The sequence below is a fragment of the Hymenobacter arizonensis genome (assembly GCF_900115775.1).
Taxonomy (GTDB): domain Bacteria; phylum Bacteroidota; class Bacteroidia; order Cytophagales; family Hymenobacteraceae; genus Hymenobacter; species Hymenobacter arizonensis.
On sequence record NZ_FOXS01000002.1, the window covers coordinates 697,677 to 927,117 of the forward strand.

At 60.3% G+C, this 229,441-nt stretch carries 202 protein-coding genes and 1 pseudogene (2 of these 203 only partly in view); 123 read left to right on the top strand and 80 right to left on the bottom strand.

What is annotated here, in order from left to right; genetic code table 11:
* Positions 1-2,175 carry the 3' portion of a YfhO family protein gene (locus tag BMZ66_RS09325; RefSeq protein WP_092672987.1) on the top strand. Its footprint begins 393 nt before the window's first position, so the window shows 2,175 of its 2,568 coding nt (coding positions 394-2,568); its start codon lies beyond the left edge, outside the window; its stop codon occupies positions 2,173-2,175.
* Between the two features lie 72 nt (positions 2,176-2,247).
* Positions 2,248-3,177, top strand: a complete 930-nt coding sequence (locus BMZ66_RS09330) for a 1-aminocyclopropane-1-carboxylate deaminase/D-cysteine desulfhydrase (protein WP_092671541.1) — start codon at positions 2,248-2,250, stop codon at positions 3,175-3,177.
* Between the two features lie 114 nt (positions 3,178-3,291).
* Here the strand turns inward: BMZ66_RS09330 and BMZ66_RS09335 are convergent, their stop codons facing one another.
* Complete coding sequence (locus BMZ66_RS09335; RefSeq protein ID WP_092671544.1) at positions 3,292-4,452, bottom strand: hypothetical protein; 1,161 nt, start codon at positions 4,450-4,452, stop codon at positions 3,292-3,294.
* Positions 4,453-4,516: 64 nt separating this feature from the next.
* Between BMZ66_RS09335 and BMZ66_RS09340 the strand changes: the two genes are divergently transcribed.
* Positions 4,517-5,152, top strand: a complete 636-nt coding sequence (locus BMZ66_RS09340; RefSeq protein WP_092672991.1) for a DUF4230 domain-containing protein — start codon at positions 4,517-4,519, stop codon at positions 5,150-5,152.
* A 94-nt stretch (positions 5,153-5,246) separates the two neighbouring features.
* Here the strand turns inward: BMZ66_RS09340 and BMZ66_RS09345 are convergent, their stop codons facing one another.
* A complete protein-coding gene (locus BMZ66_RS09345; RefSeq protein WP_092671547.1) occupies positions 5,247-5,753 on the bottom strand; it encodes a regulatory protein RecX in 507 nt (168 codons plus the stop codon).
* Between the two features lie 152 nt (positions 5,754-5,905).
* On the opposite strand from BMZ66_RS09345, the gene BMZ66_RS09350 reads away from it, so the two are divergent.
* The 3 genes from BMZ66_RS09350 to BMZ66_RS09360 all read left to right on the top strand — a co-directional run bounded on the left by BMZ66_RS09350 (position 5,906) and on the right by BMZ66_RS09360 (position 10,630).
* Positions 5,906-6,823, top strand: a complete 918-nt coding sequence (locus tag BMZ66_RS09350; protein WP_234795048.1) for a DMT family transporter — start codon at positions 5,906-5,908, stop codon at positions 6,821-6,823.
* 364 nt (positions 6,824-7,187) lie between these two features.
* Positions 7,188-9,833: a DUF5686 and carboxypeptidase regulatory-like domain-containing protein gene (locus BMZ66_RS09355; protein WP_092671553.1), complete on the top strand. Its 2,646-nt coding sequence runs from the start codon at positions 7,188-7,190 to the stop codon at positions 9,831-9,833.
* Between the two features lie 173 nt (positions 9,834-10,006).
* Positions 10,007-10,630 (top strand): BLUF domain-containing protein, encoded by a 624-nt coding sequence (locus tag BMZ66_RS09360; RefSeq protein WP_092671556.1) that lies wholly within the window; start codon positions 10,007-10,009, stop codon positions 10,628-10,630.
* Positions 10,631-10,670: 40 nt separating this feature from the next.
* Here BMZ66_RS09360 and BMZ66_RS09365 read toward each other — a convergent pair whose 3' ends face one another.
* From BMZ66_RS09365 to BMZ66_RS09390, 6 genes are all read right to left on the bottom strand, one after another.
* Positions 10,671-12,122: an amidohydrolase family protein gene (locus BMZ66_RS09365; protein ID WP_143080127.1), complete on the bottom strand. Its 1,452-nt coding sequence runs from the start codon at positions 12,120-12,122 to the stop codon at positions 10,671-10,673.
* Between the two features lie 31 nt (positions 12,123-12,153).
* On the bottom strand, positions 12,154-14,166 hold the full coding sequence (locus BMZ66_RS09370; protein ID WP_092671562.1) for a tetratricopeptide repeat-containing sensor histidine kinase: 2,013 nt from the start codon (positions 14,164-14,166) through the stop codon (positions 12,154-12,156).
* Positions 14,167-14,357: 191 nt separating this feature from the next.
* Positions 14,358-15,284 (bottom strand): hydrogen peroxide-inducible genes activator, encoded by a 927-nt coding sequence (locus BMZ66_RS09375; RefSeq protein WP_092671565.1) that lies wholly within the window; start codon positions 15,282-15,284, stop codon positions 14,358-14,360.
* A 458-nt stretch (positions 15,285-15,742) separates the two neighbouring features.
* Positions 15,743-16,348, bottom strand: a complete 606-nt coding sequence (locus BMZ66_RS09380) for a hypothetical protein (RefSeq protein WP_092671568.1) — start codon at positions 16,346-16,348, stop codon at positions 15,743-15,745.
* A gap of 179 nt (positions 16,349-16,527) precedes the next feature.
* Positions 16,528-18,024, bottom strand: coding sequence for a M16 family metallopeptidase (locus tag BMZ66_RS09385; RefSeq protein WP_092671571.1), 1,497 nt, complete (start codon positions 18,022-18,024; stop codon positions 16,528-16,530).
* A gap of 18 nt (positions 18,025-18,042) precedes the next feature.
* The gene (locus tag BMZ66_RS09390) at positions 18,043-19,488 is read right to left on the bottom strand and encodes a M16 family metallopeptidase (RefSeq protein ID WP_092671574.1); all 1,446 of its coding nucleotides are present in this window, start codon (positions 19,486-19,488) and stop codon (positions 18,043-18,045) included.
* Between the two features lie 175 nt (positions 19,489-19,663).
* Here BMZ66_RS09390 and BMZ66_RS09395 point away from each other — a divergent pair, with 175 nt between their 5' ends.
* Positions 19,664-22,228, top strand: a complete 2,565-nt coding sequence (locus tag BMZ66_RS09395; protein WP_092671577.1) for a bifunctional UDP-N-acetylmuramoyl-tripeptide:D-alanyl-D-alanine ligase/alanine racemase — start codon at positions 19,664-19,666, stop codon at positions 22,226-22,228.
* A gap of 220 nt (positions 22,229-22,448) precedes the next feature.
* On the top strand, positions 22,449-23,822 hold the full coding sequence (locus BMZ66_RS09400) for an alpha/beta hydrolase family protein (RefSeq protein WP_214606973.1): 1,374 nt from the start codon (positions 22,449-22,451) through the stop codon (positions 23,820-23,822).
* Between the two features lie 498 nt (positions 23,823-24,320).
* Here the strand turns inward: BMZ66_RS09400 and BMZ66_RS09405 are convergent, their stop codons facing one another.
* The gene (locus tag BMZ66_RS09405) at positions 24,321-25,220 is read right to left on the bottom strand and encodes a carboxypeptidase-like regulatory domain-containing protein (RefSeq protein ID WP_092671583.1); all 900 of its coding nucleotides are present in this window, start codon (positions 25,218-25,220) and stop codon (positions 24,321-24,323) included.
* Positions 25,221-25,920: 700 nt separating this feature from the next.
* Between BMZ66_RS09405 and BMZ66_RS09410 the strand changes: the two genes are divergently transcribed.
* Complete coding sequence (locus BMZ66_RS09410) at positions 25,921-27,168, top strand: alpha/beta hydrolase family protein (protein ID WP_177204665.1); 1,248 nt, start codon at positions 25,921-25,923, stop codon at positions 27,166-27,168.
* 188 nt (positions 27,169-27,356) lie between these two features.
* Here BMZ66_RS09410 and BMZ66_RS09415 read toward each other — a convergent pair whose 3' ends face one another.
* The gene (locus BMZ66_RS09415; protein ID WP_092671589.1) at positions 27,357-28,256 is read right to left on the bottom strand and encodes a carboxypeptidase-like regulatory domain-containing protein; all 900 of its coding nucleotides are present in this window, start codon (positions 28,254-28,256) and stop codon (positions 27,357-27,359) included.
* Positions 28,257-28,484: 228 nt separating this feature from the next.
* Here BMZ66_RS09415 and BMZ66_RS09420 point away from each other — a divergent pair, with 228 nt between their 5' ends.
* The 14 genes from BMZ66_RS09420 to BMZ66_RS09485 all read left to right on the top strand — a co-directional run bounded on the left by BMZ66_RS09420 (position 28,485) and on the right by BMZ66_RS09485 (position 47,514).
* On the top strand, positions 28,485-28,793 hold the full coding sequence (locus tag BMZ66_RS09420) for a FeoA family protein (protein WP_092672994.1): 309 nt from the start codon (positions 28,485-28,487) through the stop codon (positions 28,791-28,793).
* Positions 28,774-30,942 carry a ferrous iron transport protein B gene (gene feoB / locus BMZ66_RS09425; RefSeq protein ID WP_092671592.1) on the top strand — a complete coding sequence of 723 codons (2,169 nt, stop codon included), beginning with the start codon at positions 28,774-28,776 and terminating at the stop codon, positions 30,940-30,942. The genes BMZ66_RS09420 and feoB overlap by 20 nt, the downstream gene beginning before the upstream one ends.
* Before the next feature lie 308 nt (positions 30,943-31,250).
* The gene (locus tag BMZ66_RS09430; RefSeq protein WP_092671595.1) at positions 31,251-32,498 is read left to right on the top strand and encodes an efflux RND transporter periplasmic adaptor subunit; all 1,248 of its coding nucleotides are present in this window, start codon (positions 31,251-31,253) and stop codon (positions 32,496-32,498) included.
* A 12-nt stretch (positions 32,499-32,510) separates the two neighbouring features.
* Positions 32,511-33,968 (top strand): TolC family protein, encoded by a 1,458-nt coding sequence (locus BMZ66_RS09435; RefSeq protein WP_092671598.1) that lies wholly within the window; start codon positions 32,511-32,513, stop codon positions 33,966-33,968.
* Between the two features lie 253 nt (positions 33,969-34,221).
* Positions 34,222-34,890, top strand: a complete 669-nt coding sequence (locus tag BMZ66_RS09440; protein WP_092672997.1) for an ABC transporter ATP-binding protein — start codon at positions 34,222-34,224, stop codon at positions 34,888-34,890.
* Between the two features lie 151 nt (positions 34,891-35,041).
* Positions 35,042-36,304 carry an ABC transporter permease gene (locus BMZ66_RS09445; protein WP_092671601.1) on the top strand — a complete coding sequence of 421 codons (1,263 nt, stop codon included), beginning with the start codon at positions 35,042-35,044 and terminating at the stop codon, positions 36,302-36,304.
* Positions 36,305-36,419: 115 nt separating this feature from the next.
* Entirely contained in the window at positions 36,420-37,619 is a 1,200-nt protein-coding gene (locus BMZ66_RS09450) for an ABC transporter permease (protein WP_177204666.1), read from the top strand.
* A gap of 117 nt (positions 37,620-37,736) precedes the next feature.
* Positions 37,737-38,975: an ABC transporter permease gene (locus BMZ66_RS09455; RefSeq protein ID WP_092671607.1), complete on the top strand. Its 1,239-nt coding sequence runs from the start codon at positions 37,737-37,739 to the stop codon at positions 38,973-38,975.
* Positions 38,972-40,171, top strand: coding sequence for an ABC transporter permease (locus BMZ66_RS09460; RefSeq protein WP_092671610.1), 1,200 nt, complete (start codon positions 38,972-38,974; stop codon positions 40,169-40,171). The genes BMZ66_RS09455 and BMZ66_RS09460 overlap by 4 nt, the downstream gene beginning before the upstream one ends.
* A gap of 139 nt (positions 40,172-40,310) precedes the next feature.
* On the top strand, positions 40,311-42,086 hold the full coding sequence (locus tag BMZ66_RS09465) for a S41 family peptidase (protein ID WP_092671613.1): 1,776 nt from the start codon (positions 40,311-40,313) through the stop codon (positions 42,084-42,086).
* A 97-nt stretch (positions 42,087-42,183) separates the two neighbouring features.
* Positions 42,184-42,888, top strand: coding sequence for a head GIN domain-containing protein (locus BMZ66_RS09470; RefSeq protein WP_143080128.1), 705 nt, complete (start codon positions 42,184-42,186; stop codon positions 42,886-42,888).
* Between the two features lie 183 nt (positions 42,889-43,071).
* The gene (locus BMZ66_RS09475) at positions 43,072-44,484 is read left to right on the top strand and encodes a sigma-54-dependent transcriptional regulator (protein WP_092671619.1); all 1,413 of its coding nucleotides are present in this window, start codon (positions 43,072-43,074) and stop codon (positions 44,482-44,484) included.
* Positions 44,485-44,637: 153 nt separating this feature from the next.
* Entirely contained in the window at positions 44,638-45,954 is a 1,317-nt protein-coding gene (locus BMZ66_RS09480; protein ID WP_092671622.1) for a sensor histidine kinase, read from the top strand.
* A 141-nt stretch (positions 45,955-46,095) separates the two neighbouring features.
* Positions 46,096-47,514 (top strand): ammonium transporter, encoded by a 1,419-nt coding sequence (locus BMZ66_RS09485; protein ID WP_092671625.1) that lies wholly within the window; start codon positions 46,096-46,098, stop codon positions 47,512-47,514.
* A 154-nt stretch (positions 47,515-47,668) separates the two neighbouring features.
* On the opposite strand, the gene BMZ66_RS09490 is transcribed toward BMZ66_RS09485, so the two are convergent.
* Positions 47,669-48,379: an SAM-dependent methyltransferase gene (locus BMZ66_RS09490; RefSeq protein WP_092671628.1), complete on the bottom strand. Its 711-nt coding sequence runs from the start codon at positions 48,377-48,379 to the stop codon at positions 47,669-47,671.
* 96 nt (positions 48,380-48,475) lie between these two features.
* Between BMZ66_RS09490 and BMZ66_RS09495 the strand changes: the two genes are divergently transcribed.
* Positions 48,476-49,198, top strand: coding sequence for a TVP38/TMEM64 family protein (locus tag BMZ66_RS09495; RefSeq protein ID WP_234795049.1), 723 nt, complete (start codon positions 48,476-48,478; stop codon positions 49,196-49,198).
* Between the two features lie 13 nt (positions 49,199-49,211).
* Here BMZ66_RS09495 and BMZ66_RS09500 read toward each other — a convergent pair whose 3' ends face one another.
* The 3 genes from BMZ66_RS09500 to BMZ66_RS09510 all read right to left on the bottom strand — a co-directional run bounded on the left by BMZ66_RS09500 (position 49,212) and on the right by BMZ66_RS09510 (position 52,612).
* Positions 49,212-50,579: an RCC1 domain-containing protein gene (locus tag BMZ66_RS09500; RefSeq protein WP_177204667.1), complete on the bottom strand. Its 1,368-nt coding sequence runs from the start codon at positions 50,577-50,579 to the stop codon at positions 49,212-49,214.
* A gap of 234 nt (positions 50,580-50,813) precedes the next feature.
* Positions 50,814-51,599 carry an alpha/beta fold hydrolase gene (locus tag BMZ66_RS09505; RefSeq protein ID WP_092671637.1) on the bottom strand — a complete coding sequence of 262 codons (786 nt, stop codon included), beginning with the start codon at positions 51,597-51,599 and terminating at the stop codon, positions 50,814-50,816.
* Between the two features lie 95 nt (positions 51,600-51,694).
* Positions 51,695-52,612: an NmrA family NAD(P)-binding protein gene (locus tag BMZ66_RS09510; protein ID WP_092671640.1), complete on the bottom strand. Its 918-nt coding sequence runs from the start codon at positions 52,610-52,612 to the stop codon at positions 51,695-51,697.
* A gap of 142 nt (positions 52,613-52,754) precedes the next feature.
* On the opposite strand from BMZ66_RS09510, the gene BMZ66_RS09515 reads away from it, so the two are divergent.
* The 4 genes from BMZ66_RS09515 (at position 52,755) to arfB (ending at position 55,693) form a co-directional block, all read left to right on the top strand.
* Positions 52,755-53,162: a winged helix-turn-helix transcriptional regulator gene (locus tag BMZ66_RS09515; protein WP_092671642.1), complete on the top strand. Its 408-nt coding sequence runs from the start codon at positions 52,755-52,757 to the stop codon at positions 53,160-53,162.
* A gap of 146 nt (positions 53,163-53,308) precedes the next feature.
* Positions 53,309-54,043 carry a head GIN domain-containing protein gene (locus BMZ66_RS09520; protein WP_092671645.1) on the top strand — a complete coding sequence of 245 codons (735 nt, stop codon included), beginning with the start codon at positions 53,309-53,311 and terminating at the stop codon, positions 54,041-54,043.
* A gap of 204 nt (positions 54,044-54,247) precedes the next feature.
* Complete coding sequence (locus tag BMZ66_RS09525; protein ID WP_092671648.1) at positions 54,248-55,195, top strand: 3-oxoacyl-ACP synthase III family protein; 948 nt, start codon at positions 54,248-54,250, stop codon at positions 55,193-55,195.
* Between the two features lie 93 nt (positions 55,196-55,288).
* The gene (arfB, locus tag BMZ66_RS09530; RefSeq protein ID WP_092671651.1) at positions 55,289-55,693 is read left to right on the top strand and encodes an alternative ribosome rescue aminoacyl-tRNA hydrolase ArfB; all 405 of its coding nucleotides are present in this window, start codon (positions 55,289-55,291) and stop codon (positions 55,691-55,693) included.
* A 12-nt stretch (positions 55,694-55,705) separates the two neighbouring features.
* Here arfB and BMZ66_RS09535 read toward each other — a convergent pair whose 3' ends face one another.
* Both BMZ66_RS09535 and mgtE read right to left on the bottom strand, forming a co-directional pair.
* The gene (locus BMZ66_RS09535; protein WP_143080129.1) at positions 55,706-56,452 is read right to left on the bottom strand and encodes a hypothetical protein; all 747 of its coding nucleotides are present in this window, start codon (positions 56,450-56,452) and stop codon (positions 55,706-55,708) included.
* 10 nt (positions 56,453-56,462) lie between these two features.
* The gene (gene mgtE, locus BMZ66_RS09540; protein ID WP_092671657.1) at positions 56,463-57,842 is read right to left on the bottom strand and encodes a magnesium transporter; all 1,380 of its coding nucleotides are present in this window, start codon (positions 57,840-57,842) and stop codon (positions 56,463-56,465) included.
* A 170-nt stretch (positions 57,843-58,012) separates the two neighbouring features.
* Between mgtE and BMZ66_RS09545 the strand changes: the two genes are divergently transcribed.
* Together BMZ66_RS09545 and BMZ66_RS09550 are read left to right on the top strand one after the other, a co-directional pair.
* A complete protein-coding gene (locus tag BMZ66_RS09545; protein ID WP_092671661.1) occupies positions 58,013-58,831 on the top strand; it encodes a cyanophycinase in 819 nt (272 codons plus the stop codon).
* Positions 58,832-58,955: 124 nt separating this feature from the next.
* The gene (locus BMZ66_RS09550) at positions 58,956-59,987 is read left to right on the top strand and encodes a toxin-antitoxin system YwqK family antitoxin (protein WP_143080130.1); all 1,032 of its coding nucleotides are present in this window, start codon (positions 58,956-58,958) and stop codon (positions 59,985-59,987) included.
* Positions 59,988-60,007: 20 nt separating this feature from the next.
* Here the strand turns inward: BMZ66_RS09550 and BMZ66_RS09555 are convergent, their stop codons facing one another.
* A complete protein-coding gene (locus BMZ66_RS09555) occupies positions 60,008-60,367 on the bottom strand; it encodes a YraN family protein (RefSeq protein WP_177204668.1) in 360 nt (119 codons plus the stop codon).
* Between the two features lie 270 nt (positions 60,368-60,637).
* Here BMZ66_RS09555 and lipB point away from each other — a divergent pair, with 270 nt between their 5' ends.
* The 10 genes from lipB (at position 60,638) to porN (ending at position 71,195) form a co-directional block, all read left to right on the top strand.
* On the top strand, positions 60,638-61,456 hold the full coding sequence (gene lipB, locus BMZ66_RS09560; RefSeq protein WP_092671670.1) for a lipoyl(octanoyl) transferase LipB: 819 nt from the start codon (positions 60,638-60,640) through the stop codon (positions 61,454-61,456).
* Positions 61,457-61,504: 48 nt separating this feature from the next.
* The gene (locus tag BMZ66_RS09565) at positions 61,505-61,921 is read left to right on the top strand and encodes a hypothetical protein (protein ID WP_092671673.1); all 417 of its coding nucleotides are present in this window, start codon (positions 61,505-61,507) and stop codon (positions 61,919-61,921) included.
* 73 nt (positions 61,922-61,994) lie between these two features.
* Positions 61,995-63,083, top strand: coding sequence for an MraY family glycosyltransferase (locus BMZ66_RS09570; protein ID WP_234795050.1), 1,089 nt, complete (start codon positions 61,995-61,997; stop codon positions 63,081-63,083).
* Between the two features lie 5 nt (positions 63,084-63,088).
* Positions 63,089-64,279: a DUF4271 domain-containing protein gene (locus BMZ66_RS09575; RefSeq protein WP_092671676.1), complete on the top strand. Its 1,191-nt coding sequence runs from the start codon at positions 63,089-63,091 to the stop codon at positions 64,277-64,279.
* A 78-nt stretch (positions 64,280-64,357) separates the two neighbouring features.
* Positions 64,358-65,188, top strand: a complete 831-nt coding sequence (locus BMZ66_RS09580) for a uroporphyrinogen-III synthase (protein ID WP_092671679.1) — start codon at positions 64,358-64,360, stop codon at positions 65,186-65,188.
* Positions 65,189-65,275: 87 nt separating this feature from the next.
* Positions 65,276-66,349: a PorP/SprF family type IX secretion system membrane protein gene (locus BMZ66_RS09585; protein WP_234795051.1), complete on the top strand. Its 1,074-nt coding sequence runs from the start codon at positions 65,276-65,278 to the stop codon at positions 66,347-66,349.
* A 247-nt stretch (positions 66,350-66,596) separates the two neighbouring features.
* Positions 66,597-67,616 (top strand): T9SS ring complex lipoprotein PorK/GldK, encoded by a 1,020-nt coding sequence (porK, locus tag BMZ66_RS09590; protein ID WP_092671685.1) that lies wholly within the window; start codon positions 66,597-66,599, stop codon positions 67,614-67,616.
* A 126-nt stretch (positions 67,617-67,742) separates the two neighbouring features.
* Positions 67,743-68,516, top strand: coding sequence for a type IX secretion system motor protein PorL/GldL (porL, locus tag BMZ66_RS09595; protein WP_177204669.1), 774 nt, complete (start codon positions 67,743-67,745; stop codon positions 68,514-68,516).
* 49 nt (positions 68,517-68,565) lie between these two features.
* Entirely contained in the window at positions 68,566-70,146 is a 1,581-nt protein-coding gene (gene porM, locus BMZ66_RS09600; protein WP_092671691.1) for a type IX secretion system motor protein PorM/GldM, read from the top strand.
* A 59-nt stretch (positions 70,147-70,205) separates the two neighbouring features.
* Positions 70,206-71,195: a type IX secretion system ring subunit PorN/GldN gene (porN, locus tag BMZ66_RS26045; protein WP_234795052.1), complete on the top strand. Its 990-nt coding sequence runs from the start codon at positions 70,206-70,208 to the stop codon at positions 71,193-71,195.
* Positions 71,196-71,281: 86 nt separating this feature from the next.
* On the opposite strand, the gene uvrC is transcribed toward porN, so the two are convergent.
* The 3 genes from uvrC to porW form a co-directional block, all read right to left on the bottom strand.
* Entirely contained in the window at positions 71,282-73,117 is a 1,836-nt protein-coding gene (gene uvrC, locus BMZ66_RS09615; protein ID WP_092671694.1) for an excinuclease ABC subunit UvrC, read from the bottom strand.
* A 203-nt stretch (positions 73,118-73,320) separates the two neighbouring features.
* Positions 73,321-75,660 carry a penicillin-binding protein 1A gene (locus BMZ66_RS09620; RefSeq protein ID WP_234795053.1) on the bottom strand — a complete coding sequence of 780 codons (2,340 nt, stop codon included), beginning with the start codon at positions 75,658-75,660 and terminating at the stop codon, positions 73,321-73,323.
* 162 nt (positions 75,661-75,822) lie between these two features.
* Positions 75,823-78,939, bottom strand: coding sequence for a type IX secretion system periplasmic lipoprotein PorW/SprE (gene porW, locus BMZ66_RS09625; protein ID WP_143080131.1), 3,117 nt, complete (start codon positions 78,937-78,939; stop codon positions 75,823-75,825).
* Positions 78,940-79,126: 187 nt separating this feature from the next.
* Here porW and BMZ66_RS09630 point away from each other — a divergent pair, with 187 nt between their 5' ends.
* From BMZ66_RS09630 to BMZ66_RS09670, 9 genes are all read left to right on the top strand, one after another.
* Positions 79,127-79,372, top strand: a complete 246-nt coding sequence (locus BMZ66_RS09630) for an AtpZ/AtpI family protein (RefSeq protein ID WP_092671702.1) — start codon at positions 79,127-79,129, stop codon at positions 79,370-79,372.
* Between the two features lie 43 nt (positions 79,373-79,415).
* A complete protein-coding gene (locus BMZ66_RS09635) occupies positions 79,416-79,823 on the top strand; it encodes a hypothetical protein (RefSeq protein WP_092671705.1) in 408 nt (135 codons plus the stop codon).
* Between the two features lie 36 nt (positions 79,824-79,859).
* Entirely contained in the window at positions 79,860-80,927 is a 1,068-nt protein-coding gene (atpB, locus tag BMZ66_RS09640; RefSeq protein ID WP_092671708.1) for a F0F1 ATP synthase subunit A, read from the top strand.
* Positions 80,928-81,050: 123 nt separating this feature from the next.
* The gene (gene atpE / locus BMZ66_RS09645; RefSeq protein ID WP_092671711.1) at positions 81,051-81,329 is read left to right on the top strand and encodes an ATP synthase F0 subunit C; all 279 of its coding nucleotides are present in this window, start codon (positions 81,051-81,053) and stop codon (positions 81,327-81,329) included.
* A gap of 149 nt (positions 81,330-81,478) precedes the next feature.
* The gene (gene atpF, locus BMZ66_RS09650; protein ID WP_092671714.1) at positions 81,479-81,976 is read left to right on the top strand and encodes a F0F1 ATP synthase subunit B; all 498 of its coding nucleotides are present in this window, start codon (positions 81,479-81,481) and stop codon (positions 81,974-81,976) included.
* 124 nt (positions 81,977-82,100) lie between these two features.
* On the top strand, positions 82,101-82,661 hold the full coding sequence (atpH, locus tag BMZ66_RS09655; RefSeq protein ID WP_092671717.1) for an ATP synthase F1 subunit delta: 561 nt from the start codon (positions 82,101-82,103) through the stop codon (positions 82,659-82,661).
* A gap of 140 nt (positions 82,662-82,801) precedes the next feature.
* Positions 82,802-84,385: a F0F1 ATP synthase subunit alpha gene (gene atpA / locus BMZ66_RS09660; protein WP_092671720.1), complete on the top strand. Its 1,584-nt coding sequence runs from the start codon at positions 82,802-82,804 to the stop codon at positions 84,383-84,385.
* A gap of 206 nt (positions 84,386-84,591) precedes the next feature.
* The gene (gene atpG / locus BMZ66_RS09665; protein ID WP_092671723.1) at positions 84,592-85,476 is read left to right on the top strand and encodes an ATP synthase F1 subunit gamma; all 885 of its coding nucleotides are present in this window, start codon (positions 84,592-84,594) and stop codon (positions 85,474-85,476) included.
* Between the two features lie 483 nt (positions 85,477-85,959).
* A complete protein-coding gene (locus BMZ66_RS09670; protein ID WP_092671726.1) occupies positions 85,960-86,328 on the top strand; it encodes a T9SS type A sorting domain-containing protein in 369 nt (122 codons plus the stop codon).
* A gap of 105 nt (positions 86,329-86,433) precedes the next feature.
* On the opposite strand, the gene BMZ66_RS09675 is transcribed toward BMZ66_RS09670, so the two are convergent.
* On the bottom strand, positions 86,434-87,147 hold the full coding sequence (locus BMZ66_RS09675) for an HAD family hydrolase (protein ID WP_092671729.1): 714 nt from the start codon (positions 87,145-87,147) through the stop codon (positions 86,434-86,436).
* 224 nt (positions 87,148-87,371) lie between these two features.
* Between BMZ66_RS09675 and pafA the strand changes: the two genes are divergently transcribed.
* The 3 genes from pafA (at position 87,372) to BMZ66_RS09690 (ending at position 91,028) form a co-directional block, all read left to right on the top strand.
* Positions 87,372-89,081, top strand: coding sequence for an alkaline phosphatase PafA (pafA, locus tag BMZ66_RS09680; protein ID WP_092671732.1), 1,710 nt, complete (start codon positions 87,372-87,374; stop codon positions 89,079-89,081).
* 230 nt (positions 89,082-89,311) lie between these two features.
* Positions 89,312-89,887 (top strand): inorganic diphosphatase, encoded by a 576-nt coding sequence (locus tag BMZ66_RS09685; protein ID WP_092671735.1) that lies wholly within the window; start codon positions 89,312-89,314, stop codon positions 89,885-89,887.
* 262 nt (positions 89,888-90,149) lie between these two features.
* Positions 90,150-91,028 (top strand): UbiA prenyltransferase family protein, encoded by an 879-nt coding sequence (locus BMZ66_RS09690; RefSeq protein WP_143080132.1) that lies wholly within the window; start codon positions 90,150-90,152, stop codon positions 91,026-91,028.
* Between the two features lie 96 nt (positions 91,029-91,124).
* Here the strand turns inward: BMZ66_RS09690 and BMZ66_RS09695 are convergent, their stop codons facing one another.
* Positions 91,125-92,651 carry an NAD(P)H-hydrate dehydratase gene (locus BMZ66_RS09695; protein ID WP_092671741.1) on the bottom strand — a complete coding sequence of 509 codons (1,527 nt, stop codon included), beginning with the start codon at positions 92,649-92,651 and terminating at the stop codon, positions 91,125-91,127.
* Positions 92,652-92,799: 148 nt separating this feature from the next.
* Between BMZ66_RS09695 and msrB the strand changes: the two genes are divergently transcribed.
* A complete protein-coding gene (msrB, locus tag BMZ66_RS09700; protein ID WP_092673003.1) occupies positions 92,800-93,264 on the top strand; it encodes a peptide-methionine (R)-S-oxide reductase MsrB in 465 nt (154 codons plus the stop codon).
* 100 nt (positions 93,265-93,364) lie between these two features.
* Positions 93,365-94,267: an L-serine ammonia-lyase, iron-sulfur-dependent, subunit alpha gene (gene sdaAA / locus BMZ66_RS09705; protein WP_092671744.1), complete on the top strand. Its 903-nt coding sequence runs from the start codon at positions 93,365-93,367 to the stop codon at positions 94,265-94,267.
* A gap of 30 nt (positions 94,268-94,297) precedes the next feature.
* On the opposite strand, the gene BMZ66_RS09710 is transcribed toward sdaAA, so the two are convergent.
* The 6 genes from BMZ66_RS09710 to ispF all read right to left on the bottom strand — a co-directional run bounded on the left by BMZ66_RS09710 (position 94,298) and on the right by ispF (position 101,382).
* Positions 94,298-95,356: a hypothetical protein gene (locus tag BMZ66_RS09710; RefSeq protein WP_092671747.1), complete on the bottom strand. Its 1,059-nt coding sequence runs from the start codon at positions 95,354-95,356 to the stop codon at positions 94,298-94,300.
* A 67-nt stretch (positions 95,357-95,423) separates the two neighbouring features.
* Positions 95,424-96,803, bottom strand: coding sequence for a LutB/LldF family L-lactate oxidation iron-sulfur protein (locus tag BMZ66_RS09715; RefSeq protein WP_092671750.1), 1,380 nt, complete (start codon positions 96,801-96,803; stop codon positions 95,424-95,426).
* Between the two features lie 49 nt (positions 96,804-96,852).
* Entirely contained in the window at positions 96,853-97,224 is a 372-nt protein-coding gene (locus BMZ66_RS09720) for a GxxExxY protein (protein ID WP_092671753.1), read from the bottom strand.
* Between the two features lie 53 nt (positions 97,225-97,277).
* Entirely contained in the window at positions 97,278-98,957 is a 1,680-nt protein-coding gene (locus BMZ66_RS09725) for a M28 family peptidase (RefSeq protein WP_214606974.1), read from the bottom strand.
* Positions 98,958-99,206: 249 nt separating this feature from the next.
* The gene (locus BMZ66_RS09730; protein WP_092671756.1) at positions 99,207-100,874 is read right to left on the bottom strand and encodes a M28 family peptidase; all 1,668 of its coding nucleotides are present in this window, start codon (positions 100,872-100,874) and stop codon (positions 99,207-99,209) included.
* A 28-nt stretch (positions 100,875-100,902) separates the two neighbouring features.
* On the bottom strand, positions 100,903-101,382 hold the full coding sequence (gene ispF / locus BMZ66_RS09735) for a 2-C-methyl-D-erythritol 2,4-cyclodiphosphate synthase (protein WP_092671759.1): 480 nt from the start codon (positions 101,380-101,382) through the stop codon (positions 100,903-100,905).
* Between the two features lie 318 nt (positions 101,383-101,700).
* On the opposite strand from ispF, the gene BMZ66_RS09740 reads away from it, so the two are divergent.
* The 5 genes from BMZ66_RS09740 to BMZ66_RS09760 all read left to right on the top strand — a co-directional run bounded on the left by BMZ66_RS09740 (position 101,701) and on the right by BMZ66_RS09760 (position 109,188).
* Positions 101,701-102,315, top strand: coding sequence for a TetR/AcrR family transcriptional regulator (locus BMZ66_RS09740; RefSeq protein WP_092671762.1), 615 nt, complete (start codon positions 101,701-101,703; stop codon positions 102,313-102,315).
* A gap of 56 nt (positions 102,316-102,371) precedes the next feature.
* Positions 102,372-104,066 (top strand): TolC family protein, encoded by a 1,695-nt coding sequence (locus BMZ66_RS09745; RefSeq protein WP_092671765.1) that lies wholly within the window; start codon positions 102,372-102,374, stop codon positions 104,064-104,066.
* A 97-nt stretch (positions 104,067-104,163) separates the two neighbouring features.
* Complete coding sequence (locus tag BMZ66_RS09750; protein WP_092671768.1) at positions 104,164-105,300, top strand: efflux RND transporter periplasmic adaptor subunit; 1,137 nt, start codon at positions 104,164-104,166, stop codon at positions 105,298-105,300.
* A 69-nt stretch (positions 105,301-105,369) separates the two neighbouring features.
* Positions 105,370-108,801, top strand: a complete 3,432-nt coding sequence (locus BMZ66_RS09755) for an efflux RND transporter permease subunit (protein WP_092671771.1) — start codon at positions 105,370-105,372, stop codon at positions 108,799-108,801.
* Positions 108,802-108,915: 114 nt separating this feature from the next.
* Positions 108,916-109,188 (top strand): acyl carrier protein, encoded by a 273-nt coding sequence (locus tag BMZ66_RS09760; RefSeq protein WP_092671774.1) that lies wholly within the window; start codon positions 108,916-108,918, stop codon positions 109,186-109,188.
* A gap of 533 nt (positions 109,189-109,721) precedes the next feature.
* On the opposite strand, the pseudogene BMZ66_RS26540 reads toward BMZ66_RS09760, so the two are convergent.
* The 3 genes and pseudogenes from BMZ66_RS26540 to BMZ66_RS09775 all read right to left on the bottom strand — a co-directional run.
* Positions 109,722-109,976, bottom strand: a pseudogene (locus BMZ66_RS26540) (YkvA family protein); the annotation flags it as partial.
* Between the two features lie 372 nt (positions 109,977-110,348).
* Complete coding sequence (locus BMZ66_RS09770; RefSeq protein ID WP_092671780.1) at positions 110,349-111,524, bottom strand: S1 family peptidase; 1,176 nt, start codon at positions 111,522-111,524, stop codon at positions 110,349-110,351.
* A 77-nt stretch (positions 111,525-111,601) separates the two neighbouring features.
* Complete coding sequence (locus tag BMZ66_RS09775) at positions 111,602-112,210, bottom strand: RNA polymerase sigma factor (RefSeq protein WP_092671783.1); 609 nt, start codon at positions 112,208-112,210, stop codon at positions 111,602-111,604.
* Positions 112,211-112,347: 137 nt separating this feature from the next.
* Here BMZ66_RS09775 and BMZ66_RS09780 point away from each other — a divergent pair, with 137 nt between their 5' ends.
* Positions 112,348-112,572, top strand: a complete 225-nt coding sequence (locus BMZ66_RS09780; RefSeq protein WP_092671788.1) for a hypothetical protein — start codon at positions 112,348-112,350, stop codon at positions 112,570-112,572.
* A gap of 119 nt (positions 112,573-112,691) precedes the next feature.
* Here BMZ66_RS09780 and BMZ66_RS09785 read toward each other — a convergent pair whose 3' ends face one another.
* The 3 genes from BMZ66_RS09785 to BMZ66_RS09795 all read right to left on the bottom strand — a co-directional run bounded on the left by BMZ66_RS09785 (position 112,692) and on the right by BMZ66_RS09795 (position 116,131).
* On the bottom strand, positions 112,692-113,729 hold the full coding sequence (locus tag BMZ66_RS09785; RefSeq protein WP_092671791.1) for a 5-methylcytosine restriction system specificity protein McrC: 1,038 nt from the start codon (positions 113,727-113,729) through the stop codon (positions 112,692-112,694).
* 76 nt (positions 113,730-113,805) lie between these two features.
* A complete protein-coding gene (locus tag BMZ66_RS09790) occupies positions 113,806-115,122 on the bottom strand; it encodes an AAA family ATPase (protein WP_092671794.1) in 1,317 nt (438 codons plus the stop codon).
* Positions 115,123-115,285: 163 nt separating this feature from the next.
* Complete coding sequence (locus BMZ66_RS09795) at positions 115,286-116,131, bottom strand: hypothetical protein (RefSeq protein WP_092671797.1); 846 nt, start codon at positions 116,129-116,131, stop codon at positions 115,286-115,288.
* Positions 116,132-116,304: 173 nt separating this feature from the next.
* Here BMZ66_RS09795 and BMZ66_RS09800 point away from each other — a divergent pair, with 173 nt between their 5' ends.
* The 5 genes from BMZ66_RS09800 (at position 116,305) to BMZ66_RS09820 (ending at position 122,423) form a co-directional block, all read left to right on the top strand.
* The gene (locus BMZ66_RS09800) at positions 116,305-117,282 is read left to right on the top strand and encodes an isopenicillin N synthase family dioxygenase (RefSeq protein ID WP_092671800.1); all 978 of its coding nucleotides are present in this window, start codon (positions 116,305-116,307) and stop codon (positions 117,280-117,282) included.
* A gap of 684 nt (positions 117,283-117,966) precedes the next feature.
* Positions 117,967-118,179 (top strand): hypothetical protein, encoded by a 213-nt coding sequence (locus tag BMZ66_RS25525; RefSeq protein ID WP_177204670.1) that lies wholly within the window; start codon positions 117,967-117,969, stop codon positions 118,177-118,179.
* A gap of 327 nt (positions 118,180-118,506) precedes the next feature.
* On the top strand, positions 118,507-119,796 hold the full coding sequence (gene chrA / locus BMZ66_RS09810) for a chromate efflux transporter (protein ID WP_439645760.1): 1,290 nt from the start codon (positions 118,507-118,509) through the stop codon (positions 119,794-119,796).
* Positions 119,797-119,932: 136 nt separating this feature from the next.
* A complete protein-coding gene (locus BMZ66_RS09815) occupies positions 119,933-120,925 on the top strand; it encodes a 2-hydroxyacid dehydrogenase (protein ID WP_092671803.1) in 993 nt (330 codons plus the stop codon).
* A gap of 43 nt (positions 120,926-120,968) precedes the next feature.
* Positions 120,969-122,423, top strand: a complete 1,455-nt coding sequence (locus BMZ66_RS09820; protein ID WP_092671806.1) for an L-lactate permease — start codon at positions 120,969-120,971, stop codon at positions 122,421-122,423.
* Positions 122,424-122,439: 16 nt separating this feature from the next.
* Here the strand turns inward: BMZ66_RS09820 and BMZ66_RS09825 are convergent, their stop codons facing one another.
* Both BMZ66_RS09825 and BMZ66_RS09830 read right to left on the bottom strand, forming a co-directional pair.
* The gene (locus BMZ66_RS09825) at positions 122,440-123,807 is read right to left on the bottom strand and encodes a lysophospholipid acyltransferase family protein (RefSeq protein ID WP_177204671.1); all 1,368 of its coding nucleotides are present in this window, start codon (positions 123,805-123,807) and stop codon (positions 122,440-122,442) included.
* 135 nt (positions 123,808-123,942) lie between these two features.
* Entirely contained in the window at positions 123,943-124,464 is a 522-nt protein-coding gene (locus BMZ66_RS09830; RefSeq protein ID WP_143080133.1) for a DUF6799 domain-containing protein, read from the bottom strand.
* Between the two features lie 456 nt (positions 124,465-124,920).
* On the opposite strand from BMZ66_RS09830, the gene BMZ66_RS09835 reads away from it, so the two are divergent.
* The gene (locus BMZ66_RS09835; protein ID WP_092671816.1) at positions 124,921-125,847 is read left to right on the top strand and encodes a DnaJ C-terminal domain-containing protein; all 927 of its coding nucleotides are present in this window, start codon (positions 124,921-124,923) and stop codon (positions 125,845-125,847) included.
* A gap of 17 nt (positions 125,848-125,864) precedes the next feature.
* Positions 125,865-126,188, top strand: a complete 324-nt coding sequence (locus tag BMZ66_RS09840) for a chaperone modulator CbpM (RefSeq protein WP_092671819.1) — start codon at positions 125,865-125,867, stop codon at positions 126,186-126,188.
* A gap of 669 nt (positions 126,189-126,857) precedes the next feature.
* Here the strand turns inward: BMZ66_RS09840 and BMZ66_RS09845 are convergent.
* From BMZ66_RS09845 to BMZ66_RS09865, 5 genes are all read right to left on the bottom strand, one after another.
* A complete protein-coding gene (locus tag BMZ66_RS09845; protein ID WP_092671822.1) occupies positions 126,858-127,607 on the bottom strand; it encodes a ZIP family metal transporter in 750 nt (249 codons plus the stop codon).
* A 174-nt stretch (positions 127,608-127,781) separates the two neighbouring features.
* Positions 127,782-128,147 carry a hypothetical protein gene (locus BMZ66_RS09850; protein WP_092671825.1) on the bottom strand — a complete coding sequence of 122 codons (366 nt, stop codon included), beginning with the start codon at positions 128,145-128,147 and terminating at the stop codon, positions 127,782-127,784.
* A gap of 50 nt (positions 128,148-128,197) precedes the next feature.
* Positions 128,198-128,821: a hypothetical protein gene (locus BMZ66_RS09855; protein ID WP_092671828.1), complete on the bottom strand. Its 624-nt coding sequence runs from the start codon at positions 128,819-128,821 to the stop codon at positions 128,198-128,200.
* A 122-nt stretch (positions 128,822-128,943) separates the two neighbouring features.
* A complete protein-coding gene (nadC, locus tag BMZ66_RS09860; protein ID WP_234795054.1) occupies positions 128,944-129,810 on the bottom strand; it encodes a carboxylating nicotinate-nucleotide diphosphorylase in 867 nt (288 codons plus the stop codon).
* 184 nt (positions 129,811-129,994) lie between these two features.
* A complete protein-coding gene (locus BMZ66_RS09865) occupies positions 129,995-130,396 on the bottom strand; it encodes a DUF4783 domain-containing protein (protein WP_092671834.1) in 402 nt (133 codons plus the stop codon).
* Positions 130,397-130,568: 172 nt separating this feature from the next.
* Between BMZ66_RS09865 and gpmI the strand changes: the two genes are divergently transcribed.
* Entirely contained in the window at positions 130,569-132,119 is a 1,551-nt protein-coding gene (gene gpmI, locus BMZ66_RS09870) for a 2,3-bisphosphoglycerate-independent phosphoglycerate mutase (RefSeq protein WP_092671837.1), read from the top strand.
* A complete protein-coding gene (locus BMZ66_RS09875; RefSeq protein WP_092671841.1) occupies positions 132,112-132,699 on the top strand; it encodes a hypothetical protein in 588 nt (195 codons plus the stop codon). Before gpmI ends, BMZ66_RS09875 begins: the two co-directional genes overlap by 8 nt.
* A 43-nt stretch (positions 132,700-132,742) precedes the next feature.
* Here the strand turns inward: BMZ66_RS09875 and BMZ66_RS09880 are convergent, their stop codons facing one another.
* Both BMZ66_RS09880 and prfA read right to left on the bottom strand, forming a co-directional pair.
* On the bottom strand, positions 132,743-134,287 hold the full coding sequence (locus BMZ66_RS09880) for a hypothetical protein (protein ID WP_143080134.1): 1,545 nt from the start codon (positions 134,285-134,287) through the stop codon (positions 132,743-132,745).
* Between the two features lie 249 nt (positions 134,288-134,536).
* Positions 134,537-135,610 (bottom strand): peptide chain release factor 1, encoded by a 1,074-nt coding sequence (gene prfA, locus BMZ66_RS09885; RefSeq protein WP_092671847.1) that lies wholly within the window; start codon positions 135,608-135,610, stop codon positions 134,537-134,539.
* A 114-nt stretch (positions 135,611-135,724) separates the two neighbouring features.
* Between prfA and thrA the strand changes: the two genes are divergently transcribed.
* From thrA to BMZ66_RS09910, 5 genes are all read left to right on the top strand, one after another.
* Positions 135,725-138,172 carry a bifunctional aspartate kinase/homoserine dehydrogenase I gene (gene thrA / locus BMZ66_RS09890; RefSeq protein ID WP_092671850.1) on the top strand — a complete coding sequence of 816 codons (2,448 nt, stop codon included), beginning with the start codon at positions 135,725-135,727 and terminating at the stop codon, positions 138,170-138,172.
* A 94-nt stretch (positions 138,173-138,266) separates the two neighbouring features.
* Positions 138,267-139,199, top strand: a complete 933-nt coding sequence (locus tag BMZ66_RS09895; protein ID WP_092671853.1) for a homoserine kinase — start codon at positions 138,267-138,269, stop codon at positions 139,197-139,199.
* Between the two features lie 163 nt (positions 139,200-139,362).
* Entirely contained in the window at positions 139,363-140,661 is a 1,299-nt protein-coding gene (gene thrC / locus BMZ66_RS09900; protein WP_092671856.1) for a threonine synthase, read from the top strand.
* Positions 140,662-140,707: 46 nt separating this feature from the next.
* Positions 140,708-141,439: a c-type heme family protein gene (locus BMZ66_RS09905; RefSeq protein WP_177204672.1), complete on the top strand. Its 732-nt coding sequence runs from the start codon at positions 140,708-140,710 to the stop codon at positions 141,437-141,439.
* A gap of 137 nt (positions 141,440-141,576) precedes the next feature.
* On the top strand, positions 141,577-142,872 hold the full coding sequence (locus tag BMZ66_RS09910) for a protoporphyrinogen/coproporphyrinogen oxidase (RefSeq protein WP_143080135.1): 1,296 nt from the start codon (positions 141,577-141,579) through the stop codon (positions 142,870-142,872).
* A 32-nt stretch (positions 142,873-142,904) separates the two neighbouring features.
* On the opposite strand, the gene BMZ66_RS09915 is transcribed toward BMZ66_RS09910, so the two are convergent.
* From BMZ66_RS09915 to BMZ66_RS09940, 6 genes are all read right to left on the bottom strand, one after another.
* Entirely contained in the window at positions 142,905-144,008 is a 1,104-nt protein-coding gene (locus tag BMZ66_RS09915) for a glycosyltransferase (RefSeq protein WP_092671862.1), read from the bottom strand.
* Positions 144,009-144,127: 119 nt separating this feature from the next.
* On the bottom strand, positions 144,128-145,762 hold the full coding sequence (locus BMZ66_RS09920) for an MFS transporter (protein WP_092671865.1): 1,635 nt from the start codon (positions 145,760-145,762) through the stop codon (positions 144,128-144,130).
* 96 nt (positions 145,763-145,858) lie between these two features.
* Complete coding sequence (locus tag BMZ66_RS09925; protein WP_092671868.1) at positions 145,859-147,679, bottom strand: alpha-amylase family protein; 1,821 nt, start codon at positions 147,677-147,679, stop codon at positions 145,859-145,861.
* A gap of 107 nt (positions 147,680-147,786) precedes the next feature.
* A complete protein-coding gene (locus BMZ66_RS09930; RefSeq protein ID WP_092671871.1) occupies positions 147,787-148,494 on the bottom strand; it encodes an SDR family oxidoreductase in 708 nt (235 codons plus the stop codon).
* Positions 148,495-148,529: 35 nt separating this feature from the next.
* Entirely contained in the window at positions 148,530-148,931 is a 402-nt protein-coding gene (locus tag BMZ66_RS09935) for a GxxExxY protein (RefSeq protein WP_092671874.1), read from the bottom strand.
* A 49-nt stretch (positions 148,932-148,980) separates the two neighbouring features.
* Positions 148,981-150,885 (bottom strand): glycoside hydrolase family 13 protein, encoded by a 1,905-nt coding sequence (locus BMZ66_RS09940; RefSeq protein WP_092671877.1) that lies wholly within the window; start codon positions 150,883-150,885, stop codon positions 148,981-148,983.
* 257 nt (positions 150,886-151,142) lie between these two features.
* On the opposite strand from BMZ66_RS09940, the gene BMZ66_RS09945 reads away from it, so the two are divergent.
* The 4 genes from BMZ66_RS09945 to BMZ66_RS09960 all read left to right on the top strand — a co-directional run bounded on the left by BMZ66_RS09945 (position 151,143) and on the right by BMZ66_RS09960 (position 154,694).
* Positions 151,143-151,595, top strand: a complete 453-nt coding sequence (locus BMZ66_RS09945) for a PA2169 family four-helix-bundle protein (protein WP_092671880.1) — start codon at positions 151,143-151,145, stop codon at positions 151,593-151,595.
* 174 nt (positions 151,596-151,769) lie between these two features.
* The gene (gene glgP, locus BMZ66_RS09950; RefSeq protein ID WP_092671883.1) at positions 151,770-153,419 is read left to right on the top strand and encodes an alpha-glucan family phosphorylase; all 1,650 of its coding nucleotides are present in this window, start codon (positions 151,770-151,772) and stop codon (positions 153,417-153,419) included.
* Between the two features lie 186 nt (positions 153,420-153,605).
* Positions 153,606-154,268 carry an SOS response-associated peptidase gene (locus tag BMZ66_RS09955; protein WP_092671886.1) on the top strand — a complete coding sequence of 221 codons (663 nt, stop codon included), beginning with the start codon at positions 153,606-153,608 and terminating at the stop codon, positions 154,266-154,268.
* Positions 154,269-154,319: 51 nt separating this feature from the next.
* The gene (locus BMZ66_RS09960) at positions 154,320-154,694 is read left to right on the top strand and encodes a hypothetical protein (protein ID WP_092671889.1); all 375 of its coding nucleotides are present in this window, start codon (positions 154,320-154,322) and stop codon (positions 154,692-154,694) included.
* 47 nt (positions 154,695-154,741) lie between these two features.
* On the opposite strand, the gene BMZ66_RS09965 is transcribed toward BMZ66_RS09960, so the two are convergent.
* The 3 genes from BMZ66_RS09965 to BMZ66_RS09980 all read right to left on the bottom strand — a co-directional run bounded on the left by BMZ66_RS09965 (position 154,742) and on the right by BMZ66_RS09980 (position 156,520).
* Complete coding sequence (locus BMZ66_RS09965; protein WP_092671892.1) at positions 154,742-154,936, bottom strand: hypothetical protein; 195 nt, start codon at positions 154,934-154,936, stop codon at positions 154,742-154,744.
* A 45-nt stretch (positions 154,937-154,981) separates the two neighbouring features.
* On the bottom strand, positions 154,982-155,395 hold the full coding sequence (locus BMZ66_RS09970) for a septal ring lytic transglycosylase RlpA family protein (protein WP_092671895.1): 414 nt from the start codon (positions 155,393-155,395) through the stop codon (positions 154,982-154,984).
* A 237-nt stretch (positions 155,396-155,632) separates the two neighbouring features.
* A complete protein-coding gene (locus BMZ66_RS09980) occupies positions 155,633-156,520 on the bottom strand; it encodes a glycoside hydrolase family 25 protein (protein WP_092671901.1) in 888 nt (295 codons plus the stop codon).
* Positions 156,521-156,618: 98 nt separating this feature from the next.
* On the opposite strand from BMZ66_RS09980, the gene BMZ66_RS09985 reads away from it, so the two are divergent.
* The gene (locus tag BMZ66_RS09985) at positions 156,619-156,894 is read left to right on the top strand and encodes a VF530 family protein (protein ID WP_092671904.1); all 276 of its coding nucleotides are present in this window, start codon (positions 156,619-156,621) and stop codon (positions 156,892-156,894) included.
* Positions 156,895-156,901: 7 nt separating this feature from the next.
* On the top strand, positions 156,902-157,225 hold the full coding sequence (locus BMZ66_RS09990; RefSeq protein ID WP_092671907.1) for a hypothetical protein: 324 nt from the start codon (positions 156,902-156,904) through the stop codon (positions 157,223-157,225).
* Positions 157,226-157,379: 154 nt separating this feature from the next.
* Here BMZ66_RS09990 and BMZ66_RS09995 read toward each other — a convergent pair whose 3' ends face one another.
* From BMZ66_RS09995 to BMZ66_RS10015, 5 genes are all read right to left on the bottom strand, one after another.
* Positions 157,380-157,763 (bottom strand): Hsp20/alpha crystallin family protein, encoded by a 384-nt coding sequence (locus BMZ66_RS09995; protein ID WP_092671910.1) that lies wholly within the window; start codon positions 157,761-157,763, stop codon positions 157,380-157,382.
* A 197-nt stretch (positions 157,764-157,960) separates the two neighbouring features.
* Positions 157,961-159,847 (bottom strand): BamA/TamA family outer membrane protein, encoded by a 1,887-nt coding sequence (locus BMZ66_RS10000; RefSeq protein ID WP_092671913.1) that lies wholly within the window; start codon positions 159,845-159,847, stop codon positions 157,961-157,963.
* Between the two features lie 98 nt (positions 159,848-159,945).
* Positions 159,946-161,127 carry a sensor histidine kinase gene (locus BMZ66_RS10005; protein WP_092671916.1) on the bottom strand — a complete coding sequence of 394 codons (1,182 nt, stop codon included), beginning with the start codon at positions 161,125-161,127 and terminating at the stop codon, positions 159,946-159,948.
* Positions 161,124-161,936, bottom strand: coding sequence for an alpha/beta fold hydrolase (locus BMZ66_RS10010; protein WP_092671919.1), 813 nt, complete (start codon positions 161,934-161,936; stop codon positions 161,124-161,126). Before BMZ66_RS10010 ends, BMZ66_RS10005 begins: the two co-directional genes overlap by 4 nt.
* 309 nt (positions 161,937-162,245) lie before the next feature.
* Positions 162,246-162,662, bottom strand: coding sequence for a hypothetical protein (locus BMZ66_RS10015; RefSeq protein WP_143080136.1), 417 nt, complete (start codon positions 162,660-162,662; stop codon positions 162,246-162,248).
* A gap of 316 nt (positions 162,663-162,978) precedes the next feature.
* Here BMZ66_RS10015 and hemW point away from each other — a divergent pair, with 316 nt between their 5' ends.
* The 5 genes from hemW to BMZ66_RS10040 all read left to right on the top strand — a co-directional run bounded on the left by hemW (position 162,979) and on the right by BMZ66_RS10040 (position 167,036).
* Positions 162,979-164,118, top strand: coding sequence for a radical SAM family heme chaperone HemW (gene hemW, locus BMZ66_RS10020; protein WP_092671925.1), 1,140 nt, complete (start codon positions 162,979-162,981; stop codon positions 164,116-164,118).
* Between the two features lie 220 nt (positions 164,119-164,338).
* Positions 164,339-164,773 carry a hypothetical protein gene (locus BMZ66_RS10025; protein ID WP_092671928.1) on the top strand — a complete coding sequence of 145 codons (435 nt, stop codon included), beginning with the start codon at positions 164,339-164,341 and terminating at the stop codon, positions 164,771-164,773.
* 39 nt (positions 164,774-164,812) lie between these two features.
* Positions 164,813-165,487, top strand: coding sequence for an alpha/beta hydrolase (locus BMZ66_RS10030; protein ID WP_092671931.1), 675 nt, complete (start codon positions 164,813-164,815; stop codon positions 165,485-165,487).
* A gap of 31 nt (positions 165,488-165,518) precedes the next feature.
* Positions 165,519-166,298, top strand: a complete 780-nt coding sequence (locus tag BMZ66_RS10035; protein WP_092671934.1) for a cyclase family protein — start codon at positions 165,519-165,521, stop codon at positions 166,296-166,298.
* Positions 166,299-166,370: 72 nt separating this feature from the next.
* A complete protein-coding gene (locus BMZ66_RS10040; protein ID WP_092671937.1) occupies positions 166,371-167,036 on the top strand; it encodes a hypothetical protein in 666 nt (221 codons plus the stop codon).
* 74 nt (positions 167,037-167,110) lie between these two features.
* On the opposite strand, the gene rpmA is transcribed toward BMZ66_RS10040, so the two are convergent.
* Complete coding sequence (gene rpmA / locus BMZ66_RS10045) at positions 167,111-167,386, bottom strand: 50S ribosomal protein L27 (protein WP_070729322.1); 276 nt, start codon at positions 167,384-167,386, stop codon at positions 167,111-167,113.
* Positions 167,387-167,466: 80 nt separating this feature from the next.
* Positions 167,467-167,772, bottom strand: a complete 306-nt coding sequence (gene rplU / locus BMZ66_RS10050) for a 50S ribosomal protein L21 (RefSeq protein WP_092673015.1) — start codon at positions 167,770-167,772, stop codon at positions 167,467-167,469.
* Between the two features lie 508 nt (positions 167,773-168,280).
* Between rplU and BMZ66_RS10055 the strand changes: the two genes are divergently transcribed.
* The 5 genes from BMZ66_RS10055 (at position 168,281) to BMZ66_RS10075 (ending at position 174,372) form a co-directional block, all read left to right on the top strand.
* Complete coding sequence (locus BMZ66_RS10055; protein WP_092671941.1) at positions 168,281-169,240, top strand: ribonucleoside-diphosphate reductase small subunit; 960 nt, start codon at positions 168,281-168,283, stop codon at positions 169,238-169,240.
* A 429-nt stretch (positions 169,241-169,669) separates the two neighbouring features.
* Complete coding sequence (locus BMZ66_RS10060) at positions 169,670-170,179, top strand: YdeI/OmpD-associated family protein (RefSeq protein ID WP_092671944.1); 510 nt, start codon at positions 169,670-169,672, stop codon at positions 170,177-170,179.
* A gap of 299 nt (positions 170,180-170,478) precedes the next feature.
* A complete protein-coding gene (locus BMZ66_RS10065; RefSeq protein WP_092671947.1) occupies positions 170,479-172,860 on the top strand; it encodes a ribonucleoside-diphosphate reductase subunit alpha in 2,382 nt (793 codons plus the stop codon).
* A gap of 323 nt (positions 172,861-173,183) precedes the next feature.
* Entirely contained in the window at positions 173,184-173,366 is a 183-nt protein-coding gene (locus tag BMZ66_RS25100; protein ID WP_143080137.1) for a hypothetical protein, read from the top strand.
* Positions 173,367-173,697: 331 nt separating this feature from the next.
* Positions 173,698-174,372: an outer membrane beta-barrel protein gene (locus BMZ66_RS10075; protein WP_177204674.1), complete on the top strand. Its 675-nt coding sequence runs from the start codon at positions 173,698-173,700 to the stop codon at positions 174,370-174,372.
* Positions 174,373-174,512: 140 nt separating this feature from the next.
* Here BMZ66_RS10075 and BMZ66_RS10080 read toward each other — a convergent pair whose 3' ends face one another.
* Both BMZ66_RS10080 and BMZ66_RS10085 read right to left on the bottom strand, forming a co-directional pair.
* Complete coding sequence (locus BMZ66_RS10080; RefSeq protein ID WP_092671956.1) at positions 174,513-175,421, bottom strand: helix-turn-helix domain-containing protein; 909 nt, start codon at positions 175,419-175,421, stop codon at positions 174,513-174,515.
* 2 nt (positions 175,422-175,423) lie between these two features.
* Positions 175,424-176,392, bottom strand: a complete 969-nt coding sequence (locus tag BMZ66_RS10085) for an NADP-dependent oxidoreductase (protein ID WP_092671959.1) — start codon at positions 176,390-176,392, stop codon at positions 175,424-175,426.
* A 273-nt stretch (positions 176,393-176,665) separates the two neighbouring features.
* On the opposite strand from BMZ66_RS10085, the gene BMZ66_RS10090 reads away from it, so the two are divergent.
* The 10 genes from BMZ66_RS10090 to BMZ66_RS10135 all read left to right on the top strand — a co-directional run bounded on the left by BMZ66_RS10090 (position 176,666) and on the right by BMZ66_RS10135 (position 185,296).
* Positions 176,666-176,857, top strand: a complete 192-nt coding sequence (locus BMZ66_RS10090) for an NTF2 fold immunity protein (protein WP_092671962.1) — start codon at positions 176,666-176,668, stop codon at positions 176,855-176,857.
* Positions 176,858-176,969: 112 nt separating this feature from the next.
* Positions 176,970-177,833: an SDR family oxidoreductase gene (locus BMZ66_RS10095; protein ID WP_214606976.1), complete on the top strand. Its 864-nt coding sequence runs from the start codon at positions 176,970-176,972 to the stop codon at positions 177,831-177,833.
* Between the two features lie 203 nt (positions 177,834-178,036).
* Positions 178,037-178,588 (top strand): glycosyl-4,4'-diaponeurosporenoate acyltransferase CrtO family protein, encoded by a 552-nt coding sequence (locus BMZ66_RS10100; protein WP_143080138.1) that lies wholly within the window; start codon positions 178,037-178,039, stop codon positions 178,586-178,588.
* Positions 178,589-178,653: 65 nt separating this feature from the next.
* Complete coding sequence (locus BMZ66_RS10105) at positions 178,654-179,046, top strand: hypothetical protein (protein WP_092671971.1); 393 nt, start codon at positions 178,654-178,656, stop codon at positions 179,044-179,046.
* A gap of 64 nt (positions 179,047-179,110) precedes the next feature.
* Positions 179,111-179,860, top strand: a complete 750-nt coding sequence (locus BMZ66_RS10110) for a DUF4386 domain-containing protein (RefSeq protein ID WP_092671974.1) — start codon at positions 179,111-179,113, stop codon at positions 179,858-179,860.
* Between the two features lie 199 nt (positions 179,861-180,059).
* The gene (locus BMZ66_RS10115; protein WP_092671977.1) at positions 180,060-180,938 is read left to right on the top strand and encodes a helix-turn-helix transcriptional regulator; all 879 of its coding nucleotides are present in this window, start codon (positions 180,060-180,062) and stop codon (positions 180,936-180,938) included.
* A gap of 131 nt (positions 180,939-181,069) precedes the next feature.
* Positions 181,070-181,954 carry an NmrA family NAD(P)-binding protein gene (locus BMZ66_RS10120; RefSeq protein WP_092673018.1) on the top strand — a complete coding sequence of 295 codons (885 nt, stop codon included), beginning with the start codon at positions 181,070-181,072 and terminating at the stop codon, positions 181,952-181,954.
* Between the two features lie 4 nt (positions 181,955-181,958).
* The gene (locus BMZ66_RS10125) at positions 181,959-182,900 is read left to right on the top strand and encodes an alpha/beta fold hydrolase (protein ID WP_092671980.1); all 942 of its coding nucleotides are present in this window, start codon (positions 181,959-181,961) and stop codon (positions 182,898-182,900) included.
* A gap of 203 nt (positions 182,901-183,103) precedes the next feature.
* The gene (locus tag BMZ66_RS10130) at positions 183,104-183,634 is read left to right on the top strand and encodes an REP-associated tyrosine transposase (RefSeq protein WP_092671983.1); all 531 of its coding nucleotides are present in this window, start codon (positions 183,104-183,106) and stop codon (positions 183,632-183,634) included.
* 231 nt (positions 183,635-183,865) lie between these two features.
* The gene (locus tag BMZ66_RS10135) at positions 183,866-185,296 is read left to right on the top strand and encodes a serine hydrolase domain-containing protein (protein ID WP_177204675.1); all 1,431 of its coding nucleotides are present in this window, start codon (positions 183,866-183,868) and stop codon (positions 185,294-185,296) included.
* Positions 185,297-185,396: 100 nt separating this feature from the next.
* Here BMZ66_RS10135 and BMZ66_RS10140 read toward each other — a convergent pair whose 3' ends face one another.
* The 3 genes from BMZ66_RS10140 to BMZ66_RS10150 all read right to left on the bottom strand — a co-directional run bounded on the left by BMZ66_RS10140 (position 185,397) and on the right by BMZ66_RS10150 (position 189,384).
* Positions 185,397-187,460, bottom strand: coding sequence for an ExeM/NucH family extracellular endonuclease (locus BMZ66_RS10140; protein ID WP_092671989.1), 2,064 nt, complete (start codon positions 187,458-187,460; stop codon positions 185,397-185,399).
* A gap of 178 nt (positions 187,461-187,638) precedes the next feature.
* Positions 187,639-188,616: a hypothetical protein gene (locus BMZ66_RS10145; protein WP_143080140.1), complete on the bottom strand. Its 978-nt coding sequence runs from the start codon at positions 188,614-188,616 to the stop codon at positions 187,639-187,641.
* Positions 188,617-188,754: 138 nt separating this feature from the next.
* A complete protein-coding gene (locus BMZ66_RS10150) occupies positions 188,755-189,384 on the bottom strand; it encodes a helix-turn-helix domain-containing protein (RefSeq protein WP_092671995.1) in 630 nt (209 codons plus the stop codon).
* Positions 189,385-189,550: 166 nt separating this feature from the next.
* On the opposite strand from BMZ66_RS10150, the gene BMZ66_RS10155 reads away from it, so the two are divergent.
* Entirely contained in the window at positions 189,551-189,862 is a 312-nt protein-coding gene (locus tag BMZ66_RS10155) for a hypothetical protein (RefSeq protein ID WP_092671998.1), read from the top strand.
* A 159-nt stretch (positions 189,863-190,021) separates the two neighbouring features.
* The gene (locus BMZ66_RS10160; protein WP_092672001.1) at positions 190,022-190,552 is read left to right on the top strand and encodes a DUF421 domain-containing protein; all 531 of its coding nucleotides are present in this window, start codon (positions 190,022-190,024) and stop codon (positions 190,550-190,552) included.
* A gap of 36 nt (positions 190,553-190,588) precedes the next feature.
* Here BMZ66_RS10160 and BMZ66_RS10165 read toward each other — a convergent pair whose 3' ends face one another.
* Both BMZ66_RS10165 and BMZ66_RS10170 read right to left on the bottom strand, forming a co-directional pair.
* Positions 190,589-191,008, bottom strand: coding sequence for a hypothetical protein (locus BMZ66_RS10165; protein WP_092672004.1), 420 nt, complete (start codon positions 191,006-191,008; stop codon positions 190,589-190,591).
* Positions 191,009-191,178: 170 nt separating this feature from the next.
* A complete protein-coding gene (locus BMZ66_RS10170) occupies positions 191,179-192,048 on the bottom strand; it encodes a manganese catalase family protein (RefSeq protein ID WP_092672007.1) in 870 nt (289 codons plus the stop codon).
* Between the two features lie 245 nt (positions 192,049-192,293).
* Here BMZ66_RS10170 and BMZ66_RS10175 point away from each other — a divergent pair, with 245 nt between their 5' ends.
* From BMZ66_RS10175 to BMZ66_RS10205, 7 genes are all read left to right on the top strand, one after another.
* The gene (locus BMZ66_RS10175) at positions 192,294-192,845 is read left to right on the top strand and encodes a GNAT family N-acetyltransferase (protein ID WP_092672010.1); all 552 of its coding nucleotides are present in this window, start codon (positions 192,294-192,296) and stop codon (positions 192,843-192,845) included.
* A gap of 100 nt (positions 192,846-192,945) precedes the next feature.
* Positions 192,946-194,283, top strand: a complete 1,338-nt coding sequence (locus BMZ66_RS10180) for a TPM domain-containing protein (RefSeq protein WP_092672013.1) — start codon at positions 192,946-192,948, stop codon at positions 194,281-194,283.
* Between the two features lie 270 nt (positions 194,284-194,553).
* Entirely contained in the window at positions 194,554-195,144 is a 591-nt protein-coding gene (locus BMZ66_RS10185; RefSeq protein ID WP_092672016.1) for a GNAT family N-acetyltransferase, read from the top strand.
* A gap of 79 nt (positions 195,145-195,223) precedes the next feature.
* Positions 195,224-196,543, top strand: a complete 1,320-nt coding sequence (locus tag BMZ66_RS10190; protein WP_092672019.1) for a M48 family metallopeptidase — start codon at positions 195,224-195,226, stop codon at positions 196,541-196,543.
* A 48-nt stretch (positions 196,544-196,591) separates the two neighbouring features.
* Complete coding sequence (locus tag BMZ66_RS10195) at positions 196,592-197,359, top strand: creatininase family protein (RefSeq protein WP_092672022.1); 768 nt, start codon at positions 196,592-196,594, stop codon at positions 197,357-197,359.
* A gap of 81 nt (positions 197,360-197,440) precedes the next feature.
* Complete coding sequence (locus BMZ66_RS10200; protein ID WP_092672025.1) at positions 197,441-198,079, top strand: HAD family hydrolase; 639 nt, start codon at positions 197,441-197,443, stop codon at positions 198,077-198,079.
* Positions 198,080-198,170: 91 nt separating this feature from the next.
* Positions 198,171-198,599, top strand: a complete 429-nt coding sequence (locus tag BMZ66_RS10205; protein WP_143080141.1) for a hypothetical protein — start codon at positions 198,171-198,173, stop codon at positions 198,597-198,599.
* A 16-nt stretch (positions 198,600-198,615) separates the two neighbouring features.
* Here BMZ66_RS10205 and BMZ66_RS10210 read toward each other — a convergent pair whose 3' ends face one another.
* The 3 genes from BMZ66_RS10210 to BMZ66_RS10220 all read right to left on the bottom strand — a co-directional run bounded on the left by BMZ66_RS10210 (position 198,616) and on the right by BMZ66_RS10220 (position 202,518).
* Positions 198,616-200,268: an MFS transporter gene (locus BMZ66_RS10210; RefSeq protein ID WP_092672031.1), complete on the bottom strand. Its 1,653-nt coding sequence runs from the start codon at positions 200,266-200,268 to the stop codon at positions 198,616-198,618.
* Between the two features lie 299 nt (positions 200,269-200,567).
* Positions 200,568-201,602, bottom strand: a complete 1,035-nt coding sequence (locus BMZ66_RS10215) for a LacI family DNA-binding transcriptional regulator (protein WP_092672034.1) — start codon at positions 201,600-201,602, stop codon at positions 200,568-200,570.
* Positions 201,603-201,915: 313 nt separating this feature from the next.
* Complete coding sequence (locus tag BMZ66_RS10220; protein ID WP_177204676.1) at positions 201,916-202,518, bottom strand: pentapeptide repeat-containing protein; 603 nt, start codon at positions 202,516-202,518, stop codon at positions 201,916-201,918.
* Positions 202,519-202,733: 215 nt separating this feature from the next.
* On the opposite strand from BMZ66_RS10220, the gene BMZ66_RS10225 reads away from it, so the two are divergent.
* The 7 genes from BMZ66_RS10225 to BMZ66_RS10255 all read left to right on the top strand — a co-directional run bounded on the left by BMZ66_RS10225 (position 202,734) and on the right by BMZ66_RS10255 (position 209,622).
* Entirely contained in the window at positions 202,734-203,957 is a 1,224-nt protein-coding gene (locus BMZ66_RS10225; RefSeq protein ID WP_092672039.1) for a Gfo/Idh/MocA family protein, read from the top strand.
* A 201-nt stretch (positions 203,958-204,158) separates the two neighbouring features.
* On the top strand, positions 204,159-205,010 hold the full coding sequence (locus BMZ66_RS10230; protein WP_092672042.1) for a pirin family protein: 852 nt from the start codon (positions 204,159-204,161) through the stop codon (positions 205,008-205,010).
* A 130-nt stretch (positions 205,011-205,140) separates the two neighbouring features.
* Entirely contained in the window at positions 205,141-205,560 is a 420-nt protein-coding gene (locus BMZ66_RS10235) for a hypothetical protein (protein ID WP_092672045.1), read from the top strand.
* A gap of 254 nt (positions 205,561-205,814) precedes the next feature.
* Positions 205,815-206,861, top strand: coding sequence for a fasciclin domain-containing protein (locus tag BMZ66_RS10240; RefSeq protein WP_092672048.1), 1,047 nt, complete (start codon positions 205,815-205,817; stop codon positions 206,859-206,861).
* Between the two features lie 164 nt (positions 206,862-207,025).
* A complete protein-coding gene (locus BMZ66_RS10245) occupies positions 207,026-208,060 on the top strand; it encodes a sensor histidine kinase (protein WP_092672051.1) in 1,035 nt (344 codons plus the stop codon).
* A gap of 8 nt (positions 208,061-208,068) precedes the next feature.
* A complete protein-coding gene (locus BMZ66_RS10250; RefSeq protein ID WP_092672054.1) occupies positions 208,069-208,833 on the top strand; it encodes a LytR/AlgR family response regulator transcription factor in 765 nt (254 codons plus the stop codon).
* A 54-nt stretch (positions 208,834-208,887) separates the two neighbouring features.
* On the top strand, positions 208,888-209,622 hold the full coding sequence (locus BMZ66_RS10255) for a hypothetical protein (protein ID WP_234795055.1): 735 nt from the start codon (positions 208,888-208,890) through the stop codon (positions 209,620-209,622).
* Between the two features lie 124 nt (positions 209,623-209,746).
* On the opposite strand, the gene lysA is transcribed toward BMZ66_RS10255, so the two are convergent.
* On the bottom strand, positions 209,747-210,973 hold the full coding sequence (gene lysA / locus BMZ66_RS10260; protein WP_092672060.1) for a diaminopimelate decarboxylase: 1,227 nt from the start codon (positions 210,971-210,973) through the stop codon (positions 209,747-209,749).
* 92 nt (positions 210,974-211,065) lie between these two features.
* Here lysA and BMZ66_RS10265 point away from each other — a divergent pair, with 92 nt between their 5' ends.
* The gene (locus BMZ66_RS10265) at positions 211,066-211,584 is read left to right on the top strand and encodes a DinB family protein (RefSeq protein ID WP_092672063.1); all 519 of its coding nucleotides are present in this window, start codon (positions 211,066-211,068) and stop codon (positions 211,582-211,584) included.
* Here the strand turns inward: BMZ66_RS10265 and BMZ66_RS10270 are convergent.
* Positions 211,581-212,378, bottom strand: coding sequence for a ZIP family metal transporter (locus BMZ66_RS10270; protein ID WP_092672066.1), 798 nt, complete (start codon positions 212,376-212,378; stop codon positions 211,581-211,583). The genes BMZ66_RS10265 and BMZ66_RS10270 overlap by 4 nt on opposite strands.
* A 196-nt stretch (positions 212,379-212,574) precedes the next feature.
* On the opposite strand from BMZ66_RS10270, the gene BMZ66_RS10275 reads away from it, so the two are divergent.
* On the top strand, positions 212,575-213,279 hold the full coding sequence (locus BMZ66_RS10275; protein WP_177204677.1) for a haloacid dehalogenase type II: 705 nt from the start codon (positions 212,575-212,577) through the stop codon (positions 213,277-213,279).
* A gap of 253 nt (positions 213,280-213,532) precedes the next feature.
* Here the strand turns inward: BMZ66_RS10275 and BMZ66_RS10280 are convergent, their stop codons facing one another.
* The gene (locus tag BMZ66_RS10280; RefSeq protein WP_092672069.1) at positions 213,533-214,624 is read right to left on the bottom strand and encodes an NADH:flavin oxidoreductase/NADH oxidase; all 1,092 of its coding nucleotides are present in this window, start codon (positions 214,622-214,624) and stop codon (positions 213,533-213,535) included.
* Between the two features lie 240 nt (positions 214,625-214,864).
* The gene (locus BMZ66_RS25105; protein ID WP_143080143.1) at positions 214,865-215,311 is read right to left on the bottom strand and encodes a hypothetical protein; all 447 of its coding nucleotides are present in this window, start codon (positions 215,309-215,311) and stop codon (positions 214,865-214,867) included.
* 51 nt (positions 215,312-215,362) lie between these two features.
* Between BMZ66_RS25105 and BMZ66_RS10285 the strand changes: the two genes are divergently transcribed.
* From BMZ66_RS10285 to BMZ66_RS10300, 4 genes are all read left to right on the top strand, one after another.
* Entirely contained in the window at positions 215,363-216,253 is an 891-nt protein-coding gene (locus tag BMZ66_RS10285) for a prephenate dehydratase (RefSeq protein WP_214606977.1), read from the top strand.
* 4 nt (positions 216,254-216,257) lie between these two features.
* Positions 216,258-217,433: a pyridoxal phosphate-dependent aminotransferase gene (locus BMZ66_RS10290; RefSeq protein ID WP_092672072.1), complete on the top strand. Its 1,176-nt coding sequence runs from the start codon at positions 216,258-216,260 to the stop codon at positions 217,431-217,433.
* 133 nt (positions 217,434-217,566) lie between these two features.
* Entirely contained in the window at positions 217,567-218,412 is an 846-nt protein-coding gene (locus BMZ66_RS10295) for a prephenate dehydrogenase (RefSeq protein WP_092672075.1), read from the top strand.
* 247 nt (positions 218,413-218,659) lie between these two features.
* Positions 218,660-219,730, top strand: coding sequence for a chorismate mutase (locus tag BMZ66_RS10300; protein WP_092672078.1), 1,071 nt, complete (start codon positions 218,660-218,662; stop codon positions 219,728-219,730).
* An 83-nt stretch (positions 219,731-219,813) separates the two neighbouring features.
* On the opposite strand, the gene BMZ66_RS10305 is transcribed toward BMZ66_RS10300, so the two are convergent.
* Complete coding sequence (locus tag BMZ66_RS10305; protein ID WP_092672082.1) at positions 219,814-221,145, bottom strand: tol-pal system protein YbgF; 1,332 nt, start codon at positions 221,143-221,145, stop codon at positions 219,814-219,816.
* Between the two features lie 494 nt (positions 221,146-221,639).
* On the opposite strand from BMZ66_RS10305, the gene BMZ66_RS10310 reads away from it, so the two are divergent.
* Positions 221,640-222,215 (top strand): Hsp20/alpha crystallin family protein, encoded by a 576-nt coding sequence (locus BMZ66_RS10310; protein WP_092672086.1) that lies wholly within the window; start codon positions 221,640-221,642, stop codon positions 222,213-222,215.
* Between the two features lie 121 nt (positions 222,216-222,336).
* On the opposite strand, the gene BMZ66_RS10315 is transcribed toward BMZ66_RS10310, so the two are convergent.
* The 6 genes from BMZ66_RS10315 to BMZ66_RS10340 form a co-directional block, all read right to left on the bottom strand.
* The gene (locus BMZ66_RS10315) at positions 222,337-224,439 is read right to left on the bottom strand and encodes a M13 family metallopeptidase (protein WP_092672089.1); all 2,103 of its coding nucleotides are present in this window, start codon (positions 224,437-224,439) and stop codon (positions 222,337-222,339) included.
* 295 nt (positions 224,440-224,734) lie between these two features.
* Positions 224,735-226,306, bottom strand: coding sequence for a TlpA family protein disulfide reductase (locus tag BMZ66_RS10320; protein ID WP_092672092.1), 1,572 nt, complete (start codon positions 226,304-226,306; stop codon positions 224,735-224,737).
* Between the two features lie 23 nt (positions 226,307-226,329).
* The gene (locus tag BMZ66_RS10325; protein ID WP_092672095.1) at positions 226,330-227,835 is read right to left on the bottom strand and encodes a M56 family metallopeptidase; all 1,506 of its coding nucleotides are present in this window, start codon (positions 227,833-227,835) and stop codon (positions 226,330-226,332) included.
* Between the two features lie 2 nt (positions 227,836-227,837).
* Positions 227,838-228,206 carry a BlaI/MecI/CopY family transcriptional regulator gene (locus BMZ66_RS10330; protein WP_092672098.1) on the bottom strand — a complete coding sequence of 123 codons (369 nt, stop codon included), beginning with the start codon at positions 228,204-228,206 and terminating at the stop codon, positions 227,838-227,840.
* Between the two features lie 153 nt (positions 228,207-228,359).
* Positions 228,360-228,782: a hypothetical protein gene (locus BMZ66_RS10335; protein WP_092672101.1), complete on the bottom strand. Its 423-nt coding sequence runs from the start codon at positions 228,780-228,782 to the stop codon at positions 228,360-228,362.
* A gap of 70 nt (positions 228,783-228,852) precedes the next feature.
* On the bottom strand, positions 228,853-229,441 hold the 3' end of the coding sequence (locus BMZ66_RS10340; protein ID WP_439645761.1) for a TCR/Tet family MFS transporter. The gene runs 719 nt beyond the window's last position; only the last 589 of its 1,308 coding nucleotides appear in the window; the start codon falls outside the window, past its right edge; its stop codon occupies positions 228,853-228,855.

Genomic DNA, 229,441 nt, shown 5'->3' on the forward strand with positions numbered 1-229,441 from the left:
CGGCCGTTGGTGGCCGTGGCCGGGGCCGTGGCGCTGGGCTTTTCGAGCTACAACCTCGCTATTCTGGCCGCGGGCCACAACACCAAGAGCATTGCCCTGGCCTATGCGCCCCTGGTGCTGGGCGGCGTGCTGGTGGCATACCGCCGCGATAAGTGGCTGGGGGCCGCGCTCTTCGCCGTGGGCCTCACCCTAAACGTGCGCGCCAACCACCTCCAGATTACGTATTACCTGATGCTGCTGGTGGTCATTTTCGGCATCATCGAGCTGGTGGCTGCGGCCCGGGCCGGCCGCCTGCCCGAGTTCCTGAAGCGCACGGCGTTGCTGGGCCTGGGCGCGGCCCTGGCCGTGGGTGTGAGCTTTGGCCGCCTCTACACCACCCTGGAGTACAGCAAGTACAGCAACCGCGGCCGCACCGAGCTCAAGAGCCCGGCACCCGGCCAGGCCTCGGCCACCAACCCTGATGACGAGAGCACTGGCGTCGACCGCGACTACGCTTTCCAGTACAGCTACGGCGTGGGCGAAACCATTACCCTGCTGATTCCCAACTTCTACGGCGGCGCCAGCGCCATGCCGCTCGGTACCGATTCGAACCTGGCCAAAGCCGGCCTGCCCCATGAATACCTCACGGGGATGCCCACCTACTGGGGCCAGCAGAGCTACACGGCCGGCCCGGTTTACATGGGCGCGGTGGTGTGCTTTCTGTTTATTCTGGGGCTGTTTGTGGTGGAAAAACGCACGCGCTACTGGCTGCTGGCGGGTACCATTCTGTCCATTCTGCTGGCCTGGGGCAAGAACTTCGAGACCTTCAACTACTTGATTTTCGACATTCTGCCGGGCTACAACAAGTTCCGGGCCGTGAGCATGGCACTGGTTATTGCCCAACTGGCCATGCCCATCCTCGGCGCGCTGGCCTTGAGCCGCGTGCTGCGGCCCCACCCCAAGCCGCAGCCCTTGGTTCCGGCCGATGCCCAGCAGCACCCTGCGCTGGCAAAAGCGGCCGGAGCGGCCAAAGTGCCCATGTCGGGCGAAGCAGCGGCCTTGCTGCCCAAGGTGCTGTATGCCGGCGCCATCACGGCGGGCCTGTGCGTGCTGGCGTATCTGGCCAGCTTCAGCTTCGATTTTGCGGCGCCGATTGATAATGAGCTGACCAAGCAGGGTTTCACGCCGGAGCTGCTGGGCGCCCTGCGCGCCGACCGGGCCGACCTGCTGCGCGGCGACGTGTGGCGCGGGCTGCTGTTCATTGGTGCCGCGCTGGCGGTGCTGTATTTCTACCTCAAAGGGCGGCTGGAGGCCGTGCCGGCCGCGGCCATCATGGTGCTGCTGGTGCTAGTCGATTTGTGGGGCGTCGACAAGCGCTACCTCGGCACGGACAAATTCCAGCGCGAGACCATTGCCGAAGCCTTCCAGCCCTCGCCCGCCGACCAGATGATTCTGCAAGACCCGGGTCTGAGCTACCGCGTGCTCAACATGCAGAACCCCTTCAACGAAGCCCAGACATCCTACTTCCACAAGAGCATTGGGGGCTACCACGGGGCCAAGCTGCGCCGCTACCAGGACCTCATCGAGCGCCAGATTTCGAACAACAACCAGCAGGTGCTCAACATGCTGAACACGCGTTATCTCATCACCGGCGACCCCAAGCAGCCCGTGCAGCGCAACCCCGGCGCCCTGGGCAATGCCTGGTTTGTGAGCGAGGTGAAAACCGTGAACAGCCCCGACGAGGAAATGACGGCCCTTAACACCCTGAATCCGGCCACGGAGGCCGTAGTGGACGCGAGCAAGTTCCCGCAGCAAAAAGCCGCGACCTACGACATCACCGGGGCCACCATCAAGTTGACGGGCTATAGCCCCGATGAGCTGAAATACAGTTACCAGTCGCCCCGCAATGGCATGGTGGTGTTCTCCGAAATCTACTACGCCGATGGCTGGCAGGCTTTCCTCGATGGCAAGCCCGTGCCGCACCTGCGGGCCGACTACGTGTTGCGGGCCATGCCAGTGCCGGCCGGCTCGCACACCATCGAGTTCCGTTTCGAGCCTAATTCCTACTCCGTTGGCAACGGGGTTTCGCTGGCTTCCAGCATTGCGCTGCTGCTGGTGCTGGTAGGGGCGGGCGTATACGCCTCGCGCCGCAAGCAAACTGCTGACGCTCCGGTAGCCGCCGCTCCGCTGGCATAAAGGCGCCCGCGTGGGGCTCTGGTTTTGCTAGGGCTCCACGCGCTACCGCCGCTGAGTCGGCTACCTTTCTGCATGCAGTCTGACCGCGCACTTTTACAGGAAATCAATGAGCCCCTGGCCGCTGCGCATGGCGTGCGCCTACTGCTGTGGCGCGATGATTTGGCGCACCCAGACCTGCCCGGCAACAAAGCCCGCAAGCTGAAGTACAACCTGGAGGCCGCCCGCCAGCAAGGCCACCACACGCTGCTGACTTTTGGCGGTGCCTACTCCAACCACGTGGCCGCAGTGGCTACGGCCGGCCGGCTGTACGGATTTAAAACCATTGGCTTGATTCGGGGTGACGCCCCGGGCGCTGGCCACGCCGTGCTGAACCCCACGCTAACCCAGGCCGTGGCCGATGGCATGGCCCTGCACTACCTGGACCGCAACACCTACCGCCGTCGCTCCGACCCTGATTTTATAGCCGAACAGCTGGCTGCCTTCGGCCCGGCCTACGTGCTGCCTGAGGGCGGCACCAACCCCCTGGCCCTGCCCGGCTGCGCCGAGTTGGTGGCCGAGCTGCGCTCCCTAACCGACTTTGATGCGCTGGCTGTGGCCGTGGGTACGGGCGGTACCCTGGCCGGACTCCTCACGGGCCTGGCGGGCCAGCAGCAGGCCGTGGGGGTAGCAGCCCTGAAAAACGGCAGTTTCCTGCGCGCCGAAGTAGATGCCCTGACCGAGCAGGCGGTAGGGCAGGCTTTCGCCAACTACTCGCTTCAAACCGATTACCACTTTGGCGGCTACGCCAAATACTCCGCCGAGCTGCTGGGGTTCATTCGGCAGTTTCGGGAGCGGCATGCGGTGCTGCTCGACCCGGTTTATACCGGCAAGCTGCTCTATGGCGTGCTGGATTTAATTGGCAAGGGGCACTTTCGGCGGGGCAGTACTGTGGTGGCGATTCATACCGGCGGCTTGCAGGCCTGGGCGGGCTGGCACCAGCGGTTCGGGAGCATTGCGGACTGAATAGCGGTTGGTGTCCGTTCCTATGTGTGACCCCACCCCCAGCCCCTCTCCCGGAGGGGCTGGGGGTGGGGTCACACATAGGAAAACTCAATGTACCAATCGAGAATCTCCTTATTAGCCAGCGCGCCGCTGCCAGCGGGCCGTTAGCTCCAGTGCTGCCAGCACGAATACCACCACCAAAACCGGCGCGAGAAACCGGACGTCCCAGTCATCAACTGTAAGCATGATGATGGCCGTCTGGAGCAGAAAAATAGCCGCCAGAAATACCCGGGCCGGCCGCCAGATGGCGGCCTGGCGCGCCCCCAGCGCCGCCAGCACATAGGCTGGCCACAGCACGGCCACGCCCACCAGGCGGTGCGCCAGCGAATAATGCGGCTTGAGGTAGCTCACGAAAACAAATAGCTTGCCGAGCATCAGCCGCCCCAGGTAAATGGGGTTGTGGAAAGCAAAGTAGAGCACCCGCGCGGCCGGACCAGTGCCGGGCGGCGGCATATTGAGCGGTTCGGCCTGGTGCACGGCCCAGAGCTGGTAGCGAAATATCAGCTCGCCGCGCTGGTAGGTGTCCATGAGGTAATAGGTGGCAAGCTGGTGGTTGAGGGCCTGCCACAGCAGGGGCGACAGTAGGACTAGCAGGAACAGCGCCGCCCGCCAGGGCCGTGAGTCGCGGCGGCGGCGCAGCGCATCGAGCCCCGCCAAGCCAGCTGCCAGCCCCACCATAAACCCGTTGGGCCGGGCCAGCGCCGTGAGTGCTAGCAGGAGCAGCAGCAGCGCCCAGGCTTTGCGCCCGCCGTGGCGCACGCGAGTAAACGCACCGAATGACAGCGCCACCAGGCTGATAAACAACGACTCGGTGAGCAGAAAAACGTTGAACTGCTGGATATCGGGCCAGGCAATAAAGAGCAGGGTGGCCAGTGCCGCGGCTTCGCGCCGCCCCTCGGCCAGCCGGCGCGTGCCCTGGTACACGGCCCGCGTGGCCAGGGCCGAAACCGCCATCTGGCCAGCTACTATCCCCCACCAGCCCGCGCCCAGCCACAGCCAGAAGCTTTGAAACAGCGGGTAGAGTACGTAGCGCAGGTTGTGGCCGGGCTCGAAGTAGCCGCGCTCGGCAATGTTGGCGGCGTACTCCAGGTAGCGAAAGCTGTCGTTGGCAAAGTGGGGGCCGTGAAACTTCCGCAAATACACCAACTGCACCAGCACCCACAGGCTCGCCAGCAGGGCCGGGTGCCGCGGCCACAGGCGCCGAACCAGCAATCGAAAAAAGAATAACACGCCCATGGCCCGCAAAGCTAGCGGCTGGCCCGCCCGAACGCCGCCGCCCGGGGCCCGTACTGTAGAGCCTATGAATCTATTTCGCCTAATTCGTCGCCTGCTGCCGCTCTTGTTTCTGGTGGGACTGGGGTGGTTTCTGTGGCGCAAGGTGGGCCCCGTACTTGGCGAGCTAAACGAAGCCAGCAGCTTGAACCCGCAAGTCACCGTCACTCACAACACGGTTCTGACCCAGGTCGAAGCTCTGGGCCGGCTGGAGCTGGTGCGCTACCGCTTCAAGGACGTAGTGGAATACAAGCGCCGCACCTACCGCTTCCTGCCCGAATCGAAAGTGGCCCTGGTGGTGGCCGGCGAGGCCGTGGGCTGCATCGACTTGCGCAAGCTCCGGCCCCAGGACGTGGTGCTGGAGGGCGACTCGGTAGTGCGCGTGTCGCTGCCCGCGCCCGAGCTGTGCAGCTTCCAGATAAACCACAACCAAAGCCGCGTCTTCAGCACCGAAAACGGCTTTTTCCAAGATGCCGAACTGGTGGATGAAGGGTACAAGTACGCCGAAGCGCAGGTGCGCAATGCAGCCTTGCAGTCGGGTATCCTGCCCGCCACCCAGCGCAACGCCGAGCAAATACTAGTGCCCATGCTGCGCACGCTGACTGGCCGGCGCGTCATCCTGGGCCAGCAAATGACGCTGCCGAAGGCCGGGCCCAAGCAGTAGAATTGCGCGAAGTAGCGCGGACTTTTAGTCCGCGGCGGCAAATAGCTACACGGAGGCGGGTGTAATTGGTGCGCGGACTAAAAGTCCGCGCTACTTACTCGTCGTCTTCCGGCGCTTTGCCCAAGTCATCGAGCGCAATTTTGATAAGGTCCTGTTCGTAACCCTTACCGGTGAGGTACTGCGAGATTTTCATGCGGCGCACGCGCGGGTTCTTCTCCTTTTCCTGGCGGTCCTTCTTCTCCATCACGTCTACCAGGTTCTGGTAATACTCCTCGCCGTCAATCTCCTTCATGCCCGACTTGATGCAGTACTCGCTGATGCCTTTTTGCTTGAGCTCCTGCAAAATGCGGCGGCGGCCCCACTTCTTTTGCCGGTAGTGGCCGCGCACGAAAGCCTGGGCAAACCGCTCTTCGTCCAGCAGCTTTTCCCGGCTCAGTCGGATGATGATTTCGCCGGCTTCGTCCTCGTCCAGGCCGTAGGAGCGGAGCTTTTGCTCCACCTCTTTCTGGGTGCGCTCCTGGTAGGCGCAGAAGGAGGCAATCTTTTGCAGGGCTTCGCCGGGCGTGTATTGCTTAGGCGTCTTGTCGGGGCTTTTAAACATTTAACAGGTATCAATTAACATTTAACAGCCGTCCTTCTTTTGCTTTCAGCGGCTCCCTTCTAACAATGCCGGCCGAAGTTCGTTACCCGTTCCCGTCTGTTGAGTGGAATTCCTTGAACGCTAACGAAGGATTGTCAAGTGTTGATTGATAAATGTTAAATGCAATAAGTCCTGGCATTCGCCTGATGCTGCTGAGTACCTTGCTGTTTGCGGGCATGAATGCCTGCGTAAAGCACTTGCAGCACCTGCCCGCGCTGGAAATTATTTTCTTCCGCTCCGTTTTTTCCATCGTGGCCAGCTACGTGGCGCTGCGGCGGCTGGGCGTGGCGCCCTTTGGCAACAATTACCGCCTGCTCATCAGTCGCGGGAGTACGGGGGCGCTGGCCTTGGTGTGCTACTTTCTGGCGCTGCAGAATCTGCCGCTGGCCACGGCCGTCACCGCGCAGTACCTGGCGCCCATTTTCACGGCGGTGATGGGTATTTGGCTGGTGCGCGAGCCAGTGCGCCACCTGCAGTGGGTATTTTTTGCGCTGAGCTTTGGGGGCGTGGTGCTGGTGCAGCAAGGCGGGCCGGTGGGCCCGGCAGCCGGGGCGCAAGGAGCAGCCGGGCTGGCATTTCTGGGCATTGGGGTATTTGGCGCGCTGCTATCGGGGCTGAGCTATAACGCCATCCGCAGGCTGCGCGGGCGCGAGCATCCCCTGGTTATCGTTTTTTACTTCCCCTTGATTTCGCTGCCACTTGCTGCGCTGGGCTGCCTCTTTAGCTGGCAACTGCCGCAGGGCACCGACTGGCTGTGGCTGCTGGCTTGCGGCGCCTTCACCCAAGGCGCGCAAGTGGCCATGACGCGCGCCTACCAGCTGGAGCGCCTCAGCCGCGTGGCGCCGCTCAACTACCTGGGCATGTTTTATGCGCTGGGCCTGGGCTACGTTTTCTTCGCCGAAAGCTTCGGCCCGGTGGCCTACGCCGGCATGACCCTGGTGCTGCTGGGCGTGGGCCTGAATGCCTGGTACACCAGCCGAGCCGATGCCCGCGCGGCTGCCTTGGCTCCGGCGGAGGAGGTGGTGGCGTAGGGAAAAAGGTAACGGTTGTAAACGGTGTTTGGCTGCGCTGGTAAGGTGTCAGGTAAGTCAATAATCAGCCAGAAGACCGTCATGCCGAGCGCAGCCGAGGCATCTCGCTCGCATCGTCCTCACGATTGAGTTACTCCCCCACGCGAGATGCCTCAGCTGCGCTCGGCATGACGGTCTCTATTTCATTGACCCGCCCAATACCTGCTAAGCCATCAGGTGCGCTCGATGCGGCAGTCAGAGAGCGGCGCCAAAAAGTAATAGATTCAATTTGCAATGCTCCCAAGCAACTGTTGGGCCTTAACTGGCATCTGCTGGCAGGAGGCCGTAACTTGGCCAGGTTCTATTTGCTGCCATACTCTGCATCATGCTTTTTTCTGCTTTGCGTCTACCGTTTATTCTTCTGGTAATTAGTTTCTTGTCCTTTAGCACCCACGCCGGTGTCATAAAGGGTACGGTGAGCGGAGCCAACAACCAGGGCCTAGCTTTTGCCAACGTGGCGGTGCGCGGTGCCGCCACCAGCACCGGGGCCAATGAACAGGGCCAGTACCAGCTGCGGCTGCCGGCCGGGCAATACGAGCTGGTGTTTCAGTACGTGGGCTACCGGCCCCAGATTCAGCCGGTGCGCGTGCAGGGCGGCGACACCCTCCTGACTGTGAACGTGACGCTGCAGCCGGAGTCCTACAACCTGGGCGAGGTGGTGGTGAAGTCGACCGACCGCGACCCGGCCTACGCCATTATTCAGCAGGCGCAGCAGTGGCGGGCCTACCACCGGCGCGAAGTGGCCGCCTACCGGGCCCGAGTCTACATCAAAAGCCTGGGCCGCATCAACGACACGCCCGAGAAAATCATGGGCCTGTTCAAGCTGGGGCCCGACATCAAAAAGGGCATTTTTTACCTATCCGAGAGCGTGTCCGAATTCAGCTTCACCCAGCCCAACACGGTGAAGGAGCGCATGATATCCAGCCGGGTGAGCGGCGACTCCCGCGGCATCAGCTTCAACCGGGCCAGCGCGGCGCGTAACCTGGGCTTCTATGAAAACCTCATCAAGCCGGGCTTTTCGGAGCGGGGGTTCGTGTCGCCCATCGCCAGCAACGCCATGCTGTTCTACAAGTACGAGCTGGTGGGCAGCACCCCGCGGGGCGGCGACGTGGTGCACAAAATCCGGGTGATTCCGCGCCGCCGCACCGACCCCGTTTTCACCGGTTTCATTTACATCGTTGATAATTCCTGGCGCATTCACTCCGTGGACCTGACCCTGGACAAGGATGCCCAGATTGACTACGTCGACGAGCTGCACATTGCCCAGCAGTACGCCCCTGCGCCCGGCAACCCCAACGTGTGGCTCATTCAGTCGCAGCAGGTGCGGGCCAACCTCTCGGGCTTGGGTTTTAAAGGGTCGGGCTACATTTCGGCCGTGCTTTCCGACTATGCCAACGTGGTGCCCACCTACCCCGCGCCACCTGCTGCCAAAACACCTCCCGTGGTGGCCGAGGCCAAGGAAAGCGCCCCCGTGGGCCAAGAGACCGCTGCCCAAATTCGCAAGCGCAAGCCTGACCTGCGCGGCCTCAACGCCCAGGTGCGCAAGCAGGTGAAGCAGGCCGTGCGCGACTCCATCAAAAACGACCCCCTGGCCCGGATGCCACGCGGCCAGGTGCAGCTGGTAGAAAAAGGCGTGAACGAGCGCGACATTGCCTACTGGGAGCAGGTGCGCCCTGTGCCCCTGACCGCCGAGGAGCAGAAAGACTACCAGGTGAAAGACAGCACCGAAACCCTCCGCAAGTCGCGCCCCTACCAGGACTCGCTCGACCGCAAGCGCAACGAGTTTGAGCCCATCAACCTGCTGATAGGCGGATACACGCACGTCAATACCTTCAAAAAGCAGTCGGTGTCGGTGCTGCCGCTGGCCCAGATTTACCAATACAATACCGTGGAAGGGCTGGTCTTCAACCCCCAAGTCATCTACCGGCAGCGCACCGAAGACCGGCGCTTTTTCACGCTGACGCCCACCCTGCGCTATGGCGTCAGCAGCAAGGAGTTCAACCCTAGCCTGGCGGCTACCTGGCAGCTGCACCCCGCCAAAACCAAGCAATTCTCCCTGTTGGTGGGTCGCACCGTCGAAAACTTTGACCGTAACTCGCAGCTCACGCCGGCCATCAACACCATCTACACGCTCTACGCCAACCGCAACTACGCCAAGCTTTACCGCCGCGACGGCGCCGAGCTCACTTACCTCACCGAGCCCATCAACGGCCTCAACCTGCGCTTGAGCGGCGGCTACTTCGACCGCCGCGAGTTGTTCAACACCACCGACCGCCTCCTGAGGGACATACCCAACCGAGCCTTTACCCCCAACCGGCCCGTGAGCGAGGAAATGCCCAACACCAGCTTCGGCCGCAGCCAAGTGCTCACCGTGGCCGTGTCGATGGACTACAAGCCCGGGCAGCGCTACATCAGCCGCCCCAATGGCAATTTTACCCTTGGCTCGAAATGGCCCACCATCAACCTGCAGGGCCGCGCGGCCCTGCCCGGCGTGCTGGGTAGTGATGTGCGCTACACCCTGCTCCAAGCCGGCGTGCGCGACAACGTGGCGCTGGGCCTGCTGGGCAACAGCAGCTACCGCGTCAGCGTCGGCAGCTTCGTGGGCCGCAAGGAGGGCATGCAGTTCATGGACTACCGCCACTTCTCCGGCAACCAAACCATTCTGACCGGCAACTTCAGCAACTTCCAGCTGCTGGACTACTACCGCTTCAGCACCAACAATAGCTACGTCGAAGCTCATTACGACCACCATTTCAACGGCTTTTTCCTCAACAACATCCCGCTGCTGCGCAAGCTGAAGCTGCAGGAAGTGGCCTCGCTGAACTACCTGACCACCGCGCAAGCCGGGCACTACGTGGAAGTAGGCGTGGGCATCGAGCACATTGTGAAGGTGCTGCGCGTAGATTTCTACACCGCCCTGCAAAGCGGGGAGAAGCTGGGCACGGGCGTGCGGATTGGCTTCGGGTTCTAAGCCGCGATTGCTCTGCTGAGCCAAACGGGTGTTGGGGGAGGCGCATCACCCCGCAGCAGCGCCCGCCAGTAGGGCTGCTATTCGGGCTTGCTGTGCGGGAATAAAAATTTATTTAACATATTATTTACTATATATTAATCGAATAAAGTTGGGCGGCGTACAAGTTCAAAAAAATGCTTCGTCCCCCCCTTGCTACTGAGGCCCAACGACGTCGGGCGGTCGACTGGGTCATGACCCTGACGGCCAACACCGAACTTACCCCTCAGCGCTACGAGCGCCAGTTGCTGCAGCACTACCAGCGGGGCGAACTCACCATCGACGAGGTTATCGGCCTTCTGGATGCCAGCCAGTACCACGTGCTCTACCGCAGCCACGCCACCAAGCCCTTCACCGATGCGCAGCTGGAGGACTTGCTGGCTTCGGCCCGGCCGTTCAACGCGGCCAATCAGCTCACGGGTTTATTGCTTTACAACGATAGCCGCTTTGTGCAGGTGCTGGAAGGTCCCGAAGCGGCCGTGCGTGCCCTCTACGCCCGCATTCAGCAAGACCCCCGCCACACCAGCGTCGTGACGGTTAGCGAAGGCCCGGGGCCTGGGCGGCGGTTTGGCGAGTGGGGCATGGCCTTTGGGCGCGTGGCCGGTCCGGCCGTGACGCAGGCCTTCGACACGGTGCTGGCCCAAGACCCCGTGCCGGGCACCGTTACCGACAGCGCTCTGTTGTTGGAACTGCTTCAGGCCTTCGGGGTCACGCAAGAGACGCGGGCCGCTGAGGAACCCGAATTTCCCTTGTTCAACTAAGACTAATGCCTGGGCCCACGCATGCCCAATTCGTTCGGGTTTACGGGTTCTTAACCGCTCTCAGCATATTAGTTAAGGCCGCCGCCGGGTATGCCTTGCCCCGCGACACCACCGCGTCGATGCGCTTGATGTTGGCGATGTTATCCAACGGATTAGCCGTGAGCAGGAGCAGGTCGGCGTCTTTGCCCGGGGCGATGGTGGCGGTGCGGTCAGCCACGCCCATAAACTTGGCGCCGTTGATGGTGGCGGCTTGCAAGGCCTGCAAGGGCGTGAGGCCGGCGCGCACCAGCTCTTGGAGCTCGTCTTGCAGAGAAGTGCCGGGATAAATGAAGGAGTTGAACGGCCCGCTGTCGGAGCCAGCCAGAATGGGCACTCCGGCGGCCTGCATCAGCGGCACTAGGGTGTAGAACTTGGCTTCCAGCTTCTGGCTGAACGCCCGGGCGGCGGGCGACTGCTGCTGGGCGCTGGCCAGCCGCCGGGTGTAAGTAGCTTGAATTTTAGGGTCGATGTAGGCGCGCATGGTGTCTTGCGCGTGGTCGTTTTCGGCCAGCTCGCTCAGGGTTTTGCCAATGTGCAGCGTGGGCACCACGGCGGTTTTGTTCTTGGCCATGAGCTTGAAAATGCGGTCCGCGGCCTCCGGGCTGTAGGTGTCGTACACGGCGGGTAGCATTGCAAACAAGCCCAGCGGCTTGGGCGTCTGCAGGCTGTTGCGCACCAGGGCCGTGAGGCTGTCTTCCTTGCTGGAGCAGGCCTTGAACACATAGTAGAGGTGCTCGGTGGCGTCGAGCCCGCGCTTCACTGCCTCGCCCAACGTCACGGAGTAGGGCATGTGCCCGGTGGTTTTCAAGCCGCGCCGCTGCGCCTGGGAAATGGTATTGAGGAAGGCCTGGCCGGAAATCTTGCTGTCGTAAATCTTTACGTAGTCCACCTTCAGCCGCTTGAGCGAGTCAACGGCCCTGCGGATTTGGGGCATGGTTTCGACTTCCAGCGAGCCGGGCCAGTAGGCCTGGGGGCCGTCAATCTTGGGGCCCGACGTGAAGATGCGCGGGCCCGCCAGCTTGCCGGCTTCCATGTCTTGCCGCCACTGGAAAATGCTGGGAGTGAGGTCGCCGCCCGCGTCGCGCACCGTGGTGATGCCGTGGGCCAAAAACAGGGTCAGGCTCTTGCGGTTGGCTACCATGAGGCTGTCGCCGCCCCGGAAGTGCACGTGCATGTCCCACAGTCCCGGGATGAGGTAGCGGCCGTTGCCGTTCACGTACTGTTTGGCCGCGTAGCTGTCCCGGTCGGCGGGCTCCACCTTGATAATCTTGCCTTTCAAAATGGACACCACTTGGTTGGGTTGGAGCTGGCCCGTTACCACATCCACGATGGTTACGTGGTTGATTACCACGTCATATATCGGCAGCTTGGTGGTCTGCACCTTGGCCGGCCGGGCGCACCCGGCTAGCAGCGCGGCCACGCTCAGGCCGAATAACAGTTGAAAAAATCTCATGCGGGAAATGGGCAAGCGGCGGGCAGCAAAGTTAGGCGGGTATTTGGACCGTGAATTCGGTAAATTCTCCCTCCTGCGTTTTCAGGGTGAGGGAGCCGTGGTGGCCTTTGGTGATGATGTCGTGGGCAAGGGACAGGCCCAGGCCCGTGCCTTCGCCCACGGGCTTGGTCGTGAAAAAGGGCTTGAACGCTTGCGCGGCCACGGCGTCGGACATGCCCGGGCCGTTGTCGCGCACCCGCACCTCCACGGCATTGCCCACGCGCTCAGTCGTGACGCTGACCACGGGCTGGTGGCCCGGCTCGGCGGCCTGCCGCAGCCGGGCAGCCTGCAAGGCGTTGGTAAACAGATTAAGCAAGGCCCGACCCAACTCGCCGGGCACCGTGGGCACCGGCTGCAACTGCGGTGCAAAATGGGTGTGTAGCTCAACCGCCGGACCCGCTCCGGGGGCCACGCTGCCGTGGTTGGTCAGGAGCAGGGTTTGGGCCACCAGGGCGTTGAGGTCGGTGGGCTCGCGCTGGCTGGTGCCCGTGCGCGCATGGTCCAGCATGTTTTTGATAATGGACGAAGCCCGTTGCCCGTGCTGGCTGATTTGCTGCAGGTTTTGCTTCAGCCCGGCTCTTATTTCCTGCTCTAGTCCCGGCGCCTGGGCGGCACCGGGTTGTTCCTGGTCAATCAAGGCCACGCTGACTTCGGCAAAGTTGTGCATGAACGCCAGCGGGTTGCGCAACTCATGGGCAATGCCAGCCGACAGCTCACCAATGAAGGCCAGCTTCTCGGCCGCCACCAGTTGGGCCTGCGTGCTACGCAGCTCCGCGAGGGTGGCGGCAAGCTCCTGGCGCTGGGCGTCAATCTGAACGTTGCGCTCGTTCAGGAGCTGATTGGCACGACGCTGCTGGCGGTTGGAGCGCCCCAGCAGCAGCGCCACCGCCCCAATAATGCAGGCGATGGCCAGCAGGCCCAGGCGCTGGTAGCGCACGGTTTGGTGCTCCTGCGCTTGCTCCTGGCGCAGCTGCTTTTGTTGCTCGGTAAAGGCCAAGAGCTGTAGTTGCTGAAATTTTTCGGGGCCGAACAGGCTGTCGTGGGTGGCCATGGCCAGGCGTTGGTACCGAAACGCGCTGTCGACGTTGGCCCGGGCCTGGTAGAGGCGCGTGAGCAGGTTGCTGGCCTCCAGCATCGTGACGCGGTAAGACACTTTTTGGGCGGTGCGCAAGGCCTCGTGGGCGTAGCGCAGGGCCGAGTCGGGCTGCTGCAGGGTGTGGTGGAGGTCGGCCATGAGGTAAGCGGCCATGGCCCGATTGCGCAGGTCGTTGTTGAGGTAGGTTTCGCGAATGGCCCGCCGGTAGTAGGCGAAGGCCTCCGGGTGCCGGCCCAGCCGGGCCAGCACGTTGCCCATGTTGCGCAGGGCCAGCGCCGCCGCCAGCCGGGGTTGCGGGTGCTGCGCAATCAGTTGCTCAGCCCGCTGCTGAAACAGCAGCGCCGAGTCCAGCACGCCGAGCTTCTCGTAGCAGCTGCCCAGGTTGGTGAGCGCGCCCGCCACCCAGGGCTGCAGCTGCAGCCGCTCAAAAAGGGTTTTCGACTGCTCGTAGTACCGCAGGGCCTGCCGGTACTGGCGCAGGTCCAGGCTGATGTTGCCCAGGGAATTGAGGCTGCGGGCCTCGCCTTCAAAGTCGCGGTTTTGCCGGTTAAGCGGCAAGCTTTGCAGCAGGGTCGCAAAAGCCTCCGGTAACTGGCCCTGTTCGCGCTGCACGCCGCCTATCATGCCCAGGGCCTGGCCTTCGCCCTTGCCAAAGCCAACCCGCTGGGCCAGCTGCAACGCCTTCCGGGCCAGGTGCGTGGTAGAATCCGGCTTGGAAGCACGGTAGGAATAAGCCAGCTTGAGCAGCTGCAGCACCCGGCTCGAATCGGGCCGGGTTTGGGCCAGCTCGCGGCGCAGGCTGTCCGTGGCGGCTGTTTGGGCCCTGGCTGCTTGCCCTACGCCCGCGAGCAGCAGCCACAGCACGAGCAGCAGTCGGGAAATGGTAGAAAGGGTGGATAGGGCGGTCAAAGATGGAAGTAGATTTTGCTTGGGTCCTGGCGGGTACCTACGAAGCTAAGGGACGTAACGGGTCTTATGGCAGATGGCAGCAGGCAAAGTCTGCGTGCCGCTAGTGTTAGGAAAGCTTTGCTTTTCAATGCCTATCCGCGGAGCGTTAGCGCTCTGAACCGTGGATTGACAGCTTGCGCTAGGTATGTGCGTCAGCGCCAGGGCACCTTCGTGCCGGCTTTGCCCGCGTGCAGCCGGGCGGGTACGCTGGCCAGAATCAGGTCGCGCAACGCGGCGAGCAGCGTGGTGCGCACAAAGCCGTGGTGCACCACCAGGCTCACCTCGCGCACCGGCGCCGGGGCTACAAAGCGTTTGATGAGCGGATTGTTATCTACTTCCTCCAGCATGGCCAGCTCGGGCACCAGCGTGTAGCCGTGGTGGCGGCGCACCAGCTCTTTCAGGGTTTCTATCGAGCCGCTCTCGTAGGTGATGGCACCGGTGGGGGAGGCGGGCCCGCACAGGTTCAAAACCTGGTTGCGGAAGCAGTGGCCTTGCTGCATCAGCCACAGGCCGGGGCTTTGCAGGTCGGCGGGGCTCACGGTGGCTTGGGCAGCCAACTCGTGTGTTTCCGAGGCCAATACTAGAAACGGCTCATCGAGCAAGGGCAGCTCACGCAGCTGCCGGTCGTCGAGTGGCGTCACGAGCAGGCCCACGTCGAGGCGGTGCTCCTTGAGCTGCTGCATGATTTCCTCTGAGCGTAACTCTTCTACCCGCACCCGCAAATCAGGATAAGCCGTGGTAAGGCCCACCAGAAAGCGGGGCACCAGGTACGGGGCCAGCGTCGGAATTACACCCAGGCGCAGCTCGCCTACCACTTCGCCTTTCTCTACATGCACCAACTCGCGCAGCAGCTGGGCTTCGCGCAACACCAGCCGGGCCTGGGCAATGACTTTGGCGCCTACGGCGGTGGGCTCGGCCCCGCGCTGGGTGCGGTCGAAAAGTAAGACGCCTAGCTCCTCTTCCAGCTTTTGCACCTGCACGCTCAGGGCAGGTTGGCTCACACAGCTTTTATCGGCGGCAAGGCCGAACTGGCGGTGGGTGTCCAGGGCCACGAGGTAAGTGAGCTGCTGTAGGTTCATAAGTGGCTGCAATTGTGTAGGACGTCATGCCTCAGTTTGCTCTGCGTGAAGGCGGGCCAAATATAGTTTGTAATTATAAAATCCTAAACAAAATCAATTCTAATTATGATGACAAAAAGCAACTCTTGTCCATACTCATCTGTAGGGTGCTGTTATGACTTTGGTATCCGCTCGCTTATGGAAGAATAAACCCAACGAAGAAGCTGAATACAGCTTCGGATTGCCCAATTGTCTACAACTAAAAATCTTAACCAGCAGGCACCCACGGCCTGCTTCTGCTGTAGGGCTACTTTTCGCACGAGAAGCCGTCTTACCCCAACGGGGAGCGTACTCCGAAGCGTATGGTGCACGTTAAAAGCAGCAGCCATTGCGGCGGTGCTTGCGAAGCGCTCAAATAACCACAGCAAGAAAGCCGTCTTGAGCAATCAAGACGGCTTTCTTGCTGTGTTGGCCTCAGGCTATTGAGGCTTTACTTTCATGTTGTTGAATTCGCCGGCCAGTAGGATGGTGCACTTCGGCGCGGTGGTGCTCGTGGTTGTTGGGTCGCGCTGCTCGGGGGCTCGCACCTCAAAGCTGCCGCTCACCAGCTGGCGCTTGGCGTCGTAGGCCGTAATGGTGACGTTGCCAGTCAGGTCCTGGGTGAAGTCGCTGAGGCGGTAAATAACAGAGCCGGTGGTAACCTTATAGATGTAAGAGGTGAACACCGCGTCGGTGGGGCGGTTGCGGCAACGCAGGGTGTAGGTGCCCGTCCAGGCGGCGCTCAGCTTGGCGCGGTCTACTTCGAAGTAAGCATTGTCGGTGCCGGCGATGAAGTCCAGTGCCAGTACCTGCGGTGCCAGGCTGGCGGTTCCCTTAATGTCCAGGGCGCTGTGGGTGGTGCCAAAGCCCGTGTGGGCAGTGCCGCCAGCCGGGGTGGTAGTGACAAAATCAAAGTAGCTGCCCATCTTGAAAGTCGGAGTTGGGTCGGCGGGCGCTGGGGCTTCGGTTTTATCGGAGCAGGCGGTGAAAATGCCAGAAGCGCTGGCGAGCGCTACGAGCAAAAGCGTGCGGGTAAAAATTTTCATAGAAGTGCAGATGCGGCGGTAGGCCAGGTGAGATGCTGGCTGCCTGGACAAAGGTTGGGCCAAAGGCTATACAGTTGCTTACTAACTGCCCTGGCGCAAAGTAGCGCGGACGTACCCGGAGGGACTTTGTAGTCCTCCGGGTACGTCCGCGCTACTTTGCGCAAGCGTTTATTACAACCTTAAAGTGCTTTCTTGCGCGTCTGCTGAAACTTCTTCAGCTGTGGTTCTATCACCTTTTTGTCGCCCACTACCACGATGGTCATGGCCTCGGGGCGGATGTATTTGCGGGCAGTTTCGCTCACTTGCTGGGGCGTCACGGAGTTGATGTTTTTCACCTGCTCGGTGAGGTAGGTTTCGGGCAAGCCGTGAAAATCAAGGCTGTTCAGCTGACTGATAATACCCCCAGGGTTGGAGTTGCGCAGCACAAACATGCCGCCTTCAAAATTCTGAATGCCTTTCAACTCATCGGCCGAGGGCGGCGTTTTTTGCAAGCGCTCGATTTCGTACATGATTTCACGCAGCGAGCTGCCGGTTTCGGCGGTGGTTACGTCGGCGTTTTGCGTCCAGTTGGCGGTGCGATAGTTGCTTTGGATGTAGCTGTAGGGCGAGTACGTGTAGCCCTTGTCTTCCCGAATATTGCGGGTGATGCGCGAACCAAACGAGCCGCCCAGCAGCGAGTTCATCACCCGCAGGCGGATGTAGTCGGGACTGCTGGGGTCGACGACCGGCAGGCCCACCACAATGGTCGACTGCGGGGCGCTCGGCCGGTCCTGGGTCAGCACGTCGCCCTTGGCTACGGGCTTGGCAATGTCGATGGTAGGCGCGGGGCCCTGCGGGAAGGCGCTCCACGCCTTGGTAATGGCCTTGCCCAGGGCCGGCGCATCGAAGCGGCCCGCTACGTACACGCTGGTGCGCTGGGCACCGTATTGGTTCTTATAAAAATTTTGGACCTGCTCCAGGGTCAAGGCATCAAGCTGGGCATCGGTGGGCAGGGCGCGGCCATAGGGGTGGTTGCCGTAGATGGCGGCCGTGAACTTCTGGCGGGCTTGCACCCCGGGCTGGGCGCGGGCCAGGGCCATCTGCCGCTTCAGGTCGGTTTTAAGGCGGGGCACCTCCGCCGCGGGTAGGGCGGGGTTCAGCACTACTTCGGCCATCAAAGCCGCCATTTCTGGCGCGTATTCTGAGAGTGACGACGCCCAAATAGTGGTCTGGTCCGGCCCCACCGAAATGTTCAGCGAGCCGCCCATGCGGGCCACGCGCTCGGCCAGCTGGGTGGCCGACATATTACGAGTGCCTTCCTGCAGCAGCTTGCCGAGCAGGTCGGCCACGGCCACTTCGTTTTCCGCCTCGTGCACGTTGCCGGCTTGAATGGCGACCATCAAGGTCACTTTGGGCACTTGGCCGTAGGGTACCAGCCGGGCCCGGAGGCCGTTGTCCAGCGTAAATTCTTCCTTGGCGGGCAGGGCGAAGTCGCGCGGCGTACCGCCTTCCGGGGGCGTTTCTTTAGGCGCAGCCGGCGCTTTGGCCGCTGCCACTGCTTTGGCCACCCCGGCCGAGCGAGTGGCGGCGGGCTTAGTGGTCGTCTTCGGTTTGACAGGCGTTTTTTGGGCGTGCACCCCCGGCGCGGCCGTGGCAATAAGGGCGGCACTGAGCAGCCCGATAAGTAGCTTGTTCATGGCGGGTAGGGGAGTGGGCTAGCTCTTGGCCAGCGGGTTGACGGTGATGATGGTGCGGTTGGTAGGCCGCAGGTACTCGCGGATGGTGGCTTGCATGAGCGCCGGCGTCACTTGCCGAAACTCGCTTTCGAGCCGGTTGATGCGGCTGGGGTCCTTGTCGAATAAGGCAAAAGATGCCAGCAAGTCGGCCCGCCCAAAATTGTCGGACCCGCTCACCTGGTCGTAGAACGCCGAGCGGATTTTCACCATCGCCAGGTCCATCGTGGCCTGGTCAATGCCGTTTTTGGCCAGGCGGTTGATTTCCTGGTCGAGCACCTGCGTCACCGAATCGGACTGCACGGAGGGGTCGTACACGAGGCTGCCCATCCAGAGCATAGGACCGTTGTAGTTGAACTGGTTGCCCAGGTCCGAGTTGATGCCGCCGCTCACGTTGTCGGTGTAGCCGCGCTTCTGCACCAGGGCCTGGTAGAGGCGGCTGTCGTTGCCCTGCAGCAGAATCTGGTCGAGCATTATCATGGCGTAGTACTCGGGAGTGTTGCGCTCGGGCATGTGGTAGGCGAAGGCCAGGGCCGGCTTGGTGGCCAGCTTGTCGTCGTGCACAAAGCGCTGTTCCTGCTCCTGGCGCGGCTCGGCCAGGTCGGGTTTGGGCGGCTGCGGGGCGCTGGGAATGTTGCCGTAGTACTTCTCTACCCAGGCTTTGGCTTCGGCGGGGTCGAAGTCGCCCACCACGGCCAGCACGGCGTTGTTGGGCGCGTAGTAGGTTTTGAAAAACTCGCGGGTGTCGGCCAGCGTGGCCGCGTCGAGGTCTTTCAGGTCGCCGTAGAAATTGTGGGCGTTGTTCCAGTTTTTGTTGGCCTTTTGGGGCATCAGCAGCCACGGAAAGCCGCCGTAGGGCTGGTTGAGCACGTTCACGCGCACCTCGTTTTTCACCACGCCCTGCTGGTTGGTCAGATTGGTTTGGGTGATAGCTAGGCCGCGCATGCGGTCGGCTTCGGCCCACAGTATGGTTTCCAGCTTGTGGGCGGGCACCACCTCGTAGTAGTTGGTGAAATCAAAGCGGGTCGAGCCGTTCAGGGCCCCGCCGTTTTTCTGAATCAAGCCAATGAATTCGTTCTTCCCCAGGTTCTGCGAGCCCTGAAACATCAGGTGTTCAAACAGGTGCGCGAAGCCCGTGCGGTTGCGTGGCTCGGTGCGGAAGCCCACCGCGTAGTACGCCGCCACCGTGGCCGTAGGCGCCGTCTTGTCGGGCGAGAGCACCACCTGCAGCCCGTTGGACAGGGTATAGTATTCCACCGGAATCTGAAATGCCGGCCCCACGGGCGCCGGAGCCGACGTGGCGGCCGTGGCCGAAGTTTCGGTGGGTGCAGTAGTCACGGCCGTGGTTTTCTGGCTGCACGCGCCCAAGGCCAGCACAACCGCCGGTGCCCAAATCAGGCCGCGGGCGAATACCTTAAAATGTCTCATAGGAAAAAGGTGTGAAGTGGGAGAAAGGAGTAGAATTCGATTTACATAATATTCAGCAGAAATCAGTGGAATGTAACCGCTTTTTAATCGAGTAAATGACTCAGGGCTAGCAGGCAAGCTGCACGCTTTACCGGCCCGCTAACGCATTTCCACCCCCGCCGCCGACCTTTGCTTCGTGTTCTCCTTCTCTGCTCTTTCCGCCCTGCTGGCCGGCCACCTAGTGCAGGCCCCCGCCGACCCCAGCGCCGAGGTTCGTCACCTATTGCTCGACAGCCGCCGGGTGGGCGTGCCGACTGGCGCGCTGTTTTTTGCGCTGCGCGGTCCCAGCCATGACGGCCACCGCTACCTGCCAGCACTGTACGCCCAGGGCGTGCGCCTGTTTATCGTGGCCGAGGGCGCCGCGCTGCCCGACGGCCTAACTGCCTACCCCGAGGCCGGCATTATCGCTGTAGCAAGCCCCTTGGCGGCCCTGCAAGCCATAGCCGCTGCCCATCGCGCCACGTTTGCCGGCCCCGTGCTGGCCATTACCGGCTCCAACGGCAAGACAATAGTAAAGGAATGGCTGGCCCAGCTGCTAAGCGCCGATGAAGACATCTGCCGGTCGCCGCGCTCCTTCAACTCGCAAGTGGGCGTGCCGCTCAGCGTGTGGGAGCTCAACCCCGAGCGCCACACGCTGGGTATTTTCGAAGCCGGTATTTCCGAAGTAGGGGAGATGGCCCGGCTGGCGGCCGTCATTCAGCCAACCGAAGGCATCTTCACCACCCTGGGCACGGCCCACGACGCTGGCTTTGCCTCGCACGAGCAGAAGCTGGCCGAGAAGCTGCAGTTGTTCCAAGGCCCGCAGTTTCAGCGGCTATTCTATTGCCACGACCAGCCATTGGTGCGCGCGGCCGTGGCGGCTCACCAACTCCCCGGTTTCAGTTGGACGCGCCATGCCGGGCAGCCGGCCGACATCCACTTTGCCCTCGACCAAAGCACGGCAGGCAGCACCAGCCTGCATGCGCAGTACGCCGGGGCGGGTCTGGAGGCCGCTTTTACACTGCCCTTCTCCGACGAGCCGTCGGTTGAAAATGCCCTGCACTGCCTGGCCGTGCTCTTGCAGCGCCAAGTGGAACCCGCCGAAATTCAGCGCCGCCTAGCCCGCCTGCACCCCGTGGCCATGCGCCTGGAAATGAAGCTGGGACGCCACGACGCTTACTTGCTCGACGACACCTACAACAACGACCTCGCCGGCCTAGCGCTGGCCCTCAATGCCCTGGGCCGGCAGTCGCGCCCCGGCCGCCGCACCCTTATCCTAAGCGACGTACTCGAATCGGGCCTGCGCGGGGAGGAGCTGTACGCCCGCGTGGCTCGCCTGTTACAGCCCGCCAACGTCACCCGCCTCGTCGGCATTGGCCCCGAAATTAATCGGCGTCAATCTTTCTTTACCGAGCTCAAAACGGCAGGCGGCCTTCTGCTGTCGACTGACTTCTACCCCAGCACCGAAGCTTTTCTGGCAGGGCTGGACGCGGCACATTTTGCCCGCGAAATCATTCTCGTCAAGGGCGCCCGGCGGTTTGGGTTCGAGCGCATCGTGGCCGCCTTGCAGGCCCAGCAGCACGGCACCGTGCTCGAAGTCAACCTCGACGCCCTGAGTCACAACCTGCAGCACTACCGCCGCCAGCTGCAGCCCGGCACCAAGCTCATGGTGATGGTGAAGGCCTTTGCCTATGGCGCGGGCTCCTACGAAGTAGCCAGCCTGCTCGAGTTCCAGCGGGCCGACTACCTCGCCGTGGCCTACGCCGACGAAGGCGTGGCCCTGCGCGAAGCCGGCATCAGCTTGCCCATCATGGTCATGAACCCGGCGCCGGATTCCTTCGGCACCCTGCGCCACTACCGCCTCGAGCCGGAAATCTATTCCTTCGAAATGCTGAAGGAATACCTCGAAGCTTTCCCAACCGACGCTGAAGAAACCGTCGGGGCCTCTCCACTGCCAAGCCACGTCTCCCCGCCGCCTATCCACCTCAAGCTGGATACCGGAATGCGCCGCCTCGGCTTCGACGAAGCCGACCTACCCGAACTCATGGGCCTGCTGCGGCAGCACGCGGCCCGCCTGCCCGTGGCCAGCATCATGACGCACCTGGCCGCGGCCGACGAAGCGGGCCACGACGAGTTTACGCAAGAGCAGCTGGCTACTTTCCGGCGCATGGCGGCTGCCGTGGAAGCTGCCCTCGGCCACGCCGTGCTCAAGCACGCGCTGAACTCGGCTGGCATCCTGCGCTTTCCCGACGCCCATTTCGACATGGTCCGCCTCGGCATCGGCCTCTACGGCGTCGACGCCAGCAGGCGCGACAACGACGCCCTGCGGCCTGTAAGCCAGCTGCGCACCACCATTTCCCAAATCAAAACCCTGCCCGCGGGCCGCACTGTGGGCTACGGCCGCCGGGGCTCGGCCACCGAAGGCGACCGCCGCATCGCTACGCTGGCCATCGGCTACGCCGATGGCTACGACCGGCGCTTTGGCAACGGAGCCGGGACGGTGCTCATTCACGGGCAGCCGGCGCCGCTGGTGGGGTCGGTGTGCATGGACATGTGCATGGTCGACGTCACCCACATTCCCCAGGCCCGGCCCGGCGATGTGGCCCTGGTGTTCGGCGAGGGGCTGCCGCTGCCGGAGCTGGCGGCCCGCATCGGCACCATTGCCTACGAGTTGCTCACCAACGTGAGCGAGCGAGTTAAGCGAGTGTTTGTGAGCGAGTAGCAATGCTTGCTTCCGCCGGCGCCAACCCTTTCAGAGCACTGATTTTTCGCGTTCAGTCCGATTCGAGCAATGTTGGCAAGATATTTATTTTGCTACTTTACAGTTCGCATCACGCGCATTCTATAACTTTGGGGTGATGTAGTGTTCTGTGATTTTTCTTTTTATTATGACAATCAATACTTTCCGATTATTCCGTCTGTTTGGCGGTTTCATTATTTGTTTGACATTAGCTGCTTCGGGTAAGATTCATGCCCGGCCGCATTCCACCATTTTGGCTGCGCCCGCGGATGTTCCGGCCCTCGACGGCCTTTGGAAAGGCCAGCTGAAAGTGCCAGGCGGCCAGCTTGAAGTCATCTTCCGGTTTCAGAAGCTCACGGGCGGCGAATATTTCTGCGCCCTCGACGTGCCTCAGCAGAAGGTGAGCCGCATGGCCGTAAAAACGGAGCTGAAGGGCGACACCGTGCGGCTGTACGCCGAAGAGGCCGCTACGCGCTTCGTGGGCAAGGTTTCCACCGATGGCAAGCAGATGACGGGCACCTGGCAGTCGCCGGGTTTTAAAACGCCCATGGTATTGACTTTTAGCGCCCTGCCCGACATGAGTGCTAAAAACGTGCGCCTCACCCCGCCTTACCGCGAGGAGGAAGCCACCTTTACCAATCTCACTGTAAACGCCCGTCTCAACGGCATGCTCACCATTCCCGCCGGCCCCGGTCCGTTCCCGGCAGTGGTGCTACTGAGCGATTCGGGCCCGCACGACCGCGACGGAACCGTGGGCGACTTCGCTCCGCTGGGCCTGCTCGCCGACTACCTCACCCGCCGGGGCGTGGCCGTGCTGCGCTTCGATGACCGCGGCGTGGGCAAGTCGACCGGTACGCCCGCCGTTACCACCCTCGACCTCGTGAGCGACGCTCAGGCTGGCCTGAACTTTCTCCGCACCCGCCCCGAAATCGACTTGTCACACCTTGGCCTTGTAGGCCACGGCGAGGGCGGCAACGTGGCCTTGCTGGCAGCTGGTCAGCCCCTTCCTCCGGCTTTCGTGGTGGCCATGGCCGCCTATGGCTTGCCCGGCCGCGAAATTGTGGTGCAGCAGCAGGCCACTACCCTGCGCACGCTGGGCACCGAAGCTTCGCAAATTGAAGCCGCCACCAAGCGTCAGATGGCCATGCTCGAAATCATTCGCCAAACCACCGACAACGCCCAGGCTCAAGCCATTGTGGCCAACATGTTGAAGCAAAACAACTCTGCCATCGACAACGCCACCGCTCAGTCGAGTGCCGCCGAGATGACGTCGGCCCGCTACCGCTTCTTCCTGGCCTTCAATCCGGTGGAGAAGCTGACCGCTGTCAACTGCCCCGTGCTCCTACTTAATGGCGCGTCCGACCTTACCGTTAATGCCGACGCCAACCAGAACGCACTCAAAAAAGGTCTGAGCATGAATAAGAGCGTCACCGTCAAGAAGCTTATCGGGGTCAACCACCTCTTCCAGCCCGAAGCCAGCAAGTGGCCCTTGGTCAATGGTCAGCAGCAGCCCAACTTCTCGCCCGAGGCCCAAGAAACCATCCGCGAGTGGATTGTGGCGCAAAGCAAGAAGTAGGCAGGAAACCTGCCAGCTGCTACAATGCCAGCTGGCATTCCTACCATACTATTCAAAGTTTTAAAAGTGCCGCAACTTTAAGTTGCGGCACTTTTCGTTTTAATAGAGTTAAAAGCTCTTCACCAACGAAAGAATCGTAAGCAAACGAGACAATGCAAGCGCAAGCAGGCGCGTGTGGCCTGGCAGTGTGATACTGCATTGTATCGTTTGTCATGCTGGCGAAGGAAGCACCCTGTCAAACCACAGCGACTCATGGCCTATGCAGCAGGTGTTCAGCTCCTCCTCTTGATTCGTGCTCCTACTCAACCGACAGTCAGCGTCATTTATGATGAAGCGGTGCTACAAGAAACTTGGCTTACCGCTTCAACCACTCTTTGAGCTATTTGACAGATAACAGAAAAGGCCCCACTTACCAGCGGGGCCTTTTCTGTTATAGCTAAACCTAAAGCGTGGGAACAGCCGCTAAGTGCACAGCACATAAGCGGCTCCCGATAACTATTACTTAAGCATGTCGACCTCAGCCTTAATCATGGCGTTGTAGCGACGGCCTTGGCCGTTGGCCAGGGTGAGCAAGTTCCAACCCTTGCCGATGGTGTAGCTCCAGGTGCGGCTTTCCTTGAATTCGAAGGTGGGACGCATAATCTGGCCGTAGGGCGTGTAGTTGTCCATGAAGTTGGTGGTGTAGAATTTGTCACCACCCACAATCCATTCCATGGCCACAAAGAAGCCTTCCTCAGGAGCTGGAATATTGTACGTACTCAAGTCTATGGTGTACCACTCGCCACCGCGCGACGCCGACACAACTACGTTCTCCGTGAGCAGGTCGGTGTTGGGAGCGTTGTAGTTGCCATCGGCCTTATAAATACGGACGCGGAAGGGTTCGCGAGGGAAACCGTTTTCGCCGATGTAGAACGACACCGTGCGCACATTGCCTAACTTTTTCTGCTTCTCATTTTTCACGAAAAAAGCATATTGGCTGCCAGGCAAGCCCTGAATCATGCCCTCGCCGGGGTTATTCGAGCTAGAACCGAGCTCCAAGTTCTTCACCTTGCCGCCCTTCACTACCACGCCGCTCAGTTCAATCACCCGCTTCTTTAGCTCAATAATGAGGTCTTCGGTGCTGCCGCGTTTGATAAATAGTGCGCTGCGCTCGTAGCCCAACGTCATAACAATCAGCGAGTCTTGGCTGGTTTTTTCTAGGCCAGCTAATTGAAAATAGCCATATTCATTAGTAAGTGCTCCTGTCCCTTCTTCGCGCAGGCCAATGGAGGCGAATGGCACCGGGTCTTTGGTTTTAGCGTCTACTATACGGCCCGTAATACGGTTTTCCTGTGCCCAGCTCAGCGCTGGCAATAACAACAGAGCCCATAATGCTAGAAAAGGTAAGCGTTTCATCATTGCCAAAAAATAATATAATGGATGGTCGACTGGCAAATTTACAAATTCAAAGCCAATCCATCGCCATTGCCGCCCGATGAGAGCATTAATTGATTCGATGAATACAAATTGGTTTCGGCTAAGAGACAGCTAAGGTAAGGGTTTATTCTCACAGAAAAAGTTCTCAACTACTTGAAATAAAACCACTATATAAGCCAAGGAGTCACAAAATTTAAATATAGTAAAGTCCATCATACAGTAGAAAAGCCACTATTCCTTTAGTCCAAATAAATTAAAGGGCGAGAATTTATTTTTTCATGAAATAAGAAAGGTGAAAATGAATAGCGACCTAATCCAATATTTGTTCAGGCTGGCTTGATAAAATAGGTATGGCAAGGCTCTTCAAAGCTGGGTATAGAGGTCTGAATAGGAGCGTAATTAATTTAGTTTTTCAAGGGCCCTCGTTTCGCTTTTCACCAGCGGTGAGGCGGCCGGGTTTATGTTATTTTTTTGTGATGTGAGCTGTAGCTTATCTTGCGGGTTCTATAGCAATACGTATAGGATTTTTTATATGAAAAGGTGGTTTATTTGGGTTGTATTGCTGCTGAACGCATCTGGTGCCGACAGTACTGAAGCCCGTGCGGCAACAGCGCTAGCAGAAGTGCTACCGTTGGGAGGATTGTGGAAAGGAAAGCTGGCGGTTCTGGGTGGAGAGTTGGATTTGACCATTAGCATAGTGCCGCTGGCCGGCGACAAGTATTTTGCAGCCCTCGACGTGCCTGCTCAGAAGGTGAGCCGGATGGCCACCGAAGTCACGGTGCGGGGCGATTCGGTGCTGTTGACCATTCCTGGAGTAGGTAGTAGCTATAACGCCCGCTACGATGCCACGCGGCGTGAGCTGAACGGAGTCTGGAACCAAAGCGGCGTAGTGTCGGCATTGGTGTTGCGGTATTTCCCCATGCCAACCGCTCAAGGGACGGGCACGCGTTTGGCGCCGCCTTACCGCGAAGAAGAGGTAATGTTCAACAACCCGGTGGCGCGGCTGAACCTGAGCGGCACCCTGACGGTGCCAGCAGGCCCGGGTCCGTTCCCGGCCGTGGTGCTGGTGAGCGACCTGGGGGCGCAGGACCGCGACGGCACCGTAGGCGACTACCACCTGATGGGTTCCCTGGCCGACTATCTTACCCGCCGGGGCGTGGCCGTGTTGCGCTACGATGACCGCGGCGTGGGGCAGTCGGGTGGCAGCATCGCCACAGCTACCACGGCCATGCTGGTCAGCGATGTGCAGGCCGCCATCAACTTTCTGCGCTCGCGGCTCGAAATAAATATTGCTCGGATTGGGGCCGTTGGGCACGGCGAGGGCGCCAACGTGGCCTTGTTGGCCGCCGCGCAGCCGCTGCCGCCAGCCTTTGTGGTGTCTTTGGCCGGCTATGGTCTCACCGGAGAACAAACCCTTTTGCAGCAGCAAGTGGGCACTCAAAAGGCTAAGAATGTTAATCCGACGGTGGTGCAGGCGGCTTATGAGCGGCAGCGCACTATGTATGACATCATTCGGCTAACCAGCCCGGTGCAGGCCCAATCCATTGTGAGCAACATGCTGCGCCAGGACCAGCCCGACTTGGGTCCCGAAGCCGCCCAGAAAGCCGCGGCCGAGCTGCTCACGCCCTGGCAACGGTATTTCCTTTCCTTTGACCCCGTTGAAGAACTCAACCAGGTGCATTGCCCGGTGCTCCTGCTCAGCGGCACCAACGACCTGGAGGCTCCTGCCGAACTCCACCAAACTGCCTTGGAAAAAGAGTTGAAAAGCAGCAACCGCTACACCACTGCTAAGCGCCTGAACGGCGTGAATCACCTCTTCCAACCCCCCAAAACGGAGTGGACGCTGATGAATGGCGAGATGCGGCCGCTGTTCTCGCCCGTGGCCCAGGAAACCATCAGGGCTTGGATGATGGGCCTGGGTAAGAAGTAAGCGCCTCGTGTCCTACGGCAGGCGCGGCGCTTTGGCTCGATGCTAGCAGCGGCGTAGCAGCAGGAAACGGCTTTCGTGAGTTAGCGCCTTATAATGCGAACCGCTTCGGCACAAAAGAAGGCCCTGACTTACGCAAGTCAGGGCCTTCTTTTATAGTAGCCAAGCCAATGTGAGGGCGAAGCAGGATTTTACTTAATCATGTCCACCTCGGCCTTAATCATGGCATTGTAGCGCAAGCCCTGGCCGTTGGCGGCGGTGATGAGGCTCCAGCCTTTGCCCATGGAGTAGTTCCAGGTGCGGCTCTCTTTGAATTCGAAGGTGGGGCGCATAATCTGGCCGTAGGGTGTGTAGTCGTCCATGAAATTGGTGGCGAAGAACTTGTCGCCGCTTACTACCCACTCCATGGCTACGAAGAAGCCTTCTTCCGGGGCCATGATGTTGTAGGGCGTGAGGTCGACGGTGTACCACTGGCCGCCCTGGGGAGCCGACACGACTACGTTTTCGGTGAGCAGGTCAGTGTTGGGGGCGTTGTAATTGCCGTCGGCTTTGTAGAGGCGCACCCGGAAGGGTTCGCGGGGGAAACCGTTTTCGCCAATGTAGAACGACACCGTGCGCACGTTGCCCAGTCTTTTCTTCTTGTCGTTTTTCACGAAGAAGGCATACTGGCTGCCGGGCAGGCCCTGTATCATGCCTTCGCCGGGGTTGTCGGACTTGGCGCCGAGGCCCAGGTTTTTGACTTTGCCAGCTTTCACCACCACATTGCCCAGCGCTACGGCACGCTTGGCTACTTCAATGGTGAGGTTGGGCACGCTCACGCCGCGCTTCACTGCCACGGTTTTGCGGCCGTAGCCGAGGGCCACTACAATGAGCGAGTCTTCGGCATTTTTGCTGGGGGCGGGCACCACAAACTGGCCATGTTCGTTGCTAAGGGCTCCAATTTGCTCGTTTTTGAGGCCGACAGAAGTAAAGGGCAAGGGCTCCTTGGTGTCTTTGTCGACGATAACGCCTTTGATTTGAGCTTGCTGAGCCCAACCAGAAGTTGCAGTGGCAACTATAAATAATGCAATGAGAAGTAGTCTTGTAGGCATATAGCGGTAGGTAAGAAGAACAAAATTACAAATTCCTAGGCTGAAAGTTATTAGAAAATTTTAGGAAGCACAACCATTGCCGACAATGACAGGCGTGTCGACCCACTTGCTGGCCTGTTTTAGGACTTTTTAGGCCTTCAAAAAACTCTTAGCTGTCGGAAAGCGTTTGGTGGCGTACCTTTGTTTGTATTCTTTCTAAATAAGCGTTTGCCTTTGTTTTTCCTGCCCGTGGCTTTATTCCGTCGTTCCTCCCCAGTTGTTGCGGCTGGTGCCGCTACTCGGCGCACTGCTAAAGACCTGCGCTTGGGCGAAACCGGCACCATTTGCTGCCTGGAAGACCCGGAAATGGCGCTTAAGTTGTTGGAGATGGGCTGTGTGCCCGGCGTGAAGGTGCGGCTGAGCGGGCGGGCTCCCTTGGGCGACCCACTGATGCTGGTGCTCGGCGACCAGGAGTACACGTTGTCGGTTCGTGCGAGCGAGGCCGCCAATATTTTGCTGAAAGAGGAGGGCGCAGCGCATGGCGGCGGTAGTAAATAGCACAGCAACGGCAGAACCTATTGCCACGCAAGCCGGCCCGGCCACCAGCCAGCGGCCCCTGCGCATTGCGCTGATTGGCAACCCGAACAGCGGCAAAACCTCTCTATTCAACCAGCTCACCGGCCTCAACCAGAAGGTGGGCAACTTCCCGGGCGTGACCGTGGACCGCAAGTCGGGCTTTGCGCAGCTCACGCCGGCCCAGCGGGCCGAGATTGTGGACCTGCCCGGCACGTACTCGCTCTACCCCAAGAGCCTGGACGAGAAGGTGATTACCGACCTGCTCTACGACCGGGCTGCCGGCAACTACCCCGACTTTGTGGTGGTGACCGTGGACGCCAACAACCTGCGGCGCAGCCTGCTGCTCTTCACCCAACTCGGCGACCTGGGCCTGCCCGCCGTGCTGGCCCTGAACATGATGGACGTGGCCGAGCGCCACGGCGTCAACATTGACCTACCGGCCCTGGAGCGGGAGCTGGGCGTGCCCATCATTCCGATGAATGCGCGCAAGGGCATCGGGGTGGCGGCTCTCAAAATTGTGATGGCTCAGCGCCTCGATGCGCCGCCCGTGCGCTGCTGGGAGCCCGATGACAAGCTGCTGCCCCTGGTGCGGCAGATTCGCTACTACTTCGACCTGCACAATGACTACCTGGCGCTGCACTACGCGCAGCAGTACCGCCACATTGGTTTCCTGAGTGCCGATGACAAAGCCCACCTGCAGGAGCTAACGCAGCAGTACAGCTTCGATGCCATGGCGCAGCAGGCGGCCGAAACCATTGCCCGCTACGCCCGCATCAACGAGATTCTGCTCGAAACCGTGACGGTGACGCGCACCGAAACCCGCGAGCCGGTGAGCAACCGCATCGACAAGGTGCTCACGCACCGCATCGGCGGCTATCTGATTTTCTTGAGCATCCTGTTCCTGCTGTTTCAGGCCATTTTCGCTTGGGCGCAGTACCCCATGGACTGGATAGACCTCGGGATTTCTACCCTGAGCGCGACCATCCAAGAGAACTTCAGCGGGCCGCTGGTGCGGCTGCTCACGGAGGGCGTGCTCGCCGGCCTGGGCGGGGTGCTGATATTCATTCCGCAGATTGCCCTGCTGTTTGGCTTTTTGGCGGTGCTGGAGGAAACGGGATACATGGCCCGCGTTACTTTCTTGATGGACAAGCTCATGCGACCTTTTGGCTTGAGTGGCAAAAGCGTGGTGCCCATGATTTCGGGTCTCGCCTGTGCGGTGCCGGCCATCATGGGGGCGCGCACTATTGAGAGCTGGAAGGACCGGATGATTACGATTTTCGTGACGCCGCTGATGTCGTGCTCGGCCCGAATCCCGGTGTACACGGTGCTGGTGGCGCTGGTGGTGCCCGACGAGGCCGCTTGGGGCATCTTCAACCTGCGCGGCGTGACCCTCATGGGCTTGTACCTGCTGGGCTTGTTCTCGGCGCTGGGCTCGGCCTGGGTGCTGAAAACGGTGCTGAAGGCGCGGGAGAGGAGCTACTTCATCATGGAGTTTCCGGTGTACCAGTGGCCGCGCTGGAAGAACGTAGGCCTCACCATTTACCAGAAGGTGAAAGCCTTTGTGCTGCAGGCGGGCAAGGTGATTGTGGCCATTTCGGTGCTGCTGTGGGTGTTGGCCAGCTACGGCCCCGGCCAAAAGCAGGAAAACGCCGAGGCGCAGGTGCGGCAGCAGGTGGCCGCGCAAGGCTGGAATGACGATGAAGTAAGCCGCCGCGTGGCTTCGGCCCGCCTGGAGAATTCTTACGCCGGTTCGTTTGGGCGGGCACTGGAGCCGGCCATCCGCCCGCTGGGCTACGACTGGAAGATTGGCATTGCCCTGCTCACGTCGTTTGCGGCGCGCGAGGTGTTTGTGGGCACTATTTCGACCATCTACAGCGTAGGGCAGGATGCCGACATGGGCACGCTGCAAGAGAAGCTGCGGGCGGAGAAGGATGCGAATGGCCAGCCGTTTTTCACGCCGGCGCGGGCGTTTTCGCTGCTCGTATTCTACGTGTTTGCGATGCAGTGCATGAGCACGCTGGCCGTGACTTATCGCGAAACCAAGAACTGGAAGTGGCCGTTGGCCCAGCTCATCTACATGACCGGGCTGGCCTACGTGGCGGCGCTGGCGGTGTACCAGGTGCTGGCCTAATAAGAGGGCTTTGGGAAGTGGGTAGAGACGCAAAATATTGCGTCTCGTCGGCCGAGCCGTTGGGTTGTCGTTGGAGCATCGTTCAACGACGAGACGCAAAATATTGCGTCTCTACATCCTGTTCCCGAATTCAAAACTCGCTGTAAAAAGCAGAGTGTCCATTTTCAACAAGAGTGTCCATGATTGGACAGATTTTGTACTTGAATATTTTTGTGTTTTAGCAAACAAACAATTGTAAATAAGCGCATTGCATAAATGGCACGCGGCTTGGCAATACCTGTAGGAATCCTTCTCATTCCTGCACGAAAATGGACAGAGCCATTGCCCCTGCTATCCAAAACCAACGAAAGCGCCGCCGCTGGCTCCTGGGCGCTGGGTCCATGGTGCTGGTATTGGCGGCGGTACTGGCCTTCCGCACGGTGTTGAAACCGAGCATTCGGCGGGGAGATGTGCTGACGGCTGCCGTAGAAATCGGCGATGTAGAAGCTTCGCTAACCGCGGCCGGCACGGTTATTCCCGGCCGCGAAGCCGTAATCACCAGTCCAATTCAGAGCACCATCAGCCGCGTGGCGGTGGCGGTGGGCGCCCGGGTCCAGCCCAACGAAACCATTCTGGAACTTGATAAAGACTTGGCTAATTCGTCATTGGCCAAGCTGAGCGACGAGCAGCTTCGCAACCAAAACAAGAACTCCCAGCTGCAACTCACGCTGGAGCGCAGCCTCAACGACTTGCGGGCCCAGGCCGAAGTGCAAGCCGTGAAGGTGCGCAGCCTGCAATCGGCCCTGCGCGACGAGCAGCAGCTGCTGCAAATAGGCGGCGGCACGGCCGAAAACGTGCGCCAGGCCGAGCTCAACCTGACCGTGGCGCAGCTGGAAGCCCAGCGCCTGGCCCGCCAGATTCAAACCCAGCAGCGCTCGAATCAGGCCGATGTGCGCGAGTTGGGCTACACGGTTTCGATGCAGCAGCGCAGCATCTCGGAGCTGGCTACCAAGCTGCGGCAGGCCAATATCAGCAGCCAGCAAGTGGGCGTGCTTACTTGGGTGAATGAGAACATCGGCACTACGGTGCAGGCCGGCGACCCGCTGGCCCGCGTGGCCGACCTGAGCAGCTTCCGGGTGCGGGCCACGATTTCGGACACCTATGCCGATGCCCTGCACCAAGGCGACCCAGTGGTGGTGCGCATCAACGAAACCGACCTGCGCGGCACCGTGACTAACATCAGCCCGGCGGTGGAAAAGGGCGTGGTTACCTTCTATGCCCAGCTCGACAACCCGCGCCACCCCGCACTGCGCCCCAATCTGCGCGCCGATGTATTTGTCGTGACCCGCGCCCACCACGGCGTGTTGCGCGTGAAAAACGGCCCGTTTTATCAAGGCGGCAAGGAGCAGCCGGTGTTTGTGGTGAAGGATGGCCGGGCGGTGCGCCGCACCGTGCGCTTCGGCGACAGCAACTTCGATTTTGTACAGATACTGGGCGGCCTGCAGGCTGGCGACGAAGTGGTGGTGTCGGACATGAAGGAGCACCTGGAAACCCGCGAACTCATTGTTAAAGACTAAAGCGGCCCGGCGATGAAAACACTTATTCTCTTCGTGGCGACACTCCTGGAACTTGCTTGCTGGCCAGCCGCAGCTCAATCTTCTGCCAGTGGCCTGACCCTGGAAGAGGTAATTGCGCAGGCGCTCAACCACTCGGCGGTGGGCCAGCAGGCATTCACCAACCGCGAGACCAGCTACTGGGCCTGGCGCGGCTTTCAGGCCGACTACCTGCCCCAGCTGGGCCTGCAAGGCACGCTGCCCAACTTCAGCCGGGCCATTGCGCCGGTGGTGCAGCCCGATGGCACCACCAGCTTCCAGTCGGTGCGCATCAATAATTCGGATTTGGGCCTGACCCTGAGCCAGAACCTTGGCCTGACGGGCGGCCAGGTGTTTGTGAGCTCGGTGGTGCAGCGCTTCGACGATTTCAACGGCCAGCTGCGGCGCTACAACAACCAGCCCTTCACGCTGGGCCTCACCCAGCCGCTGGGCCAGTTTAACAGCCTGCGCTGGGCCCGCCGCATCGAGCCGTTGCGCTACCAGGAAAGCCAGCGGCAGTACGTGGAAGAACGCGAGACCATAGCCCAGCGCGTCACGGAGCTGTATTTCGATGTGCTGCTGCAGCAGGTGAACGCCGAGGTAGCCCGCCAAAACGCCGCGGCCACCGCCGAGCTGCTGCGCATAGGCCAGGAGCGCTACAAGCTGGGCCGGCTCTCGCAAAGCGACCTGCTGCAGCTGGAGCTGAACCTACTCGATGCCCGCCAGGCCCAAAACCAAGCCCAGCTCAACGCCCAGAACGCCACCGTCGACCTGCAGGCCTACACCGGCCTGGCCGATGCGCCGGCCCTGGTGGTGCCGGCCTCAGCTCCCCTGCCCACGGTGCTGCCAACCCAGGCCTTGGAGGAAGCCCGCCGCAACCGCAGCACCACGCTCAGTTTCCGGCGCCGGCTGCTGCAGGCCGAGCGCGAGGTGGCGCAAGCCCGTGGCACCACCGGTTTCCGGGCCACGCTCACGGCCAACATGGGCTACGTCAACCAGGCGCCGCGCTTCGAGGATACCTACAACAACCTGCAAAACCAACAGCAGGTGGGCCTGGTGTTTTCGATGCCGCTGGTGGACTGGGGCCGTCAGAAATCTATCGTCAAAACTGCGGAGCTTACCCGCGAACAGGTGCAGCGCACCGTGGCGCAGGAAGAGCGGAGCTTCGAGCAGATTGTGCTCGCCCAGGCCGGCCAGCAAGCGGCCCTCAGCGAGCAGCTGCGCCTGGCGGGCCGGGCCGACTCGCTGGCCCAGCAGCGCTACAACATTGCCCGCGCCACCTACCTGCTGGGCCGCATCAGCCTCACCGATTTGAGCTTGGCTTCGCTGGCCAAGGACGGCGCCAAGCAGGCCTACATTTTCGCGTTGCGGGCGTGCTGGGTGGCCCACTTCCGCCTGCGAGCCCTCACGCTCTACGACTTTGAAAAACAGGCGTCCATCGTCGCTAACCGTTGATAATTGCCCGTCATGCAGAGCACAGCGAAGCATCTAGCGTGCCACCACTAATTGATTAGTTACCACACGCAAGATGCTTCGCTGCGCTCTGCATGATGTTCTAAACTTATAATTCACAAGCGCTTTTCTCACCTTTTCTGCATCTTTCACCTTCCGCTTCTTTCATCTTTTTCTCATGGAAAATCTGCTCGCTTCTACAATTGACACCAACTCCCAGCCGCCGCTGAACGGTGCCACGGCCGCTACGGCGCCGGTGCTCCAGCTCACCAACATCGAAAAGGTGTACCAGACCGCGACCATCGAAACGGTGGCGCTGAACCGGGTGAACCTCACCATCAACCGTGGCGAGTTTGTGTCCATCATGGGGCCGTCGGGCTGCGGCAAGTCCACGCTGCTCAGCCTGATGGGGCTGCTAGACGAGCCCACCAGCGGCACCATTGAAGTAGATGGCCGGCCGGTGCAGTCGTACTCCGACAAGGAACTGGCCGGGCTGCGAAACCTGAAAATTGGCTTCGTTTTCCAGAGCTATCACCTGATAAACGACCTGTCGGTGCTCGACAACGTGGAGCTACCCCTGTTGTACCGACCCAAGCTGAGCGGGCGGGAGCGCCGGCAGCGCGCCGTGGCGGCCCTCGACAAAGTAGGCCTGAGTGCTCGCACCGGGCACTTCCCCAGCCAGCTATCGGGTGGGCAGCGGCAGCGGGTGGCCATTGCGCGGGCGCTGGTGGGCGGCCCCGAAATCATTCTGGCCGACGAGCCCACCGGCAACCTCGACTCGGTGATGGGGGAGGAGATTATGGACCTGCTGCTGGGCCTGAATAAAACCGAAGGCGTGACCATTGTGATGGTGACCCACGACATACAGCAGGCCATGAAGACCGGCCGGGTAGTGCGCTTCTTCGACGGCAGCCAGGTAGGCTAACTGGGTTGTCATGCTGACGAAGAAAGCATCTTATAACCGCTGAACGACGGGGTAACCATACTGAATTACTGCCCATCGTGCAGCGGTGGTAAGGTCCTTCGCTTCACTCAGGATGACATACGGTTGTGTCTGACTTTAATATCAAATACTCATGCTTCTCTCTTATCTAAAAATTGCCTGGAAGGTGCTGCTGCGCCGCAAGTTCTTCACATTCATCAGCTTGTTTGGGGTCAGCTTCACGCTGATGATTCTGCTGGTGGTAATGGCCATGTTTGACCACATGGTGGGGCCGAGTACCCCCACCAAGCGTATCGACAAAATGCTGTTTGTGAACAGCATTCGCCAACAGATGACGGATAATCACGGCTGGATGAACAGCCCGGCCAGCATCCACTTCGTGGACAACTACGTGCGGAAGTTGAAAACGCCCGAAAAAGTGGGCATCATCACCGTCTCTTCTAATGCCACGGCTTTCACCAAGAGCAAGTTGCTGCCGCTGGACCTTTCGTACACCGATGGCAACTTCTGGCAAATCATGGACTATGATTTCCTGGGTGGCCGGGCCTTCACGGAGGCCGAAGTCAAGAGCGCCCAGCACGTATGCGTATTGAATGAATCAACGGCCCGTGGCTACTTCGGCACCACTGAGGTGGTGGGCCGCACCATCGAAATTGACCTGAAGCGCTACCGCATTGCCGGCGTGGTGCGCAACGTGTCGGCAGCGCACGTGTATGCTTACGCCGACGTGTGGGTGCCCTTTACCCTGAGCCCGCAGTACTTTAAGGACAAGCGCATCGGTGGCGAATTTCTGATGGTGCTGCTGGCGCCGTCGGCAGCGGCGGTGCCTGCGGTGCGCGAAGAATACCGCCAGATGATGCGGCGGGTTGAAATACCCAACCCCAAGGACGTGGAAGCCCTATTTTCCTACGCCGACCCCGTGTTGCCGAGCTTCACCCGCCAGCTGCTTGCCTTCCAGGACCAAACCAGTGGTAACGACAATCTGGAAGCTTTCTACCTGATTATTGGCGCGATGGCGTTGCTGTTTATGCTGTTGCCCGCCCTAAACCTGGTGAACCTGAACGTGACGCGCATTCTGGAGCGCTCGGGCGAGATTGGGGTGCGCAAGGCCTTTGGCGCGGCGGGCCGTGACTTGGTGGGGCAGTTTTTGGTGGAAAACGTGGTGTTGGCCTTGGTGGGTGGCCTGCTGGGCCTGGGGCTGGCCGCTGGCGCGCTCGCGCTGGTTAATAGCACGAATCCAATTGCTTATGCTCATTTCACGCTGAGCTGGCGGGTGTTTGGCTGGGGAATGCTGCTCACGCTGCTTTTCGGCTTAATGAGCGGGGTGTATCCCGCCTGGAAAATGTCGCGCCTCAACCCCGTAGTGGCCTTGCGCGGGGGCGGCGACCAGAAGTAGCAGAGCGGCAGAGCCGGCAAGCAACCTATGTTTCGGCATCGTCCTCGCCGGCTCGCAACGCTCCACTATGGTTGCTCCCAGCACATCTATTTCCCATCCTCATTCTCCGACAATCATGCTACGCCACTTATTCACTCTTATCTGGAACCGTAAGCGGTCCAACCTGCTGCTCATTTCCGAAATCTTCTTCTCTTTCGTGGTGCTATTTGGGGTCGGGGCCGTGGTCATCACCACCGCCAAAAACTATCTGGCGCCGCATGGCTTCAACTACGAGCAGGTGTGGCGGCTGCAGGTGCGCGCCGGCCAGGGCCTGACCATGCCCCGCGCCGAGCTGGACGACGTGCTACGCCAAGTGAAGGCCCTCCCCGGTGTGCAAACCGTGGCGCTCACCAGTGGCAACACGCCCTTTATTTTCAACAATAACAACTCGTTTTTTGGCTATAAGGACAAGCAGTCGCCGTTAACTAATGTGTACGACGCCGATGACCACTACGCCACGGCCATGCAGCTGCAGTTGCGCGAGGGCCGCTGGTTTGCCCCCGCCGACGACGGCAGCAACCACCGCCCCGTGGTTATCAGCCAGGACCTGCGCGAAAGCCTGTTTGGCAACGAGCCCGCGCTGGGCAAGATTTTTACGTATAGCAAGCCGGACAAAGTAACCAAGCCCGAAGACGAATTCGTGGTGATGGGCGTAGTGGAAAAGGTGCGGATGGAGAGCGACTTCTCGGCGCCCATTTCTTCGCTATGGAAGCGCCTCATTCCCTTTGACACCACCCACTGGGAAACGGCCAACGTGCTGGTGCGCGTGGCCCCGGGCTCGGGGGGATTGCTGCAAGAGAAAATAGCCCGCACCGTGGCCAGCGTTACCCGCCAATGGACCACTGAAGTGCGGGTGATGAACGATGAACGCATCAACCGGCGCCGCTACACGCTGGTGCCGGTGGTCGGGCTGGCCATTATCGGGTTATTTCTCATCATCAACGTGGCCTTGGGCTTGTTTGGGGTACTGTGGTACAACATCAGCCAGCGCCGGGCCGAAATTGGCCTGCGCCGGGCTATGGGAGCTACTGGCGCTAGCATCGGCCGGCAGTTTTTGGGTGAGATGATGGTGGTAACCACGTTTGGGGTCTTGTTGGGTGGATTGCTGGCGGCCCAGTTTCCCTTGCTTCACGCTTTTGACCAGCCAGCGCAGCCGTATTTGTTAGCCATTGCGGCGGCTACGGGTGCTGTGTATCTTATCACGGCGCTCTGCGCGTGGCAGCCTAGCCGGCTGGCAGCGGCCATTCACCCCGCGGTGGCGCTGCGGGAAGAGTAAAACGGGCCAGTCCAGCTGCACGGCTATTCCTTATGCCTGTCGTTCCCGGCCCCATGAAAACAGCAGGTGAGCCAAGTCCCTTCAAGGCTATGGCGCCCGCATTTATCTACTACTCTTATGCTTGTTCATCACCTCAAAATGGCTTGGAAGGTCTTGCTGCGCCGCAAGTTCTTCACGGCGCTCAGCCTCATCGGCATCGGAGCCACGCTCATGAGCCTGCTCATTGCCGTGGCCCTCTACGATGCCGCGGCCGGTCCGCACCCACCCGAGAAGCACCCCGACCGCCTGCTTTGCAGCACGCTGGTGACCCTGGACATGGGCGGTGGGCCCATGCGCATGTGGCCCAGCCAGTGGCTGCTGAGCAAAACATTGGCCCCCGTGCGCGCCCATGCCAAGGTCGGTATTGCCAGCACTCAGCCGCTGCCCGTGGTGGCCTACGTGCGGGGCCACAAGTTGGCGCTGAACATGAAGGCCGCCGATGCCGGTTTCTGGCAGGTGCTGAACTTTCGGTTTCGGGAAGGCGGGCCCTATACGGCCGCTCAGAAGGGCGCTGGGCGGCCGGCGGTAATAAGTGCGGGCACCGCGCGGGCCTACTTTGGGGTCGACCACGGCTTAGTAGGCCGCACCCTCGTCATCGACCAGAAAAATTACCGTGTGCAAGGCGTAGTAGAGGACGTGCCGGCCGTGCGCTTCCACGCCCACGCCGATGTGTGGGTGCCCTACGACCCCGGCGCCGTGGACCTGCAAGTCGATAATCCCTTCGGCACCTCCGAGGCACTGGTTTTGGTGCCCACGGCAGCGGCCATACCGGCCGTGCAGAGCACGTTCAAGCGCGCCTTGGCGGCTTTGCCAATGGAGCCCGGCGCGACCATGGACCTTCACTTGCAACCCTTTGGCGAGTCGGTAACGGGTCGCGTGCTGGCCCAGTACAACTGGACGCAGGACCCGGGCCGCCTTTTTCGGTGGCTGAGCGGCGGTGCGGTAGCGCTGCTCCTGCTGCTTCCGGCCATGAACCTGGTGACCATGAACGTTAGTCGCATCAGCGAGCGGGCCACCGAAATCGGGGTTCGCAAGGCCTTTGGGGCCACGGCCGGCTCCCTAGCGGGCCAGTTCCTGGTCGAAACCCTGCTGCTGACGCTGCTGGGCGGCGTGGTGGGCTTGGCGCTGGCAACGGCGGTACTGCACGGGCTGGCTGGCAGCTACCTCGCTGCCTATGGTCGCATCGAACCCAACCTAGTTGTATTCGGCTGGGCATTGCTCGGAAGTTTAGTGTTCGGGCTGCTCTCGGGCGCCTACCCGGCTTACCGCATGGCGCGGCTGCCAGCCATTGAAGCCCTTAAAAACGCGCAGGCATGATACAGCACCTCATCACGCTGATTTGGAACCGCAAGCGGGCCAATGGCTTGCTCATTACTGAGCTGTTTCTCTCGTTCCTGGTGCTGTTCGGGCTGGGCACGTTAGTAGCCGTGGTGGGCCTGGCCATGCGCCAGCCACCAGGCTTTGCCTACGAGGATGTGTGGGAGCTGCGCCTGACCACCAACAACGACCAGTTGCCGCAAAACCCTACTTTGCGCCGCTTGCTGGCCCAGCTGCGGGCCGTGCCCGGCGTGGAGGGCGTCAGCCGGTCCTCGTTCAGCACGCCGTTCACGTTGTACAATATGCAAAGCAACGTCCGGGCGGGCAATGGCCCGATACTGGAAGGAAACGAAGTGCAAACCGACGACCATTTTGGGCCTTTGCTTCGCATGGAGCTCTTGGAAGGCCGGTGGTTCGACCCCCGCGACGATGCTAGCCTAGTGCCGCCCGTTATTATTAACCGCGAGATGCGTGAGGCGTTGTTTCCGAACGGCCCGGCCCTGGGCCAGTTAGTGCGCGCCAACCACTCCTCCAACCCCAAGGAAATGAACGAGGGCCGAGTGGTCGGGGTCACGGGCTCGTACCGCTCGGGGGGGGACCTCGGAGCCCCTTCGCCGTTCATTTTTGTGCGCACCGTGCTACCCGACAGTAACGTCACTATGTTTTCGCACACGCTGCTAGTGCGGGTGCGGCCCGGCAGCGGCGCGGCGCTGGAAGAGCAGCTGGTGAAGACCGTAGCCGCCGTGACCAAAACGTGGAGCACCAGTGCTATTTCACTGACCGACAGCCGCGCCGCCGGCCTGCAAACGGCACTGGCGCCCATCCTGGCCGTGGGGCTGGTGTGTGCTTTTTTGTTCTTAAACGTGGCCTTAGGCTTATTTGGCGCCTTGTGGCAGGCCATCAGCCAGCGGCGGGCCGAGATTGGGCTGCGCCGAGCCGTGGGCGCTACGGGGCCGGGCATCAGCCGTCAGTTTGTGGCCGAAACCTTGGTTATTACCACGCTGGCAGTGGGTCCGGGCGTGCTGCTGGCGGCGCAGTTTCCGCTGCTGGGAGCATTCGGGCTGCCGGTTTCCGTTTATGCCGTGGGCATAGGGCTGGCCGTGTTGCTGGTGTATGCCTTTGCTACCGTGTGCGCGATGCAGCCGAGCTGGCAGGCGGCTGGAATCCGGCCCGCCGTGGCGCTGCGCGAGGAATGATTGCAGCAGTTGCGCCACCCCGCCAGGCTCATTCTCGAAATCAGGGCTTTTTGCTTTTCCCGAAAATCGAGGCAACCTCATATCTTAGAAGCGCATCTGATTCGCTAAACGCAGTTTGTCATCCTCTCCTCTTGCGTGTATGAGCCGCTTCTTGTTTGTGTTTCTGTTTGTGCTAAGCTTTGGGCCGACCCTCGCCCAAACGCCCCTCACGGCCGGTGGTGCCTACGACTACCTGCAAGGCGAGCGGGCCCGCGTGCGGAAGGTGGTGGGCAAGGCCGATAACCCGCCTGCCGACAGCCTTCGCAAGGGCATCCGCCTCTTGCAGGAAGCGCTGGCCTACTACCATCGCCCAGATGTAGCGACCTTGGCGAAAACCAGCAAATTCCTCTACTTCCGCCAAAGCGACATTTTACTGGACATGGCCGTGCTGCAAAGCAAGCTGGGCCAGCCAGGCGCCGCTGCGGCCTCGCTGCGGCAGATTTTGACCCCGGAATATGGCAGCGCTTACGTGCAGTGGATTCTTCAGAACCCCGCCCTGGCGTCAGCCCGAAAAGACCCCGCCCTCAAGCAAGCGCTGGACCAAGCCGCTACCCTCGACAACGTCTTCAACGCCAAAGCCCTGGCCACGCCCTACCAGCCCAACCTGAGCCCTGCCGAAAAAGTGGCGGGCCTCTCGAAGCTGTGGGCCGAAGCCAAGTACAACTTCGCTTACTTTGACCACCTGCCCGGCTTCAACTGGGACCAAGCTTACCTGGACTACCTGCCCAAGGTGCAGAACACCACCAGTACCCTGGCCTACTACCGGGTGCTGCAACAGTTCTACGCCCAACTGCACGATGGCCACACCGATGTGTCGGTCGCCGATGGGCCATTAGTTGACTCTGTGTATGCGCGCCCGCCGCTAGTGGCGCACTTGGTGGAAGGCCGGGTACTGGTGCGGCAGGTGCGGCACGACAGCCTGCGTCGCACTGGCATCGAGCCGGGCCTGGAAATCGTTCGGATTGACGGCCTGCCCGCTGTGGCCTACGCCAACCAATACGTGCGCCCGTTCCAGAGCGGCTCGACCACTCAAAACGTGGACGTGCAGACCTACACGTACAACCTGCTGCGCGGCCCCAAAACCCGGCCCGTCCGCCTAGAATTTCGGGACGGCAAGGGCCGAACCTTCGCCCGGACGCTGCCGCGCGGCGGCTACGGCAAGCTGCTGCCCTACGAGGCAGTGCGCCTGCGGTTTCTGCCGGGCAACGTGGCGTATCTGCAAGTCAATGAGTTTGAAACTGACTTGGGCTTTCAGCGCTTCGCGGCCGCTTTCGATTCCATTCGGTCCGCCAGCGCCCTCATCGTCGACCTGCGTCTGAACGGCGGCGGCAACGGCAGCAACGGCTTCCGCATACTGAGCTACCTCACCGACAAGCCCTACCGCACGGGCCGCTACCAGTCGCGTATCTACAGCGCCGTGGGGCGGGCGCGGGGCGAGGGCATCACATTTGAAGCCGTGGATACCGCCAGTGTATTTTCGCCGGCCGGCGGGGCCAAGTATTACGCGAAGCCGGTGGCCGTGCTCATCAGCGGGGCCACGTTTTCGGCGGCCGAAGACTTCTGCGCCGCCTACGTGGGCCTGAAGCGTGGCGCCCTGGTGGGCGAACCCACGGGCGGTAGCACCGGGCAGCCGCTCAGTTTTGCCCTACCCGGAGGCCTGATGGCGCGCGTCTGCACCAAGCGCGACGCTTATCCCGACGGCACCGAGTGGAATGGCCAGGGCATTCAGCCCACCGTGGCGGCGCGCCCTACGGTAGCGGCACTACAGGCCGGGCAAGACCCCGTGCTGGCGGCGGCGCTGCGCCACCTGGGAGCACCGGCCAAGGTTGCCACTCAAAAAACACGGCCCAAACCAGGAAAAGCCGCAATGCAATAGATTGGGCGTTGTCATAATCTTCTTCGCCAGTTGATGACGACCGGTGCGCACCTTTAAATACAGCCTTCTTACACACTTCACCTTTCACACCTTTTTTATGAAAAACATCACCACCCTCGCCCTGCTTTGGCTGCTGGCCTTGGTACCCGCCCTAGCCCAGACCTCTTCCGAAACCCGCTCCGTGAGCACATTCAGCGCCATAGATGTGAGCAGCGGCATCGAATTGAACCTGGTGGCAGGCCAGCCCCAGCGCGTGGACGTGAGCGCCGAAACGCCGGAGCTGCGCGAACGCATCAAAACGGAAGTGCGCAACGGCGTGCTTAAAATCAGCTTCGACCGCAAGGTGAGCGAAATGTTCGGCAAGAGCAGCTTCGTGAAAAACCTGCGTGTGAACGTGACCGCCGCTCAACTTACGGCGCTGAGCGCCAGCAGCGGCAGCACCGTCACGGTGGCGGGGCCCTACGCCACCGAAACCCTGAAACTAGAAGTCTCGTCGGGCGCGGTGCTCAAAGCCAACTTCACGGCTACATCGCTGGAGGCGCAAGTGAGCAGCGGCGGCGTGGCCACGGTAGCGGGCAAAATCCAGCGGCTCGACGTGCGCTCTTCCAGTGGCGGCGTTTTCAAAGGCGCCGACTTGCAAGCTGCCCGGTGCGATGCCTCGGCGTCGAGCGGCGGCACCATTGCGGTTGCCGTGCAGGAAACGCTGGCGGCCAAGGCTTCGAGCGGTGGCGAGGTGCGCTACAGCGGCTCGCCTTCCGTGAGCAAAAACACCAGCTCCGGCGGCAGCGTCCGGGGGCGCTAAGGGCTAGCTTTCAGTAGCGCGACCGTGCCCGGCAGGGACTTTGTAGTTCGCGTCCCCGGCGGAAACCCGAACGAATTTAATGGCGCGGGGACGCGAACTACAGATTCTCTGCCGGGCACGGTCGCGCTACGGCCCTTGACCCCGTCTTTTTTCCATCCTTCGCACCTTCTCTTTTCTGCAATCATGTTTCTCATCGTCGACGACGACATCGCCGTACGAACGTCGCTCAAGCTGCTGCTGAAGCAGGCTGGCTACCCCGCGCAAGCCGTGGCCACGCCCGCCGAGGCCCTGGCTGTGGTGCGCGAAACGCCGCCCCAGCTGGTGCTCATGGACATGAACTTCTCGCTGGCCACCACCGGCGAAGACGGCCTAGCCCTCCTGCGCCAGGTAAAGCAGGTGGCGCCGCAGGTGCCGGTTATTCTCATCACGGGCTGGGGCTCCATCGGCCTGGCCGTGGAGGGCATGAAGGCCGGCGCCGCCGAATTCGTGACCAAACCATGGCACAACGACGCTCTGCTCCAAACCATTCGCACGGTGCTGGGCCTGCACGAAAGCGCCGAGCCCAGCGCGGCCGAAGCCACCGGCACGGCCACTACCCGCCGCCAGCTCGACAAGCAATATCAGTTTGCCGACATCGTGGGGCAGGACGCTCAGTTGCTGCACGTGCTGCGCCAGGTGGGCCAAGTGGCGCGCACCGACGCCTCGGTGCTGATTGAGGGCGAGAGCGGCACGGGCAAGGAGCTAATCGCCGAGGCCATTCACCGCAACAGCCATCGCCGCGGGCAGCCGTTTGTCAAAGTGAACCTGGGCGGCATCTCCTCCTCGCTTTTCGAGAGCGAGATGTTCGGCCACCGCCGCGGCGCCTTCACCGACGCTAAAACCGACCGGCTGGGCCGCTTTGAGCTGGCCAACGGCGGCACCATTTTCCTGGATGAGATTGGCGAGCTAGAGCTGGCCAGCCAGGTAAAGCTGCTGCGCGTGCTGCAAGACCGCACCTACGAAGTGCTGGGCGACAGCAAGCCCCGCCGCCTTGATATCCGCGTGATTGCCGCCACCAACCGCAACCTGGCCGAAATGGTAGCCCAGGGCCGCTTTCGCGAGGACCTGTTCTACCGCATCAATCTCATCACGGTGCGCCTGCCGGCCCTGCGCGAGCGTCCGCAAGACATTCCCCTGCTCACCCAGCACTTCATTGGCCAGCTGCGCACCACCTACCAGCGCCCGGCCCTGAAGGTGGGCACCCGCGCCCTGCACTGGCTCCGCGAGCAGCTATTGCCCGGCAACATCCGCGAGTTGAAAAACCTGGTGGAGCGCGCCGTGCTCGTGAGTGGCAAAGACGAGCTGGGCCCCGAAGACTTCCAGGCCAATGCCTTAACGGGTTCGGCGCAGCGCCTGGCAGCCAGCCACCTCGACTCCGGCGAGCTGCCCGCCCCCGGCACCATGACGCTCGACGAGCTGGAGGCACACATGATTCGGCAGGCGCTGAGCCATTACGACGGCAACATCAGCCGGGTAGCCAAGGCGTTGGGCCTGAGCCGTGGCGCCCTTTACCGGCGCCTGGAGAAGCACGCCATTCCATTTGACACAGCCGAGTAGAGCTAAAAACATGGTATTAACTCGTCTGTCGTGCTGACGAAGGAAACATCTTATCAGGTAAGTACGATGCATTGTGGCTTGAAAAGGTGCTTCCTTCGTCAGCATGACAGACGAGTTACGGTGCCCAATTAGTCGCTTCGCAGATTACCCCTCATGACGCTCCGCACCAAGTTCCTCCTGTTTGTCGTCATCATTCACACCGTGCTGATTGGGCTGGCAGCCCAGCTGCGCCTCACCAACCCGGTGCTGTTTGTGGCGGCAGAAGTGCTGCTGCTGGTAAGCATTGTCCTGACCGTGCAGCTGTACCGGGGGTTTGTGCGGCCGTTTCAACTCATTGCGGCGGGCACTACGGCCATTCAGGCCAAAGATTTCTCCATGAAATTTGTGCCCGTGGGCCAGCACGAGATGGACCAGCTCATCACCGTGTACAATCAGATGATAGACGCGCTGCGGCGCGAGCGGGTGAGCCAACACGAAAAAAGCTTCCTGCTCGAACGCCTCATCCAAGCCTCGCCGGCCGGCATCCTCATTCTGGATTTCGAAGGACGAATAGAGGGCGTGAATGCGGCCGTTGAGCGGTTCTTGGGCCAACCGGCTGCCGAGCTACTGGGTCAGCTTCCGGCCCAGCTACCTGGCGCGTGGGGCCCGGCCCTGGCCGCTCTCACCGAAAATCAGCCCCAGGCCCTGCGCCTTTCCGGCCTGCAAACCTACCGGGCCCACGCCGCCCATTTTCTGGACCGGGGTTTCACGCGCCGCTTCATCGTGCTCGAAGAGCTGACCCAGGAGCTGATTCAGCAGGAAAAGCAAGCCTACAGCAAGCTGATTCGAATGATGTCGCACGAAATCAACAACTCCATTGGCGCCATCAACTCCATTCTGCATAGCTTCCACCACTACGCACCGCAGCTGGACCCTGCCGACCAGCCCGATTTTACGCAGGCGCTCGACGTGAGCATCACCCGCAACACCCAGCTGGCCAACTTCATCGCCAATTTTGCGCGCCTAGTACGCCTGCCGGCCCCCACGCTTCAGCCCACCGATTTGCACGCGTTGCTGCGCAGCATCTGCCGGCTACTGCAGCCCCAAAGCGAAGAGCGGCGCATAAAGTGGCATTTGGAAATTCCGGCCGCGCCGCTGGTGCTGCCCCTCGATGCGCAGCAAATCGAGCAGGCGCTGCTCAACATTGCCAAAAATGCCCTGGAGGCCATTGGGCACGATGGCAACATCTGGGTGCGCACCCAAGTCCAGCCGCCCATGGTCGCCATTGAAAACGACGGCCCCGGCCTGAGCCCCGAAGTGAGCCAACGCCTGTTCACTCCTTTTTTCAGCACCAAGCGCGACGGTCAAGGCATCGGCCTCACGCTGGTGCGAGACATTCTGCTGGCCCACGGTTTTGCCTTCCGCTTGCACACCGGAGACAATGGCCGAACTGCGTTTTCGATTCAGCTAACCCAAGGCCAAGAGAAGTAAGTAATTTGTTTGATAGGCTTAAAATGCAAAGGGGTGTTTGAGCGAAAAAGTATCATTATTTGATTTTGCCCCTTTAAATTATAGGGGCAAATAAATTAAAGTGTAATTTAGTGGCTACAACACTCATAAAATTACACCGGTATGACTCGCAAACAGTACTTAGCCTCAGCCTGTCTTGCTGTCCTGTTAATTCTGGCACTAGTAGCCGCCTTGCTGCCCCAGGACCACCCCGATGCCAAACCCGATGCCTTTGTGGCTGCCGACCTAGCCTGGATGCTCACGGCTTCCGGGCTGGTGCTGTTCATGGTGCCCGGACTGGCGTTTTTCTACGGGGGCATGGTCAGCAAGCGCAGCGTCATTTCCACCATGCTGCAGAGCTTTATTTCGTTGGGTGTGATATCGGTGCTGTGGTACGTGGTGGGCTTCTCCCTGGCGTTTGGCGAGAGCATCGGCGGCGTCATCGGCAATCCCATGACTTTTTTGCTGTTCAACCACGTGGGCACGGCCCCGCATCCGCGCCTGGCTCCCAATTTGCCGCTGGTGCTATACGCGGCCTTCCAGCTGAAATTCGCCATCATCACGCCGGCCCTCATCAGCGGCGCTTTCGCCGAACGCATTCGGTTCTGGGGCTATTTGTTGTTTATCAGCCTATTCAGTCTGGTTATCTACTGCCCGCTGGCGCATTGGACCTGGCACCCCGATGGTTTCCTGTTCAAGTGGGGCGTGCTGGACTTTGCGGGCGGCACGGTAGTGCACATTTCGGCGGGCTTTGCCGCGCTGGCGGGCGCCTTGGCCCTGGGCCGGCGCGAAGCTCACAAGGCCGGTCATCAGCACATTCCGGTAAATATTCCGTTCGTGCTGCTGGGTACGGGCTTGCTGTGGTTTGGCTGGTTCGGCTTCAACTCCGGCTCGGCCCTGGCCGCTAACACGGTGGCGGTGCAGGCATTCTTCACTACGCACATGGCCTCAGCAGCCGCCATGCTCACCTGGATGCTTATTGAAGCCGTGCGCGGGCAGCGGCCATCGGCTGTGGGCGCGGCAATAGGCGCAGTGGTGGGCCTGGTGGCCATTACGCCGGCGGCGGGCTACGTAAGCTACGGCCCTGCTCTGTTCATCGGCGCCAGCGCGGCGGCCATTAGCGCCTGGGCCGTGGCCATGAAAAACCGCACCACCCTCGACGACACCCTCGACGTGTTTCCCTGCCACGGCGTCGGCGGCATTGTGGGCATGATTATGACGGCTGTTTTTGCCAAGGAAGGCGGGCTCATCACGGGTTCGACCACCCTATTCCTGCATCATATCGGAGCGCTGGTATTTATCTCCGTCTTCACCTTCGGCGGTTCTTTCCTGCTCTACAAGTTCACCAACCTGCTCATTCCCATTAGGGTAAATGCCCGCCACGAGGCCGACGGCCTCGACGTGAGCCAGCACGGTGAAACGATGGCCCCAGCTCATGAGCCGCTGCCTATGGCCCCAGAACCGTACATCACCCCTGAGCAACTGGCATTGGGCACCTCTCAACTGCAGGCCAGCAACTGGCCGCTGGCCTCGAACGCGTAGCTAGCGCGCGGTTTCGGCGTCGTTCTTTAGTAACGCGGTCGTACCCGGAGGGACTTTTAGTCCGCGAATCCTGCAGTCAGTGGACTCGCGGACTAAAAGTCCCTCCGGGTACGACCGCGCTACTTGCTGGCTATACACTGAGCCCGAATCTGCGCTAGGTTCCGATTACAAACACCGTCGGAATCTTGTGCAGCTCCGGGGCAGGCAGGCGGCGCCAGTCGGCCACCGGCAGGGTCTTAATAAATTCCCCGGCCCCCGTCACGTCGGCCGCCACGCAGAGGCGCGTGCTGGGCTGCAGGTGCGCCAGCAAATCGGCAAAGAGGGCGCCGTTGCGGTAGGGTGTCTCAATGAACAGCTGCGACTGCTGCCGCTGCTGGGCCTCGCGCTCCAGCGTTTTAATAGCAGCTACGCGCGGCGCCTTCTCTATGGGCAAGTAGCCGTGAAAGGCAAATTGCTGCCCGTTCAGCCCCGAAGCCATCAGGGCCAGCAATAGAGAAGATGGCCCCACCAGTGGCACCACGCGCAGGCCCTGCCGGTGGGCCTCACGCACCAGCGCGGCGCCTGGGTCGGCAATGCCCGGGCAGCCGGCTTCGCTGAGAATACCGGCGTCCAAGCCTTCTTTCACCAGAGGCACCAGGGCGGCCCGCACTTCGGCATCGGTGCTGTCTTTGTCGATGACGGTGAACCGGATTTCCTCAATGACGCGGTGCGGGGCCACGCTTTTTACAAAGCGGCGGGCCGTGCGGGCGTTCTCAACCAGAAAATAGGGTAGGACCGCCACGGCGGCCACCACTTGCGGCGGCAGCACTTGCGGGGCGGTGTCGTCGGCGAGGGGCGTGGGGAGGAGGTACAGGGTAGCGGGCATGGGCACAAAGGAACGGCACCGCGGCTTGCCGCTGCCCTGGCCGAACCACCTGCGGGCCGGTTCGTAGGATAGGACGCTTCTTTAGCCTCCGTGCCCGTGCCCGATACTTCTCGTTCCAGTCGCCTGCCGCTATATCTGTCGCTGGCTATCATTGCGCCGTTAGTAGGCGCTTATTTTTTGTGGCCCGCTTTTCAAGTGGGTGTGCAGGAGGGCTGGGCCGTGTTGCGCACCGGCGACCAAGCCAAGGTGGCTGCCTGGGTGGCGCAGTTCGGGTACTGGGGGCCGGTGCTGGTGGTAGCCGTCATGGTCGCTCAGATGTTTCTGATTGTCATCAACAACGCGCTGCTGATACTGGTGTCGGTGCTGGCCTACGGGCCGTGGTGGGGCGGCCTGCTGGCGTGGGTGGGCGTGCTCACCGCCTCCAGCGTGGGCTACTGGCTGGGTCGCAGCCTGGGCGAGCCCGTGGTGCAGCGCCTGCTGGGCGAGAAAAGCGAGAAAAAAGTAGCTGGCTTTGTGGAGCAGTACGGCCTGGGAGCAGTGGCTGTGGCCCGGCTTACGCCCGTGGTGTCCAACGATGCCATCAGCTTCGTGGCCGGAGCCATGCGCATGGGCTACTTCCGGTTTGTGGGGGTGACGGGCGTGGCCATTCTCCCGCTCATCGGGCTGCTGGCCTACCTGGGCCAGGACAGCGACCGTCTGAAAACCGGCCTGCTGTGGGTGTCGGGCGTAGGCCTGATGCTGTTCGGCGGCTACATCTGGTGGAGCAAAACCCGCAACAAAGCGGACCGCCCGGTGTCGGGCGGTCCGTTGAGGAGCTGAGCAATTCGATTTATTAAGGGCGCGCCTGGTCCTTGGGCCTGGGGAGCATCATGAAGCTGGGCGCGGGCGGTACTTCTTTCAGTAGCTGGTTGTCGTTCAGGCCCCAGGGCTCAATTCCACCGCCTGAGCCAGAGATGGAAATGCTCTGGTTTGCTGGGCTGGTCTGGGCGGTAAGGGCAGGGTCTTGCGGCAGGGGGAGTTGCTGGTTGGTAGTGGTGCCGTCGCCGAGCTGCCCAAACCCGTTGGAGCCCCAGGTGCAAAGCTGGTTATCGGTGGTGTAGGCCAGCGAGTGAAAGCTTCCGCTCGCAATCCGGGCCCATTTGGCTGCAGCGCTGCCCTGTGGCATCGACACCAGCACGGGCTGCAGCTGGCGGGTGGTGCTGCCGTCGCCCAGTTGACCCACGCAGTTATTGCCCCAGGCCACCAGGCGGCCGTCGGTGCTCAGGGCCAGGGAGTGGAAACCACCCGCCGCTACCTGCGCCCAGGCTATGTTGGCGAGGTGGCGGGGCAGCTGCAGTGGCTCGGGCAGGGTCCGGACAAGGCTTTGCTCGTTGGCAAGCTGGCCGAACCGGTTCGAGCCCCAGGTGTAGATGCGGCCCTCTTTGGTAACGGCCAGGCTGTGAGAGCGTCCTGCCGAAACGTGTGCCCAGCGCAGGGGTGCTGCTCCTCGGGCAGGGCCCACCGCCACGGGCACCGGCGTGCTCGTGGTAGAGCCAATGCCCAGCTGCCCGAAGTCATTGTTGCCCCAGGCGTAGAGGCGGCCATCGGCAGTCAGGGCCAGGGTGTGGCTGCTGCCCGCGGTTACGTAGGCCCACGTGGTGTTGCCCGCACTCATTGGCAGCAGCACTTCCATGGGCTGGTTGAGGGTGCGGTGAGAGCTGGTGCCCAACTGGCCACCAGCGTTGTGGCCCCAGGCCAGCAGACGGCCATCGGCGGTGAGGGCAAGGGAGTGTGAGGTGCCCGCGGCCACTTGCTTCCAGCTGGTGTTGGCAAAGGCCGAGGGCAGGGCCACGGCCACTGGCCGGGCGTGCGATTCGTTGGAGCCGTCGCCCAACTGGCCCACGGCGTTGCTACCCCAGGCGTAAAGGCGGCCGTCAGTGGCCACAGCCAGGGTGTGGGAGGTGCCGGTAGCTACCTGCGTCCAGCGGGTGATTGGGTCCTGAGTCGTTACCTGCACGGGCGTCGAGCTGTGCCTGGTGGTGCCGTTGCCCAGCTGCCCTTCGTAGTTAATGCCCCAGGTCCAAAGGCTACCGTCGGGCTTGATGGTAGCCGAATGGCTGGTGCTGGCTGCTAAGGGGTTAGCCGGAGTTTGGGCCGTGGCCGCTCCGGCACTGAAGAGCAGGCACAGCCCGCCCCACAGAGGGATTGATTTGAATTGCATGATGTTTTGCAGAAAAGAAGTGAGAAGTTTTTTGTCTCCTAGGCCAGACATTGCGAAAGATGCTGACCCCTAAGCAACCGTTGTCTGAAGACAGGAAAATTTTTCACAAAACTGCTTTTCCACGCTGATTTGGGAGAAAAAAAATAGCAGCCCCGACCCATGCGGAACTGCTATTGACTTAACACCCGAGCTTATAGCCTCTTTCTAGACGAAATAAGCTGAGCCATAGGCTACTTACTGCTTCACAAAGGCCTGCACCAGCTGGAACACTTCTTCCGGCTTCTCGGCGTGCAGCCAGTGCCCGGCATCAACCACGGTTTCGACCTGCGAGTTGGGAAACAGGGCCGGTATATCGTGCAGCTTATCCTCGGCGGTGATGTAGTTCGATTTGCCGCCCCGCACAAACAGCGTGGGTTTCAGAAACGGCTGCGCGGCCGTGATTTCCTCGCCCACGGCCTCCATGGATTCCGCCAGCACCGCCACGTTGATGCGCCAGTCGAAAGAATGGTCGTCGCGGCGGTAAAGGTTCTTGAGCAGAAACTGCCGCACGGTGGGTTGCGGGATGTGCTGAGCCATGGCCTCGTCGGCCTGTTGGCGGCTCTCGAGCGTGGCCAGCGGCACCGCCCGCAGGCCGGCAATGATGTCGGTCTGGTGCTCCATGTCGGAGTAGCGCGGCGAAATGTCGAACACCAGCAAGCGGGCCAGCCGCTCGGGGTGGCTCAGGGCGAAGCGCATGGCTACTTTGCCGCCCATGCTGTGGCCCATCAGCGAAACGTCGTCACCGAGGCTGAGGTGGTCGAACAGGGCCAGCACGTCCTGGGCCATTAGCTCGTAGCTGTGGTCGGGGCTTTGGAACGAGCGGCCGTGGTTGCGCAGGTCCACGCTGATAACGCGCAGGCCCGCTTCGGTGGCCCAGCGTCGGCCCAGCGTTTGCCAGTTATCCAGGGTGCCAAACAAGCCGTGAAGAATAACCAGGGGCCGGCCTTGGCCTTGGTCGAGGTGGTGGAGGAGGGAAGACATAAGGGCAAAAATAGCGAAAGCCTCTCCGGCACGGCCGGAGAGGCTGGGAGTCGCGTCTTTCTCAACAATGTGCTGAGTTGAAGCTGTCCTGTTTTTTAAGCGTTAGCGGCTCCGGCCGTGGCGCCCCGGAACGCGGGAGCGAATACTTGCTCAGCGAAGGCCTCGATGGTGGTGGGCGTGGTGCTGCGCACATCGCGCGGGGCGGTGGTCATCACCTTCTCCTCGTTCATGTTGCGAGTCATCTCATCGTAGAGGCTGGCCATATTCTTGCTCAGGCCGGCTTGCACCATGCCGGCTTTGGCGTCTTCGTACGAGAATTGCACGTACGGCAACTCCGGCCGACCAATGGCCCCGGCAATGGCAGCGCCGGCTTCTTGCATGGAGTAGTCGCGCGGTCCCAGCAAATACTCAACTGCGCCTTTCTCGATGGTGCCGCTCAGCAGCTCCGCGGCGCGGGCCGCAATGTCGCGCGTGGCCACCATGGGAAAGCGCAGGTCGGGCCGTATGCCCGAGCCCAGCAGGCCCAGGTGCTGAATCAACCCGATGTTGGCCAGCAGGTTTTCCATGAAATAAGCTGGCCGTAAGTGAGCCACGGCCAGGCCGTCAATACTGTTGAGGCGGGCTTCTTGATGATACAGGCCTACCACGGGGCCGGTGCCGGCCGGCAGGTCGGCCCCAATGCTGCTCAGGTGCACGGCCGCGGGCAGGCCCGAAGCCCGCACGGCCTGCGCCGTGGCTTCGCCAATCTGCTGCATGTGGGCCAGCACATCGGGCCCGGCTGCGTTGGGCGGAATCATCAGAAATGCAGCATCGGCCCCGCGAAAGGCTTCGGTGAGGAAGGCCGCATCGTGCGCGTCGCCGGCCTTGGTGCTTGCGCCGGCTTGCTGTAGCGCGTCGAGGCGGGCGCTGGGGCGGGCCACGGCCGTTACCTGGTGGCCTTGGCCCAATAGCTGATGAACGAGGGCGGTACCAATGTTGCCGGTAGCGCCGAGAACGGTGATTTTCTTTGACATAAGACTATTGAAATGGAGTCGGGGCGGGGTTGCCCACTGGCCATACAAAGGTTCTTACCTAACTTCGTTTTACGCAAGTACCTACAAAAAAGTAGGGTACTTACCAAAAAGAAACAAATGCTGATAACCAGATTAATAAAGTATGTCTAAACTCACCAAGCAACAGCATGCCGAAGCGTATTGGTCGGCTAATAGCACCGCGCGGAACATCACCTGCCCCGTGCGCACCACGCTCAATGTTTTGGGCGGTAAGTGGAAGCTCCTTATTCTCTCCTACCTGCTCGACGAGCCCCGCCGCTACGGTGAGCTGCGCCGCCTCATGCCCGAAATCACTGAAAAGATGCTCATCCAGGAGCTGCGCGACCTGGAAACCGATGGCATTGTGGCCCGCACCGTGCACCAGACGGTGCCGCCCCGCGTCGACTACAGCATCACTGAACAGGGGCAGCGCGTGCGCCCGGTGCTAATGGAATTGCTGGGCTGGGGCATGCAATACCTGACCCGGAACGGTGACGATTGCCCCGCTGCTCCCGTGAAGAGCGGTGAGTAGTAACGCCTCTGGTGAGGAAGTCGCCGGAGCCTGACCTGGGAAGCCGGTCAACTTAACAAAAAGGCAGCACCCGAGGCAACCCTGGCCCCAGAGTCGGCATCTTTGATGGCACGAGGTTGCATCATTCACTCTTTCAGTATTTTCCAATGACTACGCTGCGTATTAACTCACTGTGGGCCGGTTTGGCCGTGCTGCTTGTTGGGGTGCTGTCTTCCTTCAGTGAGCCGCGAATTGCTGTTCAGCGCGAAACCCGCCCCGTTGACGTTTTTACGGAAGTAAACCTGGGCGGCTCGGCGCGCGTCGTGGTGAAACAGGGCAGCCCGCAAAGCGTGGTGGTAGAGGCCAGCCCCGAGGCCTTGGCCGAATTTGAGACCGTAGTAAAGGACAAGCAGCTACGCCTAGGCTTTCGCCGCGACAACGACTTTAAGTCAAGAATGAAAAACTACGGCCCCGTAATGGTGTACATAACTGCGCCCAGCCTGACGGCCCTCAAAGTGGCCGGCTCCGGCCAGCTCGACGCCGAGGGGCCCATAAAGGGCGAATCCATGAACTTGACGGTTGCGGGCTCGGGCAATCTGCGGGTGCCGCAGCTCACCGCTACGCTTCTTCAAACCTCGGTGGCCGGCTCGGGCGACTTGCAGGTGAGCGGCAACTGCCCACAGCACGAGGTTAGCATCAGCGGCTCGGGCAACGTGAAGGCGCAGGACCTGAAAACCGAAACATGCAAGGTGCGCATCAGTGGCTCGGGCGATGCGCACGTGTACACCAGCAAAGCCGCCGACGCCCGAATCTCAGGTTCGGGCAATGTGTACGTGGCCGGCGGCGGCCAAATGAGCAGCTCAACCAATGGAAGCGGCCGCATCAAAACGGTGCAGAACTAACTGCTGTTGCCCGCCTGGCGACCAGTGCACCCCATAAGCCAACTGCCTTGGCTGTAGCGCTGCACTGCCCACTGCGCAAGCACGACAAACCTCTCCAGTGTGTAAAATTCGGGCATATCGGGCGTGGGTCCGGCTGCCGCGGGTCCGGCGCCGTACCTTTGCCTAGCCAATGGCGCGCTAGAATATCCCACCCAACACCACCCTGTGTATCTTCACCATGTGGCTGCCTACCTCCCGGAAGCAGTCGTAACCAATGCTCACTTCACCCGCCTCAATGGCCTTGCCAGCGAGTGGATAATCGAGCGAACCGGCATTCAGGAGCGTCGCAAAGCGGGCCCCGGCGAAAATGCCAACACCATGGCCATTGCGGCCACCCGCGCCGTATTGGCCGCCGCGCCTGCCTTTGCTCAAGAGTCGATTGATTTGGTTGTAGTGGGGACTTACACGCCGCACGATACCATTTTTACGGCGGCCCACGCCGTGCAGCGCTACCTGGGCATCAACGAAATACCTACGGTTAGCATTTCCTCGGCCTGCTCTTCGCTGCTGAACGCCGTGGAGATTGTGGAAGGCTACTTTGCTATGGGCAAAGCCACCCGCGCCGTGGTGGTAGTGACCGAGCACAACACTGCCTACAACAACGAGGAAGACACCATGGCCGGCCACTTGTGGGGCGATGGCGCCGCGGCGCTGCTCATTTCCAAAGAGCGCATTAGCCCCGACGACCTGCACATTGCCGAAGTCATTACGGGCGGGGCCGCCCCCGTGAGCAAAGCCGACGAGTCCGTAACCCTGAAACCCGTAGAGAAGGGCATTGTGATGCCCTTTGGCCGCGACGTGTTTCAGCAGGCCTGCATCTACATGGCCAAGGTGACGCAAACGCTGCTCGACAAGCACCACATTGCCACCGCCGACCTCACCTACCTCATTCCGCACCAGGCCAACCTGCGCATCTCCAAAAACGTGGTGAAGCAGCTCGGCATCGACCCGGAGCGCGCCGTGAGCAACATCGAACGCCTCGGCAACACCGGTTGCGCGGGCGCTGCCATCGGCCTGGCCGAAGTTTGGGACACGCTGAAGGGTGGCGACAAGGTGATTATCACCGTGTTCGGTGGCGGCTATTCCTACGGCGCCATGCTCCTAGGCAAGTAGCCTGTCATTCAACGATTACCATTTGTCATTTAACAAATCGTATTATTTCCGACACGACTATTAAGTGTTGGTTGATAACTGTTAATTGAAAAAATGCTCGCCCCCGCCGAAGCCTTTTTGCCGGAAATCACCTTCCAAACCAGCCGCTCCAGCGGCCCCGGTGGGCAAAACGTGAACAAAGTGGAGTCGCGGGTTGAGCTGCGATTCCATCTGCAGGATTCACAGGTGCTCACCGACAGCCAAAAAGCCCTGATTCTGGAGAAGCTGAGCAACCAGCTCACCGCCGACGGCCTGCTGCTCATCACGGCTCAGGACGACCGCAGCCAGTTCCGAAATAAAGAAATTGCCCTGGCTCGCTTTCACGAGCTGCTGCAAAAAAGCCTGCGACGGCCCAAGCCCCGCAAGGCCACCAAGCCCAGCAAAAGCGCCGTGCGCAAGCGCCTCGAAGGCAAGAAAATCCAGGGCGAGAAAAAGGCCAACCGCCGCCGGCTGGAGTAGCCCCGGCGCGGGCTAATTCAGGTCGAGGCCAAACAGCACGCCAAACCAGGGCTTGTGGCGGTATATCCAGTAAGGGCCGTCGGCACCCATCAATTGGTCAATGCCAATAGCCAGTCCAATGTTAAAGGCCTGCGCATCGTAAATGGCTGCCAGCCCGCCGTGCAATACCAGCCCTTCGTACTCGGCCGTAGTGGGGCGCAGCGCGGCAACGTCGTTGCTGACAAACGTCGACCCCATGCCCACAAAAGCACCGTAGCCAATGCCCGTGGCCCGAATGTGGGGCGTAGCACCAAACGGCGTAGCCCGCTTCGTGTGCAGAGAATAAAAGTCGAGCCGCCGACCCACGTAAATGGCCGCATTGAAGTTGGTATTCAGCTGCACGGGTACTCCGCCCTGCGGCGGCCGCACTTTGAACGGGAGGGCAAACACGTCGAGGTCGAGCCGGCGGCGCAGAAGCAGCAGCCGGTGATTGGGCTGCATGGTGTAGCGGTAGGTAGCAGTGGGCGCCCCCGGAGCCGGATTGGGCGTGAGCAGCAGCGTATCGGCGTGTTGCTGCACGTAGAGCTGTTGCTTGGGAATGGCCACCGCCAACGAGTCCCGGGTGGAGCGCCGCACCACCCGGTAGTAGCCGTCGTCGAGCTGCGTTATGTTGCCCACCACCGCACAGCTGCCCAGCAGGAGTGTGCTGCCCGCTGCCAGCCACAAGGCAATGCCCTGCATTGCGCTCCAATACCAGGAATGCGGTGCGGGAGGCGTCATAAAAAAAGGGCTAAAGCAGCGTGCCGCGCAGGAACAGAAGCGCGAAGGCGAAGTAGATGATTACGCCCGTCACGTCGACCAGCGTGGCCACGAAGGGCGCCGATGAAGTAGCCGGGTCGGCCCCGAGGCGCTTCAGCAACAGCGGCAGCATCGAGCCGCACAGCGAGCCCCACAGCACTATGCCCACCAGCGACGAGCCTACCGTGAGGCCAATGCGCCAGTAGTACTCCCCGTACTCGCCCGGAAACAGCTGCGACCAAAGCAGAATGCGCATCAAGCCCACCACGCCGAGGATGACGCCCAGCATCAGGCCCGTGGCCAGCTCGCGGCGCATTACCCGCCACCACTCGCCCAAACTCAGCTCGCCCAGGCTCATGGCCCGGATGATGAGAGAAGTAGCCTGCGAGCCCGCGTTGCCGCCCGCGCTGATGATGAGCGGAATGAACAGCATCAGCACCACGGCTTTGGCAATTTCATCCTCAAAATACCCCATGGCCGTGGCCGTAAACATTTCGCCAATCAGCAGAATAACCAGCCAGCCGGCCCGCTTCTGCACCATGCGCAGCATGGGCGTGGCGAGGTAGGGCTCGTCGAGGGCTTCGGAGCCGCCGAGCTTCTGCATGTCTTCGGTGTCTTCCTGCTCGCGAATGCTCAGGATGTCGTCGATGGTCACAATGCCCAGCAGGATGCCTTGGTCCGAAACCACGGGCAGGGCGTTGCGGTCGTTGCGCCGAAACACATCGATGGCTTCCTCTTGGTCCTGGTCGGCCATAAGCTGTACAAAGCGGCGGTCCATCAGGTCGCGCACCCGGGCCGTGGGCGCGGCCAACAAAAACTCCCGAATGCGGATGTCGTCAATCAGCACGCCCTGCGCGTCGGTGACGTACAGCATGCTCAGCGTTTCCGATTGCCCGCCGTGCTGCCGAATGTAGTCGAGCACCTGCTGCACCGTCCAGTTCTCCCGAATGGCGATGTAATCGGGCGTCATGAGGCGTCCTACCGAGTCTTCGGGATAGCCCAGCAGCTGCAGGGTCACCTTGCGCTCTTCCTCTGAGAGGCTCTGCACCAGCTCGGCCACGAAGTTGGCGGGTAAGAACTCCAGCAGGGTGGTCCGGTCGTCCGGCGACATCTCGTTGAGAATGTCGGCCATCTTATCCTGCGCTAGGTTGTCGAGGAAGTGGCGCTGTATCTCCAGGTCGAGGTACTCGAACACTTCGGTGGCCAGCTTCAGCGGCAGGAGCCGGAAAATGATGAGCTGCTCCCGTTCTTCTTCTTCTTCAATCAGCGCAACCAGCTCCGACGGTTGAAACTCGCGAAGCACCTGCTTCAACTTGAAAAATTCGCCCTCCTGAATCAGGGACGTGATGGTTTCCACGGTCTGCGGCTGCATGAAAAGAAGGGCGGAGATGCTTCGCTAGGCAAGCGGGCTGGTAAGATAAAGAGACAAGCGCTGCAAAAGTAGGGCTAAAGCGTAGCTTCAGGCCAAAAATTACCGTTAGGCAAAGGGATAAAGCTCTGCTGCGGCAAACGCTACCCTGCCGCAAACTCAAATCTGTGCCAATGCCTGCCGATTCTACTTTCTCTGACGCGCCCCGCGGTACCCTGGTTTTGCTCGGTGGCGGCGACGACGACCCCATGCTGACCCTGCTGGCCAACATGCTGCCCGGCTCTTCGGCCACCATTGAGGTGCTCACCACGGCCACCCGGCGCCAGCCTGCCCGCACCGCTGCCGCCTACGCCCACGCCCTGCACCAGTTAGGCTGCCCCCACGTGCGCCACCTGCAGGTCGATGAGAACCATCCGGCCGATGACCCGGCCACGCTCATGCGCCTGCGCCGGGCCACGCTCGTGTTCATGAGCGGCGGCGACCAGGAGCGCATCACCGATTTTCTGCTCAACACCGAATTTCTAGCCATTCTCAAGGCCAAATACCAAAATGAGCCCGACTTCATCGTGGCCGGAACCAGCGCCGGTGCTTCGGCCTTGGCCGAGTGCATGCTGGTGTACGGGCACGGTTGGCGCAGCTTGAAAAAAGGCAACATTGATGTAAAACCAGGCTTGAACCTGCTGCCGGGCTTGCTGCTCGACCAGCATTTTGCTGAGCGCGGCCGCTACCCGCGCCTCATGCACGCCGCCCTGGCTCAGCCCGACTTGCTGGGCATTGGGCTGAGCGAAGAAACGGGACTCATCGTGCGCGGGGGCCAGCCCATGGAGGTTTTTGGCGACGAAGTCGTTGTTGTGATTGACGCGGCCCAGCTCAAGCACAACAACCTGCCCGACCTTGCCGAAGGCCAGATGATTAGTGCCCATGGCCTCCAGGTGCATTTGCTAGTGGCCGGCCAGCAGCTCGACCTTGCCACGCGGCAAGTGATGCTGTAAGCTGAGCAGGAAGCGCATAGCCAGCCACGGGTTTCTTTCCCGTGCTCTCGTTGGCTCCTCATCCCATCGGGCACCAAACCGGTCTACCTTTGCGTTGATGCCGCGAAATCATTCCGTGTTCTTCATGCGTATTTCCCGTTTGTGGCTCAGGCCGCTGCGTTTCCTGGGTCTCGTGTTGGTGCTGGGCACGCTGCTGCCATGGGCGTGCACGCGCAAGGCCATTTCCTTCAATAGCAACCCTGAGCAGCCAGCCGTGGCCGTGCTCGGAGCCGACACGCTCACGCGCACCGCCGATTCGCTCAACGGCAAGCCCCTTAGCACCGCCCGCAAGGTTGTTATCAGTAAGGAGCAGGAGCGCGCTGCCAAAGAGGCTGAAAAGGAGGCTCAGCGCAAGCCCAAGAAGAAAAAGAAGGTTTTCCTAGGGGAGAAAATCAAGCGGGCGTATTCCAAGTCTGGCCCCAAGGGGCGCAACCAAGTGATTGAGGTTTTCTACTTCCTCAAATACCCCATGCCGCTCAACGCCTACGCGCCGGCCCACTATTACTACGACGTTAAAAAACGGAAAATCCTGAAGCTGGCTTCTATTGAGGAAGATATTTCCAACCTCAAAATCCTGCACGGCCCCTACAAGAAGTTGCAAAACAACAAGGTCATCGAAACCGGCTACTACGCCTTGGGCACCCGCCACCTGCGCTGGGAGCGGTTCGATAGAAACGGCGTGCTGTTAACCAAGGTGCACTACGAAATGGGCTTCCCGCGCGACGCCAACGTGAGCTATTACGGCGAAGACCGCAGTCTCATTAATGAAGTGGTGCCCTACGTAAATGGCAAGCTGGAAGGCGACTACGCCAAGTTCCTCATCAACGGCCAGCCCGAATGGCGGGGCCAATTCGAAAATGGCCGTCGCGTAGGCGTCTGGACCAAGTTCTGGGGTTTCCGTGGCCGCCGCCATTACGAGTACCAGTACGGCGAGTCGGGCTACGACCCGGAGGTTACCGAGCCTGAACTCATTCGGGAGTACGACCGCAGGTTTAATCTTGTCTACGACAAGGAAAAGAACATCGACAAGCGCGGCCAGCCCGAAGTGGAGGACCGCCCCGGCCAGCGCAGGCCAGCACCCCGCACCGCCCCCAAAGCAGCCACAAAGCGCAAGTAGGGGAGGGGCATTGCTGCGCCTTAATAGAATGCGTCTTCGAAGTGCTCGATGCGAAAGCCCTGGGCCAGCAGCGTGAGCGCCACAATGTCGAAACGGATATCGCCGCGCCAGTCCAACTCTTCCTGCAGGTGAGTAGCCGCCAGCCGGAACAGCTCTTTCTTCCGCGTCGATACAAACGTCTCGGGCGGTCCGTACTGCGTCGAAGAGCGAGTCTTGACTTCCACAAACACCAGCAGCTCGCTGCCGCGCCGCAGCACCAGGTCTATTTCGGCCCGGCCGTAGCGGTAGCCGCGGGCCATCACCTCGTAGCCCAAGGCCAGGAAGTGTTCGGCAGTTGCGGCTTCGCCAGCCCGGCCCAATTCGTGCGGTGCGTGTGCCATGAGAGAGGTATCCGGACAAGGAGAAACAAGGCGCCGAATCAGACGAGAGGAGCGCGCCTGCAAGCTACTGCGCAGCCAACGCATCCTCCCGAGTCATGCACCGCACCAGCCCGAACGCAAACGCGGCCCGCCAGCAAGACTACAAAGAAGGTCTTTCAAGCGGCCATCCAAAGCGCATCTGCCGACTTTCCCTGCTCCCTCCACCAACAAGCATCGGCTAAAGCTTACGGCGCTTAGTACCTTTGCGTCCCGTTTCATTAATCCACGCTTATGGCCTCTACCGTAGAACAGTTCGCCCCCCAGCTGCTCGACGCCATCCTCCCCGACGCCGCCGGCTCTGTGCTCAACCGCACCTTGCACGTGCAGCGGTTGGGGTTAGTGGATTATGTGCCCACCTGGCAGTTGCAGGAAGCCCTGATGGAGGCCACCCTCGCTATCAAATCCCAAAACCGCCAAGCCGAAACCAGTGGAGCAGCACTGGCCTCCACGCCCAACCACCTGCTGCTCTGTGAGCACCCGCATACTTATACGCTAGGTAAAAGCGGCAAGCCCGAACACCTACTCCTCGATGATGCTGCCTTGGCCACCCACCACGCCAGCTTTCACCGCATCAATCGCGGCGGCGACATCACTTACCACGGCCCCGGCCAGCTGGTAGGCTACCCCATCCTCGACCTCGACAACTTCCGGCCCGATATCCATTGGTACCTGCGCGTGCTCGAGGAAGCCGTTATCCGCACGCTGGCTGAATACGGCCTCCGTGCTGGCCGCATTGCCGGCCTCACCGGCGTGTGGCTCGATTGGGAAGCCGGCGCGCCTAACCCCCGCAAGATTTGCGCTCTCGGCGTGAAGTGCAGCCGCTGGGTTACGCTCCACGGCTTTGCCCTGAACGTTAATCCTGACCTCAGCTATTTCGGCCACATCGTGCCCTGCGGCATCACCGACAAGGCCGTTACCTCCTTGGCACAAGAGTTGGGGCAAGCCGTGTCGGTGCCCGAAGTTCAGGAGCGCCTGCTGCCTCACCTCTTCGAGTTATTGGGTGCCAATAACCCGACCATCTCACTGGATGCACCCAGCCCAGTAGCCTAGCTGCTACTAAAACTGCGCACTCAATTATCCGACTAAATCCGTGCTTTTGTGAAACAAGACATTGTTTTTGACCCCGTAGAAGGCGTTTCCGTAGCCGTAATCCCCAACGACGAGGCTCGCACGCCCGATGGCCAGTCCATCTGGCAGGTGTACCTGCTCAACCACAACGCTTTCCCGTTGCAGAACGTCATCATCAACGCCAATGGCTACGGCCAGCGCGAGGACGGCGAAAAAGTGCGCACCTCTACCCTGCGCTACTTATTCGAGGAGGTTCCGGCCCACACCGCCGTGCCCGTCGAGCCCATCGATTCGTCCTTGTTTCACCTCAACAACCAGTACTGGGTGAGCTACTACAAAGGGCCCCAGATTTTTGATAAAAGATTCATTTTCGTGCCCGATTCCATCGTGGCCGACAACCTCACGCACATCGCCCTTCTTGATAAAGTTGGGGTACTGCACAGCTAAGTAGCGGCCGTTGCCGCGGGGCGTGCTGCGTCTCCATCCGCGTTTTTCACGCCCTCTGCTCCAACTATTATCTATGAATAATTACGATATCCCCCTAAGCTTGTCCTGGATGTGGGCCTTTTTGGTATCGCTGTTCGCGGTTCCGTCCATTATCTACATCGCGCACCTCAAGAACATGCTCGATACCCCAAACGGGCGAACCGTGCACCAGTCGCTCACGCCCCGCCTGGGTGGCGTGGCGGTGTTCGCGGGCTTCATGTCGGCGCTAACCATCTTCGCACCCCTCGACAATGGGGCCAAGGAGCTGCTGGCTGGCTGCATCATCCTGTTCTTCGTCGGGCTCAAGGACGACCTGGTGGGCATGTCGGTGTCTAAAAAGTTCGTGGGCCAGCTGCTGGCCACTGGCATCGTCATGATAATGGCCGATGTTCGCATCACTAGCTTCCAGGGCATCTTGGGCATCCATACCTTGCCCGTTGGCATCAGCTACGCCTTTACCCTGGGTGTTATCGTGGGCATCACCAACGCCATCAACCTCATTGATGGCCTCGACGGCCTAGCAGGCACCATAGTGCTGATTGTAAGTGGCACATTTGGGTATTACTTCTACGCTTACGGGGGCTCGGCCTATGGCAACTATTCCTTCGTAGCGGTCTGCCTCATTGGGGGGCTGCTCGGTTTTCTGCGCTACAACTTCCACCGGGCACCCATCTTCATGGGCGACACAGGCTCGCTGGTGTGCGGGTTCATCGTGTCGGTTTTAGCCATTCAATTCATTGAAATGGGCCTCCGGGTAGGCGCGCCTTTCGGTTCGTCGGCACCATCGGTGGCGGTAGGCATTTTGTTTGTACCGCTGTTCGACACGCTGCGGGTGTTCTCCCTGCGCATGCTGGCCGGCCGCTCGCCTTTTGCCCCCGACAAAAACCACATCCACCACCGCATTCTGGCAATGGGCTTCCAGCAAATCAGCACGGTGCTGCTGCTGGGTCTGCTCAATATTATCGTCATTCTCTTCGTTATTCGATTCGCCGACCTTGGCAACACGGTGCTCATCGCGGGGCTGGCCGTCTTCTCGGCGTTGTTGAGCATTTTCTTTGGCGTGTACCAAAGCCGTATTACCCGCCGTCAGCTTCTGACGGTCGAAAAAGCAAACTTGTCGTAGCTGTCATGGCACTTCGAGGCTCTTTGCGCACTTCGTGGCTACTCACCTGTGCCTTAGTGCTGGCAATGGTGGTCATGGGGCACCGCGCCTGGAGCAGCGAGTACCGGCAGCTGCCACCCGCCTCGCCCACGGCGCTCTCCGAAGATTGGCTCATCCACGACGCTGCTCGCAACCGCCTCATCTTTTACCTGCCCGGCTACCACCAGCCCGCCCACGTTTACTACCAATGGGTGCAGGTAGAGCGCAACCAGCCGTTTCCGTTGTCCTTTGCGGCCCAGCCCGGCCTGAGCTTGTTTCTGGATAATCAGCTCATCTTCACGGCCCGAACCGCCACCACCTATTCGCTCGACATCGCGGAGCTCCTGCCTGCCCAGCTAGCGCCCGGCCGCCACCTGCTGGCCGTGTGGCAGCCCGATGGCTCGCCGGCTCTGGCTTCTTTCTCAGGGGTTGCCGCCCTCGGCACTGTTGCCGGCCAGCCGGAGGCCCGCGTTGGGCGCGCCCAGCCCCGCCTGCCAGGCCCGCAAGGCCAAAACGTTTACCTGAGCTTTTTGCTCGTGCTCGGTCTCTCCTACGGAGCTGTGCGCTCGACGTACCAGCCCGGCCTGGCCCGCATCTTTCAAATCGAGGAGCTGTTTGGCAATGGTGGCGACCAGCAAGCCTTCTTGGCCAAGCCAGCTTTTTCGTTGCTGAACCTGCTGTTAGTAATACTTTTTGCCTTGTCGTTTGGCTTGCTCCTCACTGCCATCCACACCGACCTGCAAAACTTACCGTTGCTGCGCCGCTTCTTCAATGTGCCCGAAACGGCTATCGTCGCCCGCGTCCTGCTCTACACGGCCATCATCACCACGTTCGTCTTTGGTAAGTTTCTGTACGTCGGCATCATGGCTTACATATTTGGCCTGCAGGGCCTTGTCAACGTGCAGTACCGCGAGTTCTTGCGAACCACTCTGCTGGCCGGCTTATTTCTTCCGCTGGTGCTGCTGCTCTACCTTAGCCTCAACAGTAGCTACCCCAACACGGTGGCTTGGGCAGCCAGTGGCGCTATTGGTATTGTGTTAATTGGTACTGTTCTGCGAGTTGCCCGTACACTGCACCGGCATGCCTCCCTGCTGAATCTACATTTGTTTGCCTACCTTTGTGCTACCGAAGTTCTGCCCTTGTTGGTATTGCTTAAGCTCATCGTCTTCACTTACTGATTGGCGCTCGCCATCCTGTTCGGATTAGCACATTTCTCCTTTCCTTATTGTCCTAGCATTACCCTTCCTTACTCCTGTATGGCCGAAAGTGCAGATAAGCCGGGCACAGGCCGGCACGCCAAGCGCATCACTAGTATCCTGGTTACCCAGCCCAAGCCCACCAACGACGTATCCCCCTACTTCGCCATAGCCGAGAAATACGGCATTCAGGTCGATTTCCGGGAGTTCATTGAGGTACAGCCCGTTTCCTACAAAGATTTTAGGCGCGACAAAATCAACATTCTGGAATTTACGGCTGTGATTTTCACCAGCCGTAATGCCGTCGACCACTTCTTCCGCATTTGCCAGGAAGCCAAGCTGGAGATGCCCGCAGAAATGAAGTACTTCTGCATCTCCGAGCAGACCGCAAATTACCTCCAGAAATACATTGTGCTGCGCAAGCGCAAGCTTTTTGTTGGCGAACGCACCGCGGCTGACTTGTTTGATGTCATCAAGAAGCACAAAGGTGAGAAGTTCTTGTACCCCTGCTCCGACATCCGCAAGGATGACCTCCCGGTGTTCATGCGGGCCAACAACCTGAAGTTCTCAGAGGCCGTAATCTACCGCACTGTAGCCAGCGACTTGTCCGACCTGTCGGACGTGAAGTACGACTGCATTGCGTTTTTTAGCCCTTCCGGCATCAGCTCACTGTTTATCAACTTTCCCGACTTCATACAGGACGGTACCCGCATTGCGGCCTTTGGCCCCACCACTGCCAAAGCAGTAGTCGATGCAGGACTAATCCTTGACATTGAGGCTCCTCACCCCAATGCGCCGTCTATGACGGGTGCTATCGAGGCTTACATTCGGCGTCATTCGCTCACCGAAGTAGGTAAAACGAGTTCGAAGAACGCCAACCCCAACGTCTAGACAGTATCTTAGACCAAGAACCGGCGCAACCTTCCCGTGCGCCGGTTTTTTTGTTGAAATTTTTTAGAGACTGTTTTTGACTTACATTTGAAAGGTAATAATCCCTGGCATCCACCCATCCTACGCCAGGCGTTTTTCCTTCTTCCACTTCTGCCACCCCGTCTCATGAGAGTAACGATTCTTGCGACTTTGCTTCTTGCTATTGCGGCGGGCTCTGCGGCGGCTCAACAGCAGCCTCAGTTCACCCACTACGGGCTGAACGGCATGCACCTGAACCCGGCGTATGCAGGCATCAAAGGCCAAGGGGAAGCGTTGTTGATTGGGCGTTATCAATATTATAACTACGGTACCTACGGCGACGCCAACGGCTCGCCCCGCACAGGCTTAATGACCCTTTCCCTGCCCATCCTTGCTGTTAGCGGTGGGGTTGGCCTCTCGGTCTACTACGACCAGGCAGGCATGGCGAAAATGACCAATGCAGCGCTTTCTTACTCGCAGCACATCAAGCTAGGGGCCGGCAAACTTGGCATCGGCGTTCAGGGCCTTTACACCTACCTCGGCAAGGGCACCTACATTGCCATCGACCCCGAAGACGTCAATGTACCCAAAGATGCGTCCGACAACAAGTTCGATGTCGGTGCGGGGTTATGGTACGAAGCTCCGAAATTCTATGCAGGCCTCAGCCTGAATAACCTGCTACGCTCGGAATATTCATTTAAAAGCGGCGGCACCGAGGGTACGCCCAGCCGCTACCTAGCAGAAAACCACGCCTATTTTACGGCCGGCTATAATATAGACGCCACTTCTTCCGTTGTTGTGACGCCAATGGTCTTGGTAAAGGCCGTGCTGCCAGGAAAGTATTCCAGCAGCACCAAATTTGTTAATCCAAAGAACTACTCTTTCGAGGGCGGCGTTCGTGCTACTATCGACGACAAATATTGGGCGGGGGTCAACTACCGCCACGAAGAATCTATTTCAGGCCTGCTTGGCCTGAGCTTTGCAAAAGACAATGCAATGCGTTTGGGCTATGCGTTCGACTTCATTGCATTCAATCAGGAAGCCCGAGCCTTCAGCTCGCACGAAATTATGCTCTCTTACCGCCTGCCCAAACCAGGCCTCGTTACCCGTCCGGCAATTCGCACGCCCCGCTATAGCTTCTAATTTTCCTATTTTCTAATCTTGCCGTTTAGGCAGTATATTTATTTAAAGTTAGGATAAATTTTAGGCGGCCTCATGGCCGATAAACGGGTTAATCGAGCTATTTGGGCCATTCGGCGTGTTTACCCCCGATTTGGCCGGGCGGAAACAAAATCAAGTATTGCACAGCATCCTAAAAAAGTGTAGATTTGCCAGCCCATCTAAATGTACTTTAACGGTATTGGCAATTAAAACAGAATTTTAAACTCTCATGAACAAGCTTCTAGCAGTATCCCTTTTCGCTATCTCCGGAGCATTATTGGGTGGGTGTGGATTCGGTAAAGGTCCTCAGGGTGAACTGGTTGGTTCCGATGACCGTCCTATCTTCAACCCCCAGGAGGTTCCTTTCGGTATGGTACCCTGCCCCGGTGGTACTTTTCATATGGGCCAGACCGACCAGGATATTTCCGCATCCATGGTAAATATGAATAAGCAGGTGACTATCGCCGGCTTCTACATGGATGAGACGGAAATCACCAACAATGAATACCGCCAGTTTATGGACGCCATCAAGCAGGATTCGCTTGATGTATTGGGTGAGGAGTATGTGATGACTGAGCTCTATCCCGACACTACGGTTTGGGTGCGGGATTTCACTTACCACATGGGTGACCCGCTGTTAGAATATTACTATACCCATCCTGCTTTCGATGATTATCCGGTTGTAGGTGTCGACTGGTTTGCTGCTAAATATTTCTGCAACTGGCGTACCAAGTTCCGGAACGCAGCACGCGAAGAGAGTGGTTATGCCAACGACCCCAACTTCCGTCTTCCTTCCGAAGCCGAGTGGGAGTACGCCGCTCGCGGTGGCCGCGACTTAGCTACTTATCCTTGGGGTGGTCCTTACCTGCGCAACAGCAAGGGTTGCATGCTGGCCAACTTTAAGCCCGGCCGCGGCGACTATGCTTCTGATGGATTTGCTTACACGGCGGAAGTAGGTTCTTTCTTCCCCAATGATTTCGGCCTTTATGATATGGCCGGCAACGTGTCCGAGTGGTGTGATGATGCTTATATGGAGGCTTCGGTACCAGTAGTATGGGACCTGAACCCAACCAACCCAGACGATAACGAGCCCCGCAAAGTGGTTCGTGGCGGTTCCTGGAAGGACATCGCGTATTTCCTCGAAACCGGAACGCGCAACTTTGAATACCAAGACTCTGCTCGCTCTTACATCGGCTTCCGTTGCTCGATGATTCAGATTGGCATGGGTTCCAATAATTCCCTCAACTAGGTTATAATCAATCCAACCGGCCAAGGCCACTATTTATTACCATACTCCCTTCATCACCTTCTTCAACCCCCTTTCAAAAGTTAAATTCTCATGGCAGCTAAAGGAAGTTTTCTCTATGACACGCTGATGCCCAAAATTTATGGTATCGGTGCAGCCGTTGTTATTATCGGTGCTCTATTCAAAATTCAACACTGGGAAGGTGCTGACATCATGCTTATCGTGGGTCTGGGTACCGAAGCCGTTATCTTTTTCCTAAGCGCTTTCCAGCCCCAGTCCAAGGAACACGACTGGTCACTCGTTTACCCTGAACTGGGCGAAGGATATGACCCTTCCACGGGCAACTCCAGCTTCTCGACCGATAGCTCTGCTAAAGGCTTGACGATGAAACTGGACGACATGCTCAAAAATGCTAACGTAACTCCCGAAGCCCTCACTAACCTGGGTCAGGGCCTGAACCGTCTCAGCACCACCACGTCGCAGTTGTCGCAGCTGGGCGAGGCTACCAATGTGACCGACGAGTACACCAAAAAGGTGCGTACGGCTGCCGATTCACTCGACAAAATCAACGTTGCTTACGGCAATACGGTTGAAGCCATCTCGGCCATGTCGAACGCTACTTCCGATGCTAAAGAGTACCACTTGCAGGTTCAGAATGTAACCAAGAACTTAGGCGCGCTGAATGCAGTGTACGAAATGGAACTGCAGGATGCCAACACGCACCTCAAGTCCATGAACCAGTTCTACGGTACGCTCAGCAAGGCCATGGACAACATGACCCAAGCTGGCAAAGACACCGAGCAGTTTCAGAAGCAAGTGTCTGACCTGACGGGCAACCTGACTTCGCTCAACCGTGTGTACGGCAATATGCTGAACGCCATGCGGGCACCAGCCCAAGCCTAATTATTAGGCAGCAATTCAGTTCTTCATCCAATTTTAGAGGAAACAGATAATGGCAGGCGGAAAAGAAACCCCGCGGCAGAAGATGATTGGCATGATGTACCTCGTGCTAACCGCTCTTCTGGCGCTCCAAGTGAACTCAGCGATTCTGCTAAAGTTCAAGTTCATCGACGACAGCTTGCTGAGCGTCAATGACAAGACATCGGTAGCTGCCGAAGGTACCGTAAAGGGCATACAGGCTGCTGTAACCAAAAACCAGAATACGGCCCGCGACAAAGCTGTGTTGGCCCAAAGCGAGGAAATTCGCCAGAAGACCAAAGAAATGATTGCCTATCTACGTGGCATTCGTGAGCAGCTGTATAAGGCTACGAATAATACCCCCACCGAGTTCAAGAACATGAGCGGTGAAGACAAGGTGGCTATCACCATGCTCGGCGGTAAAAAGAATGGTATTGCTTACACTTCGCTGCAGCCGAAATTGAATGAGTACGCTCAGTACATGAAGCAGTTTGTTCCTGATGCTTCTCCTTTGGCACTTGATGCTAAAGAAGACCCTCGCGTAACAGACAAGTCCCAGCGCACTAAAAACTTCGCCGAGCTTAATTTCGAAAACACGCCGGTAGTAGCTGCTTTGGCTACCATCTCGCAGAAAGAAACCGAAATTCTGGAGTTGGAGGCTGAAGCTTTGCAGAAGCAGGCTGAGAAAGTAGGTGCCAAGACAATCGTATTCGACAAAATTGGTGCTTTTGCTAGCGCTGAGTCTAACACTGTAGCTGCTGGTACCAAATACAAGGCTGAGTTGTTCTTGACGGCCTCGGCTTCGAGCATCAGCCCGAAGATGACTTTGAACGGTAGCCCGCTGAGCGTAAGCCCCGATGGCAAAGGCAAGGTAGAGTTTACTGCTCGCCCTGGTGCTTTCGATGCTTCTGGCAATGCCAAGGCCTCGTGGACCGGTACCATCCGCTTCAACCAGAACGGCCGCGACACGACTTTCACGGTGAAGGTGCCTTACACCATCACCAAGCCCGTGATGCAGATTCAGTCGGCTTCGGTGCAGGCTCTGTACTTCAAGTGCGGCAACAAGCTGAGCGTTTCGGTGCCCGCACTGGGTGCTCAGTACAAGCCAAGCTTCTCGGCTTCGGGTGCTTCGGTTCTGCCCGGCAGCAAAGTAGGCGACGTAACGCTCGTACCTAACTCTAAAGAAGTGACCTTGAACGTGAGCAGCGATGGCAATGCCATTGGCTCGCAAACCTTCCAGGTGCGTCCTATCCCCAAGCCCACTATTGAGTGCTTCGTAGGTGGCCGTCCGGTAAATGAGAAGCAGGGTACTCCTGGTACTGCTGTGCGCTCGATGACCCTGCGTGCTATCCCGGATGCTGGCTTCGCCACCTTCCTGCCTGATGACGCCAAGTACCGGGTGTCGAGCTACGAGGTTACGCTGGTGCGTGGCCGTCGTCCTGCCATACAGCCCCGTACGGTAAGCGGCCCTACGGCTGACCTCAGCGATGTGGTGAATGCCTATCGCGAAGGCGACCGTATCTACATCGAGGTGAAAGGTGTACAGCGCCTTAACTTCCAGGGCAACGTTGAGGAAGTGAATATTTCCAAGCAATTCAACGTTCCGCTGTTGTAATATTTTTGGCCTCGGCCGCGTTAGCGAACTATCTTAAAGTAAATCTGCTTTTGCCTGTTATGAAATCCATCCACACCTTGGCTGCTATTGCGGCGGGCTTGTCGCTCTCGCTGACGGCTTCTGCTCAGGAGCAAGCCACTACGGCGAGCAGCACGGGCTCGCACCGGCCAATTCCACCCTCCGACCAGATGTTCCGCAAGAGCATTTGGCGCCAAGTGGACTTGCGCGAAAAGCAGAACAAACCTATGTTCTCCGAAGGCAAGGAAATCAGCCGCATCATTCTTGAGGCGGTGAAGCGCGGCGAGTTGCAAGCTTACAAGAACGATTCGCTGACTTCTACCTTCACTGGGCAAGAGGTAACTGGTAATGCATCGTATGCTGACGAGGGATTCAAGCTGAGCGACGAGGAAAAAGCCGCCGGCTTTAGCGAGAAGGACTTGAACGGTGGCGGTGACGATGGTTGGGGTACTGCTCCCGCCAAAGGTGCAGCCAAAGGCAGCACTGCCGCTAAAACGGTTCGTCAGCCCAAACTGGGTGCTAACGGCAAGCCTTTGAAAGACAAAAAAGGCAAGGTGATTATGGAGACCGTGGCCGTTGCGCCTCCGCCTCCACCGCCGCCCGCTGCAAACCTCTACCGTTACAAAGACTTGTATGAAATGGAGGTAAAAGAGGATATGATTTTCGACAAGAAACGGTCGAGAATGTATCACGACATTAAATCCATTACCCTGCTCGTGCCTTCGACGCTGCCCTCCAATACCTCAGGTATTGAGAAGCCGATTGGAACGTTTAAGTACAGTGACTTGGTGAAGGTGTTCCGTGCCAATCCCGAGAATGCCATCTGGTTCAACCCCGAGAACGATGCCCAGCACAAAAACTTGGCTGATGCATTTGAACTATGGTTGTTCAACTCCTACATCACGAAGGTGTCAAACGCCGGCGACAGCCGTCTGGACGACATCTACGGCGGTGCTCAGCAGGGCATTCTTGCTGCTCAGCAAACCTCCGCTGACCTGATTGAATACGAGTATAACCTGTGGAGCTTCTAGCATCACGGAATCAGTCGGATACATTAGGTTGATATGTTATAAGAAAGGCCCCTGCAGCTATGCAGGGGCCTTTCTTGTTGTATGGGCTAACTGGGCAGTTGACGGGCGGGCATGGGGTGAGCGGGTGCGTCGTTTTCGGCGAAATAATTTTGGAGCACCTTGGCTTTGGCCTTACCCACTTCAGCAATTAGCTCGGCTTCGGTTAGCTCGCGGATTTTTTTGACTGACTTAAACTTGTTGAGGAGCTTGTCGGCAGTCACGGGGCCTAGTCCTTTAACATCGGTAAGCTCCGTTTTGAGGGTGGCGGCGTCGCGGCGGGAGCGGTGGAAGGTGATGCCGAAACGGTGAACTTCATCGCGCATCCGTTGGAACAGACGCAATGATTCGCTCTTTTTATCGATGTAAAGAGGGAGCGGGTCGTTTGGAACGTAGATTTCCTCAAGGCGTTTGGCGATGCCAATGACGGCCATCTGGCCCCAAAGGTTGAGGTCTTTTAAGGCCTTGACAGCCATGCTGAGCTGACCTTTGCCACCATCGACAATAATGAGTTGGGGCAAGCTGGCTCCTTCATCAACGAGACGCCGGTAACGACGGCTGACCACTTCATACATCGAGTCGAAGTCGTTGGGGCCGATAACAGTTTTGATGTGGTAGTGGCGGTAGTCTTTCTTGCTCGGTTTGGCATTGCGAAAGCACACCATAGCAGCCACCGGATTATCGCCTTGGAAGTTGGAGTTGTCGAAGCATTCTATATGCTTGGGAAGCTCAGTCAGGCGCAGGTCTTTCCTGATGGTTTCCATGATGCGAACCTCATTCAAGTCCTTGCTGCGGTCGTTCATGCTCTCCTTTTCCTTGCGGGCGTAGAGCACGTTTTTGAGGGCTAGCTCCAGCAGCTTGCGCTTGTCGCCGATTTGGGGAACGGACACGGCAATGCCCGGCAAGGGTAGCTGCACGGCTACGTTGGTGAGGATTTCGCGCGACTCGCTTTCAAACTCCTGCCGCATTTGCATGACGAGGGGAGCCAGAATTTCGGCATCTTCTTCGTCCAGCTTCTTCTGCACCTCCAGCGACTGCGTGAGAATGATGGAGCCGTTCATAACCTTGAGGTAGGTTATGAAGGCCGATTTCTCATTGCTGGCAATGGCGAACACATCGATGTTGGTGAGTGTGGCCGAGACGATGGTGCTCTTTAGCTGGAAGGCCTCAATCTTGTCGAGCTTGACCTTGAACTGGTGGGCTAGCTCGTACTGCATGTTATGCGCGGCGGCCGTCATTTGGTCGCGGAAGTACTGCTTGGGCACACGCAGGTCGCCGTTGAGGATGTTGCGAATCTGCTGAATGTAGCCGTTGTACTGGGCTTCATCTTCTTTGTCTTCGCAGGGCCCTTTGCAGTTGCCAAGGTGGTACTCCAAGCACACCTTAAACTTGCCGGCTTCTACATTTTGCGGGCTTAGGTTGAAGTTGCAGGTGCGCAGCGGATAGAGCGCCCGGATGAGCTCCAGGAGCACGTTGAGGGCGGTGCCATTGGCGTAGGGACCGTAGTAGCGCGAGCCGTCGTTAATCTTGTTGCGGGTAGGAATGAGGCGCGGGAAACGCTCGTTGGTGAGGCAGAGGTAGGGGTAGGTCTTGCCGTCCTTTAGCAGGATGTTGTACTTGGGCTGGTGCTGCTTGATGAGGTTGTTCTCAAGCAAAAAGGCATCGGATTCTGAGTCTACGATGGTGAACTCGATGCGCTTGATGTTTTTGACCAGCTGCTGGGTTTTTTTGTTGTGGTCCTGCTTGGTGAAGTAGCTGCTGACTCGCTTGCGTAAGTCGATGGCTTTACCCACGTAGATGATACCCTCGTCGTCGAAATACTTGTAGACGCCCGGCTTGTGAGGCAGGGCACTTATTTGGGCTTGCAGGTGCTCTTTGGCTGCCATAAATCGCAGATTTACGCTGATGTACTGTAATTACGCTGATTCAAACCGCATGTTTGAATCCGAGAGCGCAGAAGAGGGTAACGCGGCGCTGAGATGTCAGTGCCAAGTGGGTTTTAACAAAAAATGACCAGCAAAAGTCGCTGGTCATTTTCGATAATTGCTAAACAAGCGGTGGTTTGTCTCAACCAGCCGAGGCGCCTCGGCTAAATGTCTTCGCGGCTAAGGTCAACCGGGTCGCGGCGTTCCATTTTCTGTGCGTCGGGAATGGTGTCGCGTTGGCCGCCGTAGTAGCGCGAGCAGTCGATTTCGATGCTGAGCGGCGCGGTAGGCTTGGGGAAAGGGCCGGTGTTAATGCCGATGCTTTTGTCTTTGTACACCTTCTGCATAAAGAGACCGTAGAGCGGCAGGGCCAAGCGAGCGCCCTGCCCATAGGTGCCGCTACGGAAGTGAATGCTGCGGTCTTCGCCGCCCACCCACATGCCGCACACGAGGTCGGGGGTAATGCCCATAAACCAAGCGTCGGAGTAGTTGGAGGTGGTGCCGGTTTTGGCTCCAATCTCATACGGAAATTTAAAGCCAGTATGCAAGATGGTGCTGGTGCCGCCAGGCTCAGTGGTGCTGGCTTGCAGCATGTTGGTCATGATGTAAGCCGTTTCTTCGCTTAAGACTTCTTTGGCTCGGGGCACAAACTCCCGCAGCACGTTGCCGTTCTTGTCTTCGATGCGAGTCACCATCATCGGTTCGGTCCAGTAGCCCTTGTTGACGAAGGTGGCGTAAGCGCCGCACAGCTCGTAAATGTTGCAGTCGGAAGAGCCAAAACCAACCGCTGGAACGGCTTCAATGGGCGAATTGATGCCGATCCGTTTGGCGTAGGTCACAATGGTTTCGGGCGTGAGCTTCATCACCAGCCACGCCGTGATGGAGTTCATGGAGCGGGCCAGGGCCTGCCGCAAGGTGAACACCCGGCCCGAGAAGTTGCCGTCGAAGTTGCGGGGGGTGTAGGGCGCGCGGCCGGCCACGGCCGGGAAGGTAGTGGCCACATCGGGCCGCGGGTAGCACGGAGAGTAGCCCTGGTCAATAGCGGCTGCGTACACAATGGGCTTGAACGTGGAGCCTGGCTGGCGCTTGCCCTGGCGCACGTGGTCAAACTTGAAAAACTTGTAGTTGGAGCCGCCCACCCAGGCTTTAATCTGGCCGTTGAGGGGGTTCATGGCCATGAAGCCGGCCCGTAGGAAACGCTTGTAGTAAGCCAGCGAATCGAGCGGCGACATCAGCATCTCTTTCTCGCCCTCCCACGTGAACACGGGCATTTTGTACTTCTTGTTCAGGTAGTAGTTCACCGAGTCGCGGTTGCCCTCGTGAAGGTTCATGAGCGACTTGTAGCGCTGGGTGCGCCGCATGGAGATGTTGAGGAAATTGGGAATGACCTTGCCGTTTTCGTCGCGCCAGGGGAGTTGGCCTTTCCAATGCTGGGTGAACCACTTCTGCTGCAACGTTAGGTGCTCGGCCACCGACTTCTCGGCATACTCTTGCATCCGCGAGTCGATGGTGGTGTAGATTTTTAGGCCGTCGGAATACAGGTCATGGTCGGTTTCGCGGGCCCAGGCTAGGAGGGATTTGGCTACTTCGGCCCGGAAATACGGCGCCAGTCCTTTGCTGGGATTCTCTACGGAATACTTCAGGACAATGGGCTTGGCGGTATCGGCCACCATTTGGGCCGTGGTGATGTAGTTGGACTTGGCCATCTGGCGCAACACCCAGTTGCGCCGCTTCTTCGAGCGGTTGGGGTGCGTGACCGGGCTGAAGCGGCCCGGCGCGTTCACGATGCCCACCAGCGTGGCGGCCTCGGCATTGGTCAGGTCCTTGGGCTTTTTGTTGAAGAAAGTTTTGGCTGCTGTGTTGATGCCAAACGAGTTGGAGCCGTATTCTACGGTGTTGAGGTACATGCGCAGAATCTCGCGCTTGGTGTAGTTGCGCTCCAAGCGGATGGCCAGAATCCACTCCTTGGTTTTGGTAATGAGCAAGCCCATCTTGCCGTTGCCGTTCAGGGCGCCGTCGTTGAGGTCGGCCCGGGTGCGGAACAGCACCTTGGCTACCTGCTGCGTGAGCGTAGAGCCGCCGCCGTTGCGGTTGAAGGTGGCCACGCCTGCCACGGCCCGGAACACGCTTTTCATATCAATGCCGGAGTGCTGCTCAAAGCGCACGTCTTCGGTGGCAATCAGGGCATCAATCAGGTTTTGGGGCAAGTCTTTAAACTCGACCGGCGTGCGGTTTTCGCGGAAATACTTGCCAAGCAGTACCCCATCGGCGGAGTAGATTTCGGAAGCCAGCTCGGAGCGCGGGTTTTCCAGGGTTTTTAGGTTGGGCATGCGGCCAAACAGCTCCAGGAAGTTGCCGCTCACCGCGAGCACGAACAGCACCAGGCCGAGCACGCCTGTGCCGAACAGCAGCCACATGGTGCGCGCAAAGGCCGTGAATCGCCCTTTACGCGCTGGTTTCAAGGGCGTCGGCTTGGGGCGTCGGGCAGGGGTGGGGGTAGGCATAGGTGACTAAAACAGAATTATTCTGTAAAAATAAAGCCTCCGGCGCGGGACGGAGGCTTAGGGTACTATTTTTTCGGACATTGGCTGCTGGCTCTCGCCGCTGGGCGAGCCAGTAGCTGCCACTATCCGACAGGTAGCAGCTCAAGCAAACCACCAGTACTCCTATTTGTACACGCGCTGGTAGAAGCTCAAATACCCGGCCAAGTCGCCTGAAGCTTGCAGCAAGGCCAAGTTCTCCATGCTGATGACCACGGCCTGGTAGCCAGCACCGCGCAGCCGCGCGAGCGGTGATTGGGGGCCGCGCAGCTTGGTCGCGTAGCTCTGCGCTACTTTGGCGCCGGGGAGGGTGCGCACCACCACTAAGTCTTGGTCAGAGCCCAAGGTAGAGCTTTCCACTTGCAGGTTATTGGCTCGGAAAAACCGATTGTTGTAAGTGCCGAGCTGCGTAATTAAGTCTGGTGCCGCAGGAGTAGTCTTTGGGAATATCATAACCACTGCGTGCGCACCGCTTAGCTGGGTGGTGTAGGCTGTGGTCGGGGCGGTAGGGGCAGCCGGGGCCGAGGACACAGCCGGAGCGCTAGTAATAGGGGCGGGGGGCGTTTCACCCGTAGGCGCGTTCGCAGGCACGTTGGTAGGCGCGGCCACGGGAGGCGAAGTACCCAAGGCAGTTGCCGGAGCTGCCTTCTCAGGAGCCGTTTTCTGAGGAGCGGCAACGCCAGGAGGCACTGAAGGCGATTTTGAGTTGGGCCGCCTCATTGGCACCGCATCCGGAGAAGAAGCAGGGGCCAGTGCCACGGGGGCAGGCTCAGCACCAAGCCTAACCGGAGCGTCAGTGGCAACTGAGGTAGCGCCGGTGGGATTTAAAGCCTTAGCTGGTGTTTGGTCTTCTCGGTACTGAATGCGCATGCGGTTATCGACTTCGCCGGGGCGGAACATCGATATCACGGGCTTCTGAGTAGAAGCCAAGGCACCCGCTATTTGGCCGGAGCCCTGCTTGCGGTAAGTGTCGGCCAGTGCTTGCGCCTGGGGTACCAGTGGGCTGTCGGGGTAATCCTTGTAAAATTTTTCGACTGCTGTCCGAGCAGCGGTTGGCGGCTGGGTCCGGATAACCAACAATGTATTCAGATAGGCCACGCGGTCGGCTAGGTCACTCTTGGGGTATTTCTTTTCGGTGCGCGCCAGCACAGCCTTGGCCTTGGTAAACTCCTGCTTCTTATAATGGGTGAAAGCAGAATCGACCCGACTGGCCACCGCGTTGTGCAGGGCCAGTTGGTGCTCGCGGTAGAGCGGGTCGGCAATTAGCTTGGCGTAGATTGAAGTAGGAAACTCGCGTTGCAGCGCAGCGGCGTACTGGGCCATCTTGGCAGCATCGGGCAGGCCTTTGTAGTGCAGATAAAGCAAGTAGTAGGCATCAGGGGCGTGCTCACCGCGGGGGTAGCGCGTCACTTGCTTCTCGTAGGTGTCGAAGCCTTTCTCGCGCTCCTTCAATTGTTCTTTGTAAATGCCAGCCAGCTCGTACAAGGCCGCTTCCACCTGGGTGTCGGAAACCTTAAGCAGCTCCGGCGTGAGGGGCAGGTTGTTGCGGTACTGAGCCACTAGTCCCTGCTTTGCCGCTTGGGGGTCGGCAGCCAATGCCACCGCGGCAGAGTCTGCCCGGCGGGCGTTTAGCTCGTTCATGCTGCGGCTGGACTGCGCCACGGGCAAGCCAGCGGTGGCCGGGGTACTGGGCGAGTTACTGGCCTGGCTGCTGATGCGCCAGTTATCCTGCAGCTGACGGTCGCCCCACTTGCGAATGAAGTCGGCACGCGCTGTACCCAGCGTGGCCGGATTATCAAAATACCACTGCGCGCCAGCAGTGGCGGTAGGGTCAAAAGTTGACAAATCGTTGCTTGGCAAATTGTTGCCCGGGAGGCCACTCGAACCACTGCTGGTGGTGCGGGAGGCCAGTTCAGTGGCGCGGTCACTGGCTTTTTGCAGGGCGGCTAGTCGGGCCTCCTCTTTCGCTTTGGCGGCGATTTCGGCGTCGGCGTACAGGTTCAGCTGCTGGTCCAGCGCTTCGGGGCTCAAGCGGGCCAGCGCCTGCAGGCTATCCTGCGTTTCAACAATGGTGTACTGTTTGGCAAACTCCGTGAGGATGTCGCTGCGCTCCTTGATGGCCGCGTAGGTCTTGGCTTCCTTGGACATGCTCTGCACGGTGCTGTCGTAGTAAGCAGCCGCAAGGCGGTACTTCTGCAGCTCCTCGTAGTAAATGCGCCCCGCCAGCAAGTAGGTGTAGCTCTTCTGCAGGTTGTTGCTTGTCGTGGCTCGGATGGATTCCCGTAGCAGCCTCAGCGCCTCGGGGTAGTTCTTTTCGCGGTAGTTCAGCCGCGCCATCTCGTAGTAAATCTTGTCGCGGTAGTCCTTGTTCTTCGTGTCTTTCAGCAGGTTGGCGAAGGTCTTATTCAGGCGCAGCCGGTCTTTGGGAGTCAACTCCGACACCTGGCTCAACATCAGTTTTGATTGAAAGTCCAGCTCATAGGGCGGGTTGCGCGCCAGAATTTGGTCGAGCTGCTCGTAGGCTTTTTTGTTCTCGCCGGCGTCCTGATAGAGCTGGGCCAGCACGTAGCGCGTGCGCGACCGTTCGTTTTTGCGCTCAATCAGCGGAATGGCGCGCTCCAGCTGCGGAATGGCCTTGGCGGGCTGGTCGGTGCGGATGTAGTAGTCGGCGCGGGTCAGGAACAGCTGCCGGGCGTCTTCCGGCCGGCCGGCCTCCTTGTCGAGCAAATCGGATACGGCCTTGGCGCTTTCAAATTCTCCCTCTGCCACAAACGTGCGCATCAGCCCAATCAGGGCTTCGTGCTTGGCGTTGGGGTCCTTGCTCGTCGAGTTGACATACTTAAAGGTGAGGGCCGCGTCACCAAACTGCATCTGGTAAAAGCGTGCCCATCCCACCAGGATGTAGGCGTCGTCGGTCCAGTCGGAGCCCGGCCGGTGCTGAATCGGCATCGAAGCCTTCTTGATGATGTCGTTCAGGTCGGCGCGGTTGGCGCGCACGGTAAGGCTGTCGAGGGTCGGAAACAGCGGCAGCGTCTGGTTGTAGTCGTTGATGCGGCTGGCGTAGAGCTTTTCTTCGGTTTCGTGCAGCTTCTCGCGGGCCAGGAAATAAGCATTGTCCCGCGCCGCCACGTTGTTGAACGCATGCGCCACCAGGTTTTTGTCGGATGCGCAGCCCGCCGCGCCCAGCCCCATAAGGAACAGGAAAAGCGCCGGCCAGCGGTATATCAGCAGGTGTTGTGTCAAAGCCAAAGGGAAGGATAAAGGCAACCGATTGCCTCCGCAACGCAGCCAGCGACCCGAATTGTTCGTTCGAGCGCACGAAGCGCCGGTAAGCTAACGAAAGACGAGGGGTAAAATTACGTTTTTCCCCGACCAAACTCCGCCTCGCTCCCGTCGTAACTTTGCCGGGCTCACCTACCTCCTCCAATTCATGCCCACCCCGCCAGTTCCTGAGCCCGATGGTAAGCCCGCAGGCTCCAGCCGCGTTCGCTCGTTTGCCAAGTACTCGGGTATCGCTTTTCAGATGCTGGCCATCATCGGCTTCTTTACCTGGCTGGGCATGTGGCTCGACGAGCGGTACCAGTCCAAGAACCCGTGGTTCACAGTAGGGCTCATGCTGGTGGGCGTGTTTCTGGCTATGTTCCAGATTATTCGCAGCCTGACCAGAGGGACATAATAAGGAGCCCCTCGTTGCCTTTCAGGATGCCTTTTGCTCGCTTATGATTCGATTTCTGCGCCAGTTTCTTTTGTTCGCCAGCGTGCTGGGTTTGCTGATAATTGGCTTGCACTATGCCTTTGGTACCACCGTTGTGCATCCGCGCACGGGCTTGCTGTTCGGCTTCATGGCGGCGCTCACGGTCCTTATCTATAGCCTGACGGCGCGGCTCGTGGCGGTGTCGCCCACCAACCTGGGCATTGGCTACCTCATCGGCATGACCGTCCGCATGCTGTCTTCACTGGCCCTGGTGACGGTGCATCTGGCCCGGGGCGGCGCCCAGGAAGGACCCGGCGTCTGGACCTTCCTGGGAGCGTTCTTCATCCTGTACTTTTCGTGGGCTGGGTTTGAAATCTGGGCTATTTTGAGTAACTTGCGGCCGATTTCGAAAAAGCAAGTGGCGCAACCATAGCGCTTTAGCCCGAAATCTTCCATTAATCTCCTTTTAATGAAGCGTTTACTCTCGATTCTTCTTTGCTTCGTATCCCTGTCCGTTTTTGCGAACGAACCCGCCACTGAGGCCGCCAATGAGCAGGGCTTCAATCCTGGCGAAATGATTTTAGAGCACATCGGCGATTCCCACGAGTGGCACCTGGCCACTCTCGGCGAAGGCGAGCATGCCTCTCACATCAGCCTCCCGCTGCCCATCATCGCTTATCAGCCCAACAAGGGCCTGAGCATGTTCTCGGGTAGCCAGCTGGCCCACGGCCACAGCCACAATGGCCTGAAGCTGGAAGAAGACAAGCTGGTAGCTGAAGACGGCAGCAAAGTCTACGACTTCTCCATCACCAAAAACACCGCTTCGCTGCTGTTCAGCGCCGCGCTGATGCTGATTGTATTCACGGCCGTAGCCCGTGGCTATAAGAAGAACCACGGCCGCGCGCCCAGCGGCCTGCAGTCGTTCTTCGAGCCGGTTATCATCTTCATCCGCGACGAAATCGCTAAGAAGAACATCGGCCCCAAGTACGAGCGCTACATGCCGTACCTCCTCACGGCCTTCTTCTTTATCTGGTTTAACAACCTGCTGGGCTTGATGCCCGGTGCGGCTAACCTGAGCGGTAACATCGCCGTGACCCTGGTACTGGCCGTAATGACTTTGGTTATCACGCTGGCTTCCAGCAACAAGAACTACTGGGCCCACATCTTCGCCACGCCCGGCGTGCCGAAGCCGCTGTTGCCCATCATGATTGTAGTAGAATTCCTGGGCATCTTCACCAAGCCCTTTTCCCTAATGATTCGTCTGTTTGCCAACATCACGGCCGGACACATCGTGGTACTGAGCTTTATCAGCCTGGTGTTCATCTTCAAGTCGTGGGCCGTTGCTCCGGTTACCCTGGCTTTCGGCTTGTTTATCAACATTCTCGAATTGCTGGTGGCCATTCTGCAGGCCTTCATCTTCACGCTGCTCACCGCCATGTACATCGGCGGTGCAGTGGAAGAGCATCACGACGCTGACCACCAGATTGGTGGCGGCGACGGCGCCGACCAGGCCCACGTGCCCGCTCACGCTCATTAATTCCTAAGACTTATTAGGCAGGCTTCGTGCCTGACCTGCCGGCTGCTTAGTCAGACCGCAGCACTCCCCCCCCCCCGCTGCGGGATTGGCTAGCTTTTTCTCTTCCCCATTTTTTCTTTTTTTATGCTTCTTTCTTTGTTGTTGCAGGCTGTTGCTCAAATGGCTAATAATTACGGTCCTGGTTTGGCCGTAATGGGTGCCGGTATCGGTGCAGGTCTGGTTGCTTTGGGCGTAGGCCTGGGTATTGGTCGCATTGGCGGCAGCGCTATGGATGCCATCGGCCGTCAGCCCGATGCTTCGGGCAAAATCCAGACGGCTATGATTATCGCCGCCGCTCTGATTGAAGGCCTTGGCCTGTTCGCAGTCGTAGTTTGCGTACTTATCTGGACCAAACTCCAATAAGGACTTTGCCGGGCGCTGTGCCCGGAAGTAGTTGGAAGCCCGCCGCCCGCTGCTGCCTATGCAGTTGGCGCGGCGGGCTTACCTGCTCCTACAACATGTAGCAAGCTTAACCGGCCTTTATCCGACGGTTTCTTAAATTCTAATTCCCTATGCCAGCTTTCTTAAATCCTGAACTCGGCCTGATTTTCTGGCAACTGGTTATCTTCCTGTTGGTGTTGTTTCTGCTGGGTAAGTTCGCTTGGCGGCCCATCCTGCTGTCGCTCAAAGAGCGGGAAGACACCATTGACAACGCCTTGCGCATGGCCGACCAGGCCAAAATCGAAATGCAGCAGCTGAAAGCTGGCAACGAAAAGTTGCTCGCCGACGCCCGCCACGAGCGCGACCGCATGATGCAGGAAGCCACCGTGATGGCCAACCAGCACCGCGACGCCGAAAAGGCCCGCGCCACCGAAGAAGCCAACCGCATTATTGCCCAAGCCCGCGAAGCCATCCAGCAGGAGAAAAACGCCGCGCTGGCCGAAGTGAAAAACACCGCTGCCCAGCTGTCGGTCGACATCGCCGAGCGTGTACTGCGCCGTGAGCTGAGCGACCCTGCTGCCCAGACGCAGCTGGTTGACGCGTATCTGAAAGACGTTAAATTAAACTAACGCCTGTCATGCTGACGGAGGAAGCATCTTATCCTGGCTGCTTTCGTCAGATTATAATAGTCCCCGAGTGGTGCGAACCTGATAAGATGCTTCGCAGGCTCAGCACGACAAACATCAATAACCAATGGCTGACCAACGAGTAGCGGCCCGCTACGCCAAGTCGCTTCTCGACTTGAGCAAGGAGATGGGCACGCTGAATAGCGTGAAGGAGGACATGGACCTCCTGAGCAAGACCATGGCCGAAAGCCGTGAGCTGCGCCTGTTGCTGCGCAACCCGATTGTGAAGCACGACAAGAAGCTCGCCATCCTGAGCGCTATTTTCAGCGGCAAGGTGTCGAACATGACCATGCGCTTCTTCACCACGCTCACCGAGAAAAACCGGGAGTCGGCACTGGAAAGCATGGGTACGGAGTTTCAGATTCAGTACAATGCCATGCAGGGCATTCAGATGGCAGAGGTGACTTCGGCCACCCCGCTGACTGCTGCTTCGCGTGCCGAAATGGAAAAGCTGGTGACCAAGCAAACCGGCCTGACCGATGTGAAGCTGACCGAAAAGGTAAATCCCGACCTCATCGGTGGTTTCATCCTGCGGGTGGGCGACCAGCAGATTGACGATTCCGTGCGCACCAGCCTCCGCAAAATGCGCATCTCTTTGCAAGACACTACTTTTCAACAAAAGTTGTAGGCTGACAGTCGGTGTGGCGCGAACGGTGTCGTTCGTGTTGTAGCGCCGACGGCACCAAACAATAGGCGCTGAGACGCGAACCCCGGGTTCGCCCTACGGCCCACCGACTACTCGATACTACATACTCAATTCCCAAAAACATGGCAGAAGTACGTCCGGACGAAGTCTCCGCAATCCTGCGGCAGCAACTGTCCAATTTCAAGTCCGAAGCCGAGCTGGAAGAAGTTGGCACCGTGCTGCAAGTCGGCGACGGCGTGGCCCGCATCTACGGCCTGAGCAAAGCCCAAGCAGGCGAGCTGATTGAGTTCGAAACCGGCCTGCAGGGCCTCGTGCTCAACCTCGAAGAAGACAACGTAGGTGCCGTATTGCTCGGCGATTACTCGGGCATTCAGGAAGGCGCCACCGTGCGTCGTACCAACAAAATTGCTTCGATTAAAGTAGGCGAAGGCATCGTGGGCCGCGTGGTGAACACCCTCGGCCAGCCCATCGACGGCCGTGGTCCCATCCAAGGCGAGTTGTACGAAATGCCCCTCGAGCGCAAGGCTCCCGGTGTAATCTACCGTCAGCCGGTAACCGAGCCGATGCAGACTGGCATCAAGTCGATTGACGCCATGATTCCGATTGGCCGTGGTCAGCGCGAACTGATTATTGGCGACCGTCAGACTGGCAAGTCGGCTGTGGCCATCGATACCATCATCAACCAGCGCGAGTTTTACGAAGCTGGTCAGCCAGTATTCTGCATTTATGTAGCCATAGGTCAGAAAGCTTCGACCATCGCCCAGGTGGTGCAGTCGCTGACCAAAGGCGGTGCCATGGACTACACGGTAGTGGTAGCTGCTCCGGCCGCTGACCCCGCTCCGCTGCAGTTCTACGCACCCTTCACCGGTGCGGCTATTGGTGAGTTCTTCCGCGACACGGGTCGTCCCGCGCTCGTGGTTTATGACGATTTGTCGAAGCAGGCTGTGGCTTACCGCGAGGTGTCGCTGCTGCTCCGCCGTCCTCCCGGACGCGAGGCTTACCCCGGCGACGTATTCTACCTGCACAGCCGCCTGCTCGAGCGGGCTGCTAAAATCAACTCGTCGGACGAAATTGCCCGCGACATGAACGACCTGCCCGAGAGCATCAAGCACTTGGTGAAGGGCGGCGGTTCGCTAACGGCTCTGCCCCTGATTGAGACGCAGGCCGGTGACGTATCGGCTTACATCCCGACCAACGTTATTTCCATCACCGACGGTCAGATTTTCCTCGAGACGAACTTGTTCAACTCGGGTGTGCGTCCGGCCATCAACGTGGGTATCTCGGTGTCGCGCGTGGGTGGTAACGCCCAGATTAAGTCGATGAAGAAAGTGGCCGGTACCCTGAAGCTCGACCAGGCTCAGTTCCGCGAACTGGAAGCTTTCGCCAAGTTCGGTTCCGACCTCGACGCCTCGACCAAGCTCACCATTGAGCGCGGCCGTCGCAACCTCGAAATCCTGAAGCAGCCCCAGTTCTCGCCTGTGAAGGTGGAAGACCAGGTGGCCATCATCTACGCCGCTACCAACGGCCTCCTCGACAGCGTACCGGTTAACCGCGTGCGTGAGTTCGAGAAGGAGTTTGGCCAAGTGATGAATTCGCGCTACCCCGACGTGCTGAAGGCCCTCAAGGCTGGCAAGCTGGAGGACGCTGGCACCAAGGCCATCCGCGAGGTAGCTAAGGACGTGGCGGCGAGCTACGCGACGAAGTAGTTCAACGGGCGCCTCACGAGACCCCTACGGGGCATAGCCCCCTCTCCGTTGGAGAGGGGGGACTAGTTTCTAGTTTTCTAGCCTAGTCTTTTTGATTTGATATAGCTTAAGTAAATTCTCTTTTGAGCACCTATGCTGCCTCGGCTCCCCTCTCTTTTGGAGAGGGGGCCGGGGGGTGAGGTTCTCCGGGGAGGTTGACAATCATTATGGCAAGCTTAAAAGAAGTCCGCAGCCGCATTGTGTCGGTAACGAGCACGCAGCAGATTACCAAAGCCATGAAAATGGTAGCGGCCGCCAAGCTGCGTCGTGCCCAGGACAATATCGTCCGGATGCGGCCCTACGCCCAGCGCCTGAACACCATTCTGGCGAACCTGACGCGCACGACCGACAACGACATCGTGAGCGAATACGGCGTGGCCCGTGAGGTGCGCCGGGTGCTAGTGATTGCCGTGACCTCGGACCGTGGTTTGGCGGGCGCGTTCAACTCGAACGTGTTCAAGGGCGTGAACGCGGCCCTTGCGGAGCGCTACGCTAACCTGCCAGCGGCCAATATTTCGGTTTTGGCCATTGGCAAGAAGGCGCACGACTACTACACCCGCAAGGGCAACATCGTCGGCAACTTCACCCACGTTTTCGCCAAGCTGTCGTTCGAGACGGTGCGCGAAGCCGCTGAGCTCGCCATGGACGGCTTCCGCGCCGGCCAGTACGACGAGGTAGTGATGGTGTACAACGAGTTCAAGAACGTGGCCACGCAGATTATCCGCACCGAGCAGCTGTTGCCGCTCGTGCCGGCTGCGGCGCCCGTCACGGCCTCAGCTACAGCCAATGTGGATTACATCTTTGAGCCTTCGAAAGAAGAGATTATTCAGACGCTGATTCCGCAGTCGCTTAAAATCCAGCTGTACAAAGCAGTGCTGGAAAGCAATGCCTCGGAACACGGCGCCCGCATGACGGCCATGGACAAAGCCACCGACAACGCCGGTGAGCTGCTCAAGGCCCTCAAGCTGACGTATAACCGGACGCGTCAGGCGGCTATCACGACCGAGATTCTCGAAATCGTGGGCGGTGCTGAAGCGCTGGCGGCTGGTTAAGTTTAACAAGTTGATACTAGCGAAAAGCCCTGCTTCCAATGGAAGCAGGGCTTTTTTGTGTATTAGGGTTTACAGGGTGTTGCCGTAATTATATATGTTGGCCGCTTCCTTGAAGGTGTAGCCGGCCGTGCGGTTGTTGACGGTCGTGTAGATGGCAGGGCAACGAAACTCTGTTAGGTGTTGGCTGTGGCGGTGCCTTGTTGCTTAAGAAGGTCTACTGGCAGGTGGGCGCAGCAAAATCCGTCGGTGTTGTTGCGGTTCGTCGGGAATGCAGCCCGGTTTGACGTGAATGCACCCCTATTGAACTGAGGAGGCACACGGCTCGTAAGGCTGCTGCGTTGAAGGAGTAGAACCACGTTACCACCCCGCTATACTGACACCACTACACTACCCGAAACTCGACCCAGCTGGCAATGCTTTCGGCCTTGTGCGGGACTGACAATCGGACCAATACCTACTCTTCTATTCTCTTTCACCTGAGCTATGTTTTCCTTCATCTCTTCCAATCTGCTGAATACTGGCCGGCAAATGGCCTTGCCACTTCCCTTGTTCATGCTCTTGGCCGCACCTGCCGCCCGCGCCCAGATTTCAACCGAGGCAGAAGAACTGAGCGTTTATCCCAATCCGGCGCACATCCGCGCTACTGTGCAGGTGCCGGTGGTGCCGGGCGCTACCCGCGCTACAGTAACCTTGACCGATGGCCAGGGCACCGTTGTGTTTGAGCAGCCAGTGAGCCTCATGGCTGCTGGTGGCAAGGCCGAGGTGCCGCTGCTGGGCCGTAAGCCAGGCCTCTACCGGGTGGTGGTGCAAGCCGGAGACCAGCGCATGGTTCGCACCCTCACGGTGGAGTAAGGGAGCCGCAGGAAGACCTGTTTTTAGCCTGATAGTGCCATCACTAGAGAATGCTTCGACCTCTGTAACAAAAAATCCCCGGTGTCAGACACCGGGGATTTTTTGTTAGAACTGCATGTACTGCCGCTGGGAGCGCTGCTTATCCGGCTTTGGCGCTTTCGGCTGCTGCTCCAGCAACTCCAGCAGCCGCTCGGGCGTGAAGCCGGTGAAGTCTTTGATAACGGTGAGTGGGTTTTGAAACGCTTTGGCGGACAGCGACGACGCTACGGCCACGCAGCGCATGCCGGCTTTGTATGCGGCTTGCTCACCCAGTACCGCGTCTTCAAACACAACGCAGTCTTCGGGCCGGGCGCCGAGCTTGGCGGCGGTGGTCGCGAACGTGTCGGCGTGGGGCTTGCCGCGGTCCACGTCTGCCTTGCCGACGATGGCATCGAAGTGCTGGCGCAGGTCGAGGTGGTCGACGATGTAGCTGATGGTTTCGGGTGGTGAGCCGGTGCCAAGGCCGATTTTGAAGCCTGCGGCGCGGGCCGCTTTCAGAAAGGGCACTAGGCCGGGCATGGCGCGGCGCTTGCTCCAGTAAAGGGTACGGTAGAGAAACTCCCGCTGCTCGGAATAATTCTTGAGTTGCTTTTCGGGCACGGGATTGGTGAACACCGTTTTGAGGATGTTGGTGGAGGGCATGCCGTTGAGGCGGGCCAGCAGCTTGCGGGCGTTGGTGGTCAGGCCCAGGTCGCGGAACAAGAGCTGAAAAGCGCGGGCCTGGTAGGGCGTGTTGTCGACAATTACGCCGTCCATGTCGAAAATGAGGGTTGGCTTCATAGGGAATAGAGAATGGTATAGAGACGAGACTGGTTGCGTTTTGACAGTGAAAGAGGAGCGGACAATAGGCCCTCCACACCGACACCGGACGCGAATTGAAGGCAGGGCTAGCCTAAGCGCGCGTCACTGCTTTGCACAACGATAACCTGGCCACGGTGCAATGAAAAGCTGGACTGCCAACGGGCTGGGGTATCTTTGCCGCCGATAGACTTACCCCAATTCGATTGAAAAAGATTTTTGCTTTTGCGCTGGCTGCCGCGGTGGCTATCCCCTCATTTGCTCAAAAAGCCTCCAAACCAGTTGCTCGCCCCAAGCTTGTAGTGGGCATTGTGGTAGACCAAATGCGCTACGATTACCTCTACCGCTACTGGAGCAAGCTGGGCTCTGGCGGTTTCAAGCGCTTGTTAGGTCAGGGCTTCAGCTTCGAGAGCTGCAACTATAATTACGTGCCCACCTACACCGGGCCGGGCCACGCCAGCATCTATACGGGCACTACGCCTTCGGTCAACGGCATTATTGGCAACAACTGGTTTGAGCGCGAAACCGGCAAAGGCACTTACGTGACCGACGACAAAACCGTGCAATCGGTGGGCGGCACGGGCGGAGCAGGGCAGATGTCGCCGCGCCACATGCTCAGCACCACCATCGGCGACGAGCTGCGGCTGGCCACCAATTTTCAGAGCAAGGTCATTGGCGTGTGCATCAAGGACCGGGGCAGCATCCTGCCCGCCGGCCACGCCGCCAATGCCGCCTACTGGTACGACGGCGCCAACGGCTCGTTCATCACCAGCACGTTCTACCAGGCCCAACTGCCCGAGTGGGTGAGCCGCTTCAACGCCGAGGGCCGCCCGGCCCGGTACCTGAGCAAGCCCTGGGATACGCTGCTGCCGCTGGCGGCCTACACCGAAAGCACTGCCGACGACGTGCCTTGGGAAATCACGTTCAAGGGCCAGGACAAGCCCGTGTTTCCGCACGACCTGCCTGCCCTGAGCGCGACGCCCACTGCCGCCGGGGCCCAGATTCTGAAAACTGCTGATGAAGAAAAAGCCCGGCCCACCCAGAACCTCGACCTCATCCGTTGGACGCCCTTCGGCAACTCGCTCACCACCGACTTTGCCCTGGCTGCCCTGCAAGCCGAGCAGCTGGGCCAGCGCCCCGGCATCACCGACATGCTCACGATAAGCTTCAGCAGCACCGACTACATCGGGCACTGGTTTGGCCCCAACTCGGTGGAGGCCGAGGATACCTACCTGCGCCTCGACCAAGACCTGGCCCGCCTGCTCACCCAGCTCGACAAAACCGTGGGCAAGGGACAGGCCCTGGTGTTCCTCACCGCCGACCACGGCGCGGCCAATGCCGTGGGCTTTCTCAAAGAGCACCGCTTGCCCGGCGGCGGGGCGGGCATCGCGCCCATGCGCGACTCGGTGCAGCAGGCCCTCACCCGCCTGCACGGCCCCGGCAACTGGGTGCTTGACTTCGACAACCTGCAGGTGTACCTCAACCGCCCGCTGCTCGCCAAAAAGGGTCTGGAGCTAGCCAAGGTGCAAGCCGAAGTAGCCACCCTGCTGCTCGCCCAGCCCGGCGTGGCCCAAACCCGCACCGCCGCCAGCCTGCAAAGCGCCCACTGGAGCGAAGGCACCGGCATGCTCCAGGAAAACGGCTTTTATGGTCCCCGCTCGGGCGATGTGCTGGCCGTGCTGCTGCCCGGCTGGCTCGAAGCCTACTCATATCCGGTGGTAAAAGGGACCACCCACGGAGCATCTTGGGCATATGATACCCACGTGCCCCTACTTTTTTGGGGCTGGCACGTAAAGCACGGCGAATCGGTAACTCCGGTGAAGGTGGTGGACATTGCGCCCACCGTGGCCCGCTTCCTGCACATTCAGGAACCGAGCGGCACTTCGGGAGTTCCGTTGGTTGAAGTGTTGAAATAGCGCGTTGCTAAACGGCAGCTCCCCTCCTTGCTATGGAGGGGACGCAGTCGCGAAGCGGCTGCTGGGGTGGTTGGGCCGTTTAACGATGGCCGAACGACTCGCAGGTGAATCGTGGCATCATCGTTCAACGACCACAACCACCCCCGTTCGAGCCCTGGGGCTCGAACATCCCCTCCTTGGTAAGGAGGGGAGTTTATTGTTCTGTCATTTCCCAATTCATTCAAGGTTACATGAAAAACACCTATTTCAACCCCTGGCACAACGTTTCGCGCGGCGAAAACACCCCACAGGTTGTGCAGTCCATCATTGAAATTCCCAAGGGCAGCAAGGGCAAGTACGAACTCGACAAAGAAAGTGGCCTGCTCAAGCTCGACCGCGTGCTGTTCTCGGCCGTGCACTATCCGGCTGCCTACGGCTTCATTCCCCAAACTTATTGCGACGACAAAGACCCCCTGGACATTCTGGTGCTTTGCTCGGTCGACATCGTACCCATGTGCCTGGTTGAGGCCAAGGTGATTGGGGTGATGCAGATGGTGGACCAGAACGAGGAAGATGACAAAATCATCGCCGTGGCCGCCCACGATATTTCCGTGAACCACTACAACGACATCAGCGACCTGCCCCCGCACACGCTGCTGGAAATGCGCCGCTTCTTCGAGGACTACAAGGCCCTCGAGCACAACAAGCACGTGACCGTGGAGCGCTTCATGGGCAAGGAAGACGCGTATCGCATTATCAACGACAGCATCAAGCTCTACGAAGAAACCTTCGGCAGCGAGGTGTTAAAGGACAAGGTGACGCTGTAGTCTTCCCCCGCGGGGAGGTGTTAGTACAGTGATGCAGTCGGCTTTTGCAGCTGGCGGCCTTTTCCCTAATCAAGCAATACGCCAAAAGGCGAAGCATGGTCCTCAGAGGACCGGCTTCGCCTTTTTGGCGTTTTGCTACGAGGGCAGCCAGCTGCTGGTGGCCGCTGCAGGTCGTGCTGCCGTTTGCTGAGCGGATGATGCTTACCTCCCGAAACTGGCCAGTAGCGCAACCAACCGTGGGTCAGCGGCGCTAATTTCGCCCGTGGCCAATCTGCTTTCTTCTGTTCCTGCTGCGGAGTCCCGGCGCCTATTGGGGCGTCTGCTCGATGCCGTGCTGTACAGCAGTGCGTGGCTGGCCGCGGCGGCCGCAGTTCAGACGGCTGCCACGCTGCACCAGTGGCCGCCTCTGGGGGCCGGGGGCTACCGGCTGGTGGCCTTGGTCTTTGCCGCCACGTTGCTGGTCTATAACCTTGACGCCGCCTTGCCCTTCAAGCACCGCGAACCGGCTGGCACTTCGGCCCGCAAGGCCTGGCAGCAGCGCCACCGCTTGCTTATGCTGGTGCTGGCCGGGGTGGCGGCGGTTGTGGCCGGTTTTTTCTTTTTGGTGGATGGCTGGTGGCGCTACCTGCCCGTTGTTGCGCCCCTGGTGGCGCTGGCGCTGCTCTATTCGTGGCCCATCTGGCCGTGGCGTGGGCGGGCGCGGGCCCTGCGCGAAGTGCCGCTGCTCAAAGGTTTCCTGATTGCAACGGTGTGGACGGCCGTGACTGTGGGCCTGCCAGTGCTATTGCTGCAAAAACTTGCCGCAGCAGCGGCTGGCTTGTTTGGGCAACGCTTTTGCCTGATAATGGTCATCGCCATCGTATTCGACATCCGCGACTACGGCCGCGACCGCCGCGCGGGCACCCGTACTTTTCCTGGCGTGCTGGGTGTGCCCATGGCTAGGCGACTGGCACTGGGGTTCCTCGTGGTGTCGATGGCGCTGGGCTTGGCTCGTGGCGCGGCGCCGTTGGCGGTGCTGCTGCCTGGGTTGCTGTCGGCCGTGGTGGTAAGTGCCGCGGAAGAATCCCGCGGCGACTATTTCTACGCGCTGCTCACCGATGGGCTGCTGGTGGTGCACGCCCTGGCCTATTTCGTGTTTTAGAACGATGTAGAGACGCGACACCTCGCGTCTCGGCGTCCGCGCCGTTTGAAAAACACATGGTTACCGCTCAACGCCGAGACGCGAGGTGTCACGTCTCTACACCCGCATCAGCGCCGGGCCGATGTGGCGCACAATATCTCCTGCCACCAGGCCCGCGTGCCCGGTATGCGCGGCGGCCAAATCGCCGGCCAGCCCGTGGGCATACACGCCCAGCCGCACTGCCTGGAAGGGGAGGAGCCGGGCATCGGCCCGCAGGGCCAGCAGCAGGCCCGTGAGCACGTCGCCGCTGCCGCCGGTGGCCATGCCCGGGTTGCCGGTGCTGTTGAAGTGTAGCTCGCCATCGGGCGTGGCTATGCAGGTGTAGGCGCCTTTCAGCACCACTAGGCAGCGGTATTGCTGGGCGAAATTGCGCAGCAGCTCCAGGCGGTGGTAGTCGTCGCGGGCCTTTTCGGTGAGGCGCTCGAACTCTTTGGGGTGTGGGGTGAGCACGGTGTTTTCAGGCATTAGCGCCAGTAGCTCGCGGTGCTGGCCCAGCAGGTTCAGGGCATCGGCATCAATGATGAGCGGAAGCGGCCTGGGACGATTTTCTGAAGTTGTGGAAGCGAATTCGAGCAACTGCCGCAGCACGGCAAGGCTGGCCGCGTCCTGGCCCAGGCCCGGCCCGATGCCTACGGCCTGGTAAGGCTTCAGGTCCGGTAGTGCGCTGATGAAGTCCAGGTGCGGGTCAGTGAGGCACATGGCTTCGGGCGCGCTGATTTGGAGAATGTCGTAGCCGCAGCCGGGCACCTGCACCGTGAGCAGGCCTACGCCGCTCCGTAGGCAGGCATTTGTGGCCAGCATGGCGGCTCCTATTTTGCCCCGACTACCGGCCAGCAGCAGGGCATGCCCAAAGGTGCCTTTGTGGCTGAATTTGGGACGAGCCGGCAGGGCGCCCCGCATAGTGGCTTCGTCGGTATAGTGCCAGGGCGTAGCAGTATCAGCAATAAACTGCCCGCTGAGCTGAATGTCTCTTACATGCCACTGGCCGACATATTCCGCATTTTGCGGCAACAGAAACGCCAGCTTTGGCAAGCTGAAGCTGACGGTGTGGTCGGCCTTTACTATTGCGGTATCGGCTGCCTGAGGCGCATCAGTAAAGAGCCCACTGGGAATGTCGATGGCCACCACGCGGGCCTTCGCCTGGTTAAGATGCGCCACCACGGCGGCTGGCAGCCCCTCCAACGGGCGGCTAAGGCCGGTGCCGAATAGCGCATCAATGACCAGAAGCCCGGCGGGAATGTCAGGCAGTTGGTCCGCACTGATTTCGGCTACGGGCAAGGCGGCAGGCAGGTGCTGGCGGTTGTGCTGCCAGTCGGGCGAGTGCTGCGCGGCAGGCAGCAGGGCCACGCGTACGGCGTAGCTGGCTTGGTACAGCAGCCGGGCAACGGCCAGCCCGTCGCCACCGTTGTTGCCTGGGCCGCACAATATCAGTATTTCACCAGCGTCGTCAACATCGAATCGGCCGAAAAACCACTCCGCAAACGCACTGGCTGCCCGTTCCATCAGCGCCGTGGAGGTCAGGTGCTGCTCCGCAATAGTGGCTTGGTCGAGCAAGCGGGTTTGGGCGGCGCTGAGAATTTTCATTGCGGAAAACAGGTTGGAAGACGATTAGAGGGAAGCGCAGAATGGCCAGGAAACCGGCGGAGGCGTCTGCCTGGTTGCTACGGCAAACATCCCAGCCACGGCTGCGTTTACCTAATCCCACTTGCTTTTAAACTTCAACCCCATCGATATGCAAACCTGGAACGACGTTATCCGCCTCGCCAATAATCCCGTGCCTTCGCCTCGCCGCGTGGAGAAAACCCCCGCCGAGTGGCGCCAGCAGCTGACCGCCGAGCAATTTCACGTCACCCGCGAGCACGGCACCGAGCGCGCCTTCACCGGCGAGTACTGCGAAGCCCACGAAGCCGGCCTTTACGCCTGCGTGTGCTGCGGCACCCCACTCTACGATTCCACCACCAAGTTTGAAAGCGGCACCGGCTGGCCCAGCTTCACCCAGCCGGTTGAGGAAAGCGCCATCCGCTACAAGAAGGACACCAGCTACGGCATGACCCGCGTGGAAGTGCTCTGCAACGTGTGCGACGCCCACCAGGGCCACGTGTTCCCCGACGGCCCGGCCCCGAGCGGCCTGCGCCTGTGCATCAACTCGGCCAGCATTAAACTGGTGAACGAGACTGAAAAACAGCCTGCCGCCTAAGGCCCGGCCCCGCAATCCCGTAGCTTTAAGCCCCGGTTGAAGACACCTTCGGCCGGGGCTTTGCGTTATCATCTTTCCTATCCCAATTCCCACCCCCGCCATGTCCTTGCTATTTAACGATTTCGCCTCCTGGGGCGCGCATTGCGCCGACACTGGCGAGCCTCTGTACCAGCCTGTCCTCGCCTACGAAATCGAACAAAAAGGTCGCACCGAAGACGAAATCTGGAACGGCCTGCAGCGCGCCTACGACGTAATGCGCGATGCCGTGCACGAGGGCCTGACCGGCGACATGACTTCCCGCTCGGGCATGATAAACAACGGCGCCAAGAAGATTGCCGCTTCGCCCGTCACCGTGCTTTCGCCCGAATTCAAGCAGCTTATCACCCGCGCTCTGGGTGCCAAAGAGGTGAATTCCTGCATGGGCCGCGTGGTGGCCGCGCCCACGGCCGGCGCCTCCGGCATCCTGCCCGGCGTGCTCGTCACTATCCAGGACCTGCACAAGCTCTCCGACCGTCAGATTCTGGAGGGCCTGCTCGTGGCGGCGGGTATCGCCCTCATCATCGAGCAAAACGCCTCGCTGGCGGGTGCGGTTGGCGGATGCCAGGCCGAAACCGGCTCGGCCGCAGCCATGGGCAGCGGCGCTATTGTGTATTGCCTAGGCGGGCCCGTGGAGCAAGTGTTTGCGGCCGTAGCGGTCACCATACAGTGCATGCTGGGGCTGGTGTGCGACCCCGTGGCCGGCCTGGTGGAAGTGCCCTGCGTGGTGCGCAACGCCTCGGCGGCGGCCATTGCCTTTAGCTCGGCCCAGATTGCCATTGCTGGCATTGACCCCGTGATTCCCGTCGACCAGTGCGTGGCGGCGCTCGGCGAAGTAGGTCAGGCTATGGAAACCCGCTACAAGGAAACGGCCCTCGGTGGGTTGGCCAACACCAAGCGCGGCCGCGAAATAGAGCAGCGCGTGCTGGTGCAGGACATCAACATTCTGCCCGACGATGGGGAATAGCTGCCGATGCCTGCCACTTGGGCCTCGCGCTTACAGCGGCTTTGATTTGGGAGCCATGGTGAGCGTGGCCAGGAAATCGAGCGCGCTGACGTAGCGGTTGCGGAGCTCTTGGTAGTGAACCCAGGCGGCGTCCCGGTCCGAGCGCACGGGCAAGCCAGCGGCAACCAGCGCGTCGCAGTGCTTGTCGAAATCGGCGCGCTCTGCTTCCCGAACGGGGCTTTCCTCGGGAAGCAGGGCGCGCGGCTCAGTGCCGGCTTGCTCGCTAAAAAAGCGGTATACCCGATTCAGGGCCACGCAGCCGGCTTTAAAGGTGAGCTCGGCCTGGCGGGGGCGGGGCTCGTCGAGGGCGCTAAAAAACAGGTTGGCAGTTTCCAGCAAGAGGCCGGCCGCAATCACCCAGGAGCGCCCCGGCTGCGGCGAGCGAAAGAAGGTGAGAATGGGGAGCGAGGTGTGGCTTTCTTCAATTTCCACAAACCACTGCTCCCATTGTTCCCACTGCGCGTCGTCGTCCTGCAGCGAGCCGCTGTTGTTGAGCCAGCACAGCAGCGTAGCGGCCGAGGCTGGGGTGCCGGCCCGCAGCTCGATGCGGGTGACGGTGGTTTCGCGCCGGGAAAAAGCCTGATAGATGGTCGGCAAGTACGATAGGAGCAACGTCAGCAGCAGCAGGCCGAGCGTAGCCTCCGAGTAGGTGAGGGCCGCCGCCGGCATGTTGGTGGTACTGAAGGAGCCCAGAGTGAGCAGGGAGTTATTGCTCAGCCGGTAGCAGTAGTACCAGCTGCCTTCGCCTAGGGCCCAATAGATGCCCGTGTAACCCAACGACACCAGGGCCTCCCACACCACAGGCAGCGCTACTAACGCTACCGGGGCATAATGCGCCATAATGCGGTCGCGGCGGTCATAGGAATTGGCCAGCTTAGCGGCGGCATCGAACAAAGTACGGACGCCCACAAACACCCACACGTTCAGGCGCACCACTTCATTGCGGGGCAATATGAACGCGCGGATGGCCGACGAAACCGTGGCCACGACCAGCATCGTGCCACTCACCCCAACAATTACCCGCAAGGCCCCCAAGAGGTAGTGCTGCATATCAACCTTAAAAAAGCCTCATACGAGCAAACCGCTTTAAGCGCCGATAAGTCGAGCTTGTGTGCAGCTAGCGAGGAGCCGTGCGCTGCTTCCACAGTTGCCGAAACGAAGCCGGCGCCACGGCCAGCGCCTCGCGCCGCTTGCTCCAGCCCACCTGGCCCAGCAGGCGGCCCAGGCTCCAGTCTTTAATGGTGGCGGGCAGCACATCCAGCGCCCAGCGGTGCTGCATGCTCCACTTCCAGAGGCCAATGGCGGCGCGCTCCTCGGTGGGCGCATGGCCCTCTTCCACGCTTTGCTTGCGGTTGAGCAGTAACAGGTTGTGCAGCGGGATGCGTACCGGGCACACGCTGGTGCAGGCGCCGCACAGGCTGCTGGCGTAGCTCAGGTGCTTGTGCTCGGGCAGGCCGCTCAGGTGCGGGCTGATAACCGAGCCAATGGGGCCGGAGTAAGTGGTTTCGTAGGTGTGCCCGCCAATGTTCTTGTACACCGGGCACACGTTGAGGCAGGCGCCGCAGCGAATGCAGCGCAGGGCGGCGCGCTTGTCGGGCTGGGCCAGCAGGTTGGTGCGGCCGTTATCAAGCAGGATGACCACCATTTCCTCGGGGCCGTCGACTTCGCCGGGCTGGCGCGGTCCGAAGTACACGGTGTTGTACACGGTCACCTGCTGGCCAGTGCCGCTGGTGCTGAGCAGCGGCCAGAACAGGTCCAGGTCGGTTAGCTTGGGAATGATTTTCTCGATGCCTACCACTGCAATGTGCAGCTTGGGGAAGGTGGCCGAGAGGCGGGCGTTGCCTTCGTTCTCGGTCACGGCCACAGCGCCGGCATCGGCAATGAGGAAGTTGCCGCCAGTTACGCCTACCTCGGCGGCGGTGTACTTGTTGCGCAGCAGGTGCCGGGCCGTGAGCACCAGCTCCTGGGCGTCGTCGGTGCTTTTGGTGCCGAGGTGCTTGACGAAGATGTTGTTGATGTCGGCTTTGCTTAGGTGCATGGCCGGCGTCACAATGTGGTAGGGCCGCTCGCCGTTCAGCTGCACGATGTACTCGCCCAGGTCGGTTTCGACGGATTCGATGCCTTGCGTGGCGAGGTACTTGTTGAGGTGAATTTCCTCGGTGGTCATGCTCTTGGCTTTGACTACCGTTTTGGCGTTGCGGGCCTTGGCCAGCTTGCCGATTTCGGCCAGGGCTTCGGCCGCGTCGCGCGCCCAGATGACCCGGCCGCCGCGGGCCGTGAAAGCGGTTTCGAACTGCAGCAGGTACTCGTCCAGCTTTTCGAGCACGGTGGCTTTGAGGTAGGCGCCGCGGTCACGGGCCAGTTCGTGCTGGTCGTAGAGCTTCATGCCGGCGCTCACGGCCGCGTCGTACTTGCCGATGTTGAACCGGATTTTGCGGCGGTGCTCGCGGTCGAAGGCTTTCTGCTCTGCGTCTTTGAGGAATTGTTCTGCCTTCATTTTCGCACAGAGTTAAAAAGAGGAAAGGAGAGTTTCACCGAGGGAAGCGTCAATTGGATAGGCGGATGAGTTGGTCTTTCAGGGAGACAGTGTTGAAGTTAATCAATAAGCCAGTTTTAAGGCCTGATAACCGCAGGTAGTTCAATAGCTGCTTGGAATGAACAGGAACCAAAGCCTCAACAGATTTTAGCTCGAGAATGACCAAGCCTTCAACAATCATATCGGCACGGAAGGCCAAATCCAGGCGGATGCCATCGTACACAACGGGCATTTCAACTTGTGTGGCTACCAGCAGACCTGCTTTTCGAAGCTCATGCGCCAGTGCCACTTCATACACCGATTCTAACAAGCCCGGACCTAGCACGGTGTGTACCCGAAAGGCGACGCCCAGTATTCGCCCAGTTAATTCGTCCCTCTCCATACTGTGCTCTGTGAAACTCCTTTTACCTCCATCAAACTCTGTGCGAAAACTACTTAAGGCTTGTTAGAGTCCACCACAATGCGCTTCTCCCGGTTCACCAACTCCCAGGCCGTGTGAAACACCAGCTGCGCCCGCTCAGCCAGTTTATCGAACTCAATTTTCTCCACATCGTCCGTGGCCTTGTGGTAGTCTTCGTGCTCCCCAGTAGTATAAAAAATCACCGGGATTTTCCGCCTCGCGAAGTTGTAGTGGTCCGAGCGGTAGTAGATGTGCTCCGGCTCATTGGGCACGTTGTACCGGTAGTCGAGCTCCATTTTGGTGTAAGTGCGGTTGGCCGTTTCGTTAATGCGGTGCAGCTCTGATGAGAGCTTATCCGAGCCCACAATGTTCACAAACCGCTTCTTGGCGCTGTGCTTGCGGTCGGTGCGGCCCACCATGTCAATGTTGAGGTTGGCAATGGTGTTGGCCAGCGGCACCACCGGGTTGGCCGTGTAGTACTCCGAGCCAAACAGGCCTTCTTCCTCCGCCGTCATGCTGATGAATAGGATGCTGCGGCGCGGTCCGTGCCCCTCGGCCTTGGCCTGGGCAAAAGCCTTTGCAATGGCCAGCACCGCCACCGTGCCCGAGCCGTCGTCGTCGGCGCCGTTGTAGATGGTGTCGTTCTTCACCCCCAAGTGGTCATAGTGCGAGGAAATGACCAGCACTTCGTCCTTTTTATCAGAGCCTTCTAGAAAGCCCAGCACGTTTTCGGTGGTAAGCTGTTCCTGCTTTTGAGGCAAGTGGATGGTCATGGAAGGCGGCTGAAACGACGGCGGCACTGGCTTGCCGGCCCGGCCCAGCGCCCGGGCGTATTCCAGCAGGCCCGGCAGGGTGGTGCCTGCCAGCTTAAGCCCCAGGTTCTGGGAGGTGAGGTACACGCCAATGCCCGGCGGAATATCCTCCCGCACCGTGTCGATGATGGCCGGTCCGGGATTGGTTAGCCCAAAAACCGGTTCGCGCAGCGAAGACGCAAACTCTGCGCCTTGTTTTCGGAAAGCCTCCGTAGGGGAAAACGTCATCAGGAAAATGCTCCGGGCACCTTTGGCTTTGGCCAGGGCCGCTTTCCGTAGCCCCGAGTCCCAGTAGTTGGCCGGGCGGCCGTTGGATTTTAGCAGCCTGCGGCCCCGCTCGTCCTGCGGGTCGCCCATGATGGCCACCACGTCCTTGCCCTGCACGTCGAGGCCAGCATAATCAGAATAAGCTCCTTGCTCCACCCCAAAGCCCACAAATACCGGCTGCGAAACCGTCTCAGTAGGAAAGGCCGACAGCATGGGGCCGTAGCTAAAAAAATCGTCCAGCCACTCGTAGCGCTGGTTGCCCACCTTCACGTAGCCCCCCGGCGCGTGGGTGGCTCGGGTGAGCGGGAAGTGCTGCAAGTGGGGGTTGTCGCTGCCCACCACCGGCCCCTGCAGGCCCAGCGCCGCGAATTCCTTCACCAAGTAATCGGCCGCCAATTTCTGGCCCGGCTGGCCAGCCTCGCGCCCCAGAAATTCATCCGAAGCAATGACGGTCAGGTGTTGGCGCAGCTCCTCGGGCCGGATGGTTTTGGCATAGGTGCGCGACCAGTCCGGCGCGGCAGCGGGCTTAGCCGCTGCCTTGCTCTTGGTCTTAATCTTGACCTTGGTGGGTTGCTGGCCCAGCACGGGTAAACCAAAGACCAGGACCATCAGCCCGGATAGTAAAACGTTCTTCATGTAAGAGAAGAAGGGATAAAAAGGAAGGACTTAGAAGCTAAAAAAACGTCATGCTGAACTTGTCGCACCATCGCTACCGCTTCGTCTGTCATCCTGAGCTTGCGAAGGACCTCCTCACAGTAGAACGATTTGTTCCGGCGTGATAAGATGCTTCCTTCGTCAGCATGACAGAAGGGGCGGTGGCGATGCTGCGACAAGCTCAGCATGACGTTTTTTTGTGGCTGCGCATTGCAACCACAAGCGCTGGCGTTACGGCTTGTTCGAATCTACGACGATGCGCTCCTCGCGGTTGGCCAGCTCCCAGGCCAAGTGAAACACCAGCTTGGCGCGCTTTTCCATCTTGGGAAATTCGATTTTGCTGATTTCGTCGGTTTCCTTGTGGTAGTCGGCGTGCACGCCGTTGAAGAAGAACGAAACCGGGACTTTGTTCACGGCGAAGTTGTAGTGGTCGGAGCGGTAGTAGAAGCGGTTCGGGTCGGCGGGGTCGTCGAAGCGGTAGTCCAGGTCGAGCTGGGTGTACTTGGCGTTTTGTTCCTCCTGCACCACTTTCAGCTGCGAAGCCAGTTTGTCGGAACCGATGACATAGACGTAGTCGGCTTTGCCTTCGTGCTCCACGTCGGTGCGGCCTATCATGTCTACGTTCAGGTCGACCATGGTCTGGGCCATCGGGAACACCGGGTTTTTGGAGTAGTACTCCGAGCCAAAGAGGCCTTTCTCTTCGCCGGTTACGCTCAGAAACAGCAGGCTGCGGCGCGAACCATGGCCCTCGGCTTTGGCTTTGGCAAACGCCTCAGCCATGGTGATGATGGCCGACGTGCCCGAGCCGTCGTCGTCGGCGCCGTTGAACACCACGCCGTTCTGGATGCCCAGGTGGTCGTGGTGGGCCGAAATCACAATGATGTCTTCTTTCTTGTCGCTGCCTTCAATGAAGCCCAGGGCGTTTTCGGTGGGCAGCGGCGTGCGCGTACGGGCCGCCTGTATCTGCATCGGCTTCACCTTGAAGGTGGAGGCCACGGGCTTCTTGGTTGTGTTGATTTTGGCCAGATAATCCTTCATCTTGGCATCGGTGGTGCCCAGCAGCTGCAGGGCCACGGCCGGCGAAACGAAGAACGCCGCCGCGCGGCTGGGCTGCTGCTCAGTCACCATCACCGTCGAGGGCCGGCTGATGTAAGGTGCCAGGCGGGCCGTTTGCTTCGAGAAGTTGCTGTTGGGGTTCAGGTCCACGAAAAACACCGAGCGGGCGCCTTTTTGGGTTGCCAGCTGCGCTTTGCCGCGGTAGTCGGTGCCCCACTTGGTGGGCGAGCCGTCGGCGCTGAGCAGGGATTTGCCGTCAGTGCTGGTGGGCTCGCCGAGGGCGATGAGCACGTCTTTGCCTTTCACGTCCTGCCCAGCGTAGTCGGAGTAGCCGTCCTGCTCGATGCCGTAGCCCAAAAACACGGGCTTAACCGTGGTAGCCTGTGTAAAAGGCGAGTCGCCCAAGCCGTAGAAATCGACCAGCCACTTATACGTGGTGTTGCCCACTTTCAGGTTGGCGCCCTCGGCCCAGCTCACCTGCTCCAGGTTGAAGCGCTGCAGGTACGGCGCCGCCGCGTCGGAAACGGGTCCCGTCAGGCCGGCTTTCTTAAACTGCTCGGCGACGTATTCAGCGGCCATGTGCTGGCCTTTCATCCCGGTTTCGCGGCCTTCGTACTCGTCGGAGGCTAGCACACTCAGGTGGGCCCGCAGGCGGTCGGCCGATACCAGGTCGGCGTATTTCACGCTCCAGTCGGTTTCGACGGCGGGCGCTGGAGCGGCAGCTTGCGCCGGGGCCGACCGGCTTTTCTTGGTTTTGGTCTTAACTTTTATTTTGTCCTGCGCATAAGCAGGAGCAACGCTGGCCAGGGCCAACAGGGCAATTATTAGGGATTTGTTGGTCATTAGTAAGGAAATGGCGGGAATTCTTGAATTAGGTACGCTGAATGAGGACGGTGGCGTAGGCGGCGACGCCTTCTTGCCGACCCACAAAACCCAGTTTTTCGGTGGTGGTTGCTTTAATAGAAATGTCATCCTCGGCTATGCCCATCACGGCGGCCAGCACGCGCTGCATTTCGGCAATGTGGGGGTTCACTTTGGGCCGCTCCAGGCAAATGGTCGAGTCGATGTTGCCGACTTCGTAGCCCTTGGCGCGCAGCAGGCGCATCACCTCACTCAGCAGGCGCTTCGAGTCGATGCCCTTGTACTGCGGGTCGGTGTCAGGGAAATGAAAGCCGATGTCGCGCAGGTTGGCCGCACCCAACAAGGCGTCGCAGATAACGTGAATGAGCACATCGGCATCGGAATGGCCAAGAGCGCCGTGGGTGTGTGGCACTAGAATGCCGCCCAGCCAGAACGGCAGCCCCTCTTGCAATTGGTGAACGTCGTAGCCGAAGCCGGTGCGAATTTTCATAGCGTCAAGTAAAAGTTGGCTTCCGAAGCCACTGCAAAAGTACCCGCCAGCGGGCGCATGAGCGCAGAAAGCCGTGCAACTCACCGCCAATAACTAGCGCAGCTAGTATTATTTACTTTTATGCTAAATAAATTAGTTGTAAATTGCCAGTGTAGTTAGTTAATGTCTGCGAGAGTCATCCCATCTTTTCAAGCATGGCTAAAATATCTAACCGGGCAATTCGTCGGAGGTATCACTAGTGATGCAGGGGCAGGTAAAAATATTAATGGAAACTTCAAACACATTAAAAGTTTCCGTAGTATCTTTGCACTGCAAATCATGGAAATCAAAGAACGAATCCTCAATCACTCGACCACGCTGTTTCTGCGCAATGGCATTAAGAGCGTGAGCATGGACGACATCGCCGCTAGCATGGCCATGTCGAAGAAGACCCTCTACAAATGGTTCGAAAACAAGGACCAGATAGTGCTGGCAGTAATGACAAAGCATCTCGGACAAGCACAGGGCGAATGCACCACCGTAGCGGCCGGGGCATCCAATGCCGTGGAAGAAATGCTTACCATTTCCCGCTGGGCCGATGAGCAGTTCAGCGACATTCACCCCAGCATTTTCAACGACCTGAAAAAGTACCACCCGGCGGCCTGGGAGCTGTTTGGAGCTCATAAAAACACGTTCATTCTCGACCAGATAACCCGGAACCTGCGCCGCGGCATGACCGAGGGCTTGTTTCGGCCCGACCTCGACGTGGACGTACTGGCCCGTCTGGGCCTGGCTCAAATCGAGCTGGCCTTCGACCCCATCCTATACCCCACCTCCCAGTTCAGCCCGCTCCGCGTGAGCCGGGTGTTCGACGAGCATTTCCTGCTCGGCGTGGCCTCCCTGAAAGGCCACAAGCTCATCAACGAGTACCGCCACGTGACCGAAGAAGAATAACCCGGCTTTTCTCACTGCTTTTCTGCATACCCCCCTATCCCCCCTTTTTGTTGTCGATGAAAAAGTTGTTGTCACCAAAGCTGCTGTTGCTAGCGGCGATGGTCAGCGCGGCACCCACCGTGCTACTAGCCCAAACGGCCCCGTCCGCGCTGCCCTCGGCACCGCCCACGGGAGGCGTCATGGCCCTCAGCCTGCCCCAAGCGGTGAGCTACGCCATACAGAACAAATCGACCCTGCTGGCCACTCGCCTGGCCGAGCAAACGGCCAAGGCCCGCGTGGGCGAAATCAAGAGCGCCGGCCTGCCCCAGGTGAACGTGGGCGCCAACATCGCCGATAACTTCAAGCTGCAGAAGTCGCTGGTAGACTTTTCGAGCTTTGGCGGCGCGCCCCTGCAGGGCACCCGGCTCACGGCCCAGGACATTGCCGCCGCGCAAGGCGGCGCGGCCGTAACCCTGAGCCCAGCCTACGGTGAAGCCCCCCAAACGGGGCCTACCCCGCTGGCCTTTGGCTTGCGCTACGCCGGCTCCACCAGCGCCAGCGTATCGCAGCTGTTGTTCGACGGCTCCTACCTCATCGGCCTGAAGGCTGCCAAGGTGTACGAGCAGCTCGCTCAGAAGCAGACTCAGCAGGCCGAAATCGACGTGGTAGAGCAGGTGAGCAAAGCCTACTATAGTACGCTGGTGGCCCGCTCGCGCCTGGCCCTGCTGGGCCGCAACGTGCAGCGCCTCGACACCGTGCTCAACCAGACCCGCAAGATTTTCAAGGCTGGTTTCGCCGAAAAGCTCGACGTGGACCGCCTGCAGGTGCAGCGCAACAACCTGGTGGTGGAGCAGCAGAAAGCCCAGCGTCTCACGGAGTTGAGCGTGGCCTTGCTGAAGTTTCAGATGGGCCTGCCCCAGCAGCAGCCCGTGCAGCTCACCGACTCGCTCGGGGCCGCCGTGGTAGATGCCGGTGCCTTGCGCCAGCGCCTGGGCGTGGCCAGCTTCGAAACGGGCAGCGGTGCCGCTGGCACCTCGGCCTTGCCCGGCCAGCCCACCAACACGCCCGGCCAGGGCAACGCCGCCGACCAGAGCCGCGCCGACCAGCAGTCCGCCCTTAGCGGGGGCCGGCCCTCGCAGGTGGCTGCTGCAGCCAATTACAACAACCGCGTGGAGTTCTCGCTGCTCGAAACCCAGCAAGCGCTGGCGGGCCTCGACGTTCGCAACCGCCGCGCCGGTGCTTACCCGCGCCTGCTGCTCACCGGCGCCTACGGCTTCACCGGCTCCGACCCCCGGTTGGGTGGCCTGATGGAGTTCCGGGGTCCGGACTCGCGCAACGGCGCAGGCTTTATCAACCAGAACTGGTTTGGCTTCGGCAACGTGGGCCTGACCCTGCAGGTGCCAGTGTTCGATGGCTTCCGCCGCAAGTTCCTGGTACAGCAGGGCCGCATCCAGCAGCAAACCATTGACCGGGGTTTTGAGACCCTGCGCCAGAGCATTGACCTGCAGGACGCTCAGAGCCGCACCACCCTCGTGAACGCCCTCGACGTGCTCGACAACCAGAAAGCCAACCTGGACCTGGCTGCCGACGTGGCCCGCGTCACCCGCATCAAGTTCAACGCCGGCGTGGGCTCCAACCTGGAAGTCATCACGGCCGAAACTGAGTTGCGCACCGCCCAAACCAACTACTACGGCGCCATTTACGACGTGCTGGTAGCCAAAGTCGACCGCGACAAAGCCACCGGCGAGCTATTCAGCCAAGTTAAAAAATAGTGCGGCGCGGACTTTTAGTCCGCGACTCCACGCCATCCCAATAATTCATTCGCGGACTAAAAGTCCGCGCTACTGAAACCCAGACACCTGCTTTCTCATGCGTTACTTTAAATCTCAACCCGCAGCCCTATTTCTCGCCGGCACCTTGTTGCTGGCTTCCTGCGGCGGTTCGGAAGACCCCAACGCCCAGTTGGCCAAACTGAAAAAAGAACAGGCCGCCAACCAGGCTAAAATAGCCGAGCTGGAAGCCAAGACCGGCACCGCCGACAAATCTGCTCTCTCGGCCACCCCCGTGTCGGTGCTGAACGTGCAGCCCGAGAGCTTCAAAAGCTACCTCGAAGTACAAGGCCGCGTCGACTTCGACCAGAACGCCGTGGTGAGCGCCCGCTCAGGTGGCAGCCTCACCAGCCTGCGCGTGCAGCGCGGCGACCAAGTGCGCAAAGGCCAGGTGCTGGCTACCATCGATGCTTCCATTCTCGATGCCAGCATTGCCGAGCTGCGCACCCGCATGGACCTCGCTAAAACAGTGTACGAAAAGCAAAAAGGCCTCTGGGACCAGCAAATCGGCACCGAAATCCAGTACCTGCAAGCCAAGAACAACTACGATGCCCTGCGCCGCAACCTGGCCACCCTCAACCAGCAGCGCGCCCTCTACAACGTAGTAGCGCCCTTCGCCGGCACTGCCGATGAAGTAATTCCGAAGCTGGGCGAAGTGGTAGCGCCCGGCACGCCCGTGGTGCGCCTGACCAGCGGCTCGGGCGGCAAAATTCTGGCCGATGTGTCAGAAGCCTACGGCAACAACATCAAGGCCGGCGACAAGGCCCTGGTGACCATTCCGGACATGGGCAGCGAAGAAATCCCCGCCACGGTACGCGTGGTGAGCCGTTCCATCAACGCCACCAGCCGCACGTTCACCACCGAGCTGCGCCTGAACGGCGGCAAAGCTGCTGAGCTGCGTCCCAACATGGTGGCGACCATTCGCATCCTCAACTACAACCGCCCCAACGCCACCGTGATTCCGGTGGACCTGGTGCAGAAAGACGAGCAGAATAGCTACGTTTTCGTGGTGGCCCAGCAGGGCGGCAAGGCAGTGGTGCAAAAGCGCATCATTAAAACCGGCAACACCTACAACGGCAAGGTGGAAGTAACCAGCGGCCTTACCGCCAACGACAAAGTGATTTCGGCGGGCTACCAGAACCTGAACGAAGGCCAGGTTGTAACCGTCGCCAGCTAAGCCAGCGGGGCGCCGCCATAGGCTTCCCGCCACTGCCAGATATTATCTATCAAGCTTTTTAGTGAAGCCATGCAAGACATAGAAAAAGAATTCGGCCCAACCAGTTGGTCCATTAATAACAAGACCAGTATCTACATCATCACGGTGATACTGTGCGTTGCGGGCATTTTTGCCTACATCAAGCTGGGCAAGGAGAAATTTCCGGACATCGTGATTCCGCGCATCATCGTGGCCACGGTGTACCCCGGCACTTCGCCCACCGACATCGAAAACCTGGTGACGCGCCAGCTCGAGAAGGAAATCAAGAGCGTGAACGGGGTGAAGAAAATTAGCTCCACCTCCAACCAGGACTATTGCATCGTGGACGTCGAGTTCAACTCCGGCGTCGACGTGCAGTACGCCAAGCAGCTCATCAAGGACGCCGTGGACAAGGCCGGCAACGACCTGCCCAACGACCTGCCCACGCCCCCCACGGTGCAGGAAGTGAACCTGTCCGAGCTGCCCATCATGAACATCAACCTGGCTGGCAACCTGCCCGTGAGCCAGCTAAAGAAGTTTGCCGACGACTTCCAGGACAAGATTGAGGCCCTGCCCGAAATCACCCGCGTCGACATCATCGGCGCCCTGGAGCAGCAAGTGAACGTGGACGTGGACCTGAACAAGCTGCGCGCCTCGCGCCTGGGCTTCTCAGACATTCAGCGCGCCATTGGCTCCGAGAACATTACCATCTCGGGTGGCTCCATCAACGTGGGCAACCAGAAGCGCGCCGTGCGCGTGGCTGGCCAATACACCCGGGCTTCCGACATCGCCGACATTCAGGTGAAAAACCTGAACGGCGCAGCCGTGCGCCTCGGCGACATTGCCACCGTGGAAGACGCCTTTAAGGAGCGCGAAAGCTACGCCCGCCTCGACGGCAAGCCCGCCATTACCCTGAACGTGGTGAAGCGCCAGGGCGAAAACCTGATTGACGCGTCCGACAACATCAAGAAAATCATCGAAGAGTCGAAGGCCAGCCTGCCCAAGGAGCTGACCATCACCGTAACCGGCGACACTTCGAACGACACCCGCGTCACGCTGCATGACCTCATCAACACCATCATCATCGGCTTCCTGCTCGTGACGCTGATTCTGATGTTCTTCATGGGCACCACCAACGCCTTGTTTGTGGGCCTGTCGGTGCCGATTTCCATGTTCCTGGCCTTCTTGCTCATTCCCATCTTCGGCTTCTCGCTGAACATGATTGTGCTGTTTGCCTTTCTGCTGGCTCTGGGTATTGTGGTCGATGACGCCATTGTGGTTATCGAAAACACCCACCGCATCTTGCACGAGCACCCCAACCTGAGCACGCCCAAAGCGGCTAAGTTCGCAGCCGGTGAAGTATTTGTGCCCGTACTGGCCGGTACGCTCACCACGGTGGCGCCGTTTGTGCCGCTGCTGTTCTGGCCCGGCATTGTGGGCTCGTTCATGTACTACCTGCCCGTGACGCTGATTCTCACGCTGATGTCGTCGCTGGTTGTGGCCTTTATCATGAACCCGGTGTTTGCCGTGAGCTTCATGGAGCGCGAAGACCACCACAACGAGGCCAACAAGCCCAAGCTGACCAGAAACTTCCTGATTGCGATGGGAGTATTGGCCGTCATTGCTGTGGTGGGCTACCTGTTCCGTTCGCCTTTCGTGGGCAACCTCACGCTGACCATCATCCTGGTCTGCTTCCTCAACGTGTTCGTGTTCACGAAGATGATTGCCTGGTTCCAGACCCGGGCCCTGCCGAAGTTTCAGAACGGCTACGCCAGCGTAGTGCGCTGGGCCATTGGCCACCCGGCCCTGGTGATGGTGGGCATGCTCGTCCTGTTCGTGGGTTCGTTTGTGGCCGTGGGCCTGCGCGGCCCCAGCGTGGCGTTCTTCCCCAAAGGCGACCCCAAGTTTGTGTATACCTACCTGAAGATGCCCGTGGGCACCCGCGTGGAAGTGACCGACTCGGTAACGAAAGTGCTTGAAAACCGCATCTACGGCGTTATCGGCCGCGACAACCCTGACGTGGAATCGGTGATTACCAACGTGGCCATCGGCGCGGGCGACCCCGGCGAAGCCACGGCTACTGGCGTGTCGCAGTCGCACCTGGGCAAAGTGGGCGTGGCTTTCAAAGAGCTGAGCGAGCGCAAAGGTCCAGCCACCAGCAAGTACATGGACGAAATCCGTGAGGCAGTGAAAGGCATTCCCGGCACCGAAGTCGCGGTAGACCAGGAAGCTAGTGGCCCCCCCACAGGCAAAGAAATTGCCATTGAAGTAGCCGGTGACGACTACGTGCAGCTGGCCAAGCTTTCCAAGAAAGTGACCCGCTACATCGACTCGCTGAAGATTGGCGGCGTCGAGCAGCTGCGCTCCAACCTGGAAGACCGCAACCCCGAAATCGCCGTTAACATCGACCGTACCCGCGCCAACCGCGAAGGCATCAGCACCGCCCAGATTGGCATGGAAGTGCGCACGTCCATCTACGGCATGGAAGCCAGCAAATTCAAGACCGCCGACGACGAGTACCCCATTCAGGTGCGCTACGCCGAGCCCTACCGCTCCGACGTGAACGCCATCGTGAATGCGCCGCTCACCTTCCGCGACGCCACTGGCCAGGTGCGCCAGGTGCCCATCAGCTCCGTGGCTGACGTCACTTACGGCACCACCTACGGCGGCATCAAGCGCAAGGACGTGAAGCGCGTCATCACCATTTCCTCGAACGTGCTCAACGGCTTCACCGGCCCCGACGTGGTGGCCAACATCCAGCAAGCCCTCAAGGCTTTCCCCACGCCGCCCGGCTACACCATCAAAATGGGCGGTGCGCAGGAAAACCAGAAGGAAACCAGCGACTTCCTGCCGCTGGCCGGCGCCCTCTCGCTGGGCCTCATCTTCCTGATTCTGGTGACGCAGTTCAACTCGTTCAGCAAGCCGGTTATCATCCTTTCCGAGGTGCTGTTTTCCATTGCCGGCGTGTTCTTTGGCCTGGCCATCACCGGCATGAACATCAGCATCGTGATGACGGGCGTGGGCATCATCGCCTTGGCCGGTATTGTGGTGAAGAACGGCATTCTACTGGTCGAATTTACCGATATGCTGCGCTCGCAGGGCATGCCGCTGCGTGAGGCCATCGTGCTAGCCGGCCGCACCCGCCTGAACCCGGTTATCCTCACGGCCACGGCCGCCATTCTGGGCCTCATCCCGCTGGCCATTGGTCTGAACATCGACTTCTACGAGTTATTCAACTCCGGTAACCCGCACTTCTTCATCGGTGGTGAGTCGGTAGTGTTCTGGGGCCCCCTGGCCTGGACCATCATTTTTGGCCTGAGCTTTGCCACAATTATCACGCTGGTAGTGGTGCCGGTGATGTATTTGCTGAGCGAAACGCTAAAAGGAAAAATAACCGGAAAAAATCCCGACCACGTTGCAACCCTTTCCGAAGAGGTAGACTCTGAAGAAATACATGCGGCTTCGCCGCGGGTACTAGTTTAACCCAATTGCGCGTTGTAGGAGCTCGTTGGTGGTTTTTGTTGCAGCATAAACCGCCGACGGGCACCTTCGCCGCTTGCCTCCGCTGCCTCTACGACACCTTTTTTGCCTACAATTATGTACGTATCCACCACTACTAGCCCCGCCCACTCCAGGCCCTCTATTGAGCAGCAGGTATTCCGCATTATCAGCAAGCGCAAGGCCATCCGGGCCAGCCGGGTACGCAAAACCGCCAGCCTTGCCCGCGACCTCCGCTTCGACACCGTCGATGTGGTTGACATTATCCTGGAGTTGGAGCGCAACTTCAGCATCGTGATTCCCGATGAAGTGCCGCTCTACACCGTGGGCGACTTCGTGCGCTACGTACGCGACCACGCCGCTGCGGCGTAAGGTCCTCGTTTGATAGATTGGTGTCTACAACAAAAAGCCCCAGCAACTCATGTTGCTGGGGCTTTTACTTTGTTAAAAATGGCGTTTACTTACCGAACGTTGCCGCCCGCGTCGAGGTTGCCGGCATCTGCGGCGTTGCGGCTGCCTTCCCAGGCCCGCACCGTGGGCCCGTTGGTAGGGCCGCTGGGCTTGGCGTCGGGGCCAGCCTCGTGCACGGGGCGCGAGCTGCTGCTTTCCGGCGAACCCAGGCCCGAATCGGTGTTGGATTGAGAATGAGCAGGAGGGAGGTCAACGGTGCCGTGCTGCTTGGCCGACTCCGGCGCTGGCTGCAGGCGGTCAGCATCGGGAGCCGATGACGAAGCCGGCGTTGAAGCCGAAGTGGAAGTAGCGGCACTGCCCGACATGGTAGCGGCCATGCGCTCAGCCGAAGCCTTATGCTCGTCGGTGTCGCCGGCCACGGCCAGGGCCGAGCCGGTAGATTCCCACTCAGTAAACTTGTCCATCTCACCTTTCAGCGTAGTCGAGAACCACGCCACCAGGGCCACGTCGTCGAGCAAGCCCAATACCGGAATAAAGTCCGGAATCAGGTCAATGGGGCTCAAAAAGTAGATGAGCACGGCCACAGCGGCGGCAATGGTAGTGCCGGGCACGCCTGTGTACTCGCCCGACATCGATGCCCGGATGAGCCGGAACATGGTCTGGAGCGTTTCCCATGCTTCGTGGGCCAGCGTGCCCACGTCGTTTTTCTCGCTGGCCTTCTTGTAGGCGTCGGTCAGCAGCTGCTTCATGCGGGTGGGCTGACGAATGTAGCCTTCCGCCGTATTCAGAAATTTTTTGAAGAGAGCAGAGCCAGCAACTTCGTTGCTGCTAGGGGGAGTTTGTTGATTTTCAGCCACGGGGAGCAGGATTAAGTAATGCGAAAAGAATGCAAGGACGGCGCAATAGGCCTATGCCTGAATACTGATTTAAGGGGCTCAAGGTTATTACTAAAACGGCTATCCCCTTCGCACAAGGCAAAACACCTGCTGTGATGGTCTGTCGCCACGTGGTGCCATCTGGCGTGAGCTAAGGGCCAAATGCAACGGCCTGCCTCTGGAAAGAAACAGGCCGTTGAAGAGATATTTCCAACCAACGAATTGGTCAGTAATGCCTGCTTAGGCCTATTCAAAAACCTTCACTACAAACACGTAGTCCTTCAGTTTCTTTAGCTGCTGGGGCCGTGCGCTGCCGGCTAGCTGCCCGTAGCGGGGCAAGTGGTAAGGCACAGCGGGCTTGGTAGCCGCCAGCGAGTCGACCAGCCTCACCAGGTAAGACGACTTGGTGGCGAAAGCTGCGCTTTGCGCATCGTTCTGCCGGCCGCTCACCACCCCAATCAGGTTGCCGCGCTCGTCGAGCAGCGGGCCGCCCGAGTTACCGGGATTCACCGGAATACTTACTTGATAGAAAGCGGTGTCGCCTTGGAAGCCCGAGCGGGCACTCAAAGCGCCTTCGCCATACACCACGTCCTCACGCGGGTAGCCCAGCGTGTACACCCGCTCGCCCAGGTCGGCCTGGCCTGCCTTAATGGCGTAGGGCAGGCGCCCAAAACCGGTAAACCGCTTGTCGGTAATGCGCAAGATGGCCAGGTCGTGCTTCACGTCGGAATAAACTGGCTCGGCGTGGTAGCGCTTGCGGTCGTTGCCCTCCACCAGCACCGAATCGGCGCCCTGAATGACGTGGTAGCTTGTTACCAAATAGCCTTCTGAGGTAAGGGCGAAGCCCGTGCCACTGCTTTCCTTGGCTGTCGGAGGCGTTGTGCCAGGGCGCCCGAATTGGTTAAGCGTTAGCGTTAAGTCTTTCTGGCTCTTTTTAATGCGTTCCACTTCGCGCTTGAGCACGGTGTAGCCGTACATCGAGGGCTGGGTTTTGGCAGCCCGCCACCACTCCAGGCCCAGCAGGGTGGCAAACACGGCCAGCACGGCCACCGAGGCGGCTACGCCCATGGTGGCGCGGTGCCCGTTCCAAAATTCGCGCAGCACCCGCTCGGTGCGCGAAATGCGCAGCATGGGGTTTACTGTGTGCGTGAGGGGGCTCTTTTCGGCGGCAGCTTCGGTAGACTGCTCCTCCGGGGTCTCAGCGGCTAGCATGGCCGCGTGCAGGCCCTGCAGCTTCTGCCGGGTATTCTGGCGTTGGCCGTAGGCGCGCAGGGTGCCCGTCAGCTCCGTGAAGTCGGCATAGCGCAGGGCCAAAGCAGGGTCGGCCGCCAGGCGCGCCTCGAAGTTGGCGCGGGCGGGCCCGGCCAGCTCGCCGTGGGCGTAGGCTTCAAATAAGGCGTAATAATCTGCTTCGGTCATCATGGGCAAAAGCGGCTGGCCTGGGGCCGGCGGCGATAAGCAAACTGGGGATTCTGCGGGCAATCAACTCGCAGCTAACATCAGATAGACTCTTCTTTGTAGTGAGTGAAAAACAATTTCTTCAGGCGCACCAAGCATTTGTACTTCTGATTCTTAGCATTGTCGGCGTTGGTGTAGCCGAACTCTGCGGTTAAGTCCTGCATGGATTTGTCGAGCAGGTAAAAGCCTTCGATAAGCGAACGGCAGGGCTCGCCGAGATGGTTCAAGGCCTCGCTCATGGTGTCGAAGCGGCGGTCTTGTTCCTCGGCAGCGAGCAAATCTTCTTCGGCTCCCGTGTTCAGATAGGGGCCGTGTTCCTCGTCGTCGACCAAGCGCACGCCGAAGCGGCTTTTGCTCGTGAGGCGTTTCAGCCACACGCGGCGGCACACGGCGTAGAGGTAGGTTTTAATCTGGCAGCTCAGCTCGAGGGAGCCGTCGCGTACTTTTTCATAAAACACCATCACGCCTTCCTGGTACACGTCCTGGGCGTCGTCTTCCGTGCCGCTGTTTTGCAGCACGAAGTGCGACACCATGGGCCAGTGCAGCCGGTAGAGATGGGCCAGGGCCCGCTCATCGCCGCTGCGAATAGCGGTAATCAGCGCGTCGTCGGTGGGAGTCAAAGAAGAGGAAGTAGGATTGCCCCTGCTCATTCACTTTCGGGGGTTAATACAGATACAGGGCAGAAGTAACCCGGTAAAATAATTTTTTTACGGGCCGGGTTACCTTTTCAAAAAGCCGGAATAAAGGGCAGTTTTAGAGTTAAACCACTTTCAAAATTACCCCCAAAATGAAGAACCTGATTAAAGTTGCTGCCCTGGGCCTCGCCCTGACTGCTGGTCTGACCTCGTGCGAGTCGAAGACGACCGAAACCACCACCGTTGAGGCTCCTGCTACCACCGAGACCACGACCACCATGTCGACCGACAGCACCATGACCGACGCTACCATGACGGACGCTGCTGGTACCACTACCACTACCGAAGGCACCACTACTACCACCGAGCAGAAGTAATTAGCCGCTGGCCTCGCGCCAGCTTGCTGATTAATTTAATTGGTTGAAACAGCCCGAATTTTCCGTTAGGAAAGTTCGGGCTGTTTTTTTCGGCCTACTGGGGCAGGGGCCCCGCCCTGCTACTCCACCAAGCGCAGCAGGTCGGCGGCGATGCCCGACCAGGGCTGGTGCAGGTTGAGGGTGACCACCCGCACCGGGTGCCCGCCCAGGGTATAGCGGACGTCCACATCTTGAGTAGCGGCCGGATAAAGCAATATGCCCTCCAGGGCCTGGCCGGGGGCCGGGCGCTGGTTTTGCAGGTAGGCGTAGAGCTGGTAGAGGTGCGGCGCAATGAGGCGCTGCCGGTCGTAGCGCGGGCGCAGGGCTGCGGCGTAATACTTGGTGTCGAGGATGATTTTCCGGTCGGGGGCTTCGAGGGTGGTGTCGGTGAGCATGGTGGGCAGCAGGGCCAGGTCGTCGGCCTGCCCATCGGCTTGCCAGGCAATGGTTTCGGCATACACCCGGTAGCGGCGCTGCTCGCGGCGGAAAAAATTGCGGGTAAACTGCTCAAATAGCCGGCCCATCAGGGCTTCGTCGCGGCGGAAATCGGCGAAGCGGCTGCGGCCACGGGCAGTGGGCTCGGGCAAGGCAATTTGCCACACCAGCTCACACACGTGCAGCAAAAAAGCCTCTTGGCTGCTGGGGCGCTGCCGGCGCAGCTCGCGAAACGTCTCGGCCGTGGGCGGCACCGAAGTTCCGGCCGTGACGGAGGCCGGAAAGCGCTGCCGCGTCTGGCTCAACTCGCGGCGCAGCGCCAAAGGCAGCTCGGCGGCGTTGGCCAGGCTGCCCAGCGTGTGGGCCAGCAGGCGGTGCAGTGGGGAGTCTGGACTTAGCTCATCGAATGTGCAAATGGCGCGGCCCCGTTCCAGCAGGCCGCGCCCCAAGCTGGGAGCCAGCTCAATGCGGCCGCGTAGGCTGGTAAGCTCGGCTTCCTGCGGCTGAAAGGTGCGCGGCAGGCCGGCTCTGAGCAGGCGGCGAGTGCCGTGCAGCAGCACTTGGGCCAGCATCCCCAGTGGCCGATGAAACGGCGTGGCTTCGCTGGCTTGCAACACAGCGGGCTCGGGCAGCCGGTTCCAGGCGTAGCAGAGGAAGTAATAAAGCGTCGCTACCGGTATCAAGGCTAGTGGCTAAGTAAACGAAGGCGGTTGCTGAGGATGCCTTCAGTAGCAGAAAACGACAGCTTCCAGGCCCGAGTTAGGCCAGCAGCTTGCGAAGCTGGGTAGCGGCCGTGGCCGGTTGTTCGCGCCAATAGTCAGCCAGCAGCGGGCCAATTTCCTGCTCAAAAATTAAGCGAAGCCACTCGGCGGCTTGCGCGGGCTGGGGTGGCGGCTGGCAGAAGTAGCTGTGGCCAATCTGAAAATCGGGACCAAGCTCGGGGTCGTCGGCTATGGTCTGGTTGAGGGCCGCCATGCGGGTGCACAGCTGCTCGATGACGGCAGCGGGTACTTGCCGCGCAGCCAGAAACTGCTGCAGCGGGGCGCCGAACTGGGGCTTCAGCTCCACGAAGGCAAAGCGGCGACGTAGAGCGTAGTCGAGCGGGCTGAGCGAACGGTCGGCTAGGTTGAGGGTGCCGATGACGTATAGGTTGTCGGGCACGAAGAAGCGCGGGGCGTCGGGCGGGGCATAGGGCAGGCGCAGGGCGTGGGCGGGGCCGCGCTTGTCGGCTTCGAGCAGCAGGAGCAGCTCGCCAAAAATGCGGGACACGTTGCCGCGGTTCACTTCGTCAATCAGCAGGAAATACGGCCGGCTGGGGTCGGCGGCGGCGCGCTGGCAAAGCAGCGGCAGCACCCCGGGTACCAAGTGGAAGCGCCCCTCGGCATCGGGCCGGAAGCCCAGCATAAAGTCCTCGTAGCCGTAGCTCGGGTGAAACTGCACCAGCTCGATGCGGCTTTCGTCTTTGGCCTCCAGCAGCAGCCACGCCAGGCGCCGCGCCAGAAAAGTCTTGCCGGTGCCGGGCGGGCCCTGCAGCAGCAGGTTGCGGCGCCGCGCCAGTCCGGCCAAGGCAGCTTCCAACTCGCCCTCCGTGATGAATAGCTCTGTGGCGGCGTCGGCCCGCGTGTAGGGCGTTGCCTCGTAGGCAGCCGGTGGTTCGGCTACAGTGTCGGCGCGGCTGGAGTCGCTGGCTTCGCGAACTAGCCCCGTGTACAAGGATTCGGCTTGCTGGCGGGCAGTTTCGTCGCCGTCGTGGGCTGAGCCCGAGGTGAGAACGGGCCGCTTGGTGCTGATGGTGAAATCCAGTCCTTCTAACACCGTGTTGGTAGGGCCGCCGGCTGGGCGCGGCCAGTGGGCGGCCGGGTTGCCGGTGGCCAAGCGGTAAGCCAGCTCGGCTACAGCACGGGGCGGGTAGCGTCGGCCCCGATACACTAGCTCGTACACGGTGCCGGCGGGCAGTGGGCGCCCTTCGCGTGCTATCTGGCGCAGGGCACGCAGCACCTGCTCGCGGGTGAGCAGCGGTGCCGGGCTGGGCTGGGCCGACGACGGGGCCGCGGAGTGGGGTGGGGCAGGAGGCATAGCAGGCAAGGTAGAACCGAAGCAAATAACGAACTCAGCCCAAAAAAGAACGTCATGCCGAGCAAAGCCGCCACCTCGTTCCCGCTGTTGCTGTAGAGCTAAGGCGGGCGCAAGGATGAATCGGCTTTGCTCAGCATGACGCGCTGAGCCTATGAAAAGCAGGTTACGGGGTTACCGTGAACGTGCGGGTTACCGAGTTGAAAGCGCCGGGCAGCAGGTTGCCGCTGCCGTTAATCAGCTCCAGCTTCACGGTGTTTTCGCCGGCGGGCAGGCCTTCCATCTGGTAGGGCACCCAGCGGTCAATCATGAATTCGTTGCCGTTGATGGTGGCGCGCACGCGGTTTCCGCCGGGCTCCAGGGTGGTGTTCACAAGGTAAAAATCCAGCATGACGCGGCGCGCGTCGGCGCCGGCATACGTGTCTTTCGGGCGGCTATAGAATAGGTTGGGCGCGTTCACGTCGATGATGGGCGCGCCGGTGGGGGTAGCAGAACCCACGTTGATGATGCGCAGGTCGTAGGCGCCGCGGTGCTTTAGGCTCTCGTGGTAGGAGCGCGACAGGAACGACAGCACGGCGTGCTGCCCGTCGGCCAAGGGCTTGCGGAAGCTGGTTTCGTAGTGGGCGGTGTAGGGCTCGTTGTCCACGATGTTGTGGATGTGCTGGCCTTTGGCAGAGTTCGCCATTTGGGCCATGTGCGGGCCACCGCTCATTTTGGTGAGCTGGAAGTTGGTGATTTGGTAGCTGAACGGAACCTCGCCGCTGGGCACAGTAGAGTTGGCCATGGGCGCCCGCAGCTGCATCTGCGCCTCGGGGAACCGGGGCGAGTCGGTGAAGGGCGTCAGGCGAATACCGTTCGACTCCATGCTCTCGGCGTTGCCGCTAGGCGCGCTGGTAGCGTTGGTGCCACCGGCCGAGGAGCTTACATCGGTGGCGGGCCGGCTCGTTTCGCAGCTAGCCAGCAGTGCCAGGGTAAGGGTTGTGCTGCACAGCAGCCAGGTAGAACGTTTCATGTAAACAGGGCTCAAAAATGTTTGTTAAATAGTTAAAAGATTACAAGTCGCGTATTGTCAGATTACCCACAAAAATGCGATGCCCATGGAGGGAACCCAGTACCGGGTTTTGCTTAACTTGCGGCGTTGTTCACCGTGGGGCTTATTTGCCTCAAAGTAAACCTAAATTTTCCATGCAAGACCAACTTCTTGACCAAATTCCCTCGCTCGACCTGGCCGATTTTCGTTCCGGGGACCCTGAGCGCAAAGCCCGTTTCGTGCAGCAGCTCGGCGAGGCTTACCAAAACATTGGCTTCGTAGCCCTGAAAAATCACGGCCTCAACGACGAGCAAACCAAGCAGCTGTACGCCGACGTGCAGGCCTTCTTTCAACTGCCCGACGAAGCCAAGCAGCGCTACGAAAACCCCGAGCTGGCGGGCCAGCGCGGCTACATCAGCAAGGGCAAGGAGCACGCCAAGGGCCGCAACACCGGCGACTTGAAGGAGTTCTACCACGTGGGCCAGGAGGTGGAAGACGACACTGACCCCATCAAGAACGAATACCCCGCCAACATCTGGCCCGAGGAAGTGCCCAGCTTCCAGAAAAGCACTTTCACGGCCTACCGCACCCTGGAAAGTGCCGGTCAGGACGTGTTGCGCGCCATTGCCCTGTATTTGCACTTGCCCGAGAATTACTTCGACGACAAAGTGAAGCACGGCAATAGCATTCTGCGCCCCATTCACTACTTCCCCATTGAAAACCCTGACGCCGTGCCCGCCGACGCGGTGCGCGCCGCCGAACACGGCGACATCAACCTGATTACCCTGCTCATGGGTGCCAGCGCCGACGGCCTGCAGGTGAAGCGCCGCGACGACAAGTGGATTCCCATCACGGCCCTGCCCGACCAGATTGTGGTGAACGTAGGCGACATGCTCCAGCGCCTCACCAACGGCGTACTCAAGTCGACCATTCACCGCGTGGTGAACCCCGCCCGCGAGAAAATGAACACCTCGCGCTTCAGCATTCCGTTCTTCATGCACCCACGCTCCGAAATGAGCCTGGCAGCCTTGGAGCACTGCGTGACCGAGGAAAACCCCAAGAAGGAAGCCGACATCACTGCCGGTGAGTTCCTGAACGAGCGCCTCATCGAGCTGGGCCTTAAGAAGAAATAAGGTTCCATTCAGTATACTCTGAAAGCGGCCTGTCTTACCAGACAGGCCGCTTTTTTTGAGTCCAGACAGCCCCAAAGCGCAGTAGTAGCACGACTTCAGTGCTCACTAGCCACGATGTCGGATGGTTTTCTTGCCGAAGCAGAGTCCATAATGATGTGTGAAAGTGCTATGTGACAAACTTTTGGCTTGTTGGTGTGATGTCGGGTATCAGAGGCGCTCTGGAGCAGGAGCTTCACCGCTATGTGGGCACGCTCTCGGTTTGTGGCGGCGTTGCAGGACGTGGAAAAGCCTTGCTTGGTAGGCATGCTTGGTAGTGTTCCTTGCCTGCGCCTGTGGCCTCACTTGGCAAAAAGCAGCACGCCTGCATAAACCGAATTTAGGTTAAAGCCGGCCTCGTTTCCACACAAAAAATCCCCTGGCTAAAGAACCAGGGGATTTTTTGTGTAGGTTGGCAGTAGTTAAGTAGTGCTGCCGGTCGTGCTACCGGTGGTGCTGCCACTGGTTGTGCTACCGGTGGTGCCGCCAGTTGTCGTGCCACTGGTTGTTCCTCCAGTCGTAGTTCCGCCAGTCGTAGTTCCGCCAGTCGTTGTACCGCCGGTTGTCGTGCCACCCGTTGTCGTACCGGAAGTTGTACTGCCAGTAGTAGAACCAGAGGTTGAGCCGCTCGTAGTTCCACCAGTTGTCGTGCCAGATGTAGTTGTGCCGGTTGTGGTGCCGCTCGTTGTGGTACCCGAGGTAGAACCACTGGTGCTACCCGAAGTAGAGCCACTGGTAGAGCCGTTTGTGGTGTTGGGCTTAGTGTCGTTGTCGTCTTTGCAGGCATTGACCAAGACAAGTGACGTGCACAAGGCAGCGCCCGTCACCAAAGAAATCCATTTGCGTTTCATAAATAGTTAACTGATTGGAGGATGTGGATAAGATGATGCTTGGCCGAAGCCACCTTCCTTTACGTGGCCTCCAAGGAAGAATTTACCCCTAAAACGACCAGATAAAGCGCCATTTTGATTCTGTATTTAATCTTAGTTGGACTAAGTATATCTGCTGCATTTTTAGATACTTATAATTTAAAGCGTTGATGATAAGTTGCTTGAATTGGGGCGCTTGGGCGGTAGGAAACTTTTCTCATAGCAATGATGACTGCCTTGTGCGGTGGGAATGCGCTTTCGGCAATCATCAGTACCTGTCTGTTTGTCTTACCTTCGGTTGTAGGTAATTTTCATTCTTGTGCAGCCTCTTTCGACCCCTTCCACCCCGGTTTCGCTGGCGCCACCGGCCCGGCGCTCGGGCAAACGCACGCGACGGGTACGGGGTATTATCTTCTTAAAAGACGTGGCGGCCTTGGCCTTTACAGCCTTTGGGGGCCCTCAGGCGCACCTAGCTATGATGTTTCGGCTGCTTGTCGACAAGCGCCGCTACATCAGCACGGCCGAGCTGCTGGAGCTTCAGGCCTTGTGTGCCCTGCTGCCGGGCCCCACCTCTACGCAAACCATCACGGTTATCGGGTTTCGGCTGGGCGGGCCCAACTTGGCCTACCTCACGCTGCTGGTGTGGATGGCGCCTTCCGTGACCTTGATGACAATAGCGGCGCTCACCCTCAGCCACCTCGACCCGGTGCGCGTGGGGGCATTTGTGCAGTTTGTGCAGCCCGTGGCCGTGGGTTTCGTGGCGTTTTCGGCTTACCGCATTGCCGAAAAAGTCATTCATACCAAAACGGCCGTGGGCCTGATGGTGGCCTCGGCCATGATGGCCTACTTCTTCCAGCTGCCCTGGATACTGCCGCTGCTGCTGCTGGCCGGCGGCGCCGTGACCACGGTGCGCTACCGCAAGCATGCCATTATTCAGGAGAAAAAGCCCTTGCAGGTAGAATGGGCCAATTTCTTTCTGTGGCTGGGCATCTTGTTGGGAGCGGCGGTACTGGGCCACTACACCCGGCTGCTGCCGGTGCGGCTGTTCGAGAACTTTTACCGCAACGGCTCGCTGGTGTTTGGGGGCGGGCAGGTACTGGCGCCGCTGCTCTTTGCCGAGTTTGTGAAGTTCAAGCACTACCTCACGGCTCCGGAATTTCTGTCGGGACTGGGGCTGGTGCAGGCCATGCCGGGGCCCAACTTTTCGATAGCCGCCTACATTGGGGCGCTGGCCATGCGGCCGGCTGGCGGGCCCGGCATGCAGGTGGTGGGGGCGCTGGTGGGCACGGCCGGCATCTTCTTACCGGGTACGTTTCTGATATTTTTCGTCATCCGCTTCTGGGACCGGCTGCGGCAGTACCGCGTGGTGCAGGCGTCGCTGGAAGGCATCAATGCCGTTAGTGCCGGGCTGGTGTGCGCGGCCACGTTTCTGCTCTACCACCCCTTGCCCGACCGGGAGTTGAGTTTGCCGTTTCACTTGGGGCCCATCGACACCCTGCCCCTCAACCCGCTGCTGATAGGCACCACGTTCCTGGTGCTGCTCTCGGAAAAAGTGCCCTCGGTGTTCATTGTGGGGGCGGCACTGCTGGCGGGGGTGCTACTGCGGTAGGTTAGGCGAGGTGTAGCTTCGTAAAAATCAGGCGTTATCGTGACAAAGGTCATGGACTGGGTGCTGGCGTTGGCAGACCTTTGCGGATAATTCCATCAGCCGCCGCGGCTTTCGCGCCCGATAAACGCATTCTGTTATGACAGTTACCTTCTTCAATTCCAAGCAATACGACCAGCAGTCCTTTACGGAGGTCAACGACCAATTTGGCCACGAGCTACGGTTTCTAGCCGTGCCCCTGAATGCCCAAACCGCCATGCTGGCCAAGGGCGCACAGGCCGTGTGCGTGTTCGTGAACGACCGGGTTGATGCCGAGGTGCTGGAGCAGCTGGCCGAGGCCGGGGTAGAGCTGCTGGCCCTGCGCTGCGCCGGCTACAACAACGTGGATTTGAAAGCCGCTGCCGCACTCGGCCTGCAGGTGGTGCGGGTGCCCGCCTACTCGCCCTACGCCGTGGCCGAACATACTTTAGCCCTGATTCTGACCCTGAACCGCAAAACGCACCGGGCTTACAACCGCGTGCGGGAGGGCAACTTCGCCCTCACCGGCCTGCTGGGCTTCGACCTGCACGGCCGCACGGTGGGCCTCATCGGGCTGGGCACCATTGGGCTGGCCACGGCTCGCATCCTGAAGGGCTTTGGGTGCCGCGTGCTGGGCTTCGACATCCAAAACAGCCCCGAGGTGGAAGAGATAGGTGTGGAGTTTACCGACCTCGACAGCCTCTATGCTCAGTCCGATATCATTTCGCTGCACTGCCCGCTCACGCCCGAAACCCACCACTTGATTAACAACGACGCCGTCGCCAAGATGAAAGACGGCGTGATGCTGATTAACACCAGCCGCGGCGCCATTATCGACACCAAGGCCGTAATCAAGGGCCTAAAGAGCGAGAAAATTAAGTACCTGGGCCTGGACGTGTACGAAGAGGAAGGCGACCTTTTCTTCGAAGACTATTCCAATAAGGTGATTCAGGACGACGTGTTTATGCGGCTGTTGTCCTTCAATAATGTGCTCATCACCGGACATCAGGCCTTTTTCACGGCCGATGCCATGCACAACATCGCCCAGATTACCCTGCAAAACATCACCGACTTTGCGGAGAAGAAGGAGCTGGCTAATGCCGTGCACGCATAGCGGTCCGGCTTAACCATTCATTTTCTCCCCTGACGATGTCCGCATGATTTACCTGCTTGCGCTGCTGCCCATTCTGCTGCTGGTCGTGATTTCCTTGACCAAGGGTATGAAGCCGGCAGTGCTCGTGAGCAGCGTGGTGACCTCGGGCTTGTTCTTTTACTGGGGTGCGGGAGGTGGGCACTACCTGGGGGCCGTGGTGGTGTCGATGCTCACTACCATCAACATTCTGCTGACGGTGCTGGGAGCAATTTTCCTCTACACCGTGATGCAGCACACCGGGCTGATTGAGCAGCTCACACACTCGCTCGATAAGCTGCACCCGTCCAAAGAGCTGCGGTTTTTCTTGCTGGCCATCGGCCTCACGGCCTTTTTTGAAGGCGTGGCGGGCTTTGGTACGCCTGGCGCCATTGTGCCGCTCATCCTGATAGCGCTGGGGTTTGAGGCTGTGCTGTCGGTGTCGGTGGTGCTGCTGTTCGACGGACTGTTTGCGCTGTTTGGGGCCGTGGGCACACCCATCCTCATCGGCTTGCAAGCGCCGTTGGGCCTGGCAGCGGCCGATGTTAATACCATCGGCCTCACGGCGGCCTTGCTCATGAGCGGAGTGGGGCTGCTGGTGCTGGCGCTAGTGTTTCGCCTGGTGGGCCAGGCGCAGGAACCGGTAGCCAACAAGCGGCTGGTGCTAATGCTTTATGCCTTCCTGATGCTGCCCTTCTGCGGGCTGGCCTGGTTGGCTCCCGAGCTGGCAACGGTGTTTGGCGCGCTGGTCATGCTGGGGCTATCGGTGCTGTACTTCAAGCCCCGCGGCGTCAAGCTCGACCTGCGTCCCTGGCTGCCTTACGCCGTGCTGGCTGTAGTGCTGCTGCTGCCCAAGCTGCTTCCGCCTATGAGGCAGTTCCTGGACTGGGAATTGGCGTTTGAAGACCTGTTTGGGTCGGGCATTCGGGGAGGTATTAAGCCACTACAGTCGCCTTTTCTGCCGTTTGTGGCGGTGGGGTTGGGCGTGGCGTTGGTGTGTAAACTTCCATCGCTGCCCCTGAAAGAGCCGCTCGGCAAGATGGGCAACGTGTTTGTAGTGCTGTTCCCATCGGTGCTTATTGCGCAGCTCATGATTTATTCGGGCGTCACGCAGCCGTCTATGGTGCGCTACATCGCGGAGCTTCTCAGCCACCTGGGCCAGCTATACCCCGTGTTTGCACCTCTCATCGGAATAATGGGAACCTTCATTACCGGCAGCACCACCATTTCCAACCTCGTTTTTGGGGCTTCGCAGCAGCAAGCCGCGGTCTCGCTCGGCATCAGCTCCAATGTGGTGCTGGCCCTGCAGCTGGTCGGGGCCTCGCTGGGCAACGCCGTTTGTCTGTTCAATATCATTGCCGCTGCCTCCGTTGCCAACATCAAAAACTACAAGGCCGTGTTGGCCCACAACCTGTTGCCCACACTGCTAGCGGCATTGCTGGCGGGGCTGCTGGGCATGGGCTTGCTCGCAATTACGGGGTAACACTCGTGGCCGCTTGCTAGCGCGGCAGTGTTCGGGCCTGGTAGGCGGCTCGGGCATCTTCCAGTTGGGCTACTAAAGCAGCCCGCTGCTCCAGCAGCTCAGCGCCCACGGCTGGAGCGCGCCGGAACAGATGCAGTGCGCGCAGCCGCTCCACACGGGCGGCCAGGGTCTTCCAATAGCTCAGTGCATAGAAGCCCGTGAGGGGCAGACTGACTACGTAAAGAGTCGTCAGGCGCCAGTCGTGCGTGAGCCAATGGTGCACGGCAGTGGCCTGCAGGGCGTAGGCCATCGGAAAGGTTATCATGCCCACCACCAGCATGATGGGCGCCACAAACTCTACCTCCTTGGTTGCACGCTGAGCCACCATGGAAGGCAATTTGTAAGGCAAGTAGTTGTTAAGCAACCCGTACGCCCACACGGGAAATCCCAGCACTAGGTTGAGCAAGCCGGCGATGGTGCCGCGCCGCTGGCCTTCCAGCGCTTCGTCGGTTAGGCCGTGCTGGCGCAGGGTGGTGCGGTAGGCTTGCAGCTGCTGGCGCATGGCCACCAGCCGGGCGGGGGCATTTTGCTCGAACCAGGCCAGGGCTTGTAGCAAGGTCTGACTCAGCTGGAAGTTATCGAAGAGCGTGTCGGGGTCGTCGTCGGGGTTGAGGTGGTCGCCAAAGGTGCGCTCAATCTGCTGCACGAAGTCGTCTTCGGCGGCGTCGCGCGTGATGACTAAGCGGCGCTCCATCGCCTCGCGAATGGTTTCGGTGAGTTGTTCGGCGGCGGCTTCGGGGTCGAGGGCGTAGAGGTCGGCATAGTCGGCCACGGCAATGGGCGGGGCCACGTTCAGCAGCACGTCGGAGCGAAAGCGCGTGGGGTCGAAGTAGTTGATGGCAATGGGCACCACCCGCAGCCCCAGTTTGAACTGATGCCGGGCCTCGGCACCCAGCGCAATGCGGGCCGCCCCGGTTTTGAGGGGCCGCAGCCGGCGCTCGCTCACGCTGGTGCCCTCCGGAAAAATCATGATGGTGCCGCCCCGGCCCAGGTAGTCGTAGCACCGGCCGAAGCTGGCCTCGTTTTGGGCCGCGAGCTGCTCGGGCGTGGTGGGTCCGGCCCCGGCCTCCGCGTCTTGGCGCCGGTAGATGGGAATGGAATTGCCCGACTCCAGGATGGCCCGCGTGATGGGGTTGTTAAAAAACGTGCTCTTGGCCAGAAACGCCACCGGCTGGCGGCTGTTGATGCCCACCAGCAGCGGGTCCATCAGGGTATTGGGGTGGTTGCCGGCAAACAGCAGCGGCCCAGCCATGGAAAGCCGGTCGCGGTGGCGGACCTCAATGCGCCGAAAAAATACCCGCAGCGCCACCTGCATCACGGGCTTAATGAGGGTATAAAAGAGCATGGGCCGGAAGTAATTGGGGGAGCGAAGGTAAGGGCCGCACCCGCCCTGCGCCGCTTGCCGACTACCGCAAAAAAATCGCCGCCAGCCCGAGGGCATGGCGGCGAATTAGGCGCGGGCGCAGTAGCCGATAGGCAGCTAGCGCTTGGATTTCTCGCGGGCTTTGGCGCGCTTCTCGGCGGCTTTGGCTTTCTCCTCGGCAATCTTTTCCTTGGCCTTGGCTTTGCGCTCGGCCTCCTCTTCCATCTTCTTGCGCTTGCCGGGGTACTTCAGGTCGTAGGTTTTGATTTTGAGCAGGCTATCGGCTTCCACAATGGACCGGCGGGAAGTGACGCGGCCGGTGAGCGACACTTGGTCGCCTTCGGTTATTTGGGTGGTGGTGCCGTCGGTGGCGGTTACGAGGCCGGCGGGCGAAATGGTGGTACCGTTTACCAGCTTCTTATCGGCGGTGAGGGGATTGGTAACACCCAGCTCGGTGAGCACAACCCGGCCGTTTTGCATGGTCAGGCCGTCTTTCAGCCCAACGCCGGTGGCTGCTGCCCGTGGCCGTGGAGCGACCGCACCGGGGCGGCGCGGTGGTACCCGCGTTTGGGCTTGCGCGACGGCTCCGGTCAGGAGTGCTATCGAGAGAATAAGGCTAAAAGTGAATCGAGATGTCATAAAAAAGAAGAAGTAGTTAAAAGTAACGAAGGCTAAAAGTTGGGCAAGAGATAAATACGGCGCAAGTTATTGCTTTTAGACTCATTGCTTCGCATTGCCATAATAAAAAGTGCAAAATTGAGGCCATGTTTAAAATTCATGCTTCGTTAACTTTTTGGGAAGCCTTTCGTTCAAGCAAAATCGTCCAAACTCGAACGCTAACGCCCTCTTCGGCTTCTTTTGTACAAGGCCAAACCGTAGGTGAAATTCGTAGTGGCCCTATTTAGCGTCGTATCGGCACCCCGGAAAAAGACCAACGGTTGAGCTAATGCTTCCTGTCGGCGAAACCAGAGGGTGTGGCCCGGCTTTTTTGAAACCGATTCCGTTAACAGATTCTGTGCGCGGAACAACGAACCGGGCTGACCAGGCCCTGGCCAGTAATTTGCTGCTTAATGGATAAATTAACCCATCAACTCCGTGGATTACAGAGATTATTACAAGGTATTGGGGGTCGAAAAAACGGCCACGCCTGAGCAAATCAAGAAGGCGTACCGCAAGCTGGCCCGCCAGCACCACCCCGATGTGAACCCGAACGACAAGGGCGCTGAGCAAAAATTCAAAGAGCTGAACGAGGCGCACGAGGTGCTCAGCGACCCTGAGAAGCGGAAGAAGTACGACCAGTTTGGCGCCGACTGGCAGCGCTACCAGCAGCAGCCGCAAGGGGCGGGCCGCGCCGGCCAGTCCGGCGGGGGCTTCGACTGGGGCCAGTATACCCAGGGCGGTGGCGACAGTGGCCAGTTTGAGGCCGGGGAGGATTTCTCGGATTTCTTCGGTTCCCTCTTTGGCAACATGGGCGGCCGGCGCGCCGGTGGTAGCCGCCCCGGAGCCGGCCCCGACTTGCAGGCCGAGCTGGAGCTAACCCTGGAAGAAGCCTACCACGGCGGCCCGCGCACCATCACGGTAAACGGCAGGAACCTGCGCCTTACCATTCAGCCCGGCGTGGCCGATGGGCAAACCATCCGGCTGCGCGACCAAGGTGGTCCCGGCCGCAACGGCGGTCCCAACGGCTCGCTGCTCATCACCTTCCGCATTCAGCCCGACGCCCGCTACGCCCGCACCGGCGACGACCTCACTCAGGACGTACCCGTGAGCATCTACAAGGCCCTGCTGGGCGGCGAGCAAACGGTGGACACGCTGAGCGGCCCGGTCAAAATTAAGCTCAAGCCCGAAACCCAGAACGGCACCCGCCTGCGCCTGCGCGGCAAGGGCTTCCCCGTATACAAGCAGCCCGGCCAGTTCGGCGACCTTTACCTACGGCTCAACCTGACGCTGCCCCAAAACCTGACTGCCCAAGAGAAAGAGCTGGTGCAGCAGCTGGCGGCGCTCCGCCCTGCCGAAGAATAACCTACTGTTCCGATGCTATGGAAACGCGTATTCTCACCCTCACCTATCAAGAATGCTCGGCCCAATTTGGCCTGAGCGCCGCCGAATTGCACGACTTCCTGCAAGCTGGCTTGCTGCGCCCGGCCCCGGTGCCCGATGCCGTCATCATTGACGAGCCCGACGACCTGCCCCGCCTGGCCCGCTTGCACCACGAGCTGGGCTTGGCACCAGAGGCGCTGGACATCATCCTGACCATGCGCCAGCAACTGGTGCGCCTGCAGGTTGCCCTGGACTACGAGCGGGCCCGCGCCCGGCAATTAGAGAATTTTCTGCGCGGCGCCGGGCCGCTCGAGGAAATGTGAACAGCCAGGCGAAGGGCAAAGGGACTGGTTTTATCTCGCTCCTGCTACTTGAATTCCTGCGAATTAGCCCTGTAGCACAATGAGTTACATGCGGGAATATGCTGGTCGATTTCTTTTCAGCATATTCCTTCATAGAGTAAACGAAGCGCGTTTACCTTTTGACCGTTTGAATGAACGTCAAGACAGCTCATGGTCAGTATCTTCACTCTTTCCTCTTTTCCCTGGTTATGAAACCCAACCCTATTTTCCTACTTGGCATGACGCTAGTGACCCTATGCGGTTCTGCTTCCGCCCAAACAACGCCAACTCCTGTACCTAATACCCCCCCGGGGAAAGGAGTCCCTACCCCCAAAAGGACCGCCGCTCCCCCGCGCACGGCGTCGGTGTCGGCCGTGAAAATAGACACCGCGGCCTTTCGGCGCTCCGGACGCCCCTATGACAGCGTCATAAACCACGCCCGGGATATCCCATCGAAAAAGAAAAACTAGAGGAGCTCGTTCGAGCATCCGCTCCTTTTCGCAAACCACTAGCAACGGCCCCAAGCTCGGCGCCATTAGGCTCTGCAAGGCTGGAGGAGTTTAAGAAACTCGTCTACGAATCAAAGCTTAGGAAACTGGCCGAAGGGATGATGTGCTAATGTTGATGCTTGATACCAATTTGTTAAGCTCTTCAGGCTACCGCCAGCGCCAGCACCAGTCCGCCTAGCGTAGCGCCCAGCTTGGGCCAGTTGAGCCGATGCTCGGGGCTGGTTTCGAAGAGGATAGTAGTAGAAACGTGCAGGAAATTGCCCGCCACCAGCCCCAGCAGGCTCGCGTAGAGGCCGCCGCTCAATAGCTGCGAAAGCACCACGTAGTTGCTGAATATAATGCCCACCGGCGAAGCCAGGGCAAACACCAGCAGCCACGGCCACACCCGCCGGAAGCTGCCCAGCCGCAACCGCAGCAGCGTGGCCAGCGCAAAAGCTGCCGGCACGTGGTGCAGCGCCACCCCCGCCACGATGGCATGGAAGTTTTGGCTCATTTGCCCCACCTCTGGCGCGTGCACCAGAATGCTGCCTTCCAGAAAAGAGTGCACCACCAGTGCCGCCAACAGTAAAAACGGCACCCGCCCGCCGGTGTCGTGGGGACTATGGGCCGCTTCGTGGTGCACGTGCCCGTGCTCCACCCCCTGCGAAAGGACTTCCAGCAGCAGCTGCCCAAAGAAGCCGGCCAGCACCCAGTAGCCCACCCGCTCGGGGTGCGCGGGCAGCATTTGCAGCGCCTCGGGCAAAATGTGGGTCACGGTGAGCGTGAACAGGTACGCCCCGCTGAAGGCCAGCAGCGGCTTCAGCCACTGGCTGCCCCGCGCTACTGGTACCCAGGCCGCTACGGCGCCCGCACCCAGCACCGTCAGCAGCAGCAGAAAAATAGCAAACCCCATGCGTGAGAGAATGAGGAATGAGGAACGAAGAATGGAGAGCGCAGGAGCCAACCGCAACGGTGGCTTCCTCGGGCTTCATTCCTCATTCCTCATTCAAAAGCAGCGGCAGCTTTGCGACCGCCGGCCGGCGGGCAAAGCTGCCACCCAAACGAGTATTATAGCAGTGCCAGCGACTTAGCGCTGAATCTGATGGCCGCTGGCGGCGGTGTCGGCCTGGGTCGACTTGCCGGCGTCGTTCAGTTTGCCACGCTTGCGCTGGCCTTCCTCGGCATTCGCCGAAATGGTCGACTCAGCTTTCGGAGCCGGGCGCTGGTCCAGGTCGGCGGCCGAGCTGATGGGCTTGGTGATGGCACCGCCTTTGGCTTGGTTGGGCGCGTACTCGGTATTCTGGTCGAAGTTGTCGGTGGGGCGGGTGCCGGGCGCAATCTGGTCTAGCGATACTTTGTCGTCGGGCCGCCAGTCGGAAGGCTCGCTGCTGCACGACGACAGGGCCAGAGAAGCAGTGGCCAGGGCCAGCAACAAGGTGTTAGTCAATTTCATCAGAAAAAAATTAGCAGGGGTTGTAGTTCAGACAAAAACGGCGCGCAAGCTTATACGGTTGTGACGCCGGCTTCGGTGGGCAAAAGGTTTTTGCGCCGCAGCAGGGCTTCGAACAGCTTCAGGTCGTTAGGCGAGTTGAAGATGCGCAGGGGCAAATGTAGAAACACCGGCACGTCGAAGGTGCGGGCCAGCCACATGCGCCAGGGCGCCAGGCCCGCGGGCGGTGTGCCGGGCTTGAGGTAAAGCAGGTAGGCGTCGGAGTCGCGGCGGGCGCGGCCAATCATGTCCCAGGTCAGCTGCATGGCTTTTTCGGGGCCCACGCGCATCAACAGCTGCTTCTGGTCCATCTCAAAGTTCATGCGCTCAAACAGGGGCTTGCTTTGCTCCATCTGGGTCACGCCGGTTATCTGGGCCGAGCGGAACAGCACAAACAGCACGGTGAGCACCACGGCCAGCACCAGCCACCACCACGAGTGCACGAAAATGGCCGGCAGCACTCCCAGCGCAAACGGAATCAGGGCGTATACCCAATCCTTTTTCCACACCTCGGCCATGGCTATGCGGGTGTAGGTATTGGTGTCAAACTGCGTTTTCTTGGTACGGATAGCCAGCGGCGAAGCCTGCTGCGACTGGCGGAAGCCGCCGCCTCCGCCCCGTTGGTTGGGTTGATTCATTTTTCTTAGGTGTATAGAAGCCCGTCATGCAGAGCGCAGCGAAGCATCTCACGTGCAGCATTAATTTAATCATTCAACGAAGCGAGCGAGATGCTTCGCTGCGCTCTCCATGACGGGATGTTTTAATAGGCTTTCAAACTCAAATCTAGGCTTTTGACCGAGTGGGTAAGGGCCCCAACGGAAATATAGTCGACGCCGGTGCTGGCTACCCGGGCAATGGTTTGCTCGGTGATGCCGCCGCTGGCTTCGGTGGGGAAGCGGCCGTCGACGAGGGCCACGGCCTCGCGCAGCATGTCGGTGTCCATGTTGTCGAGCATGATGCGGTCGATGCCGCCGGCGTCCAGGGCCTGCCGCACCTCGTCGAGGGAGCGGGTTTCAATTTCGATGGGCAGCTGCCGGCCGGTGCTGGCCAGGTAAGCCCGGCTGGCGGCGATGGCCTGGGCCACGCCCCCGGCGTAGTCCACGTGGTTGTCCTTCAGAATTATCATGTCGAACAACCCGTAGCGGTGATTGACGCCGCCGCCGATGAGCACGGCCCACTTCTCGCAGATGCGAAAATTGGGCGTGGTCTTGCGGGTGTCGAGCAGCTTGGCCTTGGTGCCGGCCAGCAGCGTGTTGAGGTGGGCCGTGTAGGTGGCGATGCCGCTCATGCGCTGCATGCAGTTGAGCACCAGGCGCTCGGCGGTGAGGATGCTGCGGGCCGGGCCTTCCACGGTGAAGGCGATGTCGCCGTGCCGCACCGGCGTTCCGTCGGTTAGCAGCACGTTCATGGTCAGTGCCGGGTCCACTTCTTTAAAAATGAGCGGAGCCAGGGCCACGCCGGCCAGAATGCCTTCGCCCTTCACCAGCAGGTGAGCCCGGTTGCGGGCATCGGCAGGAATGGAGGACAGCGCCGAATGGTCGCCGTCGCCCACATCCTCGGCCAGGGCCGTGCGGATAAAGGTGGTCAGCGCTTCGGGGGTAAGATAGGAAGGGGTGGGAGTTTGCACCGGACAAAGGTACGGCCCCTGCCTCTGCGAATAAAACCGTACCGTATTCCTTGGCCATGTTCCTGAATCAAGGGATTTGGCAGTTGGGCCGCGAGCTGTGCCCAACTCGCGTTGCGGCCCCAGAGAAGGCATAAAAAAGCCCCAGCCGTGGTGGGCTGGGGCTTTTCAAAAACTGATGCAAAAATTATTCTTTCGTGAAGTCCAGCGTGTCAATCTGCGGGGCTCCTTTGGAAGGCTTGAGCTTTACAAACACCCGGTACACGCCGTTGCGGCCCGTGTAGCGGCCAATGGCATATTGAATGCCTTCCTGGCTTTTGCCCTGATGAATGAATTCGAAGCTGCTGGGCGTATTCTTGGTGAAGAAGTCTTTCACCACAATCTCGGCCTGCGTGGCGTTGTAGCTCTTTTTATCGCCGTCGAACCCAACCTCAATGGTAGGGGCCAAATACTGCGACAATTCCCGGGAAGAACCACTGCGCAAGGCCGAACCAACGGCGCCAAGGTCGTCGGCTTGGGCGCTGGCAGCTACCGCACCGGACAGGAATAGCCAAGTAAAAAATAGCGTCTTAAAAAAATAGCTTTTCATTATTGGAGATATAAGTGCGTCATCCGCGTCGGGTTTAAAGCTAAAATGGTGCCAGGAAGTAAGAACTCCTATTTTTCTGTTCAGTAGATTTTAACCGAAAGATATAGGAGTTTACGGCGTTGCGAAGATAGATAATCTCAACCCATAGTCCGGTCCGCCGTATCTTTGGGGCATGAATAAACAGGTTTTGTTGGTGATTCTGGATGGATGGGGAATTCCTCAGAATACAACGGTGTCGGCAGTAGACGCGGCTAATACGCCTTTTTACCACGAGCTGTTGCAACGTTTTCCGCATAGCCGGCTGCAGGCTTCGGGCGAAGCCGTAGGGTTGCCCGACGGGCAAATGGGCAACTCCGAGGTGGGCCACATGAACATTGGGGCCGGCCGCGTGGTGAACCAGGAACTGGTGCGCATCGGCAAGTCCATTCGCGAGCGCAAGCTGGGCCAGATGCCCGCGCTGGTGAAGGCGTTTGAGTACGCCATTGCCAACGATAAGCCGCTGCACCTCATTGGCTTGTTGTCGGACGGCGGCGTGCATTCGCACATCGACCACGTCAAAGCCTTGTGCACCATTGCCCACGAAGCCGGTGTGCGCCGGGTGTTTGTGCACGCCTTCACCGACGGCCGCGACACCGACCCCAAGAGCGGCGTGCGCTACGTGAACGAGTTGGAGCAGTCCTTAGAGCGCAGTGGCGCCCGCATTGCCTCGGTGGTGGGCCGCTACTACGCCATGGACCGCGACCGCCGCTGGGAACGGGTGAAAGTGGCCTACGACCTGCTGGTGCACGGCGTGGGCACCCGCTCGCAAAACCTGATTCAAACCATACAGGAGCAGTACAAGGACGACGTAACCGACGAATTCCTGAAGCCCATCGTGAAGACTGGCTCCGACGGCCAGCCCCTGGCCACCATTCAGGAGGGCGACGTGGTGCTGTGCTTCAACTTCCGCACCGACCGGGGCCGCGAAATCACGGAGGTGCTCACCCAGCAGGACATGCACGCCTTTCAGATGTCGCGCCTGAACCTGCACTACCTGACCCTGACCAACTACGACGACTCGTTTGTGGGGGTGACGCCGGTGTTCGAAACCGACAACCTCAACAACACCCTTGGCGAGGTGCTGGCGGCTCATGGCAAAGCCCAGATTCGCATTGCCGAAACCGAGAAGTACCCGCACGTGACGTTCTTTTTCTCGGGCGGCCGCGAGAATGCTTTTGAGGGGGAAACGCGCATCATGTGTCCTTCGCCCAAAGTGGCGACCTACGACTTGCAGCCCGAAATGAGCGCCGCCGACTTGGTGGAGGCACTGGTGCCGCAGCTGCAGGCCCGGGCCGCTGATTTTGTGGTGCTCAATTTTGCCAACCCCGACATGGTGGGCCACACCGGCGTGTTTGAAGCCGTGGTGAAAGCCGTGGAAACTACCGATGCCTGCGCCCGTGCCGTGGTGCAAGCCGCAGTATCGGCCAACTACGCCTGCATTATCATCGCCGACCATGGCAATGCCGAGTTCATGCGCAACGCCGACGGCTCGCCGAACACCGCGCACACCACCAACCTGGTGCCCTGCATTCTGGTCGATAACGACTACGTGGGCACCCTATCCGATGGCAAGCTTGGCGACCTGGCGCCTACCATTCTGGAGCTAATGGGTGTGCCCCAGCCCCTGGAAATGACGGGCCAGAGCCTGCTGCGCCCCGCTGCCTCAAGCGTCCCGAATGCGTAGGCGCGTGGCTGGCTACGGGATGATTGCAGGGCTGGCCGCAGCAGTGCTGCTGGCGGGCTGCGGCGACGCCAGCCCCGCCGCGCCGGCAGCTCGCCGTCCGCTGTATTTCGATGTGAAAGGGCTGATGACGCAGCAAGTGGAGCAGCTGGCGCAGCGCCAGGCGGCAGTCACCAAGCAGGTGAGCCTGCGCGGCGACGCCACCGAAACCGTGCGCGTGCCCACCGTCAAGTGGGCCGATGAGCTGCAGATTTTCTTTCAGGCCGACATCAACAAAGCCGCTTTGCGCGGGGCTTATGCTGTGGATTCGGTGGCGCTGCCCGGCGGGCTACTGCGCCGGACCTACACCCGCCTGCCCGGCCAGCCCAATGCGCCGGTTTCGAAGCTAACAGTGGTTCAGCAGGGCCCCGTGGCCCAGGAGGTGGCGGCTACCATTGTGCAAAGCAACGCCTTGTTCTCGGCCCAAAAGCAGCTGCGCCTCCAGCTCCAAAATGGCAAGCTGAGCCGCTATGAGGTAGTCGGAACCCAAAAGCTGGTGCTGTTCGATACGCTGCACTACACCGCTGCCGGCCAAGTAGAATAACTCCACCGCAGTGCCAGGCCGCTTGCCGGTGCGCCGAAGCCGCTTACTTGTTGTGCTCGTAGGCGCCTAGGCTGGGGGTAGCGCCTAAGCTAGGGGCGTTTGTAAGGCGCGGCAGGTTGCGCAAGTCGCGTGCAAGCAAGGTGCCGAACACGGGACGCCGGGGTGCCGTAGCCGGGGAGTTGTCCTGCAGGGTATAGTCAGGGTTGGTAAACGAATTACGCTTGAAGAGCGGCTCGGTGTTGAGGAGGTTTACGCCAGCCGCCCCGATAACGGCGGGCGTAGTGGCGTACTCCTTGGTGCGCAGCAGCGAGTTACGGATGCTGAGAGCGAGGTAGTCCGGGTGATTCTTGACGAACAATTCGTCTTCGAGCGAGCCCCACACAATAGAATTGTGCAGGTTCAGGGTGAGGGGGCGCTTAACCTGAGGATTCGCGGCGTCTTCGTTGGTAAAGGTGAGCGACGCTGTTTCGCGCCGGAAGGAAGGAGTGAAGTTAGCGAAGGTGCAAAAGTTGAAGTTGTAGACCCCGCCGCCCACGCCTAGCACGGCAAACTCCCCGCAGTTGGTGAAGAGGCAGTTCCTAGCCGTTACGGTGCCCGAGAAGCTCATGATGCCGGCGCCCGTCGAAGCATTAGCGTTGGCAAAGGACACGTTAGACCCGGAAATATTCCGGATGATGGTGTTTTCCACCGTTAGGTCAGGCCGGCGTGCTGCGGGGTCATCCGCGCTAAGTACCAGGGCTCCGAACGTGGCGTTTTTGATTTCGGCGTAGCGAATCCGGTTATCCCGGCTGGTTCCGGTGAACGCGATGCCACCCCACTGCCCGGGTATTTCGGCGTAGTAGGGCTCCAGCCGGTCGCCCTGAAAACGAACAATATTGGCGTTGGTGGCTTTCACCGTATCGGTGGGCGCAAAGGCATTCGGTTCGCTTTGGTCGTTCACCAGCAGCGTACCGTTGACCTGTAGGTAAGCTCCAGCATGCAGGTAGATGCGGGCGCCCTTGGGAATACGCAATGTCACGTTCTGGGCAACTACCACACCCGAGGCGGTGCTGCTGTTGATAATGACGTGTGGCTTGTCGGTGCGCCAAGTGGTGTTGTTCCGGATGATTTCGCCCCGGTGGAAGTAAGCATTTTGCCCATAAGCCACCAGTTTTACTGTCTGCTCGTTGCCGTTGGTGCGGAAACGCAAGTCATCGGTCACGAGAAATTGCTTGGCCGCAGTGGCCAGGCCGTTGTCGCCGAGCACGGCCCGCACCAATACCAGCAGGCTATCGCGGCCCCGAATAGTCACGTCCTGGACCGAAGGCCGGGCATCGCCGTTGATAATCACCGAAAACGGCGCCCCCGGCGCCCCCGCCAAGCTAATGTCAGTCTTCACCGCGCCGCGGTTGCGGTTATAAACCCAGAGCCGCTTCGTTACCGTCTTAATGGTCGTAAATACAGTGTCGAACAGCACGGTATCCGTCCGAAATTCTGACTTGAACTCCAGGCTCCCACTGGTCTGCACCAAATTCTCTTTCGGTTCGCAGCCGGGCAGGAGCGTGAGCAAGCAGCTGAGAAGGAGAACTAACGGGAAAAGGTAGCGCATGAAGAACGTTAGACGGTCAGCTCCCCTCCTTACCAAGGAGGGGATGTTGTCGCGGCAGCGACAACTGGGGTGGTTGTGGGCGTTGAACTGGAAGTAGAACGACCAATGAAGCCCGAAAGTATTCGAATGCTTGAAAAGAGAAACTGGGGTTTGTGATGCGCGGAAACCTTCTAACGCCCACAACCACCCCAGTTGCCGCTTCGCGACAACATCCCCTCCTTGGTAAGGAGGGGAGCTGGCTGTTCTACTTTACTTGGTTACGCCTTCTTGCAGGCGCTCGGCGCTTTCGGCAATGCGGAGCTGCTCCACGAAGTCGTCCACGTTTCCTTCCATTACGCTGGCCAGGTTGTACACGGTGTAGCCGATGCGGTGGTCGGTTACGCGGCCCTGGGGGTAGTTGTAGGTGCGGATTTTGTCGCTGCGGTCGCCGCCGCCAATCATGCTTTTGCGCACGAGGCCGTCGGCTTCGTTCTTCTTGGCCAGTTCCATGTCGTACACGCGGGAGCGGAGCACGGCCAGGGCCTTGTCGAAGTTCTTAAGCTGGGACTTCTGGTCCTGGCACTGGGCTACTAGGCCGGAGGGTAAGTGGGTGAGACGCACAGCCGAATACGTGGTGTTTACCGACTGGCCGCCGGGGCCGCTGGAGCAGAAATAGTCCTTGCGGATGTCGCCCATGTTCAGCTCGATGTCGAACTCTTCTACTTCCGGAATTACCACAATGGACGCCACGCTGGTGTGAATACGACCCTGGGTTTCGGTGGCCGGCACGCGCTGCACGCGGTGCACGCCGCTTTCAAACTTGAGCTTGCCGTACACGTCCTCGCCGCGCACGGCCACAATGATTTCCTTGTAGCCGCCGGCGGTGCCTTCCATGGCATCCATGAGCTCCATTTTCCAGCCCTGCTTTTCGGCGAAGCGCATGTACATGCGCTGCAAATCACCGGCAAAGAGGGCGGCTTCGTCGCCGCCCGCGCCGGCCCGGATTTCCATGATGACGTCTTTCGAGTCGTTGGGGTCCTTGGGCAGTAGCAGGTCTTTGATAAGGGTTTCCAGCCGCTCTTGCTCGGGCTGCAGCTCGTCGAGCTCGTCCTTGGCCATCTGGCGGAAGTCCTCGTCCTTCTCGGTGGATATCACCTGGCGGGCGTTTTCGATGTTGCTGAGCACGCCCTGATAGTTGCGATACTCAGCCACAATCTTGCCTAGCTCTTTGTACTCTTTGTTGAGCGCCTTGTAACGTTTCAAGTCCGACATAACGTCGGGCTGCATCAGCTCCTCGTTCACGTTATTGTAGCGCTGGCTGATGGCTTCTAGTTTATCAAGCATCGGGTGTTCGGTATTTAGTCTTTAGTTTGCAAAGGTACTGAATCTAAACACCGCTATGTAGGGCGGACGTTCATTCAGCGCCTTCACCGAATATCTGCCCCGTGGCCCACGTGTATGCAAGTGTTAAAATTTGGGGGGACGTCCGTGGCCTCCGCCGAAAATATCAGCAAAAGCTGTGATATCTCCCTGAGGGCCTTGGAGAATGGCCTGGTGGTGATAGTAGTGTCGGCTTTGGGAGGCACTACCGATGCGCTGATTAAAGCTGGAAAAACGGCCGCCGAAGGTGATGTGGCCTATCAAGACATTTTGCAGCAGCTCGAACAGCGGCACCTGGAAGCTGCCGAGGAACTACAGCTGCCCCCGGCACCTCTCGACAACGCCACGGCCTTGATTACGGACGGTTTTCTGGAATTACACCGCCTTTGCGACGGCGTTGCGGCACTCCAGGAGTTATCGAGCCGCACCCTGGACCGGCTAATGAGCTACGGCGAGTTGCTATCGTCGCAGCTGGTGGAGCTGCATTTTCACCGGCTCCAGCCCGATGCGGTGTGGGCCGATGCGCGCCAGCTTATTCGCACCAACTCACGTTTTGGCAACGCGGAAGTAGATGTTCTAGCCACCGAAAAGCTAGTAAAAGATTTTCAAGCCCAACACCCGAATGCTTCGTGGATAGTGCCTGGCTTCATCGCCGCCGATGCCCATGGTACCACCACCACGCTGGGCCGCGGCGGCTCCGACTACACGGCCGCCCTGCTGGCCGCGGCGCTCGGGGCCGACAAACTGGAAATCTGGACCGACGTGAGCGGCATGATGACCGCCGACCCGCGCCTGGTGCGCGGCGCGCGGCCCATAGCACGCATTTCGTACCAGGAAGCCATGGAACTGTCGCACTTCGGCGCCAAGGTGCTGTACCCGCCCACCATTCAGCCGGTGATGAAGCGCGGCATTCCGCTCTGGATAAAAAACACCTTCGCGCCCGACGATTACGGCACGCTGGTGGAAGTGGAGCCGCCCCGCACGTCGGCATCGGTGCAGGGCATTTCCAGCGTCGGCAACCTTACGCTGCTCAACTTGGAAGGCAGCGGCATGGTGGGCATTCCGGGCTTTTCAATGCGGTTGTTCGCGGCCCTGGCCCGGGAGCGCATCAACGTGGTGCTCATTACCCAAAGCTCGTCGGAGCATTCCATCTGCGTGGGTGTGAACGCAGCCGACACCACGCCGGCCCAGGTGGCGGTAGATGAGGAATTTGCAGTGGAAATTGCCGCCGGCCGCATCGAGCCGCTACGGCCCGAGCGTGGGCTAGCCATTGTGGCGCTGGTGGGCGAAAACATGAAGGACCACCCCGGCATCAGCGGCAAGCTGTTTGGGGCGCTGGGCCAGAACGGCGTGAACATCCGGGCCATTGCCCAGGGCGCTTCCGAGAAAAATATTTCCACGGTTATTCGGGCCGAGGACGTGCGCAAGGCCATCAACGTGCTGCATGAGGCCTTTTTTGAAGCCACTTACAAGCAGGTGAACCTGTTTTTGCTGGGGCCGGGCAACGTGGGCGGCAAGCTGCTCGGGCAGCTGGCCCGACAACAGGCGCACCTGCTCGAACACCTGGGCTTGCAGGTGCGCGTGGTGGCCATTGCCAACAGCCGCCATTGCCTAGTGAACGAAGAGGGCGTGGACCTAGCCGCCTGGCCCGAAGCACTGGCCGAAGCGCCGCCCCTGAGCCTGACCGACCTCACCGAGCTTATCATTGCCCGCAACCTGCGCAACTCCATTTTTGTGGACGTGACAGCCAACGCCGCGGCTGCTGCTTGCTACGCCAGCCTGCTAGAGAAAAGCGTGGCCGTGGTGGCCTGCAACAAGGTGGCCGCGTCGTCGGAATACACCAATTATGCCCGCTTGAAAAGCTTGGCTAAAGAATTCAACGCCAGCTTCCTCTATAGTACCAACGTGGGCGCCGGCCTGCCCGTCATCAGCACCCTGAACGACCTCATGCGCAGCGGCGACGTGGTGCGGCGCATGCAGGCCGTGCTTTCGGGCACGCTCAACTTCGTGTTCAACAACTACGACGGCAGCCGGCCCTTTGCCGAAGTGGTGCGCCAGGCCCAGGCCGAAGGCTACACCGAGCCCGACCCGCGCCTCGACCTAAGTGGTACCGATGTGGCTCGCAAAATCCTGATTCTGGCCCGCGAAGCCGGCCAGGTAATTGAAATGAGCGACATTGAAATCGAAACCTTCCTGCCGCCGGCTTGCCTGGAAGGCGATGTGGAAGCCTTTTACACCCAACTGGCTGCGCACGAGGCGCACTTCCGGGCGTTGTTCGACGCGGCGCAGGCCACCGGTGCGCGCCTCAAGTTTGTGGCCCGCTACGCCGAGGGCCGCGCCGCCGTGGGCCTGCAACAAATTCCGCCCGGCCACGATTTGTATGACCTGCGCGGCAAAGACAACGTGGTGCTGTTTCACACCGACCGCTACGACGAGCTGCCACTAGTGGTGAAAGGCGCTGGGGCCGGGGCCGAAGTCACAGCCTCCGGCGTGTTTGCCGACATTGTGCGCGCCGCTCGGCTTTAAATCATTTAACAATTAACAGTTAACATTTATCATATTATAATGAGATATCACTTGCTCATTGTTAACTGATAAACATTAACTGTTTGCCGATTTCATGCTCAATTCTGTTCTGGTTCACTCCCCCGCTACGCTTTCTAATCTGGGCTGCGGGTTCGATGTATTTGGCCTGGCCCTGGCTGCCCCTTACGACACCATTCGTATCCGTCGCACCGCCGAGCCGGGCGTGCGCATTCAGCACCTCGACGGCTACAACCTGCCCACCGACCCGGCCCACAACGTGGCCGGCGTGGCAATACTCTCGCTGCTGGCGGAAGTGCCCGAGCAAGTTGGGTTCGACGTAGAAATCATCAAAGGCATCAAGCCCGGCAGTGGGGTGGGGAGTAGCGCCGCGAGTGCGGCCGGTGCTGTGGTGGGCGCCAACGCATTGCTGGGCAACCGCTTCACTAAAATGCAGCTGGTTGACTTTGCCATGGCTGGCGAAATGGTGGCTTCCGGAGCCCGCCACGCCGATAATATTGCGCCCGCCATTTTCGGTGGTTTCACCGTGGTGCGCGCTCTGGAGCCGGCGCTGGATATCCTGGCCTTGCCGGCGCCGCCCCTCTGGGTGGCCGTGGTGCATCCCCAGATTGAAGTGAAAACCAGCGACTCTCGCAAGGTGCTGCCTGCGGCCGTGCCCTTGGGCCTGGCCGTGCGGCAGTGGGCCAACGTGGCCGGGCTGGTAGCCGGTTTCCTGACGGCCGACTACGACCTGATTGGCCGTTCAATGGAAGACTACATCGTGGAGCCGGCGCGGCTGCCGCTCATCCCCGGCCTGGCAGAAGCGCGCAAGCGTGCCATGGCGGTGGGCTCGATTGGAGGCGGGATTTCGGGCTCGGGGCCTTCTATTTTTATGTTGAACAAGTCGGAAGCCATTGCGCAAGCCGTTGGCACGGCGATGGGTAGCGTTTTTGCCGAACTCGGCATAGAGTTCAACACGTATGTAGGGCCCGTGGCCACCGAAGGAGCGAAGGTTGTTTCGGAAGCCTAAAAAGCTTGCTGGCCCGTTGCAAGGTTTTATACAACGTCATGTCGAGCGCAGCCGGGACATCCCGCTCGCTTCGTTGAATGATTGGGCTAGTGCCCCGGGCGAGATGTCCCGGCTGCGCTCGACATGATGTTCCTTTAGCTCACTGCTCACCGTAACTGCCCAAATGAAGTACCACAGCCTCCGCCACCAGTCGCCTCCGGTTGATTTTCGCACGGCCACCGTTACCGGGCAGGCACCGGACGGCGGGCTATATTTCCCCGAAACCATTCCGCGGTTTCAGCCGGGCTTTTTGCGGGAGCTGCGCAACCTGAGCAAGGCCACGGTGGCGCTGAACGTGATGCGGCCGTACGTGGGCACTACTATTCCGGAAAGCGACTTGCAGCGCATCTGCGCCGAGGCGGTGGACTTCGAGTTTCCGCTGGTGCCGATGGCGGGCGACATATCGGCGCTGGAGCTGTTTCACGGGCCTACACTGGCGTTTAAGGACGTGGGCGCGCGGTTCATGAGCCGCTGCCTAGGGCATTTTGCCCGGCAGGGCGACACCCCGCCCGTGACGGTGCTGGTGGCCACTTCCGGCGATACGGGCGGCGCCGTAGCCAGCGGCTTTTTGGGCGTGCCCGGCGTGGAAGTGGTGATACTTTACCCCTCGGGCAAGGTGAGTCCGGTGCAGGAGCAGCAGCTTACCACCCTGGGCCAGAACATCACGGCGCTGGAAGTGAGCGGTACTTTCGACGACTGCCAGGCCCTAGTGAAGCAGGCGTTTCAGGACCGGGAGCTGGCGCAGCGACGCTTCCTTACCTCAGCCAACTCCATCAACGTGGCGCGCTGGCTGCCGCAGCAGATTTACTACTGCTTTGCCTGGCAACAGTGGCCCGCCGAGGCGCCCGCGCCGGTGGTGTCGGTGCCGAGCGGCAACTTTGGCAACCTGTGCGCCGGGCTGCTGGCGCAGGCATCGGGGCTGCCGCTGGGGCATTTCATTGCCGCCTGCAATGCCAACGACCCCGTGCCGGTGTACCTGCGCACGGGCAATTACTCGCCGCGGCCGGCCGTGCCCACTTTTTCCAACGCCATGGACGTAGGCAACCCCAGCAACTTTGTGCGCGTGCTCGCGCTTTTCAACAACGACCTGGCCAAGCTGCGAGCCGCCCTCAGCGCCGACACCGTGACCGATGCCGAAACGGTGGCCGCCATGCGGGAGGTGTGGGCCCGCGAGGGCTACCTGCTGGAGCCTCACGCCGCCGTGGCCCACACGGCGTTGCGCCGCTACCAGGCCCAGGTTCCGGGCACCCAGGGACTGGTGTTAGCCACGGCTCACCCGGTTAAGTTTCCCGATGTGGTGGAGCCGATTCTGGGCCAGGCCATTCCATTGCCGGACGCGGTGGCCCAGCTGCAAAATCGCCCCAAACGAAGTGTGCCTTTGGCGGTTGATTACGAACAGCTGAAAGCCTTTCTGATGAAATAGGAACGTGGCGCAGTACGTTTGAGGTTAGTATTGCATGCTCCCATTGATGTTCAATAGCATTTTTCCCTTTATTCCGGCCTCCAGAGCCGCTAAATACGTTGCCACGGGCTTTTGCCTGGCTACTGTGGCACTGGCCGCTTCGGCTTGCCGCCCCGACCAAATCGAGCACATTAAGGATACCAAGCGCATCGGCGTTGAGACCGCCAACTGGGAGGTGAAGCGCATCATGCCCAAAGACCTGCTCCGCGCCACGCGCTGGGCCGGCGATTCGCTCACGGCTACGGCCGACACGCTGCTGCGCCGCACGCTGGCCCGCGAGCTGGCTGCGGGCGGGGTAGCCCAGGCCGCGGCCTTTTGTCGGCCCGAAACGTATCGCCTCGTCGACTCGCTGGCGGGCGTGATGAAGGCCACCCCCCGCCGCGTGAGTGCCCGGCCGCGCAACCCCGAGCACCGGGCCACCCTGACGGCCGAGCAGCTGCGCACCGACACCACGCGCACCATCACTCGCGAGTCGCAGGAAGTGTTTTTCTACCAGCGGCCCATTGTGCTGAATAACGCGCTGTGCCTACGGTGCCATGGCGAAGTGGGCAAAGACATTGCCGCGGCCGACTACGCTTTTCTCAAAAAGCAGTTTCCGCAGGACGAGGCTACCGGCTACCGCCTGGGCCAGCAAATGGGCGCCTGGCAGATGAGCATGCGCCGCGACGGCGTGGCCGGCTTCTGGACCATGAAGACGCGCAAGAAATGGAAGGAGCACAAAATGCCGAAGCTCTTCTAATCTGAACGCAGCAATGGCACCGCCTTCTTCGTATGGCAAGCCTGAAAATTTGATTGACGCTGAACTGAGACCCGCAGGGCCTCACACGAACTAATACACTTCACACCGGCGCACTTCTGCACGCCTTTATTCCAAAAATGAGTTCTTCTTCCAAGCCCATAATTATTGTTGGGGCCGGCATGGCGGGCCTCGGCTGCGCCACGTGGCTGCACCGCGCCGGCCGGCCCGTGCTGGTGCTCGATGCGGCCGACGCCGTGGGCGGGCGGGTGCGCACCGACATCACGCCCGATGGCTTCCGGCTCGACCGCGGTTTTCAAGTGCTGCTCACCAACTACCCGGAATGCCGGCGCATTTTCGACTACAGCGCCCTGCAGTTGCGGTCTTTCCGTTCCGGTGCCGTAATTCGGTTGGCCGATGGCCGCGAAACTACCCTGCAAAACCCTTTGCAACGCCCGCTGGCGGCTTTTTCGGCCCTCACGTCGCCCATTGGCTCGCTGCAGGATAAGCTGCGCGTGGTGAGCTTGGTGCGGCACGTGCTCAAGCACACGCCGGAGGAGCTGCTAGCCCGCCCCGCTACCGACACGCTCACTTTTCTGCAGCGCTACGGCTGGAGCGAGCAGATGATAAACACGTTCTTCAAGCCCTTCTTTGGCGGGGTTTTCCTGGATAGGGAGCTGAGCACGGCCAGCAATTTCTTTGAGTTCGTGTTTCAGCAGTTTGTGACGGGCGAAGCGGCAGTGCCCGCCCTGGGCATGCAACAGCTGCCGGAGCAGCTGGCGGCTCGCCTGCCCGCCGATTCGGTGCGGCTGTGCACGCCCGTGGCGGCGGTGGAGGGCACGCGGGTGCGCCTCAACTCCGGCCAGGTGCTGGATGGCGAGGCCGTGGTACTGGCCACCGACGGCCTCACTACGCTGCGCCTGCTGGCCGGCCGCAGCGGCAACCCCGACGACGGCTTCAGCGTGCAGGCTGCCAGCTTCCCCACGGCAGCGCGCCTCACCACGTGCACGTATTTCGCAGCCGAGGGTCACTCGCCGGGCCGCGGCGACAAGCTGCTGCGCCTAAATGCGGCCCCCGGCGCGCTGGCGCACAACCTAAGCTTTCCGGGCGATGTGAGCGAGGCCTACGCGCCCAAAGGCCGAGCCCTGATATCCGTGAGCACGCACGGCGAGCGCAGCCTGACCGAAGCCGAGCTCACGGCGGGCCTGCGTGAAGAGTTAGCCGCTTGGTTTGGGCCAGCTGCCCGGCAGTGGGAGCATTTGCGCAGCTACCGTATTCCGGCTGCCTTGCCCGTATACCTGCCCGGGCAACCGGTGCGGCAGCCCCTGAAGCTCGCCGACGGCCTGTACCGCTGCGGTGACTGGGCTGCCTATCCGTCGCTGAATGCGGCGCTGGCCACCGGGCGCGAGGTAGCGGAAATGCTGCTGGCGCAGTAGCGCCTTTGGGCGCTACTTGCTGGCCGCGCAACTCACGCTTCGGCTAGCACATAGCGGCGCTCTTTCCACTCCAGGCGGCCCGGCCAAACTGTGTAGGCCAGCACGGCAAGCGACATGGCGCAGAGGTAAAACTCATATAGCAGCAGCACGCCGAGGTTGATGCGGCGCCCCGTTTGCCGAAGCGTGAGGGCCAGAAAAACGGTTTGTAGGCCTATTTTGCCCAGGTAGATGGCTGCCACTACGGACAGTGGCAAAAAGCCCGGCCAGAACAGCACCGCGTAGAAAACGCCGTACATACCAAATAGCCCACTGAGGTACCACGGCAGGCCCCCGGCCGATTTCATCCACCGCTTGCGCTGCTTCAGGAGGGCTTGCACCGTGGGTTGCGCCTCCGATACGCCCAGGGCCTGGGGCTCGCAGAGGTGGCGGTAGCCCCAGCCTCGGGCCACCACTTCCTGAAAAATCTGCAGGTCTTCGCTCACGTTAAACTGCATGTCTTCGAGGCAGCCAATGCTCTCGCAGGCGGCGCGGGTCAGGAGCATGTTGTTGCCAACGGCGGAGGAGGGGAGCCCGCGCTCAGCCAGTATCCGAATGACGTTGAGGCCAAACAGCCAGTCGAGGCCCTGCAGGCGGCCGAAAAGCGAGCCTTCCGAGGTGGTAACGCCCGTGACCACGCCCACGCCGGGCTCAACCGCGGCCACCATGGTGCTCACCCAATCGGGCGACAGGGCCATGTCGGCGTCCGTAAACAGGAAATAGTCGGTGGTGGCAGCCCGGCACAAGTAGGCCAAGGCATTGCTCTTGTCCTTAGCCCTGCCCAGCTGCTCACGCACCCGCAGCAGCCGAAAATGGGGCTTGTCCTGAATAAACGCTTCTATCACCGCCGCCGTGGCATCGGTGGAGTGGTCGTCGGCAATCAGAATTTCTAGGCGCCCGCTCGGGTAGCGCTGCTGCGCCAGCGAGCGCAGGCAGCGCTCAATGGTCGCTTCTTCGTTGCGGGCCGCTACCAGTATGCTCACCCGCGGCCGGTGCGGCCGAGCTCCCTGGCGCCGTCGCCGGTAGCGGCGCGGCAACATCAACACCAGCCCTAAGCAAATCGCAAAAAATAAACCGAAAAAAAGACCCGCTAGCAGCATGCAATATTCAAAAGGTGAACCCTTTGATAAATACGCAAGCCAGTCTAGTGGCAGCTATCGGATAAATGCTGGTTTTTAAGGGGTGAAGCGTTAGAAATACGGAGAGCGGGGCCGCAGAATTATACTTCGGGGCTAGGGTTTATTACAGTTGGGGTGTCGTAGCCAGGGCTCAGAGCGGGCTGCACGGCTTGCCGCTGTGTGTCGTCGGTGTCTTTTACCCACAGCGTCAGCAGGCCGGCCAGCACCATGGAGGCGCCGCCCAGCGCAATTGTGTGCAGGGTGTTGCCTTGGAAGAAGTGCATGGTGCAGTAGCCCAAAATGGTGGCCGCCACAATTTGTGGAATGACAATGAAGAAGTTGAAAACGCCCATGTAGTAGCCCATCTTATTCGACGGCAACGACCCCGCCAGGATGGCATAAGGCATCGAAAGAATGCTGGCCCAGGCAATGCCGACCATAGCCATGGATACCACAATCAGGGTTGGGTTGGAGATGAGCTGCAGGGAAAGCAGGCCCAGGCCGCCAATCAGCAGGCAAAGCATGTGGGTGATGCGGCGGCTGGTGCGGGCCGCAATCAGTGGAATGATGAAGGCAAACAAAGCGGCCACGCCATTGCGCACCGACGACGCCAGGCTGAGCCAATCGGCGCCGTCGTTGTACTGCTGCTGCACACGTTGCAGGGTGGCCGTCTCGGTCGGCGTGGGGTTGCCGTTGGTGAGGTAGTAGTTGGCTAGGTTAACCGTGAGAATCTTATTCGGATTATCCGCCTGAAATTCTTTGATTTCTTTGGTGTCCTGCTGCAACGACTTGAGCTCTTTTATCGCTTTTTCGGAGCCGGGCTGTTGGGCGCGTGCGTCGATTAAGGTGCTCATTTTGGTGAAGAAGGCATCATCGACCTTCATGTTGTAGATGTTGCTGGTGACGGCGTTGGTGGAGTAAATCCACATCGAAAACAAGGCGAACCAGGTGAAGAACTGCACCAGCGCCAACTGCCGCATAGCAGTAGGCATTTGGAAGATGCCCATAAACGACTCCTTTAAGCCATCCCAAATGCCTATTTGAGCATTCTCCCGGCGAAATTCTTCCATGTCCTCGGGTGGCGTTTCACTGCTTGTGAACACCGTGTACATCACGGCCAACAGGAAAGCCCCGGCGCCGAGGTAAAACGACCATTTCACCGAGGGCGGGATTTCGCCGCTGGGCGCTGTATTACTGAAATTCAGTACGTTGGTAAACACCCACGGCAGCAAGGCAGCAATGACGGAGCCCACGCCGATAAAGAAGCTTTGCATGGCGAAGCCGGCCGTGCGCTGTTCGCTGGGCAGCTTGTCGCCCACGAAGGCCCGGAAGGGCTCCATGCTGATGTTGATGCTGGCATCCAGAATCCAAAGCATGCCGCCGGCCATCCACAAGGCCGACGAGTTAGGCATCAATATCAGGGCAATGGTAGCCAGCACGGCCCCAATAAAGAAAAACGGCCGGCGCCGGCCCCAATACGGATGCCAGGTACGGTCGGAGAAGTAGCCGATGATGGGCTGCACCACAAGGCCGGTGAGGGGGGCCGCAATCCAGAGAATGGGAATGTCGTCCTTGTTCGCTCCCAGGGTTTCGAAAATGCGGCTGACGTTTGAGTTCTGCAGCTCAAAGCCGAATTGTATGCCCAAAAAGCCGAAGCTCATGTTCCAGATTTGCCAGAAGCTCAGGCGGGGTTTTTCGCGGGTATCAACCGAGGAAGTGGCGGTGGGAGCAGCCATGGGGAAGAAGGAAGAAAGTGATGGCCGCCCGGCCCTCCGGTGGTGGGGGCGGGGCCGCCATCAAACATACTAATTAGGAGGCGTACTACGGCGCCCTTACTGGGGTTTCAGCTCGAATACGTGGGCCGAGAGCGGGGCCAGCGTAAGCTTAAGAGTCTTGAGCGGCTCCTCAGGAGCGAGCAAGTCGGTGTAGGTATAGAACCGCTTGCTGTCCAGGCCCATGGCCGTCATGGCTTCGGCGGGAATGGTAATGGTGGGCCGGTAGGTTTTGTCGGCGCTGAAGTTGACCACCACCAGCACCTGCTGCTTGTCGGTGTAGCGCAGGTAGGCGTAGAGGTGGCGCTGGTTGTACTCCTTGCCCAGGTTGTTGGCGTCCTGCAATTCGTAGAAACGGCCTTTGCGGATGGCTTCGCTGGCGCTGGTCACGTTCAGCAAGCGGCGGTAGAAATCGCGCAGGCTCTTTTGCTCCGGGCTGAGCTTAGCACCGTCGAACTTGCCTTGGTTTAGCCACTTCTGGTGTTCGGGTACGCCCCAGTAATCGAAAATGGTGGTGCGGCCGTCTTCGCCGCTGAAGCCTTCGGAGCCGTGGGCCGGCTCGCCCACGTCCTGCCCAAAGTAGAGCATCACCGGGCCCGAGGCCAGCGTGGCGGTCACGGTCATGGCCGGAATGGCGCGACGCGGGTCGGTGGCGAAGTCCTTGGATGTGATGCGCTGCTCGTCGTGGTTTTCCAGAAAGCGCAGCATGCGCGACGAGAAGCCGTTGCTTTCTTCCTTCCACACCCGGGTGATGTCCTCGGTGTTGCCCTCCTGGCGCATGAGGCGGCGCAGGCCGTCGTAGAGGCCCACTTTGTCGTAGAGGAAGTCGAATTTGCCTTGGTCCAGGTAGGTTTTATACACCTTGGGGTCGTAGGCTTCGGCAATGAAGACGATGTTGGGGTTCACCTTCTTGACTTCCGGAATGACGTAGGCCCAGAACTCGACGGGCACCATTTCGGCCATGTCGCAACGGAAGCCGTCCACGTTTTTGCCGGCCCAGAACACGAGGATGTCGCGCATCTTCTTCCAGGTGTCGGGCACGGGCGCGAAGTAGGGCTTGCGGCCCTGCTGGTAGTCCACGCCGTAGTTGAGCTTGATGGTTTCAAACCAGTCGTTAATGCTCGGGGCTTCTGAGAAAACGTCGTTTCCGGTGGCTTTGGCGGGGGTTTCGGTGTATTTTTTATCTTCGGCCGGCCCTTTCAGCGGGCCGAGGGGGTTGTAGTCGGCGGGAACAACGAAGCTTTTGCCGGGCAGGTAGTAAAAGTTGTTGTTCGGGGCGAATGCCTTCGTTTTGTCATCGGTTGCGCCGAGGTCCACCACGCCCTGGGGCTTGGCGTCGGAGCGGTACGAGCGTGCCACGTGGTTCGGGATGAAGTCCATGAGCACTTTCAGGCCGTGGCCGTGGGTGCGTTTGATGAGGGCCTCGTACTCGGGCATGCGGTTTTTCACCACCACGGCCAAGTCGGGGGCCACGTCGTAGTAGTCCTTGATGGCGTAGGGCGAACCGGCGCGGCCTTTTACCACGTCGGCGTCGTCGGCCGGGATGCCCTGGGCGCTGTAGTCCGTCATGGTGGCGTGCTCAAGCACGCCGGTGTACCACACGTGCGACACGCCCATCTTCTTGATTTCGGCCAGGGCCTGGTCGGTGATGTCGTTGAACTTGCCGCAGCCATTTTCCGCAATGGTGCCGTAGGGCTTGTTCAGGGCTACTTTATTGCCAAAAAGCCGGGGCAGCAGCTGGTAGATAATCAGCTTGTTGTCCTGGGGAATTTCCGCGGTGGTGTTGGGGTCGTTGGTGGTGCGTAGGTCGTCCAAAGGAGGGGAGGGCAAAGAGAAGGCAGCTAAGGTGAGGAGGCCGCCGGCCAGCAACAGTTTTTTCATGGTGGGGCAAGATAGGAGTTATCAGTTAAGAGTTGAGAGCTATGAGTTAAGAGAGAGTGATGGCCGGCAAATGGCTCACCCTTAACTCATAACTAAAAACTGAGAACCTACCACTCTTGCGTGAGGGGGTGCAACATTAGCTCGTCTATTACTACGTGGGGCGGCGCTTCGAGCACGTAGCGCACGGCGTGGGCAATGTCGGTGGGGCGGAGGTGAGTTTTCTCGGCTTCAGCGCTGCCCGGAGTGGTGTCATTAAAGTAAGTGTCGACCAGGCCGGGGTAGATACTGCTCACCTTGATGCCGTAGGGGCGAACTTCCTTGCGCACGCTGGCCAGCATGGCGTCCTGGGCGTATTTGCTGGCGCCGTAGGCCGAGCCGTGGGCGAAGGTGCGCCGGGCCACATCAGAAGCAATGCCGACGATGTGGCCTTTTTTCTGGGCCTTAAAATGAGGGATGGCGGCCTTGCACAGCAGGAAGGTGCCCTTCACGTTGGTGTCGAATATGCGGTCCCACTCGCTGCTGGTGAAGTTTTCCAGCTCGTTGAAGGAGCCCACGCCCGCGTTACAAATGAGGATATCGAGCCGGCCGTAGTGCAGCAGCGTGCCTTCGATAACCTGCTCCGCGTCGGACTCCATGGTGACGTCGGCCACCATGCTCAAGCCCTTGGTTTTGTGGGTGAGCTCGGCCAGCTCGTCTTCGTTGCGGGCCACGGCCACCACTTTGGCGCCTTGCAGGGCCAGCACGATGGCAATGGCTTTGCCGATGCCGCGGCTGGCGCCGGTGACGATGGCAACTTGGTCGGTGAGGTCGGTCATGGGTTTATGGGTTTCTCGCTGAGGTTCGCAGAGGTTTACGCAGAGGTCCGCGGAGGTTCTTCCAAACCGTTTACGATGCGCAGGATTCCTTCTTTAACGTGCACCACGTTGAAATTGATAAGCAAGCCGAGCTTACACTTTGATAATTTGAGGTACGTGAGCAGTTGTTTTTTGTGCACGTCAAGAAGGTTGTCCACCGACTTAAGCTCAACAATAACTTTTCCGTTTACCAGCATGTCGATGCGGTAGCCGATATCAAGTTTCTGCCCAGCATAAGTCATTGGCAGACCCACTTGTGTTCGCACCTCAAAACCCGCCTGCCGCAGCTCGTAGAGCATGGCCGCCTCGTATGCAGACTCCAACAGTCCGGGACCCAGCGCAGTATGCACTGCAAAGGCGGCTTTCCGAACATTAAAAGAAATATCATTCTCACCCATAAACTCAGCGAACCTCTGCGCAAACCTCTGCGAACCTCAGCGAGAAATACTATTTCCGCAACTCCACCACCCAAGCCGTACGCCCCGGAATTTTCAGCGTCTTCAAATCCGAAATAACTGCCTCGCTAGTCACCTCCTGCCCCGACGAAAAGCCATCCAGCCGCTCAGCAAAGCGAGCCGTATCCACGGTCTTCTCGTCCTTGTTAGAGTTCATCATCACCATCACCGCTCCTTCATCAGAATACCGGAAGTAGGTGTACACACCCGCATCGGGGATGAACTGCATGAGCTTGCCGCTGTGCAGCACCGGGTGCGTGCGCCGGTAATTAGCCAGCGTGCTCACGTAGCGAAAGGCCTCCTGCTCCTGGGCGTTGCGGCCCGCGGCCACGAACAGGTTCTTCTTGTCGCCGGGCCAGCCGCCGGGGAAGTCTTCGCGCACCTTGCCATCGGGGTCGGTGAAATTTTTCATCAGTACCTCGGTGCCGTAGTACAGCTGCGGAATGCCGCGGGAGGTCAGCAGCCAGGCCAGGCCCATCTTATACTTCTGGAAATCCTCGCCAACTACAGAATAAAAGCGGCTCAGGTCGTGGTTGTCCAGAAACAGCACGTTGCGCATGGGGTCTTGATACATCCAGTCGGCCTGAAGCGTGTAGTAAAGCTTGCTGATGCCCTCGGTCCAGCCCGCGTCTTTGGTCAGGGTTTCGTTGATGGCGTAGTACATCTGGAAGTCCGTCACGCCGGGCAGGTTGGATTTGAAGCCCTGCGTTTCCGGGAAAATGTTCTGCGCGAAGTAGGCCTGCTGCGCCGTGCCCTGCACCCAGGTTTCGCCAAACATCCCAATTTTGGGGTACTCCTCCAAAATGGCGGCGCCCCACTGCATCAGAAAATTGCGGTCGGAATAAGAATAGGTGTCGATGCGATAGCCATCAAGCCCCGTGTTCTCGACCCACCAGAGGAAGTTCTGGATGAGGTAAGTAGCCACCAGCGGGTTAGTCTGGTTGAGGTCGGGCATGTGGGTGTCAAACCAGCCTTCGCCAAACTGCTTCCGGTCGTAGCCCGACGCATAGGGGTCATTGAAGGCCGCGTCGCGGAAGTTGCTCCGCGTGAAGCTGGGCCACTGATGAAACCAGTCCTTAGCCGGTTGGTCGCGAAACAGGTAACTGCCCGAGCCCATGTGGTTGAGCACCACGTCGTGAATCACCTTCAGGCCCTTGGCGTGGGCTTTTTTTACGAAGCCCACGTACTCGGCATTGGTGCCGTAGCGCGGGTCCACGGTGTAGTAGTCGGTGAGGGCGTAGCCGTGGTAGCTGGCTTTGGGCTGGTCGTTTTCCACCACCGGCGTGGGCCAGATGGCCGTTACGCCCAGCTCCTTTAAGTAGTCAAAGTGGTTTTCGATGCCTTTCAGGTCACCGCCGTGGCGGGCATACATCGAGTCGCGGGCCACGCGGTTTACGCGAGTGCCCTTCACCACGTCGTTTTTGGGGTTGCCGTTGGCGAAACGGTCCGGCATGAGCAGGTACACAAAATCGGCGCTGGTCACGCCTTGCGTGCGGTTGGGGTCGGTGTTGCGGGCGCGCAGCTCGTACTCGTATTTCACCTTTTTGGCGCCGGCAAACTGCAGCGCCACCTTGCCAGGTTTCGCGTCCGGCCCGATGGTCAGGTTCACCAGCAGGTAGTTGGGGCTTTCCATCTTCTGCACGCCGTCGAGGGTCACCCCGGCGTAATTCAGCGTGACGATACTGTTCCCGATGCCGGGTCCGTGCACCAGCAGCTGCAGCTTGGGGTTCTTCATTCCCACCCACCAAAAAGTGGGATCGATGCGGGTGATGGCCGCGGGCTTGGCATCGGGCGCGGCAGCCGGACTGGCTAGGGAGGCCACTGGAGCAGCAATGGTGGCCGCAGGGGCCAGGAGCAGGGCCCCGGCAAGCAAGGGCAGGAAGCGGGTGGTTTTCATGAAAAAAGGTGGGACGCGTAGAATAAAGCCGGCAAGGTAGCCTCAGCAAGGAAGGTGGGCAACCAATGGCCCCGCAGGCCCAGCCCGCACGCCGCGAACCAAGCACGGCATAGCCCCAGAGGTACTTGGCTAACAAATATTCGGTTAGCGTCAACCTCATCAGCTCAGCTGCCGTTAGGAAACGGAATGTCTGGCGCCGAAAAAGGCGTGCTTTCACAGAAACCAATTCATGCTTAAGGCCTTCCCGGCACTCTCCCATGGCTGATAACTCCAAACTTGTCGACACGCTCAACGAGCTTGCTCTTTTCGTAAACGACCGCATTGAGGGCTACAAAACCGCGGCCGACGAAACCAAGGACCCCGAAAACAAAGCCTACTACCAAGAGCTGGTGCAGCAAAGCGAACAATTTGCCAACGAGGTGAACGGCTTTGCCCGCGCCGCGGGAGGCGATGCCGAAAGCAGCACCACACTCAAAGGCAAGTTTTACCGCGGCTTCATGGACGCCAAGGCCATCGTGACCGGTCGCAACGAGAAAAGCATCCTCGACTCTAACATCTACGGCGAGGAATGGGCCATTAAAGCTTACACGGAAGCCCTGGCCGATTCGGACCTCACCGGCCCCGCCCGGCAAGCCGTGGAGCGGCAGCACAAAGCCTCTCAGCAAACGTTGCGTAAGCTGCAGCAGCTCAAAGGCCTGGAAGAGGTATAGGGCCCCATCGATGCCTACAGGCGGCTAAGCTCACGGGAGATATCTGACTTTTGCATTGTTTGCAAAATGCTTCAGACCTTGCGCCCGCAACGAGCTACAGCCCAGGTTTGGCATACCACATTTTAACCAGCATTTCCCTTTAGTCGCAGGCAACAGCCTGCGCAACAAATTATTATGGCCTTTACTTTTAAACCATACACCCCAGCTGCCAAGTACAAGACGGCCGCGGCGTATTTCTCGATGGAGTTCGCCGTCGACCAAGCCCTCAAAACCTACTCCGGTGGGCTGGGCTTTCTGGCGGGCTCGCACATGCGCTCCGGCTACGAGCTGAAGCAGAACTTGGTCGGCATCAGCATCCTGTGGAGCTTCGGCTACTACGACCAAGGCCGCGCCGCAGACCAGACCATGCAGGCCGACTTCCGCCAGAAGCACTACTCGTTTCTGGAAGACACCGGGCTGCTGTTCCCCATCACAATTCACGGCGCCGATGTGTTTGTGAAGGTGCTGTATTTGGCCCCGGAGGTGTTCGGCACGGTGCCGATGTTCTTCCTCACCACCGACATCGCCGAGAATGACTACATCTCGCGCACCATCTCGCACCACCTCTACGACCCGGACGCCGCAGCCCGCGTGGCCCAAAGCATCCTGCTGGGCGTGGGCGGCGGCAAAATGCTCGACCTGCTCGGCCGCAAAACCGACGTGTACCACCTCAACGAAGGCCACGGCCTGCCGCTGGCGTTTTACCTCTACGAGAAGCACGGCCGCGACCTGGCCGAGGTGCAGAAGCGCCTGGTATTCACCACTCACACTCCCGAGCTGGCCGGCAACGAGGAGCGCCCCATGAAGCTGCTCACCGACATGAGCTTCTTCGGCGAAGTGCCCGAGGAGGAAATACGCCGCGTGGCCCGCATCGAAAACGACGCCCTCAACTACACCCTCACCGCCCTGCGCTTTGCCCGCAAAGCCAACGCCGTGAGCAAGGTGCACGGCCTCGTGAGCCTGGAAATGTGGGGCCATTACGACGGCATCTGCCCCATCATCCCCATCACCAACAGCCAGAACGGCTCCTACTGGCGCGACCCGCAGCTGGCCGCCGCCCTCAAAACCAAGAACGACGACGCCCTGCTGGCCCGCAAGCAGGAACTGAAGCGAGACCTCTTCAAGATAGTGGCCGACCAGACCGGCAACATCTTCGACCCCGAGGTGCTGACCATTGTGTGGGCCCGCCGCTTTGCCGGCTACAAGCGCGCTGACCTCATTCTGCGCCATTTCGACCGCTTTGTGGCGCTGGCCACCAACACCGCGCGCCCCATCCAGATAATTTGGGCCGGTAAGCCTTACCCCAAGGACTTTGGCGCGGTGGACCTGTTCAATGAAATAATCAAGCGCACGGCTCACCTGAAAAACTGCGCCGTGCTCACCGGCTACGAGCTGGGCCTTTCGGCGGCCTTGAAAAAGGGCTCCGACATCTGGCTGAACACGCCCCGCTTCCCCCGCGAGGCCAGCGGCACCAGCGGCATGACCGCCGCCATGAATGCCAGCGTAAACCTCAGCATCGCCGACGGTTGGATTCCCGAATTCACCCGCGACGGCGAAAACGGCTTCCTCATCACGCACTCCGACGAGCATCTGCCCGAAGAAGTGAAGGACGACCAGGAAGCCACCGACTTGCTCGACGTGCTCGAAAACAAGGTGGTACCCATGTACTACGACCAGCCCAAAGACTTCCTGAAAGTGGTGAAAACCGCAATGAAGGACGTAGAGCCCGCGTTTGAGTCGGGCCGCATGGCCCGGGAGTACTACGAGCTGCTATATAAAGCCTAACGCAAGGGCAGTTAGTGGGAGGAGGCAGCCAGAGATTTGCCAACTGTCCTTCTGAACGCAGTGAAGGACCTTATCACGTTCTAACGATTGTCGTATAAACGACTCGTTAAAGCGTGATAAGGTCCTTCACTGCGTTCAGGATGACACGCTTTTTTTATTAATCCATTCCTCTGCCATTTCAACACCATGTGTGGTCGTTATACCTTCATCGCCCCTGCCCCCACCGCTGAGCAGCGCTTCGACGCCAAGTTCACGGAGCCCGCGCCGGCCAACTACAACGCCGCGCCCTCGCAGCGCCTGCCCATCATCACCAACACAGCTCCCGGCCAGATTCAGCTGCTGAACTGGGGCCTCGTGCCCAGCTGGAGCCGCGACCCGGCCAAGGGTCCCAAGCCCATCAACGCCCGGGCCGAGACGCTGGCCGAAAAGCCCTCGTTTCGGCAGCTGCTGGGGCGCAAGCGCTGCCTGGTGCTAGCCGACAGCTTCTACGAGTGGCAGGCCACGGCCGAGGGCAAGGTGCCGCACCGCATTCTGCTGCGCGACGAGCAGCCCTTCGCCTTCGCCGGCCTTTGGGATGAGTGGCTCGACCGCAACACTGGCGAGCTGCAGCCCACCTTCACCATCATCACCACCGAGCCCAATGCGCTGATGGCCAACATTCACAACCGCATGCCCGTCATTCTGCCCACCCGCAGCGCCGAGCAAGCCTGGCTCGACGATGGCCTGGGCCTGGCGGCGCATCAGCAGCTGCTCGTGCCCTACGATGCCGCGGCCATGCGGGAGTACGTAGTAAGCAAGCGCGTGAACTCGCCGGCCAACAACGACGCCGAAGTACTGGCGGCGGCGTAAAGTCCATTCCCTTAACCGAGGAATCGCCGCCGCTCGTGTTACTTTGCCCGCATGAATTGGCGTAACCCCTGGCTCTTGCTGCTTCTTATTCTGGTGCTCTCCGCGGCCGTGCAACTGGACTTGCCGTGGTGGAGCCTAGCTGTGGTGGCTTTTGCCGTGGGGTTCATCATGGCCCCATCGGGCCCAGCCGCTTTCGGCGCCGGCTTTGGTGGGGCCGGGCTAAGCTGGCTGCTACCCGCCGCGTGGCTATCATCGCAGAACAGCGGCTTGCTGGCGCACCGCGTGGCGCAGCTGTTGCCGCTGGGCGGCTCGCCAGTGGCACTGGTGGTGCTGGCCGGTGTGGTAGCCGGGCTGGTGGGCGGGCTGGCCGCGCTATCGGGCACGTGGCTGCGCCAGGCGGTGCGCCCAACGCCGCAAGTGCGTTAGCGCGCTGCTAAGTGCTGGGGTAGGGGCGAGCCTGCGGGTGCTGAGAACTATTTGTAGGTGTACCAGGCCAGGACTTCCAGGCCGGCGGCATTGTCCTCGGCTTCTACCACTTCATCCATCACGTACTGGATTTCGGCATCTGACCAGTCTTCGTCTTCAGCGGCCCGCACCCAGAGGTCGAGGGCGGCGTAGCGGTTCGTATCCGGAGGCAAATTCCAGCGTACCTTCTTGCGGATATTCATCTGATTGAGGCGGTTGTAAAGTCGTTGTTGAATACGTTATCAGGCTTAGCGCGCCGAAGCAGCCTTGATAACCTTGAGCTGAACCGGGACCACGCCGGCATCTACTAGGTCGAGCTTGCGGGCCGCTTTGCGCGATACGTCCACGATGCGGCCCTTTACGTGTGGGCCCCGGTCGTTGACGGTCACCTTCACTGATTTGCCGTTGCGCACATTCGTTACCTTGATGCGGGTGCCAAAGGGCAGGGTGTTGTGAGCTGCCGTCATCTTCCCGGGCCGATAAGGCACGCCGCTGGTGGTTTTTCGGCCGGCAAATTTATCGGCGTAGTACGAGCCCTGGCCGGTTTGGGTGAAGGCATTTCGGCTGCCGCAGGCCGAAAGCAGAGTTGCGGCCACAACAATCCAAAGCAGGGTGGCAATCGGAGCGCGGCGCAGCGCAGTAGCGTGGTGGGTTAACTTCATTGGGTGTTGCTAATGGTCGGTAGCCGTTCGGTCACGTGCATTGCTTCAGCTTGCCTCGAACCTTTCGAAAACCTCGGAAAGCAGCTACAGTTTCGCTCTGCTACCTGATTTGCTTACGGCATCTGGCCAGCTGGACACTGGCAAGATGACAAAAAAAGACGAAAAGAAGGCCGGCAACGCCTCAGTCCCAACGGGCAAAGAACGCGCCATGTGGCCCGCGCAACAGATTTCGATGGCTTAGCGGGCGGCCCGCTTCGGCTTGGGAGTCGGCGCTTTCGGGACCGCCGGCGCTGGCTTTGGAAACGGCACCCGCATGGCCTGCAGCGACTCAAAGCTGCCCTGATACACGTTGAAATCGACCACGCCGCGGATGCCTGGCACGTACGCCTCGTCGGAGTGCTGCCAGATTATCCACTTGTCGGCGGGCATGGCGGGGCGCTGTACTTCGTAGTGGGCCAGCCAAAGCGGGTAGTGGTCGAAATGGCCCGCGAGGTGGCGCTTATAGAAGCTGTGGTTGGAATAGAGAATGGGCCGCACGCCGTAGTGGGCCTCGATGAGGCGGAGCCAGCGAGCCACCTCGCGGCGCAGCACGGCCACGTCGTGAAAATTGGCCGCTTCTACGTCGAGCACCGGCGGCAGGTCGCCGGGCGCAATGGGCACGGTGCGTGCAAACAGGTCGGCCTGCAGTTTCCCGTCGCGTTTGGGTTGAAAGTAGTGGTAGGCACCGCAGAGAACCCCGGCCGCGCGGGCCTCGCGCCAGTTGCGTTGGAAGCGCGGGTCCTGCATGGTGCCGCCTTCGGTGGCCTTGATGAAGGCAAAGCGCACCCCGTGCCGGGCCACTTCGGGCCAGTCGATGCGGCCCTGGTACGACGACACGTCGATGCCGTGCACTGAGTAGCCGGCCAGCAGCGGCGTCTTCTCACGTCCCGTCAGGCCGTTTTTGGTGAACGTGGCCCAGGTTCGGCGGGCGTAGCGGTTTAGCTGCACGCGGTGACGCAGGTAGTAGGCCACGCCCAGGGCCAGCCCCAGCAGCAGCAGCGCCAACGCCCCGCGCCGCCACAGCCGCCGCCGGGCAGAGCGAGGGGCCGATTTGGCTTTGCGGTTGATGGGCGGAGATGCAGGCATAGGCGGAACGACCCAAAAATAACGCCCCGTGGCCGGCCATCGTGCGCGGGGCCCCGGCTTTTCACGAACTTTACGCTTCTCAGCTGCCTTCTTCGCCTATGTCTTTCCTCCGCGCCGCCGATGCCCGCGACGAATCCGGCCACCTCATTCGTGAGTTGCACGGCGTCACGCTCGCCCAGATTCTCGAATACCTTGTGACCGCCTACGGCTGGCCCGAGCTCGACGCCCGCCTGCGCATGAACTGCTTCGCCGAAAACCCCAGCATCAAGTCCAGCCTGAGCTTTCTGCGCCGCACGCCCTGGGCCCGCACCAAGGTGGAGGAGCTTTACATCAAGGCCCGCACGGCAGAGGTGCAGGGCCGCCCCCGCCCGTAGCAAGCAAATGGCGGACGTATCCGAAAAATCTTCAACACCAGCGCTGCTGGCGGGCTTTCTACTGTTTGTCGGCTTCGAAGTGGTGGCCTTCTACGGCCTGCAGTACCTGACTTCGGGGCTGGGCGAAAGCAACCAGTACCAGGAAGAAAACACCATTGTCAGCAACTGGCTGAAGACGATGGTGTTCTTCGTGGCGCACCTCGTGCTGGTAATTGTCGCCATGCTGGTGCTCAGCAACCGAATGCCGCGCCGGTACCGCGGGCAGGTGATGGGGTGGTTTTACCTGGCGCTGGTGATGAGCTTCGTGCTGATTATTCCGCTGTTTGGGTAAAAAACAAAACCACCGCTGTGGGCGGTGGCTCAAGAGTGAAATCCAAAACTCGGTATGCGGCCGGTCGGTCCCGGCGTTATGTATGGACTGCGGTGCCGGTCGGTCCCGGCGTTATAAACGATAAAGCGATAACACTCGCCAGCAGGTAGCCGCCTTAGTTTTGGCGGATGTCGATTTCGCGCTGCTGGTCGCGGGGGTTTAGGAAGGGGATGCGCACGCGCAACTCGTTTTCTTCGTGAATGGCATCGATGCGGGCCAGGTCGAGGTTGGCAGGCAGGTCTAGCGTTTGCACGAAGAGGGGTGCAGCCAGCTCGTCATCGGGCTGGTGGCGGTACTCGCCAAACACGCTCAGACGTTGCTGGTTGAGCACCACGCGAAAGCTCTCGGCCGGCACGGTGGGCATGGCCACGCGCAGAATAATGCCTTTCGGACGCTGGTCGATTTGCAGCTGAGGCTGGGCTACGCCGCCGCCAATGGTGTTGAGCAAGTCAAGCTGCGGGGCGATGGAACGGATGAATTTTGGGCTGATAAGTTTCATAGCAAAGAGCCTGTTTTAGGTCGGCTTCATTGCTACTATGACAAATGATGTACCAATCTGAATTGAGGGCTACTGAGCCTGAATATCAGCCGTATTGTCGGATTTTTTATTAAACTTTTTCGGGTTTGCGCCACTGTGTCGGAAAGTAGCCCAGGAGCTTCCTAATCCGGACGAAATGACGTAACCCAGTCCGTTGCCTAGAACCGACTGGTCAGGCCAAAGTGGATTTTGGAGGTCCTCAGCTCAAAGCTTTGGTCACGGGAGCGGCCCACCGAATACACAAACTGGAACAAGCCCGCGGCCGTGCGAAAGCTCAGGCCCGCGCCTAGGCCGGTGGGCTGGTCGGTGTAGCGGTCGTTGGTGATGTCGTGCCGCAGATAAGCCTGGTCGGCAAACAAAAACACGTAAGAATCCTCGCCAATAAACTGCCGAAATTCGGCCGTGGCCAGGGCAAAGGAGCTGGTGTAAAACTGGTTTTCGTTGAAGCCGCGCAGGGAGTTCAGGCCACCCAGACGCAGCAGGTCGTTGGTGAACAGGCGCGGGTTCACCAAGCCCTCGCTACGCAGGCGCACCATGAGTACGCCCGCCCGCTTCACGGGGAAGTAGCGCTCGGCCCGCAGGCCAAAGGTGTACTGGGTGGAGCGCAGCGCCAACCCGTTGTAGAGCTCGGGCAGCAGCTGAGCATTGCGGCTGATGCTCTTGGTGCCCACAGCTGCCTGGGTGCTTACCAACAGGCCCCGATGCGGAAAGAACAAGTCGTCGAGGCTGTTGAAGGCGTAGCCCAGGCCATAGGAATTGTACTGCGAGTCCAGATTTTGCGGCAGCACGGTGGTGTCCCGCAAGGCATCGATGAAGGAGCCGCGCTGCTCGGCAAAAAAGCTGATGCGGCCAGCGCGGGCCGTCGGGTAAGTCACCTGCAGCCGGGGCTGAATGGTGGTGAAGTCGTTGGTTTGCTTGTAGAGGTTGAAGGTGCCGCCAACCTCCAGCGGCGAGCCAAAGACATTGGGATGCACGTATTGCGCATCGAGCAGCTGCGAGAGGGCATCGGTTTTGCGCCATTGCAGGCCCAACTGCTTGCCGCCGCCCTTGATGTTGCGCAGGTTGATGGTAACATCGCCGGTGAACTGCACGCCGGTTTTGTTCACATCAGCATTGGGCAGGACGCCCACAATGGCGTCGAACTGGTTCGAGGGCCGGTCGTCGAGCAGCAGGTAGACCCGCGCCTTGCCCCGGGCAAACCGCACCTCGGGCTCGGCCCGCAGGCGCAGGTAGGGGAGCTGGCGCAGCTGCTGGGCCGCGGCCGCCACGCGCTGCTGGCTGAAGGGCTGGTTGGGGAAAATCTGCAGGTACTTGGTCAGGAAGCGCTTCTTGGTTTTGGTGTTGCCCACAATTTCGAGCGAGTCGAACATCACCGCCTGCCCCCGCTTCAGCACCACGCGGCCCGCAATGCCCTGGTCGGTGAGCTGAATGGAATCGAGGCCCACGGTGGCAAAGGGAAAGCCCTGGTTTTCGGCTTCTACCAGCACCCGCTCCTGCAGCTTGGCCCAGTCGGCGGGCAGGAAGGGTGTTTGGCGAAACAGCTTCTCGCGGTAGCCGGCGCGGGTGAGCAGGCCATCGCCGAGGTTGCCATTGCGGAGGTAGGCCCAGCGAAACTGCTGCCCCACGTAGAGGCGCACGCGCACCGTGTCGCGGCTCCAGCGCATCTCATCGGCCGAAGCCGTGAGGTAGGCGTCGCCCTGCAGGGCCAGCACCAGCTCGCGCACTTCGCGCAGAGCCGCGAGGGAATCGGGCACGCTGGCCCGCACCCGGTAGCGGCGCAGGGCGGGGCGGTCGGCCGCTTCGGTTTCGAGCAGCAGCACGCGCGGGTGAGCCAATGCCAACGCCCGGCGCGGAGCCGCTACAGGCGCCAGAGGGACTGCTGACGGGGTTAGCGGGGGCACAGGGGGCAGGGGAGGGGCAGCCAAGCTGGGCTGGTTGGGCGCGATGGAGTCCAGCGAAGGGGTTTGGGCCTGCGCCGCGATGGGCACGGCCAGCCAGCCCAGCACCAGCAATCCCAAGCAGCACAGTAGAAACCGGGTATACATTCGGGGCAACAACGCGAAAGCCGGCGTTTAATTTCCCGAAGATAACCCCCGCAGCAGCGAGGCCCTGAGCCGCTGGCCACGACGCGCCCTTATCGGCATCAGGAACCCAGCCCGGGCATCAGCAGGCGAAACGTGGTGCCCTGGCCCACCTTGCTGACCACGTCTATCCGCCCGCCTACTTGGTGCACCAGGCGGTTGACGAGGTACAGGCCCACGCCGGAGCCCGTCACGTCGGGGTGAAAGCGGCGAAACAGCTGAAACAGTGCCCCGCCGTGGCGCTCTAGGTCGATGCCCCGGCCATTGTCCTGCACGCTGAGCACGGGCACTCCCTCCACCCAGGCCGTGCGCACCGCCACGCGCGGCCGGCGGCCGGGTTCAGCGTACTTGAGCGCGTTGCTGAGCAGGTTGTAGAGCACGCTGTGCAGGGCCGGCCGCGCCATGCGCAAGGTGGGCAGTTCCGCAAAGTCCAGGGTAAAAACTGGCTGGGGCTGTTCGCGCTGCTGCGGCAGGCTGCGGATAATTTCTTCGGTAAACGGCTGCAGCAGCACGGCCTCCACGGGGGCCTCCTCCAGCTGCCGCTGCCGCTGCACTACTTCCGTCAGGCCATCAATGGTGCTCAGCAGCTGCTGCAGCGCTTCGTGAAACATGCCCACCATGCTGGCCGCTGCGGGGTCGTGAAACGTGGCGCTACGCTCAAATTCCTGGAAAAGGCCCGTGAGGTTGTGCACTGGCTGCTTCAGGTCGTGCGAGGCGGTGTAAACGAAGCTGTCCAGGTCGGCGTTGATGCGGGTGAGCTGCTCGTTCTGGGCGCGCAGTTGCTCGCGCTGCTCCTCGGCCTGGGCCTTGGTGCGCAACAGCTCTTGCTCGTACTTGCGCCGGTCCGTGATATCGAAGAGGGTCACGCGTATCACCAGGGGGTTGCCCTCGGCATCGCGCAGCAGCACCGCGTTGAGGAGCACCGGCACTGTGCCGCCGTCTTTGCGCCGCAGAGAGTAGCTCACTTCCCGCACCTGGCTCTGCAGCAGCAGTAGGGGCACGCAGTGCATTTCGTAGTGCAGGCGGGCGCCTACTGTGAGTAGCTGTTGCAGGCACTGATTCGCTACTAACTCCTGGCGGGCATAGCCGAGCCAGTTCAGCAGCGTCTGGTTGAGTTTAACTAGGGTGCCATCAGGCAGGCACGAGCAGTAGCCGCAGGGGGCATTCTCATAGAGGTCGTCCAGGTTCTCCTCTGTCAGGCGCAGGTCCAGTGCGGGCAGCATCTTGTAGTTAACCCCTCTCATACTTGGGCTATACGCGCCGAATCGAGAAATAGGTTGATGGCGTTGATGGTGGCCTGCGGAGCACTTAGGTGCGGGCAGTGCCCGGACGTATCCAGAATGGTGAGTTGGCTGCCGGCTATATGCTGGTGCAGGTAGTGGCCCACCGTGAGGGGGGCCAGGGTATCCTGGGCACACTGCAGAATGAGCGTGGGCGTGCGCACCAGGGGCAGGTCGGCCCGGTTGTCGGCCAGGAAGGTGACGCGGGCAAAATGCCGGGCAATGGTCGGGTCGGTGTTGCAGAAGCTGTTGTTGAGCTCCTCGGTCAGGGCCGGCTCGTTGGGGTTGCCCATGATAACGGGCGTGATGGACGCCGACCAGCCCAGGTAGTTGTTGTCCATGGTTTCGAGCAGCTCCTCGATGTCGGACTGCTCAAATCCGCCCTTGTAGTTCACGTCGTTTATGAAGCGCGGCGAGGGCGCCACCAGCACCAACTTGGCAAACCGCGCCGGCTCCCGGATGGCGGCCAGCATGCCAATGGTAGCGCTCACGGAATGGCCCACCAGAATGGCATTGTGCAGGCCGAGGGCGTGCAGCACGGCCAGCACGTCGTCGGCGTGGGCCTGCAACGTGTCGTAGCGGCTGGGCTCGTAGGCAGTCAAATCCGACTGGCCGGCCCCCACCAAGTCGAGCAGCACTACGCGGTACCGTTCCTCAAACGCCGGCACCACGTACCGCCACATGTGCTGGTCGCAGCCAAACCCGTGCACGAAGACCAGCGCCTGCTCGCCCTTGCCAGACACGGTGACATTGTTGCGCTTTAAAACGTCCATAGGTGAAGCTCAGAAATTGGAAATTTGATTTGAGGAGCGGTAACAGCATCACAAATCAAGTGGTTTTAAAGGGCATTATAAGCTCCCGGTTGGGGCACCGGCTTGCCCACAAGCTTCCAAGCACATTGCACTCAGGCGCTATGCCAGGCCAATAGCAGGTCGTACACAGGTCTTGTGAAGACGCTTTGGGCCATAGCTCGCATTGCTAAACAGGGCCGAAGCCTACCGGGTGCAGCGCAGGCCAACGGGCTCTTTTTACAACAAAACGCAATGCTCCTCAGCGGCGAAGCCGCTCTGCACCCATGCTAATTACTGCGGCAGGCCCGCGAGGTAGGCCTCGGCTTCTTCCAGCTTACCGAAAGACTGCGACAGGTTGTTTTTGCGGGCAACTTCCTGCAACTCGTGTATCGCCAGGCGCGCAAACACGTTATCGGCCAAGACATAAGCAGTGACCACCGACACGGGGCGGGGAATTTTGCAGCTGTACCATTCGGCCACCAGAAACTCTTTTTCTACATTGGAAAGCGGCTCGATGAACTGCAAGTTGACCAGAATACGGGACCAGCCGCGGCTGAGCAACAGCTCGCCCAAATGCACCAGCAGAACGCGCAGCAGCGCCACATCCCACTTGGCCCGGTGGTATTGCACAAAAGCGTAGCCGTTGGGATGCTCTACTATTCTTCCGATGGCATTCTGAAAATAGATAGAAGTAATAGAATTAAGCATGGCCCACAAATAAGGTTTCAAAGTTAAGGTTCTATACCGGGAGTCCAGTATTGAGAAAGTTTGGGCCGGCAAACAGACAACGGCGCCGTATCGTTCATCTCGTGCCTTCATTCCTTTGGCTGCGCAGCTACCTTTGTAGTGCGAGGCTTCCACAGCTATAAGAAATCGGGCAGTGCCCAAAACCAGGGTTGCGCTCCGTGCTGCGCTTATAGCCTCGTAGCAACAAAGTCGTGGTTTTACTTCAATTTGCCACTGCCGGGAATTGTTATTTCCAGGCTGCTCGTTTGAGGGTATATACCCCTGCATTTGTGTTTTCATGGCTGGCCTCTACCTCCACATTCCGTTCTGTAAGCAAGCCTGTCACTACTGTGACTTCCACTTCAGTACCTCTTTGGGGCTGAAGAGCCGGCTGGTGGAGGCGGTGGTGCGCGAGATTGAGCTGCGCCGCGACTACCTGGGCCCTGATGTCACTCTGAAAACCATCTACTTCGGTGGCGGCACCCCGTCGTTGCTCACCGCCGGTGAGCTAGACCAGATTTTTACTGCCATCCACCGGCATTTCCCGGTAGCGCCGGAGGCCGAAATTACCCTCGAAGCCAACCCTGATGACCTGAGTGCCGCCAAGCTGCAAGAGCTGCGGGCCGCCTCGGTCAACCGCCTCAGCGTTGGTCTGCAAAGCTTCTACGAGCCCCACTTGCGCATGATGAACCGCGCCCACACCGCCGAAGAGTCGACCACGGCCGTGCGCCGGGCGCAGGATGCGGGCTTCGAGAACATCTCCATTGACCTGATTTATGGGGTGCCCGCCCCGGGCCACCATATCTGGGAGGCCGATATGGCCAACGCCTTTGCGCTGGGCGTGCCGCACGTGTCGGCCTACGCCCTCACCATTGAGCCCGGCACGGCCTTCGGCCACCGCCTGCAGAAGGGCACCTTCAAGGCCGCGCCCGATGAGTTTGTGGCCACTCAGTTTGAAATGCTGCTCGCCGCCATGCGCGCCCACGGCTACGAGCAATACGAAATCAGCAACTTCTGCCGGCCCGGCCGCGAGTCGCGCCACAACGGCAACTACTGGCGCGGCGTGCCTTACCTTGGCCTGGGCCCCAGCGCCCACAGTTACGACGGCCACAACCGCCAGTTCACCCTGGCCAACAACCCCCAATACGTAGCGGCCGTGCTCGAGCGCGGCGAAGTGCCCGTGACCCTGGACGCCCTCACCGCCACCGACCGCGCCAACGAGTACCTGCTCACCACCCTGCGCACTGCCCGCGGCTGCGACCTGGGTCACCTGCGCACCCACCTCGGCCTCGACCTGCTGGCCACCCGCGCCCCCTACCTCGCCGAGCTGCAAGCCAACGGCTGGGCCCGCCTCCACCACGAAGTGCTTACCTTGACCGATGCGGGCAAACTGCTGGCCGACCACATTACGCTTGAGCTGTTCGAGACCGCAGATTAAACGGATTTCAACGGATTGTGACGGATTATTGTGGTTCCGCTCGGGGGAGCACCGCCACCAGAACCAGAAATAGCCCGGCAAAAGCTAGTTAGCCAAATGCCGATTACAGCGGTTCTGCCCAAAATAGCCCTGCTTCCCTCCGTAGCCCTGATTCCTACCTTTGTCCGGAACCACAAAAAATCCGTCCTAATCCGTTGAAATCCGTTAAATCTGTGGTCCTATGAAACTACTGAGCGACAGCATTGCCGACGATGCCGACTTCTTCGTGGAGCAAATTCACCTCGTGGCCATTGTCTTCGACAACACCGACGACGTGACCGTGTGGGCGACCACGCACTTCGACAGCGACACGCATTTCTTTCACCTCGCCCTGCCGTTCAAATCCCTCGACACGCTGCTTAGCCTGGCCCACACCCGCGCCGAAGCCCTGCAGGAGGAAGTTGCCGAAGCCCTCGCCGCCGCCGACTGGCCCGCGCTACTCGAATTTAACTCCGATGAAAAGCCGCCCGTGCCACTGCCCAGCGTCGCCCTGAAACTGTCGGTGACCTACCCCGTGATGGAGGACGATGAAAGCGACGACGAGGAAGGCCCCGACGACCCCCAGCCGCACAACATCTTCTACCTGGAAGGCGTGTTTGTGCGGCTCGATACCTAGTCCGTAGCGCGCTCTCTTTTTTGACCCAACGCCTCGCTCATGGCTGCGTCTCCCGCCTTGTTCTACCTGATTCCCGGGCTGGGGGCCGATGAGCGGGTTTTCCAATTTCTGCGCCTGGAAGGCGAAGCGCACGTGCTGCGCTGGCTACCGCCCCAAAGCCTCAGCGAGCCGCTGCTGCACTACGCGGCCCGCCTTGCCACGGCCGTACCGGAGGACTTGGCCTGTTGGCTGGTTGGTGTGTCGTTCGGGGGCATACTGGCCCTGGAAGTGGCGCAGCTGCGCCCCCTGGCGCGGGTAGTGCTCATCTCCAGTTTTGTGGGACCCGGAGAGTTGCCGTGGGTAGCGGGCCTGGCGCGGGTCACGGGCGTGCATCGCCTGCTGCCGCCGCAGCTGTTGCCGCGCCTGCCGCGGGTGGCTCAATGGTTTTTTGGTGTGAAAAAGGGGAGCGAGTACCGGTTGCTGCAGCAGATACTGCGCGACACCGACCCTGCTTTCACGCGTTGGGCCATCGGGCAGCTCGTGCAGTGGCGGGGCCGGCCAATGGCATCGGTCACCCGCATCCACGGCACCGCCGACCGCCTGCTGCCTGCCGGGGCGGCGCACAGCCAATACCTGCTGCCCGGCGGCCATCTTATCATTGTGAGTCAGGCTGCGGAGATTAGCAGCATCCTCAACCAACTTGCCGCCGAAACCGCGCCCGGGCAAGTTGCATAAGGCGAGTGTTACGCCCCGCTAACAACCATTTATGCTTCCAACTTACCCCTACGCCGGCCGCACCTACACCTTCGACCCCGCCGCGCCCATCGACATTTCGCTGCCGCTGGCGCCCGGGGCCGACCAGGTGAGTTGCTTCTGGGCCGAGCCTGTGCAGTTCGACACCATCAGGGTGGGCAGCTTTGTGGGGAGCGTGGCGCAGGGCGGCAGCACCAACTACCAGCGCGTGCACGTGACGCCCCACGGCAACGGCACCCACACCGAATGCTACGGCCATATCTCGCCCGACCCGGCCGTGACGCTCAACCAGTGCCTGCGCCGCTTCCTGTTCGTGGCCCGGCTGGTGAGCGTGGCCCCTTGCCCGCAGCCCAACGGCGACCTGGTGGTGATGCTAACCGATGTGCAAGCTGCCTTGGCCACCCAGCCCGACCGCTCCCTGCCCGAAGCGTTGGTCTTGCGAACCTTGCCCAACGACTTACCCAAGCGCCGCCGTCAGTACTCCGGTACCAACCCCACCTACATAGAGCCTGCACTGGCTCACTTCTTAGTCGAGCAGGGCGTCGAGCATTTCCTGCTCGACCTGCCCAGTGTGGACCGCGAGGAAGACGCCGGCCAGCTGCTGGCCCACCATGCTTTTTGGCAGTACCCGGCCGCGCCCCGCTGCGGCGCTACCATCACCGAGCTGATTTTTGTACCCGAGGAAGCGGCCGATGGCTTGTACCTACTCAACATCCAAATCACGAGCCTTGAGTTGGATGCCAGCCCCAGCAAGCCCATCCTCTATCCTCTAGCCTTAGTGCCTTTGGACTGAGGCGAGGCCCTGGTGCAACCGAAATGGCAGACGCGTACTCTGACAAGTGAACCTTTAATCTGCCTTCACGATATGCGCATTGTTCGCTTCTTGTTGCCCGGCGCGCTGCTGTTAGCCACTACTGCCCTCAGCCATGGCCAAACTACCCCCGCCACACCCCCGACGCCGGAGCCCACTCAGCCTGAAGCTGCTGATGAAGCTGGCCAGTCAAAAATGCTCTTCAAAGTGGGGCTGAACGCCGGGCGGGCCTTTCAGTGGGGCGGCTTTGCTGGCTGGCGTTCCCAAGTGCCAGTGACGCTGGGAACTGAGTATGCTCTCAGCCCCAAGTTTACGTTGTATGGGCAGCTGGATACTGATTTTGGGGTATTATCCCGCCCCTCTTATTCTGGCGAGCGCAGCAACCTGGTTCCCTCGGGAGCGCTGGGGTTGGGCGGGCGCTACTATTATAATCAGAAGGGGCGCGCCCTGCAAAACCGGGCGCACGGCCGTTTCATCGGCAACTACCTGGGCCTGGAACTGCACACCGAAATGCGTCGACTGTACGGCCGTGACATTGCGGTTGCGCCCGCTCTCAATGCGGTTTGGGGAATGCAGCGGCGCTTAAGTCCCAATTTCCTCTTCGACTTTAATGCTGGAGTGGGCCTGGGACCCAACCGCAACTACACCACCTTGGCTTATCGGCCAGGGCCACTCACCCTTACCACGCAGTTTAACTTGGGCTTGTACTTCGGGCGGTAACCATTACCAAGCGCCCAACGCGAAAAGGGCTGCTCCGTGAGGAGCAGCCCTTTCTACGTCAGGGTAGGCGGCAATTAAGCCGGTACGCTTACTACTTCGCGGGGCAACACCGTTACGAACGAACGGTCTTTGCGGCCTTTTTTGAACTGAACCTCGCCGTCAACGAGAGCGAACAGCGTGTGGTCCTTGCCCATGCCTACGTTCTCGCCGGCGTGGTGCTTGGTGCCGCGCTGACGCACGATGATGTTGCCGGCTACGAGGGCCTGGCCCCCGAAGATTTTTACGCCGAGACGTTTAGAATGCGATTCGCGGCCGTTGTTGGACGAGCCGACACCTTTCTTGTGAGCCATGGTATTTAAGCTTAAGCTAACGGCAGGTGCCGCAGCGGCTGGTTTAAGATGGAATCAGTAGCGTGAGCAGAGTGCTCAAACTAGCCGATGCTGTTAATCATTACTTTGGTAAACGACTGGCGGTGGCCGTTCATCTTCTGGTAGCCCTTGCGGCGCTTCTTCTTGAAGACGAGAACTTTGTCACCCTTCACGTGAGCGAGGATGGTGCCGGTTACGGCTACGTCCAGGGTAGGCGCACCGATGGTGATGGTGCCGTTGTCATCGGTCAGCAGGGCGTTGCCCAGCGTTACGGTGTCACCGACGTTGCCGGCCAGTTTGTGAGCGTAAACGAATTTGTTGGCCTCAACCTTGGTCTGCTGGCCAGCTATGTTGACAATTGCGTACATCAGCTTTCGCGGGTTTTTCTGAAATGGGAAGGCAAAAGTACGACTTTGGTTTGGGATTTCCAAGCCTAAGTTGTTAATCGTCATTGGCTGTTCGCCGCATCACCCTCCAGAAGGGCCTCCATGTGAACGAAGGACAGATTAAGACGAGGTTAATAAAAGGCAGGAATACGTACGTAGGCCTGGGTATTTTGGGGACAAGCTGGCTTATCCACAGTGAAAATGTGGATAAGCGGAAGAAAAGCGCCTGATTTTGAGGGGTATTTGCTGGCATCCCCGTCTTCGGAGGGTGCTTAAAAATTGTGTGAACGCGCTCCAAAAAAAAGGAGCGTAACGAAAAATTAACGAATAAAAAACCCGAATTCAGTGCCCAACCCCTTTGCCGAGCGGGCTATATTTGATGCTGGAAGCCCGGCCGCTTTTCTAAGCCACTGGGCAAACATCTGCCCGGTATTGGCAGTTGACCTGCCACCTTCCTCGACGAAACCCGCCACTAAGAACCTCAATATTTATGGAGCCGCTCCTCGCCGAAAACCCCAACCGCTTCGTGCTATTTCCCATCCAGAACGATGAGGTGTGGCAGTACTACAAGAAGTCGCAGGCTTCCTTCTGGACGGCCGAAGAAATTGACCTCTCGCAGGACCAGAAAGACTGGAACGGCCTGAACGACAACGAGCGCCACTTCATCAAGCACGTGCTGGCTTTCTTCGCCGCCTCCGACGGCATCGTGAACGAAAACCTGGCTGTCAACTTCATGCAGGAAGTGCAGATGCCCGAGGCGCGCTGCTTCTACGGCTTCCAGATTATGATGGAAAACATTCACAGCGAGACCTATTCGCTGCTGATTGACACCTACATCAAGGACCCCAAGGAGAAGGACTACCTCTTTAACGCCCTCGAAACTGTGCCCGCCGTGCAGAAGAAAGGCGAGTGGGCCCTGAAGTGGATTAACTCCGACAACTTCGCCGAGCGCCTCATCGCCTTCGCCGCCGTGGAAGGCATCTTCTTCTCGGGCTCGTTCTGCAGCATCTTCTGGCTAAAGAAGCGCGGCCTGATGCCCGGCCTCACGTTCTCAAACGAGTTGATTTCGCGCGACGAGGGCCTGCACTGCGATTTTGCCTGCCTGCTCTACGGCTACCTGCAAAACAAGCTGAGCGAGGAGCGGGTGCAAAGCATCATCCGCGACGCGGTGACCATCGAGCAGGAGTTCGTGACCGATGCTCTGCCGGTGAGCCTCATCGGTATGAACGCCAAGAACATGGCCAACTACATTGAATTTGTGGCCGACCGCCTGCTGGTGGCCCTGGGCTGCGGCAAGATTTACAACACGGCCAACCCCTTCGACTTCATGGAAATGATTTCGGTGCAGGGCAAAACCAACTTCTTCGAGAAGCGCGTGGCCGAGTACCAGAAAGCCGGCGTGATGAGTGAGCGGACGGAGAACATGTTCTCGCTCGACGAGGATTTCTAAGGGATATAAAGCCGGTTGCAGCCGGGGAACCTCACCCCCGGCCCTACCGGGTACGACCCCTCTCCAAAAGTGAGGGGAGCCAAACGCCACCTGTCATTGCGAGTGCAGCGCAGCGGAACGCGGCAATCCTTCCTCCCGATACGACCAGCCCTAAGTTGTGACAAGCTTTAACCAAACGCCCCGGCACTGCGCAGTGCTGGGGCGTTTTTACGTTAGAAAAGTTGTCGCTCAGACCAGGACGGATTGCTTCGTCGTGCCTCCTCGCAATGACAGAGCGACGTCAGGCTCCCCTCTCTTTTGGAGAGGGGTCGTATCCGGCAGGGGTGAGGTTCCGCCAGCCGCGAAAAAGCAAGCTGCTCAGAACTGCAAAAGCACAATGTTGCAGCATGGATATCTTGGCAGTAAAATCTAACAGCCGCTTCGGAAACCATGTTGGAACTGTTTAATGCTGAAGTGACGCTGGAAAGATTCCCTGGCAAGGGCGGCTGGACGTATGCACCAGTAGGCCAGCTGCCATTCAAAGTGAAGACGCACTTTGGCAACCTGAAAGTATGCGGGCGGCTCGATGAGGTGGAGCTGGCTGAGGCCCACCTGATGCCGATGGGCCAGGGCCGGCGGTTCCTGCCCGTGAACGCCGAGTTGCGCAAGAAGCTGGGCAAGCAGGCTGGCGATGTAGTGCACCTGCGACTGTTTGCGGTGGAGGAGCCCGAGGAGTTGGCCGTTTCTATGGCTGACTTCGTGGAGTGCCTGGCTGAGGTGCCGAAGGCGCTGGCGGCGTTTCAGCGGTTGGCTGTGGAGGAGCAGCAGGCCTGGCTGGCCTGGGTGACGCAGGCGGAATTGGAGGACCAGAAGGTGGCGCGGATAGAGCAGGCTATTGCGCAGCTTAGTGGCGAGGTGCTGACGTTCACCCCACCCCCGGTAGGGCCGGGGGTGAGGTGACCGGGCGCAGTCCCTACCCCAAAATCAGGATACTTATTATAGCCTATGCCTCATTTGGAGCCCGGGCATTATAAAAAGCGGCCTAACAACGCCTGCGGGCCCAATGTGGAAAACTTCTATATTTTTTGCTTGGCCCCCGAAAACACAGGAGGTAATTTCCGGGATTGAATGAAACAGGGCCGTCGCTTTGCGGCAATACCCACGCTACTCTTTCACATCTGTTTTAGCTACTTGTAGCCGCGCACCCCCAGAGCCGGTTGCTTTTTATACGAAAAACCCCACACCAAAACACTACTGGTATGCTAGTAATTAAACGCGACGGCCGCCGCGAATCCGTGAAGTTTGACAAAGTCACGGCGCGTATTGAGAAGCTGTGCTACGGCCTGAACATGGACTTCGTGTCGCCGATTCAGGTGGCGATGAAGGTGATTGACGGCATTTACGATGGCGTGACGACCATCGAGCTGGACAACCTGGCGGCGGAAACCGCCGCGTCGCTCACCACTAAGCACCCGGACTACGCCATTCTGGCGGCACGCGTGGCAGTGAGCAACCTGCACAAGGTGACCAGCAAGTCGTTTTCGAGCACCATGAAGCGGCTGTATACCTACGAGGACCCCAAAAATGGGGAGAATGCCTCGCTGCTGGCTAAGGACGTGTGGGAAATCATCCACAAAAACGCGGCTACGCTGGACTCGGCCATCATCTATGACCGGGACTACAACTATGACTTCTTCGGCTTTAAGACGCTGGAGCGGAGCTACCTGCTGCGCCTGGAAGGCAAGGTGGTGGAGCGGCCCCAGCACATGCTGATGCGCGTGTCGGTGGGCATCCACAAGGACGACATTGACTCCGTCATCAAAACCTACAACCTGCTGAGTGAGCGGTGGTTTACCCACGCCACGCCCACGCTGTTCAACGCCGGCACGCCGAAGCCGCAGATGTCGAGCTGCTTCCTGCTCACGATGAAGGACGACTCGATTGACGGCATTTACGACACGCTGAAGAACTGCGCGCTGATTTCGCAGAGCGCCGGCGGCATCGGGCTTTCGGTGAGCAATGTGCGGGCTACGGGCTCCTACATCAAAGGCACCAACGGCAACTCCAACGGCCTGGTGCCCATGCTGAAGGTGTTCAACGACACGGCCCGCTACGTGGACCAGGGCGGCGGCAAGCGCAAAGGCGCGTTCGCGGTGTACCTAGAGCCCTGGCACGCCGACATCTTCGAATTCCTGGACCTGAAGAAGAACCACGGCAAGGAGGAGATGCGCGCCCGCGACCTGTTTTACGCCATGTGGACGCCCGACCTGTTCATGAAGCGCGTGGAGGAAAACGGCGACTGGACCCTGATGTGCCCCCACGAGTGCCCCGGCCTCGACACGAGCTGGGGCCCGGAGTTCGAGAAGCTGTACGCCAAGTACGAGCGGGAAGGCCGCGGCCGCAAAACCATCAAGGCGCAGGAGCTGTGGTTTGCCATTCTGGAAAGCCAGACCGAGACCGGCACGCCCTACATGCTGTTCAAGGACGCCGCCAACGGCAAGTCGAACCAGCAGAACCTGGGCACGATTAAGTCGAGCAACCTGTGCACCGAGATTATTGAATACACCGACAAGGACGAAATTGCGGTGTGCAACCTGGCCTCGCTGGCGCTGCCCCGCTACCTCGTGACCGACAAGGCGGGCAACATCACCTTCGACCACGACAAGCTGTACGAGGTGACCTACCAGGCCACGCTGAACCTGAACAAGGTGATTGACGTGAACTACTACCCGGTGCCCGAAACGCAGAAGTCGAACTTCCGCCACCGCCCCATCGGGCTGGGCGTGCAGGGGCTGGCCGACACGTTCATTGCCCTGCGCATGCCCTTCGAGAGCGACGAAGCCTCGGGCCTGAACAAGGACATCTTCGAAACCATCTACTTCGCGGCCATGACGGCCTCGAAGGACCTCGCCATCAAGGACGGGGCCTACGAGACCTTCCCCGGCTCGCCCCTGAGCCAGGGCAAGTTCCAGTTCGACCTCTGGGGCGTGACGCCCGACTCGGGCCGCTGGGACTGGGAAAGCCTGCGCGCCGAGGTGGTGAAGCACGGCGCCCGCAACTCGCTGCTGGTGGCGCCCATGCCCACCGCCAGCACCGCCCAGATTCTGGGCAACAACGAGTCGTTTGAGCCCTACACGAGCAACATTTACGTGCGGCGCGTGCTCAGCGGCGAGTTCATGGTGGTGAACAAGCACCTGCTGAAGGACCTGGTGGCCCTGGGCCTGTGGAACGACCAGATGAAGCAGGAAATCATCGCGGCCAACGGCTCGGTGCAGGGCATTGCCCGCATTCCGCAGCACATCAAGGACCTGTACAAGACGGTGTGGGAGATTTCGCAGCGCCGCATCATCGACCAGGCCGCCGACCGCGGCGCCTACATCTGCCAGAGCCAGAGCCTGAACCTGCACGTGCAAAACGTGAACTTCGGCAAGCTCACCAGCATGCACTTCCACTCCTGGAAGCGCGGCCTGAAAACCGGCATGTACTACCTGCGTACCAAAGCCGCCGCCGACGCCATCAAGTTCACGGTGGAAAAGCAAGCCGCCGAAACCCTGGAGCCCATGGCCCTGGTCGAGCAGAACCAAAGCGACATGAGCTGCTCGCTGGATAACCCGGAGGGCTGCGAGGCCTGCGGGTCGTAATGAGAAATCAGTTTAGACGTAATGCCGCCGGCTGCTATCAGATGATAGCAGCCGGAGCGGAAGTTTTCACGCTAACACTGCACTAATGTTCTCAACCTACGAAGTCGATTTCGGTAAGGTGAATCTAAATTGGTGTCACAGTCTCAGTATTGAGTTCGATGAAATTCAGGAGTTAGTGAAAGTGCCAAACCGCACTTCCCTGTTTCTGCATGAGGCGAATCAGTACGAAGTTGTAGGATACACGAAGAATCGGAAATTTCTTTCAGTTACTTTTACGTTAGACGGGCACAAACTCGTCGTGGAGAACGTAAACTTGCCTAGTTATGAAACAATCCGAGACGTCATCCTCCGCCAACTCGTCGAATCGTCCGACTAATTTTTCTATGAACGGTAAACCTGTAGAAGAATTAGAGCGTGGCCGCCGTAGCGGGCCGCTATCAAAGCAGGAGTTTCTGATGTATCTGCACAAGACCGGGAAACTGCCCGCCAAAGCAGATTTAGATTAACCCCAAGATAACCATAGCCTCCAGCCGCTGCCGCCCCGCAGCGGCTGGTTTGTTTTTGGGGTAGCTGGTTACGACCAAGTATTACCAAGACCTTGGTTCTAAGGTAGAAAATGCAACAAGTTGAAAAGTCCTTGATTTGTGCATTAGAACATAGATTTGACAAATAAAATGAAGCTTTTAGCGCAAAAACGAAAGTCTGATTTTAGTGATAATAAGCTGGCGGGAGCGCAGCCTTTGCCTGTAGTTTTAGGCTGTATTCCAATTCCGCCATTCTATGCGAAGCCTCCCATCATTTTATCGTTCGAGGTTCCGCTTGCTGTTGGGTAGCAGCATGGGATTACTCAGTATCCTTCCAGCTGGTGCAGCAATGGCCAGTACGGTAGCAGACTCGACTCAGGCGGCGCCGCGCTTTAACGTAGGAATGCAAGCGGTGCATTTCCGCTTTGCGGGGCTTGGCCAAATCGGCTCAAATGGCAAGCCATTGGCATATAACGGGCTCATGCCATCAGTAGGCTACCGGTTTAATTCCAGGTGGCAAGTAGAGGTAGCTGCTGTATGGCGAGGAAAAAAAGCGGAAGGGCCCATGACCGTCTTGGATTATCCCAATGGTGGGTTGTACCGCTATTTCGATACGTACCAAAGCTACGCTGTACCTATCGTCGCGCGGTTTTCTTTGTTGCCTAGGCAGCGGCGTTGGGGGGTAGAAGCAGTAGCCGGGTTCTCCATCTTGCACAGCCTTGTTGAAGGCAACCGCTCGATGACGGAGGCTGGACAACCCGTGCAACCATTTCAGGTGTCAGGTTTTACTGAAGCCAATGATTTACCATTGGCACTGGGCGCCGCGTTAACCTATGCACCATCCAAGCACTGGACCGTTCGAGGCGAAGGCCGATTGAACTGGTCGTGGATGGGGTCAGTAGCCGGCGCCGTGCTATTTGGAGGGGTGTTCTTACCGCAAACCGGCGTTAGCGCCGGTGTACAATATAATTTTGGTCTCGGGCTTTAATACAGAAACCCAAGCCTCTCCAGCCGCCCCTGCCCCGGGAGCGGCTGGGTTATTTTTGGGGAAAGCCACGCGGAATTGCAAGAAACTCAAGCTTCCCCAGGCGCAGCGGCGCCGGGGGCGGGTGGGGGCCGCGCCACCCCTCAATTGAAAGACGCCCGAAACTCCAGTGGCGACAGGCTGGTCTTGGTCTTGAACAGCTTGCTGAACGACTGCAAATGCTCGAACCCCAACCCGTAAGCAATTTCGCTCACGGTCAGATTCGTGGTTGAGAGCTTTTCCTTGGCTTTGGCGATGAGCCGGGCGTGGATGTGCTGCTGCGTGTTTTGCCCGGTGAGCACGCGCAGCAGGTTGCTGAGGTACTTGGGCGAGAGGTGCAGGCAGTTGGCCACGTAGTGCACGGTGGGCAGGCCGCGCTCCACCAGGTCGGGGCTGTTGAAATAGTTGGTAAGGAGGGTTTCCAGCCGTTCGAGCACCTCGTGATTGGCCTTTTCGCGGGTGAGGAACTGGCGGTGGTAGAACCGGTCGGCGTATTGCAGCAGGCTTTCCAAGTGCGACACAATAATTGGCTTGCTGAACTGGTCAATCGTGGACGCATATTCCTGCTCAATGGCCAGCACGAGGCCCAGAATGGCTTCTTCCTCCTTCGCCGAAAGAAAGAGGGCTTCCTTGAGCGAATAATCCCAGAAATCGTGCTGCTGGATGGTTTTGGCCAGCGGCGTGTGCCATAGAAAGTCGGGGTGGAGGTAGACCACCCACCCCGACTTCTCTACTACCTCGTCCTGGTCGACCACCCCGAGATTGAACACCTGGTTCGGAGCCAGGAAGGAGAGCACGCCTTCGTTGAAATCGAACGGATGCTGCCCGTATTTCATCCGTACGTTTCGCACGCGCTTCACCGCAATGCTGTAGAAATCCAGCACAATGTTCGTGTCCTGGGCGCCGTCGCAGTGCGGCACGGTGCCCACGTCCACCACGCTCAGGAGCGGGTGCTGCGGCTTGGGCAGCTGCGCAAACTCGTGAAACTCGCTAATCGTGGTGAAGTGCCTCATGCTTATTCGCCGTTGGGGTTGATTTCCAGTACCAGCTTGCCTTGTACGTGCCAGGTCTGGCTTTCGCGGTGGGCGTCGGCCACCTGCGCCAGGGGATACACCTTGCTGATGGCCACCTGCACCTGGCCCGCGTCAATCAGCCCGGCAATTTCCTGCAGCCAGTCCTGCCGGGGCTGGTTGGGCGCCAGCGCGCCGGTGGCCTGCTGCCGGGCCAAGGCCGCCTCCACGGCCTCGTCGAAGGGAAAATCGACGTTGACGCTCACGAAGATGCCGCCGGCTTTCAACACGCCGATGGCTTTCACCCGGGCCGCACTATCGCGCAGGGGCGAGGCTTCGAGCACCACGTCTACGTCGCGCACCAACTCCTCCCACGGCTGGCTGCGGTAGTCCAGCGCCTCGTCGGCCCCGAGTTGCCGCACATAGTCCAGGTTGCCGGCCGAGGCCGTGCCGATGACATAGGCACCTTTCGCTTTGGCAAACTGCACCGCGAAACTGCCCACGCCGCCCGAAGCCCCCTGAATCAGAACGCGCTGGCCCGCCCGCAGCTGGCCGTGCCCGAATAGGCCCGCCCAGGCCGTGAGGCCGGCCAACGGCACCCCGGCCGCCTCGTTGAAGCCGAGGCGTTGGGGCTTGCGGGCCCACTGGCTGGCCTTGCCCACGCAATAATCGGCGTAGCTACCATCGCCGGGGAAGTTGGGCATCCCGTACACGGCCTCGCCAATTTGGAAGCCGGTGACTTCGTTGCCCACGGCCGCTACCACGCCGGCCGCGTCCCAGCCCAAGGTCAGGGGCAGGGTGATGTAGGGCCGCAGGGAGTCGTTGTCGCCCGAGCGCACCACCCAGTCCATGGGGTTCACGCCACTGGCGTGCACGTGAACAAGGATTTCGTCGGCGGCCGGCACGGGCCGCGCTATTTCTTCGATTTGCAGGACCTCGGGCCCACCAAATGCATGAATTCTTACTGCTTTCATCAGGAAATAAGTTCGGTTGGTTGATGAAGCAAAGGTCCTGGTGGCGGAAGCGGCGGATTTAACCGAAATGCCCTTTGTTTCAATCGAAATGACGAGCGGCTGGAAAGTATCGGCTATTCGAACCGGGGCGCCGGGGCCTTGGCTGGCTGCCCAATTGTCCCGACCCCTGCCCTGGGAGTGGCTGGTTTGAGGGAAGGGGAGCTTGCGAGATGAAGCACTTCTTGCTTACTGGCAACGCTGGTGGCTGTAGTTGCTAAACCATCGGCCTAATCGGTGCCCAATGGACAAGTACCCTCAAAAGGCAATGTGCCCGATGCCAAGACGGCCGTGCGCATTGCCGAGGCTGTGTTGCTGCCGCCATATGGCAGCAAGGTGATTCGGCAGGAGCGGCCTTTCCTGGCTGAACTTAGAAATGACTCGGTGTGGGTTGTACGCAGCGGCCGCTCTACCAAAGGCGGGAGCTAAGTGAAAATAAGCAAGCGAGACGGCCGCATCTTAGAAGCTACGCTAGGGAAGTAACTGACGCATCGTTCAGCTGCCCCCGCCCCGGGCGCGGCTGGTTTGTTTTTGGGGTAGCTTGCGGCATGAAGCAGTTCATATCAGCGGCCCTGCCGCTGGCTATTTCGCTCATCCGTTTTTCCTTCGGGATGCTCCGTCTTATATGAATAGGAAAGTCGCAATTGTTACCGGAGTGGGCCGGCTAAAAGGCATTGGGAAAGCTATTTGTGTTGAGCTGGCCAAAAATGACGTCGATATTTTCTTTACGTACTGGCGCAATTATGACAACCAAATGCCCTGGACGTCCGAGGACGGGGAGCCGGAGCTGATTCGGGAGGAAATACAGGGCTTAGGGGTGAGATGTGAGAAAATGGAAGTAGATTTGAGGGCGGAAACCGCCGTTGAAACCCTTTTTAACGAGGCCATCAAAACAGTAGGGCCGCCCACTATTCTCATAAACAACGCTACCTACAGCACCGCGACGGACATTTTTACGATAACGCCAACAGAGCTGGACCAGCATTACCTGGTGAATCTGAAAGCCGCCACCTTATTGTGTGTTGAGTTCGTGCGCCGTTATCAGGGAGGCCGCGCCGGAAGAATCATCAACCTGACCTCGGGCCAGTCGCTCAGTGCCATGAGCGGAGAAATTGCCTATGCCATTACCAAAGCAGGCATAGAAACCTTGACGAAAACGCTGGCGCACGAACTCGCGGCCAAGGGAATCACCATCAATGCGGTCAATCCCGGACTGACCGACTCGGGCTGGCTGGAAGATTCCCACCGCCAGCTGTTTCAGGACCGATTTCCGATGGGCAGATTTGGCCAGCCCGAAGACGCCGCCCGGCTAATCAACTTCCTGGTAAGCGACCAGGCCGGTTGGATAACTGGGCAGGTGATTCATTCGGAGGGTGGTTTCATCAGAGAGAAATACAGCAATTAAAAGGGCGTCCTGACTCGTCGTGAAGGCGAAAGGCTCCACCTGCGACGAGTATTTTGTGATGGGTGGGGTGGTGCAGCGGGCTGCTTAGCTGCTTTATAAGGGTTAGCATCACCAGCCGCTGCCGCCCCGGCAGCGGCTGGGTTGTTTTTGGGGTAATTTGTACTTTAGTGGCGGGTCGCACATTAACCAGTTTGGTCGTGTTCATGCTGCCAGCTCAAAAGAATACTGCTGTTCCATCCCGCGCGCTGTTGGCGGTGGCGAATGCGATACCGAGCGTGCTGTGGTCGGGGCTGGCCCTGGCGCCCATCGGCATCTACTGCTACCAGTTTATGGCGCGGCCGTGGCTGTACGGCTTCCTGGCCATCAGTTTGCTGGCCTATGCCGTGCCCACTTCGTGGTTTGGCTACTGGCAGCTTAGCCGCCGGCCGGCTATGTATCGGAAGCTGGGCGTGGCACTGGTCAACCGCGTGACGCAAAACGGCGACTTGGTGAGGCGCCTTATCCGACGTCGGTACCCCGCTTACCGCCATGTGGCATCCCGGGCCGCGTTGGCGGCGTTGGTGCGCACCACGTATCACCAAGAGCGGTTTCACTTGGTGCTGTTCCTGTTTTTCGGACTCACTAGCTTGCACGCCGTTGCTCACGAGCAAGTGGGCTGGTGTGCGCTGCTCCTGCTCACGAACGTCGCCTATAATGTGTACCCGATGTGGCTCCAGCAATACCTCCGGGTTCGCGTGACGCCCAAGGCGCCGTAGCCGCTGCTGCGCCGGGCGCAGCTGGTTTGTTTTTGGGGTAGCTTGCGCTGTATTTATATAGGGCTATGGACACCACGTGGCACTTTTCCTTCATGATACTGGCGTCGCTGCTGGTCTTCTGGCTGATGCTTCGGCTGCTGCTGCCCAAAGAGCAGTTCCGCGCCAAGCAAATTCAGATTGGGCTGCTGGCCCTGGTAGTGGTGGTATTTGGGATGGTGTTTGGGAAGCATGGCGCCACGGCGGGCCTGCCCTGGTGGGTGTATTATCCCATGCCGATGCTCCTCACGGTGCTGCTGCCCCCGCTGGTGTTGCGGCTGAACCGGCGGACCACGGCGGCTTACCTGGCGCTAAGTTTTTTGTCGGCGCCGGTTATCCACGTGCTGTTTTCCTTTTTCCTCGGCTGGACCGAGTACATGCCTTTCTGGAAAATCCCCGCGCTCAGCAGCTACCTGGCGTAGGCGGCCCCAAACGTTTGCCGGGCGCCGGTGCCCGGTAGTGAAGCAGACCTAAACACCATTCAAAATGGCTACTCGTACAATTGAAAACTCGCCGTTGGTTTACGCTCGCATTGGGGGCGCGCTCTACTTGGTTATTATCCTGTTTGGGTTGTTTGCGGAGGGCTTCGTGACCAACAAGCTGCTGGTGTCGGGCGATGCGGCCGCCACGGCGCGCAACATTCTGGCCGCACCGGGGCTGTGGCGCCTTTCCGTGGCCGGCAACGTGCTGGTGGTGGTGTGCGCCGTGCCCCTGCTGTGGATAGAATACCTGCTGCTGCGGCCCGTGAGCAAAAGCCTGGTGCTGCTGGCGGTGCTTTTCAACCTGGTTTCGCTGGGGGTGGAAGCCATAAGCAAGGTATTTCTGCTGTTGGTGTTGCCCACCCTGGAAAGTGCCCAGTATGCCCAGGCCTTTGGGGCCCGGCAAGTGCCGATGCTAGCGAACTTTTCGCTGAAGGCCCACGATATTTCCTTCGATATTGCCCTCGTGTTCTTTGGCTTCACCTGCCTGGTGAACGGGTACCTGATTTTTAAGTCGGGCTACTTGCCCAAAGTGGTGGGCATCCTGATGCAGGTAGCGGGCGGGTGCTACCTGGTGGCTTGTTTCGCCACTCTTTTTGCTCCGGCCCTCGCCGGAGTGCTGCTGCCGGGTATTCTGCTGCCGTGCTTGGTTGGCGAATCAGCATTTTGCCTGTGGCTGCTGGTGAAGGGCGTGGATACCGTGAAATGGCAGGCGAAAACGAGCCAAAGTGCGCCTCGTTTGGCTGTGGCCGGATAAGCTGACGAGTCGCCCGCTGCAGCGCAGGACCACAGCCGGGCTCAAATCTATAATTCGTGTGTTAGAAGGTGAATTAGTAGCGTTCCCGTAGGATGGTGCCGCTGGGCCTGGACGATTACATGAAATGATAAATCCCTGCAAAACACCGCCAAAGAAGCCACTATTAACCATTCCAGTCTTTCGGGGTTATTGACCACTTATGGCCGATTCCAGAACTTATACTTACACTTCTGAGCTGTACGACCGGCCGGCGCTGGCCAGTAGTGCGGCACTGGCCTGGCCGGGGGTGCGCGTCGAGCGCTACCAACTGGCCGCTATGGCGCTGCCCGCGCATAGCCACGAGCAACACCTGTTGCTGGTGCACCAAGGGGCGCAGCCGGTGGTGGCCAGCCGCCGCAGCGGGTCGAGGGTGGAAACGGACTTATACCGGCATGGGGACGTAGGCCTGTATCCGGGCGGGGAATACGGTCCGTTTGAATGGAACGCCGCGGTGGATATCATTCAGGTGCACCTCGACGCGCAAGTGCTGGAAGACCGGGCCCGGCGCGACCTGGACCTGGCGCACTTTGCCTTGCGCGAGCGGTTTCGCAGCGAGGACGGGCTGCTTGCGCAGGTAGGGCAGCAGCTGCTGGCGGCCGCGGGCCGGACGCACACGCTCGGGCAATTATATGCCGAGTCGCTCGCTACCACGCTGAGCTACCATCTTATTGAGCACCACGCCACGTTTGAGCGGCGTGTGGCGGGCAAGGCAGGGGCTCAGCTGCCGGGCGCGGTGCTGGCCCGGCTCGATGCCTATCTGGAGGCCCACGCCGAGCTGCCCATTAGGCTGGAAGTGCTGGCCGGGTTAGCCAATCTGAGCGTGTTTCACTTCGCCCGGCGCTTCAAGCAGACCACTGGCCGCTCGCCCTATCAGTACGTGCTGGACTGGAAAATTGCGCGCGCCCGGGTGCTGCTGCGGGCGGGCGAGCTGCCGGTGGCGGCCATCGGCGACGCGTTGGGCTTTGCCTCGCCGGCTCATTTTGCCACAGCCTTCAGGCGGGCCGTGGGCGAGAGCCCCCGGGCGTTTCAGCGGGGCTAGCCGGCGCCTGAAAAGCGCAAGAATGTGTAAGAAGAGGGCAAGAATGCGTCCTGCTTCCGAGAGGGGCCGCGGGACCTTTGGGGTACTTAAAGCAGCCGCCAAAATGCGGCTTCACCCTTACCCTCGCTTACATGAATCCTCTAATTGTAGTTGCCGGCGCCACCGGCGACTTAGGCGCCCGCATCGTGGTGGCCTTGCTCAACCGCGGCGCAACTGTGCGGGCGCTGGTGCGTCCAGAAGCCGACCCGGCCCAAATCAATAGCCTCGCCCAGGCCGGCGCCGATGTGCGCCCCGTCGCCTTCGCCGACCCCGCGGCCCTGGTCCGGGCATGCGAGGGCGCTAGCTGCGTAGTATCTGCTTTGGCGGGCCTGCGGGAGGTCATCGTAGATGCTCAAACCCAGCTGCTGGCGGCGGCCGTCGCGGCGGGTGTGCCGCGCTTCATTCCTTCTGACTTTGCCAGCGATTACACGCAGCAGGCCCCCGGCGCAAACCGCAACTTCGACCTGCGGCGTGAGTTTCAGGCCCACCTCGACCAAGCGCCCATCGCGGCCACGTCCATTCTCAACGGGGCCTTTGCCGAGGTGCTGAGGTACAACATTCCCCTGCTCGACTTCAAGCAGCAGCAAGTGGGCTATTGGGACGATGCCGATTGGAAAATCGACTTCACCACGAAAGACGATGCCGCCGCCTACACGGCCGCCGCGGCCCTGGACTCCGCTGCTCCGCGCTTTCTGCGCATCGCCAGCTTTCAACCCAGCCCGCGCGAGCTGGTGGCCCTGGCCGCAACGGCCGAACGGGGCCCGTTGGCGCTGATTCGGCTGGGCTCCCGGGCCGAGCTGGCGGCGCAAATCGAGCAGGTGCGCGCCGCCAACCCCGCCGGTGAGCACGAGCTCTACGCCAACTGGCAGCAGATGCAATACCTGCTGAGCATGTTCAGCGTGCAGAACCAGCCCCTCGACAACGCTCGCTACCCCGACCTCACCTGGACCAGTCCCCTCACATTCTTAACGGCTTAGCTGCATGCAATCTTCTCCCTCCGCCTCACTGGGCGCATACTCCGACGAGGAGCTTATTCAGCGCCTGCCCGGTTTCACCAATCACTACGCCACCGTCAACGGGGTGCGCCTTCATTACGTGGAGGGCGGCCAAGGACCGGTATTGGTTTGCTTGCCGGGCTGGCCGCAGACCTGGTTTTCCTACCATCCCATTGCCGCCGAGCTGGCCCGGCACTTCCGCGTCCTAATTGTGGACGTTCGCGGCATGGGCAGCTCCGACAAGCCCGCCGCGGGCTACGATAAAAAGACCATGGCCCGCGACATCTACGAGTTGCTGCAGCAGCTGGGCATTGCCAAAGCGTCGCTGCTGGGCCACGACATTGGCGGGATGGTGGCTGCCAGCTTTGCCTTCAACCACCCGGAGGCCACCGAGAAGCTCATTCTGGCCGATGGGGCCCATCCCAGCGAAGGCATGCGGCAGATGTCGCTGCTGCCGGCGCCGGGCGCATTCGCCGAAAAAATGGACGGCCAGTATCCCTACGCCTGGTGGATGGCCTTTAACCAGGTAAAGGGTTTGCCCGAGCAGCTATTGGCCGGGCGGTTTCAGTACGTGCTGGATTACCTGTTCCCGTACGTGATGCTGGACGACAGCTGCATGTCGGCCTTCGACCGCGCACTATACGCGGCCGTGTACAACCAACCCGAGAATATTCGAGCGGCCAATGCCTGGTACCAGGCTTTCAACCAGGATATTGAAGACGCCAATACATATGGCCGGCTCTCCATGCCGGTCCTCGGCATCGGGAGCTATGTGTCGTACGGCTACCTGAAAATGAGCTTGCCGTACATGGCTGAAAACGCGCAGGTAATCGGCATTCTGGACAGTGGGCACTACATGTTCGAAGAGAAGCCGGCTCAGGTGCTGGAAGCCGTTTTGGGCTTTTTGAATGCGCTCCAACAGGTTTAGCGGTTGGTTTGGTATAGGTTGATTGATGGCACGGGCCTGTGGCCCGTGCCCGGTATTCGCGGGCCTCCAGGCCCACTGTCGCTCGCGTCGTGTGGGGTATCTGGTGCATATTGTTCCACGATTGCAGGCCGGAGGCCTGCGCATACTGGGCACGGGCCGCAGGCCCGCGCCATCACAGGCTTATTCTAAGCAAATTTTACCTGATGTCAGAGCGGTACAAGACGTATGAAGGCGGGCTGTTCTTTGTAACGCTAACGGTAGTGGGCTGGATTGACGTGTTTACCCGGTCCGATTATGCGGAGGTATTTTTGGAAAGTCTGCGGTTTTGCATCCGTCGCAAGGGGCTGCGGGTGTATGCTTTTTGCATCATGCCCAGTCACGTTCACCTCATTGCCGACGTGGACGATGGCCTGCTGCTGGCCCATGTATTGCGCGATTTAAAGAGCTTTACCGCCAAGCGGATTTACGAGCTTATTGAAACGCACCCGCAGGAAAGCCGCCGCGAATGGCTACTATACCTGTTAAAGTTCTACGGACGGCCTCACGGCCAGGCGTTTAAATTCTGGCAGGAAGGCAACCACCCGCTCGACCTAAAATCAGCGGCGTGGATGCGCCAGAAACAGGACTATATCCACCAAAACCCCGTGCAAAGCCGGTTGGCTGACGAGGCGCACCACTACCCGTTCAGTAGTGCCTTCCCGGATTGTGGCGTGCCTTTGAGCGAATTTCTGTAGAAATGGTGGGCGCGGGGCATCCGGGCCCGTTTGGGTAAGTCGTTCCACGAATGCAGGCCGGAGACCTGCGAGTTGTTGGCACGGGCCGCAGGCCCGCGCCATCGTGAGGGCTACGCCACTCCGGGCATCGGCAAGCCGCTGGGGTGAAGGGTTGGAGCGCACTCAATACCTTAGTGGCCTGCTCTTTCATCTGCTGCTATGAACCCCGCCCTAGCTTCAATCTGCCACTGTTTGAAACACGCCAGGAGCATCTGCCGCGGCCCTTGGCTGCTGCTGTGGCTGGTGGCCACAACCGCCGCGGCCCAAACGGCTCCTCGACCGCCCGCCAATCCGCTGAACGAGTACCTCGGCACCTACGAGTACAAGAAACCCTACGGCACGCTGCAGCTCCTGCCCAAAGACAGCCTGCTGCTGGCCATAATCGACGAGGCAGCTTACCCCCTGCGTCGGCTGCGGCGCGACGTCTTTCTCAACGCCGGGAGCGACACCATTCCGTTTCGGCGCGATGCGGCTGGGGCCGTAGCAGGCTTCCTGGAAAGCGGCATTTTCTATAAGCGCCAGTCGGTGGCTACGGCCAAGTCGCCGGCCTCGCTGGTGGCCCGGCGCCTGCCCGATGGCAGCCACCCGCGCTACGCCTACCAGGCGCCCGCTGCCGCTGGAGATGGCTTGCCTACCGCCACGGCCAACGCCGTGGGCCTGAACCCCGCTCCGCTGCAAGCCATGGTGCAAGCCGTGGTAGATGAGCGGGAATACCCCGGCGTGCACAGCATACTCGTCTGGCACCGGGGCAAGCTGGTGCTGGAAGAATACTTCTACGGCCACGACCGCCAGAAGCTCCAGCAGCTGCGCTCGGCCTCGAAAAGCTTCGTGTCGGCGCTGGTGGGGGCGGCCATTCAGCGGCAGGCCATCAAGAGCGAGCAGGACCAAGTGCTGCCCTACTTCAAGTACCCCGCCTACGCCAATGCCGACCCGCGCAAGCAGGCCTGGACCGTGCAGGACTTCCTCACCATGCGCACCGGCCTCGACTGCAACGACAACGACGGGGGCAAGTCGGCGGGCAACGAGGAGAAGATGTACCCGCAGCCCGACTGGGTGAAGTTTGTGCTTGACCTGCCCTTGACCAGCAACCCCGCCACGCAGGGCTCCTACTGCTCGGGCGCAGTGGCCGTGCTAGGCAAAGCCGTAGAAAACGCCACCGGCCAGTCGTTGCCGCAGTTCGCCGAGGCGAGTTTGTTTAAGCCGCTGGGCATTAAGAACTATAAGTGGAACTATCGCCTCGACAACACCAACCCCACCGTGGCCCAGCTCTACCTCGCCCCGCGCGACTTCCTCAAGTTCGGCGTGCTCTACCTGCAAAAGGGGCAGTGGCAGGGGAAGCAGGTGCTGCCCGCCGCCTGGGTCGAGAAGTCGTGGGGCAAGTACAGCCAGCTGGGCAGCAAGCAGTACGGCTACTTCTGGTGGCACCAGCAATTTAAGGTCGGCGGACAAATCGTGGAAGCGCAAATGGCTACCGGCAACGGCGGCCAGAAGCTCTACGTGCTGCCGGCCCTCGACGCGGTGGTGGTGTTTACGGGCGGCAACTATAACTCCGACCGCGACACGCCGCCCAATGAGTTGATGCCGAAATACGTGCTGCCGGTGTTGCTAGCCGGTAAAAAGTAGCGGCACGCCCCGTACGAAGGGGTGCGGGCTGACGCAGCGTCTCAAAAGATGCCGGCAAGCTGCTGTTTCACCAGCAGCTTCCGTCGCAGCTGCAGGCGGACTATTCCTTCATCAAACGCTGAGTCCTCTGGTAGCCCTTGCCGCGAAGCGTGAGCACGTAAATGCCCGGTGCGAGGTGCGTGGTGTAGCGGTCGAGCTCGGTTTGGAGCATGCTGGGCGAGCCTTGCAGCGAGAGCAGCCGCGGCCCCTGGGGCAGGGAAAAATCCAGGGAGAGCCGGCCGACGCTGGCCGGAATCTTGTCGAGGGTGAACGCTACCGACCCGGCGGCCGGGTTGGGGTACACAAACAAGCGGGTGCTGCCCTTGGCGTTGCTGATGCCCGCGAAGTTCACGCCGATGAGCACGGGGTCGTGGTCGGAGCTGCGGAAGGGGTTGGTGATGTCGGTGGCTTCCCCGGCCTGGTCGTACTCCAGCATTGCCGGCTCGGCCGAGTTGATGTGCCACTTGCGCACATCGACAAAGCCCACCAGGTTGGGCGTCACCACGGCGTGGTCGAGCGAGCCCGTGAGGCCCTTGAACACGTAAGACGCGCTGGTGGGCGGCGTGGCCGGCACCAGGCCCGCAGCCCGCATGATGTCGATGGGGTCTTCTTCGTAGTTGGCGTTGTAGTCGCCGGCGCTCACCACCCGGGCCGCGCCAGCCGGAATCACCGTCTTGTTGATGAATTCGACCAGGGCCACGGCCTGGGCCTTGCGGCGGGCATTGGAGCCGCCCTGCCCGTCGTTCTGGTCAGCGTCGGGGCCTTTGCCGCTGCCCTTGGACTTGAAGTGGTTGACCACAAAGCCGAGGGTGTCGGCCCGGGCCTTGCGCTTGGTGATGAACACCTGCGCCAGGGGCGGGCGCTCAAACACGCCCTGCACGCTGGCTATCATGGGCGCACCCAGGGGCGCCACCGCCGCCGGCTTGTAGAGAATGGCACAGCGGATGAGGTCGGTATTGTTGGGCTGCTTGTCGGCGTCGCCGTCGTTCACCAGAGCATACGTGTTGGCGCCCATGGCTTCGTTTAGGCCATTGACCAGGTCCTGAATGGCCGATGTGGCACCGTTGCCGTCGTTTTCAATCTCGGTGAGGCCTATTACATCGGCGTTCATCTGGCGCAGGGCCGCGATGATTTTGGTGCGCTGGCGCTTGAAGTCGGCTGGCGTTTTGGCCCCGCGGGCGGTGGGGAAGCCGCCGCCCGCGCCGTCGCCGTTGAAGTAGTTGAGCACGTTGAAGCTGGCCAGCTTTAGGTCGAGGCGGCCAAAGGCTGGGGGAGCCAGGGGCCGCTCCGTCTTGATAACGGGGGCATCGGCTCCAGCCAGCGGCTGCAGGCGCCATTTATTAAAGCCGTAGCCCATGATGCCGCTGAGGTTGCTCACGGTGCTGCCCACCCGCACCGTGCCCAGGGTGGCGTCGAGGTAGGGCATGGGGGAGGGGTTGGAGGCCGAGCTGCCGTCGTCCAGAATCAGGGTGCGGTTGTCGTTGGCGGTTTGGTAAGCCGTCACGGCGGCCAGGTTCCGGGTGCCGCTGCTGCTGGTGCCGGTGGCGGGCTCGTCGTTGGGGTCGATGAACTGCGTGGGCTGGTACGTTACGCCCTCGGCCGACAGCGTGAGCTCGCCGCGCTGCTTGAGGCTGTAGTTGTCGGTGACGGTGAGCGGGGCGGCAAACCGCACCCGCATGCCTTCGTAGCGCTCGGCCGTGGCGGTGGAAAACTCGGAGTTTTTTAAGATTACAAACGCCGGCAGGGCATTGCCTTTAGACACCACGGTTACCTGTGGGTCGGTGAGTACGGCCTGGTTGAAGGACGGGGCGCCCTCGGCTTCCAGCACCGTGCCCGTGATGCGAACTTTGTCGCCCACAGCTACCAAGGCATCTTTTTGGACCACAAACAGGGCGTCGGACGTAGCGGGGTTGCCATCGGCGGTGGTCTTGTCGTCCTGCACGTAGAAGCCGCCCGGGTTCAGGCCCGCGTAGACGCCGGTCACGACGGCCTCTATGGTGTAAGTGCCAGGGGTGGCTGTTGCGCCGCTGCCCTGAATGGTGCCAATGGGGGTGGCGGTGGCAACGCTAGAAATTGAGAGAAAACCAGCGGCAAGAGCGAGCTTGTAGGGTAGTGAGCGTTGCAAAGTTTGGAAGGGAACGAAAGAGGGTTGAACGCTGCAATCTAAGCCGATGCGGTCGATTGCGGCGCGAACGGCAACAGCTCAAGCTCCGTTGCCGGCCCCCTTAAGGCCGACGGACTCCGAAGGGTTCCACCCGCAGCTTCCGCTAGCCGCGGTGGGCAGTGCTTCCCCCAGACCCAGGCTAGCGGCGCACCACCCCAAACCGTTCGCCTCGCACATCCATAATCACCGTGTGCTGGCGGAAGGGCTCGTTGCCCAGCATGCCGCCCATGCCGGAGAAGCGCATCAGCAGGTTTTGTTTCCAGTCGGTGTTCTCGATGTAGCTGACGGTGCGCAGCGGCAGGGTCACGCCCCCCAGCTGCAAGGCTGCTGCGGTAGGTACGGTGTACGCCGTCAGGGTTTTGCCCCAGGAGTTGACACCTACCGTGTGGGCAGGAGCACCAGGAATGGCCATGGCTTGCCAATTGGCTTGGTCGGTGAGCAAGGCGAACGCACTGCTGCCTGTGTCGAAGAGCAACTGCTTGTCCTCGCCCTGCAGGCCCATGTTCAGCAGCACGCGGCGGTTGGTGAAAGCCAGGGGCACGAAGGTGGCTTGGCGGGCCAGGTTGGCGGGCACCTGGGCCACTAGGCTGAAGCGACGGTTGGCATAGTCAAGCACCAGGGCCTGGCCGGCCAGCACGTCGGCCCCCAGTGTGCCGATGACGAACGGCGCAGTGCTGTCGGCGGGTAGCTGGGTGGCGCCTGTGTTTAGCACCTTTAACCAGCGCGCCTGTACCTGGCCCTGGCCTATGGCAAAGCGGAAGTTGCGGGCGGTATCCAGCTGGGCCGCGCCCACGAAGGGCAGGGCAGGGTAGCGGGCCTGCAGCGCCGCCAGCGGCTTGGCATAAAGCACCGAGTAGGGGGCGCCCGTGTCGAACTGCAGGTAGCAGGTGCGGGGGCAGCCGGGCAGCTGCACGGGCACCAGCACAGCCGCATGGGGCATGGCGCGGCCGGCAGCGGTATCGGCCAGCCAGGCGAAGCTGCAGGTGGCGGGCAGCTCCGTCACGACGAGCTGATTGGGGGGCGGCATAAACTGCCGGCGCATGTAGAAATAACCGCCAATGCCGCTGGCCACGAGCAGGGCCAGCACGGAAAAAATAACTTTGAACAGGGGCCTCATGGGGATGGGGAGCGGAGTGGTTTGGATAGCCCAAAAGTATCCGGCCCCTGGCCCGAGGCCCTGCGTCATTGCTACGTCATTTTGCCGCCACTTGAAATAACATCTTGATAGCAAAGGGATTTTGTTTGTCGCTGACGCCTACAGCCGGAAGCGGTAAACGTCGAGGTTGCCCCGGCGCAGCTGCCGCTGGTAATAGATTACCGTAGCGGCGTTGACGGCGTAGGTAAGCAGCAGCACGCCCACGTACAAACCCGGGAGCTTGACGCCAGCGCGGTGCGCCACCTGCTGCGCTAGCACCGCCAGCATAAAGGCAAAGAAGCTGCCCACCTGCCACAGCACCTGGAAGCCCAACACCCGGCGGCCCAGCGCGGCCACGTGTTCCGTGCTGTGGCGCCGGGCGCGCCAGAGCCGCCACGGCACCACCAGGTTGAGGAAGGGCAGGACCAAAAAGCTGAGCGCGCTCAGGTTGAGGAGCTGCAGAAACTCGGGGTCGTGGCGCAGGGCGGGGGCCGCGGCTGGGGGCGGTGCTGCAGCTGCTGGCGCCGGTAGTACGGCCGCACTGTCTTCGGGCTCGGGCTCGTGGCGCAGGGCCTCGAGGGGTACGTTGAGGGCGGCGGCTAGGGCCTGCACGGTGTGGCCGCGCGGCACGGTTTCGCCCTGCTCCACCCGCTGAATGGTGCGCAGGCTCACGCCCGATTGTTCGGCTAATACTTCTTGCGACAAACCCTTGCTTTTGCGCAGGGCCGAAATGCGGGCAGCGGAAAACATGAACCGGAATCAGAGAGGTAGCACCAGGCCCTAAAGGTAGAGGGCGCTGGTTGCTGCCTGCGCGGCGAGCCTTCTGCTTTACCTGAGCTTTGAGCTCGGCCAGGGGCACGGGTAGAAGCGTGGCGACTACATTTGATTTTCCCACCATTCTTTACTGTTTCGCAACATGATGAGATTCCTTCTGAGCATCGTTTTCGTGGTGATGGTTTCGGTGGCGGCGTGGGCGGGGCCGCCGAGCCTGGTGCTGGTGCAGTACCGCGCATTCCCTCACAGCATCAAGCTCACGCGCGGGGCCGGCAAAACGCAGACTATCAAGCCCAGTCCTGCGGCGGCCAACAACAAGAATGCGGAGTTTGAACAGCTGCACGCCGTGCTGACGGGACTTTACCAGGAAGGCTATGCTCTGCAGAGCACCTCGGTGCTGGGCTCCGCCGACCGCGCAACCGAGGTGGTGACCTACGTGCTGGTGAAACCCTGACCAACGCCCGCGCCCCCGCCCGGCAGGTGCTGCCAGGGCAGGGGAGTGCGCCGCCACGGGGGCGGGCGAACCGAATGACTGCCAAACGGTACCGACGGTAGGGCGTATAAGGCAGGGGCCGTGCGGTGCAACGGCCTTCCACCCTATACTGGCACGTTAATGTTTGAGCAAGTCGACTGGCGCACCGTTTTTGTTCCCACCACGCCCTTGCTCGAGATTGTGGTGCGGGGCACGCTGATTTACCTGGGCATTTTCCTGCTGATGCGGGTGGTGCTGAAGCGCGAGTCCGGCACGTTGGGCATGACCGACATGCTTTTTGTGGTGATGGTGGCCGATGCCGCCCAGAACGGCATGGCCGGCGAGTACCGCTCCGTCACGGAAGGCATTATCCTGGTGTGCACCATCATCTTCTGGAGCTACGCCCTGAACTGGCTGGGCTTCCATTTCCCGTTTTTCGACAAGCTGATTAAGCCCGGCAAGCTGCTGCTCATCAAAGACGGCCGCATGATGAAGGACAACATGCGCAAGGAGCTCATCACGCGCCAGGAGCTGATGAGCGAGGTGCGCTCCAACGGCCTCACCGACATCGACACCATTAAGGAAGCCTACATGGAGCCCTCGGGGCGCGTCAGCATCATCTGCAAAAAAGAAGAGCAGAACCCGCCTGACGAAGACTCGCCTGTGCTCTAGCGCCGGCACCGGGGCTTGGCGAAACCAGCTCCGTGCTTAGTGCCCGACGGGCACGGAGGCAATGTTGTTGAGCCATTCGTAGGCCGCCGACAGCTCGTCGAAAATGGCCACCTGCGGGTTACGGTCGCTGAAAACCGTCATAAGGTCGATGTTGGTGCGGGCGCCCAGCAGGGGGCTGTGCACCCAGGCCACGTATGCGATGCCGGCCTGGGCGGCCACGGGCAGGTATTCGTGGGCTATCCACTTGGCCAGCTCCCAGTTGCTGGTCGTTACGTGGGTGTTATCATTCAGAGCCTTGTGGGCGCCGGTTTGCACAATAAGCTCGGTGACCTGCGCGCAGGCGGCCTGCACGGTCCGTAGCTGCTGGGGGCCCTTCCAGTCCAAGTACAGCCAGGCATGCGCTGCATCGTAATGCACGTCAAGAACTTCAGAGGCCAGCAAAAGCACAAGAGACATCAGCAAGACCGACGGGTAGAGGTTGTATGTAAGGGAGATAGTAAGTAAATATAACCCTTTCCGGCCGTTACCCGACTGTCTGGCCTTTATAAAAGAAAACCCAACCTCGGCCGTGTGCAATTAAGCAGCTCGGCCGGGGCTGGGTTAGCGTAAAAAGCAGCGCATTGGGCCTAGCCCAGGCCCAGCTTATGCTTGGCTTTGGCCACGAGGCCGCCGCTGGTCATCTGCTCAGTTTGGGCGTGGCCGCGCGGGTCAGGGGCGGCCAGCTTGGGCTCGCCGCCCAGGGGCTCAGCCCGGCGGATGTGAAACTCGCCTTTGCCGTCCATAGAGGGGCCCTCGGTCCAGCGGCCCAGGGGCGTGCCGTCGCCGCGAATGTTGGTGGTCACGAAGGCGTAGTTGAAGTCTTTCACTTCCTGGCTCTGCGGGAAGCTGTTGGGGATGGGGTGGCAGTCGAGGCCGCCCAGCTCTTCGAGCACGGCCAGCCACTGGTTTTGGTGCATGGTGTCGCGGGCAATGAGGAAGGCGAGCATGTCCTTCATGCCGGGGTCGTCGGTGGCTTCCCAGAGGCGGGTGGCCAGCACGCGGCCGGTGCTTTCGGCCATCACGTTGGCGTACATGTCGGCGGCGATGTTGCCGCTGCCCACTACCCAGGAGCCGTTGAAGGGCACGCCGTTGGCGTCAACGGCCATAGCGGCGAGGCCAGAGGAGAGCACGTGGCGCGGGTCCATGCCGCCCATCACGGCGCCAATCATTTTGTCTTTGCTCATCTCTTCTTTGAGGCTCATGGGCGCACCTTCGAGGTTGAGGGCGACGGCAGTGGCCAGCATTTCGATGTGGGCCATTTCCTCGGTGCCGGTTTCGAGCAGCATGTCGCGGTACTTCACCGGGCCGCGCTGGCCCCAGGCCTGAAACATGTACTGTAGACACACGCGAATTTCGCCTTCGATGCCGCCAATGGCCTGTTGCAGCATGCGGGCAAATACGGGATTGGGCTTGGTGACCCGGACCTTGTACTGGAGTTCTTTATCGTGATAGAACATGGATGGAAAGGAAGTGTGAAAAAGTGTTGGCCGCTGGCAATGCGCTACGGTCCAATGATGTACGTCCGAATAAAAACTTACTCCGAAGGAAAAACACGTAATTTTTACTGAAATGTGCGAGCAGCATTTTCGGTATTAACACGCAGAATAGGGCCGAGCGGGCTGGTTGGCTCGCGCTTGCGAGGCCTGACCGTAGCTTCGCTTTGCTGCCCGACTTCGGCGGCTCGTTGCCGTATACCTGCCCTATGATTCCGCTGATAACCCATACGCCCCGCCTTCTTATTCTCGCTGCCAGCCGGGCCTTGCTCACCGCCGAACTGCACAAGCCCCAGTACTTCCCCGTGTTGCTGGGCGCGGCCCTGCCCGCCGACTGGCCGCCCGGCGAATACGACCGCGAGGCCATGCACTACTTCCTCGACCAGCTCACGGCCGGGGGCCGCACCGCCGCCGGCTGGTACGGCTGGTATGCCCTGCGCAAAGCCACCGACGACACGCCCCGCACCCTCATTGGCGCGGGTGGCTTCATGGGGCCGCCCGACGCCGAGGGCTCGACCGAAATTGGCTATTCCATTGCCGCCGACTGGCGCCAGCAGGGCCTGGCCACCGAGCTGGTGGCCGGGCTGGTGCAGCAGGCCGCTGCCACCGGCATGGTGCGGCAGCTGGTGGCCCACACCGACGCCGACAATTTGGCCTCGCAGCAAGTGCTGCTGCGCAACGGCTTTGAGCCCGCCGGCCACGCCCCCGATGGCCGACTCCGGTTCGAGCGCGCCGTGGAGCCCGCCGAAACCACGGCCTGATAACATCGCCCTGCCAAGCTCCTCAATAACAGCCATGCTGGCGCCGGCGCCGTAAAAGGTGAGTTCAACAAGATTGTTTTCTCACTTCAGCACTTGTGCCATGTCTCGTCTCTTATTTTTTGCTCTCGCATTTCTCTGGGCCGGACTGGCCCAGCCGGCGGCCGCGCAGTCGGGCACGGCCGCGGGGCTGCCGCCCCGTCCCACGCCCTTTCAGTTCGTGAACGACCAGGCTAAGCTCATGGCCCCGGCCGACGCGAAGAAGCTGGAAAGCGGCCTGCGCCGCTACGCCGATAATACCGGCACTCAGGTAGTGGTCGTGACGGTGCACTCGCTGGGTGGCCGCACCGTGGCCGACTACGCCCGCGGGCTGGGCGAGTCCTGGGGCGTGGGCCAGCGCGATAAAAACAACGGCGTGGTGGTGCTCGTCAGCCAGCAGGAGCGCCAGGTCAGCATTCAGCCTGGCAGCGGCCTGAAAAACAGCATCACGCCCGCCGTCACCAGCCAGATTATTGGCCAAATGACTCCCAGTTTTAAGCAGGGCAACTACTTCGCGGGCCTGCGCACCGGCCTGAATACCCTGATGGCCACGGCCAACCCTGATTCAGCGCCGAAAAACGACCAAGAAGGAGCCACGGCATCGTCGTACTCCACGGCCCCCGGCAACGCCGGCGGCCCGGGTCTGCAAACCGACCCCGCGGGCGTGGCCCAGGAGCCGGTGGCCAACACCCCCAACGACCCCCTGCTGACCCCGCCGAGCTCCGAGCCATCGTCCGGCTTCGGCATTGGCACCATTTTGCTGGGGGCGCTAGGCGTGGGAGGCCTGCTGTGGATACTGATGCGAATGTTCCGGCGCAAGAGTGCGCCTGCTGCTACGGCAGCCCCCGGCCAGCCCACGCAGGGCTCCCCAAATTTCCTTCCTAACCAACAAAACGCGCCCGACTTCCTGCCCAACCGCAACCCCGGCAACGGCCCCAATAACGGCCCCGGAAATGGGCAGCGCGGCGGCAACAACTACAATGCCACACCCAACCAGGGCGGCGGCATCATGGGCGGGGGCGGTAGTGGCATGGGCGGCATGCTGGCTACCGGTGCCGCCGCGGCCGCTGGCGCCTACCTGGGCAACCGCATGGCTTCGGGCCACGAAGCGCAAGGCCACGGCCTGACTGGCGACAACAGCGGCGCGCGCGGTTTTGACCCCAACACGGCGTCCGGAGCCGCGGGCGCGGGTGCCATGGGCACTGGTGCTGCCAGCGACTTTTTCTCTTCCCGCGACGGTGGCGCCGGCAATGCAGCACCAGACTATTTCTCCGACGACTTAACCAATAACGAATCAACCGATTACTTCTCGGCCGACGACAACACCTACGATGACCCTTCGTCTGGCGACATGGGCGGCGGTGGCTTCGACAGCGGCGACGACAACAGCGGCTCGTGGTAAGAAGCGGGTTGAAGAACGATGTAGAGACGCCACACTTGGCGTCTCGGCGTCCGCGCAGTTAGGGTATCGTTCGTCCATCGTTCTCGCCTCGTTCAACGACGAGACGCCAAGTGTGGCGTCTCTACAATCGTTCAGCTAGTTGAATCAGTCCAGCTAGCTTCTTCAAAGGATAAATAAAAATCGATAGGGCCCCGGTGCGAAAGCGCCGGGGCTCTTTTCTTTGCTGAAGCTGAATTTTTCGCTCACGCTTCGTTCCCGCCGTCAACTCTCATGTCCGTAACCGATACTCTCAAGTCTGCCGTGCAAATAGTACCGGTTTTGGAAACCAGTCGTTTGATACTGCGCGGCATCAACCCGGATGATTTTCCGGCGCACCTGGCCATTGGCCGTCAGCCCGCTTTCCACCGCTACCTGAGCGCGGAGCCTTTATCGGCCGAGGAGCACTGGAAAATGCTGTTGCGCAGCATGGGCCACTGGGCCATGCTCGGGTACGGGTTTTGGGCCATCGAGGAAAAGGCCACCGGGGAGTACATCGGCGGGGTAGGCTACCTGCATCTGAAGCGCGAAATCAGCCCGGAGATTGGCGACACGCCGGAGATTGGCTGGGTGCTGGCTCCGCGCGTGCACGGCCAGGGCTACGCCAGCGAAGCCGTAGCGGCGGTCATTGCCTGGGGCGATGCCCACTTCCACCACGCCCGCACCATGTGCATCATTCATCCCGAAAACGAGGCGTCGCTGCGGCTGGCCCATAAGTTTGGCTACCGCGAATACATCCGCACCACCTACCACGGCGACCCCATTGTGATGCTGGAGCGCCCGGGCAGGGTGGAGGAAGCCGCCACCGGCGACGCCGCGCCGTAGCAACAAGCAGCGGAGGGAAAATTCCAGTAGCTTGCGGGGAGAATACTCTTTCTTACCCCTTTCTTTCTGCAAGCGCCCTATGTCAATTATTCTGAAATTGTTGATTGCCTTGCTGCTGGTGGGCAGCGGCTTAACTGCGCAGGCTGCGCAACCCATCGCCGCACCCACGGTGCAGGTTACACCCCAGGCGGCCTTCAACGTCGAGGCCGCTACGCAGGCCTACCTTAACTCCCTCACGCCCGCTCAAAAAGCTAAATCGGACGCCTATTTTGAGGGCGGTTACTGGTTGCAGCTGTGGAACGTGCTCTACGCCTTGGGTGTGGCAGGGGTGTTTCTGGGATTGGGGCTGTCGCGGCGCCTCAAGGCCCTGGTGGCACGGCTGCCGCGGCCGGCGCTGCGCACGCTGGCCTACCTGCCCCTGTACTTGCTGCTGGCCTGGGTGCTGAGCTTCCCCCTCACCATATACGAGGGCTACTTCCGGGAGCACCAGTATGGGCTATCGAACCAGAGCCTGGGCGAGTGGCTGAGCGAAACCCTCATCGGGCTGGGCCTGACGCTGGTGTTTGGCAGTTTGTTGCTGCTGGTGCTGTATGCGGCCGTACGTCGCACGGGCCGCAACTGGTGGGTGTGGAGCACGGGCATTGTGGCGCTGTTTCTGGTGGTTTCCGTGTTCCTGGGGCCGGTGTTTATCAGCCCGCTGTTCAATAAATACGTGCCGCTGCCGGCTAGCCCTATTCGCGACGGCATTCTGAGCATGGCGCGGGCCAACGGCGTGCCCGCCGGCAACGTGTACCTCGTCGATGCTTCCAAGCAGAGCAAGCGCATCAGCGCCAACGTGAGCGGCATCGGCAGCACCATCCGGGTGTCGCTCAACGACAACTTGCTGAACCGCAGCACCCCGCAGGAAGTGCAGGCCGTGATGGGCCACGAGCTGGGCCACTACGTGCTGAATCACATTCCGAAGATGCTCGTGTTCTTCGTGCTGCTCATCGGCATCGGGTTTTGGTTTGTCGACTGGGCGTTTCGGGGGCTGGTGGCGCGCTACGGCGCCCGCTGGGACGTGGCCGGCCTGACCGATGTGGGCGGGCTGCCGTTGGCTGTGGCGCTGTTTGCCGTGTACAGCTTCCTGGCCACGCCGGTTTTCAATACCATCATTCGCACCAACGAGCAGGAGGCCGACGTGTTTGGTCTGAACGCCGCCCGCCAGCCCGATGCCTTTGCCTCGGTGGCCATGAAGCTGTCGGAGTACCGCAAAATCAACCCCGGTCCCCTGGAGGAAATCTTGTTTTTTGACCACCCCAGCGGCCACACGCGCGTGCTGACCGCCATGCGCTGGAAGGCGGAGAACCTGGGCGACAAGCAGGCCAACTCGCTCGCGCAGCTGCCGGCGGCCAAGTAAAGCTTCGTGCACGGTTTGCCGTACAAGTAGCTCATTCCCGCCCCCGTCATGACTTCCCGCCCCTACATCCTTGCCGAAACCACTTGGAAAACCGTTCAGGAAGCCAACTACCAGGTAGTAGTGCTGCCCTGGGGCGCCACCGAGGCGCATAATTACCACCTGCCCTACGCCACCGACAACTACCAAAACGACTACGTGGCTGCCGAGGCCGCCCGCAAGGCATGGGAGCAGGGCGCCAAAGTGGTGGTGCTGCCCAACGTGCCCTTCGGCGTGAACACCGGCCAGCTCGACATCACGCTGGACATGAACCTGAACCCCAGCACGCAGCTGGCCATCGTGCGCGACCTGGTGCAAGTGCTGGCCCGCCAGGGTATTCCCAAGCTAGTGATTTTGAACGGCCACGGAGGCAATGACTTTCGCCAAATTCTGCGCGAGCTGCAGGCCGAATTTCCCACCGTGTTTCTGAGCACCCTCAATTGGTTTAAAGCTGCCGACCGAAGCCAGTACTTCACCGCCCCCGGCGACCACGCCGACGCCCTCGAAACCAGCGCCATGCTGCACATTGCCCCCGAACTGGTGCGCCCGCTCGCGGAAGCCGGCGAAGGGGCCGCCAAGCAGTTCCGCATTGCCGCCCTGCGGCAGGGGTGGGCCTGGGCCCAGCGTGAGTGGAGCAAGGTGAGCGCCGACACCGGCGTGGGCAACCCCGCCGAAGCCACCGCCGAAAAAGGCCAGGCGTTTCTGGATGCCGTGACCACCAACATCGGCCAGTTTTTGGTGGAGCTGGCCGCGGCCGACCCGCAGGATTTGTACGAGTAGAAGCCCGCCAAAACTGGCAAAGGCAAAGACGGTTCGCCGGGCGGCTCTCATCTTCGCCTTTCCAAATCCTTGCCTTTGCCCATGCCGCTCCCTTTTGATAGCATCATATTCGACCTCGATGGCACCCTCTGGGATGCCTCGGCCGCCATCACTCTCGCCTTCCAGGCTGCCAAAAGCAGCGTCGACTACATCGATACCGACGTGACTCTGGCCCAGGTGCAAGCCGTGACCGGCCAGCCCTACGAGGTGGTGTACGAGCGACTATTCCCCAACCTGCCCGCCGATAAACTGGAGGAATACCGTGCCATCTGCGCCCGCCACGAGCTAAAGGCGGCCCAGCAGCCGGGCGGCACGCTCTACCCCGGCTTGCAAGCCACGCTCGACTACCTGAAAGGGCGCGGCTACCAGCTATTCATTGTCAGTAATTGTCAGTTGGGCTACGTGGAGGCATTCTTTGAGAACAGCCGGCTGGGCCACTACTTCGAGGGCCACCAGTGCTTTGGCACCAAGAAGCTGCCCAAGTCCGAGAACATCCGCGAAGTAGTGGCCCGCTACGGCCTGCAAGCCCCCGTGTACATAGGTGACACCCCCGGCGACCTGGCCGCCAGCCAAGCCGCCGGGGTGCCGTTCATCTTCGCCACCTACGGCTTTGGCACCCTGACAGAGGCCGAAGCCCCCGTGCGCATCAATCAGCTTTCCGACTTGGAAAGCCTGCTCTAAGCCCGGCCGGGCACCTGCTTGAGGCCCTGGTAAAAGCTGGAAACTTGTGTAGCTTTGGGCAAATGCGCATGTCCGTAGTGCGGAGCCTGTTATGTATCAGAATTTCGCTACAACAGCTTTCTTACACGTGCTCTACCGGCCGTATTCCAACGAGCTGGTGGGCCGCTGGCTGTGCTCCGTGACCGAGGAGCAGCTGCGCGAAGGATACGAAACCATGCGCCAGGCCGCCCTGCATCACCGCTGCGGGTGCTGGCAGATTGACTCCCGCCGCCGGCCCGACCGCCGCCACAACGGCCCCGAGTGGGTGGTAACCCAGTTTTTGCCCCAGGTGCAGCAAGAGTTGGCCTGCCCCTTGCGAGTAGCCTTTCTAGTACTGCCCGACCACTACCAGGAGGCCGAAGCGGCCAATCCCTCTCAAGCTTCCGGCTTCGATGCCGCCACGCCTTTTCAATTCGTTCGATTCACCGACGAAGGCGCGGCCCACGCCTGGCTCAGCCAGTACTGCCGCTACGACCAGTGAGGTGGAGGTCGCTCCGCTAGCGCTGGCCTTCCAGCGTTTGCATGGGCGTGGCAATCTCTACATTCGAGGTGTTGGGGAAGGCCAGGAAATGCGTGACGCGCGGCTCCTCTGGTCCGCTGTGAAACTGCCGCACCTGGGCTTCCACGGCCAAGTCTTCCTTGGTGAAGCGGTGGTGCTGGCGCTGGTGCTCGCCCCAGGTGGCCACGTAAAAAAACTCGGTGATGATGGTGGGGCGGGCAATGTCGGAAAACACGCCGGCGCGCAGGGCTCCGTCGCGCAGGCGTAGGCGCTTGAGCTGCTCGGCGGCGGCCCGGAAAGCGGGCCAGTCGGCAGGCTCCACCTGGTATTCTATCATCACCACCACGGGGCCGTCGTCGGGGTCGATGTTATTGTCGGCGTCGGGGTCGGGCCAGTGTTCGGCGGGGGCCAGGTCGAGGCCCTCGGCAGGGCGCATGGGAAAAGGCAGGGCCAGCAGGGCGCTGGCCAGCATCCAGCCGGCAGCGGCCAGCAGCGCAATTTCTATGCTAGTGTAATCGGCCAGTTGGCCCCACGTCAAACTGCCCACCGACATGCCCGCCTGAAACACCAGCATGTACACGCTGATAACCCGGGCCTGCACCCACTTGGGCACGCTCAGCTGCACGGTGGTGCTGAAGCTGGTCATCACCATGAGCCAGGCAATGCCAGAGAAAAACATCACGCCGTAGAGCACATAAATCTGGGTGACGAGGGCCAGGGCCGTATTCGTGCCCGCAAAAGCCAGCACGCCCAGCAGCACGCGCTGGTTGAAGCTGAGCCGCTCGCCTGCCCGGCCCATCAGAAAAGCCCCGGTTACAGCGCCAGCACCCAGCCACGATAGCATCACGCCGTAGTGCCCCGAACTCAGGTTGAGCTTCCGGGCAATCACGACCGACACCAGGCCCCACATGGCCGCTGTGCCAAACGAAAAGGCGAACGTGCGCACCAGCACCCCATAAATGGCCGGCGAATACTGCACGTAGCGCAGCCCGGCCCGCAGCGCCCCAATAAAGTGCTCGGCCGGCCCGCTCGTGACGGTGGCCTCACGCTTCCAGAAATACACCACCGCCCAGGTAGCCAGAAACGACGCCCCGTTCAGCATAAACACCCAGCCCGCCGAGTAGTAGGCAATGATGGCCCCGCCCACGGCCGGCCCAATGGCCCGCGCAATGTTGTTGCTGACGCCGTTGAGGGTGATGGCAAACGGCAGGGCCGTGCGCGGTACCAGCTCCACGGTCACGGTTTGCCAGATGGGCGAGTTCAGCGCCGCGCCCATGCCCAGCAGAAATGTGAAGCCCAGCACGCCCAGCGCCGAAATCCCGCCCGTGAGCGTGAGCACGCCCAGCGCCGTGGCCACCACCGCCATGAAGGCCTGCGTGCACAGCAGCAGCTTGCGCCGGTCAATAAGGTCGGCCAGGGCGCCGGCCGGCATACTCAGCAGAAAGGCTGGCAAACTGGTGGCGGCCTGCATGAGGGCCACCAGCAGGGCCGACGTGGTGAGCGTGGTGACCAGCCACACGCCGGCCACGTTCTGCATCCACGTTCCGACATTCGACACCAGCCCCGCAATCCAGATGGCGCGGAACACGGCGTACATAAACGGCGTCAGCAGCGTGGGTTTGGGAGGTGCGGGGGCAATGGGGGGCGTCATTGAAAGCAACAGGTTGCGGCCCCACAAAACAGGCGAGCGAGGCAGATGACTTCGTACGGCCCCGCGCCCCACTGCGTTGAACAAAAACTCCCCTCCTCAGCTGAGGAGGGGATGTTCGAGCCAAGGGCTCGGACGGGGGTGGTTGACCCCGTTGCACGACACCCGAACGATACTGCCGCGAGTCGTTCGCCCATCGTTGGCTACGCCGACCTTCGGTTCAACGACGTCAATCACCCCAGCTGGCGCTTTGCGCCAGCGTCCCCTCCTCCGCTGAGGAGGGGAGTTTGATGTTCTGTTCGCTACCGCCGCTGCGACGACTCGCGCACCAGCAGCTTGGGCTTGAGCACAATGGGCTTGGGCGGCCCCTGGCGGGTGGGGCTGGATTTCAGCATTTTTTGGAGCAGCTGCACGGCGGTTTTGCCCATTTGCTCGCAGCGCTGGTCCACGCTGCTCAGCATGGGCTCCGTGAGGGTGGTGAACATCTCGTTGCTGAAGCCGACGATGGCCACGTCCTTGGGCACGCGCAGCCGATGCGTCTTGGCTACCTGCAGGGCGCCCACGGCCGCGAGGTCGTTGGACGAGAACAAGCCATCGGGGCGCTGGTCCAGCTTCAGCAGCTGCCGCATGGCCTGGCTGCCGCCTTTCTGGTTCATCTCGCAGAACACAATCAGCTCCTCTTCCACGGGCAGGCCGTGCGAGGTGAGGGCGTCGCGGTAGCCCTGATGGCGGTTTTTGTGAATGTTCATGTGCAGCGGGCCACTGAAGTGCGCGATGCGGGTGCAGCCCTGCTCGATGAGGTGGGCCACCACCTGGTAGGCGCCCTGGTAGTCATCAAGCAACACGGAACTCACGTTGCTGCCTTCAAAATTCTCCACTACCCGGTCGAAAAATACCAGTGGAATGTCCTGCTGGCGCACGTCTTCGAAGTGGCGGAAGTTGTGGGTGCTGTTGGCCAAGGACACCAGAATGCCCTCAACTTGAGAGTTCATCAGCAGGTCGATGTTTTTCTCCTCCTGGTGGGCGTCTTCGTTCGACTGGCAAATCATCACGTTGAAGCCCAGCTTGGCGGCTTCGGTGGCGATGCCGTGCACCACTTGCGGAAAAAAGTGGCCTGTGATGTGCGGCACCAGCACGCCCAGCGTGTTGCTACGGCCCCGGCGCAAGCCGGCGGCCAGCTGGTTGGGCTTGTAGTGCAGCTCCTCGGCGAGCTGGCGCACCCGCTGTTTGGTGGCCTCGCTCACGTCGTCGTGGTCGCTGAGGGCCCGTGAAATAGTGGAAGGAGAAAGTCCCAGCGTCTTGGCCAGGTCAGTAATGGAAGCGCGGCGATTGGCCATCTGTTGGTTGTAGCAAGATGAAATAAATGCCCGTACCCCGGCTGTAAACCGGTGGCGACAAGCCCTAACAATGCCCTATGGAGGAGTTTTGTTGCCATTTGGCGCTCCGGCACTGCGTGCTGACAATTGACCCGAATGAAGAATGACTGCCAGGACGGAGCAGCCCGTTCGGATGTAGATGGGAATTCTATCGCAATCTACTCGCCGGAAGGGAATCGCAGATAGTAGAAAGCTATTTTTTTGCGCTTCGGGCTGCCGTCGCGGATATTCCCAGCTTTACGCCCTTGGTTCTAGGCGCCAGAAAGTGTGCTGCTTATTCCACCACCAGCCCGTACTTCGCCACCACCCCCAAAAGGCCATGCAGCGAGAAGCGGGAGTTCAGCAGCGGGTTACTTTCCGGGTCGATGGTGAACCCGGTGGCGGTGCTGAAATCGGCGCCCACCAGCTGGGTTTTTTGAAACACCGCGCCGGCCAGCGAGCAGTCCTGAAACACGGCGCCCGAGAGGTCGGCATCGGCAAAGTCGGCCTCGTCGAGGGTGCAGTGCACGAAGCGCGTGGCCGGCATGGCGCGGCCCGCAAACGACACGTAGCGCATCTGGCAGTGGTCGAAGTGCACGCCAAACAGCATGTCGCGGCAGGCCGTGAACTGCAGGCCCAGCAGCTTGCATTCCTCGAAAGCCACGTTTTGCAGCGCCGTGCCCGCCAGCCGCACCGCCGAGAGGTTGCAGCGCTCAAACAGGCAGTCGGCAAAGCGCTTGTGGCTGAGGTCGGCTTCGCTAAAGTCGCAGTTGATGAAGTGGTACTCGTCGAATTCGGTTTGGCCGGCGAGGTGGCGGGCGTCCCAGCGCTCCACCACGTTTTCGGCGGGGAAGCGGGTTGGTTTGCGGAGGGCAGTGGGCTTGCGGCGTGGCTTCATTGGGGGCATTTGGCTGGCGCAAAGGTAGCCCTGCTGCGGAGCCACGCCGTCTGCAAACCGGCGCACAACCACAGCCCACGTTGCGAGGCCGTGCGCTGCTGGCGCTGGCTGTGGCCCTGGCGTGTGGGTGGCCCCAGCGTCAGTATTTTGGCATTGCCAACCTCGGATTGGGAAAGCTGCGTAAGCCCAGGCTCCACCTTCCTTTCCTGTTAGTAATGGCCTCTACCCCCACGTCTGCCAAGGCGCCTGCCAAGCAGCCTGCGTCAGCCAAACCCAAAGCCGCCGCTTCGCCCAAAGTGAAACTGCCGCCCCTGAATGCGCCCACCGAGCCGCAAAGCGCCGGCCCACCCAACCCCGACCCCGAAGACCAGCGCGTGGGCTTTGCGCTGGTGGGCCTGGGCAAGCTCACGCTCGAAGAGCTGCTGCCGGCCCTGAGCCAGTGCAAACACGCCAAGCTCGCGGCCCTGGTGAGCGGCGACCCCACCAAAATGCGCAAAGTGGCGCAGCAATACGGCATCAAGCCCAGCAGCTGCTACTCCTACGAAACCTACGACGAGCTTTGCGACAACCCCGAAGTGGAGGTTATTTACATCGTGCTGCCCAACTCCATGCACGCCGAATTCACCATTCGCGGGGCGCAGGCCGGCAAGCACATCCTCTGCGAGAAGCCCATGGCCAACTCCGTGCAGGAGTGCGAAGACATGATTGCCGCCTGCAAAAAGGCCCGCAAAAAGCTCATGATTGCCTACCGCATTCAGTACGAGCCCCTCAACCGCATGGCCCAGCAGCTGATACGCGACAAAACCTACGGCCGCGTGAAGATGATAGACGCCATGAACTGCCAAAACCAGGCCCACGACCGCCAGTGGCGGCACCAGGCCAAGCTGGCCGGCGGCGGCTCGCTGCCCGATGTGGGCCTCTACTGCCTCAACACCACGCGCTTTTTGCTGGGCGAGGAGCCGAGCGAAGTGTACGCCACCATCTACAACACGCCCGGCGATGCCCGCTTTAAAGAAGTGGAGGAAAACGTAAGCTTCATGCTGAAATTTCCCAGCGGCGTGATTGCCAACTGCGCCACCGGCTACGGCAGCTTTAACGCCAAGCGCTACGCCGTGTACGCCGAAACCGGCACCATCAAAATGGACCCGGCCTTCACCTACCGCGGCCTGCAGCAGGAGCGGGTGCACGCCCCCGACGGCCAGCAAATCATCGAACAGCCCAGCAACCCGCACAAAGACCAGTTCGCCCTCGAAATGGACCACATGGCCCAGTGCGTGCGCGAAAACAAAACGCCCTACACCCCCGGCGAGGAAGGCCTGCAAGACCAGCGCATTATGGAAGCCATCTACCAGTCGGCCCGCGAAAACCGGCCCGTGCCGCTGCCCGTGGTGAAGAAGCTGGACGCCTTTCGCGGCTCAGAGCCTGCGGAGGAGGCGTAAACTTTAAGCAGGAATAGCTTCTTATTCCGACTGTGTCCTACGTCTGCTTTATCAGTCGTCTGTCATCCTGAGCCTGTGAAGGACCTTATCACGGCTGAATAAATCGTTCGAACGTGATAAGGTCCTTCGCAGGCTCAGGGTGACAAACGATTATAGAGCCAGGCCGAACAAAGCACAACCCCCCCAAAAAACACCCTCGCCATGCGCACCATTAAGCAGCAGCACCGCGCCATCAGCGCGCCCATTGCCGACCTCACCACCTACCGGGCCCTGCCCACTGCTTCCGTCGAGCACATCGACCCGTTTTTGTTTCTCAACCACCACGGCCCGCAGGTGTACCGGCCCAACAACAACGGCCTGCCCTTCGGCCCGCACCCGCACCGCGGCTTCGAAACCGTGACCTTCATTCTGGAAGGCGACATCCTGCACAAGGACAGCAGCGGCCACGAGAGCGTGATTGAGGCCGGCGGCATTCAGTGGATGACGGCCGGCAGCGGCCTGATTCACGCCGAAGTCTCGTCCGAGAATTTCAAAAAGCAGGGCGGCCCGCTCGAGATTCTGCAGCTGTGGGTGAACCTGCCGGCCAAAGACAAGATGACGGCCCCTCGCTACATCGGCCTGCAAAAAGACGAAATCCCCACCGCCACGCTGGATGGGGGCGTGGTAGTGCACGCTGTTTCGGGGCAGTGGGCGGGCACCGCGGGCGCCGTGGAGCCCCTGGCCGACGTGCAGCTCGCCTGGCTCGACTTCCCGGCCGGCGCCAGCATTACCCTGCCCATTGCGGCGGCCCGCAGCATTTTCTTCTACGTAGTGAGTGGCCGCTTGCAAGTCAACGGCACCGAAACTCAGGCCCGGCAGCTGGTCGAATTCAACCACGACGGCGACGAGCTGACCATTGCCGCCAGCACCAATTCCGTGCTGCTGTTGGGCCACGCCCAGCCCTTCCAGGAGCCCATCGTGTCCTACGGTCCGTTTGTGATGAACACCGAGGCCGAAATTCAGCAGGCCTACCGCGACTACCAGCGCGGCGCTTTCGGCAGCTGGAAAGGGTAGGGGTCCAAAAAAACATTTTTATTTTCAAACTCAACCAGTACTTTGCGGTTGAGGTTGAATTCCAGGGTATGCCCTTCCCTTTTGTGCTGCGGGAGACGGTAAATCCGATGCCTGTTTTATTGATAAGTAGTTGACTAAGACACCTGTTCGTTCGCTTTATTTCGAAAACGCCATTGGCCGCATTTGGGAAGAGCCCGAATGCTTCCTGCGGCTCGAGTACCGGGCCGGCCCCCGCGAAACCCTGCAGTTTCGGGCGTTGCTCACACACGCAGGCCAAGCCCTGACCCGGCGTCGGTGGGCCAAAATCCTCGTTGACCAGCGCGAAATGGCGCCGTTCAACGCCAGTGAGCAAGACTGGATGACCAACGAGTGGCTGCCCCGCGCCGTGGCCGAGCACGGCTACCGCTACGGCGCCGTGCTGGTGGCCAACAACGTGTTTGCCCGCCTCGCCATGAACCAATACGTAATGGCCACCCGCAACCTCACCCACACCTACCGCACCTTCGAAGCCGAAGACGAGGCAATGGCTTGGCTGCGGGCTTTTGAATAAAAAAGTACGGTTCCAGAATACAATACGCGGCTAGTTGATAACTTGTGGCGCGGGCCACTGCGCGCTCGCCACAAGCCCGCTTTAGCAGAGGGCGCGGTTTGCTCGCTTCACACCTGGTGCCCGACAGTTCACTCCCTTTTTACGCGAGTGCACTCTTGAAATCTGGCGGGTGGGAGCAGGGGGGCAATCCACTTTGGCATGCGTGGGGTTTGAGAAGGGTAAGTTAATCATCCACCCTTAACAGACTTTTTCTCATGTTCCTTTCCAGTCCTTCCCTTCTTTTTTTGCGGCAGCGCTTGCCCGTGCTGCTGGTTGCCCTGCTGGGCTTTGCCGTTACCAGCTGCAGCGACGATGAAGATACCACGGTTCCCACGCCGCAGCAGAACATAGTGCAGGTGGCCCAGGGCAACCCCGACTTTTCGACGCTGGTAGCCGCCGTCACCAAAGCCGACCTCGGCGGTACGCTGAGCGGTGCTGGTCCGTTCACGGTGCTGGCGCCAACCAACGCCGCGTTTGCTCAGCTTGCCCCGCCCTTCAACGACGCCGCCAGCATCAATACTATTCCGGCCGGCGACCCTCGCATTACCACGCTGCGCAACATCCTGCTTTACCACGTGCTGCCCACCCGCGTAGCCGCCGCCGACTTCCCCACCGGAGCCAGCTCCCAAACCACGGCCAAGCCCGCTTCTGCCACGGGGGTCAACGACAACACGGTGTACACCTCCCGAACGGGCAATACCATCCGGCTCAACGGCACGGCCAGCGTAGCCACGGCAGATGTGGTTGCTAGCAACGGCATCATTCACGCCATTGACCGCGTGCTGACGCCGCCGTCCACTAACATTGCTGGCATCGTGGACGCTTTCGCCACTGGTTCGTCGCCTCAGTTCACGGTACTACGCCAAGTGCTGCAGAATCCGGCTGTAGTGAGTGCATTGGCTGCTAGCACCGTATCCCTCTCTGCGAACAATGGCAACGTGACGGTGTTTGCGCCAACTGACGCCGCCTTCGCCACCCTACTTACCGACCTTAATTATACGTCTCTCAGCGATGTTCCCCCTGCAACATTAGCGGCAGTGCTGGCCCTGCACGTGGTGAACAATAACCGGGCTTTCTCCTCGGACCTCACCAATAGCCAAGTTCTGACTACCCTGGGCGGCCCCGTGACGGTGGGCGTGACCGGTACCGGCGTAACACTGCGCGGCGCCGGCAATGGCACCAACAACGCCAACGTGGTTACGGCCAACGTACTGGCCACCAACGGCGTGGTACACGTCATCGACCGCGTGCTGCGGCCCTAAGCGGCCCATCGCCAAACCTCCGGTTCTGCACGGAGGTTGGTGTTCTACCTCCACAGCCTCACTGGCCACCTGCGGGCAGCCGGTGGGGCTGTTGGCTTTTTACTGCCCGCGCCCGGCAGGGGTGGGGCCCCTGCCACCAGCGCTACTTTTCCCCATCAGACCCCATGCTCTTCTCTATACGGTTGCGGTACGTCTACATGCTGGGCCTGGCCGGGTACACCTTCGTCAACGTGCTGCTGATGGAGGTGCTGCCGTTCTACAACCTGCCCGTGGAGAAGAGCTACGTGCTCGCGCTGTTCGTGGTGAGCGTGGTGCTGGTGTGGGAAGGCAACCGCTTCATTCACCAGTCGGTAGCGGACGTTTCGCGAATAATTGGGCCGCGGGTGCACCCCTTGCTGCTGGCGTTTTTGCTCAGCCTGCCGCTCACGCTGGTGGTGGTGGGCGGGCCCGCGCTGCTGCTGGCCCGCTACCTGGGCATGCCGCCCACGCAGCTGCACATGGGCATGAAGCTGATGCTGGCGCTGGGCTTTCGCATCAACCTGTTTTTGAACACCATCAACGCGGCGTACTACCTGCTGCAAGAGCTGCGCCTGAGCCAGGTCGAAGCCGAGCAGCTCAAGAAAATCAGCGTTCAGGCCCAGTTTCAGTCCCTCAAAAATCAGGTCAATCCGCACTTTCTGTTCAACAACCTCAACGTGCTCTCGGCCCTGCTTTTTCAGGACGTGAACAAGGCGGGGGAGTTCCTGCAGCAGCTCTCCAAAGTGTACCGCTACGTGCTGCAAAACCAGGAAAAAGAAGTGGTGGCCGTGGCCGCCGAGCTGGAGTTCATGGAGTCGTACGCCCACTTGCTGCGGGCCCGGTTCCGCGACAGCCTGCGCATCGAAATTGCAGTGCCGGCTTCCCTGCGCAGCCGCTACACCGTGCCCGCCGCCCTGCAGATGCTGCTCGAAAATGCCCTCAAGCACAACATCAGCTCCCGCAACCGCCCCCTGCTCATCGAAGTGTTTGCCAGCCCCGACCACGAGCAGCTGGTGGTGCGCAACACGCTGCAGCCCAAGCCGGCCGTGGAGCCGTCTACCAACCTGGGCCTCGAAAACATAAAGCGCCGCTACGGTTTTATAAGTCCGCAGCCGGTAGAAGTAGAGCGCGACGCTCACCGCTTCACCGTGCGGCTCCCATTGCTCCACCTCACCCCCTGACGCGCCCGATGGAAGTAGTGCTGATTGAAGACGAAGCTGTAGCCGCCGATGGCCTTGTAAACCTGCTGAGCCGCTACGACGAAGACATTCAGGTGGTCGAACGCCTCGATTCGGTGGAAGACGCCGTGCAGTGGTTCGCCCACAACCCGCCGCCCCGGCTGGTGCTGCTCGACGTGCAATTGGCTGACGGGCTGTGTTTTGATATTTTCCCGCAGGTGGATATCCGCTGCCCCATCATCTTCACCACCGCTTACGACCAGTACGCCATCCAAGCCTTCCAGGTCACGAGCATCGACTACCTGCTCAAGCCCATTGCCTACGCCGACTTGCACCGGGCCCTGGAAAAGCTGCGCCTGCTCACCACCGAGTACGCGCCCCCGCCCGACATGAGCCTGCGCCAGCTGGCCGACGTGTTTCAGCAATTACAAAAGCCGTACAAAACCCGGTTTCTGGCCCGCAACAACGACCGGCTGCAGTTCAAAGTCACCGACGAAATTGCCTACTTCTGCGCCGATGGCAAGTTCGTGCACCTCGTCGGCCTCGACCAGCGCCGCTTCCTCGTCGACTACACCCTCGAGCAGCTCGAAACCCTGCTCGACCCGCGCCAGTTCTTCCGCCTCAACCGCAAATACATCGTGAGCCTGGCCGCCGTGAAAGACATCCGCACCTACGCCGGCAGCCGCCTGCGGGTGCAAATGCTGCCGATGCCCTGCACCGAAGTCATCATCAGCCGCGAGCGGGTAGCCGAGTTCAAAGCCTGGCTCGACCATTAGCTTAGTACTTTTGGCCGCCGGACCTGTTCCCCAACTACCCTCGCTGCCATTGCTATGAATCGATTTTTTTGCCTGCTGATGGGCACGGCGCTGCTTCTCGCTAGCACGGCCCACGCCCAGCGCGCCACCGAGCAGGTGCTCTACCTGAAAAACGGTTGGGTGCTGCGCGGCCAGCTGCTCAGCGCGCCCACCGCCGACCCCGTGCGCCTGCAAACGGCCGACCGCAACGAGTTCAGCTTCCGCCAGGCCGAAATTGATTCCCTGCGCCAGCAGCCTCAGCCGCCCCGCACGCTGGGCGTGGCCTATAAGGCCCGCGGCTTCGGGCATTTCACTGAGCTGGGCGCGCTGGCCGGCCGCAACACCAGCAGCGCCGTCAATACCTCCGCTTTCTCCTTCCAAATCGTGAACGGCTACAAGTTCAACCAGTGGGTATTCACTGGCCTGGGCGTGGGCGCCGACCTCTACGCCACCCAAAGCCTGGTGCCGGTATTTGCCAGCCTGCGCGGCGATTTTACCCGCCAGGGCACCATCCTGCCGTTCTACTTTCTCGACGCCGGCTACGGCTTCAACATCACCGGCACCGACACCAACCCCACCGAACCCGTCACCTACGAAGGCGGCACGCTGTGGGCCGCCGGCGTGGGCATGAAAGTGCTGTTCAACAACAACACCGGCTTCCTGGTGAGCCTGGGCTACCGCACGCAGCGCACCACGCTCACCCGCGCTACTGCCGCGCCCGAGCGCATTACGTTCGAGCGCATTGCCGTGCGGGCGGGGTTTGCGTTTTAAGAAAATATCTGCCAATCGTCTGTCATGCTGAGCTTGCGAAGCACCTTATCACGTTTCAACGATGTGTTCTAACCTGATAAGGTGCTTCGCAAGCTCAGCATGACAGACGATTGTAGGCCTGCTTCTAAGCCTGCACCACAACCTCCGCGTCCACCTGCCCGGCCAGCAAATCCTCAAACGTCTGGCGGCGGCGAATGAGCCGCAGCTCCCCGGCCTCGTCCAGCAGCACCTCGGCGGGCTTAGTACGCGAGTTGAAGCTGCTGCTCATCTCGAAGCCGTAGGCGCCGGCGTTGTGGAACACCAGCAAGTCGTTTTCACGAATTTCCGGCAGCAGACGGTCCCAGGCGAAGGTGTCGGTCTCGCAGATGTTGCCCACCACCGTGTACAGCCGCTCCGAACCCTTGGGGTTGGTGAGGTTGCTGATGTGGTGGTAGCTGTCGTAGAACATGGGCCGAATCAGGTGGTTGAAGCCCGAGTTCACGCCGGCAAACACCGTGGCGGTGGTTTGCTTCACCACGGCCACGTTCACCAGCAGGAAGCCGCTTTCGCTTACCATGTACTTGCCGGGCTCAAACCAGCACTCCAGTGGCCGGCCGTATTCTTGCTCGAAGGTCTTGAAGGCCTCGGCCACCTGCTTGCCCAGCGCGTTCACATCGGTTTCGGGGTCGCCGGGCTTGTAGGGCACTTTGAAGCCCGAGCCCAGGTCTAGAAAATCCAGCTCGGGGAAGCGGCCGGCCGCATCGAAGAGGATTTCCAGGGCCCGCATGAACACGCCCACGTCCTTAATTTCGGAGCCGGTGTGCATGTGCAGGCCTTTCACGTGCAGGCCGGTGCCCTTCACCACGCGCTCGAGGTGGCGCAGCTGGTGAATGCTGATGCCAAACTTGCTGTCGATGTGGCCGGTTTGAATCTTGTAGTTGCCACCGGCTTCAATGTGCGGGTTCAGGCGCACGCACACCGGGTACGAGCCGCCGAACGTGGCGCCGAACCGCTCCAGCAGCGAGATATTATCGATGTTGAGATTCACGCCTAGGTTCTTGGCTTCCACCAATTCCTCAAACGTCACGCTGTTGGGCGTAAACAGGATGTCGTCGGGAGCAAAGCCCACGTGCAGACCCAGCCGCACCTCGTTGATGCTCACGCAGTCGAGCCCCGCGCCCAGGCTGTGAATGTGGCGCAGAATGCTCACATTGCTCAGCGCTTTGCAGGCGTAAAAAATGCGGGTTTTATGGCCCGAAAAAGCTTTTTTAAGCTTGCTGTATTGACCAGTGATGGTCGCGGAGTTGTAAACGTAAAGAGGGGTGCCGAACTGGTCGGCAGCGGCGCGCAGCGCATCGTTAATACCTGACATAATCACAAAAGTAAGGCCCGCACGGCGCCTTATGTAAATCTCAAGCAGATAGTACATTCACACCCCCGCCATAGTTTCCCGTTTTCTTCTTTATGACTAACCCCGAAACCCTGGAAGTGTGGCTGCGCGGCCCCCTGCCCGATATGCCCGCGCTGTTGCAACCTATAGCCCATGCCTTGCTGCAGGCCCGTGAAGAACTCACCGCCGCCATGCACGACTTCCCCTCAGAATTGCTCAACAAGCGGCCCTCGGGCGTGGCCTCCGTAGGTTTCCACCTGCAGCACCTGTCCGGCGTGCTCGACCGGCTGTGCACCTACGCCCGCGCCGGGGCATTGAGCGAAACTCAGCTGGCCGCCTTAGGGGCCGAGAATCCACCGTTGCAGGTTAACGCTGATACAGTAACCCAGCTGGTGCAGCGCTTTAGCCTGCAGGTTGATGCGGCTTTGGCCCAACTGCGGGCCACCCCAGAAAATACCCTGACCGAGCCGCGCGGCGTGGGCCGGGCCCAGATTCCCTCCACTGTAATCGGCCTGCTGGTGCACGCCGCCGAGCACACCCAGCGCCACATGGGTCAGCTGCTGGTAACGGCGCGGGTAGTGGCAGCCGACTAGCCGCCGAGCTTGCTGAGCATGAAGGCGGCCAGGAAGCCGAGCACGGTAATCAGGCCGGTGAAATTGTGGGCCACCTCGAACGCTTCCGGAATCATGGTGTCGGCTATCATGGCCAGCACGGCCCCGGCGGCCACGGCCGTGGTGGCCCCGATTACCTGGGGCGAAAAGTGACTGAACACCACAAAGCCCAGCAGCGACGACACCCCGCAAACCAGGGTGATGCCGGCCCACAGCCCAAACACGTATTGCCACGAGCGGCCCGCCTTTTTCATGCCCGCGGCGCTGCTCAGCCCCTCCGGCAAATTGGATAGGAAGATGGCTGCCACCGCCACCAGGCTCACCGCCCCGCCAGCCAGCATGCTCAGGCCAATAACAATGCTCTCGGGAATGCCGTCGAGCAAGGCCCCGATGGCCAGGGCCATGCCGTTGTCGTCGCCCGGAGCTGCGGCAGGTTTATCCCCGGCCTTCACGGCCTGCCGCTCCTCGTGCTGCTGATGACCGGAGCGTTTGCGGTGCTTGGCGCCGTGCCGGGCCAGCAGCCAGTTGGCCAGGGTGTAAACTGTTGCTCCGCCCACAAAACCGTACGCCGCCGCCCCGAAGCCGCCGCCTTCGTACGCTTCCTCCATCAACTCAAAAGAAAGCGTAGAAATAAGCACCCCGCTGCCAAAGGCCATGATGGCTGCAATCAGCCGGGCGGGCACATCCAGGAGGTAGCCAATGGCGGCGCCCGCCAGCAGCGCCGACCCGGATACCAAGCCCCAGAAACCGGCCTGTGCCCATAGTGGAAATATCATGCAGATGCGTTGTGTGAGTGAAACAGTCGCTGTTTATCAGCTGGGTTTTCCCTTTAACGAGCAAAGTGCCCGGGCGGCGAAGCAGCCTTGCTACGGACGGGCATCGGCCTGTTTTTGGCGTAACGCCGGGTGCCCCCAGCCAGAGGTTTTGCGTATGCTTTATACACCGCTGTTGGTTCATCTTTTCCCTGCGCCTATGCTTCCCACTGCTGCCATCCGCTTCCCGCAACCGGGCCAATTGAAAGTTCTGTTCTTTGACGTCAACGAAACCCTGCTCGACATGAGCAAGCTCAAAAAAGCCGTCGTTACCGCCTTCGGCGATAAGTCGGCGTTCCGCCAATGGTTCGGATTGCTGCTGCAGTATTTGCTGGTCGACACCGTGACGGAACGCTATCACGAGTTCGGCGTCATCGCCAACGCCGCCCTGGACATGACCGCCGCCAAGCTAGAAACCAAGCCGTTGAAGGCAGTTCAGAAACAGAAGATTTTGGCGCTGATGACGCAGCTGCCCGCCCACCCCGATGTAGCGCAAGGACTGGAAATGCTGCGCGAGGCCGGCTACCGGCTGGTAGCCTTCACCAACTCCACCAAGTTTGTGCTCGACCAACAGCTACAGTACGCGGGCATCATGGGCTATTTCGAGCAGGGGCTAAGCGTCGATGTCCTCCGCCGCTACAAACCCCAGCGCTCAACTTACCACGAGGTCGCGCGCCACCTGGGCGTGATGCCCGAGCAGGCTGCCCTCATTGCCGCTCACGGCTGGGACATTGCCGGCGCCCAGGCCGCGGGGTTGTTCACTGGGTTCATCGCCCGCCCCGGGCAGGAGCTGTACCCGTTGGCGGGCCCGCCCACTTACCATGGCAAAACGTTGGTGGAAGTAGCCCGGCAGATGATTGGGTAGTTGCTGTATTTGTGGTGTTGGGTGGCTTTGGTGGGGGACCTCACACGAAAAACCTCACCCCCGGCCCCTCTCCAAAAGAGAGGGGAGCCACGGCACAAGGACAGCACTCTTTATTCAACAGAAGGCCCCGTTGCGGACAGCAACGGGGCCTTCTGTTTTAATACCACTTCAACTGGCTCCCCTCTCTTTTGGAGAGGGGCCGGGGGGTGAGGTTCCGCCGGGCCAAAGTTTCGTTAAATCCGTTAAAGAAAACCTACCGTTGTCCCGCAGGCGCAACCTCCCGCGGCTTCGCCCGCTCATACTGCACCGGCCAGGACATCTCTACCCCCAACTCACGCGCCGCAAACAGCGGGAAATATGGCTCGCGCAGAAACTCTCGGGCCAGCAGCACCACATCGGCCTGCCCATTAGCCAGGATAGCCTCGGCCTCGGCGGGCGTGGTGATGAGGCCTACGGCCCCGGTCAGGATGCCGGTTTCTTGCTTAATGCGTTCGGCAAACTGCACCTGGTAGCCGGGGCCCACGGGAATGGGCGCCTTGGGCACGTTGCCGCCGGTGGAGCAGTCTATCAGGTCCACGCCGCGCACTTTGAGCATGGCTGATAGCTGCACCGATTCGTCGCCGTTCCAACCGCCTTCGGTCCAGTCAGTCACGGAAATGCGCACGATGAGTGGCAGTTCCTCGGGCCACACCTCGCGGGTAGCGGCCACCACCTCCAGCAGCAGCCGGATGCGGTTTTCAAACGAGCCGCCGTACTCGTCGGTGCGGTGGTTGCTGAGCGGCGAAAGAAACTCGTGCAGCAGGTAGCCATGCGCCGCGTGCAGCTCAATTACCTGGAAACCGGCTGCCAGCGACCGCGCCGCTGCCGCCCGAAAATCGGCAATCACCTTCTGAATACCGGCCGCGTCGAGCGCTTGCGGCGCGCCGTAGTTAGGAGCAAACTCAATGGCGCTTGGGCCCACCGGCACCCAGCCGCCTTCATTTTCGGGCACGTAGCCTTCGCCTCTCCAGGAGCTGTAGGTGCTGGCTTTGCGGCCGGCGTGCGCCAGCTGAATGCCCGGCACGCTGCCCTGGTCCGTAATAAATGCGTTGATGCGCTGCAGCATGGGCAGGTGCTCATCTTTCCAGATGCCGAGGTCGTCGGGGCTGATGCGGCCTTCTGGCGACACCGCCGCCGCTTCCGAAATAATGAGGCCGGCACCGCCCACGGCGCGGCTGCCCAGGTGCACCAGGTGCCAGTCGGTAGCAAAGCCATCGACGCTGCTATACTGGCACATGGGCGATACAACAATGCGGTTTTTCAACGTGACGCCGCGTAGGGCGAGGGGTTCAAATAAAGTAACCATAAAAACAGGCTTAAGAAAATGCAAGAGATAGCAGGCTTAAACCCGGTTTCGAAGCAGTAGGTTATGGCGGCTGCTAATGGCTGATGCTGCCAGTGGGCTGAAGCTGTACGAAGAATGTCATGCAGAGCGGAGCGAACCGGGGGCGGCGTAGCCAAGTATCTCGCTCGCGCCACCTGTCATGCTGAGCCTGCGAAGCACCTTATCACCGTGGAACGAGTCGTAGTGTCGTGAGAAGATGCTTCAGAGGCTCAGCATTACAAACGGCGCGGTGAAGACGACAAACGGCTCTGTTTTCTTCATCCTTTCGCATATTTCCTTACTGAAATGGCAAGGAAACACATGAGTTTCCAAACTCTTGCTTACCTTGCCATCCAATTCATAAACCTCATGCTTCAGACGCGCTACTTTTTTGGCTACTATTACTTCTACGCCACCGCGTAGAACGAGCCGCCGTTTGTAGCTAACCCACACAAACACTTCCAGCGCCGCTCGTTCACCGAGAAGGCGCTTTTTTAATGCCCAGTTTTCTGATGGTACCCACGCAACAGTACTTTTTTTATTACGGCTACTACTTCTTCTTTCTGAAGAAGCCGGCCCGCTGTTGCTCGTGTTAACCACCACACTTTCCGCCAACAAGCCAAGGGCCCCGCACAACGGAGGCCCTTTTTTATTGTCCAGTTTAAACAAAGGCGGCTCCACACAAATTAGCCGCTACCAACCACCGACCATTACATCGTCATGATGCCTCAACAAGTTGCCATTCAAGGGTTCCAGGGAAGTTTTCACGAAGTAGCTGCCCGGCAGTACTTCGGGGCCGCGCCGACGCTGGCGCCCTGCGCCACTTTCGCCTCCGTAGTGGCCCACGTAGTCAACGGCACGGCCGAGGCGGGGCTTATGGCCGTGGAGAACTCCCTGGCCGGCAGCATCCTGCCCAACTACCTGCTGCTGGAGCGGTCCAGCGTACGCATTACCGGCGAGGTGTACCTGCCCATTCACCAGCACCTGTTGGTGCTGCCGGGCTCCACGCTTGCCGATATCAAGGCTGTGCACTCGCACCCCATGGCCCTGCGCCAGTGCAACGATTTCCTGTCGCGCTACCCGCACTGGCAGCTGGTCGAAACCGACGACACTGGCCGTAGCGCTCAGCTGCTGGCCGAAAACCAGACGCCCGGGGTGGCCGTGGTAGCTGGCCGCCAGGCCGCCGAGCAGTTCGGACTGCGCGTGCTGGTGCCCGCCATTCACGACGACCCGCACAACTACACGCGCTTCCTGGTGCTGGAGAGCACCAGCACCGCGGCGCCCGTGGCGCCCGTCAACAAGGCTTCGCTCTACTTCCACACCACGCACCAGCCCGGCAGCTTGGCCCGGGTGCTCACCCGCATTGCCGAGCACGGCCTGAACCTGAGCAAGCTGCAGTCGTGCCCGCGCGTCGGCCAGCCCTGGCACTACGGCTTCCACGCCGACGTGGAATTCGACGAGCCCACGCAGTTTGCGGCCCTCCTCATCGAGCTTGTGCCCTTCACCGAAGCGCTGCGGGTGCTGGGCACCTACCAGCGCGGCAACATGGCCGCTGCCATGGCCGAACCCCCGGCGCCACGCCACGCCCAGCCCACGCTTCTCAACGTCTAGCCACATGCAAGTATCCACCGCCAGCCGCCTGGCTCACACCGGCGAATACTACTTCTCGCGCAAGCTGCGCGAACTGGCCGCGCTCAACGCCGCTGGGGCCAATATCATCAACCTGGGCATCGGCAGCCCCGATTTGCCGCCGCACCCCAGCGTCACGGCGGCCCTTAGCGCCACCGCCGCACTGCCTACCGCCCACGGATACCAGGGCTACCAGGGCACGCCCGCTCTGCGCGGGGCCATGGCCGAGTTCTACCAGCGACACTACGGCGTAGCCCTGGACCCCAACGCGGAAATTCTGCCGCTGCTGGGCTCCAAAGAAGGCCTCATGCATGTGGCCATGACGTTCCTCGAAGCCGGCGACGCCGTGCTCATTCCCAACCCCGGCTACCCTACCTACCGCGCCGTGGCCGAAATCTGCGGGGCCGACGTACGCGAGTACGACCTGCACGCCGCCACCGGCTGGCTGCCCGACCTGGAAGTCCTGGCCCAAACCGACCTCTCCCGCGTGAAGCTCATGTTGGTAAACTACCCGCACATGCCCACTGGCACGGCCGCCGATTTGCCTTTTCTCACCCGCCTTGTGGCGTTTGCCCGCCAGCACGAAATCTTGCTGGTGCACGATAATCCCTACGGCTTCATTCTGAACGAGACACCGCCCCTCAGCCTGCTGGCTGTGCCCGGCGCCCGCGAAGTAGCCCTGGAGCTGAATTCCCTCAGCAAGTCGCACAACCTGGCCGGCTGGCGCGTGGGCATGCTGGTAGGCCGCGCCGATTTGGTGGCCGAGGTTCTGCGCTTCAAAAGCAACATGGACTCCGGCATGTTCCTGGGGGTGCAGCAAGCCGCTGTGGCCGCGCTGAACTTAGGAGTTGAGTGGTTTGAAGAGTTAAACGCCACCTACCGCGCCCGCCGCGAGCTAGTGGTTGAGCTGCTGCGCGCCGTGGGCTGCGAGCCCGGGCCAGGCCAGGTCGGCCTGTTCATCTGGGCCGCTGTGCCCGCGGGCTTTGCCGATGGGTATGCCCTGAGTGATGCCGTGCTGGCCGATTCGCGGGTGTTTCTCACGCCGGGCGGCATCTTCGGCAGCAACGGGCTTGGCTACATCCGGGTCAGCCTATGTCAGCCGGAAGCCGTGTTGCGCGAGGCACTAGCCCGCGTGAAAGAAGGGCTCCAATTGTCATCCTGAGCTTGCGAAGGACCTTATCACCCAAGAACAACTCGCAGTGGTCATAACCGGAGCAGGCGTGATAAGGTCCTTCGCAAGCGGACACCAGATTAAGGATGACAGCCAAATTAATAAAAAAAATAGTTGCCTCATCATGAACGTCACCATCATTGGCCTCGGTCTCATTGGCGGCTCTCTTGCCCTCAGCCTGCGCCAACACGGCCTGGCCCAGCGCATAGTGGGGGTCGAGCAGAGCGCCGCGCATGCGCAGCGGGCATTGGAATTAGCACTGGTCGACGAAATCGAAACTGACTTGGCTGCGGCCGTAAGCCAGGCTGATTTGATTGTGGTAGCCGTGCCCATGGACGCCATGGTAACCGTGCTGCCGCCCGTGCTCGACGCCGTCGCGGCGCACCAAGTTGTTATCGACGTGGGCTCGACCAAGCAGGCGCTGCTGGCCGCCGTGGCCCAGCACCCCAACCGGGGCCGTTTTGTGGCCGTGCACCCCATGGCCGGCACCGAGCACTCAGGCCCCGATGCGGCCATTGCGGGCTTGTTCGAAGGCAAAACGGTGGTGCTCTGCGACGCCGACCGCAGCGATGCCGACGCCCTGCACATAGTGGAGCAGCTGTTCCATGCGTTGCCTATGCGCCTGCTCTACCTCGACGGCGCCGACCACGATTTGCACACCGCCTACGTGTCGCACATCTCGCACATCACCTCGTTTGCCCTGGCCCTCACCGTGCTGGAAAAAGAGAAAGAAGAGCAGCGCATCTTCGACCTGGCCAGCGGCGGTTTCGAATCCACGGTGCGCCTGGCCAAAAGCTCGCCCGCCACATGGGTGCCCATCTTCCGCCAAAACCGCTTGAATGTGCTCGACGTGCTCGACGAACATCTGCACCAGCTGCAGCACCTGCGCGACCTCCTCGCTAAAGAAGACTATACCGGCCTCACCGAGCAAATTCAGCAAGCCAACCACATCCGAAAAATCCTTCCCTAAACATCAAACTCCCCTCCTTTTTTAAGGAGGGGATGTTCGAGCCGCAGGCTCGGACGGGGGTGGTTGAACTCGTTGAACGATGGCCGAACGATGGTTGCTGCGATGTTCAGCCGTCGTTTGCCCATCGTTCAACGACTTCACCACCCCAGCCGGCGCTTCGCGCCAGCGTCCCCTCCTTAAAAAAGGAGGGGAGTTAATTCCTCTCCCAACTCCAAAATCAATCAGCCCAACCCATATGGTACCCACAATGAAATCCGCGCTGTTCAACCGCCAGCCCGACGACAAGCCTTTCCTTATCTCCGGCCCGTGCTCGGCCGAAACCGAAGAGCAGGTGCTTGATACCTGCCAGCGTCTGGCTGCTACCGGGAAGGTGCAGGCCCTGCGCGCCGGCATTTGGAAGCCCCGCACCAAGCCCGGCATGTTCGAAGGCGTGGGCACCAAAGGCCTGCCTTGGCTGAAAAAAGCCAGCGAGCTTACCGGCCTGCCCACGGCCGTGGAAGTAGCCACGGCCAAGCATGTGGAAGACTGCCTGGCTTTCGGTATCGACATTTTGTGGGTGGGTGCCCGCACCACCGGCAACCCGTTTTCGGTGCAGGAAATTGCCAACGCCCTGCGCGGCGTCGACGTGCCGGTGCTGGTCAAGAACCCCATTCACCCCGAGCTGGAGCTGTGGGTGGGCGCCGTGGAGCGCCTCCAAAAAGCTGGCCTGACGCACGTGGGCCTCATTCACCGGGGCTTTTCGAGCTACGGCAACACCGACTTCCGCAACGCGCCCATGTGGCACCTGCCCATCGAAATGAAGCGCCGCATGCCCGAAATGCCGCTGCTCTGCGACCCCAGCCACATCTGCGGGCGGCGCGACACGCTGTTCGGCGTGGCCCAGCAAGCCCTCAACCTGGGTTTCGACGGCAACATGATTGAGTCGCACCAAAACCCCGACGCGGCCTGGAGCGATGCCAAGCAGCAAATCACGCCCGAAGTCCTACACGACCTCATCGAAGGCCTGGTGTGGCGCCACGAAAGCACCGACAAGCGCGAGTTCCTGACTGCCCTGGCCAGCTTCCGTGAGCAAATCAACCACCTCGACGCCGAGATTATGCAGCTACTAGGCCGCCGCATGGCCGTGGCCGAGAAAATCGGGCAGTACAAGAAGGAAAATGACATCACCATCCTCCAAACCAGCCGCTGGAATGAGGTGCTGGAGCGCGCCCTGCGCCAGGGCCAGTCCGTCGGCCTCACGCCCGAGTTTGTGGAGCAATACCTGGCAGCCGTGCACCTAGAGTCCATCAACCACCAAAGCCGGGTGATGGAAGGGTAGCAAGCCCGCACGCAAAAAGGCCTCGTCCTTGCCTCTGTTGAGGATGGGAGGAGGCCTTTTTGTGGGCGCTTGGTTGGGGCCGCTTAGTTGCCCATGGCCAAGTTGGTGATGCTCGTAACGGCCGGCGTGCTTTTTTTCAGGTACGCCCGGGCCTCTTTGTGGATGTCCGACTTGCGCTCAGACTTCTCGAGCACCAGCTGGTAGTAGCGCCGCGCCTCTTCTTCGTTTTTGGAAGTGGCAGCAATGCGGCCGAGGTTCACTATTGAGAACAGGTAGAAGCCGCCCTTCACCTGGCCCACCGATTCGCAGAACACCACGCAGCGGCGGTAGTAGTCCTGGGCAGCGGCGGGGTTGCGGTGCTTGTACTGCTCTACATAGCCGAGGTAGTAGGATGCGATGCGTCCGCTGAAGCCCTCGTAGCCGGGCATGCCCGCGTTCACTTTGGCCAGAATATCGCGGCTGATGCGTTCGCATTCGGTAAGCTCGCCTTGGGCAAAGCTGTTTTGGGCGTGCGCCCGCTGAAAGCAACTGTTGTTGGGGTAGTCCTTGGTCAGGCCCCGGGCCGTTTCCAGCGCAGCGGCGGGGTTGTTCTCAGTGGCGCTGCCCATGATGCGCATGCGGAAATACCGCGCTTCGGTGGCTGTGTAGAAGCCATTGGCGGCCACATTCTCGAGCTGGGCCAGGCCGGTGGCTCGGTTGCCCCGCGGAAAGAACAGCAGCACCGGGCGCAGCAAGGGGTATTCTTCAGCAATCCAGACGGCGTAGTAGTTGAACAGGCCTTCGCCGAACACAAACTCGGGGCTCAGGCCGTTGGCCTCCCGGCTTTTCTGGAGGTAAGTGAGCGAGCGTTTGCTGCTGACGGTGGCTTTGGCCCAGTTGCGGCGCTCGGCGTTCAGGCGGGCGTCGAAACCGTAGGCGGCCGAGAGGAAGAACGCGGCTTCGTAGTTGCGGGAATCGGCTTGGTACATGGTTTCGGCTTTGGTGATGGCCGTGTCCATGTAAGCAAAGAAGAGCTTGTCGTACTGCTTATTATAGGTGTTGCTGGGCATGATTTTCCACCACGTATTAAGCCCCAGCAGGAAATAAGCCATGGGGTGCTGCGGGTAGCGGCGGCGCAACGAGCGGAACTGCTTTTCGGCCTGGTCGAACTTGAAGTTGTAGAGGTTCTGAACCGCGCCGCCCAGCTCCAGCTGAATGTCCTGGTTCAGCAAAAGCCACTCCTTGGTGTCGACGGCTGCCGGAGCAACAAACACGTCGGCTAGGTCGACGCCGGGCATGGCCCGTAGGGTGTCGGCCAGGGAGGGAGAGGCGGGTGCGAGCTGGCCTTGCGCCTGCGCACGGGGCCCGGCAACAAATAATAAAATTGCGACCACAGCCAGATGCAGCGGACGAAAGAATCGGTACAAATGCGCCATGGGCAAGAAGAAATATAATTAAAATTATAAATAAAGAATCTGGGTAGCTTGGCCCAAAAACGAGTTTATATCAATTTACTTCGTTTTAGCGCCATTTAAGGCAATCTGCATGCTTCGCCCTACAAAGATACTAAATTGAAGAATTCGAACTTAAGTTCTGGGCGCTATATAAGCAAATTACTTTGTTCCAATGGCCCCGGTGTTGCAGATAGCGCTTCGGTATTTTATCCGAAAAGTCGCGGCGAAGCAAGCTTGGATATTCCGCAGGGCAACTAGTTCTGGCCTGCTGCCAGCAGAGAAGATGGACCAGCGCGGGCCTGTGTTCGGGTGTCTCGCTTAAGGCACTGCATCCACTAAATCCCAAGCGGGAAAAAGTGCTCACATGGTTCAGTAGGAGGGGTTTTTTTGTGAAACACTGGCATTTTTCGCCGCGTAAAAAAACTGCCTCATCAGGCGGTTTTCTTTTTGTTTAACTCTACTTAATTTTTACTGCCATGGCTATTCAGAAGTATCAGGACTCCTTCGGCGACACGATGCCGCAGAGTTTTTCGTCCATGCTCGACCGGTTCTTCCAGGATTCAGTAGCAGGCCGGGGCCGGGTTAGCGCCTTTTCGCCTCAGGTCGATGCCTACGAGACGGAAAAAGGCTATCAAATTGAAGTGGCTTTGCCAGGTTTGAAGCGCGAAGACATTAAGGTAGATTTCCACCAGGGCCGCCTCACCATCTCGGGCGAGCGGCACTTCAAAAATGAGCAGAACGACCGCCGCTACCACATGGTAGAAAGCTCCTACGGTTCGTTTAGCCGCTCCTTCCAACTGCCCGATACCGTGGAGCCCCGCCAGATTGAAGCCCAGTTTGAAGACGGCGTGCTGCGCGTGACCGTGCCCAAGAACGAGGAAAAAACCATGCGCCACCAGATTCAGGTGCAGGGCGGCCAGGGCCAGCAAGCCATGAGCAGCGGCCAGATGTCGGAGCGTATGGGCCAGCAGGCCACCGATGTTCCCATGGAGCAAGGCAACGGCGACGGACAAAATGCAAGCCAGCGCGAGCCGCAGCTGTCAGCCCACTAAAAGGTGGGTGCAAAAGTGCCTCTGGAAAGGCTTTTGTACCGACTTTGTACTAGTAGTATATAAAAATGGCGCCCTACATTACGTAGGGCGCCATTTTTTTACTTAAATGGGGCGAAAGAGGCTACCAAATTACGGCGCGCTCTGCGGCTGGCCTAATCATTTTATCGCCTTCCTTGCAACCAAAGGCCGCTTGAAACTGCGGCATGTTCATCATTGGCCCAATGGTGCGGTACTGGCCGGGCGAGTGCGGGTCAGTGGCGATTTGCTGGCGCAGGGCTTCGGGCCGGATGTTGGTACGACGCAGCTGGGCCCAGCTCAGGAAAAAGCGCTGCTCGGGCGTGAAGCCGTCGTATTTGGGGCGGGGGCTGTCGCCGTAACGCTGCTGCAGCTGCTTTTGCAGGGCACCATAGACGACGGTGAGGCCGGCGAAATCGGCCAGGTTTTCGCCCATGGTCAGCTTGCCGTTTACGTGCACCGAGTCGAGGGGCGTGAAGGCGTCGTACTGCTTGCCCACCACGTTGGCGCGCTTCGTAAACTCGGCCGCGTCGGCGGGCGTCCACCAGTCGCGCAGGTTGCCCTCAGAATCGTACTGCCGGCCTTGGTCGTCGAAGGCGTGGGTGATTTCGTGGCCCATTACCCCACCAATGGCGCCGTAGTTGATGGCGTCGTCGGCCTTGGGGTCGAAGAAAGGGGGCTGCAGGTAGCCGGCCGGGAACACGATTTCGTTGAGCGGCGGGTTGTAGTAGGCGTTGATGGTGGGCGGCGTCATGCCCCACTCGTTGCGGTCGATGGGACCGCCGAACTTGGCCGTGCGGCGCTTGGCGTTCCACTGGCGAGCCGCCAGCACGTTTTTTAGGTAGCTCTCGCGCGTGATTTTTAGGTCGGAATAGTCCTTCCACACGTCCGGATAGCCAATTTTCACGCGTAGGGCGTTCAGCTTTTTCAGGGCTTCGGCCTTGGTTGGGTCAGTCATCCAGGTATTGGTGCGGATGTGCTCGGCCATGCTGGCCTTGATGTTGGTGACCATTTCCAGGGCCTTCGCCTTGGCTTCGGGGCTAAACGCCTGGTCGACGTACAGCTGGCCAAAGGCCTCACCCAAGGTTTGGTCGGTGGCCGCCTGGATGCGCTTCCAGCGGCTGGCCTGCTGCTTGGCCCCGGTTTGTACCTGGTTGAAGCGAAAGGCCGCATCGGCGTAAGCCGTGGGCAGGGCGCTGGCCACGGAGCGCACGAGGTGCCAGCGCATGTAGGTTTTGAGGTCGGCCAGGGGCTCGGTCTTCAGCACCGCGTTCAACTCATCAAAAAACGCCGGCTGGCCAACGATAATTTCCTGCGCTTTGCTGAGCTTCATGTCGGCCAGCAGGTTTTTGGGGTCGAGGGCCGGGTAGCGCTTTTGGGCAGCGGCCACGGTCATCTTGTTGTAGTTGGACTGCGGGTCGCGCAGCTCCACGCGGGTGCGGGAGGCCTTGGCCAAGCGGCTCTCGATGCGCTCTACCGCGGCGGCATTGCGCTGGGCCACGGCCGGCGAGTCACCAAGCAAGCCGAAAATCTCGGTCATGTAGCTCTGGTAAGCCGCTTTCACCTTCTGGGTGCGGGCATCGTCCTTGAAGTAGAAGTCGCGGTCGGGCAGGGTCAGGCCGCCCTGGTCAAATGCTACCGCGTATTGGGACGTATTTTTCTCATCGACCTGCACGCCGCCCCGGAAAAACACGCCGGTTTGCAATTCCTGCAGGCGCACAATGGCGGCGCGCAGGGCGGCTTTGTCGCGCACTGCCGCCAGCCGGGCCAGTTCGGGCTTCAGGGGCGTGAGGCCCGCTTTTTCGATTGCCAGGGTGTCCATGGCCGAAGCGTAGAAGTCGCCCACTTTCTGGGCGTTGCTGCCCGGAGCCGCATTGGTGTTGGCGGCGGCATCTTCCAGAATTTTGCGCAGCAAATCCTGCGTGCGGTTGCCCAGCAGGTTGCGCGGGCCCCAGCTGGAAGCGTAGCTCGGCACAGGGTTGTTGCGCAGCCAGTTGCCGCCCGAAAATTGGTAGAAGTCGTCGCAGGGATTCACCGAGCGGTCAATATCGGCCATGTCGAGGCCCACGCCGGCCGGGTCTGGGGTGGTAGCGGCAACGGGCGCAGCAGTAGCTGGTGCCGTGGCCACCGGCGCAGGTTTGGTGCCGGCGCAGCTGGCCAGGGCTAGTGTAGCAGCCGCCACCCAGGGGCGGGAACAAAGATTTTTCATGGAAGCGGGAGGGAATTTAGCGAGTGCAAAGTAGCTAAAAGACCGGTTCCCAAATTTAAAAACAGTCACTTATTGAACGTCATGTCGAGCGCAGCCGAGACATCTCGCTCGCGTCATTAAACGATTATAATTACTACTGCACGCGAGATGTCTCGGCTGCGCTCGACATGACGTTCTTTTTATTCGGGAACAAGTTTAAAGACTGCAGCCCGGCTTGGTAGCTGCATTGCTGCGCTCCAGAAGCATTTCATCGCCCGGTGCCTTTGGACCCACCCACTAGCTTATGCGCCACTCGCTATTTTCCCTGCAGCCGCTCGCGCAGTTGCTGATACAGCTTATCGCCTTCGCTGGGATGATAAGTGCTGGCCTCCACCAGCGCGCCGGTTTTATCGAACAGCATGTAGCGCGGGATGTAGGAAATCACCGGCTTCAGCGACTCCTGCACGGCGGGCGAGGCCAGGTAATGATAGCCGCGCAGATTGTATTTCGCGGCCAGCGCCGCCCATTTTTCCCGGTAGCCGGGCTGGTCGACGGACACATACAGCACCTCAATACCGTTTTGGCTAAGGAAGTCGTGCAAGGCGGGTTCGTGGCGAAACTCGGCGATGCACGGCCCGCACCACGAGGCCCAAAAATCAATGAACACCGGCCGCCCCCGGAACTGCTGGCGCACCAGCCCGGCCAGCGTTTTCACCGTGTCGAGGCCCGGTGCCGGGGCAAAGGCGAGGGCCCGGGCGCCCGTATCGAAGCGGCCCAGCGTTATGTTCTGCCCAACTGTGGCGGGAGCTGACTTGGTTAATTGGGCTTTGGCTGCCTGGGTCTGGAGCACCTGCTTGATGACTGGATTATACGGGCTGGCTGGAAACAGCCGCAGGTAGTCGGCCGACACCTTGGCAAAGTCGGCGGCGCTCATGGCATTGAGAGCGGATGCGGTGAGCAGCAAGTCGCCCACTACCTGGCTTTGAGACGCAGCGGGTAAATAGTCATAGCGACCCACGTGGTCGGCCACCGGCGCAAACAGTGCTTCGTGGCGGAGCCAGGGGCGCGAAGCGGGGCGCGGGCCCGGCAGCACGCCTTTTTCCCGAAAGCTGGCCTCTGTGCCCAGGTTACCCATGGCGCTGCAGCGATAACGCGGCAGGGCGGGGTTGTAGCGGCTAAAGAGGCTGTTGACCAGCTTGCGGGTTTCGCTACGCGACATTTTGAGGTTCAGGTTAGCCTTGGCTGAGTCCGAGAAATGCCTCATTAGGGCATCACCGGCCCATAAGAGGATGCGCTGCTCGGTTTCGGCCGTCAGCACGTCGTAGCACAGCTTGCTGATTTGCCGCTGCTGATAAGCCGCCAGTAGCAGGGCGTTGGGCTTTTTCATTTCGGCCTGCAGGGCCAGCAGGACGCCCGCGGCGGTAGGGGCAGCGGCCAAGGTCTTGGCTACCCGAGCCCCGTCGGGCGGTCCGCCGTTCAGGAGCTGGCGGTTGGCCAGCAGGTTGTTGGCCGCCGCATTGGTGCCACTGAACGTGGCCTGGGGAGCCTCGGCACCTTTGGCTGGTGCAATTGCAAATTCAACGCGGGCGCCCGGCTCCACGAACGCCAGCTGTTGGGGGGCGTCATTACCTTGGAAGCGTACAAAGCCCGTCTGGCCGTGCCGCAATTGGTAAGTGAACTTGCCTCCCCGCACCACGGCTTCGTTGGGGCCAGCGGCGAAAAAGTAGTTGAGCGGCAAGCCGGGCATTGGCTCAAAAATGGCCACCAGGGCCGAGTCTGCTGCACCGGGCATCTCCCCGACAATGGTGATGGCACCGCTGGTTTGGGCACGCAGCGGGGTGGGGGCCACGGCCAGCGCCGCCCCAAAGAGGAACATCCAGAATTTCATAAGAAGGGTAGTTCAGCCGGTGATTACTGCGGAATAAATTGTCCCTGAGCATCAAATAGCAGGTAGTGCGCCCGGCGCCCCATTGCTATTTCGGCTCGGTATTGCGGAGCGCCGCCATCGGCTGGCTGCACTTCGGTCACGCTCAACAAGCGGGCTTCGGGGTGATTTTTTGTGATGTACGCCAGCGCCGGAGCCGCCAGATACGGGACCCCTTTTGCCTCTTCGGGCGCCGCCGCGAGGGGCTGCTGTACACCGTACTTCTGGTTGAAGGCTTGTACATCTGCGCGGTCTTGGTTCTGCTTGGTCGTAATTATGACTGCTCCCTTTGCGCCGGATTTACCAATTAGCTCCCGGGCTTGCTCGCCCTTGAGCACGTTGATATAAGCGATGTCTTGTGGATTGATGGTGTTCATGACATCGTTGTTCAACTTCCCATCGACGTAGTAGACGGGCGCGGGGGCTCCAACTATGCCGGGAGTGGCATTTCTTTCTTTTATAACGAAGCGAGCCGACGCAGCCGGACGCTCGGCAGCCATTTTGGCTGTGCCCGTGGTAGCTGCTTTTGCATTATCGGGTTTAGTGGGCTGTGCGGGGCTAGCTGGGCGTGTCCCCGTGGGGGAGGGGCTTGTGGCTGCCGGCACCACGGGTCCCGCGCCCTGCGCCCGCGCTGCCGAGAAGCCCAAGGCCACAGCAAGCACCAGTGGCATAGCCACTAAATAGCGGGCCAGTTGCCCAGTCGAGGATAATGGAGCGTTCATCATAGCAACACGGGTTTTGAGGGACGAAAAGGTGAAGGAAGAAACCAGCGAAGGCCCGGCCACGCCGTGGCTGAGGCGCAGCAAGCTGTACTGATAGGCGCGGCGGTCGAGGCCGGTTTGCAGGGCGGCGTGGTCGGCCAGGTACTCCAGGTTGTCGAGCAGGGCGCGGCGCAGCAGCCATGCCGCGGGGTTGCACCACGCCAGGGCCTGGGCCACTTGGGCCAGCAGCACGTCCAGGGTGTGCCACTGGCGTACATGCACTTGCTCGTGGCGCAGCACGGCGTCGAGTTCGGCAGCGGGGTGCTGCACCGGATTGAGGTAGATGGTTTGCCAGAACGAGAACGGGCTGACTGGCCCCGTGAGGGCGCGAATGGGCTGCCCGTACACCACAGTAGGACGCGCAGTCCGCCGCAAGCGCCACAACGACACCAGTTGCACCAGCAGACGCACTAGTAGCAGCGCTGCGCCACCCGCATACAGTCCCAGGCCCAGGGCTTCCCAGTTGAGGAACGGCGCTACCGGTGCGGCCACGGCACTTGCACTGGCTGGCGCGGCCTCCACCAGCACCATTGCCGTTGGTAGCACGGCCGCCGCGGGCAGCAACGCAGGCACGGGCAGCACCGGATACACCGCCGAAAAGACCAGCGCGAAAAGCAGGTAGAAACGGTTGAGAAAGAAAAAGGTGAGCCGGCGCAGCAGCCCGAAATACGCCGCCGTAAACAGCAGCAGCACCACATTGGCCTTGAGCAGGTAGAGCAGGGTGGCAGCCATGGCTATTCGGGCTTTTTGCTTTCGATGAGCTTGATAATATCCTGCAAATCAGCAGCACTGATTTTATCGTCCTGTGCAAAAAAGGACACCAACTCCTTATAGGAATTCTGAAAGTGCTGCTGCACCAGCGTGCCCAGCGAGCGACGCTGGTACTCGTCGGCCGAAATCACGGGCACAAAGCGGTAGGAATTACCCAGTTTTTCGGCCCGCACGTAGCCCTTGCGTTCCAGGTTGCGGAGCGTGGAAGCCAGCGTGGTGTAGGGCGGGCGCGGCGTGGGCAGGGCGTCGAGCACGTCTTTCACAAAGCCGCCATTGGGGAGAGGCCAAAGCACGCGCAGGGCGTCTTCTTCAGGTTGAGTGAGGCGTTCCATGGGATAAGACCGAAGAGTAATTACGATAATGTCGTAAATCTACGAAAATTTCGTAATTAAGGTCAACGCGTCGCATTTTTATTTCTCCTTGAATACAAAAAGAGCCCTGTCTGTTAGCCAGGGCTCTTTTTATTCAGAAACTCATGTTGGTACCTATCGAGCAGCTTGCTGGGCCTGGAGCCAGGCTATGGCCTTGCCTTCATCGCCGAAGAACCCTACTACAAAAGGCTTGTCATGGTAAGATTCGATGGGAGCAAAGTCGGGCCCGGTCGAGATGTGGTGGTGCAGGTCCGGGCCCACCAGGTAGGCCACGAACAGCCGGCCCTGTAGCCGAGCGGCCATGTTGGGGAAGTATTCGGCCAGCAGCCACGTGGTGATGGCCGGGTCGTTGAGGGTGCGCCGCCGAATGTCTTGCATCCAAAACCGGCAGTTGTCGCGCAAGGCAATCTCAGTCAGCTGTTCGTAAGCCGCCGGCAATAGCATGGGGTCGGGCTGGAAGCCCCAGCGGCCCACCAGCACCCCCAAATCGGGGCGAAGGGCAAGCTGCAGCAAAGGCATGGCGTGGGCTGGATTCATGAAGCAGGTGGGCGGTGAAGGCAGAGTGTAAGGGGACGCAGGCGCTAGGGTTGGGCTTAGCTGCTGTAAGCTAATGCGCGGGTGTTGCTTCTACTGCCAGTGGTCCCGCGTCCACCGGTGGGTGCTTGCGTAGGGAGCGCACCGCCAGCCCCACACTCACCAGCGTGAGCACCGCGCCCAGCAAAAATGGCGCCCCCGGAAACTGCACCGGTGCCGTGGGGCGCGTGAAATAACCGAACAGGTAAGTCATCATAAGGGGGCCTACTACGCCTGTGGCGCTGATGAGGCTGGTGAGCGACCCCTGCAGCTCGCCCTGCTCATTGGCTGGCACCTGGCTGGAAATGGTGCCCTGCAGCGCTGGTCCCGCCAGCCCACCCAGGCAATAGGGCGCCAAAAATACGAGCATGAGCCAGCCTTTGGAGGCAAACGCAAATAACACGAAACCCACCGTATAGCAGCTCAAGCCGATGACAATGGCCCGGGCCGCCCCCAGCTTTGGAATGGCAATGCGCACCAGCCCGCCCTGCACCAACCCCGAAAACAGCCCCACCACGGCCAGCGAAATGCCCACCATTCGCTCGGTCCAGCCAAATTTAAACATGGTATAAAACGTCCAGACCGACTGGGTGGACGAGCCCGCCAGGTAAATCAGTATGAGA

Bases quoted from the DNA above. Each gene is read 5' to 3' on its own strand.
- BMZ66_RS10290 (WP_092672072.1), top strand. From the start codon at position 216,258: ATGCAAGTATCCACCGCCAGCCGCCTGGCTCACACCGGCGAATACTAC.
- BMZ66_RS10240 (WP_092672048.1), top strand. From the start codon at position 205,815: ATGTTCCTTTCCAGTCCTTCCCTTCTTTTTTTGCGGCAGCGCTTGCCC.
- BMZ66_RS09750 (WP_092671768.1), top strand. From the start codon at position 104,164: ATGCGTTACTTTAAATCTCAACCCGCAGCCCTATTTCTCGCCGGCACC.
- BMZ66_RS09435 (WP_092671598.1), top strand. From the start codon at position 32,511: ATGAAAACACTTATTCTCTTCGTGGCGACACTCCTGGAACTTGCTTGC.
- atpE (WP_092671711.1), top strand. From the start codon at position 81,051: ATGCTTCTTTCTTTGTTGTTGCAGGCTGTTGCTCAAATGGCTAATAAT.
- BMZ66_RS09620 (WP_234795053.1), bottom strand. From the start codon at position 75,660: ATGCCTACCCCCACCCCTGCCCGACGCCCCAAGCCGACGCCCTTGAAA.
- BMZ66_RS10275 (WP_177204677.1), top strand. From the start codon at position 212,575: ATGCTTCCCACTGCTGCCATCCGCTTCCCGCAACCGGGCCAATTGAAA.
- BMZ66_RS10210 (WP_092672031.1), bottom strand. From the start codon at position 200,268: ATGACGCCCCCCATTGCCCCCGCACCTCCCAAACCCACGCTGCTGACG.
- BMZ66_RS10250 (WP_092672054.1), top strand. From the start codon at position 208,069: ATGGAAGTAGTGCTGATTGAAGACGAAGCTGTAGCCGCCGATGGCCTT.
- BMZ66_RS09755 (WP_092671771.1), top strand. From the start codon at position 105,370: ATGCAAGACATAGAAAAAGAATTCGGCCCAACCAGTTGGTCCATTAAT.
- BMZ66_RS09940 (WP_092671877.1), bottom strand. From the start codon at position 150,885: ATGAAAACCACCCGCTTCCTGCCCTTGCTTGCCGGGGCCCTGCTCCTG.
- BMZ66_RS09770 (WP_092671780.1), bottom strand. From the start codon at position 111,524: ATGATGACCGAAGCAGATTATTACGCCTTATTTGAAGCCTACGCCCAC.
- BMZ66_RS09445 (WP_092671601.1), top strand. From the start codon at position 35,042: ATGCTTCTCTCTTATCTAAAAATTGCCTGGAAGGTGCTGCTGCGCCGC.
- BMZ66_RS10165 (WP_092672004.1), bottom strand. From the start codon at position 191,008: ATGTCTCTTGTGCTTTTGCTGGCCTCTGAAGTTCTTGACGTGCATTAC.
- BMZ66_RS09915 (WP_092671862.1), bottom strand. From the start codon at position 144,008: ATGCTGCTAGCGGGTCTTTTTTTCGGTTTATTTTTTGCGATTTGCTTA.
- BMZ66_RS10315 (WP_092672089.1), bottom strand. From the start codon at position 224,439: ATGAAAAATCTTTGTTCCCGCCCCTGGGTGGCGGCTGCTACACTAGCC.
- glgP (WP_092671883.1), top strand. From the start codon at position 151,770: ATGGCCTTTACTTTTAAACCATACACCCCAGCTGCCAAGTACAAGACG.
- BMZ66_RS10335 (WP_092672101.1), bottom strand. From the start codon at position 228,782: ATGAATCCAGCCCACGCCATGCCTTTGCTGCAGCTTGCCCTTCGCCCC.
- BMZ66_RS09960 (WP_092671889.1), top strand. From the start codon at position 154,320: ATGAATTGGCGTAACCCCTGGCTCTTGCTGCTTCTTATTCTGGTGCTC.
- BMZ66_RS10265 (WP_092672063.1), top strand. From the start codon at position 211,066: ATGACTAACCCCGAAACCCTGGAAGTGTGGCTGCGCGGCCCCCTGCCC.
- BMZ66_RS09330 (WP_092671541.1), top strand. From the start codon at position 2,248: ATGCAGTCTGACCGCGCACTTTTACAGGAAATCAATGAGCCCCTGGCC.
- lipB (WP_092671670.1), top strand. From the start codon at position 60,638: ATGGCCTCTACCGTAGAACAGTTCGCCCCCCAGCTGCTCGACGCCATC.
- BMZ66_RS10025 (WP_092671928.1), top strand. From the start codon at position 164,339: ATGAAACTACTGAGCGACAGCATTGCCGACGATGCCGACTTCTTCGTG.
- BMZ66_RS09830 (WP_143080133.1), bottom strand. From the start codon at position 124,464: ATGACATCTCGATTCACTTTTAGCCTTATTCTCTCGATAGCACTCCTG.
- porL (WP_177204669.1), top strand. From the start codon at position 67,743: ATGCCCAAAATTTATGGTATCGGTGCAGCCGTTGTTATTATCGGTGCT.
- BMZ66_RS09500 (WP_177204667.1), bottom strand. From the start codon at position 50,579: ATGCAATTCAAATCAATCCCTCTGTGGGGCGGGCTGTGCCTGCTCTTC.
- BMZ66_RS09550 (WP_143080130.1), top strand. From the start codon at position 58,956: ATGCGTATTTCCCGTTTGTGGCTCAGGCCGCTGCGTTTCCTGGGTCTC.
- BMZ66_RS10170 (WP_092672007.1), bottom strand. From the start codon at position 192,048: ATGTTCTATCACGATAAAGAACTCCAGTACAAGGTCCGGGTCACCAAG.
- BMZ66_RS09930 (WP_092671871.1), bottom strand. From the start codon at position 148,494: ATGACCGACCTCACCGACCAAGTTGCCATCGTCACCGGCGCCAGCCGC.
- BMZ66_RS09775 (WP_092671783.1), bottom strand. From the start codon at position 112,210: ATGAGCAGGGGCAATCCTACTTCCTCTTCTTTGACTCCCACCGACGAC.
- BMZ66_RS10280 (WP_092672069.1), bottom strand. From the start codon at position 214,624: ATGGTTACTTTATTTGAACCCCTCGCCCTACGCGGCGTCACGTTGAAA.
- BMZ66_RS10205 (WP_143080141.1), top strand. From the start codon at position 198,171: ATGTATCAGAATTTCGCTACAACAGCTTTCTTACACGTGCTCTACCGG.
- BMZ66_RS09945 (WP_092671880.1), top strand. From the start codon at position 151,143: ATGGCTGATAACTCCAAACTTGTCGACACGCTCAACGAGCTTGCTCTT.
- BMZ66_RS09925 (WP_092671868.1), bottom strand. From the start codon at position 147,679: ATGAAAAAACTGTTGCTGGCCGGCGGCCTCCTCACCTTAGCTGCCTTC.
- BMZ66_RS09850 (WP_092671825.1), bottom strand. From the start codon at position 128,147: ATGAAATTGACTAACACCTTGTTGCTGGCCCTGGCCACTGCTTCTCTG.
- BMZ66_RS09545 (WP_092671661.1), top strand. From the start codon at position 58,013: ATGCCTGCCGATTCTACTTTCTCTGACGCGCCCCGCGGTACCCTGGTT.
- BMZ66_RS09470 (WP_143080128.1), top strand. From the start codon at position 42,184: ATGAAAAACATCACCACCCTCGCCCTGCTTTGGCTGCTGGCCTTGGTA.
- BMZ66_RS10160 (WP_092672001.1), top strand. From the start codon at position 190,022: ATGTTTGAGCAAGTCGACTGGCGCACCGTTTTTGTTCCCACCACGCCC.
- BMZ66_RS10310 (WP_092672086.1), top strand. From the start codon at position 221,640: ATGGCTATTCAGAAGTATCAGGACTCCTTCGGCGACACGATGCCGCAG.
- BMZ66_RS09340 (WP_092672991.1), top strand. From the start codon at position 4,517: ATGAATCTATTTCGCCTAATTCGTCGCCTGCTGCCGCTCTTGTTTCTG.
- BMZ66_RS10105 (WP_092671971.1), top strand. From the start codon at position 178,654: ATGGACACCACGTGGCACTTTTCCTTCATGATACTGGCGTCGCTGCTG.
- mgtE (WP_092671657.1), bottom strand. From the start codon at position 57,842: ATGCAGCCGCAGACCGTGGAAACCATCACGTCCCTGATTCAGGAGGGC.
- BMZ66_RS10080 (WP_092671956.1), bottom strand. From the start codon at position 175,421: ATGAGGCACTTCACCACGATTAGCGAGTTTCACGAGTTTGCGCAGCTG.
- BMZ66_RS09580 (WP_092671679.1), top strand. From the start codon at position 64,358: ATGGCCGAAAGTGCAGATAAGCCGGGCACAGGCCGGCACGCCAAGCGC.
- BMZ66_RS09520 (WP_092671645.1), top strand. From the start codon at position 53,309: ATGACTACGCTGCGTATTAACTCACTGTGGGCCGGTTTGGCCGTGCTG.
- BMZ66_RS09980 (WP_092671901.1), bottom strand. From the start codon at position 156,520: ATGCCTGCATCTCCGCCCATCAACCGCAAAGCCAAATCGGCCCCTCGC.
- BMZ66_RS10180 (WP_092672013.1), top strand. From the start codon at position 192,946: ATGTCTCGTCTCTTATTTTTTGCTCTCGCATTTCTCTGGGCCGGACTG.
- BMZ66_RS09740 (WP_092671762.1), top strand. From the start codon at position 101,701: ATGGAAATCAAAGAACGAATCCTCAATCACTCGACCACGCTGTTTCTG.
- BMZ66_RS09415 (WP_092671589.1), bottom strand. From the start codon at position 28,256: ATGCCTACAAGACTACTTCTCATTGCATTATTTATAGTTGCCACTGCA.
- BMZ66_RS10010 (WP_092671919.1), bottom strand. From the start codon at position 161,936: ATGGACGTTTTAAAGCGCAACAATGTCACCGTGTCTGGCAAGGGCGAG.
- BMZ66_RS09970 (WP_092671895.1), bottom strand. From the start codon at position 155,395: ATGAAGTTAACCCACCACGCTACTGCGCTGCGCCGCGCTCCGATTGCC.
- BMZ66_RS09745 (WP_092671765.1), top strand. From the start codon at position 102,372: ATGAAAAAGTTGTTGTCACCAAAGCTGCTGTTGCTAGCGGCGATGGTC.
- BMZ66_RS10085 (WP_092671959.1), bottom strand. From the start codon at position 176,392: ATGAAAGCAGTAAGAATTCATGCATTTGGTGGGCCCGAGGTCCTGCAA.
- BMZ66_RS10300 (WP_092672078.1), top strand. From the start codon at position 218,660: ATGAAATCCGCGCTGTTCAACCGCCAGCCCGACGACAAGCCTTTCCTT.
- BMZ66_RS09780 (WP_092671788.1), top strand. From the start codon at position 112,348: ATGAAGAACCTGATTAAAGTTGCTGCCCTGGGCCTCGCCCTGACTGCT.
- BMZ66_RS09430 (WP_092671595.1), top strand. From the start codon at position 31,251: ATGGACAGAGCCATTGCCCCTGCTATCCAAAACCAACGAAAGCGCCGC.
- BMZ66_RS09795 (WP_092671797.1), bottom strand. From the start codon at position 116,131: ATGAAACGTTCTACCTGGCTGCTGTGCAGCACAACCCTTACCCTGGCA.
- BMZ66_RS10195 (WP_092672022.1), top strand. From the start codon at position 196,592: ATGACTTCCCGCCCCTACATCCTTGCCGAAACCACTTGGAAAACCGTT.
- BMZ66_RS10215 (WP_092672034.1), bottom strand. From the start codon at position 201,602: ATGGCCAATCGCCGCGCTTCCATTACTGACCTGGCCAAGACGCTGGGA.
- BMZ66_RS10120 (WP_092673018.1), top strand. From the start codon at position 181,070: ATGAATCCTCTAATTGTAGTTGCCGGCGCCACCGGCGACTTAGGCGCC.
- atpB (WP_092671708.1), top strand. From the start codon at position 79,860: ATGAAGCGTTTACTCTCGATTCTTCTTTGCTTCGTATCCCTGTCCGTT.
- BMZ66_RS09490 (WP_092671628.1), bottom strand. From the start codon at position 48,379: ATGCCCGCTACCCTGTACCTCCTCCCCACGCCCCTCGCCGACGACACC.
- BMZ66_RS10305 (WP_092672082.1), bottom strand. From the start codon at position 221,145: ATGGCGCATTTGTACCGATTCTTTCGTCCGCTGCATCTGGCTGTGGTC.
- BMZ66_RS09555 (WP_177204668.1), bottom strand. From the start codon at position 60,367: ATGGCACACGCACCGCACGAATTGGGCCGGGCTGGCGAAGCCGCAACT.
- BMZ66_RS09760 (WP_092671774.1), top strand. From the start codon at position 108,916: ATGTACGTATCCACCACTACTAGCCCCGCCCACTCCAGGCCCTCTATT.
- porM (WP_092671691.1), top strand. From the start codon at position 68,566: ATGGCAGGCGGAAAAGAAACCCCGCGGCAGAAGATGATTGGCATGATG.
- BMZ66_RS09815 (WP_092671803.1), top strand. From the start codon at position 119,933: ATGACAGTTACCTTCTTCAATTCCAAGCAATACGACCAGCAGTCCTTT.
- BMZ66_RS10055 (WP_092671941.1), top strand. From the start codon at position 168,281: ATGGAGCCGCTCCTCGCCGAAAACCCCAACCGCTTCGTGCTATTTCCC.
- BMZ66_RS09875 (WP_092671841.1), top strand. From the start codon at position 132,112: ATGCGTAGGCGCGTGGCTGGCTACGGGATGATTGCAGGGCTGGCCGCA.
- BMZ66_RS09505 (WP_092671637.1), bottom strand. From the start codon at position 51,599: ATGTCTTCCCTCCTCCACCACCTCGACCAAGGCCAAGGCCGGCCCCTG.
- BMZ66_RS10225 (WP_092672039.1), top strand. From the start codon at position 202,734: ATGGCCTCTACCCCCACGTCTGCCAAGGCGCCTGCCAAGCAGCCTGCG.
- BMZ66_RS09510 (WP_092671640.1), bottom strand. From the start codon at position 52,612: ATGTCAAAGAAAATCACCGTTCTCGGCGCTACCGGCAACATTGGTACC.
- BMZ66_RS10150 (WP_092671995.1), bottom strand. From the start codon at position 189,384: ATGTTTTCCGCTGCCCGCATTTCGGCCCTGCGCAAAAGCAAGGGTTTG.
- BMZ66_RS09355 (WP_092671553.1), top strand. From the start codon at position 7,188: ATGCTTTTTTCTGCTTTGCGTCTACCGTTTATTCTTCTGGTAATTAGT.
- BMZ66_RS10100 (WP_143080138.1), top strand. From the start codon at position 178,037: ATGCTGCCAGCTCAAAAGAATACTGCTGTTCCATCCCGCGCGCTGTTG.
- BMZ66_RS25100 (WP_143080137.1), top strand. From the start codon at position 173,184: ATGAAACAATCCGAGACGTCATCCTCCGCCAACTCGTCGAATCGTCCG.
- BMZ66_RS09995 (WP_092671910.1), bottom strand. From the start codon at position 157,763: ATGAAACTTATCAGCCCAAAATTCATCCGTTCCATCGCCCCGCAGCTT.
- BMZ66_RS09365 (WP_143080127.1), bottom strand. From the start codon at position 12,122: ATGAGATTTTTTCAACTGTTATTCGGCCTGAGCGTGGCCGCGCTGCTA.
- BMZ66_RS09825 (WP_177204671.1), bottom strand. From the start codon at position 123,807: ATGCTCTTTTATACCCTCATTAAGCCCGTGATGCAGGTGGCGCTGCGG.
- BMZ66_RS09725 (WP_214606974.1), bottom strand. From the start codon at position 98,957: ATGAAGAACGTTTTACTATCCGGGCTGATGGTCCTGGTCTTTGGTTTA.
- BMZ66_RS09730 (WP_092671756.1), bottom strand. From the start codon at position 100,874: ATGACCAACAAATCCCTAATAATTGCCCTGTTGGCCCTGGCCAGCGTT.
- porN (WP_234795052.1), top strand. From the start codon at position 70,206: ATGAAATCCATCCACACCTTGGCTGCTATTGCGGCGGGCTTGTCGCTC.
- BMZ66_RS09570 (WP_234795050.1), top strand. From the start codon at position 61,995: ATGAATAATTACGATATCCCCCTAAGCTTGTCCTGGATGTGGGCCTTT.
- BMZ66_RS09685 (WP_092671735.1), top strand. From the start codon at position 89,312: ATGAAAAACACCTATTTCAACCCCTGGCACAACGTTTCGCGCGGCGAA.
- thrA (WP_092671850.1), top strand. From the start codon at position 135,725: ATGCAAGTGTTAAAATTTGGGGGGACGTCCGTGGCCTCCGCCGAAAAT.
- sdaAA (WP_092671744.1), top strand. From the start codon at position 93,365: ATGTCCTTGCTATTTAACGATTTCGCCTCCTGGGGCGCGCATTGCGCC.
- BMZ66_RS09840 (WP_092671819.1), top strand. From the start codon at position 125,865: ATGGAAACGCGTATTCTCACCCTCACCTATCAAGAATGCTCGGCCCAA.
- BMZ66_RS09910 (WP_143080135.1), top strand. From the start codon at position 141,577: ATGAGTTCTTCTTCCAAGCCCATAATTATTGTTGGGGCCGGCATGGCG.
- BMZ66_RS09990 (WP_092671907.1), top strand. From the start codon at position 156,902: ATGGCGGACGTATCCGAAAAATCTTCAACACCAGCGCTGCTGGCGGGC.
- BMZ66_RS10285 (WP_214606977.1), top strand. From the start codon at position 215,363: ATGATGCCTCAACAAGTTGCCATTCAAGGGTTCCAGGGAAGTTTTCAC.
- BMZ66_RS09955 (WP_092671886.1), top strand. From the start codon at position 153,606: ATGTGTGGTCGTTATACCTTCATCGCCCCTGCCCCCACCGCTGAGCAG.
- BMZ66_RS09855 (WP_092671828.1), bottom strand. From the start codon at position 128,821: ATGAATCAACCCAACCAACGGGGCGGAGGCGGCGGCTTCCGCCAGTCG.
- msrB (WP_092673003.1), top strand. From the start codon at position 92,800: ATGCAAACCTGGAACGACGTTATCCGCCTCGCCAATAATCCCGTGCCT.
- BMZ66_RS09515 (WP_092671642.1), top strand. From the start codon at position 52,755: ATGTCTAAACTCACCAAGCAACAGCATGCCGAAGCGTATTGGTCGGCT.
- BMZ66_RS10270 (WP_092672066.1), bottom strand. From the start codon at position 212,378: ATGATATTTCCACTATGGGCACAGGCCGGTTTCTGGGGCTTGGTATCC.
- BMZ66_RS09575 (WP_092671676.1), top strand. From the start codon at position 63,089: ATGGCACTTCGAGGCTCTTTGCGCACTTCGTGGCTACTCACCTGTGCC.
- thrC (WP_092671856.1), top strand. From the start codon at position 139,363: ATGAAGTACCACAGCCTCCGCCACCAGTCGCCTCCGGTTGATTTTCGC.
- BMZ66_RS09455 (WP_092671607.1), top strand. From the start codon at position 37,737: ATGCTTGTTCATCACCTCAAAATGGCTTGGAAGGTCTTGCTGCGCCGC.
- BMZ66_RS09375 (WP_092671565.1), bottom strand. From the start codon at position 15,284: ATGAACCTACAGCAGCTCACTTACCTCGTGGCCCTGGACACCCACCGC.
- lysA (WP_092672060.1), bottom strand. From the start codon at position 210,973: ATGTCAGGTATTAACGATGCGCTGCGCGCCGCTGCCGACCAGTTCGGC.
- BMZ66_RS09390 (WP_092671574.1), bottom strand. From the start codon at position 19,488: ATGAGACATTTTAAGGTATTCGCCCGCGGCCTGATTTGGGCACCGGCG.
- BMZ66_RS10145 (WP_143080140.1), bottom strand. From the start codon at position 188,616: ATGAGGCCCCTGTTCAAAGTTATTTTTTCCGTGCTGGCCCTGCTCGTG.
- rpmA (WP_070729322.1), bottom strand. From the start codon at position 167,386: ATGGCTCACAAGAAAGGTGTCGGCTCGTCCAACAACGGCCGCGAATCG.
- BMZ66_RS09820 (WP_092671806.1), top strand. From the start codon at position 120,969: ATGATTTACCTGCTTGCGCTGCTGCCCATTCTGCTGCTGGTCGTGATT.
- BMZ66_RS09905 (WP_177204672.1), top strand. From the start codon at position 140,708: ATGTTCAATAGCATTTTTCCCTTTATTCCGGCCTCCAGAGCCGCTAAA.
- BMZ66_RS10220 (WP_177204676.1), bottom strand. From the start codon at position 202,518: ATGAAGCCACGCCGCAAGCCCACTGCCCTCCGCAAACCAACCCGCTTC.
- BMZ66_RS10125 (WP_092671980.1), top strand. From the start codon at position 181,959: ATGCAATCTTCTCCCTCCGCCTCACTGGGCGCATACTCCGACGAGGAG.
- BMZ66_RS10320 (WP_092672092.1), bottom strand. From the start codon at position 226,306: ATGAAATTCTGGATGTTCCTCTTTGGGGCGGCGCTGGCCGTGGCCCCC.
- BMZ66_RS09350 (WP_234795048.1), top strand. From the start codon at position 5,906: ATGTTAAATGCAATAAGTCCTGGCATTCGCCTGATGCTGCTGAGTACC.
- rplU (WP_092673015.1), bottom strand. From the start codon at position 167,772: ATGTACGCAATTGTCAACATAGCTGGCCAGCAGACCAAGGTTGAGGCC.
- BMZ66_RS10015 (WP_143080136.1), bottom strand. From the start codon at position 162,662: ATGCTTAATTCTATTACTTCTATCTATTTTCAGAATGCCATCGGAAGA.
- BMZ66_RS09345 (WP_092671547.1), bottom strand. From the start codon at position 5,753: ATGTTTAAAAGCCCCGACAAGACGCCTAAGCAATACACGCCCGGCGAA.
- BMZ66_RS09800 (WP_092671800.1), top strand. From the start codon at position 116,305: ATGCAAGACCAACTTCTTGACCAAATTCCCTCGCTCGACCTGGCCGAT.
- BMZ66_RS10110 (WP_092671974.1), top strand. From the start codon at position 179,111: ATGGCTACTCGTACAATTGAAAACTCGCCGTTGGTTTACGCTCGCATT.
- atpF (WP_092671714.1), top strand. From the start codon at position 81,479: ATGCCAGCTTTCTTAAATCCTGAACTCGGCCTGATTTTCTGGCAACTG.
- BMZ66_RS10230 (WP_092672042.1), top strand. From the start codon at position 204,159: ATGCGCACCATTAAGCAGCAGCACCGCGCCATCAGCGCGCCCATTGCC.
- arfB (WP_092671651.1), top strand. From the start codon at position 55,289: ATGCTCGCCCCCGCCGAAGCCTTTTTGCCGGAAATCACCTTCCAAACC.
- uvrC (WP_092671694.1), bottom strand. From the start codon at position 73,117: ATGGCAGCCAAAGAGCACCTGCAAGCCCAAATAAGTGCCCTGCCTCAC.
- BMZ66_RS09865 (WP_092671834.1), bottom strand. From the start codon at position 130,396: ATGAAAAGCTATTTTTTTAAGACGCTATTTTTTACTTGGCTATTCCTG.
- BMZ66_RS10200 (WP_092672025.1), top strand. From the start codon at position 197,441: ATGCCGCTCCCTTTTGATAGCATCATATTCGACCTCGATGGCACCCTC.
- hemW (WP_092671925.1), top strand. From the start codon at position 162,979: ATGGCTGGCCTCTACCTCCACATTCCGTTCTGTAAGCAAGCCTGTCAC.
- BMZ66_RS09895 (WP_092671853.1), top strand. From the start codon at position 138,267: ATGCTCAATTCTGTTCTGGTTCACTCCCCCGCTACGCTTTCTAATCTG.
- BMZ66_RS10255 (WP_234795055.1), top strand. From the start codon at position 208,888: ATGAATCGATTTTTTTGCCTGCTGATGGGCACGGCGCTGCTTCTCGCT.
- BMZ66_RS09380 (WP_092671568.1), bottom strand. From the start codon at position 16,348: ATGAAAATTTTTACCCGCACGCTTTTGCTCGTAGCGCTCGCCAGCGCT.
- BMZ66_RS09535 (WP_143080129.1), bottom strand. From the start codon at position 56,452: ATGACGCCTCCCGCACCGCATTCCTGGTATTGGAGCGCAATGCAGGGC.
- BMZ66_RS10245 (WP_092672051.1), top strand. From the start codon at position 207,026: ATGCTCTTCTCTATACGGTTGCGGTACGTCTACATGCTGGGCCTGGCC.
- BMZ66_RS09675 (WP_092671729.1), bottom strand. From the start codon at position 87,147: ATGAAGCCAACCCTCATTTTCGACATGGACGGCGTAATTGTCGACAAC.
- BMZ66_RS09630 (WP_092671702.1), top strand. From the start codon at position 79,127: ATGCCCACCCCGCCAGTTCCTGAGCCCGATGGTAAGCCCGCAGGCTCC.
- BMZ66_RS09670 (WP_092671726.1), top strand. From the start codon at position 85,960: ATGTTTTCCTTCATCTCTTCCAATCTGCTGAATACTGGCCGGCAAATG.
- BMZ66_RS10000 (WP_092671913.1), bottom strand. From the start codon at position 159,847: ATGTATACCCGGTTTCTACTGTGCTGCTTGGGATTGCTGGTGCTGGGC.
- BMZ66_RS09385 (WP_092671571.1), bottom strand. From the start codon at position 18,024: ATGAACAAGCTACTTATCGGGCTGCTCAGTGCCGCCCTTATTGCCACG.
- BMZ66_RS09405 (WP_092671583.1), bottom strand. From the start codon at position 25,220: ATGATGAAACGCTTACCTTTTCTAGCATTATGGGCTCTGTTGTTATTG.
- BMZ66_RS10035 (WP_092671934.1), top strand. From the start codon at position 165,519: ATGCTTCCAACTTACCCCTACGCCGGCCGCACCTACACCTTCGACCCC.
- BMZ66_RS09480 (WP_092671622.1), top strand. From the start codon at position 44,638: ATGACGCTCCGCACCAAGTTCCTCCTGTTTGTCGTCATCATTCACACC.
- BMZ66_RS10060 (WP_092671944.1), top strand. From the start codon at position 169,670: ATGTTGGAACTGTTTAATGCTGAAGTGACGCTGGAAAGATTCCCTGGC.
- BMZ66_RS10005 (WP_092671916.1), bottom strand. From the start codon at position 161,127: ATGAGAGGGGTTAACTACAAGATGCTGCCCGCACTGGACCTGCGCCTG.
- BMZ66_RS10030 (WP_092671931.1), top strand. From the start codon at position 164,813: ATGGCTGCGTCTCCCGCCTTGTTCTACCTGATTCCCGGGCTGGGGGCC.
- BMZ66_RS09695 (WP_092671741.1), bottom strand. From the start codon at position 92,651: ATGAAAATTCTCAGCGCCGCCCAAACCCGCTTGCTCGACCAAGCCACT.
- porK (WP_092671685.1), top strand. From the start codon at position 66,597: ATGAACAAGCTTCTAGCAGTATCCCTTTTCGCTATCTCCGGAGCATTA.
- BMZ66_RS09790 (WP_092671794.1), bottom strand. From the start codon at position 115,122: ATGCCTCCTGCCCCACCCCACTCCGCGGCCCCGTCGTCGGCCCAGCCC.
- BMZ66_RS10185 (WP_092672016.1), top strand. From the start codon at position 194,554: ATGTCCGTAACCGATACTCTCAAGTCTGCCGTGCAAATAGTACCGGTT.
- BMZ66_RS09335 (WP_092671544.1), bottom strand. From the start codon at position 4,452: ATGGGCGTGTTATTCTTTTTTCGATTGCTGGTTCGGCGCCTGTGGCCG.
- prfA (WP_092671847.1), bottom strand. From the start codon at position 135,610: ATGCTTGATAAACTAGAAGCCATCAGCCAGCGCTACAATAACGTGAAC.
- BMZ66_RS10155 (WP_092671998.1), top strand. From the start codon at position 189,551: ATGATGAGATTCCTTCTGAGCATCGTTTTCGTGGTGATGGTTTCGGTG.
- BMZ66_RS09715 (WP_092671750.1), bottom strand. From the start codon at position 96,803: ATGAAGGCAGAACAATTCCTCAAAGACGCAGAGCAGAAAGCCTTCGAC.
- BMZ66_RS09965 (WP_092671892.1), bottom strand. From the start codon at position 154,936: ATGAATATCCGCAAGAAGGTACGCTGGAATTTGCCTCCGGATACGAAC.
- BMZ66_RS09935 (WP_092671874.1), bottom strand. From the start codon at position 148,931: ATGGGTGAGAATGATATTTCTTTTAATGTTCGGAAAGCCGCCTTTGCA.
- atpA (WP_092671720.1), top strand. From the start codon at position 82,802: ATGGCAGAAGTACGTCCGGACGAAGTCTCCGCAATCCTGCGGCAGCAA.
- BMZ66_RS10295 (WP_092672075.1), top strand. From the start codon at position 217,567: ATGAACGTCACCATCATTGGCCTCGGTCTCATTGGCGGCTCTCTTGCC.
- BMZ66_RS10330 (WP_092672098.1), bottom strand. From the start codon at position 228,206: ATGGAACGCCTCACTCAACCTGAAGAAGACGCCCTGCGCGTGCTTTGG.
- BMZ66_RS09985 (WP_092671904.1), top strand. From the start codon at position 156,619: ATGTCTTTCCTCCGCGCCGCCGATGCCCGCGACGAATCCGGCCACCTC.
- BMZ66_RS10130 (WP_092671983.1), top strand. From the start codon at position 183,104: ATGTCAGAGCGGTACAAGACGTATGAAGGCGGGCTGTTCTTTGTAACG.
- BMZ66_RS10065 (WP_092671947.1), top strand. From the start codon at position 170,479: ATGCTAGTAATTAAACGCGACGGCCGCCGCGAATCCGTGAAGTTTGAC.
- BMZ66_RS10190 (WP_092672019.1), top strand. From the start codon at position 195,224: ATGTCAATTATTCTGAAATTGTTGATTGCCTTGCTGCTGGTGGGCAGC.
- gpmI (WP_092671837.1), top strand. From the start codon at position 130,569: ATGAATAAACAGGTTTTGTTGGTGATTCTGGATGGATGGGGAATTCCT.
- feoB (WP_092671592.1), top strand. From the start codon at position 28,774: ATGGCGGCGGTAGTAAATAGCACAGCAACGGCAGAACCTATTGCCACG.
- BMZ66_RS10040 (WP_092671937.1), top strand. From the start codon at position 166,371: ATGCGCATTGTTCGCTTCTTGTTGCCCGGCGCGCTGCTGTTAGCCACT.
- BMZ66_RS10115 (WP_092671977.1), top strand. From the start codon at position 180,060: ATGGCCGATTCCAGAACTTATACTTACACTTCTGAGCTGTACGACCGG.
- BMZ66_RS09460 (WP_092671610.1), top strand. From the start codon at position 38,972: ATGATACAGCACCTCATCACGCTGATTTGGAACCGCAAGCGGGCCAAT.
- BMZ66_RS09360 (WP_092671556.1), top strand. From the start codon at position 10,007: ATGCTTCGTCCCCCCCTTGCTACTGAGGCCCAACGACGTCGGGCGGTC.
- atpH (WP_092671717.1), top strand. From the start codon at position 82,101: ATGGCTGACCAACGAGTAGCGGCCCGCTACGCCAAGTCGCTTCTCGAC.
- BMZ66_RS10175 (WP_092672010.1), top strand. From the start codon at position 192,294: ATGATTCCGCTGATAACCCATACGCCCCGCCTTCTTATTCTCGCTGCC.
- BMZ66_RS09485 (WP_092671625.1), top strand. From the start codon at position 46,096: ATGACTCGCAAACAGTACTTAGCCTCAGCCTGTCTTGCTGTCCTGTTA.
- BMZ66_RS09635 (WP_092671705.1), top strand. From the start codon at position 79,416: ATGATTCGATTTCTGCGCCAGTTTCTTTTGTTCGCCAGCGTGCTGGGT.
- BMZ66_RS09720 (WP_092671753.1), bottom strand. From the start codon at position 97,224: ATGGAGAGGGACGAATTAACTGGGCGAATACTGGGCGTCGCCTTTCGG.
- BMZ66_RS09920 (WP_092671865.1), bottom strand. From the start codon at position 145,762: ATGGCTGCTCCCACCGCCACTTCCTCGGTTGATACCCGCGAAAAACCC.
- BMZ66_RS09465 (WP_092671613.1), top strand. From the start codon at position 40,311: ATGAGCCGCTTCTTGTTTGTGTTTCTGTTTGTGCTAAGCTTTGGGCCG.
- BMZ66_RS09845 (WP_092671822.1), bottom strand. From the start codon at position 127,607: ATGGGGTTTGCTATTTTTCTGCTGCTGCTGACGGTGCTGGGTGCGGGC.
- BMZ66_RS09710 (WP_092671747.1), bottom strand. From the start codon at position 95,356: ATGCAGCACTACCTCTTGGGGGCCTTGCGGGTAATTGTTGGGGTGAGT.
- BMZ66_RS10325 (WP_092672095.1), bottom strand. From the start codon at position 227,835: ATGGCTGCCACCCTGCTCTACCTGCTCAAGGCCAATGTGGTGCTGCTG.
- BMZ66_RS09450 (WP_177204666.1), top strand. From the start codon at position 36,420: ATGCTACGCCACTTATTCACTCTTATCTGGAACCGTAAGCGGTCCAAC.
- BMZ66_RS09880 (WP_143080134.1), bottom strand. From the start codon at position 134,287: ATGCGCTACCTTTTCCCGTTAGTTCTCCTTCTCAGCTGCTTGCTCACG.
- atpG (WP_092671723.1), top strand. From the start codon at position 84,592: ATGGCAAGCTTAAAAGAAGTCCGCAGCCGCATTGTGTCGGTAACGAGC.
- BMZ66_RS09475 (WP_092671619.1), top strand. From the start codon at position 43,072: ATGTTTCTCATCGTCGACGACGACATCGCCGTACGAACGTCGCTCAAG.
- BMZ66_RS10075 (WP_177204674.1), top strand. From the start codon at position 173,698: ATGGGATTACTCAGTATCCTTCCAGCTGGTGCAGCAATGGCCAGTACG.
- ispF (WP_092671759.1), bottom strand. From the start codon at position 101,382: ATGAAAATTCGCACCGGCTTCGGCTACGACGTTCACCAATTGCAAGAG.